Source organism: Azospirillum fermentarium (assembly GCF_025961205.1).
GTDB classification, from domain to species: Bacteria; Pseudomonadota; Alphaproteobacteria; order Azospirillales; family Azospirillaceae; genus Azospirillum; species Azospirillum fermentarium.
In genome coordinates, this window is sequence record NZ_JAOQNH010000001.1 from 1,200,294 (window position 1) to 1,419,594 (window position 219,301).

Below are 219,301 nucleotides of genomic sequence, written 5' to 3' on the forward strand. Positions count from 1 at the left end.
TAGTGCATCTGCACCACGATCACGCCGTTCTCGTTCAGGCACTTGTGCGCCTGCTCCAGCAGCTTCATGCGCACATGCCGGTTGCAGATGTGCTGGAACACCAGATTCGAATAGATCAGGTCGTAATGCTGGTGCGGCGCACCGCCCAGATCGTCGCCCGACGACACGAAGAACCGGCTTTCCGACAATTCGGGAAGCTGGCTGGCGTATTCGACCATCTTTTCATTGATGTCGATGCCGTCGATCCCCACCACCCCGCGGCTGCGGAAGCCCGCCATCAGCCGGCCGACGCCGCACCCGATTTCCAGCACCTTCAGCTCGCTGGGCTGACGGGTGAAGCCGCGCCGCATCCGTTCGTTCAGGATGAAATCGACCGTGCTGCCGGCCATTCTTTGCAGCGTGGCATAATCGGGACCGGCCACAATGTGCTGAGCAACGTCCAGGGTGGTCACTTCCCGGTCGTAAAACTCTTTCATGTACTGGGCGTAGGACGATGTTTCGCGGCTGGGCCGAAGGTACTTGGGATTGCTCATGGCGTGACCTTATCGGAGATTGAGTGCCGGGGCATTTCGAACACGGTTAGCATCAATCCTTTGCCGATGGGAGAAAAACCGCAAAGCCTTGGGCCGGGAGCGGAACGCCGCGTTCCCAATGCTTCCGGGGGCGTCCTCCCGTCTGTTCGCCGGTGCGAAAACCCGCGCCAAAGCGGTGGGGAGGCGCTAAGATCGGCCGGGCGGCCACGCACCGGAAATTGTGAAGAAATCAGGCATCAAAAGGCTCAAAAGGACATGCTCTCCACCAAGGACATCGTTTTGTCGGCCCTGTTCGCGGCCATCGTCGCGGCGCTCGGGCTGTTGCCGCCCATCCCGCTGGGCTTCCTGCCGGTGCCCATCACCGCCCAGACGCTGGGGGTGATGCTGGCCGGTGCGCTGCTGGGGCCGAAACGGGCGGCGGTGGCGCTGGGCGTGTTCGTGCTGCTGGTGGCGGCGGGGCTGCCGCTGCTGGCCGGCGGACGCGGCGGCATCGGCGTCTTCCTGGGGCCGACCGGCGGTTTCGTGCTGGCCTTTCCGCTGGCCGCCGCCGCCGTCGGCTTTCTGACCGAACGGTTCGACGGGGCCGGGCGCCCGCTGGTGCTGTTCGCTGCCTGTGTTCTGGGCGGCATCGGGGTGGTGTACGCCATCGGCATTCCGTGGCTGGCGCTGGTGGGCGGGCTCGATCCCATGAAGGCGGCCACCGGCTCCATGGCCTTCGTCCCCGGCGACGTCATCAAGGCGGGGGTTGCCGCCTTTGTGGCCGCGGGCGTGCGCCGCGCCCATCCCACGCTGCTGGCGCGGGGCTGACGGCGTGCCCGACACAGCGCTCAGGGTTCCCCATTCCCTGGCCGCCCCGGTCCTGGACCATGCCGCCGCGGCCCCGGATCGGGCGGCGGTGTGGCTGGGGGACCGGGCGGTCACCTATGGCGCCCTGGCGGCGGGCATCCGGCGGATGGCGGCCTCCGTCGCCACCCTGCCGGGACCGGCCCCGCGGGTGGGCATCCGCCAGGGCAACGGCCCGGCCTTTCTGGAAAACTTCTTCGGCATCGTCGCCGCGGGCGGCACCGCCGTGCTGCTGGACCCGAAATGGAGCGCCGATCAGACCGCCCACGCGCTGGCCACCGCCCAACCGCTGCGCATCGCCGACGGTTCGTCCTGGCCCCCGGCGGACGGGGGTGGGGCGTTTGAACCGGGGCCGGTCGATCCCGCCACACCTTTTCTGATCGGTTTCACCTCGGGCACCACCGGGCGGCCCAAGGCGTTCATCCGCGATCAGGCGTCGTGGTTCGCCACCCTGGACGCCAGCCGGGTGGAATTCGCCATCAATGCCGATGACGGCGTGCTGGTGCCGGGGCCGCTTGTCCATGGGCTTGGCCTCTATGGCGCGGTGGAGGCGCTGTGCGCCGGCGCCTCGGTTCATCTTCTGGAGAGCTTCGACGCCGCTGCGGCGTTGGACGCCATGGCGCGGCACGGGCTGACCACCCTGGTGGCGGTACCGACCATGCTGGTGAAGGTCCTGGAGACGGCGGCGGCGCGTGGCGCGGTGCTTCCGGCCATGCGCCGGGTGATCTCCTCCGGCGCCAAGCTGTCGCCGCTGGTGCACGAGCGGCTGGCCGGTGCTTTCCCCAACGCCGGGGTGTTCGAATACTACGGCGCGTCGGAACTCAGCTTCGTCAGCGTCATGGCGTCCCGTGAGGGCGGGCCGGCGGACAGCGTGGGCCGCCCCTTCCACGGGGTGACGGTGGAACTGCGCGGCGACGGCGGCGCCCCGGTTCCCATGGGAGAGGTGGGGCAGGTCTGGGTGCGCTCGGCCATGCTGTGCTCCGGCTACATTGGCGGGACCGGCGACGGGGCGGGGTTCCGCGCCGCTGACGGCTGGGGCACCGTGGGTGACCGCGGGTGGTTCGACGCTGCCGGCTGGCTGCACCTGATCGGGCGCGAAGGCGACATGCTGATTTCCGGCGGCCTCAACATCTACCCCGCCGAGGTGGAGGCGGTGCTGCGCGCCCACCCGCTGGTGGCCGAGGCGGTGGTCACCGGCCTTCCCGATCCCCTGTGGGGCGATGTGGTGACGGCGGTGCTGTGGTGGCGTGGACCTGAGCGGGCCGGCGCCGAGGCCCTGCGCGCCTGGGTCCGCGAACGGTTGGAGGCATACAAGACCCCCCGCCTCCTGTTCGCCGCCGCCGACACCCCCCTGACCGGCAGCGGCAAGATCGCCCGCGCGGTGGTCCGCGGCTGGGCGCAGGACGGCTCGCCCCTGTTGTCGGAGATCGTGTGATGCCGCGCGCGGTGATCGTGGCGGCCCGCCGCACCCCCATCGGGCGCATCGGCGGGGTGCTGCGGGGGCTGCCGGTGGAGGATCTGGCGGCCCCGGTGATCCGCGCCGTCCTGGCCGACGCCCGCCTGGACGGTGCGGCGGTGGACGAGGTGATCCTGGGCAACGCCGTCGGTCCCGGCGGCAACGTCGCCCGCCTGTCGGCGCTGGCCGCCGGGCTGCCGGTATCGGTGCCCGGCGTCACCGTTGACCGCCAGTGCGGATCGGGGCTGGAGGCGATCAACCACGCCGCCCGCCTGATCGAATCCGGCGCCTGCACCGTCTGTCTGGCCGGCGGGGTGGAGAGCACCAGCACCGCCCCCTGGCGCATGGCCCGGCCCGACGGCCCCCATGGCCTGCCGCGCCCCTACGCCCGCGCCCGCTTCGCCCCCGACGCGGTGGGCGACCCCGACATGGGCGTGGCGGCGGAAAACGTCGCCGACGCCTTCGCCATCACCCGCGACCGTCAGGACGCCTATGCCCTGACCAGCCACCGCCGGGCGGTGGCGGCCCAGGCCGCCGGGCGCTTCACCCGCGAGATCGTGCCCCTGGTCCTGGCCGATGGCCGCACCGTGGACCGCGACGAATGCCCCCGTCCCGACACCTCCCTGGACAAGCTGGCCCGCCTGAAGCCGGTCTTCCGCGACGGCGGCACGGTGACGGCGGGCAACGCCTGCCCGGTCAACGACGGGGCCGCGGTGGTGGCGCTGGTGTCGGAGGAGCGGTTCCGCAGCCTGGGCCTGTCCCGCGGCCTTGTGGTGGTGGACTCATCGTCGGCTGGGGTAGAACCGGCCTTGCTGGGCACCGGCCCGATCCCGGCGGTGCGCAAGCTGCTGGCCCGCACCCCCTCCCTGCGGCTGGCGGATCTGGCCCAGGTGGAATTCAACGAGGCGTTCGCGTCCCAGGTTCTGGCCTGTCTCGACACGCTGGGGCTGGACCCGGCGCGGGTGTGCCCCCATGGCGGCGCGCTGGCGCTGGGGCACCCCTATGGCGCGTCGGGGGCGGTGCTGATGACCCGCCTGTTCACCGACCTTGCCCCCGGCGCGCAGGGGCTTGCGACGCTGGGCATCGGCGGCGGGCTGGGTCTGGCCACGCTGGTGGAGGCGGTGGGGGAAGGGTGATCCGCCGGCCCGTCAGGCTCCGCGGAGGAGGCGCTTGCCGAAGCGCAGCGGACGCCCGTCGATGCAGACCAGGCCGGCGGCGATCAGCGCCATGCCCGCCCCGTGCTGCAGCGTGTGGGCCTCCAGCACGCCGAACAGCGGGGTGGTGGGGTTGAGGATGGCGACAAGGCCGCTGGGCGATCTGCGTCTGCCCCCACACGATCAGGCAGAAGGGGATCACGTTGTTGAGCAGCCCGATGCCGAAGAACGCCCGCCATACCCGGCCCGTCCGGGGCAGGACCGGCTGACCGTTGCCTGCACGCCGGGGTTCGCCGTGCAGTGGCTGGTCCCCCGTCCGGGCCGGTTCGAGGCGGCCAACCCCGGCGTCGATGTGCGCATCAGCGCGTCCAACCGCCTGTGCGATTTCGTGCGGGACGGCATTGATCTGGCGATCCGCCACGGGATCGGCCCGCACGAGGGGCTGGTGGGGGAACGGCTGATCGGTGACGATCTGGTGCCGGAAGCCATGGACCGGCCCGCCGTGGCGGCCTTCCGGTCCATGGCTTCCGGCCGAGAGCGGGGCGGTCAGGCCACCTCCCCCAGAACCTCCCCGATCACCCCCGCCATTTCGCCGATCTGCCCCTCTTCCACGATCAGCGGCGGCGACAGGGCGATGATGTCGCCGGTCACGCGGATCAGCAGGCCGCGTTCGAAGCAGCGCACGAACACCTCGTACGCCCGCTTGCCCGGCCCGTCGGCCCGCGGGGCCAGTTCGATGGCGCCCACCAGCCCGATGCTGCGGGTGTCGGTGACGTGGGGGTGGCCGGCCAGACCGTGGATGGCGTCGGCCCACCGGGTTTCCAGCGTGCGGGCGCGCTCGAACAGCCCTTCGGCGGCATAGACGTCCAGGGTGGCTTCCGCCGCGGCGCAGGCCAGCGGGTGGGCGGAATAGGTGTAGCCGTGGAACAGCTCGATCACATGGTCCGGCCCGGTCATCAGCGCATCGTGAACGTGGCGGCGGGCGAACACCGCCCCCATCGGCACGGTGCCGTTGGTGATGCCCTTGGCCGTGGTCACCAGATCGGGCACCACCCCGAACCGCTCCACCCCGAACGAGGCACCCAGGCGGCCGAAGCCCGTGATCACCTCGTCGAAGATCAGCAGGATGCCGTGCTTGGCGGTGATCTCCCGCAGCCGTTCCAGATAGCCCACCGGCGGTAGCAGCACGCCGGTCGATCCCGCCACCGGCTCCACGATCACCGCGGCGATGGTGTCGGGGCCGTGCAGCGCCACCAGCCGCTCCAGATCCTCGGCCAGATGGGCGCCCCAGGCCGGCTGCCCGCGGGTGTGGGGCTGGTGCTCGCGGCTGTAGGTGTGGGGCAGGTGGTCCACCCCGGCCAGCAGCGGGCCGAAGGTGCGGCGGTTGGACACGATGCCCCCCACCGAGATCCCGCCGAAGCCCACGCCGTGATAGCCCCGTTCGCGCCCGATCAGCCGGGTCCGCTGCCCCTCGCCGCGGGCGCGGTGATAGGCCAGCGCGATCTTCAGCGCCGTGTCCACCGATTCCGACCCGGAATTGGTGAAGAACACATGGTCCAGATCCCCCGGCATCAGCGCCGCCAGCCGCGAGGCCAGGGCAAAGGCCCGCGGGTGCCCCATCTGGAAGGTGGGGGCGAAGTCCAGCTCCGCCGCCTGTTCCTGGATGGCCCGCACGATGGGCGCGCGGGCGTGGCCGGCGTTGCAGCACCACAGGCCCGCGGTGCCGTCGAGAATCCGCCGCCCGTCGTGGCTGGTGTAGTGCATGTCCTGCGCCGAGGCCAGCAGGCGCGGGGCCGCCTTGAACTGCCGGTTGGCCGTGAACGGCATCCAGAAGGCCGAAAGATCGTTGGGGGTGCTGACCGTCATGATCGCTTCCTCGTTCCCTTCCCTGGTAAAGCGGGGCCAGTGCCTTGATGGGCGGCGCTTTTTTGTCCCCGGTCACACGCTTGTATCCGTGTTCTTATCTTTGACAGCATAGCTGCGGTTCAGCCCGCCCCACAACCGCCCGTCGCGGGGGGACGGGTGTTCCGCACGATGATTGGCCGGCAGGGAACGGGGATGCACAGGATCGGGTCGGGGGCCGCGGCGGCGGCCGTTCTGTGCGGCGGCGCCATCGCCTGCGCCACCATCCTCTGCGCCGCCCTTGCCGGCCCCCGTCCCGCGGCGGCCCAGGCCGTGCGGGTGGACACCGTGAGCGGCTGGGTGGTGGTCTGCCAGGGGGAGGAACCGATCCGCCGCTGCTCCGCCGCCCGCCCCGCCCCCTTTTCCGACGCCCAGGGGCGGGAGCACACGGTCACCTTCAACCTGATGCGCGACGGGGGATGCACCACCCTGACGGGCGTGTTCGACCAGCCCATCGACCCGAACCGCCCGGTGTGGCTGGTGGTGGACGGCGGCCCACGGCTGGAGTTCTCCGCCGTCCCGGCGGGGGAGGGGGCGGACTTCCAGCGTTTCCTGACCCGTGCCGGCGGCGGCCCCGCACCATCCGGCACGGGCGTTGCCCCGCCCGGCATGGTGAAGGAGACGCGGCGGGTCGGCATCACCTGCGCCGGCATGCGCGGGCTGCTGCCGCGTCTGGCCGCCGGATCGGCCCTGCACCTGGAATTCAGCCCCGCCGGCATGGGGCGGCGGGTGCAGCCTTATCACTGGCCGGCGCTGTCCGCCCGGGCGGTGGACGTGCCGCTGTCCGACGTGCTGGCCCGGCTGACCCGTCATCTGCAAACGCCCTGACGGAAAAAGGGCGTCCCGCACCGGAACGCCCCCTGGTCCATAACCGGGATGAGGCCGGGTCAGAACCCGGACGCCTGCCGGATCATGCGGTTGCCGCAGCCCCCCGCCCACGCGGCCATGCTGGGGTCAAGCGCCGCCCATGTGCGCCGCCGTACCGCGATCTGGCGGCGGCAGTCCTGGGAACAGTAAAGCGGTGCCGGCCCGCGCCGGGATGCACGCTTGAACGGACGCCCGCAACAGGCGCAATAGAGGGTATCCATGGACTCCTCCCGGATGTGTGATCCGAATTCGTCTTTGTTGCTCTTCTTTCCGGCGCCGATCCTGAATCGAAAGACCGGCGCCTGACCAGACCGGAAAAAGTTATATGGCCGGAGAGAAGAGGAATAAATCTGTACCGATGGTGACTCACCTATTGGGGAAGTCCAAGGGTTTACGGAAAAAATCAGCGTCTGCGCGTCATTCTGACGCAATAATTTCTGGCGCAGTGCCAGAAAAAATGGTGCGGAGCCGAACCCGTTTTTGCAGTTGCTCAGTATTTCTCGCCACAACTATACTTCGTGCTTATGCCGTCCGGTTCGGAAATCGGTGCTTCGCCCATTGGCATAGGCGCGCAGGATCCCTATTTCCCCCTGACGCCGGGGATCACGTGCCGACGGCCAGCCTTCCCCATTCCCGCCGCCTTGAGACACGAGGAACCTTCAGCCATGAAGATCCCCGCGATCCGCGCCCTGCTGCACGGCGAAGCCGCCGCCGGGCTGATCCTGGTCATCGCCGCCGCCATCGCCATGGTCTGGGCCAATTCCTCCGCCGCCCCCCTGTACGATGCCCTGCTGGCGCTGCCCGTGGGCATCCGGGTGGGCGATGGGGGGCTGGTCAAGCCGCTGGTCCTGTGGATCAACGACGGGCTGATGGCGGTCTTCTTCCTGTACGTCGGCCTGGAGATCAAGCGGGAGGTGCGCGAGGGGCAATTGTCCAGCCGCGCCCGCGCCACCCTGCCGGGCATCGCCGCGGTGGGCGGCATGGTGGCCCCGGCGCTGGTCTATGCCCTGTTCAATCACGACGATCCCCAGCGGCTGAACGGCTGGGCCATCCCGGCGGCCACCGACATCGCCTTTGCCATCGGCGTGCTGGCCCTGGCGGGGTCGAAGGTGCCGGCGTCGCTGCGGGTGTTCCTGCTGGCGCTGGCGATCATGGACGACCTGGGGGCGATCATCATCATCGCCGCCTTCTACACCTCGCAGATTTCCTCGGGCGCGCTGGGTCTGGCGGCGGTGGCGCTGCTGGCGCTGGCGTGGATGAACATCATCGGCGTGCGGCGGCTGGCGCCGTACCTGCTGGTGGGGGCGTTCCTGTGGGTCTGCGTGCTGAAGTCGGGCGTGCACGCCACCCTGGCCGGCGTGGCGCTGGCCTTCGCCATTCCCATGACGCCCGGCGGCGCCGATCCGAAAGCGTCCGCCAAGGCCACGCCGCTGGCGGTGCTGGAACACGCGCTGCACCCGTGGGTGACGTTCGTCATCATGCCGGTGTTCGCGCTGGCCAACGCCGGCGTGCCGCTGGCCGGGGTCAGCCTGGGCGTGCTGGCCGAACCGCTGCCGCTGGGGATCATGCTGGGCCTGTTCCTGGGCAAGCAGGCGGGGGTGATGCTGACGGCGTGGCTGGCGGTGCGGGCCGGGGTCTGCGCCATGCCGGCGGGGGCCACGTGGCGGCAGTTCTACGGGGTGGCGCTGCTGACCGGTATCGGCTTTACCATGAGCCTGTTTATCGGCAATCTGGCCTTCTCCTCCCCCGAATACGCGGTGGAGGTGCGGCTGGGGGTGCTGGCCGGCTCCATCGCGTCGGCGCTGGCCGGGTATCTGGTGCTGGCGACCGCCCCCCGCCGCGGGACCGCGCGGGTGAGCCGGGAAGCGGCGGCATAGCCGGGATACCCGGCCCAGGAACATCGGGGCACCCTGCGGGGTTGTTCCTAGCGCAACCGTTCGAACGAGGCATCGTCCCATGGACCTGATCCGCATCATCCTGGCCGTCCTGCTGCCGCCGTTGGGCGTGTTCATGCAGGTGGGATTCGGCCTGCACTTCTGGATCAACATCCTGCTGACGCTGCTGGGTTATTTTCCCGGCATCGTCCACGCCATCTATGTCATCGTGAAATACAAGTGACCCCCGCGCGGGCGAAGGGCGGCCATGCGGCTTGACTCCGGGCGGGGTTGACGTGGATCAAGGCTTCTTTCCGCATCCCTCTGCACTGTGGCGTCCATGACCGTGATCGCTCCCCCTGCTTCGTGCTCTCCGGCTGCCGGTTTCGACGGGCTGGACGCCGCCCTTCTCGCCAAGTACGACGGCCTGCGCGTGCCGCGCTACACCAGCTATCCCACCGCGCCCCATTTCGGGCCGGCGGTGGGGCCGGACCAGTACGCCGGCTGGCTGGCGCAGTTGGACCCGGAACGGGCGGGGTCGCTGTACCTGCACGTGCCGTTCTGCAAGGCCATGTGCTGGTATTGCGGCTGCCACACCAAGATCGTGGCCCGCTATGACCCGATCGCCGAGTACCTGGGGCACCTGCGCCGCGAGGTCGGCATGGTGGCCGACACCATTCCGGGCCGGCTGAAGATCCGCCACATCCATTTCGGCGGCGGCACGCCGACCATGATGGCGCCCGCCGATTTCGAATCCCTGATCGCGCTGCTGCGCCAGCGGTTCGACGTGCTGCCCGACGCCGAGATCGCGGTGGAGATCGACCCCCGCACCCTGACCGAAGCCATGGCCCAGGCGCTGGGCCGGGCCGGCGTCAACCGCGCCTCGCTGGGCGTGCAGGATTTCGACGAGGGCGTGCAGAAGGCGGTCAACCGCCTCCAGCCCCTGGCGATGACCGAGCGGGCGGTGGGCTGGCTGCGGGCCAACGGTATCAAGGCCATCAACCTGGACCTGATGTACGGGCTGCCGCTGCAAACGGTGGACAGCGTGGCGCGGTCGGCGGAAATCGCGCTGGGCCTCGATCCCGCGCGGCTGGCGGTGTTCGGCTATGCCCACGTGCCGTGGATGAAGAGCCACCAGAAAAAGATCGACGAATCCGCCCTGGCCGACAGCCTGGGCCGCTGGCGCCAGTTCTCGGCCATCGCGTCGGTTCTGGGGGCGGGCGGCTACCGCCTGATCGGGCTGGACCACTTCGCCCGGCCCGAGGACGAGCTGTCGGTCATGCAGGCGGCGGGCAAGCTGCACCGCAATTTCCAGGGCTACACCACCGATGACGCGGAGGTGCTGCTGGGCTTCGGCGCCTCGTCCATCGGCGAGCTGCCGCAGGGCTACATCCAGAACGCCGTTCCCTTCGACCAGTATGCCCAGGCCATCGAGGCCGGGCGCTTCGCCATCGCCAAGGGCTATGCCCTGGCCGGCGATGACCGGGTGCGCCGCGCGGCCATCGTGCGGCTGATGTGCGATTTGTCGGTGGACGTCGGCGCGGTCGCCACGGCCCACGGCTACGACGCCGGCTTCTTCGACGCCGAACTGGCGGGCATGGGGGATCTGGTGGCCGACGGGGTGGCGGCGGTGGACGGGCGGCGGGTGACCGTGCCCGACAGTGCCCAGCCGCTGATGCGCATCGTCGCCGCGCGTTTCGATACCTATCTGTCCACCGGCGCCGGGCGGCACAGCCGGGCGGTGTGACGCCGGCGAGGGGTGAACCGTTCACGATGCCGGGCCCATGGGGTGAAAGGCATCGTGAACGGGATGGCCATGCGCGCCGGCGTTATTTGCCGATGCTGAACGTACCGGCCTGCGCGTTGGAATGATCCGCCGTGACGGCACTCCAGGAGCCGGTGGACACCGTGCCGCCGCCCACCGTGCCGGACACGACGCCGCCCATGGCGCTCCCGACGATGTTGCCGGAATAAGCCGCCACGATGCCCTGCTTATAATTGGCGATCGCAATGCTGAGGGACGAGCCGGAACCGATCTGGCTGATGACGCCCGTAAACCCGCCATCGACGGTCAGCAGACCGTTGGCATCCACGGTCATCGTGAACTTGTAGGCATCCTGTCCCTGCCACTATTGAGTGACAACCCATTCACCGGCAGTGACGGAAGATTGTGCATTCGACATAAACTGCTCCCATAAAAGGAATTTCGTGTATTTATTCATACTGATGCGTGTGCTTTTTGCACAAGAGGGATGCTATGCTTGCAAAAAATAACCGTCAAATAGATTCTCAAAAATAATGCGGAAATTTGCGCATAATGGTTACATGTTAACTCATTTTACAATGCATTCATTCTTATTCTATTGGGGATGGATTTAAAAAATTATCATATCAGATAAATTTATCTTGGGATCATGGTGGGAAGGCGAGTTTTTCCCGAGGGAGAGAGGGGTCGAGCCAGTCTTCGACATGATTTGTTGCGTCACGCCCACCGTTTCCACCGCCACCCGTAATACCTCTTGCATTTGGCGGCGGGGGCGGCAATAGTGCGGGCGGGAGGCTGGCGGCGGACGAGTCCCTCGCCAACCCGGTCAGGTCCGGAAGGAAGCAGCCGCAACGAGTTACGGCTCGGGTCGTTCGTCCAGCCTCCCACCCTCCTTTCATCATCGGTGGTTTTTTAAAGCCAAGACGGCGTTGGAACGCTATGGTGCGTCCGCCGTCTTATCGTCGTGTCTTCAGGGACCGGGTGCCGCGTGACCGAACTGGTTTCTTCTTCCGAGGATGTTGCCGGCGCCCCCGCCGTCTACCGCGTGCTGGCGCGCAAATACCGCCCGCGCACCTTCGACGAGCTGATCGGTCAGGACGCGCTGGTCCGCACGCTGACCAATGCCATCACCTCGGGCCGCATTGCCCAGGCATTCATGCTGACCGGCGTGCGCGGGGTGGGCAAGACCACCACCGCCCGCATCATCGCCCGCGCGCTGAACTGCACCGGACCCGACGGTCGCGGCGGCCCCACGGTCACGCCGTGCGGCGTGTGCGACAACTGCCGCGCCATCGCCGAGGACCGCCACGTCGATGTGATGGAGATGGACGCCGCCAGCCACACCGGCGTGGACGACATCCGCGAGATCATCGACGGCGTGCGCTATGCCCCGGTGGCGGCGCGCTACAAGCTCTACATCATCGACGAAGTGCACATGCTGTCGCGCAGCGCCTTCAACGCGCTGCTGAAGACGCTGGAAGAACCGCCGGCCCATGTGAAGTTCGTCTTCGCCACCACCGAAATCCGCAAGGTGCCGGTGACGGTGCTGTCCCGCTGCCAGCGCTTCGACCTGCGCCGTGTCGATGCCGCGGTGCTGAAAGAGCACTTCACCCGCATCACCGAGACGGAGGGGGCGGCCATCGAGCCGGACGCCGCCGCCCTGATCGCGCGCGCCGCCGACGGGTCGGTGCGCGACGGGCTGTCGCTGCTGGATCAGGCCATAGCCTTGAGCGGCGGCGGGGCGGTGTCGGCGCAGCAGGTGCGCGACATGCTGGGGCTGGCCGACCGCAGCCGGGTGATCGACCTGTTCGACGCCGCCGTCACCGCCAAGCCGGCGGACGCGCTGGCCATCCTGGCCGACCTGCACCGGGTGGGCGCCGACCCGGTGGTGATCGTCCAGGATCTGCTGGACCTGACCCACAACCTGACCCGGCTGAAGGTGGTGCCCGGCACCGCCGCCGACCCCTCGCTGCCCGAAGCGGAGCGGACCCGCGGGGCATCCCTGTCCGGTGCCCTGTCCATGCCGGCGCTGACGCGGGCGTGGCAGATGCTGCTGAAAGGGCTGGGGGAGGTGCAGGCCGCCCCGGTGCCGCAGCAGGCGCTTGAGATGGTCATCATCCGCCTGAGCTACGCCGCCGACCTGCCCACGCCGGGCGACCTGATCCGCCAGTTGCAGAACAGCGGTGGCGGGGCCGGGGGCGGTGGGCGCGCCATGGCGGCCCCACCGGCGTCCGTCCCATCCGTTTCAGGGCCGTCCGCCATGGCGGCTCCGGCGTCCGCCCAGGCCATGGCCCCCCGCGGGGGCGGGCCGGTGGCGGTGGCCGGTGCCGCGGCGCCGCGGGCGCAGGCGTCCGCCCCCGTCCCGGAGGCGCACGACGATGCCGGCCTGTCGCCCATGCCGCGCGATTTCCGCGCGCTGGTCACCCTGTTCGCCGAGCGGCGGGAAGGGGCGCTGTACGGCCATCTGTACAGTGCGGTGCATCTGGTGCGCATGGAGCCGGGCCGGCTGGTCATCCGCCCCACGCACGCCGCCCCGCCCAACGTCGCCAACCGTGTCGGCGCCCTGCTCAGCGAATGGACCGGGCACCGCTGGGTGGTGGTGGTCAGCGACGAGCGCGGCCAGCCCACGCTCGCCGAAGAGGTCAACCAGGCCCAGGCCCAGGCGCTGGCGGCGGCGGAGGCCAACCCGGTGGTGCGCGCCGTGCTCGACCTGTTCCCCGGCGCCAAGATCGCCGAGGTGCGGGATCTGGCCGCCCAGGTGGCGGAGGAAGCCGCCGGCGGCGGTGAGGAATCGGCGGGATTCCTGCCGGCCCCCGTTGATGGCGACGGGGTGGGCGACGATGTGAGTGATGACGTGGGTTTCTACCCGCTCGACTGACGCCGCCGCGCCCCCGGCGCCCGGCGTGTTTTTCCCCATGGAGTGAGAGTAAGACGATGAAGAACCTTGGCCAGATGATGAAGCAGGCCCAGCAGATGCAGTCCAAGATGCAGGAAATGCAGGCCAAGCTGGCCGATGTCGAGGTCTCGGGCCAGTCGGGCGCCGGCATGGTCAGCGTCACCGTCAACGGCAAGGGCGAGATGAAGTCGGTCAAGCTGTCCAAGGAGATCGTCAACCCCGACGACGTGGAGATGCTGGAAGACCTGATCGTCGCCGCCTTCAACGACGCCAAGAAGAAGGTCGAGGATCACGTGGCCGAGGAAACCTCCAAGCTGATGGGCGGGCTGAAGCTGCCGCCGGGCATCAAGCTGCCGTTCTGATCCCATTATGACCGGGCCGGAAATCGAACGGCTGATCCAGCTTCTGGCCAAGCTGCCGGGGCTGGGGCCGCGTTCGGCGCGCCGCGCGGTGCTTCACCTGATGAAGCGCCGCGATGGGCTGCTGGTGCCGCTGTCGGAGGCGATGGCGGCGGCGGCGGAGGCCATCCGCACGTGCCCCGTGTGCGGCAACCTGGACAGCCGCTCGCCCTGCACCGTCTGCGCCGACCCCACCCGCGACCGCACCACCGTGTGCGTGGTGGAGGATGCGGGCGACCTGTGGGCGCTGGAACGCACCCGCAGCTACCGCGGCCTGTACCACGTGCTGGGCGGCACCCTGTCGGCCCTGCACGGCGTCGGTCCCGACGACCTGACCATCGACGCGCTGGTGGACCGGGCCAGGGGCGGGGAGATCCGGGAAATCATCCTGGCGCTCAACGCCACCGTGGACGGCCAGACCACGGCGCACGTGGTCACCGACCGTCTGGCCGGCACCGGCGTCAGCCTGTCGCGGCTGGCCCATGGCGTGCCGGTGGGGGGTGAGCTGGATTACCTGGACGATGGCACCTTGACGGCGGCGCTGAAGGCGCGGCGCCCGTTCTGACGCCCTTCGGGCCGGCTTTTTCCTCCGCAGCCTGACAGCGGTTGTGCGGCACAGCCATCGGGAAGCCGCGGGATGCCGCACCCCGTCACCGCTTCATCAGCGCGAACACGCCCCATCCCAGGTATTCGCGCGTGTACGTGGCGTAGCGTTGGGGTTCCGCGGTCAAGGTGGCGCGGACCTCCGGCGCGAAGGGGTCGGCGGGGTTGGCGTCAAGCCATCGGCGCATGGTGAGCCATTTGGCCGCCTCGTACCGGTCCCAGCCGTCCTGGTCGGCCAGAACCATTTCAACGACGTCGTAGCCGAGGCCGCCGAAGGACGCGAGGAGGTCCGGGAGCGGGAGAAAGTCGGAGACCGCGTTGGCCAGACACCCCTTGGCCACATCCTCCGTCGGCGGCACCTGCCGCCAATAGGGTTCGCCGATGAGGATGATCCCGCCGGCCCGCAGGCTGTGCGCCAGCAGGCCGATGGTGCCGGCAACCCCGCCGCCGATCCATGTGGCACCGACACAGGCGGCCACGCTGGCCTTTGCGTCAGAGACGTAGCCGGCGGCATCGCCATGGATGAAGTGGACGCGGCCGGCGACACCGAGTTCGGCAGCGCGGCGTTTCGCGTGCTCGGTGAACAGCGCGCTCATGTCGATGCCGGTGATCCCGTGATCGCGTGCCCAGGTGCACAGCATCTCCCCCGAACCGCTGCCGAGGTCGAGCACCCTGGCCCCCGCCTCCAGACGCAGGGCCGCGCCGAGGGTGGCGAGCTTTTCGGGGGTGATCGGGTTGTGGATGCGGTGGGCGCTTTCCGTGATGGTGAAGATCCGAGGAATGTCCACGGCGGAAGATGTCCTGAAAAGAGGGGTGAAACGAGGGCGTCATGGCTTCGGTGGCTTGCGGGGGCGCACGGGAAGACGCATGCCCCGGGCCGGGACCGCCCACCATCAGTATCGGCGTGGCGGCTTGTGTTGTGCAAGCGGTGCGGGGACCGCAGACGGAACGCCGCCGCCCCGTCTGTGGCAGGGGAGGGCCGGCTTAACCAAAGGATGCGGGGGCCGCCATCATGGATGGGCTGGATCTGGTCATCAGCTTCTGCACCGCCCCGGCCCCTCAGGCCGCGCTGGCGTGCGATGCGGCGGCGCGTGCCAGATCCGCCAATGCCCCGGCCATGCGGGTGAACACCCCGTTCCAGTCGCCGCGCGCCGTCTGGCGGAACAGGCGCATGGTGGGGTACCAGGGGGTTGCCTCCCCCGACAATCCCCAGCGCCAGTCGGGCACCGCCTGCAGCGCCACCCACACCGGGCGCCCCAGGGCGCCGGCCAGGTGGGCCGGGGCGGTGCAGGAGCTGATGACCAGATCCAGCCCGTCCATGATGGCGGCGCTGTCCATGAAATCCGTGACCTGGGGGCCGGGGTCGGCCATCAGCGGCGGCAGGGGCGGCCCACCGTCCAGATCCCCGCGCCCGTCCCCCTGTTGCAGGACGACGAACTCCACCCCCTCCACGGCGAACAGCGGGGCGAAGGCGGCCAGCCCCGGCGAGCGGGTGCGGTCCTTGCGGTAGGTGGGGTTGCCGGCCCACACGATGCCCACCCGCAGGGGCGCCCGCCGCGGCCCCAATTGCGGCGCCCAGGCCGCCGTGACCGCGGGATCGGCGGCCAGATACGGCACGGCGGCGGGAATCGAGCCGATCCGGGTGCCGAACAGCCGCGGCAGGCTGAGCAGCGGGCAATGGAAATCCACCGGTGGCACCGAATCGCCTTCGAACAGGCGCTGGACCGGCAGCCCCGCCGTCAGCCGGTCCAGGGAGCGGGGCAGGGACAACACCACCTCCGCCCCGGCCTGCACCAGCAGCGGAACGTAGCGGGCGAACTGGATGGTGTCGCCCACCCCCTGTTCGGCGTGGATCAGGATGCGGCACCCATCCAGCACCTCGCCGCGCCAGGACGGGAAGGGATAGCGGGTGTGGCCGTGCTGAAAATCACGGGTCAGCCACCGCCATTCGTACTCGTCCCACCCTTCGGCGAACCGGCCCTGGCTCAGCAGGACCAGGGACAGGTTCCAGTGGCTGTCGGCATGGGTGGGCTGGAGCCGGATCGCCTGACGGTATGCCCGCTCCGCCGCCCCCAGCCGTCCCAGGTCGTGGCACAGAAGTCCCAGATTGTAGCGGGTGGGGGCATGGTCGGGGTTCAGCCTGGCGGCGGTGCGGTAGGCGGTCTCCGCCTCCTCCAGCCGTTCCTCGGCGTGCAGCACGGTGGCGAGGTTGTAGTGGGCGACCGCACTCTGGGGCATCAGGGCCACGGCCCGGCGGTAACACCGTTCGGCCGTTCCTGGCTGCCCCTGGCGTTCGTGCATGGTGCCCAGATTGAGGCAGGCGTCGGCCAGGGCCGGTTCCAGCGCCAGCGCCCGGCGGTAGGCCCGCACCGCCTCGCCCGCGCGGCCCAGCCCGCTCAGCGCGTTGCCGTGATGGTGATGCGCCTCGGCCAGCAGGGGATCGGCGGACGCGGCACCGCCCAGAATGCGCTCGGCCTCGGTGAAGCGTTTCTGCTCGCACAGAACGCCCCCCAGGGTCACGGCATAAGCGGGAACCGGATCCACCCGAAGGGCGCGCCGGATCAGCGGTGCGCCGGCGTCGGCCTGTCCCATCTGGCTCAGCCCCAGCCCCAGCAGATGCAGGACGGCATCGTCACCGGGCTGCGCGCACAGCAACGCGCGGTAATGGAAAACCGCATCCCCCACACATCCGGCACGGTGCAGGCCAACAGCCGTATCAAGGCGCTGCTGAAGCGTTGATGGGGATAAGATTGAAGACATGCGGCACCGGCACGGAATCAAGCGGTGGAAGCACCATGACTCTCAAATTGTAATGAAGTGGTTAAGCACAAAAAATCATGCTTTTATTAATTGGTTATCAGGGGATGGAAGCTGTTGGTTTATGATTATTAACTAAAATTATTATGCGAACACGAGTTTGAATCAAAACGTTGATCAGAAAGAAAATGATATCAAGGGAAAATAAAATAATTACGCGCACGAAAAATACCCATGATAGGCGCTTGACCCGCGCGGGCGGCTTTGGTGCAGTGGTATGCGAAAACCGGAAATTGCATCTTCCCGCATGTGTTTTCGTGGGACGGCGGCTCTCCGCGCTGCCACACATCGCCGGTGCGCGCGCTCGTGCATTCGGCCTGAAGAACAGGGTTCACCGATGGTTTCACCCAACCGCGACGCCTCCCAGGTCACCGACGCCGTGACCCAGCATCCGGGCGGCCTGCCCGAAACGGTCGTCTCTCCCATATCGCCGGAGATGGTCGCGGCGATCAGAAAAATGCAGATGCAATCCGTGCTGGATCAGATGAAGAACAACCGTCCCGAGAATCGGCCCGGCGATGTGGGTGCCGTAAGGATCATGCCTCTCATGGGCACCGAACCGCCGGTCCGTGGGGGCTGAGCGCTCTTCCCCCCCTGGGCCGCCATAAACGACAAGCCCCCGAAAGGCGGTGCCTTTCGGGGGCTTGTCGTGGTGCCGGATACAGGAATCGAACCCGTGACCTTCTGATTACAAATCAGCTGCTCTACCGGCTGAGCTAATCCGGCGGACCTGTTGACAAACAAGGCCGACACTAAAGATCGAACGCCTCAAAGGCAAGAGCTAAGCATGCCGTACGCAGGGTCATCGCATTTGCCCAAGGATGGATCTTGCGAAGTCGTCGGACCATCCTGAGCGTTTTCGCTTACGGCGGACGGAGACGTCAGGTCGGGCGCGGTTGAGGACGTTGAGGGCGAGCTTGCGCAGGGTAGCGAGGTTTTCCGGGCCGTGATCCTTTCGGTTTCTGGCGCGGTCCTCGTCGAAGGTAACGTCGAGAACCCAATGGAGGCCGTTCTCCACCGACCAGTGTGCCCGAGCGGCGTTGAGGTACTCTTCGGCGCCAAGCGGTCGCGAGGCGAGGTGATAGTGGCGGGTGACGGTGGTTTTGCCATTGCGTTCGATGGCGGCCTCGATCATGCCCAGGCAGGCCATGTCGGGGAGCAGAACCGGCTCCGAGCAAGCCGACTTGGGACCGCGCAGCCAACTCAGGTCGTGGCTGACCCAAGCCCGGCGGGTCTCGATACGGCCGTGATCAGCATCGGTGGTTTCGTACGTATTCAATTCGGCCAGCGTCAGCGGATCGGCGAAATAGTCCACCACCATGCCATGCAGGGCGGGGTGGTTGGCCTTGAGCCGCAGAAGGTAGTCGCCCCCTTGGTCGCGAATGATGCGCGCGGTGTCCATTTGGCAATGGATGGCGTCGGCGGTCACCAGCCATCCCGTCAGGTCCATGCATCCCAGCAAGGCCCGCGCCGCCACGATCTCGCTGTCGCCCTCGGCCACCCGGAAGCTCTGCTGGCCCACCACCACGCGCGTGGCCGAGGCGAACGCCGTGACCACCGCCAGCGGGTTGGCGCGCGCCGCGTCGTCGAAGGAGCGGCGTAGCGTCTTGCCGTCGATGGCGAGCACGCCCGCGCCTGCCGCCCCCAGTTCGTCCAGAAACCGCCCGAAGCACGCCGCAAAGGCGGCCGGATCGAGAAGCCGGAAGATCCGCGAGAATGTATCGTGGCTCGGAATCCCGTTCTCCAGCCGCAAGAAGTCCCGGAACAAAGCCTCCCGATCCACCGCAAAATCGGCATAGTCCGAACAGCTCTCAGCCCCGCAGATCGACGCCGTCAGCGCGATCGCGAGAACCTCAAGGAGGTCGTGCCGCTTGGCGTTCCCAGTGCGAGGGTCTGGTAATGCGGCAAACACTTTGGCGTACCACGACATCGGGGGCTCCTCCTCTGACAGTCAGAGCTTCCCTACAGAATCCTTTTCAGAGCGCCGCGCTACCGTCTTTTCTCAAATGCGATTCCCCTGATGCCGTACGCGGAACACAAGGAGGCTGCGGTCAGGATGGGGACGGCAGCGAGCGGCTGCGCATCCATGCCCAGGGCGTGGGCGATTCACGGAAGCACAAGGATGCCAGATAGGTGTTCGTTTCCAACCCGTTGGTCAGCCATTCCGGCAACGGTCCGTGATAGCCGCGCGCGTGGCCGATGCGCACGATGTCGTGGGTGGCGGCAAAGCGGGCGCAAAAGGCATCGGGATCACGGTCGGGCTGGCGCTCGTGTATTTCCACGATGATGTCCATATCCCGCAGGGCCGGAGCCTGGGTGGGATCGAGCAAGGCGAATTCGGCCCCCTCGATGTCGCAGAACAGCAGAGCCCGCTTGCCTGCAAAGGCCGCGAAATCGGTGATGCTGAACAGTTCCCCTACGGAAATGCGGTCCTGGACGCCGTTCGCTGCCGCCAGCGCGGCGCATTTCGCCCGTGCATCCGGCAGAATATCGAAGGCATGGACCTGAGCCTGCGGCAGAAGGCGGGCCAGGCCGACGCTGTAATAACCTTCCGCACAGCCGATGTTGATGACGGTATCGTACGCGCGGGCAGCGCTTTCGCGAACCGCATCGTGCAGTTCGTGCTCATATGCCCCCATGTAGCGCGACAACAGATACGGCGTTACGATTTGCGGAGGGAGCACCATACCTTGGAACGGACCGCCGTAAACAAATGGTCCAGAGCGCTCCAAATATTGGCGAACAAGCTGATAACTGCGAATAACGGTGGCATTGAGAATAATATTGTTGAGTTTGTACTCTGCTACACGGTCTTTGTCGAGAATTTCTCTGATTTGTGTGAGAAAAAATTCGACTTCTTCGGTATTCATTATGGATCCTTGGACGCCACAGGGCGAATGCCGCGTTGATAGCAAAGACCGGTAAGGCCATCCCTGGTATCGGGATGGCCTTACCGGTGCGCGACAGTAGCGGGATTGATGAAACTTGTCACGTGCGGCGGGCCGGTGGCCATGAACCGGAAACAAGCCGGCCCGCCGGAAATGGCCGAGCGATACGCGTCCTATTGCCGCAGGCGGGCGACCTCGTACAGCGCCACCGCGGCGGCGTTGGACACGTTGAGGCTTGCCACCGGACCGCCGGTGGGCAGGCGCACCACTTCGTCGCAGCGCTCGCGGGTCAGGCGGCGCAGGCCCGCACCCTCGGCTCCCAGCACCAGCGCCGCCCGGCCGGTCAGATCCACCTGGGCCAGTGTCCGCTCGCCCCCTTCGTCCAGGCCGACGCACCAGAAGCCCGCCTGCTGCAGCTCGCCCAGGGCACGGGCCAGATTGGTCACCCGCACCAGCGGCACGGCTTCCAGGGCGCCCGACGCGCTCTTGGCCAGCACGCCGGTCACTTCGGGCGCGTGACGTTCGGTGACCACCACCGCCACGGCGCCGAAGGCCGAGGCCGACCGCAGGATGGCGCCCACATTGTGGGGGTCGGTCACCTGATCCAGCACCACCACCACCGCCGAGGCGCCCAGAGCCGGGTCGGCCACGATGTCGGCGATGTCCTGTTCGGGCAGCGGGGCGGCGTCCAGCGCCATGCCCTGATGCACGGCGCCGGGGGGCAGCAGCCGGTCGATGTCGGGGCGCTCCACCCGCGACGGTTCGGGCACGCGGCACCCCTGGGCGCGGGCGGCGTCGAGCGCGGGCGTGATGGCGGCCAGCCCGGCTTCTGTCACCAGCAGCCGGCGGCAGCGCCGGTCCGGGTTGGTCAGCGCCGCCGCCACCGGGTGAAGGCCGTAGAGCCAGCCGCCCGCGGGGGCGGACGGCGGACGGCGGCCATCGGACGGGGCCGGGCGCCGGTCCGCGGGGGGGCGGGAACCGTGCGAAGAGGGCGGGGGAGAGGCGCGGCGAGAGGACATGGGGATGGCTGCCGGAACGATGGGGGGAGAGGGGGCGCAAAACGCGCCGTTCGATTTTTTTATGGTCGCCCGAAGAAAGTGCGTTGACAAGCCCCGAAAAATCCGCATATTCGCGGCTCCGAGCCGGACGCAAACACAAGCCGGACGGACCCATGGAAGGGTGGCCGAGTGGTTAATGGCAGCAGACTGTAAATCTGCCCTCTTAGGAGTACGTAGGTTCGAATCCTACCCCTTCCACCAAAATTCAAAGGCTTAGCCGGGATCGAAACCGGGTGGCCGCGCCGGCGGGGCTTGATAGGCGGGTGTAGCTCAATGGTAGAGCAGAAGCCTTCCAAGCTTACGACGAGGGTTCGATTCCCTTCACCCGCTCCAGCCCGTGCGCGCTTCCCAGAGACGATGCCGGCTGGCCTTATCACTGTGCCTCGCGAACGTCGGGAACGAAAGAAGCAGCCATGGCCAAGGCGAAATTCGAGCGGAACAAGCCTCACTGCAACGTCGGCACCATCGGCCACGTGGACCACGGCAAGACGTCGCTGACCGCGGCGATCACCAAGGTTCTGGCTGAAAAGGGCGGTGCGACCTTCACCGCCTACGACCAGATCGACAAGGCGCCGGAAGAAAAGGCGCGCGGCATCACCATCTCCACCGCGCACGTGGAATACGAGACGGACAACCGTCACTACGCCCACGTGGACTGCCCCGGCCACGCCGATTATGTGAAGAACATGATCACCGGTGCCGCGCAGATGGACGGCGCGATCCTGGTGTGCTCGGCCGCCGACGGCCCGATGCCGCAGACCCGCGAACACATCCTGCTGGCCCGTCAGGTGGGCGTGCCCGCCATCGTCGTCTTCCTGAACAAGGTGGACATGGTGGACGATCCCGAGCTGCTGGATCTGGTCGAGCTGGAAGTGCGCGAGCTGCTGTCCTCGTACAACTTCCCCGGCGACGACATTCCGATCGTCAAGGGCTCGGCCCTGTGCGCCCTGGAAGACCGCAGCCCCGAAATCGGCCGCGACGCCATCCTGGCGCTGATGGCCGAGGTGGACCGCTACATCCCGCAGCCGGAACGCCCGGTTGACCGTCCGTTCCTGATGCCGATCGAAGACGTGTTCTCGATCTCCGGCCGCGGCACCGTGGTGACCGGCCGCGTCGAGCGCGGGATCGTCAAGGTCGGCGAGGAAGTGGAAATCGTCGGCCTGAAGGCCACCGTGAAGACCACGGTGACCGGCGTCGAAATGTTCCGCAAGCTGCTCGACCAGGGCCAGGCCGGCGACAACATCGGCGCGCTGCTGCGCGGCACCAAGCGTGAAGACGTCGAGCGCGGCCAGGTCCTGGCGAAGCCCGGCACCATCACCCCGCACACCAAGTTCAAGGCCGAAGCCTACATCCTGACCAAGGAAGAAGGCGGCCGCCACACCCCGTTCTTCTCCAACTACCGGCCGCAGTTCTACTTCCGCACCACCGACGTCACCGGTCAGGTCGTCCTGCCGGAAGGCACCGAGATGGTGATGCCCGGCGACAACGTCGCCGTGGAAGTCCACCTGATCGCCCCCATCGCCATGGACGAAGGTCTGCGCTTCGCCATCCGCGAGGGTGGCCGCACCGTCGGCGCCGGCGTTGTTGCCAAGATCATCGAGTAAGTCTGTAGGGCCTTCCCGCCGCCGGTCCTAAAAAAACCGGCGGTGGTGATTTTCCGCTGGAACCACGGTGGGAAATCCGCTATACCGCCCTCCGCCCTCCGGGGTTGCTGGGTCGGATGGGGCGATAGGAGTGTAGCTCAATTGGTAGAGCACCGGTCTCCAAAACCGGGGGCTGGGGGTTCGAGCCCCTCCACTCCTGCCATCCCCTCTTATGATCCGGCCGCGTTAGGGCATTACAAGGCGGACTGACCGCCGATCCGGAGCTGGCACGTACCGCACGATGGCTAAACTGAATCCGACAGAGTTCGCACGCGACGTGCGCCGCGAGGCTGCCCGAGTGACGTGGCCGACGCGCAAGGAAACGGCCATCACCACCGCCATGGTTTTCGTCATGGTGGTTGTCGCCGCCATCTTCTTCCTCATCGTCGATCAGGTGCTCGGCTTTGGCGTGCGTCTGGTTCTGGGTCTGGGGAGCTAAGTCATGGCGATGCGCTGGTACGTGGTTCACGTCTATTCCGGTTTTGAAAAGAAGGTTTCCCAGTCGATCCGCGAAAAGGCCGCCCAGAAGGGTCTGGACGAACTTTTCGAAGAGATCCTGGTCCCGACCGAAGAGGTCGTCGAGGTTCGCCGCGGCGCCAAGGTCAATGCCGAGCGGAAGTTCTTTCCCGGCTATGTCCTGGTGAAGATGGAGCTGACCGACGACACCTGGCATCTGGTCAAGAACACGCCGAAGGTCACCGGCTTCCTGGGCGGCGGCGGCAAGCCCCAGCCCATCAGCCAGCGTGAGGCCGAGCGCATCATTCATCAGGTGCAGGAAGGCTTCGAGCGGCCCAAGCCCTCCATCAGCTTCGAGGTGGGCGAACAGGTCCGGGTGTCCGATGGTCCCTTCACCTCCTTCAACGGTATCGTGGAAGAGGTGGACGAAGAAAAGGCCCGGCTCAAGGTGGCGGTGTCCATCTTCGGGCGTTCCACCCCGGTGGAACTGGAATACGCCCAGGTCGAAAAGGTCTGACGGGGGTTGGCGGTGGCGCCCCAATGATGCGCAGCCCCGCCGGTTCCTGAACAATCCGTTGTTATCCTGCCAGCCGAGGGTTTCGTCCCCCGGCTGGTATCTTCCGTGGGAGGCCCGCCATAGCCTGACCACGGGAACCCTGCGGTGGACGGTGTTGCGCCGGCCCCGCCCTTGGAGGTTGTGACATGGCAAAGAAGATTGTCGGTTACATCAAGCTGCAGGTTCCGGCCGGCAAGGCGAATCCCTCGCCGCCCATCGGTCCGGCGCTCGGTCAGCGCGGCTTGAACATCATGGAATTCTGCAAGGCGTTCAACGCCCGCACGCAGGATCTGGAAGTCGGCATGCCGATCCCGGTGGTCATCACCGCGTACGGCGACCGTACCTTCACCTTCGTCACCAAGACCCCGCCGAACAGCTACTTCCTCAAGAAGGCCGCCGGCATCACCAGCGGGTCGCAGACCCCCGGCAAGGGCGGCTTCGCGGGCAAGGTCACCATGACCCAGATCCGCGAAATCGCCCAGAAGAAGATGGCGGACCTGAACGCCCACGACATCGAGGCGGCCGCCAAGATGATCGTCGGCTCGGCCCGTTCCATGGGTCTCGAAGTGGTGGAGGGCTGATCCAATGGCGAAGCTGGGCAAGCGTCTGAAGAAGGCCTACGAGGCCGTCGATCGTGATGCCTTCTACGGCCTGACCGATGCGGTCAAGCTGGTGAAGGGCAACGCCGTCGCCAAGTTCGATGAAACCATCGAAATCGCCATGAACCTGGGCATCGATCCCCGTCATGCCGACCAGATGGTCCGCGGCGTGGTGAACCTGCCCCACGGCACCGGCAAGACCGTGCGCGTGGCCGTGTTCGCCAAGGGTCCGAAGGCCGACGAGGCTCTGGCCGCCGGCGCCGACATCGTGGGCGCCGACGATCTGGCCGAGAAGATCCAGGCCGGCACCATGGATTTCGACCGCTGCATCGCCACCCCGGACATGATGGGCGTGGTCGGCAAGCTGGGTAAGATCCTGGGCCCGCGCGGCCTGATGCCGAACCCGAAGCTGGGCACCGTCACCATGAACGTCGGCGACGCCGTGAAGGCCGCCAAGGCCGGTGCGGTGGAGTTCCGTGCGGAAAAGACCGGCATCGTGCATGCCGGCGTTGGCAAGGCGAGCTTCTCGGAAGAAGCGCTGGCCGACAACATCCGCGCCTTCATCGACGCCATCACCCGCGCCAAGCCGTCGGGGGCCAAGGGCACCTACATTGAAAAGGTGTCGCTGTCCTCGACCATGGGTCCGGGTCTGAAGCTCGACATCCCCAGCCTCAGCGCCCAGGCGTAAGGCTGTTTTTGAGAGATTTATCGCCGCCCCGGCGACGGGGCGGCGGTGAAGCGGGTGGGGGCGACCCCGCCCGGCCCTGTCCGAGACCGCTGGTGCCGATGGGTTCCATTCCCAAAGGCTTAATCACCGCCCGCGCAGACAGGAGTGGAAACCGGATTTCACGGGGGTTTGTTCCCCCTTCGATAACCGGCTTGTGCTTCTGGGACAGGTAGCGAACCGGGCAATCCCTGACTTATTGGGAAAGCCCTCATGTGACCCTCGTGCATGGAGGCGATCCGTGGATCGTACACAAAAGGAAGCGACGATCGCGGACCTGCATTCGAAGCTGCAGGATGTGTCCGTTGTGGTGGTGACCCATCATCTCGGCCTCACGGTGGCGGAAGTCACCGATCTGCGTGTGAAGATGCGGGCCGCTGGCGCCAGCTTCAAGGTGACGAAAAACCGGCTCGCCCGCCGCGCCCTGAAGGGCACTCAGTTCGAAGGCATCGACGGCCTGTTCAAGGGCCCGACGGCGATCGCTTTTTCGAAGGACCCGGTGGCGGCCGCCAAGGTGGCGGCTGACTACGCGAAGTCCAACGACAAGCTGGCGATCATCGGCGGCAGCCTGAACGGCGCCGAGCTGAACGCGGAAGGGGTCAAGGCTCTCGCCACCCTGCCGTCGCTGGACGAACTGCGTGCGAAGATCGTGGGCATGATCCAGACCCCGGCGACCCGTATCGCCGGTGTGCTGCAGGCTCCGGGCGGCCAAGTCGCCCGCGTGCTGTCGGCCTACGCCAAGAAGGACGAGGCGGCCTGAGCCGCTCTCTCATCGCTCGATATCAATCCCAGAAACACTTGCTGTTTGGAGTAGAAAATGGCTGATCTGCAGAAGCTCGTCGAAGACCTGTCGGCCCTGACCGTTCTGGAAGCCGCTGAACTGTCGAAGCTGCTCGAAGAGAAGTGGGGCGTCTCCGCCGCCGCTCCGGTGGCCGTCGCCGCCGCCGGCCCGGCCGCTGCCGCCGCCCCGGTCGAAGAGCAGACCGAATTCACGGTGATCCTGGCTGACGCCGGCGACAAGAAGATCAACGTGATTAAGGAAGTCCGCGCCATCACCGGCCTGGGCCTGAAGGAAGCCAAGGACCTGGTCGAAGGCGCCCCGAAGCCGGTCAAGGAAGGCGTGTCGAAGGAAGACGCCGCCAAGATCAAGAAGCAGCTTGAAGAAGCTGGCGCCAAGGTGGATGTTAAGTAAGATCGCCTTGCTGCGATACGGATCTGATATATCCACGCCGACGGCGGCCTGCTCCCCCGGAAACGGGGGGCCGGTCGCCGCGCGGCGTTTTTGCCTGCACCGGACGGGGCGCACCCCGTGCGGCCTTTGCCGTCTCCGCGACGGAGGCGGATTCCGCGCTCGGCTCAGTCATCCCTCTCCGGCCGGGAGGCTCTGACCGCCATGAGCGCACACACGGACAGACGTTTGGGGACATCCATGGCCAAATCCTTTACGGGTCGTAAGCGTGTTCGCAAGAGCTTCGGGCGCATCCCGGAAGTCACCCAGATGCCGAACCTCATCGAGGTTCAACGAAGCTCCTACGACCACTTCTTGCAGATGGACGTGCCGCCCGAAAAGCGCGCGAACCTGGGGCTGCAGGAAGTCTTCCGCTCGGTGTTCCCCATTAAGGATTTCTCCGACCGCGCCGTTCTCGACTTCGTGCGCTACGAGCTTGAGCAGCCGAAGTACGACGTGGAAGAGTGCCAGCAGCGCGGCATGACCTTTGCCGCCCCGCTCAAGGTAACCCTGCGCCTGTCCGTCTTCGACGTGGAAGAGGACACCGGCCTGAAGTCCATCCGCGACATCAAGGAGCAGGACGTCTACATGGGCGACATGCCCCTGATGACGGCCAACGGCACCTTCATCATCAACGGCACCGAGCGCGTCATCGTCTCCCAGATGCACCGTTCGCCGGGCGTGTTCTTCGACCACGACAAGGGCAAGACCCATTCGTCGGGCAAGTACCTGTTCGCCGCCCGTGTGATCCCCTACCGCGGCTCCTGGCTCGATTTCGAATTCGACGCCAAGGATCTGGTGTACGTGCGTATCGACCGCCGCCGCAAGCTGCCGGCCACCACGCTGCTGTTCGCGCTGGACGGCGCCGATACCGAGACGCTGCGCGCCAACCGCAAGTCCGCCGGCAAGGATCTGCTGCCCTATGAGGCGCAGGGCATGGCGAAGGAAGAGATCCTCGGCTATTTCTACGACACCATCACCTATTCGCGTGCTCCGGGCGGGTGGAAGACCCCGTTCTCGGCCGAGCGCATGAAGGGTGCCAAGCTGGTGTCGGATCTGGTGGACGCCAACACCGGTTCCGTGGTCGCCGAAGCCGGCGCCAAGATGACCCCGCGCCTGATCAAGAAGCTGGTGGAAGGCGGCCTGACCGACCAGCTCGTCTCGACCGAGGAGCTGACCGGGCGCTATCTGGCCGTTGACATCATCAACGAGCAGACCGGCGAGGTGCTGTACGAGGCCGGCGACGAACTGTCGGCCCAGGATCTCGACAAGCTGGAGCACATGGGGGTCGATCAGATCCCGGTGCTGGCCATCGACCATCTGAACGTCGGCGCCTACATCCGCAACACCATGGCGGCGGACCGCAACGCCAGCCGCGAAGACGCGCTGATCGACATCTACCGCGTCATGCGTCCCGGCGAGCCGCCCACGCTCGAATCGGCGGAAGCACTGTTCAACGGCCTGTTCTTCGACAGCGAGCGCTACGATCTGTCGGCGGTGGGGCGTGTGAAGATGAACGCGCGCCTGAACTTCCAGACCGAGGATACCATGCGCGTCCTGCGCAAGCAGGACATCATGGAAATCCTGAAGGTTCTGGTGAACCTGAAGGACGGCCGCGGCGAAATCGACGACATCGACCATCTGGGCAACCGCCGTGTGCGCTCGGTGGGCGAACTGATGGAAAACCAGTACCGCGTCGGCCTGCTGCGCATGGAGCGCGCGATCCGCGAGCGCATGTCGTCGGTCGAGATCGACACGGTGATGCCGCACGATCTGATCAACGCCAAGCCCGCCGCCGCGGCGGTGCGCGAGTTCTTCGGCTCGTCGCAGCTGTCGCAGTTCATGGACCAGACCAACCCGCTGTCGGAAATCACCCACAAGCGCCGTCTGTCGGCGCTCGGGCCGGGCGGTCTGACCCGTGAGCGCGCGGGCTTCGAAGTCCGCGACGTGCACCCCACCCACTATGGCCGCATCTGCCCGATTGAAACGCCCGAAGGGCCGAACATCGGTCTGATCAACTCGCTGGCGACCTATGCCCGCGTCAACCAGTACGGCTTCATCGAAAGCCCGTACCGCAAGGTGGACAACGGCCGCGTCACCGACGAGGTGGTGTACCTGTCGGCGATGGAGGAAGGTCGCTACGTGGTGGCCCAGGCCAACGCCGAGCTGGACGAGAACAACCGCTTCGCCAACGATCTGGTGTCGTGCCGCCAGGGCGGCGAATACCTGATGTTCCGGCCCGAGGCGATCCACCTCATCGACGTGTCGCCCAAGCAGCTCGTCTCCGTCGCCGCGGCGCTGATCCCGTTCCTTGAGAACGACGACGCCAACCGCGCGCTGATGGGCTCGAACATGCAGCGTCAGGCGGTGCCGCTGGTGAAGGCCGACGCGCCTCTGGTGGGCACCGGCATGGAAGCCACCGTCGCCCGCGACAGCGGCGTGACCATCGTCGCCAAGCGTTCCGGCATCGTCGATCAGGTTGACGCCACCCGCGTCGTGATCCGCGCCACCGACAACGCGTCGGCCACCGCACCGGGCGTGGACATCTACAACCTGCTGAAGTTCCAGCGTTCCAACCAGAACACCTGCATCACCCAGCGTCCGCTGGTGAAGGTGGGCGACCGCGTGCTGGCCGGCGACATCATCGCCGACGGCCCCAGCACCGAGCTGGGCGAACTGGCGCTCGGCCGCAACGTGCTCGTCGCGTTCATGCCGTGGAACGGCTACAACTTCGAAGACTCGATCCTCATCAACGAGCGCATCGTGAAGGACGACGTGTTCACGTCGATCCACATCGAAGAGTTCGAGGTGATGGCCCGCGACACCAAGCTGGGCCAGGAGGAAATCACCCGCGATATTCCCAACGTGGGTGAAGAGGCGCTGAAGAACCTCGACGAGGCCGGCATCGTCTATATCGGTGCCGAGGTGCGTCCGGGCGACATTCTGGTGGGCAAGGTCACGCCGAAGGGCGAAAGCCCGATGACGCCGGAAGAAAAGCTGCTGCGCGCCATCTTCGGTGAAAAGGCCTCCGATGTCCGCGATACCTCGCTGCGTCTGCCGCCGGGCGTGACCGGCACGGTGGTGGAAGTGCGCGTCTTCTCCCGCCGCGGCGTGGACAAGGACGAGCGCGCCATGGCGATCGAGCGCGCGGAAATCGAGAAGCTGGCCAAGGACCGCGACGACGAACGCGCGATCCTGGAGCGCAGCTTCTATACCCGCCTGAAGGAGATCCTGCTGGGTCAGACCGGTCAGGGCGGCCCGCGCGGCTTCAAGGCCGGCGACGTCATCACCGAGGAAACCCTGGCCCAGTACACCCGCGGCCAGTGGCGTCAGATTTCCGTGGCCGACGAAAAGTCCATGGAGATCGTCGAGAACCTGTCCAAGGTGTTCGACGAATCGATCCAGGCGCTGCAGAACCGTTTCGAGAACAAGGTCGAGAAGCTGCAGCGCGGCGACGAGCTGCCGCCCGGCGTGATGAAGATGGTCAAGGTCTTCGTCGCGGTGAAGCGCAAACTGCAGCCCGGCGACAAGATGGCCGGCCGTCACGGCAACAAGGGTGTGGTCTCCCGCATCATCCCGCAGGAGGACATGCCCTATCTGGAGGACGGCACCCCGGTCGATCTGGTGCTGAACCCGCTGGGCGTGCCGTCGCGCATGAACGTCGGGCAGATTCTGGAAACCCACCTGGGCTGGGCGTCCGCCGGCATCGGCAAGCAGATCTCCAAGGCGCTGGACCAGTACCGTCTGGCCATCAAGCAGAACGCGGAATCCCTGGCGCCGCAGCGCCTGGAGGATCTGCGCGGCAAGCTGAAGGATGCCTACGGCGACCGGATCTACGGCGAGACCATCGCCGACCTGTCCGACGGCGAGGTTCTGGAACTGGCCGGCAACCTGCGCAAGGGCGTGCCGTTCGCCACCCCCGTCTTCGACGGGGCGCGTGAAGACGACATCTGCCACCATCTGGAGATGGCCGGCATGCACCGGTCCGGTCAGGTCACCCTGATCGACGGGCGCACCGGCGAGACGTTCGACCGCAAGGTCACCGTCGGCTACATCTACATGCTGAAGCTCCATCACCTGGTGGACGACAAGATCCACGCCCGCTCCATCGGCCCGTACAGCCTCGTCACCCAGCAGCCGCTGGGCGGTAAGGCGCAGTTCGGTGGTCAGCGCTTCGGTGAAATGGAAGTGTGGGCGCTGGAAGCGTACGGTGCGGCGTACACGCTCCAGGAAATGCTCACGGTCAAGTCGGACGACGTGTCGGGCCGTACGAAGGTCTACGAGGCCATCGTCCGCGGCGACGACAATTTCGAGGCGGGCATCCCGGAATCCTTCAATGTGCTTGTGAAGGAACTGCGGTCGCTCGGCCTCAACGTCGAACTGAACCAGCGCACCTACTAAGGTTGGTGCCGAGAACCGCCGATGGGCCGGGATCACCCGGCCCATCGGCGGCACGTCCTTTTTCCGACAACGCGGCGGTTGCCAGCGGGAGACGGTCATGAACGAGTTGATGAATATTTTTGGCCAGGTTCAGGGTCCGCAGAGCTTCGATCAGATCCGCATTCAGATCGCCAGCCCTGAGCGGATCCGCTCCTGGTCGTTCGGCGAGATCAAGAAGCCGGAAACCATCAACTACCGCACTTTCAAGCCGGAGCGCGACGGTCTGTTCTGCGCCCGGATCTTCGGGCCGATCAAGGATTACGAATGCTTGTGCGGCAAGTACAAGCGCATGAAGTACCGCGGCATCATCTGCGAAAAGTGCGGCGTGGAAGTGACCCTCTCGAAGGTCCGCCGCGAGCGCATGGGCCACATTGAGCTGGCCTCGCCCGTCGCGCACATCTGGTTCCTGAAGTCGCTGCCCTCGCGCATCGGCCTTCTGCTCGACATGACGCTGAAGGATCTGGAGCGCATCCTCTATTTCGAAAACTACGTCGTCATCGAGCCGGGCCTGACGCCGCTGAAGCTGCACCAGCTTCTGTCGGAAGAAGAGTTCATGAACGCCCAGGACGAGTACGGCGAGGATTCCTTCACCGCCTCCATCGGTGCCGAAGCGCTGCGCATCATGCTGTCGGCGCTGGACATGGAAGAGGAAAAGCGCAACTGCCGTGAGGAGCTGCGCGAGACCGCCTCGGAGGCCAAGCGCAAGAAGCTGGTGAAGCGGCTGAAGCTGATCGACGCCTTCATGTCGTCGCAGTCGCGCCCCGAATGGATGATCCTGGAAGTGATTCCGGTGATCCCGCCGGAACTGCGCCCGCTGGTGCCGCTGGACGGCGGCCGGTTCGCCACCTCGGACCTGAACGACCTGTACCGCCGCGTCATCAACCGCAACAACCGTCTGAAGCGGCTGATCGAGCTGAAGGCGCCCGACATCATCGTGCGCAACGAAAAGCGCATGCTGCAGGAAGCCGTTGACGCGCTGTTCGACAACGGCCGCCGTGGCCGCGTCATCACCGGCGCCAACAAGCGCCCGCTGAAGTCGCTGTCGGACATGCTGAAGGGCAAGCAGGGCCGTTTCCGTCAGAACCTGCTCGGCAAGCGCGTGGATTACTCGGGCCGTTCGGTCATCGTGGTCGGCCCGGAGATGAAGCTGCATCAGTGCGGCCTGCCGAAGAAGATGGCGCTGGAGCTGTTCAAGCCGTTCATCTACGCCAAGCTCGAACTCTACGGTCTGGCCTCCACCATCAAGGCCGCCAAGCGGATGGTGGAAAAGGAACGTCCCGAGGTGTGGGACATCCTGGAAGAGGTCATCCGCGAGCATCCGGTGATGCTGAACCGCGCGCCGACGCTGCACCGTCTGGGCATCCAGGCGTTCGAGCCGGTGTTGATCGAGGGCAAGGCGATCCAGCTTCACCCGCTGGTCTGCACCGCCTTCAACGCCGACTTCGACGGCGACCAGATGGCGGTGCACGTGCCGCTGTCGCTGGAAGCCCAGCTCGAAGCGCGCGTGCTGATGATGTCCACCAACAACATCCTGTCGCCCGCCAACGGCAAGCCGATCATCGTGCCGTCCCAGGACATCGTGCTGGGTCTCTATTACATCACGCTCGACCGTCCGGGTGAGCCGGGCGAGGGCATGGTGTTCGCCAATGTGGCGGAGATCGAGCAGGCGCTGCACGCCAAGGCGGTCACGCTCCAGGCCCGTATCAAGGCGCGCTACAAGGGTGTCGATGCCGAAGGCAAGCGGATCACCACCATCGTGGAGACCACGCCGGGCCGGATGCTGCTGTCGGAAATCCTGCCGCGCAACCCCAACGTCCCGTTCTCGTTGATCAACCGCCTGCTGACCAAGAAGGACATCGGCAACGTCATCGACGCCGTGTACCGCCACTGCGGTCAGAAAGAGACGGTGATCTTCGCCGACCGGCTGATGAAGCTGGGCTTCGGCCATGCCTGCCGCGCCGGCATCTCGTTCGGCAAGGACGACATGGTGATCCCGGCGGCCAAGGAAAAGCTGGTCAACGAGTCCAAGGACCGGGTGAAGGAATACGAGCAGCAGTACCTGGACGGTCTGATCACCCAGGGCGAAAAGTACAACAAGGTCGTGGACGTCTGGTCGGAGTGCACCGAAAAGGTCGCCACCGAGATGATGAAGGCCATCTCCACCACCGAGCCGGGCAAGCCCGTCAACTCGGTGTACATGATGGCCCACTCCGGTGCCCGCGGCTCGGCGGCGCAGATCCGTCAGCTCGCCGGCATGCGCGGCCTGATGGCCAAGCCGTCGGGCGAGATCATCGAGACGCCGATCATCTCGAACTTCAAGGAAGGCCTGACCGTGCTGGAGTACTTCAACTCCACCCACGGTGCCCGTAAGGGTCTGGCCGACACCGCGCTGAAGACGGCGAACTCCGGTTACCTCACCCGCCGTCTGGTGGACGTGGCCCAGGACGCCATCATCGTCGAGCACGATTGCGGCACCACCAAGGGCATCACCGTCAAGGCGGTGATCGAAGGCGGCGAGGTCATCTCCCCCTTGAGCGAGCGCCTGCTGGGCCGGACCGCGGTCGGCGACGTGATCGACCCGCTGAACGGCGAGCTGATCATCGAGGACGGCGGCCTGATCGAGGAAGCCACCGTGGACCGCATCGAGCGGTCGGGCATCGACAGCGTGATGATCCGCTCGGTCCTGACCTGCGAGACCCGCGACGGCGTGTGCGCCAAGTGCTATGGCCGCGATCTGGCCCGCGGCACGCTGGTGAACACCGGCGAAGCGGTGGGCGTCATCGCCGCCCAGTCGATCGGTGAGCCGGGCACGCAGCTCACCATGCGCACGTTCCACATCGGTGGTGCGGCGCAGCGCGGTGCGGAACAGAGCCAGGTGGAGGCGGCGTTCAACGCCACGGTGCGGATCAACAACCGCACGGTGGTTATCAACTCCTCCAACATTCCGGTGGTGATGGGCCGCAATTGCGAAATCATCCTGCTGGACGAGCAGGGCCGCGAACGGGCGCGTCACCGTGTGCCGTACGGTGCCAAGCTGCTGGCCGATGATGGGGCGAAGGTCGAACGCGGCCAGAAGCTGGCCGAGTGGGATCCCTACACCCTGCCGATCATCACCGAGCGCGAGGGTACGGCCCGCTACGTCGATCTCGTGGAGGGTATCTCCATGCGTGAGGTGGTCGATGAGGCCACCGGCATCTCGTCGAAGGTGGTGGTGGACTGGCGCCAGCAGCCCCGCGGCGCCGATCTGAAGCCGCGCATCGCCCTGTTCGACTCGACGGGTCAGGCGGTGAAGCTGCCCAACGGCATGGAAGCCCGCTACTTCCTGTCGGTGGACGCCATTCTCTCCATCGAGAACGGCTCCCAGGTCCGGGCCGGTGACGTGCTGGCGCGTATCCCGCGTGAGTCGTCCAAGACCCGCGACATCACCGGCGGTCTGCCGCGCGTGGCCGAACTGTTCGAAGCCCGCCGTCCGAAGGACTTCGCCATCATCTCCGACCTCGACGGCCGGGTTGAGTTCGGCAAGGACTACAAGACCAAGCGGCGCATCGTGGTGCGCAACGACGAATCGGGGGATGAGCGCGAGTATCTGATCCCGAAGGGCAAGCACATCTCGGTGCAGGAAGGCGACTACGTTCAGCGCGGCGACCTGCTGATGGACGGCAACCCGGTGCCGCACGACATCCTGTCGGTGATGGGGGTGGAGGCGCTGGCCAACTACCTCATCAACGAAATCCAGGAGGTCTACCGGCTCCAGGGCGTGAAGATCAACGACAAGCACATCGAGGTGATCGTCCGCCAGATGCTGCAGAAGGTCGAGATCACGGATGCCGGCGAAACCACCTTCCTGGTGGGCGAGCAGGTGGACCGTCAGGAGTTCGACGAGGAGAACGAGAAGACCATCCGCGAAGGGCTGAAGCCCGCCGACGGCAAGCCGGTGCTCCAGGGCATCACCAAGGCCAGCCTGCAGACGCGCTCCTTCATCTCCGCGGCGTCGTTCCAGGAAACCACCCGCGTCCTGACCGAGGCGGCGGTGTCGGGCAAGACCGACAACCTGGAAGGTCTGAAGGAAAACGTCATCGTCGGGCGTCTGATCCCCGCCGGCACCGGCTCGGTGGTCAACCGTCTGAAGCAGATCGCCGCCGACCGCGACCGCGCCAACGCGGTGGGCGAGGGCGGCGATGTGCCGGCCCTGCCGGGGCAGGATGAAAGCAGCGCCGCCTGATCCCCAGGCGGTCTGCCGCAGTGAGTTGAACGGGGCGCTCCGGTAACGGAGCGCCCCGTTTTCTTTGACCGGATTCGCATGCTTATGCAGGCAATTGCCTCGAACATCATTTGTGCTACACTCCATCCGTGCGGAGGAGGGGTGTCATGAGCGATACCGAGTTGAAGCGGTTGATCGGCTCACTGATTGAGCTTGTCCAGGATCAGTCGAACCGGATGGCGACCAAGGACGACATCGCAGCCTTGACGATGCGGGTCGATTCCATCGAATCGCGGATGGCCACAAAGGACGACATCGCCAACATGGCGACAAAAGATGACATTGCCAACATGGCGACAAAAGATGACATCGCCAACATGGCCACCAAGGATGACCTCGCGCACATGGTGACGAAGGACGATCTTGCCGCCATGGAAGCCCGTTTGGAGGCGAAGATCGACCATCTCAGCCGGCGGACGGCGGACCTGATCCAGAAGGACCGCGGCGATATCGCCGAACTGCGTGGTGCTCTCGACATGCTGGGCAAGCGTTTCGATGCCATCATCCGTCCGGCGGCGGAATAGAGTCACGGATTCACCACCGGGACGTCATCAAACCGGCATCGCCGCCCTTGACGGGCCAAACCGCCGCACCTATAGTCCGCGAACCTTACGCACAGGCAGGTTGGGCGCTCTGCGCCGGGTCAGCCATCGTGTGACGGTGCCATAGCCGCACCCGAGTTTTTTCGGACGGCGCTTGTTGAACGGTCCCGCACGAGGCGGTCAACGCTTCGCGGCGGGATTTTGCATCATCCGGCCTGTGCCGGATGTCAGACACAGCGTCCGGCCTTGCCGGACGGCGACAGAGGAATGAAGGGCAGATATGCCGACGATCAATCAGTTGATCCGTAAGCCGCGCGAGCCGCTCGCCGCGCGCAACAAGGTTCCGGCGCTGGAGGCGTGCCCGCAGAAGCGTGGCGTTTGCACCCGCGTGTACACCACCACGCCGAAGAAGCCGAACTCGGCCCTTCGTAAGGTCGCCCGCGTGCGCCTGACCAACGGTTTCGAAGTGACCTCGTACATTCCTGGTGAGGGTCACAACCTCCAGGAACACTCGGTCGTCATGATCCGCGGCGGCCGCGTCAAGGACTTGCCCGGTGTGCGTTACCACATCATCCGCGGCACGCTCGATACCCAGGGCGTGAAGGACCGGAAGCAGCGTCGTTCGAAGTACGGCGCGAAGCGTCCGAAGTAATCAGCGTCCGAAGTTAAGGAGTATAGGCGATGTCCCGTCGTCGTCGCGCCGAGAAGCGTGAAGTTCTGCCGGATGCCAAGTTTGGCGACCGCGTTATCACCAAGTTCATGAACTGCCTGATGCTGGACGGCAAGAAGTCGGCCGCCGAGCGGATTGTGTACGGTGCCCTGACCCGCATCGAAACGAAGACCAAGAACGACCCCGTTCAGGTCTTCCACGATGCTCTGGGCAACGTGAAGCCGCACCTGGAAGTGCGTTCCCGCCGCGTCGGCGGTGCGACGTATCAGGTTCCGGTGGAAGTGCGTTCCGACCGCGCCCAGGCTCTGGCCATCCGCTGGCTGATCAACGCCGCCCGCGGCCGTTCGGAAAACACCATGACCGAGCGTCTGTCCGGTGAGCTGCTGGATGCCGCCTCCCAGCGCGGCACCGCGGTCAAGAAGCGTGAAGATACCCATCGTATGGCGGAAGCCAACAAGGCCTTCTCGCACTACCGCTGGTAATAACGTCTGCCTGAGACACGTCACATCATGCCGCGTTCCCATCCACTCGACCGTTATCGCAATATCGGCATCATGGCTCACATCGATGCCGGTAAAACGACGACGACCGAGCGGATTCTGTACTACACCGGCAAGTCCTACCGCATGGGCGAGGTGCACGAAGGCACCACGGTCATGGATTGGATGGAGCAGGAGCAGGAACGCGGCATCACCATCACGTCGGCGGCGACGACGTGTTTCTGGCGCGACCACCGCATCAACATCATCGACACGCCGGGGCATGTGGATTTCACCATCGAGGTGGAACGCTCGCTCCGGGTGCTCGATGGTGCCGTGGCGGTCTTCGACTCGGTTGCGGGCGTCGAGCCCCAGACCGAAACCGTGTGGCGGCAGGCGGACAAGTACCGCGTGCCGCGCATGTGTTTTGTGAACAAGATGGATCGTGTCGGCGCGGATTTCTTCCGCACCGTGGACATGATCCGTGACCGGTTGGGCATTGCCCCGCTGGTGCTTCAACTGCCCATCGGCAGTGAGCAGAATTTTACCGGCGTCGTCGATCTCGTGGAGAATCGCGCGGTCGTCTGGAAGGAAGAGACGCTGGGGGCGGAGTTCGCCACCACCGACATTCCCGACTCGATGAAGGAAGCCGCCGCCCATTGGCGCGGCAAGCTGATCGAAGCGGCGGTGGAGATGGACGAGGCGGCTACCGACGCCTTTTTGGAAACCGGCGCTCCGCCGGATGCCGCTGCGTTGAAGGCATTGATCCGTAAAGGCACCATCGGTTTCCACTTCGTGCCGGTCCTGTGCGGCGCCGCGTTCCGCAACAAGGGGGTCCAGCCCATGCTGGACGCCGTGGTGGATTATCTGCCCTCCCCGCTGGACATCGGCCCGGTTGCCGGGCATGCGCCCGGTGGCGAACGTGCCGAGCGGGCCGCCGACGATGCCGCTCCTTTCGCCGGTCTGGCGTTCAAGGTCATGAACGATCCGGTGGCCGGCAGCCTGACCTTCGTGCGCGTCTACTCCGGCCATGTCACCGCCGGGGACCACGTGCTGAACGCCGGCAAGGGACAGGGCGAACGGCTGGGCCGGATGCTGCTGATGCACGCCAACACCCGCGAGGAGATCCGCGAGGCGTTCGCCGGCGACATCGTGGCCTTCGCCTCGCTGCAGAACACGGTGACCGGCGACACCCTGTGCGCGCCCGAGTCGCCCATTGTGCTGGAGCGCATGGAGTTCCCGGAGCCGGTGATCGAGATCGCCGTGGAGCCGCGGACCCAGGCCGACCATGACCGCATGGCGCAGGCGCTGCAAAAGCTGGCGCAGGAAGACCCCTCCTTCCGCGTGGCCGTCAACCCCGAGAACGGGCAGACGGTCATCAAGGGCATGGGGGAGCTGCACCTGGAGGTCATTGTTGACCGCATGAAACGCGAGTTCAAGGTGGAGGCCGACGTCGGCGCGCCGCAGGTGGCGTACCGCGAGACCATCACCGGGCGCGCGGACGTTGATTATACCCACCGCAAGCAGACGGGCGGGGTGGGGCAGTTCGCCCGGGTCGTGCTGGCGTTCAAGCCGCTGGCTCCCGGCGAGGGCTTCCGCTTCGTCAACCGCCTTGCCGGCGATGCCCAGGTGCCGAAGGAATTCGTCACCGGCGTGCGCGCCGGGCTGGAGGCCGCGGTCAACGGCGGTGTGGTGGCCGGTTTCCCCGTCATCGACATGCAGGTCGATCTGACGGACGCGGAAACCCACGATGTGGATTCCTCCGCCCTGGCTTTCGATCTCGCGGCGCGCACGGCGTTCCGCGAGGGGATGGTCAAGGCAGGGCCGGCGCTCCTCGAACCGATCATGCGGGTCGAGGTGCTGACGCCGGATGAGTATCTGGGCGACCTTATCGGCGATCTGAACAGCCGCCGGGGTCAGATCAACGGCATGGACGCGCGGGGCAATGCCCAGGTCATTACCGCCGCCGTGCCGCTGGCCGCTATGTTCGGGTACGTCAACAGCCTGCGCTCCATGAGCCAGGGACGTGCCCAGTATTCCATGCAGTTCGACCACTATGAGCCGGTGCCGCAGGCCATCGCTGATGCCATTCGGGCAAAGCTGGCCTGATTGACCGCAAGAATCGCGAAAAACGGAGAGTAGTTATGGCTAAGGCCAAATTCGAGCGGAACAAGCCGCACTGCAACGTCGGCACCATCGGCCACGTGGACCATGGCAAGACGTCGCTGACCGCGGCGATCACCAAGGTTCTGGCTGAAAAGGGCGGTGCGACCTTCACCGCCTACGACCAGATCGACAAGGCGCCGGAAGAAAAGGCGCGCGGCATCACCATCTCCACCGCGCACGTGGAATACGAGACGGACAACCGTCACTACGCCCACGTGGACTGCCCCGGCCACGCCGATTATGTGAAGAACATGATCACCGGTGCCGCGCAGATGGACGGCGCGATCCTGGTGTGCTCGGCCGCCGACGGCCCGATGCCGCAGACCCGCGAACACATCCTGCTGGCCCGTCAGGTGGGCGTGCCCGCCATCGTCGTCTTCCTGAACAAGGTGGACATGGTGGACGATCCCGAGCTGCTGGATCTGGTCGAGCTGGAAGTGCGCGAGCTGCTGTCCTCGTACAACTTCCCCGGCGACGACATTCCGATCGTCAAGGGCTCGGCCCTGTGCGCCCTGGAAGACCGCAGCCCCGAAATCGGCCGCGACGCCATCCTGGCGCTGATGGCCGAGGTGGACCGCTACATCCCGCAGCCGGAACGCCCGGTTGACCGTCCGTTCCTGATGCCGATCGAAGACGTGTTCTCGATCTCCGGCCGCGGCACCGTGGTGACCGGCCGCGTCGAGCGCGGGATCGTCAAGGTCGGCGAGGAAGTGGAAATCGTCGGCCTGAAGGCCACCGTGAAGACCACGGTGACCGGCGTCGAAATGTTCCGCAAGCTGCTCGACCAGGGCCAGGCCGGCGACAACATCGGCGCGCTGCTGCGCGGCACCAAGCGTGAAGACGTCGAGCGCGGCCAGGTCCTGGCGAAGCCCGGCACCATCACCCCGCACACCAAGTTCAAGGCCGAAGCCTACATCCTGACCAAGGAAGAAGGCGGCCGCCACACCCCGTTCTTCTCCAACTACCGGCCGCAGTTCTACTTCCGCACCACCGACGTCACCGGTCAGGTCGTCCTGCCGGAAGGCACCGAGATGGTGATGCCCGGCGACAACGTCGCCGTGGAAGTCCACCTGATCGCCCCCATCGCCATGGACGAAGGTCTGCGCTTCGCCATCCGCGAGGGTGGCCGCACCGTCGGCGCCGGCGTTGTTGCCAAGATCATCGAGTGATGGTATAAGCCCGCTTCTGACGCCGGGGTGTCTGCCCCGGCGTCAGCGCGTTTAAGGAACCGACCCGCCATGGATAACCAGAACATTCGGATTCGCCTGAAGGCGTTCGATCATCGCGTGCTCGACCAGTCGACCAGCGAGATCGTGAGCACCGCCAAGCGGACCGGCGCGCGCGTGCGGGGGCCGATCCCTCTGCCGACGCTGATCGAAAAGTTTACCGTGAACCGTTCGCCGCACATCGACAAGAAGTCGCGCGAGCAGTTCGAGATCCGGACCCACAAGCGTCTGCTGGACATTGTGGACCCGACTCCCCAGACGGTCGATGCGCTGATGAAGCTGGACCTCGCCGCCGGTGTGGACGTCGAGATCAAGCTCTAAAGTTGTTTTCGGGTAAGGGACCTCTCCGATAGTGGCGGATGTCCCTGGTCAGGAGATAAAAGTATGCGATCCGGTTTGATCGCGCAGAAACTCGGCATGACCCGCATCTTCACCGATGAGGGCGAGCATGTGCCGGTGACTGTGCTGAAAGTTGACGGCTGCCAGGTCGTCGCTGTGCGCACCGAAGAAACCGACGGCTACACCGCGGTCCAGCTTGGTGCTGGCACCATCAAGGTGAAGAACGTCACCCAGCCGCTGCGCGGGCATTTCGCCAAGGCGCGCGTGGAACCCAAGCGCAAGCTCGTGGAATTCCGAGTCGACGCCGATGCGCTGATCGAAGTCGGTGCCGAGCTGTCGGTGGCCCATTTCGTCCCCGGCCAGTTCGTGGACGTGACCGGCACCTCGATCGGTAAGGGTTTTGCCGGCGGCATGAAGCGCTGGAACTTCGGCGGTCTGCGTGCGTCGCACGGCGTGTCGGTGTCCCACCGCTCGCACGGTTCGACGGGTAACCGTCAGGATCCCGGCAAGGTCTTCAAGAACAAGAAGATGGCCGGCCATCTCGGCGACGAGAAGGTGACGGTTCAGAATCTGAAGGTCGTCTCGGTGGACGAGGCGCGCGGCATCATCCTGGTCAAGGGTGCCGTCCCCGGCGCCGAAGGCGGCTGGGTGAAGATCCGCGACGCTGTGAAGAAGAAGCAGGAAGGCCTGCCGTTCCCGGCCGCCATCAAGGCGCAGCCGGCGGCTGAGGCTCCCGCCGAGTCGCAGGAGTAAGTCCCAATGAAGGCGACCATTAAGAATCTGAGCAACGAGGCCGTCGGCGAGATCGAGCTGTCCGACGCGATCTTCGGTCTGCCGGTTCGCACCGACATCCTGCACCGCATGGTCAACTGGCAGCTGGCCAAGCGCCGCGCCGGCACGCACAAGACCAAGGGCATCAGCGAAATCAGCGGCTCCACCAAGAAGCCGTACCGCCAGAAGGGCACGGGCCGTGCGCGTCAGGGTTCGACCCGCTCGCCCCAGTTCCGCGGCGGTGCGACCATCTTCGGGCCGGTGGTGCGCAGCCACGAGCACGATCTGACCAAGAAGGTCCGCAAGCTCGCCCTGAAGACGGCTCTGTCGGCCAAGGCGGCTGACGGCAAGCTGATCGTTCTGGACGCGGCCGCGGCCGAATCGCACAAGACCAAGGAACTGGCGGCTCGCTTCGCCACGATGGGCCTGACGTCGGTGCTCATCATCGACGGCGCCAACCTGGACGAAAACTTCGTCCGCGCTTCGCGCAACATCCCGCTGGTGGATGTGCTGCCGGAGCAGGGCGCCAACGTCTATGACATTTTGCGCCGCGACACGCTGGTCCTGACCCGCAACGCGGTCGAGCAGCTGGAGGCTCGTCTGAAATGAGCAAGCAGTCGAAACCTGCGGTGAGCCGCGAGCGGATGTACGACCTGATCGTCGCTCCCGTCATCACCGAGAAGTCGACCTTGGGTTCGGAGCACAACCAGGTCACCTTCCGCGTCCCTCTCTCGGCCACCAAGCCGGAGATCAAGGCGGCGGTCGAGGGTCTCTTCAACGTCAAGGTGAAGGCGGTCAATACCCTGATCGCCAAGGGCAAGACGAAGCGCTTCCGCGGTATCGTCGGCTATCGCTCGGACGTGAAGAAGGCGGTTGTGACGCTCGCCGAGGGTCACAAGATCGACGTGACCACGGGCATCTGAGCGGGAGTGTGATCCGATGGCATTGAAGCAATTCCGGCCGATTACCCCGTCCCTGCGCCAGCTGGTCATCGTCGACCGCTCGGAGCTGTGGAAGGGCAAGCCGGTCAAGGTTCTGACCGAAGGTCTGAGCAAGAGCGGCGGCCGCAACAACACCGGCCGCATCACCGCCCGCCGTATGGGGGGTGGTCACAAGCGCGTCTATCGTCTGGTGGATTTCAAGCGCCGCAAGTTCGGCGTGCCGGCCACCGTCGAGCGGATCGAATACGATCCGAACCGCACCGCCTTCATCGCGCTCATCAAGTACGCGGATGGCACGCTCTCCTACATCCTGGCTCCGCAGCGCCTGAAGGCCGGCGATGTGGTCGTCGCGGGTGAGAAGGTGGACGTGAAGCCCGGCAACGCGATGCCGCTGAAGAACATCCCCGTCGGCACCATCGTCCACAATGTGGAACTGAAGGCCGGCAAGGGTGGTCAGATCGCGCGCTCGGCTGGCACCTACCTCCAGCTGGTGGGCCGCGACAGCGGCTATGCCCAGCTGAAGCTTCCCTCGGGTGAGCTCCGCATGGTCCGCGGCGAGTGCATGGCCACCATCGGTGCCGTGTCGAACCCCGACCAGCTGAACATCAACCTGGGTAAGGCCGGCCGTGCCCGGTGGCTGGGGCATCGCCCCGCCGTCCGCGGTGTCGCCATGAACCCGATCGACCACCCGCACGGTGGTGGTGAAGGCCGGACCTCGGGTGGCCGTCATCCCGTCACGCCCTGGGGCAAGCCGACCAAGGGCAAGAAGACGCGCAGCAACAAGAAGACGAACGGACTCATCATCCGTCGTCGCACGAAGTAAGGAGGCCGGACCGTGGCGCGTTCCGTTTGGAAGGGTCCGTTCGTTGACGGCTATCTGCTCAAGAAAGCCGACAAGTCGCGGGCCAGCGGCCGTAACGAGATCATCAAGATCTGGTCCCGGCGTTCGACCATCCTGCCGCAGTTCGTGGGTCTCACGTTCGGCGTCTACAATGGCCACAAGTATCTGCCGGTCCTGGTGACCGAGCACATGATCGGCCACAAGTTCGGCGAGTTCGCTCCGACGCGCACCTTCTATGGTCACGCGGCGGACAAGAAGGCGAAGAGGAAGTAAGCCATGGGCAAGCCCTCCAACCCCAGCCGGATCGCGGTGAACGAGGCGATTGCCTCGTCCCCCATGATCCGCACCAGCCCGCGCAAGCTGAACCTCGTCGCCCAGTTGATCCGCAACAAGGACGCCTCGCGCGCCCTGGCGGACCTGACGTTCTCGAAGCGCCGTATTTCGGGTGAGGTCAAGAAGGTTCTCCAGGCGGCGATCGCCAACGCGGAGAACAATCATCAGCTCGACGTGGACCGTCTGTACGTCGCCATCGCGACCGTCGGCCGCGCCATGGTGATGAAGCGTTTCCACGCCCGCGCGCGCGGCCGTGGCGCTCGGGTCGAGAAGCCGTTCTCCAACCTGACGATCATCGTGCGCGAGCGCGAAGAAGCCGCCGAAGGGGCCGAGTAAGATGGGTCAGAAAGTCAATCCGATCGGGCTGCGCGTCGGCATCAACCGCACGTGGGACAGCCGCTGGTTCGCGGGCAAGGATTATGCCGGCCTGTTGCACCAGGATCTGAAGCTGCGTGAATTCCTGCAGAAGCGTCTGGCCCAGGCCGGGTGCTCACGTGTGGTGATCGAGCGTCCCGCCAAGAAGGCGCGCGTCACCATCCACTCCGCCCGTCCCGGCGTGGTGATCGGCAAGAAGGGCGCCGACATCGAAAAGCTGCGGGGCGAGCTGGCCAAGATGACCGGCAGCGAGGTCAGCCTGAACATCGTCGAAATCCGCAAGCCGGAAATCGACGCCAAGCTGATCGCCGAGAACATCGCCAGCCAGCTGGAACGCCGTGTGGCCTTCCGCCGCGCCATGAAGCGCGCGGTGCAGTCGGCCATGCGTCTGGGCGCGCTCGGCATCCGGATCAACTGCTCCGGCCGTCTGGGCGGTGCGGAAATCGCCCGTATGGAGTGGTACCGCGAAGGCCGCGTGCCGCTGCATACCCTGCGCGCCGACATCGATTACGGTGTGGGCACGGCCAAGACCACCTATGGCACCTGCGGTGTCAAGGTGTGGGTGTTCAAGGGCGAGATCATGGCCCACGACCCGATGGCCCAGGACAAGCGCATGGCCGGCGATGCGGTGAACACGGACGGCGAACAGCCGCAGCGCCGTGAACGCCGTGACCGCGACCGCGATCACGACCGTGGCGGCCGCGAGCGCCGCGAGCGCGCTGAGCGCGAGTGAGGGGTTTGACCGATGCTTTCTCCGAAGCGTACGAAATACCGTAAGGCCCACAAGGGCCGGATCAAGGGCAACGCCAAGGGCGGCACCCAGCTCAACTTCGGTGCCTACGGCCTGAAGGCCCTGGAGCCGGAGCGGATCACGGCGCGTCAGATCGAAGCGGCCCGCCGCACGATCACCCGCCACATCCGCCGTCAGGGCCGCGTGTGGATCCGCATTTTCCCGGATCTGCCCGTTTCCCAGAAGCCGGCCGAAGTCCGCATGGGTTCCGGTAAGGGTTCGCCCGAGTACTGGGCGGCCCGCGTGGCCCCCGGCCGTATCATGTTCGAGCTGGACGGTGTGCCCTACGAACTCGCCAAGCGCGCGTTCGAACTGGCCGCCGCCAAGCTGCCGATCAAGACCAAGTTCGTGACCCGCCTCGGCGGTGAAGAGGTGGCGGCATGAAGACCGAAGACATCCGCTCCAAGAGCGCGGACGAGCTGAACGATCAGCTCCTCCAGCTCAAGAAGGAACAGCTGAACCTGCGCTTCCAGAAGGCCTCCGGCCAGCTGGAAAACACCGCGCGGGTCAATGCCGTGCGTCGCGACATCGCGCGCATCAAGACGATCCTCGGCGAGCGCGCCCGCGCCGCCGCGGCCTCGAAGTAAGGAGGGCGATCGATGCCTCGCCGCGTTTTGCAGGGCACGGTGGTCAGCGATAAGTGCGACAAGACGGTGATCGTTCTTGTCGAGCGTCGCGTGATGCACCCCGTCTACAAAAAGTTTATCCGTCAGTCGAAAAAGTACGCCGCCCACGACGAAGGTAATGCGTTCAAGGTGGGTGATAGTGTACAGATCATCGAGTGCCGCCCGCTGTCCAAGCGCAAGCGCTGGATGGTCGTGACGGAGTCCGCCGCCACTGGCGGCGCCGCCTGATAGAGAAAGGTACCAACCATGATCCAGATGCAAACCAACCTGGAAGTCGCCGACAACAGCGGGGCGCGCCGGGTGCAGTGCATCAAGGTGCTTGGCGGGTCGAAGCGGAAGGTTGCCTCGGTGGGCGACATCATTGTCGTCTCCGTGAAGGAAGCCATTCCGAAAGGCCGCGTCAAGAAAGGTGACGTGCACCGTGCCGTCATCGTCCGCACCGCCAAGGAACTGCGTCGTGAAGACGGCTCCGCGATCCGGTTCGACCGGAACGCCGCTGTTCTGATCAACAAGCAGGGCGAGCCGATCGGCACCCGTATCTTCGGGCCGGTCACCCGTGAACTGCGCGCCAAGAAGTTCATGAAGATCATCTCGCTGGCGCCGGAGGTGCTGTGATGGCGTTCAAGGTTAAGACCAAGGACAAGGTCGTCGTCCTGACCGGCAAGGATAAGGGCAAGACGGGTGAAGTCCTGAAGGTTTTCCCCAAGGAGAACCGCGTCGTGGTGCAGGGCGTCAACGTTGTGAAGAAGCACACTCGTGCCTCGGCCCGCTCGGAAGGCGGTATCGTCGAGGTCGAGGCGTCGATCCACGCGTCGAACGTCGCCCACATCGATCCCAAGGACAGCAAGCCGACCCGCGTCGGCTTCAAGGTTCTCGAGGATGGCCGCAAGGTGCGTGTCGCCAAGCGGTCCGGCGAGATCATTGATCGGTAAGGACCGGACCAATGGCTGCACGTCTCAAAGAACTTTATGATTCCAAGATCCGCTCCGCGCTGAAGGAAGAGTTCGGTTACACGAACGATTTCCAGGTGCCGGTTCTTGAGAAGATCATCATCAACATGGGCGTCGGCGAAGCCGTCGGCGACTCCAAGAAGATCCAGCTGGCGGCTGGCGAACTCCAGGCGATCTCCGGCCAGAAGCCGGTGATCACCCGTTCGCGCAAGTCCATCGCCCAGTTCAAGCTGCGCGAAGGCATGGCCATCGGGTGCAAGGTCACGCTGCGCCGTGACCGCATGTACGAATTCCTGGACCGTCTTGTCACCATCGCGCTGCCGCGCGTTCGCGACTTCCGCGGCATCCCGGGCAACAGCTTCGATGGCCGTGGCAACTATGCCATGGGCGTGAAGGAGCAGATCATTTTCCCGGAAATCGATTACGACAAGATCGATCAGATCCGTGGCATGGACATCATTTTCGTGACGTCCGCGGGGACCGACAAGGAAGCCAAGGCTCTCCTGAAGGCCTTCCAGATGCCGTTCGTGAACTGATCGAGCAGGAGCAAGAACCCATGGCCAAGACCAGCTCCGTCGAAAAGAACAAGCGGCGGATGAAGATGGCAAAGCAGTTCGCGAACAAGCGCGCGAAGCTGAAGTCCATCGCCAAAGATCCCTCGGTGTCGCCGGAAGACCAGTTTGCTGCCCGCCTCAAGCTGGCCGAACTGCCGCGCAATTCGTCGAAGACCCGTATTCGGAACCGGTGCGAACTGACCGGCCGTCCGCGGGCCTTTTATCGTAAGTTTAAGCTGTCGCGCATCGCGCTGCGGGAACTGGCCTCGACCGGCCAGATCCCCGGCATGGTGAAGTCGAGCTGGTAAGGAGGACCGCAAGATGGCTTTGAGCGATCCCCTCGGCGATATGCTGACCCGCATCCGTAACGGACAGCAGGCCCGCATGGCGTCTGTGGAAAGCCCGGCTTCCAAGCTGCGCACCACTGTCCTGGAAGTCCTCAAGCGCGAAGGCTACATCCGTGGCTATTCCGAAGAGGAAGTGCGTCCGGGTATCCGCAATCTGAAGATCGAGCTGAAGTACCACGAAGGCGAGCCTGTGATTAAGCAGATCGCCCGTGTGTCGAAGCCCGGCCGCCGCGTGTACTCCAAGATCGCCGACCTGCCCCGTGTCTTCAACGGCCTCGGCATCGCGATCCTGTCCACGCCGCGCGGCGTGATGTCCGACAACGAGGCCCGCACCGCCAACGTCGGCGGTGAGGTTCTCTGCCGCGTCTTCTAAGGAGAGCGCGATGTCCCGAATTGGCAAACATCCCGTTGCCGTCCCCGCCGGCGTCGATGTCAAGATCGACGGCAAGGTGGTGTCGGTGAAGGGCAAGCTCGGTCAGCTCTCTTTGACGCTGGTCGATGATGTCTCGGCGGAACTGGCCGACGGCAAGGTCGTCGTCAAGCCCGCCAACGACAGCCGGCGCGCCTACACCATGTGGGCGACCTCCCGCACGCTGGTGAACAACATGGTAAAGGGTGTGGCCGACGGCTACACCGTGAACCTGGAAATCAACGGCGTGGGTTACCGCGCGGCCGTGCAGGGCAAGGAGCTGGTCATGCAGCTCGGCTTCAGCCACGACGTGAAGTACCCGATCCCGGAAGGCATCGCCATCAAGTGCGACAAGCCGACGTCGATCACGATCACCGGCTTCGACAAGCAGAAGGTCGGCCAGGTCGCGGCGGAAATCCGTGGTTGGAAGAAGCCTGAACCCTACAAGGGCAAGGGCATCAAGTACGACAACGAAACGATCCTCCGCAAGGAAGGTAAGAAGAAGTAACCCGCCATGCTCAACAGCAAGAAACTGCAAGAGCGGCGTAAGCAGCGCGTTCGCGCTTCGATCGCCAAGAAGGCCGGCGGGCGGCTTCGTCTGTCGGTGCACCGCACCAACCTTCACATCTACGCCCAGATCATCGACGATGCGGCGGGCCGTACTCTGGCGGCGGCGTCCTCTTCCGAGAAGGACGTCCGCGGCCAGATGAAGCACGGCGGCAACGTCGAAGCGGCCAAGAAGATCGGTCTTCTGATCGCCGAACGCGCCAAGGCGGCCGGCATCTCGGAAGTGGTCTTCGACCGCGGCGGCTATCTCTATCATGGCCGGGTCAAGGCCCTGGCTGAGGCGGCCCGCGAGGGCGGCCTGTCCTTCTAAGGGAGCCTGGACTATGGCACGTGAACGAGGCGAACGCGGCGACCGGGATCGGCAGCCGCGGGATCGCGAAGAAAGCGAACTGATCGAGAAGCTGGTCGGCATCAACCGCGTCGCCAAGGTCGTCAAGGGCGGCCGGCGTTTCGGTTTTGCCGCCCTGGTGGTGGTCGGTGACGGCAAGGGCCGCGTGGGCTACGGCTCCGGCAAGGCCCGCGAAGTCCCGGAAGCCATCCGCAAGGCGACCGATCAGGCCAAGCGCGGCATGATCCGCGTTCCCCTGCGCGAAGGCCGCACCCTGCATCATGACGCCAACGGCCACTTCGGTGCCGGCCGCGTCGTGCTGCGGTCGGCCCCGGCGGGTACCGGCATCATCGCCGGTGGTCCGATGCGCGCGATCTTCGAAGCCCTGGGTGTTGCGGACGTGGTGACCAAGTCGATTGGCACCTCCAACCCGCACAACATGATCAAGGCGACCTTCGACGCTCTCAGCGTGGTCGTCAGCCCCCGTTCGGTGGCGGCCCGTCGTGGCCGTCGCGTGAGCGATATCCTCGGCCGCCGCGAAACCGGCGCCGCCGAGGCGAAGGAGGCGTGAGATGGCTGAGAAGAAGACTGTCGTCGTCACCCAGATCCACAGCGGGGCCGGGCGCAGGTCCGATCAGGTCGCCACGCTGAAGGGCCTGGGCCTCAACAAGCTGAACCGGACCCGCGAACTGGAGGATACTCCGGCCGTGCGGGGCATGATCAACAAGGTCGCGCATCTGGTTCGCGTCGAGAACGAGGGCTGATGCCATGAAGCTGAACGATCTTCGTGACAACGCTGGTGCCCGCAAGGCGCGCATCCGCGTCGGCCGTGGTATCGGCTCGGGCAAGGGCAAGACCGGCGGCCGTGGCGTGAAGGGTCAGACCTCGCGTACCGGCGTGTCGATCAACGGCTTCGAAGGCGGTCAGATGCCGCTGCACCGCCGGCTCCCGAAGCGTGGCTTCACGAATATTTTCCGTGAAGAATACGCTGTCGTGAATCTGGGTATGGTGCAGAAGGCCATCGACGCCGGCAAGCTGGACGTGTCCCAGACCATCGACGCCGCGGCTCTGGAAGTCGCCGGTGTGGTCGGCAAGGGCAAAAAGGCGGGTGTCCGCCTGCTGGGCAAGGGCGAAATCACCGCCAAGGTGACCTTCTCCCTGGCCGGTGCGTCCAAGTCGGCGATCGAAGCGGTGGAAAAGGCGGGTGGCTCGGTCACCCTGCCGGCAGCCGCCGCCGAAGCCGCCGAGTGATCCCGTGGGACCGCCGTCAAACGCGGTCCCCGGTCGAACCCGACAGTGATGTTGGTGCGCGGGGCGGCCTGCCGTGTGGCAGGACCGCCCCGTTTGCACATTTAGGCCCCACTCTGGGATCAAGGATCGAAAGCCATGGCATCAGCGGCCGAGCAGCTTGCCGCAAACATCAATTTCGGCGCCTTCGCCAAGGCGACGGAACTGAAGAAGCGCATCTGGTTCACCCTGGGCGCTCTCATCATCTACCGGCTGGGCACCTACATTCCGCTGCCGGGGATTGATCCGCACATTCTTCAGGACGTTTTCCGGCAGCAGGGCGGCGGCATCCTCGGCATGTTCGACATGCTGGCCGGCGGTGCGTTGCAGCGTATGACCATCTTTGCGCTCAACATCATGCCGTACATCTCCGCCTCCATCATCGTGCAGCTTCTGACGGCGGTGTCGCCGACGCTGGAAGCCATGAAGAAGGAAGGGGAATCCGGCCGGAAGAAGCTGAACCAATACACCCGTTACGGCACCGTGCTGCTGGCGACCGTCCAGGCCTGGGGGCTGGCCGTGGGCGTGGAGGCCATGACCGGCTCGTTCGGGCCGGCGGTGCACGATCCGGGCCTGTTCTTCCGTCTGACCACGGTGATCACGCTGGTGGGCGGCACGCTGTTCCTGATGTGGCTGGGCGAGCAGATCACCAGCCGCGGCATCGGCAACGGCATTTCGCTGATCATCTTCGCCGGTATCGTCGCCGAGTTGCCGCGTGCGCTGGTCAACACCCTGGAACTGGGCCGTCAGGGCGCTCTGTCCACCTTCCTCATCGTGCTGCTGCTGGTGATCGCGGTGGCCGTGGTGTTCTTCATCGTGTTCATGGAGCGCGCGCAGCGCCGCATCCTGGTGCAGTATCCCAAGCGCCAGGTGGGCAACCGCGTGTACGGGGGCGAAGCCTCCCACCTGCCGCTGAAGCTGAACACCGCCGGCGTGATCCCGCCCATCTTCGCCTCGTCGCTGCTGCTGTTGCCGCTGACGGCGGTGGGCTTTGCCGGGGGCAACGGGCCGCAGTGGCTGCAAACCGTGTCGCAGTACATCGCCCACGGCACGCCGCTGTATATGGTGCTGTACGCGGCGCTGATCGTGTTCTTCTGCTTCTTCTACACGGCCATCGTCTTCAACCCGACCGAAACGGCCGACAACCTGCGTAAGTATGGCGGCTTCGTTCCGGGCATCCGCCCCGGCAAGAACACCGCCGATCATCTGGACTGGGTTTTGACCCGCCTGACGGTGATCGGGGCTGCGTATCTTGTCGCGGTCTGCCTGTTGCCGGAAATTCTGATTGCCCAGCACGCGGTTCCGTTTTATTTCGGCGGCACCAGCCTGTTGATCGTGGTGTCGGTGACCATGGACACGGTTGGCCAGATCCATTCCCATCTGCTGGCACACCAGTATGAGGGGCTTATCAAGAAAGCGAAGCTTCGGGGGAAACGATGAATTTGATCCTGCTTGGACCGCCGGGCGCCGGTAAGGGGACTCAGGCGCGCCGCCTGGAAGACACCCGTGGTCTGGTGCAACTTTCCACGGGCGACATGCTGCGCGCTCTGGTGGCCAGCGGCAGCCCGCTCGGTCAGCAGGCCAAGGACATCATGGCCGCCGGCAAGCTGGTTCCCGATGAACTGGTGATCGAGATGATCTCCCAGCGCATCGACCAGCCCGACGTGAAGAACGGCTTCATTCTCGACGGCTTCCCCCGCACCGTGGCCCAGGCCGAGGCGCTGGACAAGATGCTGGCCGACAAGGGGCTGAAGCTGAACCACGTCATCGAGATGAAGGTGGACGATGCGGCCCTGGTGGAACGCATCACCGGCCGCTACACCTGCGCCAAGTGCGGCAAGGGCTATCACGACACCTTCGAAAAGCCGAAGGTGGACGGGGTGTGCGACCAGTGCGGCGGCACAGAGTTCAAGCGCCGTGCCGACGACAACGCCGAGACGGTCACCACCCGTCTGGACCAGTACCACCAGCAGACCGCGCCGATTCTCCCCTACTACGCCAGCCGTGGCGTGCTGAAGGGGGTGGACGGCATGGCCGACATCGACGTCGTGACCGAACAGATTGCGGCGATTCTAGGCTGATGACGGGCGGCGGACGGTTTTGTGACCGTCCGCCGTTCTGTTTCGTTGACACGACAGCCCGTTCTTTTATACTGCGCGCCCTCGGAACCCGAAGGGTACGCATGTCCTTCGGCGGTTTGCCGCATCCCGGTTTCGGGTCGTGTATCCGCCGAATCATGCTCATCGGATGATGAGTGAGTTCATGGCCCCTTCGGGCCTGCAACGTTGAGATGGCTCCGCACGGGGCCGTGTAGTTGATCGAGGAGAGCAGGCGTGGCGCGTATCGCTGGCGTCAACATCCCCGCGCAGAAGCGTGTGGAGATCGCGTTGACCTACATCCATGGTATCGGCCCGTTCAAGGCCAAGGAAATCTGCGGCAAGCTGGGCATCCCGGCCGAACGCCGTGTGAATCAGCTGACGGACGACGAAGTCCTTCGCATCCGCGAAACCATCGACGCCGACTACCGCGTCGAAGGTGATCTGCGCCGCGAAGTGGCGATGAACATTAAGCGTCTGATGGACCTGGGCTGCTACCGCGGCCTGCGTCACCGTAAGGGCCTGCCGGTCCGCGGTCAGCGCACTCACACCAACGCCCGCACCCGCAAGGGCCCGGCGAAGCCCATCGCGGGCAAGAAGAAGTAATTTAAGGATACCCTGCCATGGCTAAGCCGTCCGCTGCTTCTCAGCGTCTGCGCCGCCGCGAGCGCAAGAACATCACCTCGGGTGTTGCGCACGTTAACGCGTCGTTCAACAACACGATGATCACCATCACCGACGCCCAGGGCAACACCATTGCCTGGTCCTCGTCGGGCACGATGGGCTTCAAGGGGTCGCGTAAGTCCACCCCCTACGCCGCCCAGGTCGCCGCCGAAGACGCGGGCCGCAAGGCCCAGGAACACGGCATGAAGACCCTGGAAGTGGAAGTGAAGGGGCCGGGTTCGGGCCGTGAGTCGGCGCTGCGCGCCCTCCAGTCCATCGGCTTCACCATCACCTCCATCCGTGACGTGACGCCGATCCCGCACAACGGCGTTCGCCCGCCGAAGAAGCGCCGCGTCTGATATCGGCCCGGTCTGATATCGTTAGTGCCTTCCGCTCCCGCAGGGGTGCTCGTTCCGGGACAGGCCGCTGCCGCCATCGCAGCGTGCTCCGAAGTGGAACGCGGCACCCCTGCGGGATCGTCATGACCCGATGGCAAAGAGGCTATCCCCGTGATCCAGAAGAACTGGCAGGAACTGATTAAGCCGAGCAAGCTGGAAATCCAGCCCAGCGAGGATCCCGAGCGCGTTGCGACGGTGATCGCCGAGCCGCTGGAACGCGGTTTCGGCCTGACGCTTGGCAACGCCCTGCGCCGCGTGCTGCTGTCGTCGCTCCAGGGGGCGGCGGTGGTGTCGATCCAGATCGACGGCGTTCTGCACGAGTTCTCGTCCATTCCGGGCGTGCGCGAGGATGTGACCGACATCGTCCTCAACATCAAGACCATGGGCCTGCGCATGCACGGCGATGGTCCGAAGCGCATGCGCCTGCGCGCCGAAGGCCCCGGCGAAGTCCGCGCCGGCATGATCGAGACCGGTCCCGACATCGCCGTCATGGACCCGGATCTGGTCATCTGCACGCTGGACGCCGGCGCCAAGCTGAACATGGAACTGACCGTCGCCACGGGTAAGGGCTATGTTCCGGCCTCGCAGAACCGTCCCGAGGACGCCCCCATCGGCCTGATCCCGGTGGACGCCCTGTTCTCGCCGGTGCGCAAGGTGTCGTACAAGGTGGACAACGCCCGCGTGGGCCAGGTCACCGACTATGACCGCCTGTCCATGTCCATCGAGACCAACGGGGCCGTGAAGCCGGAAGACGCGGTGGCGCTGGCCGCCCGCATCCTCCAGGACCAGCTCCAGCTCTTCATCAACTTCGAAGAGCCGACCCACGCGGTCGCCGAGGAAAAGCACGAGGAGGTTCCGTTCAACAAGAACCTGCTCCGCAAGGTGGACGAGCTGGAACTGTCGGTCCGTTCGGCCAACTGCCTCAAGAACGACAACATCGTCTACATCGGCGATCTGGTCCAGAAGACCGAAGCCGAGATGCTACGCACCCCCAACTTCGGCCGCAAGTCCTTGAACGAAATCAAGGAAGTGCTGGCCCAGATGGGGCTGCACCTGGGTATGGAAATCCCCAACTGGCCGCCCGAGAACATCGAGGAACTGGCCAAGCGGTTGGAAGAGCCGTACTGAGCCTAGGAACAGGCGAGAGGGCGGCGCCCTCTCGCACTTTCCCGCCAAGGGCCGACGGCCCTTGGAACCCGGACCAGGGGGTCCGGCCTTCCAATGCCGGTTTCACGGGTTGGAAGGGTCACCATCGGTTCCCTGAGGGGGGCCTTGCCATGAAGGAGACGTGGATATGCGTCACGGAATGAACGGGCGTAAGCTCAACCGCACCACCAGCCATCGTAAGGCCATGTTCTCGAACATGGCGAACGCTCTGCTGAAGCACGAGCAGATCACCACCACCCTGCCCAAGGCGAAGGACCTGCGTCCGATCGTCGAAAAGCTCATCACGCTGGGCAAGAAGGGTGGCTTGGCCAACCGCCGTCTGGCTTTCGCCCGCCTGCGCGACGACGTGATCGTGGCGAAGCTGTTCGACGCCCTGGCCGAACGCTACAAGGACCGTCAGGGCGGCTATGTCCGCATCCTGAAGGCCGGCTTCCGCTATGGTGACGCCGCCCCGATGGCCGTTATCGAGCTGGTTGACCGCGACGAAGACGCCAAGGGCCAGGATTCGGGCCCGGTGATCATCGCCGACGAAACCGAAGGCGAAGCGGCGTAACACGCCCGTCGCCATCCGGTGATAGGATCAAAGCCCCTCCCCAGCCCGACCGGCGGGGGAGGGGCTTTTTTCATTTCCCCTTCCCGAAGCTGTCGCGTGCCTGAATGCTGAAACCGCTCTACGACTGGATTTTGCGGCGTTCCCAACGGCCCGATGCCGTGTGGTGGCTGGCCGGCGTGTCTTTCGCGGAAAGCTCGTTCTTTCCCCTGCCGCCGGACATCATGCTGATTCCCATGTGCCTGGCCGACCGGCAGAAGCTGTGGCGCTACACCAACATCTGCGCGCTGGCGTCGCTGGTGGGGGGCTTGCTGGGCTATGCCATCGGGTATTATCTGTTCGAAAGCATCGGGCGGATGGTGATCGACGCCTATGGGGCACAGGATTCCTTCGCCGGATTCCAGCACGCCTTCGACACCTATGGGCCGTGGTTCTTGATTCTGAAGGGGGTGACGCCGATCCCCTACAAGCTGCTGGCCATCGCCGCCGGCTTTGCCAAGCTGGATCTGACCGTCTTCATCCTGTGTTCCATCGTCGCACGCTTCTCGCGGTTCTACATGATCGCCATCCTGCTGCACTTCTACGGGCCGCAGGTGCAGGAGATCATCGAGAAGCGGCTGATGCTGGTGACGACGGTGATGCTGGTGGTGGTGATCGGCGGTTTGCTGAGCTTCAAGGTGTTCTGAGGCCGGATGCCCCCGGTTCAGGGGGGCATCCCTTCGTCCATGCGGTTCTGCTGCGACGGGGGCAGCTTGGCGCGGGCGCGGCGGTCGTTGCGGATGATGACGACGATCACCACGGCCATCACGGCCCCCACCGCCAGCGGCAGCACCATGTCGCCGATGCCGGCGGGACCGGTCATGGACAGCATGCGGGTGAACAGCATCACCAGACCCAACGCCAGCAGGGCGATGACGATGGGCAGGGTGCGGCGCCCCTGGGGCGGGGGTGGCGAGGATGGGTGGGTGCTCATTTCAGCGATTCCCTTTCTGCTGCCGTTCCCGGCATAGTGGAGCGTGATCGTGGCTGCCGATACCGGCGGGCCTTTCCAATGATAAGGATGCAGGAGAGCCGATGTTCCGCCCCTTTACCCTTGCCGCGGTTCTGGCGGTCATGCTGGCCGGCTGTGCGCCCGAACCCGTGCGCCCGCCGCCGCCCGCCGCTCCGCCGCCGTCCGCGGGTGCCGGCGTCATTCCCGCGGTGCCGAAAGCTACTCCCCCCGCTGCGGCGCGTCCACAGGGGGATGCATCGCCGTTGCTGGGCGGAAATTCGGACGTTGCGGCTGATATCGCGTCGTGCCGCCAGCGCTGCGACGGCTCGTTCAACAGCTGTATGGATTCGGTGGCCTCGCGCCCGTCCAGCGATTCGCTGTTCGGGGGTGACACCCGGCGGCCCTTCACCCCGACCAACAATTGTCAGGCCCAGCTTCAGCGCTGCTTCGACCGCTGCAAGCCGTAAGAGGCAAAAACGGGGGGCGGATTTTGCCGGTGGGCAAATCCGCCCCCTTTTTGTGCCTGCCGCTTAAGGTTGAAGAACAGCGGTTTAACCTCTGGCCCGGATTTTGCTTTTCCCGTGGAAAACCATGACGGGAGACGCGGGCATGACCGATGACATCACGAGCAGCGGACGGTTCGTCCGGGCGGGGGCGTTCTCCGCCTTTCCGGCTTCGGCCATCCGCAAGATACCGGAAGGCGATTCGCAGTTCGCCAAGATGCTGGACGTGGTGAAGATGGCGAACCAGGAACCCGATCCGGTGATGGTTGCCAAAAACCGGGCGGTCCAGGCGCACACCGTGGTGCGGCAGGGGGAGCAGATCGTGGCGGTCATCGGCCGCGACGGCATGACGATGACGTCCAATGCCTTGGCCGCACGGGTGGATTGGGCGTCCCTCGAACAGCGCAGCGCCGGCATGACGCCGGAGCAGCGGCGCGATCTGATTGCCGAGGAGCTGAAGAAATTCGCCGGTCCCGGTGCCGTGTTCCAGCGTTACGGCGAAACCGGTCCGGCGCCGACCCGCGGGGCGCTGGATGATGAGTTGAACCGCTTCGCGCGGGCGTCCTGGCGTGGCAGGGAATAGGCCGGATGGCGGCCTGTGGGCGCGCATGGGGATGTTCCCCCCTTGCGCGCGCGCCCTGTGCCTGGGGTCAGTCCAGCGTCCAGCGGGTCATGTGGGGGAAGGCGGGCAGGCCGTTGTCGTACATCTGGCCGAACACGCCGGAAAAGCCGGTCATGCCGGTTTCCGCCAGGGACAGAGGGCCGTAATGGGTGCCGCGCTCCAGCCACTGAACCATGGGGTGATCCCCCTCGTAGTCGGTGTGCTTGTAGCTGCCGGGGAAGAACACGACCCCCGGCGACTGGTCCAGATGCCGGGCCGCGGCATAGGACCATGCCTGGGCCATGGCTTCGCCCATCCGGGCGGCCCGGTTCAGGTCGGGATCGACGGCGCCGTCCGGCCCGGTTTCCTGGGCCAGCAGCGCTTCGATGTCCACCTGCAGGTCGGTGTTCAGCCGCGGCCAATGGCGCCGGGGAACGGTGACGATGTGCCCGGCCTCGTGCAGCACGTCGCCGGATGAGACCAGGGTGTCGGGATCGATGTGGATCACGCCGGCCAGGATGTTGACGCCGGGCAGGAAGCCGTTGTGCGCCTTATCGCCATACTCGACCGCCATGCCGATGCCGCGCAGGAAAGTGACGATGGGTTCCAGCGCTTCCGGGTGAAGCATCCCTTTTCTCCATACCCCTTGAGTTGCAGGGGGTAATCATCACGAGATAAGGCTGCGGAGGCAAGGCGGATGGTGCGCAGGCTTAGGATTAACGGTTCTTCCGTGATTCGCGCAGACGGGACCAGTAATCCAGGCGCTTGCGGATCTCCCGTTCGAACCCGCGTTCGACGGGGCGGTAGAAGTTCTGGCGCTCCATCCCGTCGGGGAAATAGTTCTGGCCGGAGAAGCCGTCTTCGGTGTCGTGGTCGTACGCATAGCCCTTGCCGTAGCCGAGATCCTTCATCAGCCGGGTGGGGGCGTTCAGGATGTGCATGGGCGGCATCAGCGACCCGGTGTCCTTGGCCGCACGGGTGGCGGCCTTGTACGCCACATAGCCGGCGTTGGATTTCGGTGCGGTGCCCAGGTAGATGACGAGCTGGGCCAGGGCCAGTTCGCCCTCGGGGCTGCCCAGCCGTTCATAGGCTTCCCACGCGGCGATGGCCTGGGGCAGGGCGGCGGGATCGGCCATTCCCACATCCTCCACCGCGAATCGGGTGAGGCGGCGGGCGATGAAACGGGGATCTTCGCCGCCGGCCAGCATGCGGGCCAGCCAATAGAGCGCGGCGTCGGTGTCGGAGCCGCGCAGGGATTTGTGCAGCGCGCTGATGAGGTTGTAGTGCCCCTCCTGCGCCTTGTCGTAGAGGGGGGCGCGGCGCTGGATGGTGGTGGCCAGCCCGGTGGTGTCCAGTTCCGTGCCGGGGGGGAGCGCGAACAGCTCCTCGCACAGGTTCAGCAGATAGCGCCCGTCGCCGTCGGCCATGGCCTTCAGCGCCGTGCGGGCGTCGGTGTCGAGGGGGAGGGGGTAGCCCATCTCGGCCTCCGCCCGCGCCATCAGCTTTTCCATGGCGGCGTCGTCCAGGCGGTTGAGCACGAACACCTGCGCCCGCGACAGCAGAGCGGCGTTGAGTTCGAAGGAAGGGTTTTCGGTGGTGGCGCCGACCAGCGTGATGGTTCCATCTTCCACATAGGGAAGGAAGCCGTCCTGCTGGGAGCGGTTGAAGCGGTGGATCTCGTCGATGAACAGCAGGGTGCCCTGACCGGCGCGGCGGCGGGTGCGGGCGGCCTCGAACACCTTGCGCAGGTCGGCGACACCGGAGAAGACGGCGGACAGCGGTTCGAAATGCAGGTCGGTGGTCTGGGCCAGCAGGCGGGCCAGCGTGGTCTTGCCGCAGCCGGGCGGCCCCCACAGGATCATGGAGGCCATGCGGTGGGCGGCGATCATGCGTCCGATGGGGCCGTCGGGCTTGAGCAGGTGGTCTTGCCCGACGACCTCGGTCAAGCTCTGGGGCCGCAGCCGGTCGGCCAGGGGCCGGGGAGCCATGGTTTCGAAGAGTCCCGGACCCGTGGTCATCTCTTTCCCGCTGCCGTTTCTGAGGTGTTCCCTTTGTGTAAGGTGCGTCCATGACCGATGGGATGCAAGGGTCGTCGGCCCTTGCCGGGGAGGGCGAGGGGTGGAACCCCTCGCAGGCCGGGGAGAGCGAGGGGTGGAACCCCTCGCAGGTGGTTGCGATCGACTGGTCCGGCGCCCGCGGCACGCGCTACCGGGGCATCGCGGTGGCGACGTGCGGCCCGGGCGATGAGCCACCCGTGCTCGTGACGCCCCCCTCCGGCTGGTGGTCCCGCACGGCGGTGCATGACTGGCTGTCGGGCCTGACCAACGCCGTGGTGGGCATCGACTGTGCCTTCTCCCTGCCGTTCGCGGTGGCCGGGCGCCATCTGCCCCCCGATGCCACGGCCTTCACCCTGTGGGACCGCATCGAAGGGGCTTGCGCGGGGGAACCGGACTTCGGCGGCGCCCCCTTCGTGGACGACCCGGTGTTCGGCCCCGATTTCTGGACCGCGGGCCGCCAGCCCGGCTGGTACACCGACCCGCACAGAGGCGCGGAGTGGGCGTGCCGCCGCGATGGCCTGGGCGAGCCGCAGAGCCCCTACAAGCTGATCGGCGCCAAGCAGGTGGGGCGGGGGGCGCTGGCGGGGATGCGGATGCTGCGGGCCCTGCGCGCCGCCGGTCCAGGGCGGGTGGCGGTGTGGCCGTTCGACACCCCCGGTCCGGCGTCCCGGCTGGTGCTGGCCGAGATCTACCCGCGGCTGTTCCTGATGCGCGCCGGATTCGGGCGGCGGAAGCTGCGGGACGGGGCGGATCTGGATGCAGCCCTGGCGGTGCTGGGGTCGCGGCCCATGGGGCTGACGGGGCCCGTGGACGACCACGCGTCGGACGCGCTGGTGTCGGCGGCGGGAATGCGCCGGCTGCTGGGGGTGCCGGGGGTGTGGGCGCCGCCGGCCCTGGACGAGGAGGCGCGGCGGCGCGAGGGGTGGATCTTCGGAGCCGGGCTGGGCGGGGCTATTCCTTGAAGGGCACGGTGTTGGCCGCGCCCTCGGCGCCGATGAACACGCCGATGATCTTCACCGGCGTGGTGCCGGTGTTGCGCCCGATGTGCCAGCCCGAGCTTTCGGCGATGGCCTGCCCGGCGGTGAACACCTGGGGCGGCTGGCCGTCGGCCTCCACCAGCACCGAGCCTTCGAGGATATAGGCGATCAGCGGCACCGGGTGGCGGTGGCGCCCGGTGTCGGCGCCGGGCGGGATCTCCACCAGCAGCGTGGTGATCTTGGGCGTGCCGGCGGGATAGGCCAGGGGAACGCCGTCGCTGTGGGTGGAGGTCTGGAGCAGGGGCGTGGCCTTCACCGCCGCGGCGTAGCCGTCGGCCAGGGCCGGGGCGGCGGGAAGCAGGCAGGCGAGGGCGGCAGCGGCGAGTCGGCGCATGGCGGTGCCTTTCATCACAGATCTCTTAAGGATGAGTCCGAGGGTGATGAGGCACTCGCCCACTGTCCATCCATGGCGTTCAGATTGCGCCAGCCGTTCACACAATGCCGCAGGCTGAGGCTGCGGTGCTCCTCGGGGGCGGGCGCGATGTCCCATGCCCATGCGCCGTCGGCGGGGGGCAGCGTCACGTCCCACAGGGTGCCGTCGCGCTGCACCACCCGCCCGCCGCGGTCCAGCCACAGGGCGGCGGTGTCGCTGTAGAGGGCGGCCACCGGGGCGGCGGCGCGCAGCCGCTCCAGATGGGCGCGGATCAGGGCCTGGGCGAAGCCGCGGCACGCCTCCTCCCCCCGGCCGGCTTTCTCCAGGGCCCGGAGCGGCAGGATGGGAAGCTGGGACAGCAGGTTGCACGATACGGCGAAGGCGAACGGCCCGGCGGGAAAGACGGCGGCGGTGGGATCGGGCGGCGCACCGGCGGCCAGCGGTGCGGCGGTGCCGGTGACGTCCAGCGTTTCCAGCCGCACGTTGGGGAAGCGGGCGGCCAGCCGCCGCACCGGGCGGGGGTGGATGATGTCGGCCAGCACCACATGGGCGAATCGGGACGCCAGGGCCGGCAGCGGCACCTCGGCCAGCCATCCCGACCCCAGCACCAGCGCCCGCCCGCCGGGGTCCGCGGCGGCGGCGGCGCGCTCAATGAAGGCGTGGCAGGCGGCCACGTGGGGGGCCCAGGCGTGGTGCTGGCGGCGGTGGCGGGCGCCGAGCGCCACGGTTTCGGTCACATAGCCCAGCCGGCGGGCCGCGGCCGGGGCGGGGGTGGCCAGATACTCCCACAATTCGCGCAGCATGGGATGGTCCGCCTCCCCACCAATCGCCGCTGCTTTCCCTTGACCGGCGGCGGGGGCAAAGTACCTATGGCGGCATGGTTGAGATCAAGAGAAAAGCCGCCCTGGTCACCGGTGCCGGAAAGCGCATCGGGCGGGCCATCGCCCTGGATCTTGCCGCCCACGGCTGGGCGGTGGGGGTTCATTACCATCGTTCCGCCGACGACGCGGAGGAGGTGGTCCGCGCCATCGAACGCCAGGGGGGCCGGGCCGTGGCGCTCCACGCCGACCTGATGGACGAATCGGCGGTCCGCACGCTGGTGGACCGGGCGGCGGAGCGGCTGGGGCCGCTGACGCTGCTGGTGAACAACGCCTCGTCCTTCGACCGGGACGAGGTGGCGACGGTCACCCGCGGCTCGTGGGACACGCATATGGAAGCGAACCTGCGCGCGCCCTTCGTGCTGATCCAGGATTTCGCCCGCCGGCTGCCGGCGGGGGAACACGGGCTGGTGGTCAACATGCTGGACCAGCGGGTGTGGAACCTGACGCCGCACTTCATCTCCTACACCCTGTCCAAGGCGGGGCTGTGGACGCTGACCCAGACGCTGGCCCAGGCGCTGGCCCCGCGCATCCGCGTGAACGGCATCGGCCCCGGCCCCACCCTGCGCAACGAGCGCCAGACCGAGGACCACTTCGCCCAGCAGGCCGCGGCGGTGCCCATGCAGCGCAGCACGTCGCCGTCGGAGATCTGCGCCGCCATCCGTTTCCTGATCGATGCCCCGGCGGTCACGGGCCAGATGATCGCGCTGGACGGGGGGGAGCACATGGGGTGGGCGCAGCCGTCCCGCGGCTTCGTCCCGGTGGAGTGATCGGGGCCTTCCATAAGCTGTTTCTGAGAGGTTCTCAGGCGGTGCGGGATTCAGCGGGGGCCGCGTTTTACACAGGGAGGTGCGGTTGCGCAAGGACTCATTTTCACCGTGTGACAATTTTGAAACCTGGGGCGCCGTGAGTCGCTTGACAATATAAACACCGCGCAAAATCAATAACTTAGAAAAATTGCCCAAAAAATAGGCGATAGCCTGGAATCCCTTGTGGACTCTTACTCCCCATGTGGTAGCCCATTGGTTATCGACAGACTTATCCACAGGAATCGTGGATAGAGTTACCCCCATCGGACAGGGCGCCCAAAAGCGGGCCGGGCGCCCCGGAGTCCGCGCTTGGACAGGCCCCGAATCCGCGTTCATGACCGAATCTTTGCCGGAATCGCCCGACTCTCCCGCCGCCGCCGCCGATGGTGCCCCGCTGGCCGCCTCTGCCGAATCGGCTAAGCCGGTCCGCCGGGCGCCCGACCTGGCGCGGGGGACGGAGGTGATCCGCACCCATCTGAAGACCCTGCCGGCCACCCCCGGCGTCTACCGCATGCTGGCGGGCGACGGGGCGGTGCTGTACGTGGGCAAGGCGCGGAACCTGAAACGGCGCGTCACCAACTACACCCAGGTCAACAAGCTGCCGGTGCGGCTGCAGCGCATGGTCTCGGAAACCGAAACCATGGAGTTCGTCACCACCCACACCGAGGTGGAGGCGCTGCTGCTGGAATCGAACCTGATCAAGAAGCTGATGCCGCGGTACAACGTGCTGCTGCGGGACGACAAGACGTTCCCGCACATCATGATCACCCGCGGCCACGACTACCCCCAGCTCACCAAGCACCGCGGGGCCCGGGGGAAGGACGCCGACTATTACGGGCCGTTCGCGTCCGCCGGGGCGGTGAACCGCACCATCACGGCGCTGCAGCGCGCGTTCCTGCTGCGCAACTGCGCCGATTCGGTGTTCTCCAGCCGCACCCGCCCGTGTTTGCAGTACCAGATCAAGCGCTGCACGGCGCCGTGCGTCGGCCGCGTCAGCCCCGGGGAATACGGGGCGCAGGTGGATCAGGCCCGCGCCTTCCTGTCGGGCAAGAGCCGCGATATCCAGGACGCGCTGGCCGCGGCGATGATGGAAGCGTCGGAGTCGCTGGATTTCGAGGCCGCGGCCCGCTACCGCGACCGCATCCGCGCCCTGACCGCCATCCAGGCCCACCAGGACATCAACATGGAAGGGGTGCTGGAGGACGCCGACGTCATCGCCGCCTTCACCGACGGCGGCACCACCTGCATCCAGGTGTTCTTCTTCCGCGGCGGGCGCAACTACGGCAACCGCGCCTATTTCCCCAGCCACGACAAGGCGGCCACGCTGGAGGAGGTGCTGTCGGCCTTCGTCGCCCAGTTCTACGAGAACAAGGCGCCGCCGCCGCTGGTGCTGCTCAGCCACGAACTGCCCGAGCACGAGCTGCTGGCCGAGGCGCTGGCGGTGCGGGCGGAGCGCCGGGTGGAGCTGGCCGTGCCCCAGCGCGGCGACAAGCGCCGGGTGGTGGACCACGCGCTGACCAACGCGCGCGAGGCGCACGGGCGCCGGCTGGCCGAAAGCTCGTCCCAGCGCCGGCTGCTGGAGGGGGTGGCGGCGGCCTTCGGCCTGGACGGTCCGCCGGAACGGATCGAGGTCTACGACAACTCCCACGTCCAGGGGGCGTTCTCCATCGGCGCCATGATCGTGGCGGGGCCGGAGGGGTTCATCAAGAACGCCTACCGCAAGTTCAACATCAAAAGCGCCGAGGCGGCCGGCGACGACTACGCCATGATGCGCGAGGTGATGGAGCGCCGCTTCGCCCGCGCGCAACGGGAAGACCCCGACCGCACCGGCGGCTCCTGGCCCGATCTGGTGCTGATCGACGGCGGGCTGGGGCAGTTGAACGTGGTGCGCGGCGTGCTGGAGGAATTGGGAATCGACGACGTCCCCCTGGTCAGCATCGCCAAGGGGCCGGACCGCGACGCCGGCCGCGAGCATTTCGTCCTGCCCGGCCGGGCGCCGTTCCAGATGGAGCCGAAAGACCCCGTGCTCTATTTCCTGCAACGGCTGCGGGACGAGGCGCACCGTTTCGCCATCGGCACGCACCGGGCGCGGCGGACGAAGGCGATTTCGCAGTCTCCCATCGATGAAATTCCCGGAATCGGGCCCGCGCGCAAGAAGGCGCTGCTGCTGCATTTCGGCAGTGCGAAAGCCGTGGCGCGGGCCGGGCTGGCGGATTTGGAGGGGGTGGACGGAATCAGCCGCACGGTTGCGAAAAAGATCTACGATCATTTCCATCCAGACGGTTAGAATGCGGCCCGCCCGTTCCCGCCGCCCACGACAAGCCGCCCAAAGCAGCCATGCTGACCAGCCTGCCCAACATCCTGACCCTGTCGCGCATCGCGATCATTCCCTTGGTGGTGGGGCTGTTCTACGTGCCTGAGGCATGGGCGGCGTGGACGGCCATGGGGCTGTTCGCCGCCGCCTGCATCACCGATTATTTCGACGGCTATCTGGCGCGCATCTGGGCGCAGGAATCGGTGATCGGCCGCTTCCTCGACCCCATCGCCGACAAGCTGCTGGTGTCGGCGGTGCTGATCATGCTGGTGGCGATGGCGCGGCTGACCGGCGTGTCGGTGCTGGCGGCGGTGGTGATCCTGCTGCGCGAGGTGCTGGTGTCGGGCCTGCGCGAATATCTGGCGGGGCTGAACGTGGGCGTGCCGGTCACCCGGCTGGCCAAGTGGAAGACCACGATCCAGATGGTGGCCCTGGGCTTTCTGATCGTCGGCGACTATGGCCCGCCGGAAATCCCGTCCACCATCATCGGCACGCTGGGGCTGTGGGTGGCCGCACTCCTGACCTTCGTCACCGGGTGGGATTACACCCGTGTCGGCATTTCGCACATGATGGCGGTGCCGCCGCGCGGTGCCGCATCCCCCCCACCCGGCAAGCCGGCGCAATCGGCGTGAGCACACGGACCCCACGGACTCCCCGGACCCCAATGAAGATTTTCGGCCTGACGGGCTGGAGCGGCAGCGGCAAGACGACCCTGATCGTGTCGCTGATCCCGGCGCTGGTGCGCCGTGGCCTGACCGTTTCCACCATGAAGCACGCCCACAAGGGCTTCGACATCGACCATCCCGGTAAGGACAGCTTCAACCACCGCCTGTCCGGCGCCACCGAGGTTCTGGTCAGCTCCCCGCTCCGCTGGGCCCTGATGCACGAGCTGCGGGGGGAGGACGAACCGACCCTGGACGACCTGCTGCCCAAGATGTCCCCGGTGGATCTGCTGCTGGTGGAGGGCTTCAAGCGCCAGCCGCACCCCAAGCTGGAGGTGTGGCGGGCCGCGGTGGGCAAGCCGCTGATCGCCCCCACCGACCCGTCCATCGTGGCGGTGGCCAGCGACGGCCCGGTGCCCGAGTCGCCGGTCCCCGTCCTGCGCCTGGACGACGCGGAGGCGGTGGCCGATCTGGTGGTGGCGCGGGCGGTCCCGGTCTGACCGTCCCGCCGCTTTGTTGTAACAGTTTCGTCATATTGTCGTCACGGTTCCGGCGGCCTATGGTTGTGTGACGCGGCCGGCTTCCGCGCGCCCACGCTTGCTCATCCGCGCCCGTGCCTTCGCCGGCCACCTTCCAACATATCTTTGGAATGGGGGGTGCCGGAATGGCGGTGACGCACGTTCTCCTGGGTCTGGCGGGCAATGTGGTTTTGCTGCTGTGGGGTCTGCACATGGTGCAGACAGGGCTGGTGCGCGCGTTCGGCGCCCGCTTGCGATCCGTGCTCGCCAACGGCCTGGGCAACCGCGGCACCGCGTTTCTGGCCGGCCTGGGCGTCACCACCCTGTTGCAGAGCAGCACGGCCACCGGGCTGATGGTCAGCGGGTTCGCCGCCGGCGGCATGATGGGGCTGGTGCCGGCGCTGGCGGTCATGCTGGGGGCCAACGTGGGCACCACCCTGATCGTGCAGGCCATGGCCTTCGACGTGGCGGCGGTGGCGCCGGTGCTGCTGCTGGCCGGCTTCATCGCCTTTCGCCGCGGGGCCAAGACCCGCGTCCACGATCTGGGGCGGGTGGGCATCGGGCTGGGGCTGATGCTGCTGGCGCTCCACCTGCTGCTGCTGACGCTGGAGGCGGCGGAGAGCGCCCCCCATCTGCGCGAGATCATGGGGATGCTGACCGCCGATCCGGTGGTGGCGCTGCTGCTGGCGGCGGTGCTGACCTGGGCGGCGCATTCCAGCGTGGCGGTGGTGCTGCTGGTGGCCTCGCTGGCCGGCGGGCAGGTCATCACGCCCGATGCCGCGGTGGTGATGGTGGCGGGGGCCAATCTGGGCAGCGCCGTCAACCCGCTGATCGAGGGGCCGGGCAGCGGCGGTCCCCACCGCGACCCGGCGGCCCGGCGGCTGCCGGTGGGCAATTTCCTCAACCGGCTGGTGGGCTGCGCGCTGGTGCTGGCGCTGGTGCATCCGCTGACGGGGCTGCTGGCGGCCCTGCCCGGCGGTGGCGACCGGCTGGCGGCCAACGCCCACACCCTGTTCAATCTGGGGCTGGCGGTGCTGTTCATCGGGCCGCTGCCGTGGCTGGCCCGGCTTCTGGTGCGGCTGTTGCCGGAGCGCGCGCCGGCGGGCGACCCGGCGCTGCCCCGCTATCTCGACCCGGCGGCGTTGCGGGCCCCCCATGTGGCCATCGCCAACGCCGGGCGCGAGGTGCTGCGCATGGCCGACACGGTGGAGGCCATGCTGCGCGCCACGCTGGAGACCCTGCGCACCGACGACCGCAAGCGGGTGGCGGAGATCCGCCGCATGGACGATGTGCTGGACGGGCTGCACGACGCCATCAAGCGTTACCTGACCCGCATTCATCTGGAGGATCTGGACGAGCGCGATTCGCGCCGCGTCACCGACGTGCTGACGCTGGCCATCAATCTGGAGCATGTGGGTGACATCATCGACCGCAACCTGATGGATCTGGCGGCCAAGAAGATCAAGCGCAGCCTGCGCTTTTCCGGCGAAGGGGCGGCGGAGATCGAAGGCATCCTGGAGCGGCTGATCGAAACCGTGCGTCTGGCCGCCGCGGTGTTCGTGTCGGAGGACCGCCGCGCTGCCCGCACCCTGATGCGCGAGAAGGAAATCATCCGTGACCGCGAGGCCCAGGCCATCGACGCCCATTTCGCCCGCCTGCGCGCCGGGCGGCCGGAAAGCCTGGAGACCAGCGCGCTTCATCTGGACATCCTGCGCGACCTGCGGCGGATCAATGCCCATCTGGCGACCGCCGCCTATCCGGTGCTGGACCAGTCGGGCGAGTTGCGCCCCAGCCGCCTGCGCGGCGGGGAGGAGGACAATCGTCACCAGATCATCGCGGGACCGTCACGGGCGTGAAACAAGAGATTGCGAAGAAAGGGACTTTCGGTTGTTCCCTTTCGACGGAGTCGGGTTTCATGTTTCGCACCATGTTGCTGGCCGGGGCTGCGCTGGCCTTGTCCGTGACGGCATCTGCCGTGGGATCGGCCCAGGCGCAGCAGGCGTTCCCCGCCACCCTGGCCGGTCATGCGGTTCTGCCCGCCAAGACCTTCATCGACGCCCCCGCCGACGCGCCGGAAGATCTGAAGGTGTCGGGCAAGTTTACCACCGGCAAGCGCGTGGAGGCGCCGGGGTCGGTGATGGGGCTGTCGGCCAAGCGCCCCACGGGCGTGGCCCTGCCGTTCCAGGGGCAGCCGGTCCAGGGCCATTCGGGCATCAAGCGCATGGCCGACGGCAGCTTCTGGATTCTCACCGACAATGGCTTCGGGTCCAAGGCCAACTCCCCCGATTCCATGCTGTACCTCAACCATTACACGGTTGATTTCGCCGCCGGCACCTTCACCCGGCTGGGCACCGTCTTCCTGCACGATCCCGACAGGAAGGTGCCGTTCCGCATCGTGCACGAGGGCACGGCCAAGCGCTATCTGACGGGGAGCGATTTCGACACCGAGGGGTTCCAGATCATCGGCGACACCGTGTGGATCGGCGACGAGTTCGGCCCCTTCCTCATCAAGGCCGACATGACCGGCAAGGTGCTGGCGGTCCATGACACGGTGGTGGACGGCAAGCCGGTGCGCTCGCCCGACAACCCGGCGGTGACCACCCCGGCGGCCCCCGATGGGGCGGTGGCGTTCAACGCCCGCCGGTCCAAGGGGTTCGAGGGGCTGGCCTCGTCCACGGACGGGCGTTTTCTCTATGCCCTGCTGGAAGGCGCCCTGTGGGACGCTGCGAAGAAGGATTACGAGAAGACCGCCGACGGGCGCGAGTCCCTGCGCATCGTCGAATTCGACGTGGCGAAGGACGCCTGGACCGGGCGCACGTGGCAGTACGTGCTGGAACAGAACGGGCTGGCCATCGGTGATTTCAACATGATCGACGCCACCACCGGCCTGATCATCGAGCGCGACAACAACGAGGGCACCGCCGACAAGGTGTGCGCCCAGGGCCAGCCGGAGGACGGCTGCTTCCCCACGCCCGCCGTCTTCAAGCGCGTCTACAAGATCGAGATGACCGACGCCAACGCCGGCGGGCCGGTGCGCAAGATCGGCTACATCGACCTGATGAAAATCGCCGACCCGGACAAGAAGGCGCGCAAGCCCCTGACCGACGGTGTTCTGACCTTCCCGTTCTTCACCATCGAGAACGTGGACGTGGTGGACGGTTCCCACATCGTGGTGGGCAACGACAACAACCTGCCGTTCTCGTCGAGCCGCAATCCCAACGAGGCCGACGACAACGAACTGGTGCTGCTGACCGTCGATGCCTTCCTGAAGGCCAGATAAGCGGCCCCGCGGCGGGGATTACCACAGGGCGGGCGCGGGATCAGGCCCCCGCGCCCGTTTCTGGCCCGTCAGTGTAGAAGACGCGGATGAACCCGTCGGTGATGGTATCGACCACATCTTCCGACACATGGACGGTGCTGCCGTCTTCGACACCGAACGGTGGAAGCACATAGGGGGCCAGCCAGCGCACGATCTCGAAGGACGGCCAGTAATAGATCCCGTCGATGTTCTGTTCCTTGGCGGCCTTCAGCGCGTCCTGAAGCGCCAGCCGCAAGGTGGATTTCGACAGGCAATCCGCTTCGAAGGCCGGCACGCCGGCAAAATTCGCCTGCATGGGCACCGGTGACAGGGTGAAGGTGATCATGCAGTCCGGGTTGATCCGGCGGATCTTGCGGATGATCCGAAGGATGTTGTCCCGGTTTTCCTCAACCGATGTCAGGCGGAAGTCGAGTTTGGTCGCCATGGCCGACATGGTGATGGCGGAGGATTTCGGCATGACGAATTTGTCGGTGTTCTTTTCGAAGAAGGCCCAGGCGACCCCCAGGGTGTAGATCACCATATCGGCTTGGCGCAGCTTCCCGATGATATCCTCCGGCTTCATGGCCGAGAACTCATGGACACGCTGAATGCCGTCGTCAGCCGTCCCGCCGACGACCCAATCGAGAAAGAAGTTGTTGGCGAAGGTCGTGTTCACCACCTCGCCGACGGTGATGTACGCCGTCTCGATGTTCCGCTCGTTCAGGGCGATGCTGATGCTGTTGGCGAAGCACGAACCAAAGGTCACGGTCAAGGACGAGGCTGGGTCGAGCTTTTTCGGAACGGTGTAGCCCTTCAGCACATGGGTCTGGACGGCATCACGGATGTTCTTCAGTTCCGAGATCTGTTTCGGATACCGCACAAGCCGCGGCCGGCTGGGATCGGCGGCACCAGGCTTTTCCACCGCGTGGGCTTCGATCTCCCGCAGCGTTTTATCGATGCCTTGGATCGCGGGATTGAGGACGCGGGCCCGGTGCAGGGATACGACGGCCTGTTCGTCCTTGGCCTGCCAGAAACGGGCCAGGCCAAGGCCCGTGTAGCCTTCCGGTGAGTCCGGTGCCAGAACCAGGGCGTGGGAATAGCAGATCTCGGCCCGCGCGACGTTGGAGAACCTCTTCTTCCGGGAATAGGCATCCGCCAGACCAAGCCAGTTCATCCAATCGAATGGGTTGAGGATTGCTGCGGTTCTCATGCTCTGTGGCGTGCCCTCGGGCCGCCCGCAGAAGGCGAGAAGGCTGCCGACCTTGGTATATATCCTGGGGTTGCCGGGATCGAGCGCAACGGCAGCCCGGACCACGGACAGCAGCGTTTTAAGCAGGTCTTCCGTAAACTGGGCTTTTGCAAGATTTTTATGATTATAAACAAATGTCGATATCGTATCCAATATCAAGAATGTCTCGTTACCGGATGCAATACATTTTGCCAGAGATTTTATGCCAACATGGATGTTGCCAAAGATACATTCACATGATCCATATACATAATTTCCATAGTAATTATTTTCATCAATAGAAATTATTTGTCTCCCAATATTGTGGGCGGCATCGTAATTCTTGTTATTGTATTCTTTGATGGCCGCTTCGATCTGGGATAGCACTTTTATTTTCCTTTGTTCGGGGAGGCGTCTGTTTGGTGTCGCCATGGCTGGCGTCTTTCGGAGACCCAAAAAGCCATCGAACTGTTGTATTCCAACAAAGAATGATCTTGATATGGTCTGCGGCGGTCAAATGCAACTGCGCGGGTGGGGAGCGGGAAAGAACCCCGCATGCCTTGCTGCCATGGGGCCGGGCGGGCTAGTATTCCGTCCATGTCCCAGCTCACCGACGATTGCTTTTCCTTCGGCGGCGTTCTGATGCCGCTGGACGAGGCGCTGCAGCGCCTGCGCGACCGCGTGTCCCCGGTGACGGAGGAGGACACGGTGCCCCTGGCCACAGCCCTCGGCCGCATCCTGGCGCGGGATGTGATGGCGCCGTTCGACGTGCCGCCCCACGACAACGCGGCGGTGGACGGCTACGCGGTGTTCTTCGACGACCTGTCCCCCGATGCGGATGCGGTGCTGCCGGTGACGGGCCGGGTGGCGGCGGGACAGACGCTGGGCCGCGCCGGACGGCGGGGGGAAGCGGTGCGCATCTTCACCGGCGCCCCCATGCCCGGTGGCTTCGACACGGTGCTGATGCAGGAGGATTGCCGGGCCGGTGACGGCACGGTGACCATTCCCCCCGGGATCAAACGGGGCGCCAACCGCCGCTCGGCGGGAGAGGATCTGGCCCGCGGCGGGCTGGTGCTGGGGCAGGGGCGCCGGCTGCGGCCCGAGGATATCGGCCTGCTGGCCTCCATCGGCCTGCGTGAGGCACCCGTGCGGCGCGCCTTGCGGGTGGCAGTGTTCTCCACCGGCGACGAGGTGCGGGAACCGGGCGTGGGGCTGGAGCCGGGAGCGATCTACGACGCCAACCGCTTCGCGCTGATGGCGGCCCTGGCCGGGCTGGGGTGTGCGGTGACCGACCTCGGCATCCTGCCCGACCGGGAGGACGCCATCCGCGCCGCGCTGGAAGGGGCGGCGGCGGGCCACGACGCGCTCATCACGTCGGGCGGCATGTCCACCGGTGAGGAGGATCACGTCAAGGCGGCGGTGGAGGCGGCGGGCAGCCTGCATTTCTGGCGGCTGGCCATCAAGCCGGGGCGCCCGGTGGCGCTGGGGCGGATGGACGGTGCCGCCTTCATCGGGCTTCCGGGCAACCCGGTGGCGGTGATGGTGACCTTCATGCTGATTGCCCGCCCGCTGCTGTTGCGCATGATGGGGGCGGCGGACCAGGAGCCGCGGACCGTCCCGGTGCGCACCGGCTTTGCGGTGAAGAAGAAGCCGGGGCGGCGGGAATTCGTGCGGTCGCGGCTGGTGCGCGGCGACGGTGGCGCGCTGGTGGCGTTGAAGCATCCGCGCGACGGGGCCGGCGTGCTGTCGTCGCTGGCGGAATCCGACGGCTTGGTGATTTTGGGCGAGGATGTGGCGCGGCTGGAGCCGGGCACGGTGGTGGATTTCCTGCCTTTCAGTGAGGTGCGGTGATGAAGGTTCTGTATTTCGCGTGGCTGCGCACCAAGATCGGCACGGCGCAGGAGGTGGTGGAGCCGCCGGCAGACGTGGCCGACGTGGCCGGGCTGGTGGCATGGCTGAAGACCCGCAGCCCCAAGCACGCCGACGCGCTGGCGAATGCCGACGTGGTGAAGGTGGCGGTCAATCAGGAGCATGTGCCCTATGACCACCCCGTCGGCGCGCACGACGAGGTGGCGCTGTTCCCGCCGGTCACGGGGGGCTGACCCATGGCCGTGCGGGTGCAGGCGGAGGATTTTGACATGGGGGCGGAGGTGGCGGCGCTGACCGCCGGGCGTCCGTCCATCGGCGGGGTCGCCAGTTTCCTGGGGCTGGTGCGCGACGTGGCCGGCGGAATGCCGGTCACGGCGATGACGCTGGAACACTACCCCGGCATGACCGAACGCCAATTGGACGCCATCGAGGCGGAGGCGCGGGCGCGCTGGCCGCTGGACGACGTGCTGATCATCCACCGCTATGGCCGGCTGGAGCCGGGGGACCGCATCGTGCTGGTGGTCACCGCCTCGGCCCACCGGGAGGCGGCGTTCGAATCCTGCCATTTCCTGATGGACTGGCTGAAGACCAAGGCGCCGTTCTGGAAGCTGGAAGACACCCCGGACGGCGAGCGCTGGGTGGCGGCCAAGGTTAGCGATGACAAGGCGGCGGAGCGGTGGTCGGCGTAACCGCTCAATCCACCCGCTGCAGCACCGTATCGAGCCGGCCCTTGCCGTTCTTGTCCAGCCACGACCCGGCCAGCTTGCCGTCGGGGCGCAGGCGGTAGCGCAGGACGTTGCGCCCGGTCTCGTCGAAGATCAACTCGTCGCCCTCGATCCGGCCCTGGCGGCGGACCTTTTCCAGTTGCTGGCCGTCCTCCACGCCGGGGCCGAGGATGTAGTCGGCGGTGACCCGCCCGCCCTCGGCCTTGGCGACGGCCAGCACCAGTTCGCGCCCGTTGACGTAGGTGCCGTACCAGCGGCCCAGAAAGGGCTTGGCGGTCCCCGCCGGGGTGGCGGTGCCGCTGAGATGGGTGGGGGTGCCGTCCACCTGCACGATGTCGGCGCTGGGCCGGCGGCCCCACGACTCGTCGCACGGCGGGTCTTTGTCGCTGGGGGCCGTGTCGGCGAAACGGACGATGCAGGCGCCGAAACGGCGGACGAACAGGCCCGAGGCGGCGGCCCCGTGGCCGGTCAGCCCCGCCGGCTGGTCGATCACCAGATGCTCCAGCCCGCGCCCGCCCAGGATGGTGCGCGCCGGCTCCGCCCGCCCGCCGGGATCGAAATCGTCGCCGTGGAAGAAGAACAGCATCACCCGCGCGCTCTGCACGTTGCGCAGGATGGGCCAGAGCTGGTTGGCGTTCTCCCGCCACGACTCGTAGGATTCGGTGAAGTTGCCGAAGGCGGCGGGGGCGGTGCCGACCACCGCGTCCACGTCCCCCGTCTGGCCCGCGGCCAGCAGCGACAGGAAGGCGCCGAACGACTGTCCCGCCAGCACCACCTGATGGTAGCCGCGGGTCTTCAGCCGCATGGCGTGTCCGGCCAGCATGCGGGAACTGGCCGGCAGCGTGTCGCCCGCCCGCATCCGGTCGAAGCGGTAGACGTCCCACCCGGCATCGCGCAGGGCCTTCAGGTACAACGGCGTGGGGGCGGAGGAGTCCTCCACGTCCAGGGACCGGCCATGGCTCCACACCACCGCACCCACGGCCTGCTCCGGCCCCTTCAGGCCGGTGTCGCCATAGGCGGGACGCAGCCACACCGCCGGCACGCCGGTCTGTCCATAGGCCGCGGTGGTGAGGGCGCCTTGCGCACGGACCGTTTCGGCGCGGGCCGGGCCGCCGGCCATCAGGGCGGCAAGGCCAAGGCCGAGACACAGAAGGGCACGGGCGCGTTTCATCCGGTCAGGCTCCCTCGAACGTACTGACGGTCAGGATGCGCACTCACGGTTAACGTATCGTTGCCAAAGAAGCGATGGTTTCCGGTGCGCGGTAACCCTGCACCGGGGTTGTTTTTTGTCACACGCGGCAGAGCCGCCACAGCCCGGACGGGGTACCCCGCAGCGGATGAAATGACGCAACTGATAATGACTCGCAATTTGAGCGGGGCTTTGCTACAGTGGCGTCAGACAATGAACCGGGGGGAAACAACGTCATGCGCAGCATGCCGGCCTGGACCGTAAGCGATCTGATGGAAGGGGAACGGGCGATCCTGGGGGCCGTCCGCCTGTGGTTCCGCATGGGGACCGGGCGGGGGCTTCCGGGCATCCGCACCGCCATCCGCGGGGTTGGCGCCCCGGACGAGGTGCTGCTGCCGCTGTTCGCCCTGCTGGGCGTTCTGGCCAGCGACGCCGCCCGGCGCCCGCGCATCCTGGGCCCCGGCGACCCGGCGGTGGGGGAGGACGAAGCCGCCCTGCTGGAAGCGCTGGGCGCCATCCAGCATGGGGACGAGGATGCGGCGGCCACCGGCTTCGACCGCTGGCTGCCGCTGGTGGCGCTGTGCGTGGCGATGGCCTCGGCGCGGGAGACCGGGCGCATCCTGGCGGCGGCGGGGGTGTTCCTGCCCGACCGTGCCGCGCGGATGGTGCCTCTGATGGCGGCGGAATAACAACCAATCCAACCGCCGCAGCCGAAACGGGCCGCCCTCCATCCGGGGCGGCCCGTTTTGCTTGGGTGGGTTCCGGCTTGGGTGGGTTCCAAGGGCCGCCGGCCCTTGGCCGGGATGCGCGAAGGGCGGGCCGCCCTTCGCCAGCGCACGGGCGCTCAGAAATTGCTGCGCAGCACGCCGCCGCCGCGGCCCACCTTGGTCCAGTCCTTGGCGAAAAAGGCGAAGTCGCGGGACGGGTGGCCGTAGAGGTAGCCCTGGGCCATGCCCACCCCCAGATCCTCCAGCAGCTTGGCGTGTTCGGGCACTTCCACCTGTTCGCCGATGAGCTTCAGGCCCAACTGCCGGCAGACATCGACCATGGAGCGCAGCATGGCCATGTCGCGGGTGTTGTTCAGCGCGCCGCGGACGAAGCTGCCGTCGATCTTGGCGAAATCCACCTGCAGCCCGTAGAGCGACTGGAACGAGGTGGCACCGGAGCCCACGTCGTCCAGACAGATGCGCAGGCCCTTGGCCCGCAGCTTCTGCAACACCTCGTTCAGGCGGGCGATGTCGGTGACCACCACGGTTTCCGTCACCTCGATCAGCAGCTTCTTCGCCAGCACCCCGTATTCCTCGGTCACCGCGTGGAACTGGTTGAGGAACAGGGGGCTCATCAGCGTCTTGGCCGAGAGGTTGATGGCCACGTCGGGCAGCTTGGGTTCCTTGTGGTAGGCCTTCAGCGTGTCCAGCACCGACTGGCACAGCAGCAGGTCGAAGTCGTAGATCAGCCCCACATCCTCGGCGAACGCGATGAAATCGGCGGGCGAGGGCATGCCGTCCACGCGGGTCAGCGCCTCCAGGTGATGGATCGACTGGGAGGACAGATCGACGATGGGCTGATAGACGACGAAGAAGGCGCGCTTTTCGATGGTGGCGCGCAGCCGCCCGATGCGGTTCACGGCGTCCGACAGCATGCGCTGGGCGCCGTCCTCCAGGCTGGCGATGGTGAATTCGCCGCTCTGGGCGGAGGCGAAGGCCTGGACCGTGTAGACCAGGGCGCGGGCGGCGTCGGCGGCGTCCAGCGACGATTCCGCCATGTCCAGCGACCAGGTGCGGATGCCCTCGCTCAACTCGCCGCCGGCGCTGCGCACGATCTGGGAGATGTGGTCCTGCACCTCCTCGCTCTGGATATCGGCGTTGTGGACGACGCCGTAGCGGTCGGGGGCGAGCTGGCCGGCGCTGTCGCCGTCGGCGGAGATGCCGCGCAGATAGGCGTCGATGCCTTCGCGCACCTCTTCCGCGGCCCCGGCGGGCAACTCCTCGATCATGGCCTGGAGGCCCTCGACCAGCAGCAGGGTCAGGCCGTTGTCCAGCCCCTTTTCCCGCGCCTGGACGATGCGTTCCTCCAGGATGTTGATGAAGCCGTGGGTGTCGAGAAGCCCGTGCTTGGCCGCCGCCGCCAGGGGGGCGGTGTCGGGGCGCAGCCGCGGGGTGGAGGTCAGCAGAATGGTCAGAAACAGCGAGCCGGGGCAGGATTCCAGCCGGCACCCGCCCAGCAACGCCTGGAACGGCACCCCGTCGTAGCCGGAAAAGGTGACGCGGGCGGGCTTGATGCGGGTCTTTTCCGCGATGCGGGCCAGCAGCACCTGAACATATTTGCGGTCGGTCTGGGCCACCAGATCCAGAAGGTTGGTGCCGATCAGCCCCGCCACCTCCCCCCGGGTCAGGCGGCAGCGGGCACCGGCGGTGAACAGGATGCTTCCGTGGTGGTTGGTTTCGATCAGCAGGTCGGCGGCGGCGAAGGCAAAACCGACGAAGCGGTCGCGGTCACGCATGGTGGCGGCCTGCGGACGGAGGGGGGCCGGCGGCGGTGAGCGGGGTGCATCACCGGGGCGTGCCGATGTGGGGCGGTCCGGGCTGCGGGCGGCACGGTTCGCCATGCCGGGCGCGGGAGCCAGATTCTTGAAACTTTCCGACATGCGCCCTGCGAAAAGAAAAGTTCATCCAGCGATAATCTTGTCCGCCGGTGCATGTATAATAGCTTTGAATTGAATTTGACGAAAGCACCTTCATCCTTATGTCACGCCATTTTGAGCGACAAACAGCGTAAACAACGATTAGCAATTGGATTCTTCGCGGCAGACTGACGCACACCGCCCTGCCGTATGTGCCGCAGATGAATGCCGGAGTATTACCGGCGGCGGTCCGGTTACCGGTGGGCTGGGCGCAAACGGTTGACATGGCCCATCTTCCGGCCCGGCCGTGCTTCCGTCTTCCCGTAAAGGTGGAGGCGGGCGCCGGACTCGGCCAGGATCTCCGGCCAGCGCAGCACGTCGTCGCCGATCAGGTTCTCCATCTCCGCCGGGGCGATGATGTCCACGGATCCCAACGGCAGATTGCAGACGGCGCGCACCAGCTGTTCGAACTGACAGGTGGCGCAGGCGTCCATGGTCCAGTGGCCGGAATTGTGCGGGCGGGGGGCCATTTCGTTCACCAGCACGCCGCCGCCGGGGGTGACGAACATCTCCACCGCCAGCAGCCCTTCCACCCCCAGCGCCTCGGCCAGGGCGCAGGCCACGCGCTGGGCCTCGGCGGCGGTGGCGGGGGGGACGCCGGCGGGGGCGGTGGTGCGGTCCAGGATGCCGTTCTTGTGGCGGTTCTCCACCACCGGGAACGGGCGCATCGCGCCGTCGGGGCGGCGGGCGACGATGACCGACACCTCGCAGGCGAAATCGACGAAACCCTCGACGATGCTCTCCACCCCGCCGACGGCGGCCCAGGCGGCGGCCGGGTCGCTGTCCGGCCCCAGCACCGCCTGACCCTTGCCGTCATAGCCCAGGCGGTTGGATTTCAGGATGCAGCGCGGCCCGATCTCGGCCATGGCGCGGGCCACGTCGTCCGCGCCGGTGGCGGCGCGCCAGGGGGCGGTGCCGATGCCCAGCCGGTTGGCGAAGCTCTTTTCCGCCACGCGGTCCTGGGTCACCGCCAGCACCCCGGCGCCGGGGCGCACCGGCACCCGTTCATCGAGGAAGGCGACGGTGGGAACGGGGATGTTCTCCCATTCCAGCGTCACCACATCGACGGCGGCGGCAAAGGCCGCCAGCGCGGCCCGGTCGTCCCAGCCGGCGACGGTGGACGCCGCACAGACCTGGGCGCACGGGCTGTCCGCCGCATCGGGGGCGAAGACATGCACGCGGTAGCCCAGCCGGGCGGCGGCCAGCGCCGTCATGCGGCCGAGCTGGCCCGCACCCAGCATGCCGATGGTGGAACCGGGGGGAAGGGCGGCGGGCTGGGTCATGGCGGCTTCGCTGGCAAGAAAGGGGGACAGGGCGAGGAACGGCTTACGCCGGATCGTCCACGGGGGCGCCGGCGACGGCGGCGGTCTGGCGGGTGCGCCAGGCGTCCAGCGCGTCGGCCACCGCGGGGTCCATCAGCGCGATGACCGATCCGGCCAGCAGGGCGGCGTTGATGGCGCCGGCCTTGCCGATGGCCAGCGTGCCCACCGGCACGCCGCCCGGCATCTGCACGATGGACAGCAGGCTGTCCATGCCCTTCAGCGCGTGGCTTTCCACCGGCACGCCGAACACCGGCAGCGGCGTCATGGACGCGGCCATGCCCGGCAGGTGGGCGGCCCCGCCGGCCCCGGCGATGATCACCTTCAGCCCCCGCCCGCGGGCGGAGGTGGCGTAATCGTAAAGCCGCTGGGGCGTGCGGTGGGCCGAGACGATCTTGACCTCGTGCGCGATGCCCAAGGCCGTCAGCGTGTCGGCGGCGTGCTTCATGGTGGTCCAGTCCGACTGGCTGCCCATGATGATCCCGACGACGGGCGGCACGGCGGTGGAGGGGGCGGTTTCAGGCGAAGCGGACATGACGCGGCGTTCCCACGCGGCTGCGGAAAGCCGGGCATTATAGGGGCCGCGCGGCGCGAGTCCAGGGATGCGATACGGGATTCCCGCATCGCACCGCGGGGGCCCCCTACCGCAGCATCGTTTCCAGCCGGTCCAGGGCCTGATCCAGCCGGTCCAGGCTGGTGGCGTAGCACAGGCGCAGCGCCCCCTCGCCAGCCGTGCCGAAGGCGATGCCGGGGGCCAGACCCACCGCCGCCTCGTCCACCACCCGGCGGGCCAGCGCCACGCTGTCCGGCTCCCCATCCACGGAGAAGAAGGCGTAGAAGGCGCCGGCGGCGGGCGTGGCCGTCACCCGCGGCAGGCGGGCCAGGGCGGCGAACACCCGGTCCCGCGCCGCGGTGCAGCGGGCACGGGTCTCGGCGATGAACGGTTCCCCATGCTCCAGGGCGGCGACGCCGGCAAGCTGGATGAAGGCGGGGGTGCCGCTGGTGGAATACTGCACCAGATTCTCCAGGACCGGCAGCAGGCGCGCCGGGGCCACCATCCACCCCAGCCGCCAGCCGGTCATGGCCCAGTTCTTGGAGAAGCTGTTGACCACGATCAGCCGGTCGTCCGGCCCGGACACCTGCAGGAACGACGGGGCCGCCACGGCCTCGGCATAGACCAGCCGGCCATACACCTCGTCCGCGATCACCCACAGGCCGCGGGCGCGGGCGAACTCCATCACGCGGGTCATGTCCTCCCGCCCCATCACCCAGCCGGTGGGGTTGTTGGGAGAGTTGACGAAGATGGCGCGGGTGCGCGGGCCGCAGGCGGCGAACAGCCGGTCCAGGTCCAGCGACCACCCGGCCGCTGCCCGGTCCAGCGCCACCGGCACCGGGCGGCCCCCCATGACCAGCACGGCGGCGTTGATGTTGGGCCAGACGGGGGAGACGATCACCACCTCGTCGCCGGGATCCACCAGCGCTTGCACCGCCATCATGATGGCGGTCATGCCCGAGGAGGTGACGGTGATCCGCTCCACCGCCACGTCCGTACCGTAGGTCCGGCCCAGATAGGCGGCCAGCGCCTGGCGCAGCACCGGCAGCCCCGCCTGATAGGTGTAGAAGACGTGGCCGTCGCGGATGGCCTGGGCCGCCGTTTCCCCCACGATGGGCGGGTTGGGCACGTCGCCCTCGCCGAACCACAGGGGGATCAGCCCGTCGCGGTGGCGTCCGTAATCGGCGATGCGGGCGATGGGGCTGGCGGGCAGGGCGGCGATGCCGGGGCGCAGGTCATCCAGCAGGGGCGAGGGCGGGTGCGTCATCGGGGGATCGGCTCCACGGGGCTGGGTCGGAGGCGGGGGGGAAAGTGTAGGGGAGGGACGCGCCATCACCCACCGCCCGGCGCGCTGGACAGCCCCCCATTGCCGGCATACCTGTTGTTTTTCCGCGGCTTGGCGCCGATGCGGCCACAGTCCCCCCGAGGAGGTTTCCCCATGCCACCGGCCATCCCCCCTTTCGACGCCATCGCCTTCGACGGGGACGACACGCTCTGGCACAACGAATCGCTGTTCTCCATGACGCAGGAGCGGTTCCGCGCCCTGATCACCGCCCATGCCGGCGGCCTGCCGGCGGAGGATCTGGACCGGCGCCTGCTGGAGGCGGAGACGCGGAACCTCAAATACTTCGGCTACGGCATCAAGGGCTTCGTCCTGTCCATGATCGAAACCGCGGTGGAGGTGACCGAAGGCGCCATCCCCGCCCACGACATCCGCGCGCTGATCGACTTCGGCAAGGCCATGCTGGAGCATCCGGTCCACCTGCTGGACGGGGTGGCCGAGGTGGTGACGGCGCTGGCCGCGGACCGGCCCCTGCTGCTCATCACCAAGGGCGATCTGTTCGACCAGGAAAGCAAGGTGGCCCGCTCCGGCCTCGCCGCCCATTTCCGCGCGGTGGAGGTGGTGTCGGAAAAGGATCCCGCCACCTATGCCCGCGTGCTGGCCCGCCACGGCGTGGCGCCGGAGCGGTTTCTGATGGTGGGGAATTCGGTGAAGTCCGACATCCTGCCGGTGCTGGCGCTGGGCGGGCAGGCGGTCCACATTCCCTATCATCTGACCTGGGCGCATGAGGTGGCCGAGGCCCCCGCCGCGGGGTACCGCCGGCTGGACAGCCTGCACGGCCTGCCGGATCTGCTGGCCGGCTGGATCTGACGGCACCCCGCAAAACAAGGCCTTGAGTCTGGCGATCCTGATGCCGGGGGCGGATGGGGCCGGCGGCCCCCGGCCCATCCCGCAACGTCTGGTGTTCGTCACCCGCAACCGCTATGAATCGGCGGACGGAGTGGTGTTCGTCCGCACCTGAACCAGCGCCCCTGGCGCCTGGAGCCGTGCACACGGCAAAAGGTGGTATCGTGAGATCCATGACGGCGTCGTCATCGTCACCCACGACGGCGGGAGGCCGTGGCGGTTGCGGCCCGGTGACCGTTTCGTCATCGAACCCGGCTTTTCCGGCATGGGGGAGGGGGAAGATCACCATCAAATCGATTTTGGACAATTTCCAGCACAATATTCAGAGCAATGGCGATTGTGAAAGGTGATGGAGTGATCATAAAAGGATGGTTCGGGATCGGGGGGGTGGTTTTCCTTCAGATTGCCATGTTCGCCGCGGTGATCGTTCTGGTCGGGATACAGGGCTGGGACGATGGCGCCATTACCCTTGCCTATTCCAAGACATTTGCCACCACCGGTCAGATCGCAATCACGCCGCATTCTGAACAGGCGGAGGGGTTTTCTTCGGTATCCTGGTTTTTGCTGAATGCTGGGATAGCCCTTTTTCAGCCCAGCTTCGAGAGGGCGATCCTGGCGTCCCAGGTTCTGGCGGCAGGATTTTTCTGTCTTTCGACGTTAATGCTGTGGGCGTTGGGGCAGGCCCTGAAGATTGACAGGGTTACGGTTCTCTTGATGGCGGCAGTCTATGCGACGATCGGTCCGTCGGTTCAGGAGGCTGCCAATGGAATGGAGATGTCACTCCTGACCTTTACCGGCCTTGTGATTATTTACTTTCTTTACTTTCGACTGAATATCGCTGTCGTTTTGATCTCTGCCGCCGTCTTCCTGCTCACGCGTTTTGAAGCTATGGTGTATTATGAATTTATTGTATTCCCATTGATTTTCGATCGGCGGAGAAAGCTGTTTCTGAGCCTTGCGCTTTACGGGGTGGCGGTTGTCGGTGTTCAGGAATGGGTGCGTCTGGCCGTATTTGCCGATCTCTTCCCCAACACCATCTATGCCAAGTTGCATCCGCCTTATCTGAAGTCCGGCCTGTACGCGCTGGCCTCCAGGGTCATGGCGGGAACCGAGATGCTGCGGATCCTGCCGCTGGTGTTTCTCGCGACCCTGTTTCTGATTGTGTATAGGCTGGATGATCTGCGCACGAATCGCCACGGAGGCCGCCCGGTGGCACGCGCCATCGTCGTGCTGTTCTCACCCATCGCCGGCGTTCTGCTGTTCAACACCATGATCGGCATGAGCTGGGGTTACAGCGGCCGGATGCAAACGCTCGCGCTTCCTCTCATCATTCTTGTATGCGGTCTTCTGTTTGATGCTGCGTGTGGGGCGCTTGCCAGAAAATACATGTTCGCCACAGTTGTGCTGTCTGGACTGACGGTCTTGGGGAGCTGGTATGTGAGTGCCAACAGCGTGTTGCTTCAGGGTTTTTCCGCCCTTGCCGCCCGTACGTCCGCCGATGCGGAGCTATTCGGGGTTACGCCGGCCTCTTATCGTCTCACGGGTCTTGCCGTCGATCGAATCCGCCAGCTCACGGGCAAGGCGGTCATCACGTTCCTGACCCCCGATGTGGGTGGTCTGGGACTTTGCTGTTCAAATATTCGTATCATAGATCTTGGTTTACTGACCAGCCGGACCCTCGCGAAACACGGGTATGCCGCGCTCCATGATGTTATGCTCGCCGAACAGCCGGATGTGATAGAGGTTCATCAAACATGGGCTTTGAATTCTAATATTTATAATCTTCCGATTTTTAGAGAAAATTACCAATCCTTGATTGTCGATGGCACGCGTCTTTATGTCCATCGGCAACTGGCTCAGACTTTGATGAACGAGAAAAATGCCTCGCTATGCACTTTCAATGAAGAAAAGTGCCGGAGCGATGCCTTGGAATTGCATCGTTATGCCCCTGGCTCAACCCGGCGGGATGACGTTGAATTTATGAAAGATGGGTATTACATCGCTGTTACCCGTGCGCAGTAAAATTTATTATCTTCCCAGGAAGACGCCTGGAGGGCGAGAAACGTCCACATCGGCATCCCTGGACCGTTCTGGTTCTGGTTCTGGTTCTGGCGCGGGGACATGGCCGGTTCACCCTTGCGCCGAGGAAGGACGACAACGGAGAAGCATGCCATGAGTCTGGTGATCCTGACACCGGGAGAGGATGAGGCCGGCGGCCCCGACCCGTCCCGCATCGTCCGCGGCGCCCCGGTGTTCACCACCCGCAACGGCTATGAGTCGGCGGACGGCAAACGATTCGCCGGCACCTGGACCAGCACGCCCGGCGCCTGGCGCATCGCCTACGACGAATGGGAGTATTGCGAGATCCAGGCCGGCGACAGCATCGTCACCCACGACGACGGGCGGTCGTGGCGGTTGCGGCCCGGCGACCGTTTCGTCATCGAACCCGGCTTTTCCGGCGTGTGGGAGGTGGTGGAAACCACCACCAAATCCTATGTGGTAATCCTGCCCTGATGCCGCCGCTTTTCCGGTGTCACGTCGGGCCAGCCGCCCCCCGGGGCGTCTGGTTGGAAAGAGATCCTAAGGTAGGGACACGAAAATGAAGAAGATCATGGCCGTTTCGTCGGTGGTGTTCGCCCTGGGCCTGGCCGGCTGCCAGACCGGCGGCACCGGCATGGGCACCAAGGAAACCGTGGGAACCCTGGGTGGGGCGGTGGCCGGCGGCCTGCTGGGATCGCAGATCGGCGGCGGCACGGGCAAGCTGGTGGCGACCGGCGTCGGCACGCTGCTGGGCGCCTATCTCGGCAACCAGCTCGGCTCGTCGCTCGACCGTGCCGATCAGACCTATGCCACCCAGGCGGAGCAGCGCGCCTACAGTGCCCCCATCGGCCAGCCGATCACCTGGAACAACCCGCAGTCGGGCAATTCCGGCACCGTGGTGCCGGTGCGCGACGGCACCATGGCCAACGGCAGCTACTGCCGCGAATTCCAGACCACCATCGTGGTCGGCGGCAAGAGCGAACGGGCCATGGGAACCGCCTGCCGCCAGCCGGACGGTTCGTGGAAGATCGTGCAGTAACGGGACGTCCGCACGATAATCGTGCAGGCGTTGCCGGGCCGCAGCCTTATATTGCATTACGGCGCGGTCCGGCGGTTCCCGTGGCGGTGGCCGGGGGCTTGTGTTATACGCCGGGCAATGGTTTTCCCCGCTTCCGAGTCATACGATGGCCAAGCGTCAGTACACCCGCGCCGAGGTCAAGGAACTTCTGGGCGCCCTTGAGCGCCAATGCCGCGAGGCCGCCAAACTGGCCCAACTGGCCGAGCACGAAGCCAGCAAGCATTCCTTCGGTGCCTACCGCGAATTCCGCGACAAGGTGGGCGAATTCCAGGCCCTGGTGATTCTGATCGAACAGCGTTTGCGCAATCTGGCCGACGGGCGGTCCGACGACCTGCGCGAACAGTTCGAACGGCTGGACACGGTGATGCTGGCGCTGCTGGTGCGGGCCAGCATGCGGTTCTTCTTCGTGCTGTCGGCCAACCCGATTCTGCCCATGGGCGCGCGCGAGATCTTCATGGCCGAGCTGCGCAGCCTTCACGATGCCCATGAAAAGCTGCGCCGGCCCAATTACGCCGGCAAGCTGGGGACGGAGCTGGAGCGGGATCTGGAAACCGCGTCCATGATCCTGGAAGAGATCATCGACAAGGCCCCCAGCCTGCTGAACTTCAAGGGGGCGGCGGGGCTGGAGAAGATGTGAGCCCCGCCTGCGCCGTGCCTTCTACCGCGCCGCCACCCGTTCGGGCACGGCGGCGTCGGCCCCGCTCAACAGGGCGGTGCCGGGATGGCGGACCCAGGCGGCGATGTCGTCGATGACCACCGCCCCTTTCCGATCCCGCAGCAGCATGTGATAGCCGTCCGGGTACAGCCCCACCGTGTGCTTGGGGTGGGTGCGGAAGGTTTCGATGGCCCGCTCCACCGGCTCGGGCGGCAAAACCTCCTCATGCGCGCCATAGAGCACCAGGGCCGGGACCGTGATCCGGCCGCAACTGGCCAGCGCCTCGTCCATCAGGTCGGTCAGCCCGTGCAGGGCGTCCACCCGGCTGCCCTTGATGACCAGCGGGTCGCGGGACAGGGCGCGCAGCATCTCGATGTTGTCGGACGGGCGGATGTTGAGCTCCTTCGGCGCCGTCACCGTCATGCCGGGAAGCAGGTTGTAGCTGAGCCACAGGGCCATCCGCGGGAAGAACCCCATGGTGTCGCGGCCCCACACCGCCGGGGCCACCAGGATGGCGCCGTCCACCGCGGGGGCGCCGGGGCGGCCCAGCGCGGCCAGCACCACCGCCCCACCCATGCTTTCCCCCATCAGGTACAGCGGCACGCCGGGGTGGCGGGCGCGGACCAGGGCCGTGGCGGTGCGCAGGTCGCCCACCAGCGTGTCGGCCCCCGCCCAGACACCGGGATCGCGGGTGGACCCGAACCCCCGCTGGTCATAGGCATAGGTGACGATGCCCGACTGGGCCAGCCGCCGGGCTGCCCCGTCGAAGGCGTTGGAATAGTCGTTGTAGCCGTGGAGCGCCAGGATCACCGCCGTGGGCCTGGCCGTGCCGGCGGGCACCCAGGCGCGGGTGGGCAGGCGGTAGCCGTCGGCGGTGACGATGGCCTGATCGGTGAGTGCGGGCGGGGTTTCCGCCACCCCCATCGGCTGGTAGCGGGTGGAGCAGGCCGCCAGCACCAGAACGGCGGCCAGCCCCAGAAGAAAGCGTGCGAAACCGAACCGTCCGGCGGCGTGGTGCCGCCGCCGGTCCCTATGCTGCGTCATGCGCCCCGCCCGTCAGTTGCAGGAAAATATCTTCCAGATCCGATTCCTCGGTGGTCAGGTCGGTGATGGTCAGGCCCGCCGCCGACACCGCCGCCAGGATGGCATCGACCCGCTGCCGGCTGGGCTGATAGCGGATGGTGACGTGGCGGGGGTCGGCCAGTTCGGCGGTGAAGCCGGCCAGCGCGTCCGGCACCGCCGTCAGGTCGCGGTCGGTCTGGATGGTCAGTGCCTTGGCGTCGATGCGGCGCAGAAGCTGACGGGTCGGCTCGCACGCCACCACCGTGCCGCGGTCGATGATGGCGATGGTGTCGCACAGCTCTTCCGCTTCCTGCAGGTAATGGGTGGTCAGCAGCACGGTGGTGCCGGCGGCGTTCAGGGCGCGCACATGGTCCCACAGCTGCCGGCGCAATTCGATGTCCACCCCGGCGGTGGGTTCGTCCAGCACCAGCACGGGCGGGGTGTGCACCATGGCCTTGGCCACCATCAGCCGCCGCTTCATGCCGCCCGACAGCGTGCGGGCATAGGCGTTGGCCTTGTCCGCCAGCCCCACCGCCTGCAGCAGGGCGGCGGTGCGGCGCTGGGATTTCGGCACCCCGAACAGCCCCGCCTGCAGCTCCAGCAGCTCGAAGGGCGTGAAGAAGGGGTCCATGTTCAACTCTTGCGGCACCACGCCGATGGACGCGCGGGCCTGGCGCGGGCGGGCGTCGATGTCGGTGCCCCAGATCGCCACGCTGCCGGACGTCTTGTTGACCAGCCCGGCCATGATGTTGATGAGCGTGGACTTGCCCGCCCCGTTCGGCCCCAGAAGCCCGAACACCGATCCGCGCGGGATCGCCAGGTCGATGCCGGTCAGCGCCGTCTTGGGCGGCATGCGGGACGATCCGCGGTAGGTCTTGGTCAGGCCGCGGATCTCGACGGCATAGGCGGGCAGGGTGGAGGCTGCGGGCGGGGACATCTCGTGGTCGGCCATGGCGTTCCCAGGGGTCTTCAGGGGATGTTCGGAGACGAAGAACCATATATTTCCGGCCTGCCCCCGTGCGAGGGCCATTGAACCCGGACGCACGATCGGTATCATCCCGCCCCATCCGGCGCCATCCTAGACGATGGGCCGACCATCCCGCATGAGACAAAAGGGGGAATGCCTGCCATGCAGCCCAACGACACCACCTCCACCGACATCATCGAAGTGGAAACCCCGACGGTCGGCTGCGACGGTGGCGGCGGCTCGCTCGGCCACCCCACGGTCTATCTGACCCTGGAAAAGAGCGGCCGAGTCGAGTGCCCCTATTGCTCCCGCGTGTTCACGCTGAAGGCCGGTGCCGCCGTCGGCGGTCACGGACACTGAGCCTGCGCCCGCCGCCCGCCGGCAGGGGCCGGCGGCGGCGGTTTCGCGGCGGGTGGAGTGGCCTGCTCCTTTGACGTGTAAAATCTGTGTTATGAATCAATGACTTTTTCGATATCGGCCAGACGAAATATGACCAGCCATGACCTAAGGGCAGAGGCGGCGTGCAGGAATGCCGCGGGGGTCGCTTAATATTTTCCTTTCTTTGATGAAAATTTTGCAACACAGTCCTTGACCACTGCCTCGCCCCCGCCGTTAAATTCTTTACTGCGGCGCAACGGAGAGGTGGCCATATGGTCATTGGGTCCAGGTTCGCAAAATGCTGTTTGCCGAAGGCATGTACGTGGCATCGGAAGGTGGCCGGACCATGAGCCACGAAACCGAAGAGCAGTACCGCAGCATTTTCGAAAATGCCGTCGAGGGCATTTATCAGACCACGATCGACGGGCGGTACATCCGCGTCAATCCTGCCCTGGCCCGTATCTACGGCTACACCGACCCCCATGATCTGGTCCAGAACCTGACGGATATTGCCGGTCAGCTCTATGTGGACCCCGGCCGGCGCGAAGCCTTCGCCCACCTGATGGAAAGCCAGGGGGTGGTGCACAGTTTCGAGGCGCGGGTGTTCCGCCGCGACGGCACCGTCATCTGGATCTCGGAAAACGCGCGCTGCGTGCGCGATGCCGCCGGCAACATCCGTTTCTACGAAGGCACCGTCCAGGACATCACCGAACGCAAGCAGCACGAGGAGAAGATCCGGCTGCTGGCCACCGTCTTCGCGTCGGTGGCCGACGGTATCCTGATCGTCGATCAGGCTCTGCGGGTGCAGGCGGTCAACCCGGCCTATCTCGCCATCGGCGGGTACGAGACGGAGGAGCTGGTGGGGCAGCCGCTGGTGCTGTTCCAGCCCGGCGCCCACGAGCGCACCTTCATCGAGGCCATCTGGGACACCGCGTCCCACACCGGCCGGTGGCAGGGGGAGGTGGCGAGCTTCCGCCGCACGGGCGAAAGCTTTGCCGCCCAGTTGTCGGTCACCGCCGTGACCTCGCCGTCGGGGCATCTGGAACATTACGTCCTGACCATCGCCGACATCAGCCAGCGCAAATTCCAGGAACACCAGATCCGCTATCAGGCCAGCTTCGACCGGCTGACCGACCTGCCCAACCGCTGGCTGGCCTGCGAGCGGCTGGAAGAGGCGATCCTGCGCACCCAGCGCGGGCCGACCAAGGTGGCGGTGGCCTTCATCGACCTCAACCGCTTCAAGCAGGTGAACGACACGCTGGGCCATCAGGCCGGCGACGAGCTGCTGAAGCTGGTGGCCCGGCGCCTGCGCAACTGCACCCGCGTGTCGGACACGGTGGGCCGGCTGGGCGGCGACGAGTTCCTGGTGGTCGCCCCCGACGCCGCCGACCGCAAGGCCGGCTCGCGGCTGGCGGAAAAAATCCTCTATTCCATGAGCGAACCGTTCACGGTCCATGGGCAGGAGATCTATTGCGGCGCCTCGGTGGGCATCGCCTTCTACCCCGACGACGGGGATTCGGCGGACCAGCTTCTGCGCAACGCCGATCTGGCCATGTACCACGCCAAGCGCAATCCGGGCCGGCGCTGGGTGGAATACGACCACACCATGCGCGACCGCACCGGATACCATCTCAATCTGGAAAGCGACCTGCGCCGCGCCATCGGCACCGACGAATTCGAGCTGTTCTATCAGCCCAAGGTGCGGATGCCCCAGCGCACCATCATCGGGGCGGAGGCGCTGATCCGCTGGCGCCATCCGGTGCGCGGCCTCGTTTCCCCGGCGGAGTTCATTCCGCTGGCCGAGGACACGGGCCTGATCTGGGACATCGGCGCCTGGACGCTGCAGACCGCCGCCCGCGCGCTGGCCAAATGGCGGCGGGAAGGGCTGGAGGTGGGCGTGGTGTCGGTCAACCTGTCGCCCCGCCAGTTCCAGGACGCCCGTCTGGTGGGCTTCGTCCGCTCGGTGATCGAATCCTCGGGCGTGCCGCCGGAACTGGTGGAACTGGAGTTGACCGAAGGCGCCATGATCGGCGACATCGAAAAGGCTGTGGGGCTGCTGAACGGGCTGAAGGACATCGGTGTGCGGCTGTCCATCGACGATTTCGGCACCGGCTATTCGTCGCTGGCGTACCTGAAGCGCTTCCCCATCGACACGCTGAAGATCGACCGCAGCTTCGTGCGCGACATCGTGAAGTCGCCCACCGACCCGGCCATCGTCCACACCATCGTCAATCTGGCCGAAAGCCTGGGCTTCGCCACCATCGCCGAGGGGGTGGAGACGCTGGATCAGGCCGACATGCTGGCCCGCCAGCGCTGCCGCAACATCCAGGGCTATCTCATCAGCCGCCCGCTGGAGCAGTCGGCCTTCGAAGCCTTCGTCCGCCAGCATCAGTCATCCTGCGCCACGGAAGTGGCGTAGTAAAAAAGGCGTTCCAGCTCCCCCTAAGACGAGCCTAGGCTCTGTGGACAAAGGTTGGTATCCAAATACGAATAGCGGCGAGCTTGACGAAGGCGATGAAGGAAGAGCGGGTCTTGTCATAACGGGTTGCGACCCGCCTCATCTGTTTGAGTTTGTTGAACATTCTTTCGATTTTGTTGCGAGCCTTGTAGGCCTCCTTGTCAAAAGCGGGCATTGTCTTGCGGGTTGGGTTCGGCTTGATGATCGGACGGATAGCCCGGATCAGCAAATGCTCACGGTTGGCATCGCTATCATAACCGGCATCGGCGAGCAGGGCCTTGGGAGAGGGGATCTCCAGCGGGATTTCCATCAAAGGGATCAATTGCTTGCTGTCGGATGCCTCGCCCCCGGTCACGATGAAGGCCAGGGGCCGCCCGGTCCGATCGCACCGTGCGTGGATCTTGCTCGTAAAGCCGCCGCGCGAACGACCAAATCCCGCCGCGCAGGTCCCCCTTTTGCGCCCGCGGCTTGGCTGTGACCCCGAACCGTCGTGCTATCGACCATCTGATCCTTCCAGTCGTCGGTAATGCCCAACTCGACCAGCGTTTCGAGGATCTCGTCGAAGACCCCTTGGACACACCAGCGCCGGAACCGTCGAAAGATCGAATTCCAGTTTCCATAGCGCTCCGGCAAGTCCCGCCAGGGAATACCAGTACGCAAAACATAGTTTATCCCGTTGAAAAAACGGCGATTGTCATGGGCTGGCCGGCAGCCTCGCCCGCGCTCCGAAGGCAAAAGCGGGCCAATCACCGCCCATTCGCCATCCGATATCTCCCCGCGCTCCATCAAGACCTCCCATCCAAATGAAGTCTTGAATCAGATTCTCCCTCCGTTGGGAAGCCCCTTTGTCCACAGAGCCTAGAGGTTGGCGTCTCATCCCACAGCGGCGATCTTGCTGGGGATGAGGGAGGCGACCATCCGGTTCAGGTCGTCGATACGCTTGGACTGCTCTTCCCCGCGGGCATTCGATGCCACCAGCAGCGGGTACATCATTTTCAGCAGTTCCTTCATCTCGGCGACAGCGGATTCGATCTTTTCGAGCCGGTCGTCGGTGGTCTTGCCCATTGCCGCGGTCCCCACAGGGCATGTCTGCTCACGTCCTGAGTGTGGCTCCTCTGCCTCTTTCCGTCAATCCGCCGCCTCCTCCATCGGCGGGCGCAGCAGGGCGCCCTGGCGCAGCAACTCCCGCTGCACGGCGGCCACCGGCACGGCGCGGGGCCGTTCGCCCGCCTTGGCGGCCAGGGCGGCGGCCACACCCGCGGCCTGACCCGTCGCCATGCAGGTGGGGGTGACGCGGTAGGAGGAATGGGCCTCGTGGGTGCCGGAGATGCAGCGGCCCGCCATCAAAAGCCCCTCCACCTCCTGCGGCAGCAGGCAGCCCAGCGGGATCTCGTACCATTCCCCCGACGGCAGCCGGTCCAGCCGGGTGCCCTTGCCGGTGGGGCTGTGGATGTCCACGGGATAGGTGCCGCGGGCGATGGCGTCGGGAAACTTGCGGGCGTCCAGCACATCGTCGCCGGTCATCGTATAGGCACCGCGGATGCGCCGGGTCTCGCGCACGCCCACCTGCACGCCGCTCTGGCACAGGTGAGCATCGGCGAAGCCGGGGACGTATTTTTTCATGAAGGCGGCGATCTGGGCCATCTGGCGGTGGCTTTCCCATTCCGCCCGTGTCAGATCCCACACGTCGGTGCCCAGAACCCCGGTGACGCGGGTGCAGTTCAGCGCCACTTCGCCCGGATGGGTGGTGGCGAAGAACAGGATGTCCTCCCGCGGCAGGGTCAGGTCGCCGGCGCCCGTGGCCTTCGACACCAGATCCCACAGGCCGTTCACCCCCTTCCACTGGCCGGGGTTGGCCCGGATGTAGCCGTTGAAGGCCCCGTGATCCATGCCCATCAGCCGGAACATCAGGGTCACGGGCTGGACCAGCCCGTCCTCCTCCCGCCCCACGTCATAGGGGGCGCCGGCAAAGGCGGCGATGTCGCCGTCGCCGGTGGCGTCGATGATGGTGTCGGCCTCGATCACCAGCGGGCCGGATTTGGTTTCGAACACCACGCCGGTGGGCCGCCCGGTGTCCCCCGTGATGCCGGAGGCAAACGCGTGCAGCAGCACCCGCACCCCCATGTCGTCCAGCACGCTTTGCAGCGCCGGCTTCAACACCTCGGGGTCGAAGGGCACGGTGAAGCCGGTGGCCGGCGACGGCGGCACCGCCCCGCCGATGGCGTAGAGCCGCCCCAGGATGGTGGCCAGCGCGCCGCCCACCACCGGCTCGCCCGGCCCGTGGTCCTGCGGCATCAGGCGGGTGGGATCCACGGTGGTGGCCGATCCGCGCTGGGTGTAGAAGCTCATCCACGGCATGACCAACGCGGCGGTGGCGTTGCCGCCCAGGAAACCGTACCGCTCCACCAGGATGGTGTCGGCCCCGGCCTGCGCCGCGCCCATGGCGGCCCCCATCCCGGCGGGACCGCCGCCCACCACCAGCACCCGGCACCGCGCCGCCTTCACCGCCTGGCGCGGCGGCAGTGTCACGGTTTCGCGTCGGTCCGGGGGCGTCAGAACAGGCATAACGAAGTCTCCCTTGGTTTCATCGGGCGCCTGGTTTCATCGGGTGCCGGATTGCCCCGTCACCACCTCGGCGATGCGGGGGGCGGTGCGGCGGGCGCGTTCCTGCAGGGTGGGCACGGCCTCGCGCAGCAGCGCCTTTTGCGTGGCGCGGTGATCCCACAGCCGGTCGAGATCGGCCAGGAAGGTGCCGGCGGTGGTGTGCAGCGGCCGCGGCTCCAACCCCAGCGACACCAGGAAATCCGATACCTTGGAGGCGTAGGGCAAGGCGATCAGCGGCGTGCCGGTCACCGCGGCGAAGATCATGAAGTGCAGCCGCATCCCCACCACCATGTCCAGGTGCTGCATCAGCCCCATGATCTGCCGGGGCGTGTAGCTGTAGGTCAGCCGGTGGGCGCGCTCGGCCAGGGTCATCTCGCCCATGACCTTGTGCGCTTCGCGCACGTCGGCCCGTTCCATGGGCACGAACACCACGTCGGCGTCGAAGCGTTCGATGATGAAGTCGGCGGCCTCGGCCAGCAGCTTGTGGTACGCCGCCGCCGACAGGTCGGGGGCGGCCACCCCCTGTTCGCGCACCGACAGCCCGACCAGGGGCCGGTTGCGGGGGATGCCGGCCTCGGCCAGCATGGCGTCGGTGAAGGGCTCGGGGGCCAGCAGCAGGGCCGGGTCGGCGGTCACCTCCACCGGCACGGTCACGCCGATCTCTTCCAGCAGCCGCTTGGCCGACGCCTCGCGCACGGTGATGGTGTGCATGCGGTTCATGCCGTCGCGCACCGCCTCCCGCTCCGCCGGGGCTTTCAGGGGGCCGACACCAATCGCAAAGGTGGCGGTGGGGATGCCGCGGCGCTGGGCGATCACCGCTTCGCGCAGGTAGGTCTGCGCCTCCGCGTCATAGAGGATGCCGCCGCCGCCCAGCAGCAGCAGGTCGAGCCGCTCCACCTCCGGCTGGATGTCGTCCTTCATGGCCTCGCGCGGGCTGACCACCCGGTCCACCGCGTGGCCGGCGCGGGTGTGGTCGGCGTTGCGGGAGAAGACGACGATTTCCACCCCCGGCACGGTGGCGCGCAACTGCTCCACCGCCGCCGTCAGGATGGCCTCGTCCCCCAGATTGAGGCCGCCGTAAGACCCCGATATGCCGATGACCGTCATGGGTGCCGCATCCCCGTCCGTTACCCGTTACTCTTTGGCAACCGTGGACCGGGGCGGGAAGTTCCGTCATGCTTCGGCCCATGCGCGGGGGCGGACAACCGGCCATACGATGGTGTATGGTGCGCGCCAAGGGGCGGCACCCGAACGGCCGCCCACCCAAAAGCATGGATCGAGGGAGGATTACCGTGACCGACGCATCACCGCTGTGGCAGCCGTCGCCCGAGCGCATCGAACAGGCCGCCGTCACCCGTTTCCGCGCCGCCGTCAACGCGCGCTTCGGCCTGTCGCTCGCCGACTATGACGCGCTGTGGGACTGGTCGGTGGCGAAGGCGGAGGATTTCTGGCGCTTCCTGTGGGATTGGGCCGGGGTGGTGGGCGATCCGGGGGCGGTGGTCCTGGCCGACGGCCACCGCATGCCCGGTGCCCAGTGGTTCCCCCAGGCGCGGCTGAACTACGCCGAAAACCTGCTGGCCGGTGCGCCCAACGGCGAGGCCGTGGTGTTCTGGGGCGAGGACAAGGTGAAGCGCCGCTGGTCCGGCGCCGAGCTGCGGGCCGAGGTGTCGCGGCTGCAGCAGGCGCTGCGCGCCGCCGGTGTCGGTCCGGGGGACCGGGTGGCCGCCTATATGCCCAACATGCCGGAAACCCTGGCCGCCATGCTGGCCACGGTGTCGCTGGGGGGGGTGTGGTCGTCGTGCTCGCCCGATTTCGGCGTGCAGGGGGTGGTTGACCGCTTCGGCCAGATCGAGCCCAAGGTGCTGTTCGTCCCCGACGCCTATTATTACGCCGGCAAGGCCCACGACGTGCGGGGCAAGGCGGCGGAGGTGATGAAGGATCTGCCCACCGTCACCCACGCCGTGGTGGTTCCCTATGTGAACGCCGATGCGGATGTGAGCGTGGTGCCGCGCGGCGTTGCCTACCGCGATTTCCTGGCGCCCCATGCGGCGGGGGATGTCACGTACGAGCGGATGCCGTTCAACCACCCGCTGGCGATCCTCTATTCCTCCGGCACCACCGGCAAGCCCAAGTGCATCGTGCACGGGGCCGGCGGCACGCTGTTGCAGCACATCAAGGAACACCGGCTGCACTGCGACCTGAACTCCGGCGACCGCTTCTTCTATTTCACCACCTGCGGGTGGATGATGTGGAACTGGCTGATGACCGGACTGGCCAGCGGCACCACCCTGTGCCTGTACGACGGTTCCCCCTTCCACCCCGACGGCACCATCCTGTTCGACTATGCCGACGCGGAGAAGGTCACGCTGTTCGGCACCTCGGCCAAGTTCATCCAGACCCTGGAAAAGAGCGGGCTGACCCCGGCCAGAACCCACGATCTGTCCAGCGTGCGGACCCTGACCTCCACCGGGTCGCCGCTGATGCCGGAGAATTTCGATTTCGTCTATGACGGCATCAAGCGGGATATCCACCTCGCCTCCATCTCCGGCGGCACCGACATCGTGAGCTGCTTCGTGCTGGGCAGCCCGGTCCTGCCGGTGTGGAAGGGGGAGATCCAGACCCGTGGTCTGGGCATGGCGGTGGAAGCCTTCAGCGACGACGGCCACCCCGTGCGCGGGGAAAAGGGCGAGCTGGTGTGCGTGAAGCCGTTCCCGTCCATGCCGGTCGGTTTCTGGAACGACCCGGATGGGGCGCGGTACAAGGCCGCCTATTTCGAGCGCTTCGCCAACGTCTGGCACCACGGCGACTTCATCGAGCAGACGGAGCACGGCGGCTGGGTGATCTATGGCCGGTCCGACGCGGTGCTGAACCCCGGCGGCGTGCGCATCGGCACCGCCGAGATCTACCGTCAGGTGGAGCAACTGCCGGAAATCCTGGAAGCCGTGTGCATCGGCCAGGATTGGGACGGTGACGTCCGCGTCGTTCTGTTCGTGGTGCTGCGCCCCGGCCTGACCCTCGATAAGGCGCTGGAGGACACCATCCGCCGCCGCATCCGCGACAACTGCTCGCCGCGCCACGTGCCGGCCCGCATCGTGCCGGTGACCGATATTCCGCGCACCCGCTCCGGCAAGATCACCGAACTGGCGGTGCGCGACGCCGTGCATGACCGGGCGATCAAGAACACCGAAGCCCTGTCGAACCCGGAAGCCCTGGACCAGTTCCGCGGGCGGACGGAATTGCAGGGGTAGGCGCCATGGCCCCGTTGCCGCCGCTGTTCCTCGACCTCGATGGTGTTCTGGCCGATTTCGACCGGGGGGTGAGGGCGGTGACGGGGCGCTTTCCCCATGAGATGAGCGTGCGCGCCCTGTGGGCGGCGGCGGGACGTCACCCGGATTTCTTCGCCACGCTGGAGTTCACGCCCGGCGGGCGGGATCTGTGGGATTTCTGCGCCCCTCACCGGCCCACCATCCTGACCGGCCTGCCGCTGGGCACCTGGGCCGCGCCGCAGAAACGGCGGTGGGTGGCGGAAAAACTGGGGGCGGATGTGCCGGTCATCACCTGCATGGCCCGCGACAAACATTGCCACGCGGTGGCCGGCGCCGTTCTGGTGGACGACCGGGAGAAGGCCCGCCCCCCCTGGGAAGGGGCGGGCGGGGCCTTCATCCGCCACACGGATGCCGCGTCCACCATCGCGGCGCTCCGGCGGATGGGCTTTTAGCGGTTCTCGCCGGACGCGGAGGATTCCACCAGGGCTTCCGCCGCGGTCGGCTGTTCGTTGCGCGATTTGATCAGCGACACCACCACGCCGCCGGCCAGCAGCGCCGCGGTCACCGCCAGCGACAGGGCGGGGTCCACCTTGCCGTAAAGCTGGGTGTAGATGATCTTGCCGCCGATGAAGATCAGCACGATCGACAGCGCGTATTTCAGGTAATGGAAGCGGTGGATCATGGCGGCCAGGGCGAAGTACAGCGCCCGCAGCCCCAGGATGGCGAAGATGTTGGAGGTGTAGACGATGTACGGGTCGGTGGTGATGGCGAAGATCGCCGGCACGCTGTCCACCGCGAAGATCACGTCGGCACTTTCCACCATCACCAGCGCCAGGAACAGCGGGGTGGCGGTCAGCACCCGGCGGCCCGACCCGTCCGGCGCCGGCTCGCGCACGAAGAATTTGTGGCCGTGCAGGTCCTTCGACACCCGCAGCACCCGGCGGGCCAGACGCAGCACCGGGTTGGACGCGATGTCCGGCGCCTCGTCATGGGACGAGAACAGCATCTTGACGCCGGTCAGCAGCAGGAAGGCGCCGAACACCCACAGCATCCATTCGAAATTATGGACCAGGGCCGTGCCGGCGCCGATCATGATGCCGCGCAGCACCACCACGCCCAGGATGCCCCAGAACAGCACACGGTGCTGGTATTCGCGCGGAATGGCGAAGGTGGCGAAGATCAGCGAGATGACGAACACATTGTCGAGCGACAGGCTCTTTTCGATCAGGAAGCCTGTGAAGAACGACACGCCCGCGGTCTGTCCCATCCACCACCACACCCACGCGCCGAACAGCGCGCCGGCGCCGATGTAGAAAGCCGACAGGCGCAGGCTTTCGCCCACGCCCATCACATGGTCCTTGCGGTTGAAGAGGCCGAGGTCGAAGACCAGCAGCGCCACCACGACGCCGGCGAAGGTCAGCCAGACCCACAGCGGTTTGCCGAGCATGTCGGCAAAAGCAAAAGAATAAAGGAGTTCCATCGACGATGACTCGACTTGACGGTCATGCTGCGTCTGCAGTGCGTTCAAGCGAAGTCCGACATCACGGCCGACGCCTCGGCCGTCAGAGGGGCCCGGACCCATTCCCAAGTCCCCTCCAGATGGTGACACGGAATTCATGATCAAGGGGCCGCCCCGGCACAAAACGGCGGGTGGAGAGAATGGGCGCCGTGCTTTTGCACGATTCGATTGCACCGCGGTGCGGTAATCGGCTTTTTGCGGTTCTCGGCGTGGTTTTTCCACATCACGCCATGGAGTCGGAGGCCCTGCATTGAGGCTTTTCGGCAACAGGGCGGCCCTTGTCCCGGTTCTGACAGTAAATCTGTAATTGCCAGTGCTGGATTGCCTCTTGTGCCCGGCAAACACTTCTGCCAATAACAGCCAAAAGCCGCATACCAACTCTGGTGCAGGAGACCTTGCATGAACCAAGCCGAGCTGATCGAAACGGTTGCCACCACTGCCGGCATCAAGAAGACCGAGGCCGCGAAGGTGGTGCAGGCGGTGTTCGAGGGGATCTCGGCAGCGCTGGGGCGTGGTGAAGAGGTCCGCCTGGCCGGCTTCGGGATCTTCGAGGTTGCCGAGCGCGCCGAACGCGAAGGGCGCAATCCGCGCACGGGCGACGTGGTGAAGATCGCCGCCTCCAAGGCGCCGAAATTCAAGCCCGCCAAGCAGCTCCGCGATTCCGTCAACGGCGATACCGTCACGGGCTGAACGCCCTTATAAAACGCGGAGCCTTTCACACATGCCCATCGATACTTCCGAGCTCCAGGCCCTGACCGCCAAGGTGGTCGCGGCCTATGTCGGCAATAATTCCGTGGCGGTGGCCGATCTGCCCACCGTCATCAATAATGTCCAGGCGGCCTTCCGCGGCCTGGGTGAGGACAAGCCCGCGGCCGCCCGCGTGGAACAGACCCCGGCGGTTCCGATCAAGAAGTCGGTGACCCCCGAATACATCGTCTGCCTGGAAGACGGGAAGAAGCTGAAGATGCTGAAGCGGCATCTGAAGACCGTCTATGACATGACCCCCGACGAATACCGCGCCAAGTGGAGCCTGCCCCCGGAATATCCGATGGTGGCCCCGAACTACGCCAAGGCACGGTCGGAAATGGCGACCAAGCTGGGATTGGGCCGCAAGAAGACGGTCACCGACTGACCCGTCCGGCCCCAGGCCCCGCCTGCGCATGAAAAGGCGCGCTTTCCCACCGGGAAAGCGCGCCTTTCGCCGTTTGGGCGGCGGGCAGCGGATCAGTGGTATGACCATGGAAACATGGCTGCCATGTAACGGTTGGGTTGCTGATCAATGAAATTCCGCTGGAGCTGCGCTGCAGCGCATCCTAGACTAAGGTCATACGCCTCTGGAGCGTTTCCTCCCAAGCCTCGGGCCGTTGGATAACCAACGGCCCGTTTTTTTTACCCCCTTTCCGCTCTGCCATCCCAAAGCCGGACAAACGGGCGGTTTTTGCGGCTGCGCAAAAGGCCACGGTGCCTGTCGGAGCGGTTTAGGAAAATCGTTTGGGCCTATTCCGCCTATGCCCTATGGCGTGGTCTTTGTTATGCGCAAATTGAGAGAAGCGCACAGGCAGTCCGGGATGGTCATTCTGACAGATACGCTTGGGCATAAGCCGAAAAACACTTGACCATGACTGTTTCCAGAGTTGATCGGCTGCCTCCGTTGCGACACAGTGTTTCCAACAGCCGGAGGGAAAACCTCAACAATACGGCGAAAAAAGGAAAGGGCCGGGAACAGGAATGGCGGTGCTGGCACCGTATCTTCCTCGATGGGCCCGGCGCCCAGCGGATGGGATGGTTTGAGAGAAGGAGGCAGCAGGATGCTGAAGCAGCTTCTGACCGGCGAGAACGCCAGCCTGACCCGGTATGTGGATGAGTCCAAACGCTACCCCATCCTGTCGCCGGAGATGGAGCACGCGCTGACCACCGCGTGGGCCACCCGTGGCGATCCCCGCGCTCTGGAGCAGCTGGTCGGCAGCCACCTGCGGCTGGTCATCAAGATCGCCCGCGGCTTCGGCGGCTACGGCCTGCCCCTCACCGATCTGGTGGCGGAAGGCAACGTGGGGCTGATGCAGGCGGCGCAGAAATTCGACCCGGCCCGCGGCTTCCGCTTTGCCACCTATGCCACCTGGTGGATCCGGGCGGCGATCCAGGAATACATCCTGCACTCCTGGTCGCTGGTGAAGATGGGCACCACCGCGGCGCAGAAGAAGCTGTTCTTCAACCTGCGCCGGCTGAAAAGCAAGATGGAGGAGCTGGATCAGGGCGACCTGCCGCCGGAAGCGGTGGCCTCCATCGCCGCCGAACTGGACGTGCCGGAAAACGAGGTGGTGGAGATGAACCGCCGCCTGTCGTCCACCGACAGCTCGCTGGACGCCACGCTCAGCTCCGACGGCGAAACCAACTGGCTGGAGCTGCTGGCCGACGACCGCCCGACCCAGGAAACCGCGGTGGTGGAAGCCGACGAGCTGGCCATGCGCCGCCGGCTGGTGGGGCAGGCCATGGAACGGCTGGACGACCGCGAGCGCCGCATCCTGTTCGAGCGCCGGCTCAAGGACAACCCCTCCACCCTGGAAGCGTTGAGCCAGCAGTTTTCCGTGTCGCGCGAACGGGTGCGCCAGATCGAGGTGCGCGCTTTCGAGAAGCTGCAACGAGCAGTTTTGAACGCTACGCAGTCGTTGCGCCGCCCCGCCCACGCCGTGGCGTGAACAGTGAAAGCGGCGGCTTGGCAATAATTTAGACTCTTCTGATGGCAGCACCTTGACGGCACCGTTTCCATACGGTGCCGTTTTTCTTTTCGCTTACGTACTTTACGCAGTGCGACAATAGGAAACATTCTCCTAAAAATATTATACGCCCATTATCGCGGGCGATGCTAATCTCTCTGATTAGCAATCCAACAATATTGCCCAACGCCCGCCATCCCCCGGGAGTCCGAAGCCGATGCAGCACGCCGCGCAAACCCAGTCCATCATCGACCGCATCAATTTTCTCCGCATCGACGAAAACACCCGGGCGCTGCTGCGGGAGTTCCAGCCTCATCTGGCTCAGCGAATCGACTCGATCCTGGACGAATTCTACGCCTACCTGCGCAGCGTGCCGCAGGTGGCGGGCCTGCTGTCCAACCCCACGACCGTCCGCCATGCCCGCGACGCGCAGAAGAATCACTGGCTGCGCAACGTGTTCACCGGCACCTTCGACGACGGCTACATGGCGCAGGTGCTGCGCATCGGCCAGAGCCACCAGCGCATCGGGCTGGAGCCGCGCTGGTACACGGGCGCTTACTGCTACACGCTCAACCGGTTGATCGACGTGGCGGCCCAGGTCTACCGCAAGAAGCCGGAACGGCTGGCGCAGGTGCTCCAGGCCATCAACAAGGCGGTGTTCCTGGACATGGACCTCGCCACCTCGGTCTATGTGGACCTGAACACCGCGGCCATCATCGCCCGTGAACTGGGCAGCACCGCCGACGCCTTCGAACGCGAGGTGAAGACGGTGGTGCAGGCGGTGGCCTCCGCCGCCACCCAGCTTCAGGGCACCGCGGCCAAGATGACCCGCACGGCGGAAGAAACCAGCAGCCAGTCCACCACCGTGGCGGCGGCGGCGGAAGAGGCGTCGGTCAATATCCAGACCGTGGCGGCGGCGGCGGAGGAGCTGTCGGCCTCCATCGGCGAGATCAGCCATCAGGTGTCCCAATCGGCCCAGATCGCCAACGACGCCAAGTCCCAGGCCGAGCGCACCAACGTTACGGTGCAGGGGCTGGCCGACGCCGCCAGCAAGATCGGGCAGGTGGTCAAGCTCATCCACGACATCGCCAGCCAGACCAACCTTCTGGCGCTGAACGCCACCATCGAGGCGGCGCGGGCCGGGGAAGCGGGCAAGGGCTTCGCCGTGGTGGCGTCGGAAGTGAAGAGCCTGGCCAACCAGACCGCCAAGGCGACCGAGGAGATCAACGCCCAGATCGGTGCCGTGCAGGGGGCGACCCAGGAAGCGGTGGGGGCCATCCGGTCCATCACCGAAACCATCACCCGCATCAACGACATCGCCGGCTCCATCGCCAGCGCCATGGACGCCCAGGGGTCGGCCACCTCCGAAATCGCCCGCAACGTGCAGCAGGCGTCCATCGGCACCAAGGAGGTGTCGTCCACCATCGTGCGGGTGAACGCGTCGGCCGCCGACACCGGCATGGAAGCCCGCAACGTGCTGTCGGCCACCGGCGAGTTGACACGCCAGTCCGACACCCTGCGGCAGGAGGTTGACCGCTTCCTGGCCCGCGTGCGGGCCGGCTGAGCGCACCCCACGGTACCGGGTACAAAGACTAACGGCGCGGAAGATGCTTCCGCGCCGTTATGTTTTGGCCGTCCCGCACACGGGTGTTCCGGCCCTGTCCGTTGTCATGGCAATGGTTCCGCCCCGATCAAACGGTCTGGATCAACCGGCCCTGGATCAGTCGCGCGTGCGCAGAACCCGTTCGTACAGCGGGGCGTTTTCCAGCTTTGCCGCGTGACGCAGAGCATCCAGGCTGGTCCAGTGGCTCTTGCCGCCCAGGGTCGCCATGGCCCCCTGGTTCATCACCACATACACACCCACGCGTTCCAGGCTGACGATGCGATACATGGTCATCTCCCAAGCTAATTCAAAAAATTTTATCTTTATGTTCTTTAAAAACGCCACCCTGCGGCGTTTCGTGAGTCATGAATACTGTTACTCTGACGTGTTCGTCAACAGGCCAACACTCATAGGCCGATTGCCTCAGCTGTTCTCTGCCTGTAATGCTTATTTCAAAGGCCGGACAACTTCGTTTGTTTAAAATGCTGTGCGATTTCATGAAAAAGGCGGCCCTGGGAACCCAGGGCCGCCGGCGGCTTTATTTGTGCACGGTCGAAGTACGGGTGCCGCTCAGTCGCCCAGGCTGATGCCCAGCCCGCGGGCGGTCTTGACCAGGGTGCCGTCGGCATCGACGCAGGAATAGCGGGCGATGGCTTCTTCGATCGGCACGTCGATGACGCCGCGGTTGGACCAGGCCACCATGCGGTCGAACTTGCCCTCGGCGATCAGGTCCACGGCGTGGACGCCGAAGGCCGACGCCACCAGCCGGTCGTGCGGGCTGGGCGGGCAGCCGCGCTGCACGTGGCCCAGCACGGTGACGCGGGTTTCGGCCCCGGTGGCGTCGGCGATGCGCTCGCTGATGTAGTCGCCGATGCCGCCGTAGCGCCGTTCGCCGCCCTGATAGACCTTCTTCACCTCGCCGCCGTCGGCGGTCTTCACCGCTTCCGACACCACCACCAGGGCGAAGTTGCGGCCGGTGGCGCGCACCTCGCGGATCTTGGCGGCGATCTTCTCGATGGAATACCGGATTTCCGGGATCAGGATCACGTCGGCCCCGCCGGCGATGCCGGCGGACAGGGCGATGTGCCCGGCGTCGCGGCCCATCACCTCCAGCACCATCACGCGGGCGTGGCTGGCGGCGGTGGGCTGGAGCCGGTCCAGCGCCTCCACCGCCACGCCGACGGCGGTGTCGAAGCCCACCGACACCTCGGTCATGCCCAGATCGTTGTCGATGGTCTTGGGAATGCCCACCAGCTTCATCCCGCCGTGGGCCGCCAGCTTGCGCAGGATGGCGAAGCTGCCGTCGCCGCCGATGCCGATCAGCGCGTCCAGCCCCAGCTCGCGGTAGCCGCCGATGATCTCGTCGGCGCGGTCCTTCACCGTGCCGTCGCCCATGGGATAGGCGAAGGGATCGCCACGGTTGGTGGTGCCCAGGATGGTTCCGCCCAGCCGCATCATGTTGCCGTCCACCGCGGGCAGGTCCAGCACCTGATACTGCACCGGGCGCTGGAGCAGGCCGTGGGTGCCCTCCTTGATGCCGACGACCTGCCAGCCGTAGCCCAGCACCGCCCGGTGGACCGCGGCCCGCATGACCGCGTTCAGCCCGGCGCAGTCGCCGCCGCTGGTCAGGATACCGATACGCTTCGCAGCCGTCATAGGTGATCACCCCCCTGTGTTTGGTGGATTCTCATATCATGACTCTTGCGGATGCCGGAACTTGCGCGTAGGCACAAGCTCAACGGGGCCGTGCGGGAACCGCCATAACGGCTGTCCACCGCTCCTTCCATAACCGCAAAGCGCCGAAGGTTTCGCCATATCGCCGCCGGAGAAATCTGGTATAGTCGCCGCCGTTAAGCCAGCCGTGGCCGGGACATGAACGAACAGGAAATACTGCGTCAAAAACTCGCCGACCTGAAAAGCGAGCACCGGGATCTGGACGACGTTATCGCCCGGCTGGCAGAGCGTGCCCCGTTCGACCAGCTTCAGATTCAGCGGCTGAAAAAGCGCAAACTGGCGCTGAAGGACCAGATCATCCTGCTGGAAAGCCGGCTGCTGCCTGACATCATCGCATAAGTCCTCCGGCTTTGTGCGGTTCATCGGGTTTTGATGTGCGGCGCAAGAATTATTCTATGAATTTATTGTGACGGCGCCTTACTGTTCTTGTGACGGTTGCGCGACTCCTCATATCCTTTGTCAGAGGCTGATGCCGGCAAACGAGGGGAGGCTGCCATGCTGACGGAAACCGGCGTGATCGGCGCGGTCGAACTGGAACTGCGCACCAATCCCCCTCATCCCGCGGAAGAGGCGGTCCCGGACGCGGTTCACAGCGCCGCGGACGACGCGGCGTTCGATCGTGCGCTGCACCGTCACACCGCCTATGAAGCCCTTGCGGGTTCGTATCATCCTGCCCATCATAATCCCCAGACTGAGGCCAAGGGATCGTAACGCGCAATGACCAATCGGAACGGACGGCGGGGATGGCTGGCGGGGATGGTGTTCCTGCTGCTGGCCGTCTGCGCCCTGATGGTTCCGGTGGTGCCGGCACGGGCGGCCACGGTGGCGCCGTGCCACGAGCAGGCTGCGGCGGTCCACGAAACATTCCACGCCACATCCCACGCGGCGGCGGAATCGCCCCTGACCTTGACCCTGACCGCGGCGGAGCGGGGTGGGGATGCCGCCCGCCGCCACGCCGGTATCTGCGCCGTGGCGGTGTGCCCGCTGATGCACGCCGCCCTGATGCCCGCGGCCTTTTCCGGCGTTCACCCGGTGACCGCGGGGCCGGCAGCCCCGCCATTCCTGCCGTTGCAGCGGGGAATCGGGGTGCCGCCGCCGTTGCCGCCGCCGCGGCCGTCCGTCTGATCCCACGTTTTCCGCCGGACCGGGGTGTGCGCCCGGCCCGTTCCTTTGCGTGACCGATCACGGACCGATTCCCATGACTTCTTTGATGTTGTCCCGCCGCCGGCTGCTGGCGGCGTCTTCCGCCGCACTCGCCCTGGGTGCTGCGCCGGTGCGGCTGCGCGCCGCCGAAGCCGCGCCTCTGATCCTGACCGCCGATACCCGTGTGCTGGAGGTGAACGGCAAGCCCGCCACGGTGTTCGGCATCCGCCGCCCCGACGGCGGCCACGGGCTGACGCTCGCCCCCGGCCAGCGGTTCCGGGTGGACCTGACCAACCGGGCGGGGGAGGAGACCGTCATCCATTGGCACGGCCAGACGCCGCCGTGGACCCAGGACGGCGTGGCCGACACCACCCGCCCGACGCTGGCGGCGGGGGAGACTCGGGCCTATGACTTCGATGCCCGCCCCGGCACCCACTGGATGCATTCCCACCACGGGCTGCAGGAACAGAAATTGATGGCCGCCCCGCTGGTGGTGCGCACGGCCCAGGACGACGCCGACGGGCGGCAGGAGGTGACGGTGCTGCTGCACGACTTCACCTTCCGCGACCCCGCCGAGGTGCTGGCCGGTCTGACCGGCGGCGCCATGAGCCAGGGAGGGATGGATCACGGGGCCATGAATCATGGTTCCATGGAACACGGCTCCCTGAACCATGGGGCGATGGACCATGGGGCGATGGACCATGGTTCGATGGACCATGGTTCGATGGACCACGGGGCGATGAATCACGGCGCGGCACCCGCGGCCTCCATGGATCTGAACGATGTGGAGTACGACGCCTATCTCGCCAACGACCGCACCCTGGCCGACCCCGAGGTGGTGCGGGTGGAGCGCGGCGGGCGGGTGCGGCTGCGCCTGATCAACGGGGCCACGTCCACGGCGTTCTGGATCGACCTGGGCCGGCTGACCGGCACGGTGATGGCGGTGGACGGCACCGGCGTGGCGCCGGTGGCCGGGCAGCGCTTCCCCATGACCATGGGCCAGCGGCTGGACATCGCCATCGACCTGCCGGCGGACGGCGGAGCCTTTCCCATCCTGGCCCTGCGGGAGGGGGACAAGGCCCGGACCGGCATCGTGCTCGCCACCGCCGGGGCGGCGGTGCGGCGGGTGGCCGAGCGCGGCGACACCGCGGCTCCGCCGGTGGATCTGTCGCTGGAAACCCGGCTGTCGCCCCTGTCCCCGCTGGCGCAAAAACCCGCCGACGTGCGCTTCACCGCCGAACTGACGGGCGGGATGGCACCCTATGTCTGGTCGATCAACGGGCAGGTCCACGGCCAGCACACCCCGTTCCGCGTCACCCGCGGCCAGCGGGTGGAGATCGACATGGTGAACCCCGGCATGATGGCCCACCCGATGCACCTGCACGGCCATCATTTCCAGGTGGTGGCGGTGAACGGGGCGGCGCTGGCCGGGGCGGTGCGCGACACGGTGCTGGTGCCGGCGGGCGGGTCGGTGCGCATTGCCTTTGACGCCGACAACCCGGGGCGCTGGCCGTTCCACTGCCACAACCTGCTGCACATGGCCGTGGGCATGATGACCGAAGTGGTCTACGACGGCGTTGCGTGAAAAAGCGCGGGGGGCGGGGTTGACCTTCCCAGTGCTGGAAGGTCCATCCTTCCTCCCGAGACCCTTTTTTCAGCCGGAGAGGACCGCCATGGCAACGGACGCGCTGGCCTTGGACAAGGCCGATTCCCACGATCTCAGCATCGGGGGCATGACCTGCGCCGCCTGTGTCGGGCGGGTGGAGCGGGCCTTGCGCCGGGTTCCGGGGGTGCGGGAGGCGGCGGTGAACCTCGCCACCGAGCGCGCCCATGTGGTGGCCGCCCCCGACACCGACGTGGCGGCCCTGGTGGAGGCGGTGGAGGACACCGGCTTCACCGCCGCCGTCATCGTCCCCGACGCCCCCCCGGTGGACGAGGGGGCGGGGCGGCGGCGGCGCGGCCTGATCCATCTGCTGCTGGCGGCGGCGCTGTCGCTGCCGCTGGTGGCGGGCATGGCGGGGGATCTCGCCGGGGCCGACTGGATGCTGCCGGGATGGGTGCAGTTCGCGCTGGCCACCATCGTGCAGTTCGGGCTGGGCGCGCGGTTCTACCGGGCGGCGTGGCACGCGGTGCGCGGCGGGTCCGGCAACATGGACCTGCTGGTGGCGCTGGGCACCACGGCGGCGTGGGGCCTGAGCGTCTATGCCCTGCTGACCGCCATGCCGGGGCATGCGCCGCATCTTTATTTCGAAGCCTCGTCGGTGCTGATCACCTTCGTTCTGCTGGGCAAGTGGCTGGAGGCGCGGGCCAAGGGCCACACGGCGGACGCCATCCGCGCGTTGATGGACCTGCGCCCCGCCACCGCCATCCGTCAGGTGGACGGGCGGGAAGAGGAGGTGCCGGTCACGGTGATCCGCCCCGGCCATCGGGTGGTCATCCGTCCCGGCGGACGGGTGCCGGTGGACGGGCGCATCACCGAGGGCGGCGGCAGCGTGGACGAATCCATGCTGACCGGCGAACCGCTGCCGGTGGAAAAGACGGTGGGCGACCGGGTGACCGGCGGCTCCATCAACGTGGACGGGCGTCTGGTGGTGGAGACCACCGCCGTGGGCACCGAAACCATGCTGGCGAAGATCGTCCGCATGGTGGAGGGGGCGCAGGCGTCCAAGGCCCCCATCCAGCGACTGGTGGACCGGGTGAGCGCCGTGTTCGTCCCGGTGGTGCTGGTCATCGCTTTTGTGACCTTCGCCGGCTGGTGGTGGGTGGGGGGCGATGCCGAGCACGCGCTGATCACCGCCGTGTCGGTGCTGGTCATCGCCTGCCCCTGTGCGCTGGGGCTGGCCACGCCCACCGCCATCATGGTGGGCACCGGGGCCGCCGCCCGCCACGGCATCCTCATCAAGGACGCCGAAGCGCTGGAGCGTGCCCACGCCGTCACCGCCGTCGCCTTCGACAAGACCGGCACCCTGACCGAGGGCCGCCCCCGCGTGGCCGCCGTGGCGGCGGGGGAGGGGCAGGACGAAGCGGCGGTGCTGCGCCTGGCCGCGGCGCTCCAGCAGGGCAGCGAGCATCCGCTGGCCCGCGCGGTGGCCGAACGGGCCGCCGGGCTGGCGTTGCCGCCGGTGACGGGGTTCCGTGCCCTGCCGGGACGCGGGGTGGCCGGCACGGTGGAGGGGCGGGCGCTGGCGCTGGGTTCCCCCCGGCTGGCGGCGGAAACCGGGGTGTCGGACGCGGCGCTGTCGGTCCGGGCCACCGAATTGGAAGGGCAGGGGCTGACCGTCTCGTGGCTGGTGGAGGGGGACCGGGCGCTGGGCCTGCTGGCCTTCGGCGATACCGTCAAGCCGGCGGCGCACGAGGCCGTGGCGGCGCTGACGGCGCTGGGCCTGACGCCGGTGATGGTGACGGGCGACAGCCAAGGCGCGGCGGAGGCGGTGGCCCGCACGCTGGGCATCGGCCGGGTGTTCGCCGGGGTGCTGCCGGAGGGCAAGGCCGATGTGGTCGCCACCCTGCGGGCCGAGGGGCACACGGTCGCCATGGTGGGCGACGGCATCAACGACGCGCCGGCGCTGGCGGCGGCGGATGTGGGGTTCGCCATGGCGACGGGTACCGACGTGGCGATGCACACGGCGGGGGTGACGCTGATGCGCGGCGACCCGGTGCTGGTGGGCGGGGCGGTGTCGGTGTCGCGCCGGACCTATGCCAAGATCCGCCAGGGGTTGTTCTGGGCCTTTGTCTACAACGCGGTCGGCATTCCGCTGGCCGCCCTTGGGTATCTCAGCCCGGTGCTGGCGGGGGCGGCGATGGCGCTGTCCAGCGTCAGCGTCGTGACCAACGCCTTGACCCTGCGCGGCTGGTCGCCGCCGCGGGGTTCGTGAAGGAGGGTATCGTCATGATCCGTTTCCTGTTCCCGGCCCTGCTGCTGGCCGCCACGCCCGCGCTGGCCGAACCGCTGGTGGAGGTGTGGAAGGCCGAGTCCTGCGGCTGCTGCGGCGGCTGGGTGGACCATATGACGGCGGAAGGCTTCACGGTGCGTGTCCACACCATGGACGACGTGGCGCCGGTCAAGACCATGCTGGGCGTTCCGCCGGCCCTGGAATCCTGCCACACCGCCACGGTTGACGGGTACGTGGTGGAGGGCCACGTCCCCGCCGCCGATATCCGCCGTCTGCTGGCCGAGCGCCCGAAGGCGCGCGGCCTGTCGGCCCCCGGCATGCCGGCGGACGCCCCCGGCATGGACATGAAGACCGGCCAGCCCTACGACGTGGTTCTGTTCGGCGGCGACACGGCGCCCAGCGTCTTCGCCCGCCATTGATTGGGATGCAAGGGCCGCCGGCCCTTGCCGGCCCTTGCCGGGGGTGCCGGGGGCAGCGCCCCTGGCGGCTCTATTCCGGCTGGCGCTTCAGAATGGCAAGCAACCCGATCCCCACGACCATGACCGCCGCTGCGACGGACAGCGCCCCCCGGTAGCTCCCCGTTGCCGCGGCGATGCTGCCGGCCATGGCCGGCGCCACGATCTGCGCCACCCCATAGCTCAGCGTCAGCCGCGCCATGGCCTTGGCCGGGTTGCGGGGGAAGCGGCGCCCGATGAGGGTGAGGGTCAGGCTGACGATGCCGGCGAAGGTGCCGCCGTAGAGCACGGCGCCCAGCAGCACGGGCACGGTGCCGCCGCTGAGCGCCGGCAGCAGGATTGACACCGTCTGCACCCCATAGCTGAGCATCAGGGCGGGCACCGCGCCCCACGCCGCGGCAACGCGGTCCCACAGGAAGCACGACGGCACGGCGGCGGCGCCCAGGATCACCCACACCCAGTTTCCCTTGCCGGCCAGCAGAGGCAGTTGCTCGACGATGGCGACGATGAAGGTGGCGCTGATGACGAAACCGAAGCCGGCGCAGAAATAGGCGGCGATCATCAGCACCATCCACCGCCGCCCCGGTGCCGGCGGCTCGGCCATGGTGGCGGGGCCGGTGGCGTGGAGGGCGGCGGGGGGCGGCAGCCAGACCCAGGCGGGCACGAGGAAGGCCAGCCCCAGCAGCCCCAGCGCCAGCCACTGCCCGTCCCAGGCCAGATGCCCGGCCAGGGCGGCGGCGGCCAGCCCGGACACGGCGATGCCCAGCCCCAGGCCCATGAAATGCAGCCCCAACTCGGGCCGGTGCCCGTGGCGGATCAGCCAGTTGAGCACGAGGCCGGAGGCCAGCAGCAGCCCCGCCGTGCTGGACAGCCCGGCTGTGAAGCGCAGGGCCGCCCACAGGATCACGCTGTCGGTCAACCCCATGGCGGCGGTGCTGAGCACGGCCACCGCCAGCCCCAGCCGGTACAGGCGGAACTTCAGCCCCAGATCGCCGATGGCGGCGGCGGCCAGCGCGCCGGCGATGTAGCCCATGTAATTGAGCGTCGCCAACCAGCCGCCGGCCAGCGCGCTCAACCCCGCGTCGGCCCGCATCACCGGCAGCATGGGGGTATAGGCGAAGCGGGCCAGCCCCACCGTCAGGATCAGGGCGCAGATGCCGGCGGCGATGACGCGGCGGCGGGCGGCGGGGGTGGTGTCCATGGGGTGTCTCCCGGTGGAAAGCGTGTGGGGGACACCGTAGCGGCGGGTGCGTTTGCGCGCTTTCGACAGCCAGACTATCTTTGTCGATGAAACGACAAAGAGGGACGGTGGTGGAGACGGACGACGGGTGGCTGCCCCTGACGGTGCCGGAGATGGAGAGCCTGCCGCGGCGGGTGTTCCTGCGGTCGGAGATCATGCCGGCCCGCCACGCCTTTCCCATGCATGCCCACCGCTGGAACCAGTTCGTCTATGCCACCGTGGGCACGCTGGTGGTGACGGTGGAGGATTCCCGCTACGTCATCACGCCGGAACAGGCGATGTGGGTGCCGACGGGGGTGATGCACACCTCGGGCGCGCTGCACGGGGCGGAGTTCCGCAATCTCTATGTGATGGACGGGCCGGGGCTGTCGCTGCCGCAGCGCTGCACGGTGTTCGCCATTACGCCCTTGTTGCGCGCGCTGATCCTGGAACTGGTGGCCATCGACGGGCGGGGCGAGGATGAGGGGTATGTCGGGCGCCTCGACGCGCTGATCCTCGACCAGTTGCACCGGCTGCCGGTGCAGGATTTCCACCTGCCCTGGCCGCGCAGCCGGGAGTTGCGGCGCATCTGCGAGGCGCTCTACGCCGCCCCCGACGATCCCCGCGGGGTGGAGGACTGGGGAGTGGAGGTGGGGGCCTCCCCCCGCACGCTGACCCGGCGGTTCGAGCGCGAGGTGGGGCTGAGCTTGCGCGCGTGGCGCCACCGGCTGCGGCTGTTCCGGGCGCTGGAATGGCTGGGGGCCGGGCGCAGCGTGACCGACGTGGCGCTGGAGTTGGGGTACGGGTCGCCCTCGGCCTTCACCTACATGTTCCGGCGGGAAATGGGATGCAGCCCGACGGGGTGGCTTGCCAGGGATTTTTCCCTCTCTCCTTCGGGGGCATGGGGTTCACGCATTGTGCAACCGACTGATGAAAAATAACATTTCACCGTCATTCCAGCGAAGGCTGGGATCCAGAGGGTGTTTCCAGGGCAAAAACCTCAGGGACTCATATCGCCGCTGATCGCGGCTTGCGTCTGGATTCCAGCCTTCGCTGGAATGACGATGACATCAGGTGTTTTGCATCCTCACCGGGAAGAGGGCAAAGGCGGGGGATTTACCGTCCCGGCGCGTCCAGATCCTCCCACCCCCAGCGGTCCCAGCCGTTGTCGATGAAGGCGGCGAAGCGCTCGTTCGACGGCAGGCCGCGGCAGGCGAGAAGGGAGGGGGTGACCCAATGGGCGCCGCGGGTCCACCAGATGCTGGGGATCTCGGGCAGGGTGCCGACCATCTCGATCAGATGGGCGCGGTGGACCGGGTTGCGGATGCTGAAGCCGGGGTTGGGCAGGCCGAGGTTGCCCAGGTCGGCGGCGATGCGGTCGATCTCCGCCCCCGCCTGACACGCGGCCAGGGCCGCTTCCTCCGCCCGCCCGTACCAGGGGGCGCAGCCGAACGGAACGGTGGTCAGGTCCACCCCTGCCGGCAAGGCGGCGGCCAGCATGAAGGGGTAGAGCCGGCCCACCCGGTCGGCGGAGGGCACCATCACCCCCGCCACCGCCCGCGGCCCGCACAGCCCCGGCGACAGGGCGAAGCGCCACACCGGGCTGGCGGCGAACAGCCGGTCCCACGCCGTCCCGATGCGGATGCGGCTTTCGGTCAGCGCCCCCTGCAGCCACCCGTCCCACGGGTTCAGAAAGCTGCGGGGCAGGCCCACCGCCACGAAATCGCCGCGCGCCGGCACCTTGCCGTAGAAACCGGGGCCGAAGGCAGCCTCCACCGTTTCGGGCGGCGCGGCGGCGTCCGGCTGGGCGGTGGTCCCGTCGGTGGCGTCGGCGGTGCGCGCGGACCGTGACAGGCCGCGGCGCACGCGCCGGATGGTCTCAAGCATGGCGATGGTGTCAGCGGGCCTTTTCACGGCCAAAACCCTTTATACGGGCGAACCAGGACGTCCCTGCGGTGCCAGCACCGATTCAACATGCTTGATGAGCACGTCGTCCAGCGGAACCGGCGCGAACCCCACATCGAACAACGCTTCCAGATGGCGTTTGAGCCCGGCGCGCACGCGGTCGTTTTCCGTGCCGGCCATCAGCCGCTCGTCCCAGTCGGCGGCGATCCAGCGCATCACCGCCACGCGGTTGATCGGCTCCTGCCCGCCCAGCATGCGATAGGCCATCAGGGCGGCCTGAAGCTGTTCCGGCAGCGCCCAGCCGACGCGGAGCTGCTCCTCCAGCCGCAGCAGGATGCGGGACAGGAAGATGCTGCGCAGCGCCCGGCGGTAGGCACCGTCGGCCAGCGCCCCCAGCCGGCCCCCCTGGTACAGCCCGCCCGACAGCGACAGCGGCCCCCAGGCGCTGCGCTGCCCATACCCGCCCGGCAGCCCGGCCAACGCGTCGAGGAACGGCAGGATGGCGGAAAAGTCGGTGTCGTCCACCCGCATCAACGACCGCGGCGCGGTGTCGAGCGGGCGGGCGCGCGCCTCGGCCACCGACACGGCGGCGGCCATCTGCTCCACCAGCATGCGGTTTCCGGTGTAGCTGTTGGTCCAGAACGCCGCCAGCGCCACCGCCGCCGCCGCGGCCCCGCCCACCATGATGCGGTTCTGCCGCCGGAGCGCCCGTTCCAGATCCATATCGACGCCGGCCAACCCGGCTTCGGCCACGATCACGTCGGGGAACAGACGGGCCAGGAAACAGCTTTGCCCCTCGCCCGCCGGCTCGTGCCCCACCGCGGGGCCGAAGGTGGTGAAGGGACCGGCCAGCCGGTCGAAGACGATGCCGCCCTGGGTGGCGCTGGTGAAATAGATGCCGCGCAGCAGCGGCGGCTCGTCCCCCGGCCCGGTGGCGAAGGCGGCTTCCAGCAGGTCGGCCAGCGGTTCCTCCAGCGATGCGACCTGGAGGGGGAAGGTGAAGTTCAGGCTGCGGCGCTCCAGGTCGGGTTCCTGGTGCAGCCGTTCCATCAGCCGTTCGTCCAGCCGGCGCAGGAGGGCTGTGAAGGTGTCGTGGAACCACGCCGCCGGCCCCTGGCCCAGCGGTCCGCCGCCCTCGGGGAAGGTGACGCCCCACACCTGATCCCGCTCCTCCGGCCCCAGCGTGTCGAAGAAGCTGGCGAAGCCGGTGATGAGGTCGGCCTTGGTGCAGACGATGTAGACCGGGCAGCGCTGGTGCAGGTGGTCGCGCACCTCCCCCAGCCGCTGGCGCAGGGTCAGCGCGAAGGCCCGCCGCTCCTCGGCGTTCCACGCGGCGAGGTCGGCCAGGCTGACCGCCAGCACCACCCCGTTCACCGGCTGGCGCGGGCGGTGGCTCTTCAGCAGGTCCAAAAGCCCGGCCCACACCCGCGCGTCCACCGCGTGGCGGCTGTCCTGGGTGGTGTAGCGCCCGGCGGTGTCGATCAGCACCGCGCGGTCGGTGAACCACCAGTCGCAGGTGCGGGTGCCGCCCATGGCGCCGAACTGCAGCGCCTGCGGTCCCTCGCCGAACGGAGAGCCGAGGCCGGCGGCGGCCAAGGCGGTGGTCTTGCCCGAGCCGGGGGCGCCGATCACCAGATACCAGGGAAGCTGGTACACCCATTGCCCGCCCCACCGCGGCCCCATCCGCTGGGTGCGCAGCCGGTCGAGTGCGGCGCCCAGCCGGTCGCGCACCACCGCCAACTCCTCCGCCGAGGCCACCTGATCGGGATCCTTGCCGCCCGCCGACGACAGGGCATCCACGAACCGTTCGTTGGCCGCGCGTTCCTGGGTGTCGCGCTGGTGGTTCACCAGAACCCAGCCCGCCAGGATCATCACGATCAGCAGGAGCCGGGGGAGGGTGTCCTCCAGCGGGCGGAAATCGCCCAGCGTCACCAGCGGCGCCAGGAACCACACCAAAAGCGCCAGCGCCAGCGCGCCGGCCAGCGACACCACCCAGCGCTGCCGTCCCGCCGCGGGGCGGGTGTCGGGCAGGCGGCGGAACAGGCTCATCCAGGGCGGAAGCGGCATGGCGGACGGGCCCCCTTACTGCGGGTAGAGACGGATATCGACGCGGCGGTTGGCCTGCCGCCCGGCGGGGGTCTGTTCGGTGGACACCGGCTCGCCGTCGCCGCGCCCTTCCGCCGACAGCCGTTCGGGCGCGATGCGGCGGGCCAGGATCTGCCGCACCGCTTCGGCCTGCGCCTCGGTCAGCGACTGAACCGTGGGAAAGCGGACGGTGCGGGTGTGCTGGTCGTCGCCGTGGGCGGCCACCACCACATGCCCGCGCTCCTCCGCCAGCACCTGGCCCACGCGCTCCATCACGGCGCGGAAACGGGCGTTCATGCTGTCGCTGCCGGTCTTGAAGATGCCGCCCTGCACCCGCACCACCAGCGCGCCGTCCTCGCCGGCCAGGATGGAGACGGCATCGGACCGCACCTCCGGCTCCAGCGCGCGCATGACGCGGGCGGCCAGCACCGGGCTTGCGCCCATGGGCGGCGGGGCCAGACGGGCGATTTCCAGCGGGCGGTCGGGCAGCAGCCCCACCAGCCGGGATGCAACGCCGTCGGCGCGCTCGGTCAGGGTCTGGGACAGGGCCATGAACAGCACGACCAGGGCGGCGCTGGTCACCGCCCCCATCACCCACGGCGGGATCACCACGCCGGGCGGGCGGAAGCGGCGGTTGGACCCGCGCCACAGGGGCGACAGGGCGCGTTCCCCCGGCCCGCGGTCGCGGCGCAGCACGCGGTAGAGGGAATCGCGGCGGTGGTTCAGGTCGTGCATGCCGCGGGGACGGTCGCGGTATTTCCCCTCGAACCCCAGCGACAGGCAGACGTAATACAGCTCAAGCTCGCGCCGGTGCAGGTGCGGCTCGCTCATCATGGCGTCGAGCAGGTCGAAGAAGCGTTCGGCGGCCCCGGTGGCCTTTTCCACCGCCGCCACCAGCCCCTCGCGCGCCCACACCGACCGTGGCCCCCACGGCGTGGCCAGAACCACGTCGTCGAGACAGGCGCACAGCGCGAAGCGGGCGATGCGCACCTCTTCGGGCAGGCTGCCGGCGGTGGTGGCGGCGCTTTCGAACCGGCGGATCTCGGCGATCACCCGGTCGCGCAGCCGTTCGGGGTTGGCGTGTTCCGGCAGGTCGCGCAGCCGCCCGGCGAGATCCAGCAGCGGCGCCGATGCGGCCAGCAGCGGATTCCACGAGGCGCGCAGAAACGCGCCGGTGTTGAGGGCGGCGGCCAGCGCCGCGGGCGGCGGTTTGGGCGCCGGCGGTTCCGGGGCCGCGGGGGCCGGGGGGGAATCGTCCAGCGTGACCTCGGCGGACGGGGCGGCGGGGGCCGGGCGGGGGGCCGGGCCGGGACCGGGAGTACGCCCGTTGGCCGGCGCGCGGGTGTCGTTCGATTCGCTGTTGGCCTCGTCCGGCATCATGCGCACGCCCGTTCCTCAATCCATCCCCGGTGCCGATCCTTCGTGCCGTAGATATAGCAGCCTCTGCCGCACGAAGGCGAAAAAACGGGCGTTGAAAGAAAAGGATGGGCGGCACCCGCCGGCGGGCGCACCATAGGCCCCGGCCCGCCCCCCAGCGGAGGCAGAGATGAGCATCGGACCCGACAGCATCCGCCGCGAATACGTCAACGGAATCATCATCCTGCACCCCGATGGCCGCATCGACAGCGCCAACGCCGCCGCGTTCGAGGCCGCGCTCGTGAAGTCTGCCGCCGACGGTGCGCCCGTGCTGGTGGTGGTCAACCTGGCGCAGGTGAGCGAGGTGGGGGCCACCGGCCAGCGCGCGCTGCTGCTGGCGGCGAAGAAGGCGCGGGCGGCGGGCAGCCGCATCGTGCTGGCCGCCGCCTCCGCCCCGGTGCGCGACGCGCTGCTGCGCGGCGGCGTGCTGTCGCTGTTCGAAACCCACCCCAGCGTGGACGCGGCGCTGGCGGGGCTGGGGTAGGGGGCAAAAAAGAAAGCCGCGGACCCCTTCGGCGTCCGCGGCTTGTCCTCCACCCGGGGATGGCGGCTTACTTGTTCAGATAGTCCTTCACCAGCACTTCGGCGATCTGCACCGCGTTCAGGGCGGCACCCTTGCGCAGGTTGTCGGACACGCACCAGAACGACAGGCCGTTCTCCACCGTCGCGTCCTCGCGGATGCGGCTGACGTAGACGGGATCGTCGCCCGCCACCTCGACCGGGGAGACGTAGCCGCCCGGCTCGCGGTGGTCGATCACCACCACGCCCGGCGCGGCGCGCAGGGCTTCGCGGGCGGTCTCGGCGGTGATGTCGCGCTCGCACTCGATGGTGATCGCCTCGGAATGGCCGATGAAGACCGGCACGCGCACGCAGGTGGCGTTCACCTTGATCTTGGGGTCGAGGATCTTCTTGGTCTCGACCATCATCTTCCACTCTTCCTTCGTGTAGCCGTCATCCATGAACACGTCGATGTGCGGGATGACGTTGAAGGCGATCTGCTTGGTGAACTTCTGCGGCGTCACCGGATCGTTGACGTAGATGGCGCGGGTCTGCTCGAACAGCTCGTCCATGCCTTCCTTGCCCGCACCCGACACCGACTGGTACGTGGCGACCACCACCCGCTTGATGCCGGCCAGCTCGTGCAGCGGCTTCAGCGCCACCACCATCTGGATGGTGGAGCAGTTGGGGTTGGCGATGATGCCCTTCTTCTTGTAGCCGGCGATGGCGTGCGGGTTCACTTCCGGCACGACCAGGGGCACGTCGGGGTCCATGCGCCAGTGCGACGTGTTGTCGATGACGACGCAGCCGGCGGCCGCCGCCTTGGGCGAGAATTCCGCCGACACCTTGCCGCCGGGCGACGACAGGGCGATGTCCACGCCGCGGAAGTCGAACTTGGCGAGATCCTGGACCTTCAGGACGTCATCGTCGCCGTACGACACCTCTTTGCCCACCGATTTCTCAGACGCCAGGGCAATCACCTCGTCGGCGGGGAAATTGCGAGCGGCCAGAGTCGCCAGCATCTCACGTCCGACGTTGCCGGTGGCGCCGATGACCGCAACCTTGTAGCCCATGGCGGGAATCCTTCTGATAAGTCCGGTGGAGAATAGAAAACGGTTTCCCCTAGTCGGTTTTCGGCAATTTTTCAACGGAATTGCATCGCGGGAAAGCCTATGCCAGGGTGTCGCTTCTGCATGGCAGCCTTACCCGACCGTTAACCAATCACCCCCGGCAGCACGAAACCCATGGCTTCACCGCTTGAGGAGATGATCGCCAAGGCGATCAAGGACGCCGACAAGTCCTTCTTCAACGAGGATTACAGCAAACAGGCCCGTTCGGTTCTGTCGGTTCTGAAAAAGAACGGCTATGAGGTCGTGCCCTCCCGCCCGCCCGAAAGGCTGGTGGAATGGGCCAAAGACAATATTCCGTTCGGCCGGCTGCGCCCGACGGAATTGATTGTCCAGATGTACGGAATTCTGGTGCAGAACGTGCATCGTTTCATCGACTGACCAGTAAAAGCCAGAACAGGCCAGATTTCGCATTGCCGCAAAGGTAATGGCGCACGGGCCAAGGCATGTTCTGGGCGCATGGATCGCCGTGGGGGCCGATGTTCCGGCAAAGACGAGGCCAGCAAAGCCCCGGCGCCTGCGTTTTCCTGGTAGTACCAACCGCGGTGCCGGGGCAGCGTTTCTTTCGCTGTTTGCGAATTACGTTGCAAGTTCGGCGGTGCAGGATACCCACCGTTGACTTGAGCGCCGGGGAAGCGTAATTGATGGCGCCAATTTCAAGGCCCGCGCCTCGTTCCCCGTCACTTTCCCCAGCCGTTGCGACAGTTCCTGTCGCCCCCGGCAGCCGAACCAGAGGACGTCCCGATGTCTCACGGCACCAGTCGGCCGCTTTCTCCCCATATCCAAGTCTATCGATGGCAGTGGACCATGCTGGCGTCGATCATGCACCGCGCCACGGGCGTCGCTCTCACCGGCGGCACCCTGCTTCTGGCGTGGTGGCTGATCGCCGCCGCCGCCGGTCCCGGCCCGTACGCCATTGTCCAGGGCTTCATCGGCTCCTTCATCGGGATGCTGCTGCTGTTCGCCTGGTCCTGGGCGCTGTTCTTCCATCTGTGCAGCGGCATCCGCCATCTGGTGTGGGACGCCGGCGTTGGTTTTGACCTTCCGACCGCGGAAAAGGGTGCGTACATCGTCGCCGGTGCCTCCATCGGCCTGACGCTGCTCACCTGGATCGTCGGTCTGATCGTTTGGTGAGGGAGGCCGGCATGGCAAGCAACGAGTCCAAGTCCCTGCGCTCGGCGCTGGGCGAGGTGCGCGGCCTGGGTTCCGCCAAGCACGGCACCGAACATTGGTGGATGCAGCGCGTCACCGCGGTGGCCCTCATTCCGCTGACCATCTGGTTCGTGTTCGGCGTGATCGGCCACCTGGGGGCCGGCTATCCCGAATTCGTCGCCTGGATGAAGTCGCCGTTCTCGGCCTCCATGATGGTGCTGACGGTGGCGGTGGTCGCCCACCACGCCTATTCGGGCCTGCAGGTGGTCATCGAAGACTACATCCACGTGGAATGCCAGAAGATCGCCGCCCTGCTGGCGGTGAAGTTCCTGGCGATCCTCCTGGCCACGGCCTGCATCATCGCCGTCCTGAAGCTTACGTTCGGAGCCTGACCCGTCATGGCGAGCGCATATCAGATCATCGACCATACCTATGACGTCGTTGTCGTCGGCGCCGGCGGTGCGGGCCTGCGCGCCACCTTCGGCATGGCCGAAAAGGGGCTGAAGACGGCGTGCATCACCAAGGTGTTCCCCACCCGCTCCCACACCGTGGCGGCGCAGGGCGGCATCTCGGCGGCCCTCGGCAACATGAGCGAGGACGACTGGCGTTTCCACATGTACGACACCGTGAAGGGGTCGGACTGGCTGGGTGACCAGGACGCCATCGAATACATGTGCCGCGAGGCCATCCCGGCCATCATCGAGCTGGAACACTACGGCGTGCCGTTCTCGCGCACCCCGGAAGGCAAGATCTACCAGCGCGCCTTCGGCGGCATGACCGCGGAATACGGCAAGAAGCAGGCGTACCGCACCTGTGCCGCCGCCGACCGCACCGGCCATGCGATCCTGCACACCCTCTACCAGCAGTCGCTGAAGCACGAAGCCGAATTCTTCATTGAATACTTCGCGCTGGACCTGATCATGGATGCCGACGGCGTGTGCCGCGGCGTCATGGCCTGGAACCTGGACGACGGCACCATCCACCGCTTCCGCGCCCAGATGGTGGTGCTGGCCACCGGCGGCTACGGCCGCGCCTATTTCTCCGCCACCTCCGCCCACACCTGTACGGGTGACGGCGGCGGCATGGTGCTGCGCGCCGGCCTGCCCCTGCAGGACATGGAATTCGTGCAGTTCCACCCGACCGGCATCTACGGCTCGGGCTGCCTCATCACCGAGGGCGTGCGCGGCGAAGGCGGATACCTGACCAACTCCAACGGCGAACGCTTCATGGAGCGGTACGCGCCGTCGGCCAAGGATCTGGCCAGCCGTGACGTGGTGTCGCGGTCCATGACCATCGAAATCCGCGAAGGCCGCGGTGTGGGTGAGCACAAGGACCACATCCACCTGCACCTGGAACACCTGCCGCCGGAAATCATCCACCAGCGCCTGCCGGGCATCGCGGAAACCGCGAAGATCTTCGCCGGCGTGGATGTGACCAAGGAACCGATCCCGGTGCTGCCGACCGTCCACTACAACATGGGCGGCATCCCCACCAACGTTCACTGCGAAGTGGTCCGCCCGACCGCGGACAACCCCGACGCGGTGGTGCCCGGCCTGATGGCCATCGGCGAAGCGGCCTGTGTGTCGGTGCACGGCGCCAACCGCCTGGGCTCCAACTCGCTGCTCGACCTGGTGGTATTCGGCCGCGCCGCCGCCATCCGTGCGGCGGAAGTGGTGGACAAGACCAAGGCGCAGAAGCCGCTGCCCGCCGACAGCGCCGATGTGGCGCTGGAGCGTTTCGACCGGCTGCGCAACGCCAAGGGCTCGATCAAGTCGTCCGACCTGCGCCTGGAAATGCAGCGCACCATGCAGAACAACTGCGCGGTGTTCCGCACCGGCGACGTTCTGGAAGAGGGCTGCAAGCTCATCGACCAGACCTATGCCAAGAAGGGCGACATCGCCATTTCCGACCGCACCCTGGTGTGGAACTCGGATCTGGTGGAAGCCATCGAGCTGGACAACCTGCTGTGCCAGGCGGTCGCCACCCTGCATTCGGCCCGCAACCGTCCGGAAAGCCGCGGCGCGCACGCCCGCGAGGACTATCCGAACCGCGACGACGAAAGCTGGATGAAGCACACGGTCATCTGGGTCGATGAAAAGGGCGGCACCAAAATCGATTACCGCCCGGTCCACATGAAGACCCTGACCGACGAAGTCCAGGTGTTCCCGCCCAAGGCCCGCGTCTACTAAGGCCCCGAAGCGAGCAGGCAAGGAAGACAGACATGGTTGAATTCAACCTTCCCGCCAATTCCCGCGTCGGCATCGGCAAGACGGTGAATGTCGCGGGCGGCGCCAAGCGTCCCAAGACCTTCCAGCTTTACCGCTGGAACCCGGAAGACGGCCAGAACCCGCGGATCGATTCCTACACGGTCGATCTCGACAAGTTCGGGCCGATGATCCTGGACGCGATCATCTACATCAAGAACAACGTCGATTCGACGCTCACCTTCCGCCGCTCCTGCCGTGAAGGCATCTGCGGCAGTTGCGCGATGAACATCGACGGCACCAACACGCTGGCCTGCCTGAAGGCCATCGAAGACGTGCAGGGCGACGTCAAGATCTATCCGCTGCCGCACATGCCGGTGGTCAAGGATCTGGTGCCGGACCTGAAGCACATCTATGCCCAGCTCACCTCGATCAAGCCGTGGCTGCAGAGCCAGTCGCCGGCCCCGCCCGACCGTGAGCGCCTGCAGTCGCCCGAGGACCGTGCCAAGCTGGACGGCCTCTACGAATGCATCCTGTGCTTCTGCTGCTCCACCTCGTGCCCCAGCTACTGGTGGAACGGCGACCGCTACCTGGGTCCGTCGATCCTGCTCCAGGCTTACCGCTGGATCGTCGATTCGCGCGACGAGATGACCGGCGAGCGTCTGGACATGCTGGAAGACCCGTTCCGGCTGTACCGTTGCCACACCATCATGAATTGCACCAAGGCGTGCCCGAAGGGTCTGAACCCCGCCAAGGCCATCGCCGAGATCAAGAAGCTGATGGTGGCCCGCCGCTAACCCGGCGGATGGGTATTCCAAGGTCCGGGCGGCACGGCTGCCCGGACCCCACCCGTATCCCGCTCAAGGGGGTGCGGAAACGATGGGCGGGGACCTCTTTCGGGTTCCCGCCCTTTTTCTATTACCCTGTCCTGATGCGTGGCAGCGTTGCACGCCGCGCGCCTTGCCACGGGCAGAACATTGATTTTCTGTCATTTCAGCCGAGTCGGGAATAAACAGGCCGCGGGGTGTGTTTATGGTTTTCTGCTCCGTGACGGCGTGGTGACGGCTTGACCGGGGTGGCTGCCTGACCCTAGATTCCGTTCAAACCCGGCCGGTGGGTCATACCCCGGTCTGCGCGCGGTTCCGCCGACGCATCGTTCCACCCACGAGGTCCCATGAGCACCAAAGCCGTTACCGACAGCAGCTTCGAACAGGATGTCCTGACCGCATCCCAACCTGTCCTGGTCGATTTCTGGGCGGAGTGGTGTGGCCCCTGCAAAATGATCGCGCCCGCGCTGGAGGAGATCGCCACGGATTACGAGGGCCGGCTGACCATCGCCAAGCTGAACATCGACGACAACCCCAACACCCCCAACAAGTACGGCGTGCGCGGCATCCCCACGCTGATGCTGTTCAAGGACGGCCAGGTGGCCGCCACCAAGATCGGCGCGCTGCCCAAGGGCGCGTTGGCCGCGTGGATCGAGAGCAATCTCTGATCCCGGCCGGCCCCGGCCGCACGAAAAACCCCGCCGGACCGCGAGGCCGGCGGGGTTTTCTTTTGGGAATTTTGCGTGTCACCCCCGCTGCGGCACCGCCGAGGACAGCAGGAACAGGGCGGCGGCGGCCACCACCACGCTGGGGCCGGCGGGAAGATCCCACAGCAGCGACGCGGTGAGCCCCCCCGACACCGCCACGGCCCCGAGAACGGCGGCCAGACCGGCCATCTGTTCCGGCGTGCGGGAAAAGCGCCGCGCGGTGGCCGCGGGGATGATCAGCAGAGACGTGATCAGCAACATGCCGACGATCTTCATGGCGATGGCGATCACCAGCGCGATCAGCAGCATGAAGGCCAGGCGCAGCGCGCGCACCGGCAGCCCCTCCACCCGCGCCAGTTCCTCATCCACCGTCACCGCCAGCAGCCGGCGCCACAGCAGCCCCAGCCCGGTCATGGCCACCGCCCCGCCGCCGTAGATCCACGCCAGATCCGCCGCCGTCACCGACAGGATATCGCCGAACAGATAGGCCATCAGATCCACCCGCAGCGTTTCCAGGAACGCCAGCGCCACCAGACCCAGCGACAGGGACGCGTGGGACAGGATGCCCAGCAGCGTGTCGGCGGCCAGCGAGCGCCGCTCCTGCAGCCCCACCAGCAGCAGCGCCAGCGCCACGCACACCGCCATCACCCCCACCGTGGGGTTGACGCCCAGCAGAAAGCCCAGCGTCACCCCCAGCAGGGCCGAATGGGCCAGGGTGTCGCCGAAATAGGCCATGCGCCGCCACACCACGAACGACCCCAGCGGCCCGGCCAGCACGGCGATGCCGATTCCCCCGGCCAGCGCCCGCAGCAGAAAATCATCCATGGCGGCAATGACCCCCGTGCTCGGTATCGGCGGGCTTCTCGGCGGCCTTTTCGGTGGGCACGACGCGCCCGTCGCCGGTGTGGGTGTGGTCGTGATGGTGGACATAGACCGCCAGATCGGCGGCGTGGCGCCCGAACAGCGCGTGGTATTCCGGGTGGCGCCGCACATCCTCCGGCGAGCCGGCGCAGCAGACGTGACGGTTCAGGCACAGAACCCGGTCGGTGCGGGCCATGACGGTGTGCAGGTCGTGGCTGACCAGCAGCACCCCGCACCCGCGCGTGCGCCGCAGGGCGTCGATGCGGGTGAACAGGTCCGCCTGCCCCTGCACGTCCACGCCCTGGTCGGGTTCGTCCAGCACCAGCAGGTCGGGGTTGCCCAGCAGGGCGCGGGCCAGCAGCACCCGCTGCATCTCCCCGCCCGATACCGCCTGGACCGGCTGTTCGGCGGTGTGGGCCACCCCGGCCTCGTCCAGGGCGGCGTCGATGCGCGCCCGCGGCACCGGGCGCCACAGGGACAGGAACCGCCGCACGGTCAGCGGCAGCGTGGCGTCCAGCGCCAGCTTCTGCGGCATATAGCCGATGCGCAGGCCGGCGCGCCGCTCCACCGTGCCCGAGTCGCCGGTCACCAGCCCCAGCACCGCGCGCACCAGCGTGGTCTTTCCCGCCCCGTTGGGGCCGATCAGGGTGACGACCTCACCCGGCCACACGTCCAGATCCACACGGTCCAGCACCGCGCGGCCCGAGCGGCGCACGGTCAGCCCGCGCACCGACAGCAGCGCGTCCGCCGCCGTCAGCAGGGGAGAGGGGGGCAAAGAGACTGTTGACATGATATGTTATAACATCACACTTTCGTGAGCACTCACCCTAGGGCCGTTGGGCGGCCCTGTCCAGCCGGAAGCTTTGTACCATGAGCAACCCTTTCGCCTCCCTTGCCGCCGCTGCGGGTCTCGCCTGCGCCGTGTCCGTTGCCGCCGCCCCCGCCGTGGCGGCGCCGCAGGTGGTGGCCTCCATCAAGCCCATCCACTCCCTGGTCGCCGCGGTGATGGAAGGGGTGGGGACGCCGGCCCTGATCGTCAAGGGGGCGGCCTCGCCCCACACCTATGCCATGAAGCCCAGCGATGCGAAGGCGCTGGCGTCCGCCGACGTGGTGGTGTGGGTCGGCCCGGAATTCGAAGGCTTCCTGGCCAAGCCGCTGGCCTCGGCCGGGAAGGCCACGGTGGTGGCGCTGATGGACGCCCCCGGCATGACCCTGCTGGACGCGCGGGAGGGCGGGGCGTGGGAACCCCACGACCACGGCCATGAACACGGCCACGGCGACAAGCACGAGCACGATCACAAGGCGGGCCACGACGATCACGGCCATGACGCGGTGAACAGCCACATCTGGCTGTCGCCGGCCAACGCCAAGCGCATCGTCGCCGTGACCGCCGAGGCCCTGTCGGCCAAAGACCCGGCCAACGCCGGCACCTATGCCGCCAACGCCGCCCGTACCGCCGCCGCCCTGGATGCGCTGGACGGGGAGCTGAAGACGGCGCTGGCCCCGGTGGCGGGCCGCCCTTTCGTGGTCTTCCACGATGCCTACCAGTATTTCGAAGCGGCCTATGGGCTGAGCGGTGTCGGCGCCATCACGGTCAACCCTGACCGCCGCCCCTCGGCCAAGCGGCTGGCCGCCATCCGCGACACGATCAAGGGGCTGGGGGCGGTGTGCGTGTTCGCCGAGCCGCAGTTCGAACCCACCCTGGTCAACACGGTGGTGGAGGGCACCCGGGCCCGCACCGGCACCCTGGACGCCGAAGCCGCCGACATCCCGGAAGGGCCGGCGCTGTATCCCACCCTGATGCGCCGTCTGGCATCTTCCCTGGCCGGCTGCCTGAAGGGGTGAGAGGGGTGAAAGGGGGGCCGCGCAATCAGCGTTTCCCGGCCCCCCCGCACCTGTGCTAAAGCCCCCGCACGGGTTGTTTCGTGAAGGGGAGTTGCGGTCATGAAGATCGGTGTCGTCGGGTGCGGCGGGCGCATGGGCCAGATGCTGGTGCGCGAGATCCTGTCCACGCCGGGCTGCGGACTGGCCGGCGGAACCGAACGGGACGGCGGGCCGCTGGTGGGCCGCGACGTGGCCGAGATCGCCGGGCTGGAGCCGGCGGGGGTGCTGGCCACCGACGACCCGGTGGCCCTGTTCGCCGCGGCGGACGCGGTGATCGACTTCACGTCTCCCGCCGCCACCGAACGCCACGCCGCCCTGGCGGCCCAGAGCCGGACGGTGCTGGTGATCGGCACCACCGGCCTGTCTCCGGCGCAGCAGGCCAACATCGCCGCCGCCGCCACCCACACGGCCATCATCCAGTCGCCCAACATGTCGGTGGGCGTGAACCTGCTGCTGGGGCTGGTCGAGCGGGTGGCCGCCACGCTCGGCCCCGATTACGACATCGACATCCTGGAAATGCACCACCGCCGCAAGGTGGATGCCCCCTCGGGCACCGCGCTGGGGCTGGGCCGGGCCGCCGCCGCCGGCCGCGGCGTGGCGCTGGAGGATGTGTGGTGCAAGGTGCGCGACGGCCATCCCGGCGCGCGCCCGGTGGGCGAGATCGGATTCGCCACCATGCGCGGCGGCGACGTCATCGGCGACCACACCGTGTGCTTCGCCGGCGACGGCGAGCGGGTGGAGCTGACCCACAAGGCGTCGGGCCGGCAGATCTATGCCAAGGGGGCGGTGCGCGCCGCCCTGTGGGCCGGGGGCCGGGTGCCCGGCCTGTATTCCATGCGCGACGTCCTGGGGATCTAATCCCGCATTTGCGCGGATTATCCCTGTATTTTAAGTGAAAAACGGCTCCGGTCCGGCTTTGGAGGGATGAATTCCATCCCAAGCCGGGCTATGGTTGCGCAAAGTCCCGCTTTGCCATCCTAATGGTCCGATTCAGGAGCCGCCGCCCCATGAGCACGCCCGATCCCCTTCTGATGAACGCGGTGCAGGCGTTCCGCGCCGGTGATGTGCTGGGGGCGGAGGCGGCGTGCCGCGCGCTGCTGGAGATCGACCCGCGCAACGGGCAGGCCCGCCACATCCAGGCGCTGATCGCCATCCACACCAGCCGCGACGACGAGGCGCTGGAGCTGCTGAATCTGGCGATGGAGGCGGATCCCAACGATCCCAGCTTCCCCAACACGCTGGGATCGCTGATGTTCCAGACCCACCGGTTCGCCGAGGCGGAAAAGGCGTTCCGCCGCGCCGCCGCCATCAACGGCCGGCTGGCGGAGGTGCACGGCAATCTGGGCAACACGCTGAAGGCGCTGGGCCGGCTGGATGAGGCGGTGGAGAGCTACCGCCAGGCGCTGGAGCTGCGACCCAACGCGCCGGAAATGCACCATTTCCTCGGCACCACCCTGCGGGCGCTGGGCCGGCTGGATGAGGCGGTGGAGAGCTTCCGCGGTGCGCTGGCGGCGGCGCCGGAGTATCTGGAGGCCCGCCACGCCCTGGCCGAGGTCTTGAACGCCCTGGGCCGCATGGCGGAGGCGGAAACCCTCTACCGTGAGGTTCTGAAGGACGCGCCGCGCTTCGTGCCCGCCCATGTGGGCCTGTCCCACGTGCTGCAAAGCCAGGACCGTGCCGGCGAGGCGGTGGCGGTGATCGAGGAGGCCCACGGGCTGGTGCCCGACCACCCGATGGTGCGCTTCACCCGCAAGCTGATCTATTCCAACACCGTGCCCGGCTGGCACCTGCCGATGATCAACGACACCGAGCGCAACGCGGCCTACCGCGCGGCGGTGGAGCGGGCGGTGACCCCCGACTCGCTGGTGCTGGAGATCGGCACCGGCTCGGGGCTGGTGGCGATGATGGCGGCCCGCGCCGGGGCCAAGCGGGTGGTGACGTGCGAGGTCAACCCGGTGCTGGCCACCGTGGCGGCGGAAACCGTGGCCCGCAACGGCTATCAGGACCGGGTGTCGGTGGTGCCGAAGCTGTCCACGCTGCTGACCGTGGGCCCGGACGGCGACCTGCCGGAAAAGGCCGATGTGTTCGTGTCGGAACTGATCAACGTGGGCATGCTGGCCCCGCGCATGCTGGCGGTGCTCCAGCACGCCCGCACCCATCTGGTGAAGCCGGGGGGGGCCATCATCCCGCGCGCCTCCACCGTGTTCGGCATGCTGGTGGAAACGCCGGAGCTGGCCCGGGTCAATCCGGTTCAGGAGGTGGACGGCTTCGACCTGTCGGCCTTCGACGTGTTCCGTTCGCCGGGCTATCTGCAGATCGATCTTGCCGCCGACGAACACACGCCGCTGTCGGACGCGTTCGACGCGCTGCAATTCGATTTTACCCACAACATGCCGGAAGAGGCGGAACGGACCCTGACGGTCACCGCCACGGCGGCGGGGACGTGCCACGGCATCGCCTTCTGGTTCGACCTGCAGATGGATGACGCGGTTGTCTACCATTCCGGCAGCCGCAGCCGTTCCAACCATTGGAAGCAGGCGATGACCGTCTTCGACCATCCCATCGCGGTAAAGCCGGGCGACACGGTCACGGTGACCGCCCGCTACGACACCAACCAGATCGCGTTCAGCGTGGCCTGACCGCCGGGGCCGGCGGTTCCCGGCAAAAAGGAAGGCCGCCCCAAGGGGATGACGCGGCCTCCCAGTGTCTCCGTCCGATCCCGTGTGCGATCAGGCCGAGATGTTCAGCACCTGCCCACGGCCGGAATCGGCCGGGGGCGGTGGCGGGGGTGCGGCTTCCTTGGCCCGCTGGGCGGACGATTCGGTTGCCTCATCCCCAATGCTGGTGTCCCCCGACGGCTGGGCTGCACCCGACGAGCGCAGGGCCGTGACAAGGGACGCCGTGCCGGCAGACGCGCCGACAGACCCGAGCATCATGGATTGTCTCCTTATGAAATCTCCGCCGGCAGGGGCGGAGACCCTCCCCTTACGCCGGCCAGCCTGAACGCGGCCTGAACGCCGGGGGAGAGCGGGGCGGCTGCCCCGGCCCCGCTTGGAGGCGGGCGCCTCCAAACCTCCCCTCTCTTTTTCGGGGGATCAGATCAGGGCGGCGATGGCGACGGCCAGGGCGGCGACCGCGATCCACAGAGGGACGACGGAGGCGCGCAGGCGCTGGTTCCGCCCCTCCACGATGGCGCGCACGGTGTCGGGGTGCAGGCGCACGCCGCCCTCGGTGATGCGGGCCATGCCGTCGATGGCCTGGGGCAGGCGCTGGACGCTGCGCAGCGCCCCTTCCAGCCCGTCCATGATCTGGGCCTCGGGGCCGCGGTTTTCCCGCATCCACTCTTCCACCAGCGGGCGGGCCAGTTCCCACATGTTGACGTTGGGGTTCAGGAAGCGCCCGACCCCTTCCGCCGTCAGCATGCTCTTTTGCAGGAGCAGAAGCTGGGGCTGGGTTTCCATGTCGAACTGCTCGGTCACCGCGAAAAGCTGGGCCAGCAGCCGGCCCACCGAGATCTCGTTCAGCGGCTTGTTCAGCAGCGGTTCGCCGATGGCGCGGCAGGCTTGCGTGAACAGTTCGATGGACTGGTGGCGGGGGACGTAGCCGGCCTCGAAATGCACCACGGCGACGCGGCGGTAGTCGCCGGTCAGGAAGCCGATCAGCATGTCGGCCAGATAGGTGCGGGTGGCGCGGTCCAGCCGGCCCATGATGCCGAAATCGACCACGGCGATGTTGCCGCCCTCGATCACGAACAGGTTGCCGGGATGCAGGTCGGCGTGGAAGAAGCCGTCGCGGAACACCTGATTGAAGAATCCGGCGGACGCCTTGGCCAGCACCTCGCTGGAATCATAGCCGGCGGCGATGATGGCCTGGGGATCGTCCACCTTGATGCCGTGGATGCGCTCCAGCGTCAGCACGCGCTTGGCGGTGCGGTCCCAATCCACCTGGGGCACGATGAAGGTGGGATCGTCGGCGAAATTGTCCCGCAGTTCCGACGCCGCCGACGCTTCCATGCGCAGATCCATCTCCAGCCGCGAGGTGCGGGCGAAGATGTCCACCACCTGGCGCGGGTGCAGCCGGCGCAGCTTGGGCAGCAGGGTTTCCGCCCAGCGGGCCAGCCAGTGGAACAGGTCGATGTCGCGGGTGAAGGCGCGCTCGATGTCCGGGCGCAGCACCTTCACCGCCACCTCGCGCCCGTCGCTGGTGACGGCGAAATGCACCTGCGCGATGGAGGCGGCGGCCACCGGCTTGTCGTCGAAGCTCTGGAACAGCGCGTCGATGGGCTGTTCCAGTTCCGCTTCGATGATGGCGCGGGCCTGGGCGCCGGGGAAGGGGGGCAGCTTGTCCTGCAGCTCCGCCAGATCGGCGGCCACCCGTTCGCCCACAAGGTCGGAGCGGGTGGACAGCGCCTGTCCCAGCTTGATGAAGGTGGGGCCGAGTTCGGCGAGTGCTGCGGCCAGCCGCTGCCCCTCGCGCCCCGGCGTGGCGCGGTTGGCGACGCGCCGCCAGACGAAGGCAAGGCCGGGGCTGACGTCGGCCAGCGTCTCGGGCAGGGCGTTGTGGCGCGCCAGCGTGCGCCCGATGACCGCCAGCCGGATGAGGTTGCGGATGGTGCCGATCACGGGGCCGATTCCTGAAACGCGGGTTCCTGATGACGGTGAAGCGGGGCGCCCACGGGGGTCAGACGCGCCAGCCGGAATGAATGGCGGCGATGCCGCCCGACAGGTTGCGCACGCGCACGCCCGCAAAGCCCGCGGCCTCGATCCGTTTGACCAGCGCCTGCTGTTCGGGGAAGCGGCGGATGCTTTCGGCCAGATAGCGGTAGGACTCCTCGTCCCCCGCCACCAGCCGGCCCAGCCGCGGCAGCACCTGGAAGGAATAGAGGTCGTAGACCTCGCGCATCACCGGCAGCACCACCCGGCTGAACTCCAGGCAGAAGAAGCGCCCGCCGGGCCTCAGCACCCGGTGCGCCTCGGCCAGCGCCTGGTCGATGTGGGTGACGTTCCTGAGGCCGAAGGCGATGGTGTAGACGTCCATGGACCGGGACGCGACCGGCAGCTTCATGGCGTCGCCGGTGACCCAGGTCAGCCCGTCCAGCAGCCCGCGGTCGATGGCGCGGCCCCGGCCCACCCGCAGCATCGCTTCGGTCAGGTCACAGACCACCACCGGCCCGCCCCCCGCCTCGCGGAAGCGGAAGGCGATGTCGCCGGTGCCGCCCGCCACGTCCAACAGCCGTTCGCCCGCCTTGGGCGCGATCATGCCCATCAGCGTGTCTTTCCACAGCCGATGGATGCCGCCCGACATCAGGTCGTTCATCAGGTCGTAATTGGTCGCCACGCTGTCGAAGACGGCGCGGACCATCCCGGCCTTGGCATCGGGGTCCACGGGGCGGAATCCGAACCACTGGGCTTCCTGGCCCGCGGGCACGGCGTTGGGGGCGGGGGTCTGATCGTTCATGGCCGCGAAGATAGCGCGCCCGTGGGGCGGATGCCAGACGGGCTTTGCCGCGGGCGGCGTTTCTTAAGGGGTTTCCGGCGCCCGCAGCTTATAGGGCCGGATCAGGCTTTCCGCCGGGATGGCCCACGCTTCGTGGAGTTTCCACGCCATCTCGACCGTCAGGCGCCGCTGGCGGTTCAGCACCTCGCTTGCCCGTGGCCGGGAACCGAGCAGGCGGCTCAGGTCGGCCTGGGTATAGCCGGCGGCATCCATGCGGGCCTTGATCGCCTCCACCGGATCGGGGGCGTCGATGGGCCAGCGGGTGGCCTCGTAGGCATCCGCCAGGGTGCCCAGGATCTCCAGCCGGTCGTGCTCGGGGGTGCCGGGTTCGGCGTCCCACAGGCGTTCGATCTCCCGGACCGCGGCATCATGGTCGGCGTCCGTGCGGATGGGCTTCAGCTCAGGCATGGCCGGTTTCCTCAATAACGGTCAACGGTCAGGGCATCCACCCGGTCATATTCGGCGTGCGTGCCCACGAACTTCACGAAAGCGATGCCGGCGGAGAACTTGAACGCGACGATCAGGCGGTAATTCCCGCCACAGATCTCGAAACGCACCCGCTGGCCGTTCAGCACCTTTGCCTTGGGATAGGATTTCATCACATCGTCCATGCACGTCCATCCCGCCGATCGGGCCGTGCGGAACCATTCCTTGAGCGGCTGTTCCGTTTCCGGGTGCCGCGCCCAATGGTCCGACAGGGTGGAGCGCTTGATGATGTTCATGGCGGCAGTTTACGATATTCCCGTTTTGGGAACAATCGCCGTTTCGCAGCCCCGCCCGCCATCCCCCCTTGTCAGCGGGCCGGGGACGGGGCATTTCCTCATGTCATGCCCGAACTGCCCGAAGTCGAAACCGTCCGCCGCGGCCTTGCCCCCCATCTGGAGGGGCGGGTGCTGGCGCGCGTGGAATTGCGCCGGCCCAACCTGCGCATCCCCTTTCCCGCCGGATTCTGTGACCGGCTGACCGGGCGCCGGGTGACGGCGCTGCGGCGGCGGGCGAAATACCTGCTGGCCCATCTGGACGACGGCGCGGTGCTGCTGGTCCATCTGGGCATGTCGGGGCGGATGCTGATCGACGCCGGGCCGGCGGACGCGGTTGCTCCGCCCGGCAAGCACGATCATGTGCTGTTCGAGACGGATGCCGGCGCGCGGGTGGTGTTCAACGACGCCCGCCGTTTCGGGCTGATGGACCTGACCGACGAGGCGGGGCTGGACGCCCACCCCATGCTGCGGGTGCTGGGGCCGGAACCGCTGGGCAACGGCTTTTCCGGCCCGGTTCTGGCCGAACGGCTGGCCGGGCGCGGGTCGCCCATCAAGACGGTGCTGCTGGACCAGGCGGTGGTGGCGGGCTTGGGCAACATCTATGTGTGCGAGTCGCTGTTCGGCGCCGGCATCGACCCCCTGCGCCCGGCCTCCTCGGTCACGGCGGCGGAGTCGGACCGGCTGGCCGCCACCATCCGTGCGGTTCTGGAGCGCGCCATCGCCGCCGGGGGATCGTCGCTGAAGGATTACCGGCAGGCGTCGGGGGAGCTTGGCTATTTCCAGCACCAGTTCGCCGTCTATGGCCGCGAGGGCGAGGCGTGCCCCGCCTGTGCCGCCGCCGGGCGGGCGGGCGTGACGGTCCGCCGGGTGGTTCAGGCCGGGCGGTCCACTTTCTTTTGTCCCCGGTGTCAGCCCTGATGTATACGTGAGCGCATGTTGGCTTTTTCCGCCCCCTTCCGCGCGGCGTTCGCCGCCCTGGCCCTTCTCGCCGCCGCTCCCGCGGGCGGGCAGGCCGCCACCGTTCCCGCCGCCGCCGGATTCGTCGCCGGTCTGGGCGACGTTCCGGCCATGCCCGGCCTGGAGCCGGTGGACGGCGAACCGATGGTGTTCGACAAGCCCGGCGGCCGGATCGTGGAAACCATGATGCGCGGCCCGGTGGACCGGCGGGCGGTTCTGGCCTTCTATGGCCAGACCCTGCCGCAACTGGGGTGGAAAGCCGCCAGCCAGACCCGTTTCACCCGGGAGGGGGAGGAGTTGCGGCTGGAGTTTGCCACGGGCGGGCCGGCGGGCCACACCACCGTCCGATTCGTGCTGACTCCCCGCTGACCGTCCGAAAGGATGGGGGAACGGGCAACGTTCAACCAACCACCGCGCACCCGGCGGCTGCCGCCGGGAAGCCCGAGACAAAGCGAAAGGTTCGCGACCCATGCCGTACGAGACCATCATTGCCGAAACGCGCGGCCCCGTCGGGCTGATCACGCTGAACCGGCCCAAGGCGCTGAACGCGCTGTCGGATCAGCTGGTGACCGAACTGGCCCAGGCGCTCGATGCGTTCGAAGCGGATGATTCCATCGGCGCCATCGTCCTGACCGGCTCGGAAAAGGCGTTCGCCGCCGGGGCCGACATCAAGGAGATGTCGGGCTTCACCTATATGGACGTGTACCGCCAGAACTTCATCACCGCCAAGTGGGAGCGGGTGGCCCACGCCCGCAAGCCGGTGATCGCCGCGGTCGCCGGCTATGCGCTGGGCGGCGGCTGCGAGCTGGCCATGATGTGCGATTTCATCATCGCCGCCGACAACGCCAAGTTCGGCCAGCCCGAAATCACCATCGGCACCATCCCCGGCGCCGGCGGCACCCAGCGCCTGACCCGCTTCGTCGGCAAGTCCAAGGCGATGGACATGGTGCTCACCGGCCGCCAGATGGACGCGGCGGAAGCCGAGCGGTCGGGGCTGGTCAGCCGCGTGGTTCCCGTCGCCGATCTGGTGGACGAGGCGCTGAAGGTCGCCGAGCGCATTGCCAAGCTGTCGCTGCCCATCGTCATGATGGCCAAGGAATCGGTCAACGCGGCGTATGAGACCACCCTGGCCGAAGGCATCCGGCTGGAACGCCGTATTTTCCACTCCACCTTCGCCACCGAAGACCAGAAGGAAGGCATGGCCGCGTTCGCCGAGAAGCGCCAGCCCGACTGGAAGAACCGCTGATATCACTTTTCCACCCCCAAGCCGCCGGTTCCGGTCAAAAGCCGGGTCCGGTGGCTTGACTCACCCCCAACTCACGTATATAAGGCCCCCTCGCGTTCGGTCCTAAGGCGTGTCGATACAAGGTTTGTTATGGCCAACCATAAGTCAGCAGAAAAGCGCATCCGCCAGACGGAGCGCCGCACCGAAGTCAACGGCGCTCGCAAGAGCCGCATCCGCACCTTCGTGAAGAAGGTGGAAATCGCCATCGGCTCCGGCGACAAGGCCGCCGCCGCCGAGGCCTTCAAGCTGGCGCAGCCGGAGATGATGCGCGGCGTGTCCAAGGGCGTGCTTCACCAGAACACGGTGTCGCGCAAGCTGTCGCGTCTGTCGGCCCGTATCAAGGCCCTCTGACAGTTATCGGACACACAAAAAGCCGCGCCCTGAAAGGGAGCGCGGCTTTTTGTGTTGATGATTTCATGTGTTTGGTAATTCCCGAGAGTTTTGGCAGTATACGAAACAATTGTGGCGGCTGTACCGCACGGATGATTGTTTCTATGCGTTCCCATTATGTCCCCATTGCAGCAGCAATCCGCCGGGGGTAAAGTTATCCCCAGTTGGCGCGGCCCTTTCGGGTGATGCCGATGTTCGGCCTTCTCAATCGAGGCGTGTCTTCTCGGATGGGAAAGCAGAGGCTTTGCGGCTGTTGAAAGGATATGGCTCAATTTACTTGGGCGAAGTTTCTCTCTCAGCCGATTTATTAAAAAGTTGATTTGTTGAGCAGGGGATTCTCATCCGCTGGGTGATGGCTATTGCTGCATGGCTGGGTGCTTGCCGGCCACGGCAATTTTCATTGCTTTTGGTTCTCCGGTTTTGTTAAGGCCACCGCCCCGCCGCTGGGGTGGGGCCGGGAACGGACCGGCGGACGGCGGAAAAGCGTTCGGGATTAAGGGAGCCGGCGGCTCCGTCCCGTGTCTGGTCGAACCATTGCGGCGTGTGGAGCGGGAGTTGACGGTGATGTCGGTCGGCGGGTCTTTGGATCAGCAGTGGATGCGGATTCGCGGCCGTCTCAAGGACGAGGTGGGGGAGATCGCCTACCGCAGCTGGCTCCAGCCGCTCACCGTGGGCGGTCTGGCCGGGGGCGAGGTGCGCATCCTGGTTCCCACCCGCTTCATGCGCGATTGGGTGCTGACCCATTACGCCGACCGTATCCGTGCCCTGTGGACCGTCGAGAACCCCGCCGTCCAGTCCATCGACGTGGTGGTGGCGGCCGCCGCCCCGGCACCGGCGCCGGAGTCGTCCACCCCCGTGGCGGCGGCGCCGTGCGCGCCGCTGGTTCCCGCCGCCCCCGTGGCGGTGGACGGGCCGTTCGGCGGCGCCCCCGACGATTCGCTGGCCGGTCCGGCGCTGGAGGAGCGCGACGATCCCATGGTGGGCTCGCTCGACCCGCGCTTCACCTTCGACAATTTCGTGGTCGGCAAGCCCAACGAGCTGGCCTATGCCGCCGCCCGCCGGGTGGCGGAGGCCAGCAGCGTCACCTTCAACCCGCTGTTTCTCTATGGCGGGGTGGGGCTGGGCAAGACCCACCTGATGCACGCCATCGCCTGGGCCATCCGCAAGAAGGATCCCAACCGCAAGGTGATCTACCTGTCGGCGGAAAAGTTCATGTACCAGTTCATCCGCGCGCTGCGCTTCAAGGACACCATGGCCTTCAAGCAGCAGTTCCGCTCGGTGGACGTGCTGATGATCGACGACGTGCAGTTCATCAGCGGCAAGGATTCCACGCAGGAAGAGTTCTTCCACACCTTCAACGCCCTGGTGGACCAGAACCGCCAAGTGATCGTGTCGGCGGACAAGTCGCCCTCGGATCTGGAGGGCATGGAGGAGCGGCTGCGCTCGCGCCTGGGCTGGGGGCTGGTGGCCGACATCCACCCCACCACGTACGAGCTGCGCCTGTCGATCCTGCAGTCCAAGGCGGACGCCATGGGCACGGCCATCCCGCTGAAGGTGCTGGAATTCCTGGCCCACAAGATCACGTCCAACGTGCGTGAACTGGAAGGCGCCTTGAACCGCATCGTCGCCCATTGCGATCTGGTGGGCCGGGCCATCACGCTGGAATCGACGCAGGAGGTGCTCTACGACCTGCTGCGCGCCAATGACCGGCGGGTCACCATCGACGAGATCCAGAAGCGGGTGGCGGAGCATTACAACATCCGCGTGGCCGACATGCATTCGGCCCGCCGCGCCCGCGCCGTGGCCCGCCCGCGCCAGGTGGCGATGTATCTGGCCAAGCAGTTGACCGCCCGTTCGCTGCCCGAGATCGGGCGCAAGTTCGGCGGCCGCGACCACACCACCGTCATGCACGCCGTGCGCAAGGTGGAGGAACTGTGCGCCACCGACCCGTCGTTCTCGGAGGATGTGGAGCTGCTGCGCCGGATGCTGGAAAGCTGAGCCGTACCCGCTCCGCCCCATGAAGAAGCCCCGCGGAAGAATCCTCTTCCGCGGGGCTTTCCGTTTGGGCTGGGGGGTCAGTTGTCGTCGGGGACACAGCCGGTGCGGCCCGGCGGGCAATCGCTGCGGACGGTGCCGGACGGGGTCTGGCTGGGGCTGTTGTCCAGCGAGGAGCCGGACGATCCGCTGCCCAGCGTCCCGCTGCCCGACGAGGTGCCGCTGCCGGTGGTCCCGCTGCCCATGGTGCCGCTGGATCCGCTCGATCCGCTGGTCCCGGTGCCATAGGTGGGCTGCTGGGTGGTGCCGCTGCCGCGGTCCATCGTGCTGCCGCTGGAACTGCCGCTGGATGGGGTTTGGGTGCCGGCCGTTCCGCTGCCTGCGGCATAGGCGGACCCGGCCATCAGGGCGGCGGCCGCAGCCGCCGCGATCATCAGGGTACGCATTCCTCGACGCTCCATTCCGGTTTCGTTGGGGAAGGGGGGCGGGGTGTCTTCCGTCTTGCCTTCGCCGTCCTCAACAGGATGAGCGTGGTTCTGTTGCGGGCCTTTTCCCCTCCCCGCCAAGCGATGGGGGCTACAGCAGATGCAGCGCCCACACCGCGGCGGCGGCCACCGCCAGCACCGGCACCGCCAGCCAGGCCGGTGCCAGGCGCACCGTATCGGCGGCCCCGGCGGGGAGCAGGGTGGCGGGCTTGCGCCCGGTGATCATGGGGCGCACCAGATTCTTGCCGCGCACGCCGTAATAGACCGCGGCCCCCAGATGGGCGGCCACCAGCAGCAGCAGCAGCTTGAACATCACCACGTGGACGACGGTCAGGGCGCCCGACAGCGATTCGCTGACCAGATGGGCCAGCGGCCCCTCGCTGAACAGGTCGTCGCGGGCGAACAGGCCGGTGCCCGCCTGCACCAGCAGGAACAGCAGCAGCGCCACGATCATCAGCCCGCCCGCCGGGTTGTGCCCGACGGTCAGGGGCAGTTGGCCGCGCGCCACCTGCTTCACATAGGCCGCCGCCGCCGCGGGGCCGCGGACGAAGGAGGCGAACCGGGCGGTGGACGACCCCACCAGCCCCCAGCCCAGCCGGAACAGCACCAGCACCAGCACCGCCCGCCCGGCCAGCATGTGCAGCGCCATGTTGTCCAGGAACAGCCGCTCGCCCCCCGGCAGAGGCATGTTGACCGTGATCCCGCCAACCTCTCCGGTCAGCCACAGAAAACCGATGAGAAGCACCAGCAGCCAATGAAACAGGCGCGTGGGCAGATCCCAGACGGACAGGGCGGAGGAGGGGGCATTACCGGGCATGGGCGGCTCGCTTTCATGCAGGGGACGGAAAAGCCCCTCGCCCCCGGCCGGGGACGAGGGGCGGCGGCGGCTTACTTCTTTTCCTTGTAGGTGTCGTGGCAGTTCTTGCAGATCTTGCCGACCACACCCACCTGGGCGCCGAAGGCGGCCTTGTCGGCGGGGTTCAGGGCGGCCAGCTTGGCGGTTTCGACGGACATGGCGTCGAGCCCGGCGGCGAAACGGTCCCATTCGGCCCAGATTTCCGGCTTGGCGGCGGTTTCACCGGCCAGAACCTTTTCCTGGAACAGCGCCTTGGACTTGGCGGCGGCTTCGGCCAGGCTCTTGGTGTGGGTGGGCAGGGACGCGGTGTCCGACGATTCGCCCTTGAGAACGGCGGCAATGGCCTTCATATCGCCGCCGATGCCCTTCATATTCTGCTTGCGGGCTTCGACCGTGGCTTCACCGGCGGCAAAGGCGGTGCCGGTCAGGGCGACCAGGGCCGCGGCGGCAATCATGGACTTGGACAGACGCATCCGTTGGGTTCCTCACGCTATAGTCAAATCGGTCAGATGGGCGCCCCGGCTGCGGTGCTGCCGCGGCGGGAACCGGCGGGCCATGGATGATGGGTATGCGACCGGCCCCATACTCCATGTCCTTAACATCAGGGAAATCTGTTGTGCAAAGGGTGTCGTGCACCGCAACAGACAGCCCAGCCATCGCCGGAACGGGCCTTGTAAGGTGACACCGTACTTCCTAAAGGGCTATTACCCGTTTTCGTTCTTCTCTTCCCCTTTCAGACAGGATCGTCTCCCATGAACTGCGGTGTTGCCATCATCGGTGCCGGCCCGGCGGGGCTGATGGCCGCGGAGCGGCTGGCGCAGGCCGGGCACGCCGTGGCGGTGTTCGAGCGCATGCCGACCCCGGCGCGCAAGCTGCTGCTGGCCGGGCGGGGCGGGCTTAATCTGACCCATTCGGAACCGCTGGACCGCTTCCTGCTCCGCTATGGGGCGGCGCAGGCGATGGTCGGGCCGCTGGTGGCCGGCTTCACCCCCGATGATCTGCGCGGCTGGGCCGCCGGGCTGGGGGTGGAAACCTTCGTCGGCACCTCGGGCCGGGTGTTTCCGGTGGCGATGAAGGCGTCGGGGCTGGTCCGCGCGTGGCTGCGGCGGCTGGACGGGCTGGGGGTGCGGCTGTTCACCCGCCACCGCTGGACCGGGTGGGACGCCGGCGGCGACCTGACCTTTGCCACCGGGGCCGGGGGAGCTCCGGTGACCGTGCGGGCGGACGCCGTGCTGCTGGCGCTGGGCGGGGCGAGCTGGCCGCGCACCGGGTCCGACGGCGGCTGGGCGCCGTTGCTGGAAGGGTGCGGTGTGGCGGTCAGCCCCTTGCGCCCCGCCAACATGGGGTTCGAGATGCCGTGGTCCGATCACCTGCGCGAACGGTGGGAGGGGCAGCCGGTGAAGAGCGTGGCCCTGTCCTTCGCCGGGCGGCGGGTGCGCGGCGAATTCGTCGTTACCGCCACGGGCATCGAGGGCGGGGCGGTCTATGCCCTGGGTGCCCCCTTGCGCGATGCCGTGCTGGAGCAGGGGTGGGCGGAGTTGCGCATCGACCTGCTGCCGGCCATGACCGAGGCGGAGATCCTGGCCCGCCTGCGCCGCCGCGGGGCGGAATCCCTGGCCACCCATCTGAAGAAGGCGCTGACCCTGACCGGCGTGCGGGCTGCCCTGCTGCGGGAATTCGCCCCGCGCGACACGCTGGCCGATCCCGTGGCCCTGGCCGCCGCGATCAAGGATCTGCCGATGATCGTCACCGGCATCGCCCCGGTGGACCGCGCCATCTCCACCGCCGGCGGCATCGGCTGGGATGCGGTGGATGACGGGCTGATGCTGCGCGCCCTGCCGGGGGTGTTCGTGGCCGGGGAAATGCTGGATTGGGAGGCGCCGACCGGCGGCTACCTGCTCCAGGGCTGTTTCGCCACCGGCATTGCCGCGGCGGCGGGTCTCGGCGCGTGGCTGGAACGGCGGGGCCAGTCCGGTGCGCATGGCTGATCCGGTGCATGGCAGACCGGCTTTGCAAGTATAAGACAAAAATAGGAAAAGGTTTTGTGGGCCAACATTTGGCCTGAATAAGCAAAGCCGATGTTATTCCCCATCCGGGTACAGCAAAAGAGCACGCCCGCTATGTGCTTGTGGCGGTGGTCGATCGTGGCGGAATGCGGTAATAATCTTTCCGTTAACCAAGGAGCTTGGGCGCCGCCATGGCATCCCTCCTTTGGCCCGGCGCCGGGGGCTTTCCCCCGCCTTCCCCCCATGCGGAAGCTGCCGGAACACGGAATTCAATGAGAAGGACCAGCACCATGTCGCACGTTGTTCATCAAACCCCCGCCCACCACGGCCACCGCCCCGCGTCGCTGATGGAAGGCATCGACCGCGTTATCGACACCATTTCCCAATGGCGGATGCGGATGGTGACCCGCCGCGACCTTGCCCGTCTGGACGACCGTATGCTGGCCGATATCGGCATTTCTCCCGCCGATGTGGATCAGGAAGTGTCCAAACACTTCTGGCAGGCGTGATTTTTCTTGCCGGCACCGTTCGGCTTCTTTCGGTTTCTTGATGCCCGGCTTTTGCGTTACGGTTTCGTGCCGTAGCGCAGGAGCCGTGCGCCGTTGGCCTTGAGCCACGCGCGCGGCGCCTCGACCTCTGCGGTCAGGCGGGCGCACACCGCCCAGAAACGGGCGGAGTGGTTCATCTCCTTCAGATGCGCCACCTCGTGCGCCACCACGTAATCCAGCACCGAGTCCGGCGTCAGGATCAGGCGCCACGAAAACGACAGCCGCCCGGTGGCCGAACAGCTTCCCCACCGGCTGCGGGTGTCGCGCACGGTTACCGCCGCCACCCGCGCGCCCAAAAGCGCGGCCTTGGCCCGTGCCCGCACGCCCAGCTCCCGGCGCGCCTCCCCCGTCAGGTAATCCAGAACCCGCCGCGGCACATGCTCGGCCCGGCCCCCCACCAGGATCGCGCCGCCGTCCCGCCGCGTGCCGCCCACCAGATCGGGGGTGTGGCGGATGTCGTGGTCCACGCCCAGAACCGGCACCACGGCGCCGGGGGCGAAAGGCAGGGCGGGGGGCAGGGCGGCCATGCGCCCCAGAACCCAGTCGCCATGGCGGGCGACGAAGCGCCGGGCTTCCGCCTCGCTCACGCCCACGGGGATCACCACCTGCACCAGTCCGCGCCCGGCATCGACCCGCAGCGTCATGCGCTGCGCCCGTGCGCTTTCCCGCAATTCCAGCGGCAGGGGCAGGCCGGCGACGGTCAGGGGGCTGGGGGGCTTTGGCGGGCGGCGGATGGGCATGGGACGGTTATAGCCCGCCGCCGTCCCGTCCCGCCACCCCCCGTGGGGCCAAAGGAAACCTTGCCGTATGCAGGAAAGCGGGCCACAATAAAAGATGTGTTTCGTTGCCGGGGCGATGGAAGAAAGCTTGTTCCATCACCTGTCCATAAGTTACAAGACCAAAGGTATATGACATGAGCCGTGACGCTCTGCTGGAATCCATGCTGACACTCAGCGGCGATCCATTGGCGTTGCTTGACGGCAATGGGGTCTTCGTGGTGGCGACCCCCGCTTTTGCTGGTGCTTACGGCGGTATGGCGCCTGATTTCCAGGGGCGCGCGCTGTCCGCTGCGCCGTTGCCATCACCGGTAGCGGCGGCGGTGGCGGCGGCCCTGCCGGCGGTTCTGGGCGGCGGCGGGCCGGCCACCGCGGGGGGGCTGCTGCTGCGCCCGGTGCCCGATGGCGCGGGCGGGGTGGGCGGCGTGGCGCTGTCCCCGGTGCCGCCGGGGGCCGGGGGGCCGGACGGGCGGGTGTGGGCGGAACGCTTCGTCGCCGTCGCCAACCACGACCTGCGGCAGCCGTTCCAGGCCATTCAGCTTTTCCATCACCTGCTCGCTTCCCGCATCACCGAACCCATGACGCAGGATCTGTGCAGCAAGCTGGGGGAGGCCATCGAGGGCGCCGAAACCCTGATCCGCGCCATGATGGAGGTGACGTCCCTGCGCTATGGGCTGGTGACGGCGGAGCCAAGGTCCGTGCCCATCGACGACATCCTGTCCCGCCTGCTCACGGCCTATGAACCCAAGGCGATGGCCAAATCCCTGCTGCTGCGGGTACGCCCCGCCGAAGCGGCGGTGCTGACCGACGCCGCCTTGCTGGAGCGGCTGCTGAGCCATCTGGTGAGCAACGCGGTGCGCTTCACCGACCGTGGCGGCGTGTTGCTGGCGGCCCGCCGCCGGGGCGGCGCCCTGCGGGTGGAGGTGTGGGACACCGGCCCCGGCATGCCCGAGGGCGACCGGCCGACCCTGCGCGACGGCGATGCCCCGGTGGGGGGCGTGCGCGGGCGGGGATTCGGGCTGACCATCGTGCGGCATCTGGCCGGCGTTCTGGACCACCCGCTGTCGGTGTGCGTGCGCCCCGGCCATGGCACGATGGTGGCGGTGACGGTGCCGCTGGCCGCGTCCTGAAAACACCGGTGTGAAAGCCGAAGCGGCGGGGGCTGTCCGCGCCCCCGCCGCTTCGCCTGTTCAGGTCCGCCGGGCGTTTTGCAGGCTCCGGGTCTTCAGATGGCGGATCAGGGCCAGCGCGCCGGCGGGCGGCGGCTGTTCCACCCGCCGGTACTCCCGCCCGTCCGGGGTACGCACCAGCAGCCCCATGTCGCACATGTCCCGCCGCAGCAGGGCGTGGTCACCGAAGCTGTGGTTGTCCTGCAGCAGGGCGTTGACGGCGCGTTCGTGCAGCACGGCCCCCGGCGGCACCCGCGACCACATCACCCACAGGCAGGGCTGCCGCTCGCTGAGCTTGGGCGGCCAGCGCACCAGAACCCCGGCGTCATTGAAGCAGCGGGCGATGCGCAGGATCTTGGCCATATCCACCGCGGCGGGAACCGCCGCCGGTTCCGGGGGCGTTTCCGGGGGGGATGCCGCCGGGGGCGGGGCTTCGGCGGGCAGGGGAGCGGGAACGGCCAGGGACCGGAAATGCTGGAAATTGCGGTGCCCGGCGGCTTTCGCCAGCATGTTGAGCAGCTCGACATGGCTGGGCGTCTCGCTCCGTCCGGCAAGCTGGATGCGCAGCGAGCGGGCAAGCGCCGAGATGTCGTCGGTGCGGTAAGGCAGCGGCGTTCTGGTCATGATGCATCCTCACAACGTGCCATCCGTTGAGGGCTGCCGGTGGCCGCCGGCTTCCGGCACGGCACGCGATGAGGTGTTCCGTGCAAGAAAGGGGTAGGGCAGGTTTAGCTCCCCCGGACCGGGGGCGGCGACGCCTGGGTGAACTGCCGACCGGGGCCGACTGTATCCCGTCCCGCCGCCGCTGGCAAGACGGGCGCTTTGCCCCGTGTTCTTCGTTTGCCGAGTACGATTGCAGTTTTATTGTTCGGCATAACGGACAACAGGGGGTTGCGTATGTATTCGTTTTCTGCCTTCCGAGGCCTGCTTCCCGGTGCGCTGGCCGCGGCTGTTTCCACGGCGGCGCTGGCCGCACCCGTGTACGACGGGGCGACGGCAACCCAGTGCATTCCCTTCGCCAACCCGCAGGCCGTGTCGTTCACCAACGCGCCGCGGCTGAACGTCAGCGTCGGCCCGGTGCGTGGCTATACCTCGGTACAGATGGACACCGGATCGGTGGGCGTGGCGCTCTCCGCCGGCAAGATCCCCGACTTCCAGGCGCTGAAGGCCCGGCCCGACTCCAAGCCCGGCACCCAGTATCTGTCCAGCAGCAAGATCCTGTGGGTGGGCACGTGGGTCCACACCACGGTGACGCTGCACGACGGCAAGGGCGCGCCGGTGGCGGTGGCCTATGTGCCGGTTCTGGGGGTGGAGCAGGCCGGTTCCTGCCCCAGCTACCAGCAGGACGGCAAGATCTGCTCCGGTCTGGCCCCGGCGGTGAACGGCAGCGTCTTCTACATGGGCGTCGGCTTCGGGCAGGAGGCGGATTTCCAGCCCGAAGGCACGCCGGACAAGAACGTCCTGCTGAACCTGGTGCGCCTGAACGGCCAGCCCATCGCCGCCGGTTCGCTGAACCCCGGCTACATCATCGGGCGCCAGGGCATCCAGGTGGGCCTGACCGCGGCCAACACCGCCGGCTTCTCCTTCGCCAAGCTGGAGCCGTACGCCCAGTACCCCGGCGACTGGCTGCCGCCCAAGGGCTGCCTGGTGGTCAACCCGTCCGAGAACGGGGATAAGTGCGTGACCGCCAATGTGCTGGTGGATACGGGCATCCCCCAGAGCTATATGACGGTTCCCGCCGGCACCAAGCTGACCACGGTCCAGGCCCCCGACGCCAGCGAGCCGAAGAAGACGATCGGCGTTCTGGCCAAGGGCAACAGCGTGTCGGTCAGCTTCCCCGCCACGGCACCGTTCATCGCCACCGATTCCTTCACCGTCGGCGGCGGCACCCCGGTGGAGCCGGTGCAGGTGATCCCCAACGTCACCGACAAGCACCCGCCCTTCATCAACACCGGGCGCCATTTCCTGCGCCAGTACCAGTTCCTCTATGACGCCAAGCAGGGCTATCTGGGCATCAAGGCCCAGCCCAACGCCTGCGGCGAGAAGTAACCGAACCGCGGACGGCGCCCCGGCGGCAGGGCCGGGGCGTTTTCTATGGGCAAGTAAGGTGCTTCATTCGTCCTTTGAGCATTATCCCCACATCTGCCCGCAAGAAAAATGCCGGTCAGTTAAGAAGATAGAAATATGTAAGAACAACATTTACCAATACGGTTCCGGCTCCAATGACTATAATGGTCGTCCAATGGCCATCCGATATTCTCTTTGTGAGCATCTTTGCGACGACGATTGCTGCATAGAAAAATGCAAATACAGTGCATATGTATCTGATAATATTGCTTCCGCTAATGTATTCATTCTTAATAAAAATAGGAATAGATGCCGTCAAAAGAAACATCGCTATTCCAATGCAGAAACAAAAAATCATATATCCTCCAGAAAACAATCGTCTTCTGAAGTGAATTTCATTTTTTTCACCTGTAAATTCTTTGTGATCTGATTTATCTACCGACTGGTGCATGACATTTAAGGCGCGCATCTCTTGTGGAGAAAGGCTGTCTAGCACCCAGTCAATGCAAAAAGCTGCAACAATTAACAAAAATCCCCCGGCCAAAACAGGGAGAATTGTTATCAGATCGCTCTGAATACCAGATGTTTTTGGATCATAAATCTCTCGAAGATAATATATCTCAAATGCAAGGCTAACAGATGCCAAGCTAACACTAAGAGGGGCAAGTGATAGTGCAATTCTTCTAAATGGTTCGATGCTCTTTATATAATTTTCTTCGTTGCGTGGTAATTCAATTTCCATTATTCCCTCCACATAGCGTGTTTGCAGGTGAGATTAATGTAAATATTTTAATATAAAATTTCTATATAATTCTTTTCGTTTATATTTTATCTAAAAACTATAAATCGATATCCTATTGATCGCTCATCATTAATTCTGTACTGGATAATAATTTATCTTAATTGATGTAAAACAAAAACTATGCCTCGGATCGCGTTGAGGGTGGTTGTTATGTTCATAATAAATATGCAGGTCAAGCCGGATGGGGCCTTATAAGCCCGCCATAGGCTGTGCGATAGCCACAGTCCGAGATGGGATGATGAACGTTGTCACTAAGGGCAATGCGAATGGGGGTCGCCCTGCCTGGGAAGGCGCTTTGCCTTCAATAAGGGTGAATTTGTGCGGATGGTGATGGGGATAATAAGTTCTTTCCCCTGCTTTCCGGCCTTGGCCCTTGTGGGCTAGTTCTTGACCGCTGCGATCAAGTTTCCGCAATTCGACCGAAACAAACGCCGCGTGCTAATGTCCATAGATGAACGGGAGCATTTGGCAACACAGTTCCACATCTATTCACTATGGAACTGCGCGCACTTTATCAACCTGTTGGGAAGGTTGGCGTCCCCAAGGGGATTCGAACCCCTGTTACCGCCGTGAGAGGGCGATGTCCTAGGCCTCTAGACGATGGGGACGTCGTGGGCGTGGGGTGGTCTTATAATGAAGACCGGGCCGATGGTCAAGGGGATTTCTTGCGGCCATGCGCCGGCTGTCCAGGATGGGGCGGCGCACCATATCATGGCGGGCAACCCGCGCATTCCGCGCGGCCAGAGGAAAGACCGATCCCGTGCTGCTTCACGATTGCACCTGGGCCGAGGTGGCGGCCTATCTGTCCACCGGCAAGGGCATCATCATGCCCATCGGCTCCACCGAACAGCATGGCCCCAACGGGCTGGTCGGCACCGACGCCATCTGTGCCGAAGCCGTCGCCCACGCCGTCGGCGATGCGGTGGGGGCCATGGTCGGGCCGACGATTCCCGTGGGCATGGCCGTCCATCACATGGAATTCCCCGGCTCCATGACCCTGCGGCCCTCCACCCTGCTGGCGCTGATCCACGACTATGTGCTGTCGCTGGCCGAGCACGGGTTCGAGCGGTTCTTCTTCGTCAACGGCCACGGCGGCAACATCGCCACCGTCCGCGCCGCCTTCTATGAAATTCACGCCGAGAACCGCGCCCGCCACGGCAAGGACGCCCCCGAGCTGCGCTTCGCGCTCGCCAACTGGTGGGAAGGGGATGCGGTGGGCCGGTTGTCGCGCGAGTTCTACCCCGGTGTCGAAGGCTCCCACGCCACCCCGTCGGAGGTGGCGCTGACCCAGCACGTCCGCCCCCACGCCATCAAGGCCGTGGCGATGTCCCCCGCCGTCGCCCCCGCCGGGGGCTTTCATGACGCCCGCGATTTCCGCCGCCGCTACCCCGACGGGCGCATCGGGTCCAACCCGGCGCTCGCCCGGCCCGAGCACGGAAAGCGGCTCCTGGAAGCCTCCGCCGCCGCCATCGCCGAGCAATACCGGTCCTTCGTTACGGAAAGCTGACGGATCGCGGCGTCTCTTTCGCACAGGTTGCCGTGCCGCATCCCTTCCATACGCGAGAGGATGTCATGGGTGACCTGTGACGAAAGAAGGGGAACGGCTCTGGTTTCGCTGGCGCAAGATCGCTAAAATCCACGCCCTTTCCCATAAGGCCGGCGCCCCAATGAACCGGCCCTTCCGTGTCAGACCTCCGAGGACAGACCACCCCATGGCCGATCATAAGCGCGTCACCGAAGAAGAAGCCCTGCTGCTGCATGCCAGCGGCCGGCCCGGCAAGCTGGAAATCACCGCGACCAAGCCGCTGGCGACCCAGCGGGATCTGGCGCTGGCCTATTCGCCGGGCGTTGCCGTTCCCTGCCTGCGCATCGCCGAAGACCCCGCCACCGCCTACGACTACACGGCCAAGGGCAATGTGGTGGCGGTCATCTCCAACGGCACCGCCGTGCTGGGGCTGGGGGATCTGGGGGCGCTGGCCTCCAAGCCGGTGATGGAGGGTAAGGCCGTCCTCTTCAAGCGCTTCGCCGACGTGGACGGCATCGACCTGGAAGTCTCCACCAAGGACGTGGAAGAGTTCATCAACTGCGTCCGCTACCTCGGCCCGTCGTTCGGCGGCATCAACCTGGAAGACATCAAGGCGCCCGACTGCTTCATCATCGAAGAGCGGCTGCGCGAGCTGATGGACATCCCCGTCTTCCATGACGACCAGCACGGCACCGCCATCATCGCCGCCGCCGGCCTGATCAATGCCTGCGACATCACCGGGCGGTCGCTGGCCGACGTGAAGATGGTGGTCAACGGCGCCGGGGCCGCCGGCATCGCGTGTGCCGAGCTGTTCGTGTCGGTGGGCGTGCAGCGCTCCAACATCACGCTGTGCGACACCAAGGGCGTGGTCTACCGCGGCCGCACCGAGGGCATGAACCAGTGGAAGTCGGCGTTCGCGGTGGAAACCGACGCGCGTTCGCTGGCCGACGCGGTGTCCGGGTCCGACGTGTTCGTCGGCCTGTCGGCCAAGGGCGCCCTGACCCCGGCCATGGTCAAGACCATGGCGCCCAAGCCGATCATCTTCGCGCTCGCCAACCCCGACCCGGAAATCACCCCGGAAGAGGCGCGCTCGGTCCGTTCCGACGCCATCGTCGCCACCGGGCGGTCGGATTACCCCAATCAGGTCAACAACGTCCTGGGCTTCCCCTACCTGTTCCGCGGGGCGCTGGACGTGCGCGCCACCACCATCAACGAGCACATGAAGCTGGCCGCCGCCCACGCGCTGGCAGCCCTGGCCCGCGAGGACGTGCCCGACGAGGTGGACGCCGCCTATTCCGGCCGCCGCCTGCGCTATGGCCCGGAATACATCATCCCCGTGCCGTTCGACCCGCGCCTGATCGTCACCGTTCCCCCCGCCGTGGCCCAGGCGGCCATGGAAAGCGGCGTGGCGCGCAAGCCCATCGTCGATATGACGGGGTACAAGAACACGCTGCGCACCCGTCTGGACCCGACGGCGGATTCGCTGGAACTGATCCTCGACAAGGTGCGCGCCAACCCGCGCCGCATCGTGTTCGCCGAGGGTGAGGAGGACCGCACCATCCGCGCGGCCATCGCCTTCAAGGCGGCGGGCTACGGCACGCCCGTGCTGGTGGGCCGGGAAGAGGTGATCCGCGAGCAGATGGCCGCCATGGGTCACAGCTCCACCGCCGGCATGGAGATCCACAACGCCCGCCTGTCGGACGCCAACCGCCGCTACACCGATTTCCTCTACCGCCGCCTGCAGCGCAAGGGCGTGCTGCACCGCGACTGCCAGCGCATGGTCAACCAGGACCGCAACGTCTTCGCGGCGCTGATGGTGGCCCAGGGCGATGCCCACGGCATGGTGACCGGCCTGACCCGCTCGTTCCCCGTGTGCTATGAAGAGGTCAGCCGGGTGTTCGACGCCCGCCCCGACGAACGGGTGTTCGGCCTGACCGTCATGGTCAACCGCACGCGCACCGTGTTCATCGCCGACACCACCGTCAACGAGGTGCCGGATTCCGAGACCCTGGCCGATCTGGCGATCCAGGCGGCGGCCAAGGCCCGGCAGATGGGCCACGAGCCGCGGGTGGCGATGCTCTCCTACTCCAACTTCGGCCAGCACCCGAACCGCGAGAACGTGGACCGGGTGCGCCAGGCGGTGGATCTGCTGGACCAGCGCCGGGTCGATTTCGAATACGACGGCGAAATGTCCGCCGACGTGGCGCTGGACCACGAGCTGATGAAGCGGCTCTACCCGTTCTGCCGCCTGTCCGGCCCGGCCAACGTGCTGATCATGCCCGGCCTGCACGCCGCCAACATCTCGGCCAAGCTGCTGCAGAAGACCAGCGGCGGCACCGTCATCGGTCCGCTGCTGATCGGCCTGGACCGGCCGGTGCAGATCGTGCAGATGGGTGCGACCGTCAGCGACATCGTGACTCTGGCCGCCCTGGCCGGCCATGATTCGCTGCCGTGGTAAGACACGCCACACGGGAACACCAGCATTGAAGCAAGGATCAACCGCCGGCCCGTCCGGCGGTTAATCTTTTGTGACGCGCGTCACGGGCCGTGCGGGATGGTGTATGAGAGACGATTCCCGTTCTTATGGTGCGTTTCTGCCATGACCATTCCGCCGTACCGTCTGATGCTGGCCCTGTCCTTGCTGGCGCTTCCGCTGGCGGGGGCGCTGTTGTGTCTGGTCTTCGGCTGGCCGGTACCATCCCTCTGGGCGGTGGCCGGGGCCGGGGCCGCGGCGGCGGGCGCGTGGCTGCTGGTGCAGGTGCGGCTGGGCGATCTGGACCGGGTGGAGGATTACGCCCGCCGGCTGGCCGACGGCGTGGACGAGGCGGCGCCGGAGCCCAGCGCGCCGTGGTCGTCGGTGCCCATGGCCCGCGTGCTGGCCGGCACCATCGCCCGCCTGCACCGCAACCTGACCCGCAAGGCGGCCGACGCCGCCGCCCAGGTGGAGGCGGCGGAAGCGATCCTGGAGGCGCTGCACGACCCGCTGGTGCTGGTGGGGCGCGAACGCCACGTGATCCGTGCCAACACCGCCGCCCGCGGGCTGTTCGGCGAACGGATGGTCGGGCGCGATCTGGCCGCATCGCTGCGCAACCCGGCGGTGCTCCAGGCGGTGGACGCGGTTCTGGGCGGGGCGGCATCGCGCATCGTGGAATTCACCCTGCCGGTGCCGGTGGAGCGCATCTACGAGATCCGGGTGAAGCCGTTCCGCTACCGCCACGCCGTCGAACCCCCCGAGGGGGAGGGGCCGGCGGGGGAACGGGACGAGCGCATCGCCATCCTGACGCTGTACGACATCACCACCATCAAGCGGTCGGAGCAGATGCGCGCCGACTTCATCGCCAACGCCAGCCATGAATTGCGCACGCCGCTGTCGTCGCTGTCGGGCTTCATCGAGACGCTGCGCGGTCCCGCCCGCGACGATCCCGAGGCCAGCGAGCGGTTCCTCGGCATCATGCAGGAACAGGCCAGCCGCATGACCCGGCTGGTCAGCGACCTGTTGTCGCTGTCGCGCATCGAACTGGACGAGCACATGCCCCCCGCCGGGCGGGTGGACATCGAGGTGGCCATCGCCGGCGTCATCGACGCCCTGCACCTGAAGGCGGAGGCCCGCGGCATCCGCCTGATCTTCACCACCGGCAACGACGAGGTGCCGGAGGTGGTGGGGGACGAGGACCAGTTGACCCAGGTGGTGCAGAACCTGATCTCCAACGCCATCAAATACACCCGCGCCGACACCGATGTGACCATCACGGTCGGCCTGTCCGACGGGGCGGCGGTGGGGGTGCCGCTGGCCGGCGCGCGGGCGCGCGGGCCCGGCCACATGGTGTCGGTGTCGGTGGCCGACCAGGGGGAGGGCATCCCGCGCATCCATCTGCCCCGCCTGACCGAACGCTTCTACCGCGTCGATGCGGCTCGGTCGCGGGCCATGGGCGGCACCGGGCTGGGGCTGGCCATCGTCAAGCACATCGTCAACCGCCACCGCGGCCGCATGACCATCGAAAGCGAGGTGGGGGTGGGCAGCACCTTCACCATCTATCTGCCCGCCTTTGCGTCCGCCGCACCGGTCCCGCCGGCGGCCCCAGCGGCGGCATCGGCGCAAACGCATAGGGGCAATGCGGCGTAAAGGCCGGCTTCCGCCGTCACGTTCATTAAACTGTCACAAAAGCGTAATACCTTGGTCGCCTTCAGGGGCTAACGTCCGCCCCCAAGAACGGCCGGGGGAGCCCCTGGCTGAAACGCGCGGGAGACGGCCAAGGTTCCCCCGCGCATCGGCTCATCGGTTCCAAGGAGGGAACACGTGAACACCCGGACCATCGCCCTCGCCGCGACCGCGGCTCTGGCCCTGACCGCCGCCGTCACCGGCACCGCCAACGCCCAGTCCCGCGACCAGATCCGCGCCGTCGGCTCCTCCACGGTGTTTCCGTTCACCACCGCCGTTGCCGAAGCCTTCGGCAAGGGCGGGCAGTTCAAGACCCCGGTGGTGGAATCCACCGGCACCGGCGGCGGGCTGAAGCTGTTCTGCGCCGGCGTCGGCCCGGCCCACCCGGACATCGCCAACGCGTCCCGCCGCATCAAGAAGTCGGAAGTGGACCAGTGCGCCGCCAACGGCGTGACCCAGATCACCGAACTGGTGATCGGCTTCGACGGCATCGCCTTTGCCTCGTCCAAGGGCGCCAAGCACGCCGACTTCACCCGCGAGCAGCTGTGGAAGGCGCTGGCCAAGGAAGTGCCGGTCGGCGGCAAGCTGGTGCCGAACCCCTACAAGAAGTGGTCGGACATCGACCCGTCGCTGCCGAACAAGGAAATCGAGGTGCTGGGCCCGCCCCCGACCTCCGGCACCCGCGACGCCTTCGCCGAGCTGGTCATGGAGCCGGGCTGCCATCACGTGAAGGACGTGGCCGCCGTGGTCACCGACGAAAAGGCCCGCGCCAAGGTCTGCATGTCGGTGCGTGAAGACGGCGCCTATGTGGAAGCCGGCGAAAACGACAACCTGATCGTGCAGAAGCTGGTGGCCAACCCCGACGCCTTCGGCATCTTCGGCTACAGCTACATCGAGCAGAACATGGACAAGCTCCAGGCCGCCAAGGTGGACGGCGTGGCGCCGACCTACGAAGACGTCTCCTCGGGCAAGTACCCGGTGTCGCGTTCGCTGTACGTCTATGTGAAGAACGCGCATGTGGGCACCATCCCCGGCATCCGCGAATTCATCGCCGAATACACCTCCGAGCGCGCCATGGGCGAAGAGGGCTATCTGGCCGACAAGGGCCTGATCGCCCTGCCCAAGGACAAGCGCGAGGCGGCCCGCGCCTCGGCGATCAATCTGTCGCCGCTCAGCCTCTGATCGGTCTCCGCCGCGACGGCGGCCCCCGGAACCACCTGGGGGCCGCCGTTTTGCTTGCGGATGGCGTGTCATCCCGGCTAGTCCCTCCTTCGGTTCACATCCTCATCGGCGGGTTCGTATGCAGCTTTCGGTTCTCCTCGTGGTGCTGGCCTTGCTGTCGGTGACGGGCTACTACCTGGGACGCTCCACGGCGGTGCGCGCCGTGGATGGCCGGGTGGTCCGTCTTCATTCGGTGCCCAGCTACCACGGCATGTATGTGGCGCTGTGGGCTGGTCTGCCGGCGTTGCTTCTGTTCGTCCTGTGGGGCGCGTCGGAAAACTGGCTGGTCATGCAGATGGCCCTGGCCGGGCTGCCGCCCGAACTCACCAACGTCAACGAACAGGCCCTCAATCTTCTGAAGGCCGACATCCTCAATCTGGCCCATGGGGTCACCACGGGCCGCGATTCCCACGCCGCGGTTCATGCGGCCGCCGCCCGCTATGTGGAACTGCACAGCCTGTCGCGCTGGATGCTGCTGGCCATCGGGGCCGCGCTGGCGGTGGCGGGGCTGCTGCTGGCCCGCGGGCGGATCAACGCCGATCACCGGGCGCGCAACAAGGTGGAACGGGCGCTGAACCTGTTCCTGGTGGGCTGCTCGCTGGTGGCGATCCTGACCACCATCGGCATCGTGCTGTCGCTGCTGTTCGAAGCCATGCGCTTCTTCGCGGTGTATCCGCCGCTGGATTTCCTGTTCGGTCTGCACTGGAGCCCGCAGACGGCCATGCGCGCCGATCAGGTGGGCTCGTCCGGGTCGTTCGGCGCCATCCCGCTGTTTGCCGGCACGCTGCTGATCACCATGATTTCCATGGCGGTGGCGGTTCCGGTGGGGCTGATGTCGGCCATCTTCATGTCGGAATACGCCAGCCCCAAGGTGCGCACGGCGCTGAAGCCGATCCTGGAGGTGCTGGCCGGCATCCCCACCGTGGTCTACGGCTTCTTCGCCGCCCTGACCATGGCCCCCTTCATCCGCGGGCTCGGGCAGTCGATCGGGCTGGACGTGGCGTCGGAATCGGCGCTGGGGGCGGGCGTGGTCATGGGCGTGATGATCATCCCCTTCGTCAGTTCGCTGTCGGACGACGTGATCAACGCGGTGCCGCAGTCGCTGCGCGACGGCTCCTACGGCCTGGGCGCCACCAAGTCGGAAACCATCCGTCAGGTGGTTCTGCCGGCGGCACTGCCCGGCATCGTCGCCGCCATCATGCTGGCGGTCAGCCGCGCCATCGGCGAGACCATGATCGTGGTGATGGCCGCCGGCCTGTCGGCCAACCTGACGGCCAACCCGCTGGAAGCGGTGACCACGGTCACCACCCAGATCGCCACGCTGCTGGTCGGCGACCAGGAATTCGACAGCCCGAAAACGCTGTCGGCCTTCGGTCTCGGCCTCGTCCTCTTCCTCGTCACCCTGTCCCTCAACATGATCGCCCTGAAGGTGGTCCAGAAGTACCGGGAGAAGTATGACTGACCTCGCACAGCAGGGTTCGCGGGACATGACCATGGCCCACCCCAAGTCGCGTTACCAGAGCGCCGAGTTTTCCGCCCGGTTGCGCGCCCGTTATGCCGCCGAACAGCGGTTCCGCGTCTACGGCATCGCCGCCGTGTCCATCGCCGCCATCATGCTGGTGGTTCTGCTGGCCTCCATCGTGTCCAAGGGCTACACCGCCTTCTGGCAGAACGAGATCCGGCTGACCGTGACGCTGGACGCCGCCGAGCTGGACCCCCAGGGCACCCGCGACCCCAAGGTGCTGGCCCAGGGCAACTACATGAAGCTGATCCGCGATGCGCTGGCGGCCCGCTTCCCCGAGGTGACCAGCCGTACCGACAAGCGGCAGCTTGGCGAGATCCTGTCCAACGGGGCGCCGTTCGTCCTGCAAAAGATGGTGATGGCCGATCCCGCGCTGATCGGCAAGTCGGTGCCGGTGTGGTTCCTGGCCTCCGACGACGTGGACCAGCTTGAAAAGGGCTACATCGACCGCAAGCTGCCCGAGGCCCAGCGCCGGGTGAACGATCTCCAGATCAAGGCGCTGGACGGGCTGCGCCAGGATGGTTCGCTGCGCGCCGGGTTCAACACCACCCTGTTCACCGCCGGCGACAGCCGCGAACCCGAACAGGCGGGCATCTGGGGCGCCATCGTCGGCTCGTTCCTGACGCTGGTGGTCACCATGGGGCTGTCGGTTCCCATCGGCATCGCCGCCGCGGTCTATATGGAAGAGTTCGCGCCCAAGAATCGCTGGACCGACCTGATCGAGGTGAACATCAACAACCTGGCCGCGGTGCCGTCGATCATCTACGGCCTGCTGGGTCTGGCGGTGTTCCTCAACTTCTTCGGCATGCCGCGCTCGGCCCCGGTGGTGGGCGGTGTGGTGCTGGCGCTGATGACGCTGCCGGTGATCATCATCGCGTCCCGCGTGGCGCTGAAGGCGGTGCCGCCGTCGATCCGCGAAGCGGCACTGGGTGTGGGCGCCTCGCCGTTGCAGGCGGTGATGCACCATGTGCTGCCGCTGGCGATGCCGGGCATCCTGACCGGCACCATCATCGGCATGGCCCGTGCGCTGGGCGAAACGGCGCCGCTGCTGATGATCGGCATGATCGCCTTCATCGTCGATATCCCCAACAGCTTCACCTCGTCCGCCACGGTTCTGCCGGTGCAGATCTTCATGTGGTCGGACAGCCCGGAACGCGCGTTCACCGAACGCACCTCGGCGGCCATCATGGTGCTGCTGGGCTTCCTCATCGTGATGAACGGCCTGGCCGTTTACCTGCGCAAGAAATTCGAGAGGCGGTGGTAATCCCATGAGCGTCCCGACCGAAACCCTCACCTCCGACCCCCGTACGGCAGCCATGACCCAAGCAGCCCTGTCCCAGACCGCCGCCCGTGCCGACGCCGCCGCCATCAAGATGCTGGCCCGTGACGTGAAGGTGTATTACGGCGCCAAGCAGGCGCTGAAGGGCATCAACCTCGACATCCTGGAAAACCGGGTGCTGGCGCTGATCGGCCCGTCGGGCTGCGGCAAGTCCACCTTCCTGCGCTGCCTGAACCGGATGAACGACACCATCGAGAACTGCCGGGTCGAGGGCACCCTGCAGCTCGACGGCGACGACATCTATGGCCGCAGCATCGACACGGTGCAGCTCCGCGCCCGTGTCGGCATGGTGTTCCAGAAGCCGAACCCGTTTCCGAAGTCGATCTACGACAACATCGCCTATGGCCCGCGCATCCACGGCATGGCCACCCACCGCGATGAAATGGACGAGGTGGTCCAGCGGTCGCTGGAGCGCGCCGGCCTGTGGAACGAGGTCAAGGACCGTCTGAAGGAGCCGGGCACCGGCTTGTCGGGCGGCCAGCAGCAGCGCCTGTGCATCGCGCGCGCCATCGCCGTCAGCCCCGAAGTGATCCTGATGGACGAGCCCTGCTCGGCGCTCGACCCCATCGCCACGGCGCACATCGAGGAACTGATCGACGAGTTGCGCGAGAACTTCACCATCGTCATCGTCACCCACAACATGCAGCAGGCGGCCCGCGTGTCCCAGAAGACCGCGTTCTTCCACCTGGGCGACATGGTGGAGTGCGACGACACCGAAGAGATCTTCACCAACCCGCGCGACGAACGCACGCAGGGTTACATCACCGGCCGCTACGGCTGATCCCGATCCCTTCCGATGATGCCCGCGGCGGGACGTCAGAAGCCCGCGCGGGTCCGGGAAGACAGGGCCGGGGAGGGGAGTACCGCTCATGAGTTCCGAGCACATCGTCCGCTCGTTCGCTCAGGAGCTTCAGCGTCTCGTCAATCTCATCACGCAGATGGGCGGGGTGGCGGAAGCCCAGGTGGCAGCGGCGGTGAAGGCCGTCATGCGCCGCGACGTATCGCTGGCGGCGCAGGTGATGCAGTCCGATCCGCGGCTGGACGAGTACGAACGAGAAATCGACGTGGAAGCCGTGCGGCTTCTGGCCCGGCGCCAGCCCATGGCCCAGGATCTGCGCGAGATCGTGTCGGCGCTCAGGGTCGCGGCGGATCTGGAGCGGATCGGCGATTACGCCGCCAACATCGCCAAGCGTTCGCTGGTGCTGGCGCAGTTGCCGGCGGTGCGTCCGGCCTCGGCCATCCCGCGGGTGGGGCGGCTGGTGGAGGAGATCCTGAAGGACGTGCTCGACGCCTATATCGAGCGCGACGTGGACAAGGCCATTTCGGTGTGGAAGCGGGACGAGGAACTGGACGACCTGCACACCAGCCTGTTCCGTGAGGTGCTGACGTACATGATGGAAGACCCGCGGACCATCACGCCGTGCACGCACCTGCTGTTCATGGCGAAGAATCTGGAACGCATCGGCGATCACGCCACCAACATCGCGGAAACCATTCACTATGTCGTGGTCGGACAGCCGCTGAAGATCGACCGGCCCAAGAGCGACTCCGCCAGCTTCGCGGTGGTGTCGCCGGCGGCCGGGTTCGATTTGATCACCGACCGGGACGAGCCGTAGCCCGCTTGTGAGGACTGCATGAATTCAGCGCTGAAGCCGCTGATCCTCGTCGTCGAGGATGAAGCCGACATCGTAACCCTGCTCAAGTACAATCTGGAGAAGGAGGGGTTCCGCGTCGCCACTGCCGGCGATGGGGAAGAGGCTCTGCTGGTCGCCAACGAGCAGACGCCGCATCTGATCCTGCTGGATTGGATGATGCCCCTGATGTCGGGGCTGGAGGTGTGCCGGCAGATGCGCCGCAACACCAAGACGCGCGACATTCCCATCATCATGCTGACCGCGCGGGGGGAAGAGGCGGACCGGGTGCGCGGCCTGAATTCCGGGGCCGACGATTACATCACCAAGCCGTTCTCGCCCACCGAACTGGTGGCCCGCGTGCGGGCGGTGCTGCGCCGCGCGTCCCCCGGCCTGGCGGAAGAGACGCTGCGCTTCGGCGACGTGCTGATGGACCTTGCCGCCCACCGGGTGCGCCGCAACGGGCGTGACGTCCACCTCGGCCCGACGGAATTCCGCCTGCTGCGTCATTTCATGCAGCATCCTGGCCGGGTGTTCTCCCGCGAACAGCTTCTGGACGTGGTGTGGGGCCACGACGTGTACGTTGAACCACGCACCGTGGACGTCCACATCCGCCGCCTGCGCAAGGCGCTGAACGACGATGCCGACGCCGACATCATCCGCACGGTTCGCTCCGCCGGCTACGCCCTGGACTATAAGACGGCCTGATTGACGGGTGGTCTGGAGGGCCTTCCGGCCCTCCAGGCGGGCGCGGGCGGCAGCCCGCTTTTCTAGAGGCGTGAGGCGGCGTCGCGCAGAATCGCCACCTTCACCGCGAACCGCCCGCTGTCGTCGCTGTCCTCGATCCACCCCGCCATCAGCCGCAGCGCATCGCGGACATCCCCGGCGAGAGTGCCGGCCTGAACCTCCCGCACCAGCGCATCGACGGCGCCTTCGTACGGCGCCCCGTCCATGGCGTCGGCGGCGACGGCTTCGAATCGGTTGGCGATGGAGAGGGCGGCGGGGGACAGGCGGCTCATATGAAGAACGAGGCTCCGGTGGGACTGGCGTCGGCGAGGAAGGTGACGACGCCGCTGCGGGTGACGGGCACGTCGCTGCGCAACTCCGCGCCCAGCGGCAGGCCCAGGGCCTTGATGCCCATCTCGCAGGCCATGACGGTGACGCCCAGCGCCACGCAGGCTTCCAGCAGTTCCTCGAAGGTGGCGATTCCCTGCTTGGCGAACCAGCGGTCGCGTTCGGCGGGGTTGCTGCCGTCGTCGGCGGCGTCCAGGTCGTGCCAGCCCAGCACGCCGGGTTCGCGTTCGTGGACCAGGGCACGCAGCGCGCGGCCGGTGAAGAACAGCGTGACGCGCCGGTTGGTGGCGGCGGCGGCGCTGGCCATCACCAGGGCGTAGTGAACCCGGTCGTAGCCGCCGGAAAACACCACGATGGACAGGCTGTCGGGGCCGTGCATGGGAAGAACCGTTCTCGTGTTGGTTAGGCCGCGTGGCCCGACAGGTCGCGGATCGTCGGGTGGGTGCCGCACAGGGGGCAGGCGGGGTCCGGCTTGACCGTGATGCGGTGGTACGAGGCGTTCAGCGCATCGACCATCAGCAGGCTGCCCGACAGGCTTTCGCCGATGCCCAGAATCTCCTTCAGCACCTCGGTGGCCTGGAGCGTGCCGACCAGCCCGGCCAGCGCGCCCAGCACCCCGCCTTCGGAGCACGAGGGCACCAGCCCCCGCGGCGGCGGTTCGCGGAAGATGCAGCGGTAGCAGGGATGGGGGGCGCCCAGAGACGCCTTGCCCAGATACGCCTTGAAGGTGGACACCTGCCCGTCAAAGCGCAGCATGGCCGCCGACACCAGCGTCTTGCCCGCGAAGAAGCAGGCGTCGTTCAGCAGGAAGCGGGTGGCGAAATTGTCGCTGCCGTCGGCCACGATGTCATAGCCGGCGATCAGCGCCGCGGCGTTGGCGGCGGTCAGGCGGGTGTGGTGCACCTGTACCGTGACGTCGGGGTTCAGGCCCGCGATCCGGGCGGCGGCGCTGTCCACCTTGGGTTGCCCCAGGGATGATTCGCCGTGGATGATCTGGCGCTGCAGGTTGGACAGGTCCACCACGTCGTCATCGACGACACCGATGGTGCCGACCCCGGCGGCGGCCAGATAGAGCAGCAGCGGCGACCCCAGCCCACCGGCCCCAACCACCAGCACGCGGGCGTTCAACAGCCGAGCCTGCCCGGTGCCGCCGACTTCGGGCAGGATGATGTGGCGGGAATAGCGGTGAAGCTGGTCGTCGGTGAAATCCATGATGCCGCAGCATAGCGCAAGAGCGCCCGGGCGACACAGGGAATCAGGCGTAGGCCAGCGTCAGCTTGTTGGGGTTCTTGGTGGTGGAGGCGCTTTGCGCCGCCCATTGCTTCAGCCGGGCGTCACGTTCGCGCAGGGTTTTGTCGATGGGGCGTTCCTGGGCGGCGGGGGCGGCCAGCCCCTCGACCTTGGGCACGAGCTGGAGCGAGAAGGGGGTTTCCTGCTCGATCTTGGAATCCTGGACGATGACGACGGAATATTGCCCCGGCTGCAGCTTGGCGCTGGGCTTCTTCAGGATGTCCTCGGTGGTGGTGGCCTTGCTCATGGTGTCGCCGGAGGCCACGACCTTGTTGTCCTTGTCCATCACCGCCCAGCGGGCGTTGGGCATGGACAGGTTGAAGGTGAAGGTGCCGCCCTGGACCACGTTCAGCCCGTGCTTCTGCACGCCGGAGTCGTTGCCTTCCAGCTTGCGGGCGGTGCCCTTGATCATGCCGCCGCCGGCGGTGATGACCGGGTTTTCGCGCGGCGTGATTTCCAGCGAATAGGCGCGGTCCTTGACGCCCTTGATCTTCTGTTCGACCTGGGCGGTGTAGGTGCCGGGGGCGAGCTTCGCCGAGGCCGAGGCGGCATCGACGGAGGAGGAGAACTCCGCCACGACCTTGTTGTTCTGGTCGGTGATCTTGACGGCGGTGTTGGTCTCGTTGACCTTGAAATTGAATTCGCCGTTCTTGGAGACGGTGAACTGTTGATAGTCCACCGGCATGCCGCGGGAGCTGAGCTGGCTGGTGGTGCCCTTCAGCTTGGTGTAGTTGACTGTCGAGATGTTGGACAGTGCGACCATGGGACGGCTCCCCCGGAAAGGGCGGCGGCGTGGACGGCAGCCACCGTTCCTAAATTACTAAAAGTTTATGGAACAGTCAACCGGCTTGCTCTCATGGGTTTCAATATACAGCGGAGCGCCGGGCGGAACAACCACCCGGCGTTGCAAAAGCCGCCGGTCAGCCGAGTGCGGCGTCCTTTTCCGCCATGATCCGCTCCATGGCGGCGCGGTCGGCTGCCGACAGGCGCACGCTGTCGCTCTTCAACTGGCCGCAGGCGGCCATGATGTCCTCGCCGCGGGGGGTGCGGACGGGGCTGGCGTAGCCGGCGTTGTTGACGATGTCGCCGAACACCTGGATGGCGCGGTCGGTGGAACGCTCATAGGGCGCACCGGGCCAGGGGTTGAAGGGGATCAGGTTGATCTTGGCCGGGATGCCTTCCAGCATGCGGACCAGGGCGCGGGCATCCGCCGGGCTGTCGTTCAGCCCCTTCAGCATCACGTATTCGAAGGTGATGCGGCGGGCGTTGTTCAGGCCGGGATAGGTGCGGCACGCCTCCAGCAGCACCGCCAGCGGATACTTGCGGTTGATGGGCATGATGATGTCGCGCAGCTCGTCGGTGACGGCGTGCAGGCTGATGGCGAGATTGACGTTCAGCTCCTCGCCGCAGCGCTTCATCATCGGCACCACGCCCGAGGTGGACAGCGTGATCCGCCGCTTGGAGATGGCGATTCCGTCGCCGTCCATGATGATCTTGATGGCCTTCGCCACCTCTTCGTAATTGAAGAGGGGTTCGCCCATGCCCATCATGACGATGTTGGAGATCATGCGCCCGTCAGGCGGCGCCGGCCATTCGTCCAGCATGTCGCGGGCCAGCATCACCTGTCCCAGGATTTCCGCGGCGGTCAGGTCGCGCACCAGCCGCTGGGTGCCGGTGTAGCAGAAACGGCAGGTCAGCGTGCATCCCACCTGGGACGAGACGCACAGCGTGCCGCGGTCGGTTTCGGGGATGTGGACGCTCTCCACCTCCTGGCCGTCGGGCATGCGCAGCAGCCATTTGCGGGTGCCGTCGCGCGATTGCAGGTCGCGCACCACGGTGGGGCGGACGACGGCGTAGCGTTCGGCCAGACGCTCGCGCACCGGCTTGGCCAGCGTGGTCATCACCGAGAAATCGGTGGCGCCGCGGTGGTAGATCCAGTGCCAGAGCTGGCGGGCCCGGAATTTTTCCAGGCCGATGGCCAGCATTTCGGCTTCCAGCTCGGCCCGCGAGAGGCCGACAAGGTTGATGCGTCCGTCGGCCACGGGGGCGGCCACGGGCGAGTCGGCGACAGACAGGGCCGATGCGGAGGTATGAGCGCTCATGGCGACGTTAGATAGGGCCGCCCGCCGTCCTTGTCAAAAGCCTTGCCCATGCCAAAACAGCGGACGCCCCCGGCGTTTGTGCCGGGGTGTCCGCCGTCCGGCAGAATGGGGGATCAGCGCTTGACGCCGCACGCCTCGCTGATGGCGCTGTAGGCTTGGCCGAAGCCGTTCAGGCTGTAGGTGTCGGTGGTCTTGGTGCCGCGGCCCGACACGCCCTTGACGATCATCGACTTGGTGCCGTCGCGCATGGCGGCGACCAGGTTGCGGTCGGTGTCGGCATCCCGCGCCCAGGCGGTTTCCTTGTCGTTGAACAGCTTGAAGGGCTTGCCGCTGGCGTCCACCTGGGTGTCCACGTCCTTCTTGGGGCTGTAGCCCATCATGAAGCTGACCACATCGACGGACTTTTCCGCCGGGCGGTGGGTGACCAGGGCATAGATCTCACCGCGTTTGACGCCGGCGGGTTCCTTCTTCTTGGGTTGGCTGGACATATAGCAGACCTTGTTCCCGCCTTCCTCGAAGGCAAAGGCGTTCCAGTCCTTGAAGGTGCCCAGAAGCTTGGGTTCCGCCGCCGAAGCCGTGACGGACATCAGGGCGGAGACGGCCAGCGCTGCAGCAACGGCGGCGCCACGAATGGTGCGGTAAGGCATCATCGTTGTGCGACTGCGAAGTGGTTTCGGATGACGGGGACACTAGCCCAATTCCTCGGCGGATAGAAGCGCTGATACCCCCTTTTTTCCAACCGGGCCGGAAAAGGCCCCGGCGGCGGGCGGGGGGGCCGGACGAAAAACTTCGGTCCGGGGTGATCCGATGCAATTTGCATCGCGTATAAGGGCACATGATGCAAATTGCATGTCCCTTCACCTGTCTGCAACCTCTGCCACCCGCCCGATGGTGGCGGATGGGGAAGGAATGGCTTGTGCGGCGGGCCGTCTTCGCCTTCAATGGATGCATGGATGAAAGACCGACCCCGGCCGCGGCCCACCCGGCGGCCGATGCATCCGTGTCCATGGAAGACCTGCTGCTCGCCGTCGGGCGGGCGGGGGACAGGACCGCTTTTGCCCGAATTTTCGCCTATTTCGCCCCGCGGGTGAAGGCGTACCTGCGCCGTCTGGGCGTGGAGGCCGGGTCCGCCGACGAACTGGTGCAGGAGGTGATGCTGCTGGTCTGGCGGCGCGCCAGCACCTTCGACCCGGCGCAATCCTCGGCCAGCACCTGGATCTTCACCATCGCGCGCAACAAGCGCGTCGATGCCCTGCGCCGGGAGGCCCGGCCGGAATTCGATCCCACCGATCCGCTGCTGCTGCCGGAGGCGGAAACCCCCGCCGACGACCGCATCCAGGCGCGCGAATCCGCCGAGCGCATGCGGCTGGCGCTGCGCGAGCTGCCGCCGGAACAGGCGGAGCTGCTGCGTCTGGCCTATTTCGACGAGGTGCCCCACAGCACCATTTCCGCCGAGCGCGGCATTCCGCTGGGAACCGTCAAGTCCCGGCTGCGTCTGGCCATGGACCGTCTGCGAAAAGCTCTGAGAGAAAGCGCATGAGGCTGCCGACACATCACCCCGACGAGGCGCTGCTGTTCGGCTATGCCGGCGGCAGCCTGAACGAGGCGTCGGCGCTGGTGCTCGCCACGCACATGACCTATTGCCCCAACTGCCGTCAGGTGGTGACGGATCTGGAGGTGGTGGGCGGCGCGCTGCTGGACGGCCTCGACCCCGATCCGGTGGACGATGGGCTGTTCGAGTCGCTGCTGGCCCGTATCGACACAGATCCCATGCCACGTCCCGCGCGTGCGCCGGCCATCCGTGTTCCGCGGACGGCGGCACCCCGGACCGGCCTGGTGGTGCCGGAACCGTTGCGCCGCTATGTGGGCGACGACCTGTCGGCGCTGGCGTGGGAAGACGCCCTGTCCGGCGTGCGGGTGACCCCGGTGGCGATGACCGGCGCCGACGACGGGTCGCGGGTGCAGCTCATGCGCATGGAGGGCGGGCGCACCATTCCCCGCCACGGCCACGACGGCATGGAACTGGTGGTGGTGCTGGAGGGCGGGTTCAGCGACGAGCACGGCTCCTACCGCACCGGCGACGTGGCGATTCTCCGCACCGGCAGCGAACACGCCCCCCGCGCCCACGCCGAGGGCTGCCTGTGTCTGGCGGTCAATATGGAGCGCCGCGCCATGGAAGCCCCCATGGATTGCTATCTCGGCCTGATGATGGCGCGCTGAAGAACGTGCCCTTTCCGGTTTGACCCTTTCCGGCGTGGCGGGGCGGCGCTTATGGTAGCCGCTCCCGCCGCCGTTGCCGGATGCCCCCATGGCCACCATCGCCGAAGCCCTGTCCCACGCCGCCGGACTGCACCAGTCGGGGCAGCTGGACGAGGCGGAAATCATCTACCGCCGGATTCTCGACGTTGACGGCGGCGTGGCCGCCGCGTGGCACCTGCTGGGGGTGGTGCATGCCCAGACCGGGCGGTTCGGCGACGCCGCGGACCTGATCGGGCGGGCGGTGGCGCTGGACGGTGCCGTTCCCGATTACCACCTGCACCGGGCCATGGCGCTGGAGTCCGTGGGCCGGCTGGCCGAGGCGGTGGACGGCTACCGCACCGCCCACGCCCTGGCCCCGGCCCTGGCGGATGCGGCGTTCAACGCCGGGGTGCTGCTGGACCGGCTGGGCCGGGCGGACGAGGCCGACGCCGCCTATGCCGCCGCCTTGGAATCCAACCCCGGCCATGCCCGCGCCGCCAACAACCGCGCCCTCAACCGCCGTGCCGCCGGTGATCCGGCCCACGCGCTGGCCCTGCTGGCCCAGGCCACGGCGGCGGCCCCGGATTTTAACGAGGCGTGGCTGAACCGCGGCATGATGCTGGCCGCGCAGGGGAACGCACCGGCCGCCGCCGCCGCTTATGCCCGCGCCGTGGCGCTGGACCCGGCCAATGCGGCGGCCCTGGAAGGGGTGGGGCGGACGCTGCGGGCGGCGGCCCCGCTGCGCCGGGCGGTGCGGCTGGCATCCCGTGAAACCGATGGGCTGGAGGAACTGGCCGCCGCCTTTGCCGCCGCCGATCCTGCCGGGGTGATGCCGGCGGCGTTCCGGGCCTTCCCCTTCCTGTTCCGTGACGGGGAAGCCGCCGGGTTGGCCGCCGCCGCCGGCCACAACGCCGCCATCGGGCCGCTGCCCGTGGCGGCGGGGGCGGGGCTGGACACCATTCTGACCTTCTGGGGCGGCCAGCCGCCGCGCCCGGCGGTGCGGCTGGCGCTGCGCTCCATGGTGGCGCAAGGGCACCCGGTGCGGCTCTATTCCTATGATCCGGTGGACGGGCTGCCGGCGGGGGTGGCGTGGGCCGACGCCCGCACCGTGGTGGATGAAGAGGTCTATCGGCGCTGCGTGCGGGGCGCCGACATCCGCTTCTTCAGCGACCTGTTCCGCTACCGGGCGCTTCACCGGCTGGGCGGGTGGTGGCTGGACACCGACATGGTGCTGCTGCGGCCCCTGCGCTTCGCCACGCCGCATGTGTTCTGCACCCAGTGGGGCGGGGCGGCGCAGGGGCACATGGTGGTCAACGACGCCATCCGTGCACCCCAGGGGTCGCCCTTCCTGGAGCATCTGTTCACCGAGAGCATGCGGGCGCTGGACCGCGGCGGGCCGGTGCCGTTCGGGGCGGCGGGGCCGCTGCTGCTGACGCGCGAACTGCTGGCGGGGGCGGGGCGGGATCTGCTGGCCGGGGTGATGCCGCCCATGGTGTTCAACCCGGTGGACTGGACCCGGCACGCCGGCCTGGACACACCCGGCGCGGAGCACCGGGACCGCATCGCCCACCCGCGGGTGGCGGGCGTGCACCTGTGGCACGGCATGTGGGGGCCGGAGGGGCCGCCGGTGGATGCCGCCCGGCCTGGCGGCATCCTGCACGCGCTGGTTCAGCGCTTCTCCGGTTCGGACCCCGTTTCCGCCGTGGACCCGTCGAACAGCCGGTAGAGGGCGGCGTGGTCCAGACCGCCGTCGCCCCGGTCCACCAACCGCTCATAAAGCCGGCGGCAGAGTTCGACCGCCGGCACCTCCTGCCCCGCCTGTCCGGCCAGGGCCAGCGCCTGGCGCAGATCCTTCAACTGCACCGTGGCCCGTGCGCCCGGGGTGAAATCCCCCGACACCATGCGCCCGCCGTGCAGGTCGAGGATGCGCGATTCGGCGAAGCCGCCGCGGATGGCGTCGCGCACGCGGGCCGGATCGACCCCCGCCGCGCGGGCCAGGGCCAGCGCCTCGGCCACCGCACCAATGGTCAGGCCGACGATGACCTGATTGGCGGTCTTGGCCACCTGTCCCGCGCCGCTGTCACCCACATGGGTGATGCGCTGGCCCAAAACCTGGAACAGCGGCAGGGCGCGGGCGAAGGCGGATTCACTCCCCCCGGCCATGATGGTCAGGGTGCCGGCCCGTGCCGCCACCGTGCCGCCCGACACCGGGGCGTCCAGCCAGTCCACCCCCGTCCCCGCCGCCTGCGCGGCCAGACGGCGGGTGGCGTCCACGGCGGTGGTGCTCATGTCGATGACCAGGGCACCCGCGGGCAGGGCGGGCAGCAGCACCCCGGCCACCGTCTCCACCGCCGGGGTGTCGGTCAGCATCAGGATCGCCACCGGGTCCGCCGGGTCCAGCCGGGCGGCCAGATCCGCGGGGGTGGCGGCGGTGGCCATCCCCTCCGCCGCCATCTCGGCCATGGGGCCGGGGCTGCGGTTGTGGCCCACCACCCGTGCGCCGGCGGCGGCCAGGACGCGGGCCATCGGGCGGCCCATCAGCCCCAGCCCGATCAGCCCCACCGTGCGCCCGGCGAGCGGGGATGGCATGGGGCCGGCGGTCACAGGCGCATGTGGCGCGCCCGCGCGCCCCGTTCGATGGCGGCGGCGCACAGCCGGTCCACGCCCAGCTTGTGGCGCAGCAGCTCCAGCATGCGCAGCTCTTCCTGGGTGGCCTTGGCGTCGGCGGCGGCGATGTCGCAGGCCACGGCGTAAGCCGTTTCGCAGAGCTTGTCCGGCACGCTGTCGCGGATCAGGTCCAGCGCCTTGTCCAGCCCGTTGGAATCCGTCAGCAGCCGGGTGCAGTCGCGGGTGATGTCGGGCAGGCGTTCGATGGAGAAGTCCTGGAAAACCGGCAGATAGCGCACGTTCTCGCCGATGGTTTCCAATTCGGCGTCCGTCATGTCGGCATCCGCCGCCGAGACGAGAACCATGACGTAGATAAGGGCGCTGTGATGGTCGATCATTGCTACCTCAGAGGGAGGAGTCGGCCCCCGGACGGGAGCGCCAGCGTATGTTGCCCCATACAGGTCGCAGGTCAAGCCCGCCGCATGGCTGACCGCCGCCGCTCATGGGCGGGGCCGGCTCGACAGCCGGCGGGGGAGGTGCGTAGTGTTCACGGTCCCAATGGTATCACCTCTATCCCGCCGGCATCCCCCTCTCCCAGCCGAAGGCCCCGCATGTCCCCGGTCGTCAACGTCGTGCTGCCCGTGTTCGCCATCATCCTGTCCGGCTATCTGGCAGGGCGGGCGAAGCTTTTGGGCGAATCCTCGTCGGAGGCGTTGAACAAGTTCGTCTATTGGATGGCGCTGCCGGCGCTGCTGTTCGCCGGCACGGCGCGCAAGCCGCTGGCCGAGCTGTTCAACGGCCCGTTCATCGGCGCCTTTCTCGGGGCCATGCTGGTGGTCTATGCCCTGGGGGCCGTGCTGGGGCGGGTGCTGCACCGGGAAGGTTCGCCGATCCAGTGCATGCAGGGGCTGACCGCCTGCTTCTCGAACACCGGCTACATGGGCATTCCGCTGTTCCTGGCGGCGTTCGGGGCCGACCGGCTGGCCCCGGCCATCATCGCCACCGTCATCATGAGCGCGGTGATGGTCGGCATCGCCGTCATCTGGCTGGAACTGGTGCGCAGCCACGGCCACGGGTGGGGCCGGGCGGTGCGCGACGTGGCGCGTGCGGTGTCGCGCAACCCGCTGATCGTCAGTTCGGTGGCCGGCGCGGCGTGGGCGCTGCTGCTGCCGGGGGTGGATCTGCCGCGCCCGGTGGTGACCTTCTGCGAGCTGGTGGGGTCGGCGGCGGGGCCGTGCGCGCTGGTGGCGATCGGGCTGTTCCTGTCCACCCGCCGGGTCAGCGCCGATCCCCGCGAAATCGCCTGGATCGTCGGGCTGAAGCTGCTGGTGCAGCCGGCCCTGACGTGGCTTCTCATCAAGACCCTGTTTCCGCTGGATCCGTACTGGGCCAACGCCGCCATCCTGCTGGCGGCCCTGCCCACCGGGGCGCTGACCTTTGTCGTGGCGCAGCAGTACCGGATCTATATTGAGCGCACCTCCACCGCCATTCTGGTGTCCACGGTGGTCAGCGTGGTGACGCTCAGCGTATTGTTGTCTGGCATGGTTCCCTGAACGGTTATTCCACTACCTAAGAAAAAAACCCTCTTTGACAGGGCTTCGTTATCCCTCCTAGCGTCATGGAGAGATCGCAGCGGCCGGGGGAAATAAGGCCGCGCCGGTTTCCTTGAAACATCATGACAAAGGAGCGTTCTCCATGTTGCGCACTCTGGCTCTCGGTGCGGTGCTGGCCGCTGGTCTCGTGGTTCCCGCCTTTGCCCAGGACGCGGCCAAGGTGGTCGGAACTTATACCTACAAGGGGACCGACACCGACGGTTCCGCCTACAGCGAATCCGGCAAGGTGGTGGTGAAGTCCGTGCCGTCGGGCGCGGTCGAAATCACCTGGGACGACGGCGCCTATCTGGGCGTGGGCCAGGTGACCGGCAACGTGCTGGCCATCGCTTCGGTCGCCGACGGCAAGAACAGCATCATGCTGCTGACCATCAACCCCGACGGCTCGCTGAGCGGCCCGTGGTGGCGCCGCGCCGACAAGGGCGGCAAGGGCACCGAAGTCTGGACCAAGAAGTAAGGTCCGGGCGTTCCCGGCGGCGGTACGGACCGCCGCCGGGAACGGTCTTTCTCTCTTACGGCGTCTGGCTGCGGAACCCGCCGAAGCGGAACGTGCCGGCCCCGATGGCGATGATGCCGGCGGCCCCGGCCCCGGTGCCCTGCTGCGACAGGGCCGCCACTTCCCGCCCGTTGACCGACAGGGCGATGGCTCCTTCCTTTTCGGTGATGCCCAGCGTGACCGTATCGCCGGCCACCATGTCGCCGCCCAGCGCCATCAGCCGTTCCATCCCGCCCGGCGACCGGCGGAACAGCGCCGCCTGACGCTCGCCCGTCAGCACGAAGGCGTAATAGTTCGGCCCCGGCGCCAGCCCGTACAGCAGCCCGGCGGCACTGTCGCCCGGCGCGCCCGCGGCCTGCACCTTCACCGCCACCGACAGGGCGCGCGGCCCCGGCGCGGGAGTGCCGCTGTGGACGTATTTCGCGGCACCGGGCTTGGCGTTTTCCAGAACATAGGCGTTGCCGTCCACCCGCGCGGTCCATCCGTCGGGGGAGGTGCCGGTGGGCAGGAACGGCACCAGCGGCCCCATGGCCGCCGGGTCCGTCCCCAGGGGCGCTGCCGTCTGGGCCGTCTGGGCGGCGGCCATCGCCGCTATGGAGAGGGGCAGGAAAGCCAGAAGGGCGGCCAGCGCCGCGCGGCGGGCCGGGCGCTGGAACAGGGAACGGGTCATGCCGGAACCTCGGACGGATGGCGGGTGGACAGGGCAGGGACGGCCCGCCTTAATGTGGGGGTTTTTCCGCCGGGATGCCCGTGGTTTTTGCCACGGCGGATCCCAGGTCTTTCTAGAGTCCCTTTCCAGCGGCGCCCGCGCGATGACGATTGCGCCCATGGGGACGAACACCTATGGTGCCCGCGTGTATCCGCACCCTGGCTCTCCTACCTCCGTGCCCCGATGACCGACCTGTCGCTGATCCGCAATTTCTCCATCATCGCCCACATCGACCATGGGAAATCCACCCTGGCCGACCGGCTGATCCAGTTGTGCGGCGGGCTGGACGCCCGCGAGATGCGCGAACAGGTGCTCGATTCCATGGATATCGAGCGCGAGCGCGGCATCACCATCAAGGCGCAGACCGTCCGGCTGCTCTACAAGGCCAAGGACGGCAAACAGTACACCTTGAACCTGATGGACACCCCCGGCCACGTGGACTTCGCCTACGAGGTCTCCCGCTCGCTGGCCGCGTGCGAGGGCTCGATCCTGGTGGTGGACGCCAGCCAGGGGGTGGAGGCGCAGACGCTGGCCAACGTCTATCAGGCCATCGACAACAACCACGAGATCATTCCCGTCCTCAACAAGATCGACCTGCCCGCCGCCGAACCGGACCGCGTGAAGCAGCAGATCGAGGACGTGATCGGCCTGGACGCCAGCGATGCCATCGGCATCTCGGCCAAGACCGGCCTGAACGTCGATGCGGTGCTGGAGGGGATCGTCACCCGCCTGCCGCCGCCCAAGGGCGATGCGGACGCGGCGCTGAAAGCGCTGCTGGTCGATTCCTGGTACGACCCGTACCTGGGCGTGGTCATTCTGGTGCGCGTGGTCGATGGCCGGCTGAAGGTGGGGCAGAAGGTCCGCTTCATGTCCACCGGCACCGCCCACGACCTGGACCGCGTGGGCGTGTTCACGCCCAAGGCGCTGCTGACCGGCGAACTGGGGCCCGGCGAGATGGGCTTCGTCACCGCCGCCATCAAGGACATCACCCAGACCAAGGTCGGTGACACCATCACCGAGGAGCGCCGCCCCGCCGCCGAACCGCTGGCGGGCTTCAAGCCCTCCGTGCCCGTGGTGTGGTGCGGCCTGTTCCCGGTGGACTCCAGCGATTTCGAACGGCTGCGCGACAGCCTGGGCAAGCTCAAGCTCAACGACGCCAGCTTCCATTACGAGGCGGAGACCTCCGCCGCGCTGGGCTTCGGCTTCCGCTGCGGCTTCCTCGGGCTGCTGCACCTGGAAATCATCCAGGAGCGGCTGGAGCGGGAATTCGATCTCGACCTCATCACCACCGCGCCGTCGGTCGTGTACAAGCTGACCATGAACGACGGCACGGTGCTGGACCTGCACAACCCCGCCGACATGCCCGATGTGGTGAAGATCGACCGCATCGAGGAGCCGTGGATCAAGGCGACGATCATGCTGCCCGACGAATATCTGGGCGGTATCCTCCAGCTCTGCACCGAACGCCGCGGACAGCAGATCGAACTGACCTACGCCGGTGCCCGCGCCATGCTGGTCTACCGCCTGCCGCTGAACGAGGTGGTGTTCGACTTCTACGACCGGCTGAAGTCCATCAGCCGCGGCTACGCCAGCTTCGATTACCAGATGGACGGGTACGAGGAAGGCGATCTGGTGAAGATGTCGATCCTGGTGAACGCCGAGCCGGTGGACGCCCTGTCGATGATCGTCCACCGCTCCCAGTCCGAACGCCGGGGCCGCCAGCTCTGCGAACGGCTGAAGGAGCTGATCCCGCGCCAGCTCTTCAAGATCGCGGTGCAGGCGTCCATCGGCGCCCGCGTCATCGCCCGCGAAACCATCAGCGCGCTGCGCAAGGACGTGCTGGCCAAGTGCTATGGCGGCGACATCAGCCGCAAGCGCAAGCTCTTGGACAAGCAGAAGGAAGGCAAGAAGCGCATGCGCCAGTTCGGCCAAGTGGAAATCCCCCAGAGCGCCTTCATCGCCGCACTCAAGATGGGTGATAACTGACGGAAATGACGAAGGGGGCCGCCGGCCCCCTTCGTGCTTCCCCCGGTCAGGGCCGGGGCCCTGGACCCGATGACTGGAGGGCTGCCGTGCGAAACGCCACCTTCCACACTTCCCCCGGCACGCTTCCCCCCGTCCCCGGCGCCTATGCGCTGGTGGTCGATCTTGCCGATGGGGTCACGGTCACCCTGCCGGGGCGGGCAGCGGTGGTGCTGGGCGCCGGGCGGTACGTCTATTGCGGCAGCGCGCGGGGGCCGGGGGGGATCCGGGCGCGGGTGGGGCGGCACATGAAACGGGGAAAATCCCTGCGCTGGCACATCGACCGGCTGACCGAGGCAGGGACGGTGCCGGGGGTCTGGGTGTTTCCCGATGGTGACGAATGCACCCTGGTGGCGGCTCTCACCGGGTGGCCGGTGCCGCTGCCGGGGTTCGGCAGCAGCGATTGCACCGCCTGCCCCAGCCATCTGCTGTCCTGGCCCCACGGCGCCGGAGCACCGTGGGGGATGAACGGATAACGCCCGGTCACTGCCCGCCGAACACGGCGGCGGCGGCCTTGTCCAGCAGGTCGGTGTCGGTCAACTGGTTGCCGTTGGTCAGGAAGACCATCACCGTCTGCCGCTCGGGGTAGTAGCGCACCTCCGACTCGAAACCGTCGTAGGAGCCGGTGTGGCCATAGGCCGTGCCCCAGCGGTCGTCCCAGATCTCCAGCCCCATGGCATAGGCGGTTTCCAGGTCGGTGGTGGTCTGCATGGTCTTCAGCATGGCCGGCGACAGCAGCCGCCCGTCGCGGAACAGGGCGAAGGCGAACCGCTCCAGATCCTCCGCCGTGGTCACCAGCGGCCCGTCGCCGGTGATCGACGTCCAGGAATAGGTGCTGACGTCCCCGTCCTCTTCCGTGTAGCCGTGGGCCAGGGTGGGATCGCGGAAATTGCCGGCCCCCACCGTGGTGGCGGTCATGCCGGCGGGGGCGAAGATGCGCCGCTTCAGCGACTCGGCGAACGAGGTGCCGTCCGCCGTCTCCACCACCTGTCCCAGCAGCACGTAATTGCTGTTGGAATAGTCGTAGACCTGCCCCGGACGCCCCGGCGGCTTTTCCCCGCGGGCGAAGGCCATGGATTCGGCGGCGGTCCAGATGTGGTCGGGCCGTTCGCTGCTGGCGTCGGAAAACCGCTCGTTCAGGTAATCGGGGATGCCCGAGGTGTGGGTCAGCACCTGTTCCAGCGTGGCCGACTTGATGTTGGCGATGCGGTCGGTGGGCATGGTGCCCAGCAGCCCGGCGATGGGCGACGACAGCGCCAGCCGCCCCTCCTGCACCAGTTGCAGCGTCGCCACCGCGGTCGCCATCTTGCCGACCGAGGCCACGTAGAACCGCGACTGCGGGGTCATGGTCACCGCCTTTTCGCTGTCGGCCATGCCGGCGGCCACCACGCTGCGCCCCATGGGCCCCGACACCAGAAGCACGCCGCCGGACAGCGATTCCGCCTTGATGAAGCGGTTCAGCATGCCCTGAAAATTCTGCGCCCGCACCGGCCCGGCCAGCACCAGCACCACCACCATCAGCACGAACGGCAACCATCCGGCGGCCCGGCCGCGCAACCCCATAGCAGTCATCGCCCAATCCCTCTCGACACCATCGGTGTAGCTGGGGGAGGATGCACCGGATACGCCAAAAGACGCCATCCTTCCGGCGTATTTTTGCGCGATATCTGCCTTGCCGACACACTCTTGCTCACCGCATTGCGAATCATGACCCGTTCCGTGCTTTTGCTGGTTGCCTGCCTCGGCCTGGCCCTGGGCCTTGTTGGGGTTTCGTGGAGCACCCCCGCGGCGGCGGGGGCGCCGGTGGCCCTGGTGGTGGGCAACGGCGCCTATGTGGAAGCCGCCCCGTTGGCGAATCCGCCCAACGACGCCCGCGCCGTCGCCGCATCCCTCACCCGCCTCGGCTTCGAGGTGATCGAGGGCTACGACCTGGACAAGCGCGGGCTGGAGGCGGCGCTGCGCCGCTTCGGCGAGCGGGTGCCCAACGCCGACATCGCCTTCGCCTTCTTCGCCGGCCACGGGCTGCAGGTGGCGGGCAAGAACTATCTGGTGCCGGTGGACGCCAAGCTGGTCCGCGAACAGGATCTGCGGTACGAGGCCGTGCCCATGGACACCCTGCTGGAAGAGATGCAGGGTGCCCGCAAGGTCCGCATCATGGTGCTGGACGCCTGCCGCAACAACCCGTTCGGCGACCGCATGGCGCGGTCCATGGGGGCGGGGCGCTCGGCGGCGGTGGGCCGCGGTCTGGCGCGGGTGGAGGGCTTGAGCGTCGATACGCTGGTGGCCTATGCCACCGCCGCCGACGACATCGCGCTCGACGGCAACGACAGCAACAGCCCCTTCACCACGGCCCTGCTCCAGCACATGGAAACGCCGGGCCTGGACGTGCGGCTGCTGTTCGGGCGGGTGCGCGATTCGGTGATCTCTCAGACCAACGGCAAGCAGCAGCCGTTCATCTACGGCTCGCTCGGCGGGTCGGAGGTGATGCTGAAGCCCGGCCCCACCCAGGCCGCGGCAGCGGCGGCATCCGCCGGCGCGCCGGCCCGTCAGGCGGGGGCCCCGGCGGCGGACACCACGCTGGAGGTGGTGTTCTGGAACAGCATCAAGGACAGCGCCAACCCCGCCGATTTCACCGCCTATCTGGAACAATACCCCAACGGCGCCTTCGCTCCCCTGGCCCGCAACCGTCTGCGCGCCACCGGCGCGCAAGGGGGAACTGCCGGGACGGCGCCGGGCGGGGCGGCACAGCCGCCGGCCCCGGCCGGCACGCGGGTGGCCCAGACGGTGACGCCCGTCCAGCTTTCCCCCGCCGGCCTGCCGCCCAGCATGGCCCCGGCACCCGCCGCCCCGGCGCCCGTGACGCAGACGGCGCCCGTGACGCAGACGGCGGCGCTGTCGCCCGCCGCGGTGCCGCCCACCGTCACCGGGGTCAACGGTGGCGGGGGCGAATGCCGCGCGGGGGAACGGCTCTTCGCCTTTTCCGACGATGCCTGGTATCCGGCCACCGTACGCGGACCGGCGGGGCGCCCCGGTTTCTGTGTGGTGCGCTTCGACGGCTATTCGGAGGACGAGGACGAGGTGGTTTCCCCCGACCGCATCCGTCCGTTCGCCGGCGGCGGCCCCGGCCTGCCGGTCGGGGCGTGCAGCGCCGGGGTGGCGGTGGTCGCCGAAAGCGATGCCGTCTGGTATCCCGCCACCATCGTCAAGGGCACGGCCCAGGGCTGCACCGTGCGCTACGACGATCCCGGCATCAACGGCGAGAGCCTGCCGCTGGCGCGGCTGCGGACCCGCCCGTAAGCGGAACGGGCGGCGCCTGGCCCAGAACGGCGCCCACGGCCTTCAGCGGTCCGTGCGCGTCGCAGACGATCTTGAACACCGCCAGGATCGGCACCGCCAGCAGCGCCCCCGGCACCCCCCACATCCAGCCCCAGAACAGGATCGACACGAACACCGCGATGGGGTTCAGCGCCAGCCGCCGCCCGACGATCAGCGGGGTGAGCACGTTGCCTTCCAGCGTGGTCAGGGCGACGAAAACCACCGGCGGCACCAGCATCTGGGCCGGGGTGTCGAAGGTCAGCGCGCCGGCCAGGGCCAGGATCACGGTCACCACGCCCGGCCCGATGAAGGGGATGTAGTTCAGCACCCCCGCCAGCGTGCCCCACAGGGCGGGGTTGGGCAGCCCCACCGCCCACATGGCCCCGGCGGTGGCCAGCCCCAGGCAGATGTTGATGATGGTGATGGTCGCCAGATAGGCGGCGATGTTCTGCTGCACCGTGGCGGCCAGCAGGGCGTAATGCACCCGGTCGTCCACCGACCGCATGGTGCCGATGACGGTTTCCAGGCTGATCCGCCCGCGCGCCAGGAAAAAGTACAGCAGCACCAGCATGATCACCACGTTGGCGATCACCGCTTCGGTGTGGCTCAGCACCTGGCGGGCCAGCGACGGGCCGCGGATCACCACCTCCTGCGGGTTGGAGGGGCCGGCGATGGATTCGATCTGTTCCGACGCCTTGCGGGCGCGGTCCAGGCTTTCCCGGATGTCCGACAGCTTGACCTGCAGGTCGTTGACCAGCCGCGGCATCCGCTCCACCCACGCGGCGGCGGGGATGCTGAGCGTGGTGAAGGCGACGCCCCCGGCGGTGCACACGCCCACCACCACCACCGCCGCCCCCAGCCAGTCGGGCAGCCCGCAGCGGTACAGCCCCCGCACCACCGGGCGCAGCAGCAGGCTGAGCAGCAGCGCCAGACAGATGGGCAGCAGCACGTCGCGCCCGAAATAGACGGTGTAGAGCAGGGCCAGGATGAACAGCCCCACCACCCCCACCGTCAGCGCCGGGGGGCTGGGCCGGACGGGGGGCGGAACCCCGGCGGCGTCGGGGGCGGGAGCGGGGGAGGGCGCGGGATCGGTCATGAAACCGGTAACGCGCCGGACGGCATTTGGTTCTCAGCCCGTTTGCCGCTTGACGGGGCATCCCCATATGGGTTGCCTGTGGTGCCATCGGACCAGAAGGGGAAGACAGACGATGATGCGCGTGAGCCTGACCGGCCTTGCCGCCGGCCTGATGACGGCGGGGCTGCTGGCCGGGGCGGCGTCGGCGGAAACCGTGGGGTGCGTCGATACCGCCTTCAAGCTGCTGGGCGCCAACCACAAGATCTGCATCGAGGCGTTCGACGATCCCGAAATTCCCGGCGTGGCCTGCCATCTGTCCCAGGCGCGGACGGGGGGGATTTCCGGTTCCCTGGGGCTGGCGGAAGACCCGTCGCGCTTCTCGCTGGCCTGCCGTCAGGTGGGGCCGATCACGCTTCCGGCCAAGCTGCCGGCCAAGAAGGAGGTGTTCGACGCCAGCACCGGCATCTTCTTCAAGGAAACCCGCGTGGTGCGGCTGTACGACAAGAAGCGCAACACGCTGGTGTACCTGTCCTATTCCACCAAGCTGGTGGACGGCAGCCCGATGAACGCCATCTCCAGCGTGCCGGTGATGCCGTGGACCGGCAACGCCCCCACCGCCGAGGTCCGCAACTAGGGGGGCTAACCCTCCAGATAACCCAGCCGCACCGCCGTCTGCCCGACATGCACCCGGCGGGCCGGCATGATCATCACGCAGGCGTCGTAGGGGGTGGCCACCGGCTCCGCCCCGTCATAGGCGATGACGGTCCCGCGGACGGGGACCACCTCCATCCCCGCCAGCGGCTGGGTGAAGGCGAAACGCCCGGTGGCGGCGGTGACGGTGTGGGTGACGGTGACGAACCGCTGGGGTGGGGCGGGGGATGCCGCCAGCCCGGCGGCCAGCGGTTCGGGCAGGCGGTCCCTGTCCAGCATGTCCAGCGCCAGCAGGAAACGCAGGCACGCGGTCTCGGCCATCGCCGCGGTTTCCGGCCGCCAGTGCTGGCCGCATTCCACCAGGACGGCGGCGGCCGTGCCGCCGGGATCGGCGAAGGGGCCGTGTTCGATCAGCCGCCGGCCCGCGGCGTGCCCCGCATCGGCCACCACCCAGCCGGGCGCGCCCATGCGCCGGGCGAGTTCCCGCCCGCGGGGCTGCATGCCGCACAGGATCATCGGCGGCGATTCGCCACCCATGGAATGAAGGTCCAGCAGGGCGTCGGCGGATTCATAGAAGGGGCGCAACTGCCGCGCCCGGCGCAGCTCCTGGCTGGTGCGCGGCCCGTCCAGCACGCTGCCGGTCCACAGGCGGTTCATGTCCTCGTCCAGGAAACGGCTGGCATAGGGATGAGCGGGATCGAAACGGTGATAGGCGGCGGTGTTCGCCAGAACCAGCGTCAGGCGCCCCCGCGCAGGCCGCAGCCCCAGCCGCAGCAGCCGTCCGATGGCCGCCGCCCCGGCGATCTCGTTGCCGTGCAGGATGGCGTTGATCAGCGCATGGGGCCCCGGACGTCCGCTGTCCAGGGCCGTGACGTAATCGATGCCGCTGTTGCCGCGCCGGTAGGGCGCGATGTCGGTGGGCGTGACCGGAATGACGGGGCTGACGATCGGGAACAAGGGGGGGAGCGTCCGGCGCTGGGCTGGGGCCTTGTGGTCAAGGCCGGTGTCGGGGGCTTGGCGCCCCGAGTATGTCCAACGCCCGTCCGTGATGCCAGCCCCCGTCAGAACAGTTCCACCTCGTCGTCGTCGGTTCCGGCGCGCGTCCCGAAGGACGCGGCGATCTGCCCGTCCTCGCCCAGGATGGTGATCGGCATGTCCTGCGCGTCGGCGGCGATCTGCAGCGCCAGTTCCATCAGGGCCGCATGGCTGCTGGCCACGTGAATGTGGGACTGGCGGCGCAGGGCGGGGATCAGGGTGACGCTGACGCACATGGTGGCGGCTCCTTTGGCGAAGAGGACGGGGTGGACAGGGGGACGTGCGTCCCCCTCAGTTCCCGGCCCAGGTCGGGCGGATCAGGGGCGGCAGTGGGGGCAGGGGTTTGCCGGCCACGCCGTATTCCAGCTTTGCCGCGGCGGTGAACAGATACAGGCGGTTCTGATCCGACTCGCTCATGGCCAGATGGCGCAGGCGTTCGGCGATTTGCAGCATTTCATTGCAGTTGTTCAGTTCCATGATCGTCCTCCGGCCGGGTGCCAGCTTTTTGATGCCAATGACGGGAAGAAGCGTGCTCCAGGGTTGTTGCGGGCCGTTCGTGGTTTATTGGGGCTCCGTGGTCCGCAATTCCTGGTGTTTGCTTCGATTTTTTCCGGTGTTTGCTTTTCTCATCGTTCCTTGATTTGGTAAAAGCAAAGCCCGTGCCGGTTTTGAACACTAATAAAATCGGCGTAGTTTCCGTATGGTCTTTGGGGCTAACTGTTTGCTCACATTGGTTTTTGGCGGCAAAAAACGGTGAAGCGCCGTTAACCATTGCGGTGCGCAGGCTGCGGCAGGCGCTGTGCGGTTTCCGTCTTGCTGTGCATTTTGCGATTCCGGCGCCGGCGCCGGTGCGGATTGTGACGGTTTTCCATCGACGCACGGCGGCAAAGGGGCTATAGCCAAAGCTTATCCCGGTGACACATGGGTATGCGCCCCAACCGCGGGGCCGGGGGAACGATGAGCTTTGTGATCGAGGATGTCCTCGTTCGCCATGATCCGGCGGGCCGGCGCGTGCCGGTTCTGTTCGATTCGCCCCACAGCGGCACCGTCTACCCCGCCGGCTTCACCTTCGCCTGCCCGCTGGTCCTGCTGCGCCAGACCGAAGACGCCTATGTGGACGAGCTGTTCGCCGCAGCACCCGAAGCCGGGGTGACGCTGCTGGCGGCCTTGTTCGCGCGTGCGTGCGTGGACGTCAACCGGGCGGTGGACGACATCGACCCGGCGATTCTGGACGGGGCGTGGCCGGACCCGCTGCGCCCGTCACCGCGCAGCGCCCATGGGCTGGGGCTGATCCGCACCCTGTGCCGTCCGGGCGTGCCGCTGTACGACGGCCGCCTGCCGGTGGCGGAGGTGGCGGAGCGCATCGCCCGCTATTACCACCCCTATCATTTCCAGGTGTCGAGCGTGCTGGACGGGCTGGCCGTCCGTTTTGGCGGGGTGTGGCATGTGAACTGCCATTCCATGCCGTCGCGTCTGGGCTGGGACAGCCCGCGGCCCGTGGGGGTGGATTTCGTCGTCGGCGACCGCGACGGGGCCAGCAGCGAGCCGGAATTCGTCGCCTTCATCGCCGCCGAATTGCGCGGCATGGGCTATACGGTGGCCGTCAACACCCCGTTCAAGGGGGTGGAACTGGTCAGCCGCTACGCCAACCCGGCGCGCAACCGCCATTCCGTGCAGCTTGAGATCAACCGCAGCCTTTATATGGATGAGGAGACGCTCCAGCGCCACGCCGGCTTCGAGCCGCTGCGCCGGTCGCTGTCCACCCTGGCCGCGCGCATCGCCGATTACGCCGAGGCCAACGTGGCCCGCCGAGCGGCGGAATAGCACACCAAAAAGGCCCCGCCGGTGGACGGGGCCTTTATCCTGTGGCAGGCGTTCAGTGCCCGCGGTTCCGGGCGATGGCGGCGTCGCGCTTGTTGTAGTGGGACACCACCTGCCCGAAAATATAGCCCAGCGAACCGAAGAAGATGATCCAGCCGACCACGTAGAAGGCCGAGTCCACCGCCCGCGACGCCGCGAACAGGCCGAAGAAGCCGAGCAGGCCGATGAGCCCGCCGCTGATCCACTTGCCAGTACCCGCCACGCCCAATCTCCTGTCTGTCTCGTAAGGAATGCCGATACCCGCCGCCGCGGGCCTGTCGGGTGCGGAGTGTGCGATATGGTCGCAGGCAAATCAATCCGCATTCCCACCACCGGCGCTCAAGTTTGCCACGAATTCCCCTCGCCACCGCCGTCATGTTCGGAATGTTCGTTGCGCGGTTAAGATATTTGCATACGGAACCGTCTTTTTGGCATCATTCCTTCCGATGGACCTTTCGGGGCATGATGCCCGGATCGGCGACAGGCAAAGCGCGGCATCAAGCGCTGGAGGATATGGGAAAATGACCGTTATCGGGAACTCGGCGGCCAGCCGGGACAAGGCGTTCTGTTTCCACCCCTACACCAACCTGAAAGCCCACGAGACCACCGGCCCGACCATCATCGAGCGCGGCCAGGGTGTCCGCGTCTTCGACGATTCCGGCAAGGAATACATCGAGGGGCTGGCCAGCCTGTGGTGCGTGTCGCTGGGCTTCGACGAGGAACGCCTGATCGACGCGGCGGTGCGCCAGATGCGCAAGCTGCCGACCTACCACGTCTTCAGCCACAAATCCCACGAAGCCGCCATCGACCTGTCGGAAGCGCTGATCAAGATGGCGCCGGTCCCGATGTCGAAGGTCTTCTTCGCCAATTCCGGGTCGGAAGCCAACGACACCGCCATCAAGCTGATCTGGTACTACAACAACGCGCTCGGACGCCCTGAGAAGAAGAAGATCATCTCGCGGCAGAAGGCGTATCACGGGGTGACCGTGGCGGCGGCCAGCCTGACCGGCCTGCCCAACAACCACCGCGATTTCGACCTGCCCATCGCGCGCATCCTGCACGCCGACTGCCCCCACCACTACCGCTTCGCCGAAGAGGGGGAGAGCGAGGAGGACTTCGCCACCCGTCTGGCCGACAACCTGGAAAAGCTGATCCTGGCCGAAGGGCCGGAGACCATTGCCGCCATGTTCGCCGAGCCGATCATGGGGGCCGGCGGCGTGATCGTCCCGCCCGCCACGTATTTCGACAAGATCCAGGCGGTGTTGAAGAAGTACGACATCCTGCTGGTGGCGGACGAGGTGATCTGCGGCTTCCACCGCACCGGCAACGCCTGGGGCAGCCAGACCTTCGGCCTGAAGCCCGACATCCTGACCTGCGCCAAGGCGCTGTCGTCGGGCTATCTGCCGATTTCGGCGGTGATGGTGTCGGAGGCGGTCTATCAGGCGTGTGTGACGGAGAGCGAGAAGATCGGCATCTTCGGCCACGGCTACACCTATTCCGCCCATCCGGTGTCGGCGGCGGTGGCGCTGGAAACCCTGAAGATCTATGAGGAGCGCGACACGCTGGGCCATGTGCGCGCCGTGGCCCCGCGGCTTCAGGCGGGCTTGCGCGGCCTGCTCAGCCACCCGCTGGTGGGCGAGGCCCGCGGGGTGGGGCTGATCGGTGCGGTGGAACTGGTGGCGGACAAGGACACCCGCGCCGCCTTCGATCCCAAGGCCGGGGTGGGGGCCAAGGTGTCGGCGCTGTGCCAGGAACACGGCCTGATCATCCGCGCCATGGGCGACACCATCGCCGTGTGCCCGCCGCTGATCATCGCCGAGGACGAGATCGACACGCTGTTCACCCGCCTGCGCACCGCGCTGGACGCGGCGCTGCCGCTGGTGAAGGGCTGATTTCACCCTGTTTCCCCTCTCCCCACCGGGGAGAGGGGGATTTTCCATCCGCGCCGCGTCTTGAAAAGATACCGCTCGGTCGGTATCTTTTGCCGTCACCGTGCAACGGGAGGGGCAGCGGGCATGAACGCATCGGTCACGGCCTATGGCTTCCTGGCGGCGGCCATCAGTTGCGAGGTGGTGGGCACCGCGCTGCTGCAGCGGTCCGACCAGTTCTCGCGGCTGCTGCCGGGGGTGGGGACGGTGCTGTTTTACGCCCTGTCGTTCTATTGCCTGTCCCACGCGTTGAAGGTCTTGCCGCTGGGCATCGCCTATGCGATCTGGAGCGGGGTGGGGATCGTCGTCACCGCGTTGATCGGCGTGGCGCTGTTCCGCCAGAGCCTGGACCTTCCGGCGCTGGCGGGCATCGGGCTGATCATCGCCGGGGTGGTGGTGATCAACGCCTTTTCCCGGAGCAGCGCCCACTGACCGACGGACCGATCCAGGGAGCCTCATGACCGCCGGCTACACCCGCAAGAAACAGCCCGCGGCGATCCGGCGGGCGCTGCTGGACCACGCCGCCCGCATCGTGACGGAACAGGGGCTGGCGAACCTGACGGTTCAGGCGGTGGCGGCGGCCGCGGGTGTCACCAAGGGCGGGCTGTTCCACCATTTTCCCACCAAGCAGGCGCTGGTGGACGCGGTGCTGCGCGATCTGCTCGACCGGCTGGACGCCGAGATCGACGCCCTGATGGCCGCCGACCCCGACCCCCATGGGCGTTTCACACGCGCTTATGTGGCGGCGGCCTTCGCCGATCACGCCTCCGCACCGGGCGGGGCGTGGGCGGCGGTATCGCTGTCGATGATGGCCGACACCGCCGTGTCGCGGTTCTGGACCGGCTGGCTGTCGGCCCGGCTGGACCGTCACCGCGCCACCGACGGCGGCCCGGAGATGGAGGTGGTGCGGCTGGCCGCCGACGGCGCGTGGCTGGCGCTGCTGCTGAAGGCCGGCGGCACCCTGGTGGCGGGCGTGCCGGACGTGCGCGCCCGCCTGATGGCCATGACCCGGCGGGGCTGACCCCGCCCTATTGGCCGGCGGGGAGGGAGACCGGGTAAGTGGACGGCTTGCCCCCGGCCACCCCGTCGAACAGCACCAGAACCCGCGTGGTGGGGAACGGGGCCAGCGGCAGCAGGGCTTCCGCCTTGGCCTTCTTCTCCGGCGGGGTCAGTTCGGTGACCAGCCGCGCGCGGTCGGCGTCGGTGTTGTCCAGGTTGACCACGTACACGGCATAGGTCTTCGCCTCTTCCTGCGCCGGGCCGGCCAGCACCAGCAGCCGCCCGTCGGGCAGCGCTGCCAGATCGCGGATGCCCCGGCCGCCCAGGAACAGGGGGATGGTTTCGGAGGCCGGTTCCGGCCCATCGGCGGCGAACAGCGGCGCCACGGCGGTCTTGACCAGAAAGGCGGCCCCGTCCACCACCGGTGCGCGCAGCCCGGCATAGAGCGTGCCGTTCACCACCGCCAGTCCTTCGACGTTCATGCCGTTGTCGGCGGGTTTCTCTTGCAGGCGGGTGCCGTAGAAGGGGCCGACGGTGGCGGCCTTGCGCAGCACCGCCGCCAGCCGGTGGGTCAGGCCGATGGCGGGGGACTCGTCCGTGATCCCGCCGCCCGGCGCGATGCGGGCCAGCACGAAGGTCGAGGGGTTGAACCGGTCGCCGTGGCGGCTGCAGCCGTGCGATCCCGTGATATAGAACCATGGGCCGTCATAGGCCACGGCCTCGCCGTCCAACTCCTTCCAGGGGCCGTTCCGGTCGGCGCAGGCGGTGTCCGGGATGGCGCCGGGGACCGCGGCGGGGCGTTTGTCGGGCAGGACCGGAAAGGAACGGCCCAGCGCCAGCCCGGCGGGCGTCAGCTCCGCCCATTGGGCGGAAAGCCCCTCGTCGGTGACGATCAGGCACCGCTGCCGCTCCGCCGCCGCCGGGGCGCAGGCGATGCCGCTGACGTCCTTCGACGGCTTGCCGCCGGGGGAATCGACGATGGGCCCGTTGGTCAGGGGAAAATCGGTGCCGGTGGCTGGCGCCGCGTGGGCCGGCTCCCCCAGGCACAGGGCAAACCCCATCGCCACCGTCAGCGTGACCATGGAAGCGCGCATGATGATCTCCCCCTTATGTGGTCAACAGGCGTCCTGGGCCGGCATCCGCCCGAACCATTCCCCGTGGAACGCGGCGATGCGGTCCTCCACGCTGCCCAGCACCGCCGGGCGGTCCATCTGGCGCGCACCCTTGTGGGCGGCTTCCGACACGAAACGGTCTTCGGCCAGGACGCGGGTGTTGAAATCGCGCAAGCTGCCGGCCACCGCGTTGCGCGCCGCCCCCCGCTTGCCATCGCCCAGGAACAGCCGGTAGCGCAGCGCGCACCGGTCCGGCGTCAGCGGGTCGTAGGTCTGCAGGCTGAAGAACGCCCCGTGGGTGATGGCGAAGGACAGGTTGGGGAACACGAAATAATGGTCGTAGACCCCGGCCCCGCCGGGGTCGTGGGCCAGCCCCAGCCGCGTGACGATGCCGTCCCACCAGTGGGCGCTGGTGTCCGACAGCCGGGTGGCGCAGCGGGAATGGGCGCCGCAGAACCCCGTCTGCCATTCCTTGACCGTGAAGGGCTTGAAGGTGTCCGGGTGGGTGGCGTCCACGTGATAGACCTCCAGCACGCTTTCGACGCCGATCTTCCAGTTGGCGGTCCAGGTCTGGGTGGCGTCGTCGATCCCGTCGGTGAACAGGTGCCCGGCCCCGTCCAGCACCGTGCCGTAATCGCCCAGCCAGGTGTCGAGGTCCGGCCCGCCGCCCTCCAGCCGGACGAAGACGAAGCGCCCGCGGGCATCCACCTCGTACCGCTCCAGCGCCAGCGCCGCCCGTTCGGCACGCCCGAAGCCGAAGAAGGCGTCGTTGCCGGGAATGCCCACCGGCACCCCGTCGCGGTTGAACAGCCAGGCGTGATAGGGGCACTGGAGCCGCCGGTTGCCGCAGGGTTCGGTTTGAATCAGGGCGAAACGGTGGGTGCAGACGTTGCGGAACGCCCGCAGTTCGCCGCCGAAATTCTGCACCACCACCGATGTGCCGGCGATGTCCCGGACGACGAAATCATTGTCGCCGGCCAATTCCTCCGCCAGCCCGGCGAAGATCCAGGTGCGGCGGAAGATGCGGGACGCCTCCTCCCCGGCCACGGCGGGATCGCTGTAGGCATGGGGGGAAATCACGGGGCCGGTGTAGGCGGGCATGAGGCGGGTCCGTCGCTGGTGTGCGCGCCCTAAGCGTTCTCCGCCGCCGCCGGCGGCGTCAAGGGGGCCGGGCATGAAAAAGGCGGGACACTGTGACGCTTTTGATTTCGATCAATGCCGGGTGACGTTCGGGTAATAATGATGCCATCCTCCCATTGCGCTCTTACCGGCGGCGGAGTCATAGTTCCTTCGCCCGGTATGCCGGTGGAATGAGCCGGTGGCGAGCATCACAGGACCGCGAACGGAATCCGCCCGATGAATTACGAGAGCTTCTTCCGCAGCCAGATCGATTTGCTGAAGCAGGAAGGCCGCTACCGCGTTTTCGCCAATCTGGAACGGCACGCCGGTAATTTCCCCGTCGCCACCTTCCGCGACGCCGGGGGGCGCGAACACGACGTGACGGTGTGGTGCTCCAACGATTATCTGGGCATGGGGCAGAACCCGGTGGTGCTGGGCGCCATGCACGCGGCGCTGGACGACTGCGGGGCGGGGGCCGGTGGCACCCGCAACATCTCCGGCACCAACCATTATCATGTGCTGCTGGAGCGGGAGCTGGCCGACCTGCACGGGAAGGAAGCCGCCCTTCTGTTCACCTCGGGCTACGTGTCCAACGACGCCACGCTGGGGACCATCGGCAAGCTGCTGCCCAATTGCGTGATCTTCTCCGACGCGCTGAACCACAATTCCATGATCACCGGCATCCGCAACAGCGGGGCCGAGCGCCATATCTTCCGCCACAACGATCCCGCCGACCTGGAACGGCTGCTGGCCCAGGCCGATCCCGCCCGGCCCAAGCTGGTGGCGTTCGAATCCGTCTATTCCATGGACGGTGACATCGCGCCCATCCATGACCTGTGCGACGTGGCCGACAAATACGGCGCCATGACCTATCTGGACGAGGTGCACGCGGTCGGCATGTACGGTCCCCGCGGCGGCGGCGTGGCCGAGCGCGACGATGCCATGCACCGGCTGACCATCATCGAGGGCACGCTGGGCAAGGCGTTCGGGGTTCAGGGCGGCTACATCACCGGGTCGGCGGCGCTGGTGGATTGCGTGCGCAGCTTCGCGCCGGGCTTCATCTTCTCCACCTCGCCGGCCCCGGTGCTGGCGGCGGGGGCGCTGGCCTCCATCCGTTACCTCAAGACCCATCAGGGCGAACGCGACCGCCACCAGGAACGGGCGGCGACGCTGAAGGCGCTGCTGGCCGACGCCGGCCTGCCGGTGATGCCGTCGGTCAGCCACATCGTGCCCGTGATGGTGGGCGACGCCAAGCGCTGCAAGCGGGCGTCGGACCTGCTGATGGAGCGTCACAACATCTATGTGCAGCCCATCAACTACCCGACCGTGCCGCGCGGGGCCGAGCGGCTGCGCTTCACGCCCACCCCGCTGCACACCGACGCCATGATGGCGGCGCTGGTGGAAGCGCTGCGCGACGTGTGGGGCGCGCTGGACCTGCGTCTGGCCGCCTAACGTGGAAGTTCGGTGGGGCGCAGGCCGCGGCTGTCGTCCCAATCCCCGCCGACACGCCGGGTGGGCCGGTCGCCGCCCGGCGGCATGGGGTTGAACGCATCGCCTGGCGGCATGTCGTCGGGCCGCATCAGCCCCGATCCCCGCAGCGGCGGGGTATCGTCGGACGATCCGCTGGGCATGGTCCCATACCCGCCCGACGATCCATAGGTGCCGTCGAGCAGCGGCACGGGTTCATCCTGTGCCTGCTGAGCGGGGAGGATGATCCGGGCCTGTTCGTTGCGGATTTCCACGGTGCCGATGGTCAGCGCCCCCAGCACCGCCGCGGTCAGAATACCCTGCACGCTCATGGCCCGCCCCCTTGTCCCGTCATCCTGACTCCAGAAACGTGGCAGGGTGTGGGGTGGTTCCTTGGGAAAACACGAGCCGCAACAGGCAGTGCCGGTCATCTATACGGTGATGTCCGAATGCTCCTTCAACTCCACCGGGGCGTTGTTCCCGAGCGGGTCAAGAATGATGCGCACGCCCTCGCGGCGTGCAAATTTGAAGGCCGGCACGAAGTCGCGGTCTGAGGTCACGACGACGATGGCGCGGACCATTTCCCGCAAGGCCAATCGGGCGATGTCCATGCCGATCCGCATGTCCACGCCCTTCTGTTCGACATTCAAGTCGAAGTCCGTGTCTTCCAGGGCGCGTCCGTCACGGATGACGGCTTTGCGGGAGTCCTCCCGAAGCGACCATCGGTTGTTGCCGAGAAAGGTCTCTCCAAGCCGGAGAGCGACGTTCGGCTTGAGTTTCAGCTTATCGTAAAGGCTTTGGGCGTGCTTGTAACGGTCGGAACCGCTGAGGTTCCAGTTTCCCCCGCTGACGGGCCGCTTCACGCTGCCCGAGAGAGTGGGGGTGCGTCATAATAATAAATCCTGAGAAGTTCGTAATCCTGAACCCAGGGGCTGGCCTGTATTCTTTGGCATTCGGCTTCGATGTCGTCGGCGGTGGTAAACGTCAGATCACCACTGGCGCGCTTGCGCCTGTTCAACACTTTCGTAGCGAAGCCGCCATCGATCATGATGGCGTAACGGGCCTTTAACATGGGAAAGCCAGCGTCACTGAGAGGAGGGTGGAGCCAACGCTCCCCTCCATGGCATGCGCCACTTCATCAGGAAGACGTTGGCTCTCTCGTCTATGGCGGTGGAACACAAAGAAAGACGTATGGTTCCGATAGGGTGGACTTTACAGCAGACAAAGACAGAATCCAACGCAAACCGATCCACCGGAAGACGTCACTCTGCGGCTCCCGTCGCCGTCTCCACCGCCAGCGCCAGATCGGCGCGGAAGGTGGGCAGTTCGCTCAATTGCCCGCGCAGCAGATAGCTGGGGTGGAAGGTGGGCACCACCACCGCCCCCGGCACCATGCGGCAGGGCAGCACCTGCCCGCGCAGGCTCATGATGCCGTTCTGCCCCGTGAGCGCCCACAGGGGCGTGCGCCCCAGCGCCACGATCACCGCGGGGGCATAGGCGGTCAGGGCATCGCGCAGCGCCTCCAGATCCGTGGCGAACTCCGCCAGCACCCGGTCGGAGGTGCCGAAGGCCCCCCATTCCTCGGCCAGCGCCAGCCCCTCCTTGCGGGCACGGGTGCGGGAGGCGAAGAAGTGCCCGACCTTGTTGCCCGGCGGCTGGCGGCGGAAGGCGTTGGCCACCAGCACCGCCGCGCGGTCGATGCCCACCGCCTCCAGGCTGTCGTTCAGCAGCCGCCCGCTGCGCCCGACGAAGGGGGTGCCCTGGCGCGCTTCTTCCGCGCCCGGCGCCTCGCCCACGATGGCCAGACGCGCGGGGCCGGGGTCGCGGGTGGGCTGCTGATAGGGAACGAAGGGCAGGCCGGTCATGATGGGGCGTCCGATCGGAGTGAGGAGGGGCGTCCCCGCTATAGCGCGGGGCCGGACGGAAGGCCAGCTTGCCGCCGCCCCGTCCGGCTCCCACCTTCCGGGGGAATGACCATCATGTGGGGAGGACAACCATGACCGACACCACCCTGGCCGCCGGCACCTGCGAGCCGTGCCGCGGCGGCATCCCGCCCATGGGGCGGGCGGAGGCCGAAGCGCTGCTGCCCCAGGTGCCGGGATGGACGCTGACTTTCGATCCCGATCATCTGGTGCGCACGGTGCGCTTCCCCGATTTCATCCAGGCCCAGGATTTCGCGGTCAAGGTCGGCGGGGTGTGCGAGGAGCAGGGGCACCACGCCGACATCGCCTATGGCTGGGGCTATTGCACCGTGACGTTCTGGACGCACAAGATCGACGGGCTGCACCGCAACGATTTCACCATGGCGGCGAAGGTCAACGCCCTGCTTCCCCCCTGACGGCTTCCGCCCCGACCGGGGCGCCATGGACCGCCAGCCACACGGTGGGGCGGTCGGCGGGGGTCCACAGCACGCGGTGGCGGGTGTGGGCCGGCAGGTGCACCCAGTCGCCCGGCTGGAGCAGGCGGGGGCTGTCGTGGCCGGCGATGTCCAGCACCGCGGCCCCCGACACCAGCAGGACGAATTCGTCCCAGTCCTGATCGTACCAGAAGCCCGGCGGCGAGCGCTGGCCGGTGGACACGATGCGCTCGACCCGCGCGCCGGCCATGGCGGCCAGGGTGTCGAACATCTCGTCGCCGCCGCCGAGGCTGGGGCCGGCCCAGCCGGGGGTGCCGGCGTCGCTCAGACCGGGCGACAGCGGGTCCGGCTGCGGTATGCCGGCAAACAGGTTTCCCATCATCCCCACACCTCCGGTTCCGGCGGATGGACCAGGGCGCCGTCGTAACGCAGCCCCGGTTCCCGATCCTGGGCCAGCAGCAGCGGCCCGTCCAGATCGGTGAAGCGGGCATTCTGTCCCACCAGCACCGCCGGGGCCATGGCCAGCGAGGTGCCCACCATGCACCCCACCATGATGCCGAAGCCCAGCGCCTCCGCCGCCGCCTTCAGCGCCAGCGCTTCGGTCAGGCCGCCGGTCTTGTCCAGCTTGATGTTCACCACCTGATAGAGCCCCGCGAGCCGCTCCAGACCGCCGCACCCGTGGACCGATTCGTCGGCGCCCAGCGGCACGGGGCAATTGATGCCGCGCAACGCCTCGTCCTCCCCCGCCGGCAGGGGCTGTTCGATCAGCTCCACCCCCAGGGCCGCCATCTCGGGCGCGAAGCGGTACAGATGGTCCAGGCTCCACGCCTCGTTGGCGTCCACCACCAGCCGGGCGGCGGGGGCGGCGGCGCGGACGGCGCGCACCCGCTCCACGTCGCCGTCGCCGGTCAGCTTGGTCTTCAGCAGCGGGTGACGGGGGGCGGCCGCCGCGGCGGCGGCGGCCATGGCGCCGGGCTCATCGACGCTGAGGGTGAAACAGGTCAGCAGCGGGCACGGTTCCTCGGCCAGCCCGGCCAGCCGCCACGCCGGCACACCCGTCCGCTTGGCCTCCAGATCCCACAGGGCGCAGTCCAGCGCGTTGCGCGCCGCACCGGGGGGCATCAGGGTCTGAAGCCCGGCCCGGTCCAGCCCGGCGGCCACCGCACCGGCCATGCCCGCCAGCGCCGCCGCCACCCCCTCCACCGTTTCGCCGTAGCGGCGGTAGGGCACGCACTCGCCCCGGCCCGTGTGGGGGCCGTCGGTGACGGTGGCCACCACCACCTCGGCGGTGGTGCGGGCGCCACGGGCGATGCGGAAGACGCCGCGGATGGGGAAATCCTCGCGGCGGACGGTCAGGCGGGGGGGGCTCATGAACGGCTCGGGATCGGGGGGGGGACGGCTGGCAGTGTAGCGGCAAGCCGCCGCCTATATCATCGGTACAGGTGGGCAAGGCCGCAAAAATCGGGCAGTATCCGATCTCAGGTGTCAACTTTGGGAAAGGAGGTGATCCGATGTCTCATGGCGTGAAAGTGGCAGCCGCGGCGCTGCTGGCCCTGGGTGCGCTGATGACGGCGGGGATTGCCAACGCCGACTGCAGCCCGTCCCATTCCGCGCAGGTGACGCCGGCTCCCGGCGGCCCCGCGGCCCCGGCCAAGCCGGCCCCCGACGCGCGGGGCTGACCCGGCGCCGCCGATGCTCCCATGCCTTGACGGGAAAGGCCGTCCCCATCCGGGGGCGGCCTTTTCTTATCGGCACGGTGCCGGTCTTGTGACAAAGATGGGTGGACGATCCCCGTTCGGCGGGTGCGGGCCCATGTTGGGGAAAGCGCCCGTGCGACCATGGGGGGAAGAGGCCCATGATGACCGTGCCGTCCACCACCGTGCTCAACCGCCTGGCCTTCGGTCCCCGTCCGGGGGAGGGGGCGGAGGTGGAGCGCCTGGGGCTGGAGCGCTGGCTGGCCCGCCAGCTCGCCCCCGACCCCCATGACGATCCCCATGCGGCGGCGGCGCTTTCGGCCTGCCGCCTGCGCATCACCTACGACGCGGGGGAGGGGTGGGCCAAGACCGACGAGGACCGTCCGCTCGCCAGCCTGGACAAGCCGCCGGAGGCCCTGTGGCCCCTCAACGACGGCAAGCTGCCCTTTGCCGGGCCGGAGCGCCAGTGGCCGCGCAACGAGGTGGCGGCGGCCACCCTCCTGCGCGCCGTGCACAGCCAGTGGCAGGTGCGCGAGGTGATGGCCGATTTCTGGCACAACCACTTCAACGTCTATGGGGTGGAGCGGGCGGTGGGGGTGCTGCTGCCCCTCTATGACCGCGACGTGATCCGCGCCCACGCGCTGGGCAATTTCCGCGCGTTTCTGGAGGCGGTGGCGTGCAGCGGCGCCATGCTGGTCTATCTCAACAACCGCACGTCCCGCGCCGGCATCGCCAACGAGAATTACGCCCGCGAACTGTTCGAGCTGCACACGCTGGGGCGGGATGCCTATCTGAACGCGCTGTACAACCGCTGGCGCGACGTGCCGGGGGCGGCGGCGGGCAAGCCCGCCGGCTACATCGACCAGGATGTGTACGAGGCGGCGCGGGCCTTCACCGGCTGGACGCTGGCCGACGGGGCGGGCTTGGGCGGCGGGGTGTCGCTGCCGGCCACCGGGCGCTTCGCCTATGTGGAGAACTGGCACGACAACTATCAAAAGCGCGTGCTGGGGCAGGAGTTCGACCCGTTCCAGGGGCCGCTGGCCGACGGGCGGCGGGTGCTGGATCTGGTGGCCGATCACCCGGCCACCGCCCGCCATCTGGCGTTCAAGCTGTGCCGCCGGCTGGTGGCCGACGACCCGCCCAAGCGGCTGGTGGACGCCGCCGCCAGGACATGGGCCGAGAACCGGCGGGCGCCGGACCAGATCGCCCGCGTGGTGCGTGCCATCGTGCTGTCGCCCGAGTTCGCCGCCGCCCCGCCGTCGAAGGTCAGGCGGCCCCTGGAACTGGTGGCCGGCTTCGCCCGCGCGGCGGTGCCGGACTTCACCGTCACCATGGGGCTGATCCGCGAGCTGGACGGCGGCGGGCAGCGGCTGTTCGGCCAGCCGGCCCCCACCGGATATCCCGACACCGCCGACGCCTGGACCGGGGCGGCGGCCATGCGGCGGCGCTGGGCGCTGGTGATGGGGCTGGCCGAGAACCGCTGGGGCACCGGGGCCGCGGCCCTGCCGGCGGGAACCCCGCCCCCCGCCACGGCGCAGGCCGCGGCGGAGGCGTGGCAGCGCACGCTGTTTGCCGGTCCGCCGGACCCCGCCGTCACCGCCGCCGTGCTGCCGGGGGTGGGGCTGGCCCCCGGCGTGCCGCTGCCCGCCGACCCGCACAAGGCGGGCGAGGTGCTGCACCGTCTGGCGGCCTATGTGGCCATGGCCCCGCGGTTCAACCTGCGCTGATGACAAGGGGAACAGGGATGACTCATGCCGCCTTTTCCCGCCGCACGCTGATGCGGGGCGGTCTGGCCGCCGGGCTGCTGACCGTGCCGGGGGTGCGCCACGTGGCCTATGCCGCCGGTGGTGCCGGGGGGCAGGACCGGACGCTGGTGGTGGTGTTCCTGCGCGGCGGGGCCGACACGCTCAACCTGGTGGCGCCCGCCGACGACCCCGATTACGTGGCGGCACGGGCGCCCGACATGCGGGTGAGCACCGGCGGCGCCGGGGCCGGGCTGCCCATCGCCCAGCGTCTGGCCCCCGCGGTGGATTTCCGCCTCCACCCGGAGGCGGCGCCGCTGGCCGACCTCTACACCGCCCGCCACCTGACCATCATCCCCGCCACCGGCATTCCCGACGGCACCCGCAGCCATTTCGTGGCCCAGGATCTGATGGAACGCGGCGTGGCGGCGGAGGCCGATCTGTCCCGCACCCCCACCGGCTGGGCCGCCCGCTGGACCGCCGCCCCCGGTCCCGGCGGCGCCGGGCCGCTGGCGGTGGCGGCGGCGTCCTCCACCCCGGCGGCGCTGGCGGGCGACGGGGCGGCGCTGGCGGTCAACGGGCTGCAATACGGGCTGGCCCCGCCCGGGGGCCCGCGGACGGCGGCGGTGCTCCAGGCGCTCCACGCCAACGACCCTACACCCTATGGCCGGGCCGGGCGCGCGGCGCTGGACGGGCTGGCGCGGGTGGACGCGCGCCTGCCGCGGGCGCAGCCGGGCGGGCCGGTGGAGCCTTACGCCGCCGAGGGCGGGGCGGTGTACGAGGACACCGAGGCCGGGCGCGGGCTGCTGACCGTGGCGCGGCTGCTGAAGATGGACATGGGCGTCCGGCTGGCCTGGGTCGATGTGGGCGGGTGGGACACCCACGAGAACCAGCCGCCGCGCTTCGCCGCCGCCGTGCGGCAACTGTCCCGCGCGCTGGCGGCCTTCCATGCCGACACCAGCCGCTTTCACGGATCGCTGGCGGTGGTGGTGATGACGGAATTCGGGCGCCGGCTGCGCAGCAACCGCAGCCAGGGCACCGACCACGGCCACGCCGGCACCATGCTGGTTCTGGGCGGCGGGGTGGACGGGGGAATGCTGGGACGGTGGCCGGGGCTTGCCACCGCCCAGTTGGACCGCGGTGTCGATCTGGCGGTCACCACCGATTACCGCGCCGTCCTGTCTGCCGTCATGGGTCCGGCGGCGGCGCGGTCGGTGTTTCCCGGCTATGGCGGCGGGCCGCTGCCCGGCCTGTGGGGATAAGGCCGGGCGCCGGGAGGGGCGGCGGGATCAGCGTTTCTGGATGATGACGCCGTACCAGCCCAGGCCGCGGTACGTCTCGTACCCCGGCGTCACGGAGAAGCCGACGAACCCGCCGTCGTTGCCGGTGTAATGGCCCATGGTGCGGCCGTTGGTGCGCAACGGGATGGACTCGCTCAGCACCCCGCGCCCGTCGGACGAGGCGATGACCCGGTGACGGGCGTCCACCAGCAGGCAGCGGGTGTAGGCCCGTTCGGCGTCGTCCAGCCGCACGCCTTCCACCACCGCCTTGGCCTGGGGTTCCCAGTCGAAGAAGATGCCCAGCACGCCGATCACCTCGCCGTCGGCCCGCCCGCCGCGGCGGATGGCGGTGGCATAGGTGGCGACGGTGCGCCCGTCCAGGCAGCGGTTGCTGCTGACGTCATCGACGGTGAAGTCGCCGCCGTTGCGGGTGGACAGCGCCTGGCGGAACCACGCGGTGTCGGACACGCGGGCCCCCCGGGCGCCGGGATAGCGGCTGGGGCGGCCGGTGGCGATCACCTCGCCCTTCAGGTCCACGATCCACAGGTCGAGATAGACCGTGTAGGATTCCAGGATGACGCCCAGACGTTCCGACGCGTGCGCGCGCGCCTCGTCCGTGGGGTTGGCGACGCAATCGACCACGGCGCTGTCGGTGGCCCACCAGCGCACGTCGCACGACCGCTCATACAGGTTGCGGTCGATGATCTCGATCATGTTGAGCGCCAGATCGGCCAGCCGGCGGCCGTGCATCTCCTGCACCATCTCGCTGCCGGCGGAGGTCAGGTGATCGACGCGCGCGGTGATCTCGCTGCGCAGCGATTTGGTGATGGTGTTCACCTGGGTCGAGATTTCCGACACCTCGTTGGCGACCACCGCGAAGCCGCGCCCGGCTTCCCCCGCCCGCGCCGCTTCGATCAGGGCGTTCATCGCCAGCATCTTGGTGCGGCGGGTGATGTCCTCGATCGCCGCCACCTTCTTCGACGCGACGTCAAGAACTTCGCGTGACAGATCAAACAACTGGTTGGTTCCGACACTCATCGCCGCTTGCTCCCTGCCCATGAGCGGATCTGTTGAGCGTCTGGATTATCAACAATCATGCCACACCCGACCGCCCGCGTTTCGACCCGATCCGATTCATTGATTTCCGCAGATGCGAAAGGTTTTTTCGCGTTTGCGGAACGGGCGGGGAGCCTACAAGAAAATCACTTGCCGGGGTGCTGCAGTGATTAGTTTTAGTGCAGAAGGAAAAGAAACGCTGCAATGCGCTTAAAGCATAGGCAACGTTTCCATTTCATTTACCAAGCGGATAAATCCGCAATTTTTCTAAGGTTTAAGCGACCTTGTGGATCTCTTCAAGGAAGATCTGTACTTCGTGTGTCAAACGATCAGCCTGTGCAGCCATTTGTTCGGACGCGGCGAAAACCTCGTGCGCGGTGCCGCTGGCGCGTTCGGCGGCGTTGGTCACGTCCTGGATGTCGTCGGACACGGCGCGGGTGCCCGACGCCGCCTGTTCCATGCTGCCGACGATGTTGCGGATGGCCCCGCCCTGGCGTTCGATGGCCGACGCGATGCCGCCCGCGATGCCGTTGATGTCGTGGATGGTGCGGGCGATGCCGACGATGGCGCCCACCGCCTGATCGGTGGACGACTGGATGTTGGCGATCTGGCTGGCGATGTCGCCGGTGGCCCGCCCGGTCTGGTCGGCCAGCCGCTTCACCTCCTGCGCCACCACGGCGAAGCCCTTGCCGGCCTCGCCCGCGCGGGCGGCCTCGATGGTGGCGTTCAGCGCCAGCAGGTTGGTCTGGCTGGCGATGTCGGAAATCAGCGTCACCACGTCGCCGACGGTGCGGGCGGCGCCCGACAGCTCGCTCACCACATGGTTGGTGCGCTCGGCCTCGTCCGCGGCGTTGGCGGCGACGTTGGCCACCTCTTCCACCTTGCGGGCGATGTCGTTCATGGACGACGACAGCTCCTCGGTGGCGGCGGCGACGCAATCGACGCTGGATCCGGTCTGGGCGGCGGCGGCGGCCACCGACGACGCCTTGCCCGTCGCGGTCTGGGCGTCGGATTCCATGGTGCGGGCGGTCACCTCAAGCTGATGGGCGGTGCCGGCCACCTCGGCGCAGACCTGGCGGATGTGCCCTTCGAACCGTTCGGTCACCCCGGCGAAGCCCTTGACCTTTTCCGCCATGGCGCCGGTGGCGGCGTTGATGGTGCTGCTGGCGCGCAGGAAGCTGCCCTGCATGCCGGTCAGCACGATGCGGCGGAAATACTTGTTGGACGACACATAGTGCATGGACGCCGCCGCTTCGCGGATGAAGGCGTCGGTGCGGTCGATCATGTCGTTGATCGCGTGCATCATGTCGCCCAGGTCGCCGCCCTGGTCCACCGGGGTCACGCGGGCCTCGAAATCCCCGTGGGCGACGGCGTTGCAGACGGCGGCGGTGCGCCGGATGGCGGCGTTGGCCCGCTGCACGCTGACCAGGATGGCGGCCAGACCGGCCAGCGCCACCGCCGACACCCCCACCCGCACCCACGCGTCACCGATGCCGGTCAGGTCCAGGGCGATGGAGACGGCCACCGCGGCGGCGGCCCCGGCGGCGAACCACTGCGCCTTAGAGAGAGAAGACGAATTCGTCATACCCGATGCCCTTTTCCTGCAGCAGGCCGACGACGGTGGCGAACGCCGCCTCCATCCCCTTTTTGCGGTCGCTGTGGCTGTTTTCGATGTCGAGCAAGGTCCGGTAGAGCGGGATCACCTTGTCCACCGCCGCGCGGTCCGGCACCCGGCGGCTGGAATGGTACCCGACCACGTTGCCCGCCGCGTCGTAGCTGGGGGTGACGTGGGCGAAGACCCAGTAATGGTCGCCGTTGCGCGCCCGGTTCAGCACGTAGGCGAAGATCTCCTGGCCCGCGGCCAGGGTGTCCCATAACAGCTTGAAGACGCAGCGTGGCATGTCGGGATGCCGGACGATCGAATGGGGGGCGCCCATCAGATCGGTTTCGGTATAGCCGGCCACCCGTTGGAACACGCGGTTGGCATAGGTGATCCGGCCCCGGAGGTCTGTCTTGGAAACAATGACCTCGTTCTCGTCGAAAAACCGTTCGACCCCGGTCAGTGACACGTCGCGTCGTGACATGATGCCTCAAAGACCAGCCTGCGCAGGCCGGTTCTGTCTTTGGTTGTGCATTCCTCGCTCCCGGCCTTTCCCGGTGCGGCGCGTGCTTTGTCCGCCGCGGGATTGGCCGGAGATTTATAAGACTATAAACTTTCGGAGAGGTTTACATTTTGTCCGCCGAAAGGGCATGGGTATTTTTTGCTCTGCGGTAAAATGTCCCTTCGCAGATGCAACATCGTTACCCGGCCGCCACCCCTTTCTTACTCCGGCGGATGGGGCACCGTCAGCACCTGATTGATGGGAGGGGCGTCGATGATGGCGATTATTCCGTCGGGCCAGCGCACTTCGACCTGCTCCACCGATGCTGCACCGCCCAAACCGAAATGGGCCACCGGCTCGCCCTGGCACAGATAGCCCGACCCGGCGCACACCGCGCGCTTTTGCCGGCGGTCCCCGGCGGTGCAGGTGACGATGGCGCCGCGGGCCGGCGCGCCCGCGGGGGTCAGCGGCTGGACCCGCAGCCAATGGTTGCCGTTGGGGGCGGTGCGGTACAGCGACAGCGGCTGGGCAGCGCCCTCGCCATGGGAGATCAGCAGCTCCAGCCGGCCGTCGCCGTCGATGTCGGCGGCCACCGCGCCGCAACCCAGCCCCTTGGGCTCCGCCGCGTCGCCCAGGTCCAGCTCCACCCACCGCTCGTTGCGCCAGCCGAACAGCCGGTTGGGCGCGCCGTGCAGGTTGAAGAACAGCTCCTCGTAACCGTCGTTGTCGAAATCGGCGGCGATGACGTTGCGCACCGGGCCGGGCAGGGACATGTCGCCGTCGGCGGCATCGACGAAGCCGCCGCCCGACCGCTGGAGCCACAGGCGCTGCGGCCCTTCGGCATGCCCCACCAGCAGGTCCAGCAGACCGTCGCCGTCGGCGTCCAGCACCGCCACCCCGCGGGCCGCACTGCGCGAATCGGCGATGCCCCGCTCGCCGGCGATCTCTTCGAAGGAGCCGTCGCCCAGGTTGCGGAACAGGAAGTTCGGCCCCCCTTCGTTGGCGGCGAACAGGTCCATGCGCGCCGACATCAGCGGCAGCGCCACCAGCCCGCGGCCCTGGCCGATCAGGTCGATGCCGGCATCCTCGGCCATGTCGGCCAGCCGCCCGTGGCGCTGAAGCTCCAGCAGGCGCAGCGGCTGCCCCTCGCACGCGATGACGAAGCCGTAGCGCCCGGTGCCCGACCGGTCCATGGCCGCCACCGAACGGGCGGGGATGCGGGTGGCGAAGGTGGTGTTCTCCGACTGGCTCAGCAGATCGAACCAGCGCGTGCCGAAACAGGCGAACAGCCGGTCGGCGAACTCCTTGGTCCCCGCCGCCGGGTCGCCGGTGACGATGTAGAGTTCCTCCCGCCCGTCGCCGTCCAGGTCGGCGGCGGCCACCGCCAGGCTGGGGCGGGTGGCGTCGGCCAGCACCGCATCGGCGGTGTCCGTCAACCGGGTGCCATCCCATTTCAGAACGCGGTTCCCGTCACCGGTCACCAGGATTTCCAGGCGCCCGTCGCCGTCCACGTCGGCCACCGCCATCCCGTGGGAGGCCCGCGGTTCGTTGCCGGTCATCAGGTCCGTGCAGTCCAGGAACATCCGCCACCTCGTTCGCTTCAGGCCGCCCCGGCTGGCGCGGGACGCAGATTCTTTGACAGATACCCCCTCGCGGCGCCTGCGTAAACCCAGACGGAAGGCAGCCCGTAATCCCCGTGCGCGGGTGGCGCCTGTGCGGATGAGGGTGAATACGCGGGTATCCCGCGACATCTTGCCATCCCCCCGCGGCTGTGGTCCCATGGGTTTGCACGGTTCCGGCCCGCCGGACCGGAGCCACCCTGCCGTTCACCCGCGCCGAGGACTATTGGGGTATGGAATACGCCTTCACCGATGTGGATGGGGACGAAGGTATCCTGCTGTCGGGCCGCTTCACCTACGACGACAGCCGGAAATTCCACGACATGGTGGCCGATTGGGATTTCGGGCGTCGTCCCGACGTGCGGCTGGATTTCCGCTATCTGACGTTCCTGGATTCCACGGCCATCGGCATGCTGTTCATCCTGGCCAACCGCGCCCGCGACGCCCACGGCAGCGTCACCGTGCTGAACGCCCAGCCCTACATCGTCCAGACCATGAAGCGGGTCTCGCTGGACCAGTACGTCTTCCTGCGCTGAGGGGCGCCGTTTCCGCCGGCCCTGAAACGCCGAAAGGCCCGCCGTGGGGCGGGCCTTTTGTCGGGATACCCCCGGGTGGGGGTATGGTGCGGTCGAGAAGACTCGAACTTCCACTCCGGTTAAGGAACAGCGACCTCAACGCTGCGCGTCTACCAATTCCGCCACGACCGCATCGTGGTGTCTCCCAGACGTGCTGTCCGGGTGGAGCGGGGAGATATCAGATCCTCGCAGCGGGATCAAGACAAAAGAAATGCGGGCATTCACCGGAGGCACCGATTAAAATCGGCGTCCTCTCCCGGACCACCAGACGCGGCACCCCCAGCATGAGCGTTCCGGCCATCGAATGGCGCATCAGCGACGACCCGGTTCCCTATCCCGAGGCCCTGGCGGTCATGGACGAACGGGTGGAGGCCATCCGCGCCGGCACCGCGCCGGAAATGGTGTGGCTGCTGGAACATCCTCCCCTCTACACCGCCGGCACCAGCGCGCGGGACGAGGATCTGCTCCAGCCCGACCGCTTCCCCGTCTACCGCAGCGGGCGGGGCGGGCAGTTCACCTATCACGGGCCGGGCCAGCGGGTGGCCTATGTCATGCTCGACCTCAAGCGGCGCGGCGGCGACCTGCGCGCCTATGTCCACGATCTGGAGGAGTGGCTGATCCAGACCCTGGGCAGTTTCAACATCCGTGGCGAGCGCCGCGACGGGCGGGTCGGCATCTGGGTGGACAAGCGCCCCTATGGCGGGCTGGACGGGCAGGAGGACAAGATCGCCGCCATCGGCGTGCGGGTGCGCCGCTGGGTCAGCTTCCACGGGGTGGCGCTGAACGTGGACCCGGACCTGAGCCATTTCGGCGGCATCGTCCCCTGCGGCATCAGCCAGTACGGCGTGACCTCCATGGTGGCGCTGGGCCACCCGGTCACCCTGCCCGACGTGGACCTGGCCCTGATGCAGAGCTGGCAACGGGTGTTCGGGGGCGGGGAGGGCGCCTGACGCTCCCCCGTCAATACCCGTTGTTGCGCCCGTTGCCGGAATTGGCCCCGGCGGGGGCGGGGGCCGCCGACCCGGCGGTGCCGGCGTCGGGGGCCAGGGAGCGCAGCAGGGTGAGATCCTGGTTGTCGATGGCAATCACCATGCAGGCGGTGCTGTCGCCGTTGCGGAACAGGTAGATCTTGCTGCGGTCCGCCTTCTTGTCCTGATCGACGAGGTTCAGCCCGTGGCCGAAGGCCACCCCCAGCACCTCCCCCTTGAAGATGGCGCGGAAGCGTTTGGGAAGCTGTTCGCGGAACCGCCGGGCGGCGCAGGCGTCGGACAGGGGCTTGACCACGGTGCCGAATTTTCGCCAGTCCTCGTTCGAGCGCACGATCACCAGTTGGGGCGGCAGGGGAAAGCGCATGACCGGCGGGGCCAGCGGCAGGTCGTAGCCCCCCGGCGGCACGGGGGCTTGATGGTTGGGCTCGGTGCGCTGCAACGGCGTTTGCGCCGCCACCGGGGCCGCCGCGGTGGCCGCCAGCACCAGGGCCAGGATCGGAAGGACCGTTTTCATCATTCCGCAAGAGTCGGGTCGGCGGGGGCGGATTCCAAGGGGGCCGCGGCGGTGGGTTCCACCCGCTTGCGCGCCCGCGGGTGGGCGGCGTTGTAGACGGCCAGCAGCCGCTCGCTCTCCACCTCGGTGTAGCGCTGGGTGGTGGAGAGGGAGGCGTGGCCCAGAAGCTCCTGAATCGCGCGCAGATCCGCCCCGTCGTTCAGCAGGTGGGTGGCGAAGCTGTGGCGCAGCGCGTGGGGGGTCAGGCTGTCGGGCAGCCCCAGCAGCCGGCGCAGGTCGGCCATGGCCCGCTGCGCCACCGCCGGGGCCAGCCGCTTGCCGCGCGCCCCCAGGAACAGCGGCCCGTCCGGCCCCGGATCATAGGGGCATTGGGTCAGGTAATCCGCCACCGCCGCCCGCACCGCCGGCAGCACCGGCACCACCCGTTCCTTGCGCCCCTTGCCCAGCACGCGCAGGGCGTCGCCGCCGGGGGCGTCGCGGCGGTCCAGTGCCAGCGCCTCGCCGATGCGCAGGCCGCAGCCGTAGAGCAGGGTGAACAGGGCGCGGTTGCGGGCGGCGATCCACGGCTCGTCCACCTCGTCGCCCGCCGCGTCCATCACGCGGGCGGCGTCGGGTTCGGCCAGGGGGCGGGGGGCGGGGCGGCGCACCTTGGGCGTGGTCAATTGGCCGATGGCCGGGTTGTGCATCCGCCCGCTGCGGTCCAGCCAGCGGAACAGGTTGCGCACCGCCGCCAGTTCCCGCGCCCGGCTGGCCGCGGTCAGCCCGTCCATGGCCCGGCGCGACAGCCACGCGCGGAAATCCCGACCCTCCAGCGCCGCCAGCACCGCCAGCGACGGCGGCTGGCCGCCGCGGTATTCGGTGATGAAGCGCAGGAACAGCGCCACGTCGGCGGTGTAGGCCGACAGGGTGTGCGCCGACACCGTGCGCTCGCTGCCCAGCCAGCGCTGCCACGCCTCCAGCGCCGCGCACACATCGCCCTGTGCGGAAAAGCCCAGAAAACCGGCAGCCTTGGGTGTGCCCATATCACGGTCGTCCTGAAAGGGAGAGGCGGCGGCGGATGGTAGCACGGCCGGACGGGAATTCGGCATCGGTCCGAAGGGGGCGGGCACAAACACCGGGTTTTGGGTGTTCATGCCCGTGAAGGACAGCACGGGCGCCGCCCATCGGCCCCCGCCGAGGCCCCTTCCACCGCTTGAAGCGGCGCAAAGCCGTCACATGTCATCATCAGGGAGCATCACGCCGGGCATTCCGTTGGCCATGGCCGTGGAGGTTCGTTTGTTCAACCCCTTGATTACCGCAACCGCCGGCTGGTCCGCCGCCGTCGAGGAACGGTCGAAACGCCTGCTCTCCTTTCAGGTGGGGACGGAGGAGGATGGGGGCCGGCCCATCCGCATGTCCACCCTGTTCGCCCGCCGCGATCTCGATCCGGTGAACACCGCCCGTTACCTGATGGTGCTGCCGCCGCTGCAGGCGGTGAGCGAACTGGCCCGGCTGTTATCGGGGTGCACCATCGATGGTATCCCCTGTCCCGCCCCCGGCGCCGTTGCCCGGTCGGCCCTGTCCCATGCCGGGCGGGTGGTGGATCTGGAAGCCCTGTACCCCGAACGGCAGTTCGTGCTGTCCCTGCTGGCATCGCTGGCCGCGTTCCTTCAGCGCATGGGCGGGTGGGTGCCGTGATCCGGCGCCCATCCATAAAAAACTCTACAAATAAAAGACGGTCGTATGACCGGGATTTTCCCCCTGGCCCAAGGTCAGGGGGCGGCACGCCCTGTCTTCGCCTTGACGGCAGGCGGTTGCTGCGGAAAAATCCCTATTATGGAACAGAAAACCATCGATTATGAACGGTTCAGTGTCCTCGTGATCGAGGATCAGCCCTTTGTGCGGCGCACGATCATGCAGATTCTGATGCAGATCGGTTTCCGCCGCATCGCCGAGGCGGACAACGGCGAAACCGGCATGCAGGAATGCATCCGCACCACCCCCGACCTGATCGTGTGCGACATCGACATGAAGCCGGTCAGCGGGCTCCAGTTCCTGGAACGTCTGCGCGGCGCGGGGGAGGCGGTGGACAGCCGCACCCCGGTGGTGTTTCTGACCAACCACACCGAATCCGACATCGTGAAGCGGGCCATGGCGCTGGGCGTCAACGCCTTCGTCGTCAAGCCGCCGTCCATGTCCGCGCTGAAGGAACGGGTGGACCGGCTGCTGCCGGCCCTGACGCCCTGAGCCTTCGGGATCAAGCCTGCTTTTGGATCAATCCTTCAGGGGGTTGCCCGTCTCGCCGCCGAAACAGGCGTCGTGGTCGTCGCAGCACTCGCAGTTGGGCGATTTGCACAGCAGGAAGCCTTCGCGCTGGCAAAGCTGGCGGTAGAAGAACTTCTTCCACTTCATGTCGCCGCTGTTGGCCGCGACCAGAGCCGGGAAATGGCGGCGGAACAGGGTGCCCAGATCGCTGCGCCCGGCAAAGCCCATGTCCTGCCACAGATGGTTGGCGGCGTTGCAGCGGCGGGCGACGATGGCGGCCAGCCACTCCTCCTCCTCCGTCCGGCCGGCGCGGTGCTCCAGGATCATGGCGCGCAGGTCGGGTTCCTCATAGGTATCCTCGCCGGTGTCGTCCCCGTGGGGCAGGGCGGCCACCCGCGCGCCCATGGCCGGAACGTAACGGTCCGCCAGCCGTTCCAGCACGGCCCGCGTCAGGCCGGTGGCGTGAGTCAGGGGGCGGGGTTCGTCGGCGGCCAGCGCCAGGATCCGGGTGAAGAGATAGGCATCGGATACCCCCTCCACCGCCGGGGGGGGATGGCTGTCGTTGGTCACCGGGCTGCCGGCGGTGGGTTCCGTCTGACGTGTGTCGAGTTTCCGTACGATCACCGGACGATCCTCCGCGCAAACTTTCACCCGAACGTCATATTATCCTGCCTCAGTTCGCGGGCGCAGCAAAGCACTTTCGACTCGTTCGGGATCGGTTTCCGGCGCACCGCCGCCGGCCGGGAGAAAGCTGTCCAGCCGTTCCATGTGCGGGCGGGCGGCGTCGAGGGCGGCGCGCTCCATCTGGCGGTAGCGGTCCACCAGTTCCAGCCCGAAGGGGGTAAGGGTGGCGCCGCCGCCGGTGCGTCCGCCGGTGGTGGCCTTGACCACCGGGTCGCGGAAGACGTGGTGCAGGGTGTCGATCAACTGCCACGCCCGGCGGAAGGGCATCCCCTCCTTGCGCGCGGCGGCGGAGATGGAACCGGTGTCGCGGATGGCTTCCAGCAGGGCGATCTTGCCCGGCCCCACCTGTCCGCCGGCGAACAGCAGCCGGACGCGCACCTCCCCGCCGTGTTCGGGGGTGGTTGCGGTGGGACGGTGGGTGTGGGTCTTGCGGGCCATGGCTCCAGCCTACAGAATCCCTGCCAGGATTGGAACGAGCCGGGAAACCCGCCATGCGTCAGGCCATGACCACGCTGAACGTCCCCACCCGCGGCCAGGGGCTGGTGGAGATCACCGCCCCCGTGGTGCGGTGGGTGGGGGAGCAGGGGATCGGCTGCGGGCTGCTGACCCTGTACTGCCGCCACACCTCCGCCTCTCTGGTGATTCAGGAAAACGCCGACCCCGACGTGCGCGGCGACCTGGAGCGTTTCTTCGCGCGGCTGGTGCGCGAAGACCCAGCACTCTACGACCACACGCTGGAGGGGCCGGACGACATGCCGGCGCACATCCGCAGCGCCCTGACCGCGGTCAGCCTGTCGATTCCCGTCGCGGACGGCCGCCCGGTGCTGGGCACCTGGCAGGGCATCTACCTGTTCGAACACCGGACCCACCGCCACGACCGGCAGGTGACCGCGCATCTCTTCGGCGAATAGCGGGGTGCAGGGGCCTTCCGGCCCCTGCCGGACGTGTGGGATCAGGTCGGGTCGGGGATCACCCGCGACCGGGCGCCATAGATGACCAGAACCTTCTGATTGGGCGCGAGTACCGGGGATGCCCCCTGCACGACGGTCAAAAGCGCGCCGTTCTCGGTCTGAACCACATATTCCATGCCGCTCTGGCGGGTGGCGGCATCCTCGGCCATAGCCCCTGCGATGCCGCCGATCACGGCGCCCCCGACGGCACCGATGACGTTCGCCCTGGCATTCCCGCCGATCGCCGAGCCGGCGACACCACCGGCCACGGCCCCCGCACCGGCGCCAAGGCCGGATTGGGTGCCGCCGATGGCGACCGGACGGGCGCTGACCACCACGCCGCGGACCGTGCGGTTGACCTGCCCGACGGCGCCGGCTGCGTAGCTGTCGGGGGACATGTTGGGTGCACATGCCGCCGTGGCTCCCGCCACCAGAGCGGCCAACACCCATTGCATCAGGCTAGGTTTCACGACGTCGGTGTTCCTTTGGCCGCCGGAGCGGGGGGCGCGCCCGTCGGGAACATGGGCCGGTTCAGATTGACTGTTTGAAGCTGCTGGAGGAACTGCAGGATATTGTTCTGCACCGAGCGGTTGATGCTTTCCCGCGCCCGCACGGCCCCTACAAAGGCGTAGTCCACAGGCACGACTCCGTCGGAATTGACGTCGGTCGTAAAGATGATGGAGCCGGTGGCGCGGTCGATGATCTCGTACCGGGCCGCCGAGGTTGTGGTGAAATTCATGCCGAAATCGGGGGTGTCGAGCTTCAGAACCTTGACGCTGAGCGACACTTTCTGGGGGGCGTCGTCGCGGAAGATGGCCATTTTGTTCAGGGCTTCCTCCACGGCTGTTTTCCATAGGGGCGTCGCCGCTTCGATACCGAACACAAGCGGTCCCGTCGCCTCTTCAGGGCGGGCGACGGTTACGGTGATGGATTTGACCTCGGCGTTTAGCTTCGTCTGGGTCGGCCCGACATTGGGCGGCGAGAAATTGATCGGCGGAATCTGCGGGCCACAAGCTGAGAGGGAAATGGCGATAGCGGCAGCAAGAAAAACTTTTTTAATCATAGCATCCATCAATTTTCGATCCTCCGTGATGGGATCATATGAAAATTGAGATGTTTTTTCCAGAAAGACTTCCACAAAAGGATGTGGTGGTGCCCTTTCCTATGCCGTCCGAGCGGGGTGCAGGGGCCTTCCGGCCCCTGCCGGGGAGCGCCGAGGGCCCGCACCCCTCGGCAGGCGCAAGCCTCACACCCCCCGCCGCATCCGCTCCAGCAGCGCCTTGGTCACGAACCCGTCCGGCACCATCCCGGCGGCGGCCTGGAAGCGCCGTGCGGCGTTGCGGGTGGACGGCCCGATGATGCCGTCGGGGGTGCCCGGTTCGTACCCCATGTCCGCCAGCCGCTGCTGCAGCTCCAGCCGTTCGTCCTTGGACAGCGGCTGTTCGTGGCGGGGCCAGGGGGCGGCGATGCCGCTGCGCCCGGCCATGCGGTCGGCCAGCAGCGCCACGGCCAGGGCGTAGCTGGTGGAGGGGTTGTAGCGCATGATGGCGCGGAAGTTCTCCCGTACCAGGAACGCCGGCCCCTCGGCCCCGGCCAGCAGCAGGATGGCGGCGGGGGTGGCGTCACCCTCCGGCTCGGCGCCGTTCATCAGGCGCACGCCCATGCGGCGCCATTCCGACACCGGCTTGACCACGGTCAGCTCGGCCTGGTCATAGGGGAAGCCGGCGGGCAGCCGCACCTCGTCGCCCCAGCGTTCGCCGGGCTGCCAGTTGTTGCCGCGCACGAAGCGGGCGGTGGAGGCCAGCACGTCGGGCATGCTGGTCCAGATGTCGCGGCGGCCGTCGCCATCCTCGTCCACCGCGTAGCGCTGGAAGATGGTGGGCATGAACTGGGTCTGGCCCATGGCGCCGGCCCACGATCCGGTCATGCGTTCCGGCGCGATGTCGCCGGAATCGAGGATCTTGAGCGCCACCAGCAGTTCGGAGCGGAAATACGCCGCCCGGCGCCCGTTGAAGGCCAGGGTGGTGAGCGCGTCCACCACGGCGAAGGTGCCGGTGTCGCGCCCGAAATCGCTCTCCACCCCCCAGAACGCCGCCAGGATTTCCGCCGGCACGCCGTATTCCCGCGACACGCGGGTGAACAGCGCGCTGTTTTCCTGGATCTTGGCGCGGCCCTTCTGCACGCGGGCGTCGGACACGGCGCTGTCCAGATAGCTCCACACCATGCGGGTGAATTCGGGCTGGGCCGAATCCAGCTCGATGATCCGCGGCGACAGGCGCACGCGGGCGAAGGCGCGGTCGAAGGTGGCGGGGCGGATGCCCTGGCCCACCGCCTCGGCCCGCAGCCCGGCCAGCCACTGGGCGAAGTCGGCGGAGTCGGTGGAGGGAGGGACGGTGGGCTTGGGCGACGTGCCCTTGGGCGGCGGGGCGGCGGCGGTGGGGGCGGTGCCGGTGGTCTGGCAGCCGGCCAGCACCATGGCCCCCAGACACGCGCGCAACGCCGCCGAACGGACGGCCCGAAGCAGCATGGGACGGACGATTCGCATTCGTTCCTCACCGGAAAAGGGTTGGGGGGCCAAAACGAAAAACCGCCGCGCCGGCCTATCGCCGACGGGCGGTTGATTCGTACCGGGCTTCGGGGAGTCCCAAATTCATGGTCCGCGGACAGCACCCACCCCATGGGCGGGCCGTTTCCGGCGGACGATCCCGCCGGGGGCCGTTACCGGCCCCCGAAACCCGGATCAGGCGGCGGCAGCCTGCTTGTCCTGCGCCTTGGCGATGCGGCGCTTCAGGCGGCGCGCGTCCAGGCTGAGAACATCGTCCTTGGCGTCCAGCAGAAAGGCGTCGAGGCCGCCCTTGTGCTCGATCGAGCGGATCGCAGCCACCGACAAGCGCAGACGCACCTGCTGGCCGAGCGCATCGCTCAGCAGCGAGGTTTCCTGCAGGTTCGGCTGGAAGCGCCGACGGGACTTGTTGTTGGCGTGGCTGACGTTGTTGCCAAACTGCGTGCCCTTACCGGTCACGGAGCACCGACGAGCCATCGGTCTATTCCTTATCAAATTGCAAACGAAGCCCGGTTTCGGGCAGCGCACCACCCGAAGAGGGCGGCGTTATAGTCGATCCGGCGCGCGTTCGTCAAGACGGGTGGACCCGCTGCATGACGGTTTCGCGCGCCGGACGGTGACGGATGGGTGGAAACCCCGGTTCAGTGGGCCGAGGCGGGCTTGGAGCGCGGGTTGGGACGGCCGCCGCGGGGGCCCTTGGCGCGCGGCGGGCGGGCGGCCACCGCCGCCGGGGCTTCCACCACCGGGACCGGGGCGGCATCCAGGGCCGCGGCGACCGCAGCCACCGCGTCCGCGGGCGGCGGGGCGGCGGGTTCAGGGGCGGACTCGGCCACGGGTTCGGGTTCGGGGGCGGCTTCCACCACGGGGGCGGGGGCTTCCTCCACCACGGCGGGGGCCGGCGCCTCTTCGGTCACGGGGGCCGGGGCGGGCTCGGGCACGGCTTCGGCAACCACGGGGGCGGGCACCACGACGGGGGCGGCTTCCACCGCTGCCGGGGCGGGCGTGGCCTTCACCGGTGCCGGAGCCGGAGCCGGAGCCGCCGATTCGGCGGGCACGGCGGCGGGGCCGACCGGGGCGGTCACTTCCGCCACCAGCTTGTTGGACAGTTCGATGAAGGCGCGGATGTCGTCGGCCAGCCGGGCCGAGGCGCTGTCGATCATCTCGCGCTGCAGCGCCACCAGATCGGCCTGGGTGCGGCACTTGCCCAGTTCACCGACCAGCCGGGCGGTCTGCCCCGCCGAGGAGGTCAGGCCCGAGAGCCAGCGGCGATAGCCGTCCTGCACCACGCCCGCCACACGGGCCGAGCGCACGGCCCCGGCGCTGGCGAACTGGCCCAGGGCGGCAGCGTTCAAGAAAGGATTGGTGGTCATTGCAGTCTCCCGAAACCTTGATCCGGCGGGGGCGGTCCCGTGTGGGCGGGACGTCCCGGCAGGCGCCTCGGAAGAACGGCGGATAGGCTCCGGTCCAAGCGCCGCCATCGGCGAAACCCCGTTTTCGCTGCCCAAAGAGTATGCATCGGGCCGGGGGGATGCAACGGTATTTTTGCACTGCAACAAAACGGGCGCGTGCGGCGGGCGCCCGTTGCGGGGGGACCGTCAATTCGCGGCCCCGACCTCGCGGTTGAGGAAGTGGGACAGCAGCCGGCGGGCGGCGGCGGTGGGCACGGTGCCGCCGTCCACCACCGCCGATTCCCAGCGGGGCAGGTTGTCCAGAACGCCGGGGTGGTGGCGGAAGGCGTCGATCAGCCCTTCGCGGATCTCGGTCCACATCCAGGCGCGGGCCTGTTCGGCGCGGCGGGTGGCGCGCGCACCGCTGGCGGTGGTGAGGCCGCGGTGGCTGAGGATGGTGTCCCACACCGTGTCGATGCCGGATTTGTGGGCGGCGGAGCAGCTCAGCACCGGCACCCGCCATTCCCCATGGCGCAGCATGGTCAGGGCGTGGCGGTAATCGGCCACCGTGTGGCGGGCGGTGGCGGCCAGGTCGCCGTCGGCCTTGTTCACCACCACCACGTCGGCCAGTTCCATGATGCCCTTCTTGATGCCCTGCAGCTCGTCGCCGCCGGCGGGCAGCAGCAGCAGCAGGAACAGGTCCACCATGTCGGCCACCGCGGTTTCCGACTGTCCCACGCCCACGGTTTCGATGATGATCACGTCGAATCCGGCGGCCTCGCACAGCAGCATGGCCTCGCGCGTGCGCCGCGCCACGCCGCCCAGCGTGGCCCCGGCGGGCGACGGGCGGATGAAGGCGGCCGGGTCGCGCGACAGGTCCACCATGCGGGTCTTGTCGCCCAGGATCGAGCCGCCGGTCTTCTGCGACGACGGGTCGATGGCCAGCACCGCCACCTTGTGCCCCAGCCCGATGACGTGCAGCCCGAACGCCTCGATGAAGGTGGACTTGCCCACCCCCGGCACCCCCGACACACCCACCCGGACCGACTGGCCGGTGTGGGGCAGGAGCGCTTCCAGCAGCGCCTCGGCCTGTTCCCGGTGGTCGGGGCGGGTCGATTCGATCAGGGTGATGGCGCGGGCCAGCCCGCGGCGGTCGCCGCGGCGCACCGCATCGGCAAGGGCGGAAACGGACGGAGGGGGCGGCGAAGCGGGCATGGCGTGATCGGTGCCGTGGTCGTCGGGAAGGGTGCCGCAGCCTAGCCCGTGGCCCGTGCCGACGGAAGCCTTTCCCGCAGCGCTCCGATCCGCCGCCTGCAGAGAATTGCATCCCTAAGTATTGTTATAATAATGAAACCATTTTTCTATTGAAAAATACGCGCACATATAAATAATTATGTGACTCGTATGACAGTAAAAACTTAGATACGGCTATCGGCTGCAAGAATAATCGAAGAAACCAAGGCCTGTTGCAAGGTTTTTTGGGCGGGCGTTCGTTGTCTTCATTTTCCTTGCGATCACACACCGCGGAGAAGGCTGCAATGTCGGAAAAAGTGATTTCCCTTTCCAACCCTTTGGTGGTGCAGGGGGCGTCGATTGTTTCGTTTCAGGTGCGTGAGGATGGACTTTCCGCCGTCACCGCCGATGGTGATGCGGTTTCCGTGGACCCGGCGGTCCTGACGGCCCTGTCCGGCCGGCCCATCGGCGGCGGCACGGCGGAGGAGCGGGCGGAACAGGTGACGGCGGCGCTGGCCGCCATTCCCATGTCCTGGGCGGCACAGGGGGACACGCTGGCCGTGACCATGCTGGACGGCAGCACCCGTACCGTGCCGGCGGCCCCGTTTGCCCAAATGCTGGGGGTGGAGGATGCCGAAACCGCCGCCGCGATCCTGAACGCCGGCGCGGGGCGGGAGGCGGGGGAACCGCGGCTGGAGGGCGGCGATTCGATCACGGTGGGAACCCTGGCCGGGGCGCTGGCAAAGGGGCTGGCGGGCAAGCTGGGCGGGGCGGTCGGCGGGATGATCATCGACGCGCTGTTCCCGTCGCGCAGCATACAGAGCTATTTCGACGAGATGTACCAGAAGATTGCCAAAATGGTGCATCAGGAAATCGTCGCCAACCAGATCGATATCATCAATGGAAAGATCAACGGCACCAAAGGGTTCATGTGCAACACATATTCGGTGCGCAAGAAAAGCGGGGCGCCGAAGAGTGAACTTTTCCAGATGGTCCGCCCTTATGTGGATGAATTCTATTATAATGTGACCTATACCCTGCAAACCAGTAATTACCGTAAGCCGGGTCTGTCGGTCTTCCTTCTGGGGGCGTCGATGCACCTGTCGCTGCTGCAGGAACAGGCGCTGGTCGATCCCAGCGCGCCGGAGCCGCGGAAATCCTCCTACGCCACGTCCGTGTCCCGGCAGACGGCGGATTACCTCGCCATGGCGCGGGACACCTGGACGGCGATCATCACCGCCCGGCAGGCCCGGCTTGAGAAGAAGGTGTCCACCTTCACCAACCCATACACCCACGACACCGTCTTCCTCAGCGGCAAGATCGTTGACAACGAAACCGGGCAGACGATCTATGAAACGAACAACGTGGTGGAGTGGGTCGTCTACAGCGACGGCCGGATGACTCAGGCCAAGACCGACATCTACTACGACCTGTCCTGCGGGCTGGCCGGCGATGACGGCATCGACGCCCTGTTCGCCAATTGGGAGGGGCTGAAGACCAACCCGATCCCCAAGACCTGAAGCCCCACGGCCTGACCCGCCGGCCCGCGGGGGAAACCGGCGGTGCCGTGGCGGTCAGTCCGCCGCCACCGCCTCTTCCGCGTCGCCGCCCGCCTGCTGGCGGGACCACAGGGCGGCATAGGCGCCGCCGTGGGCCAGCAGGTCGGCGTGGCGGCCCCGCTCGATCACCCGGCCGCCGTCCATCACCAGGATGTCGTCGGCCTCCACCACCGTGGACAGGCGGTGGGCGATGACCAGGGTGGTGCGCCCGCGGCTGACCTCGCGCAGGTTGGCCTGGATCTCGCGCTCGGTGTGGGTGTCGAGCGCGCTGGTCGCCTCGTCGAACAGCAGGATGGCGGGGTTCTTCAGGATGGCGCGCGCGATGGCCACCCGCTGCTTCTCGCCGCCCGACAGCTTCAGCCCCCGTTCGCCCACCATGGTCTGGTAGCCGTCGGGCAGGGTGGTGACGAAATGGTGGATGTGAGCCAGCCGGGCGGCCTGCTCCACCTCCGCCCGGGTGGCGGCGGGGCGGCCATAGGCGATGTTGTAATAAATGGTGTCGTTGAACAGCACCGTGTCCTGGGGAACGATGGCGACGGCGGCGCGCACGCTGGCCTGGGTCACCGTGCGGATGTCCTGCCCGTCCACCAGGATGCGGCCGCCGGTGGCGTCGTAGAAGCGGAACAGCAGCCGCCCGATGGTGGATTTGCCCGCCCCCGACGGGCCGACGATGGCCACCGTGTGGCCGGCGGCCACGGTGAAATCCACCCCCTTCAGGATCGGGCGGCGGGGATCGTAGCCGAAGGACACGTCCTCGAACCGGATGGCGCCGCCGCCCAGGGCCAGCGGACGCGCGCCGGGGGCGTCGTCCACCTCCCGGTCCTCGCGCAGCAGGCGGAACAGCCCCTCGATGTCGGCCAGCGCCTGCTTCATCTCGCGGTAGACGAAACCGAAGAAGTTGAGCGGCTGGTAGAGCTGGATCAGATAGGTGTTCACCAGCACGAAATCGCCGATGGTCATGCGCCCGGCGGTGATGCCGCGGGCGGCCAGGATCATCACCACCGTCAGCCCGACGGCGATGATCGCCGCCTGCCCCACGTTCAGCACCGACAGGCTGGTCTGGCTCTTCACCGCCGCCTGCTCATAGGCCGCCAGCGCCTCGTCGTAGCGGCGGGCCTCGTGCTCCTCGTTGCCGAAGTACTTGACGGTCTCGTAGTTCAGCAGGCTGTCGATGGCCTTGGTGTTGGCGCGGCTGTCCTGCTCGTTCATGCGGCGGCGGAAGCGGGTGCGCCATTCCGACACCGTGAAGGTATAGGTGATGTACCCCGCCACGGTGACGAAGGTCGCCAGCGCGAACCACACGTCGAACAGCCGCCACAGGATCACCACCACCAGCGCGATTTCCACCAGCGTCGGCGCGATGGAAAACAGCATGTAGCGCAGCAGCGTCTCGATGGCCCGCGTGCCGCGCTCCAGCGTGCGCGACAGCCCGCCCGTCTGCCGTTCCAGGTGGAACCGCAGCGACAGGGCGTGCAGATGGCGGAACACCGCCAGCGCCACCCGGCGGATCGCCCGCTGGCCGACCTTGGCGAAGATGGCGTCCCGCGCCTCCCCGAACGCAAGCTGGAGGATGCGCGCGGTGCCATAGGCCAGGATCATCCCCACCGGCACCGCGGCCCACCCGGCCCCCTGGGGAACGTTGGTCAGCGAATCGATGGCGTGCTTGAACAGCAGCGGCACGGTGACGGTGGCGGCCTTGGACCCCAGCAGGCACAGCATGGCCACCACCACCCGCACGCGCATTTCACGGGAATCGCGCGGCCATAAATAGGGCACGAGCGTGTGCAGAACCCCCATGTCCTGGGAAAAGCTCAGTTGCGGCGTGGAGGAGTTCAGGCGGCGCATGGGCGGGGTATCGTCACACAAGGGGGCGGGTCCGGCAACTAACCTAGATCTCCCGGACCGGTCATGGAAGGGCGGCGGTATCGTAAACAGGTTGGAAACAATTCTCCTCTAATATGTCAAAACGTTCGGCCCCTCCCGGTTCAGGGCCGCAACCTGAGCTTTTTGTTTGCCATTATAACGGGACGCGCGTGATGCAAAGCGCCAGTTTTTCCGGCCGGTTCAAGGTCGCAACCCGTATTTACACAGGCTTTCTGCTGATTCTGGCCCTGCTTGGGGCCGTGGTCGCCCTGGGTTACCAGGCGCAGACGTCGGCGGAGGGCGGGTTCGACCGTTATGCGTCCATTGCGGACAACTCCATCCGCATCAACGGAATCACCGCCCATGTGGCGGCCATGCGCCGCAGCGTCGTCAGCTACTCCTACACCGGCGACTCCAAGGCGGCGGACGCCGTGGTCGCGAGCCAGGGGGAGCTGGAGCCGGCGCTGAAGGAGGCGATCCGCGTTACCCTCGACCCCACCCGCCGCGCCAATCTGGAACAGATGCTGCGGCTGTTCGAGGAATACCGCGCCAACTTCGTCAAGGTGCAGGACCTGCGCAAGCGCCGCGATGCGGTGGTGGATCAGGAACTGACCCCCCTGGGCACCCGTGCGCGCGAGGATATGAGCCGCATCATCGCCACCGCCATGGCCGACGGCGATTACGAGGCCGCGGCCCTGGCCGGGCAGGCCCAGGAGGCGCTGATGCAGGTGCGGCTCAGCGTCACGCGCTTCCTCGTCTCCCCCTCGCAAAAGGCGATTGACGAGGTGCGGGAGCGCGGGGAAAAGCTGAAGACCGCCATGCCGGCGCTGGTCAGCCGCCTCCACAACCCCGAACGCCACCGTCAGGCGCAGGAGGTGCAGGAACTGGCCACCCGCTTCGTCACCCTGTTCGGCACGGCGGCGGACGCGGTGATGGCCGTCAACGGCCTGACCAACGGCGCCATGGCGAAAGCGGGCGAGGATTTCGCCGATCTGGCGGAAAAGACCGTCGGCATGCAGCACGCCGCCCTGGGGCAGATCCTGGGCAACGTGCGCACCGAGATGGACGACAACCGTATCCAGTCGCTGGTCATCGCCGCCGCCGCCCTGGTGCTGGGGCTGCTGCTGGCGTGGCTGGTGGCGCGGTCGATCGTGCGGCCCGTGACCGACATGACCGGCACCATGACCGATCTGGCCGGCGGGAAGCTGGACGTCGTGATTCCCGCCCTGGACAATCAGGACGAGATCGGGTCCATGGCCAAGGCCGTGCAGGTGTTCAAGGACAACGCCATCGAAAAGCAGCGGATGGACGAGGCCGAGCGCGCCCGCATCGAACAGGAGCGCCGCGAGGACGAGGCGCAACGCGCCCGCGAACAGGCCATCGGCCAGGAAATCGCCGCCCTGATCGATTCGGTGTCCAAGGGCGACCTCAGCCGCCGCATCGATCTGGCCGGCAAGGACGGCTTCTACCGCACCATGTCGGAGGGCATCAACCGCCTGACCGACACCGTGCAGTCGGTGATCCGCGATCTGGCCCAGGTTCTGGGGGCGCTGTCCGAAGGTGACCTGAACATCCGCCTGACCAAGGACTACCAGGGGGCGTTCCAGGCGTTGAAGACCGATTTCAACGCCACCTCCGAAAAGCTGGCCCAGATCGTCGGGCAGATCACCCAGTCCGCCGACACCATCGCGTCCGCGTCGTCGGAGGTGTCCATGGGCTCCTCCGACCTCGCCGAGCGCACCGAGCAGCAGGCCTCCTCGCTGGAGGAGACCGCGGCCAGCATGGAAGAGCTGGGCGCCACCGTGCGCTCCAACGCCGACAACGCCCAGCGCGCCAACCGCATGGCGGCGGATGCCCGTTCGGCTGCCGAATCCGGCGGGCAGGTGGCCGGTGCCGCGGTGGAGGCCATGCGGCGGATCGAGGATTCCAGCCGCAAGATCACCGACATCATCGGCGTGATCGACGAAATCGCGTTCCAGACCAACCTGCTGGCGCTCAACGCCGCGGTGGAGGCGGCGCGGGCCGGCGATGCGGGCCGCGGCTTCGCCGTGGTGGCGCAGGAGGTGCGCAACCTCGCCCAGCGCTCGGCCCAGGCGTCCAAGGAAATCAAGTCCCTGATCATGGACAGCGATTCCCAGGTCCGTGGCGGCGTGGAACTGGTGCAGAAGGCCGGGGCGGCGCTGGAGGGCATCGTCAGTGGCGTGCACGAGGTGGCTTCCCTGATCGCCGAAATGGCGTCGGCGTCCACCGAGCAGGCGTCGGCCCTGGACGAGATCAACTCCGCCGTCGCCCAGATGGACGAGATGACCCAGAAGAACGCGGCCCTGGTGGAGGAAACCACCGCCGCCGCCCAGGCCATGGCGGGGCAGGCCGGCGACCTGAAGGCCCTGATCGGCTTCTTCAAGCTGTCGGGGGCGGCAGCCGTGCCGGTGGTTTCGGCCCCGGTGCGCACCGCCCACGCCGTCCCCGCGGCGGCTCCGGCCCGGCGCCCGGCGGCGGCCAAGCCCGCGGCGAAACCGGCGGCTCATCCGGTGTCCAAGCCCAAGCTGGTCAGCAGCACGACCGCGGCGGCCCCCGCCGCGACCCTGCGCCATGCCGACGACGACGACGACTGGAAGGAGTTCTGAGCCAAGGGTTCCGGAACCAAAGAAAAACCCCTCGTCCCGGCAGGGAGAGGGGTTTTTTTCTGTGAGTGCGGAGCCGTTCCCCGTCCCTGATGCCAGGGACGGGGCGGCGGCATCCGATCAATAGCGGTAGTGGTCGGGCTTGTACGGGCCGGCGACCGGCACGCCGATATAGGCGGCCTGCTTGTCGGAGAGCTGGGTCAGCTTCACGCCGATCTTCTCCAGGTGCAGGCGGGCGACCTTTTCGTCCAGGTGCTTGGGCAGCACATAGACCTTGTTTTCATAAGCGGTGTGGTTGGTCCACAGCTCGATCTGGGCCAGCACCTGGTTGGTGAAGGACGCGCTCATCACGAAGCTGGGGTGGCCGGTGGCGCAGCCCAGGTTGACCAGACGGCCCTTGGCCAGCACGATCAGGCGCTTGCCGTCGGGGAACACCACCTCGTCCACCTGCGGCTTCACCTCTTCCCACACCAGATTCTTCAGCGAGTCGATCTGGATCTCGCTGTCGAAGTGGCCGATGTTGCAGACGATGGCGCGGTCCTTCATGGCGCGCATGTGGTCCAGCGTGATCACGTCCACGTTGCCGGTGGCGGTGACGAAGATGTCGCCGAGCGCGGCGGCCTCGTCCATGGTGGCGACCTGATAGCCTTCCATCGCGGCCTGGAGCGCGTTGATGGGGTCGATTTCGGTGACCATGACGCGGGCACCCTGGCTGCGCAGGCTGGCCGCCGAGCCCTTGCCCACGTCGCCGTAGCCGCAGACCACCGCCACCTTGCCGGCCACCATCACGTCGGTGGCGCGCTTGATGCCGTCCACCAGCGATTCACGGCAGCCGTACAGGTTGTCGAACTTCGACTTGGTGACGCTGTCGTTGACGTTGATGGCGGGGACCAGCAGCTTGCCGGCCTTCATCATCTCGTACAGACGGTGCACGCCGGTGGTGGTCTCCTCCGACAGGCCGCGCACGTCCTTGAGCATCTCGGGATACTTGTCGTGCATGATCTGGGTGACGTCGCCGCCGTCGTCCAGGATCATGTTGGGGGTCCAGCCGTCGGGGCCGCGCAGGGTCTGCTCGATGCACCACCAGAACTCCTCCTCGGTCTCGCCCTTCCAGGCGAAGACCGGGATGCCGGCCGCGGCAATGGCCGAGGCGGCGTGGTCCTGGGTCGAGAAGATGTTGCACGAGGACCAGCGCACGGTCGCACCCAGCGCCGTCAGCGTTTCGATCAGAACCGCCGTCTGGATGGTCATGTGCAGGCAGCCGACGATGCGGGCGCCGGCCAGCGGCTTGGCATCGCCGTATTCCGCGCGCAGCGCCATCAGGCCCGGCATTTCGGTCTCGGCGATGGTGATTTCCTTGCGGCCCCAGCCGGCGAGGCTGATGTCGGCGACCTTGTAGTCCGTGAAGGCGGTGGCGGACATGAACGATGCTCCTGACGAACGGAAATGGATGGCGCGGGCCGGGGGGGGCGGGCACGGCGCCACCCCGCGGGTCACCGCGGCACGGTCCCTGATGTACCAACCCGCGGCATTCCTTGCAAGCATAAAGATATCTTTATGTCTTAAAGTTTGGTGACGCCACGTGCCGTGGGATGGCAGTGGATCGTGGATTGTTGCCGTGCCACTCTGGTCAACGGTCGGAACAGGGAGCCGTACGACGATGGATCTCAGCGCCTTTTCGGTTTTCGCCATTGCGTTGCTGCTGTTCGCGGTGGTGCTGGTGGTCAAGGGGGTGAAGACGGTGCCCCAGGGCCAGGAATGGACGGTGGAACGGTTCGGGCGCTACACCCACACCCTGCCGCCGGGGCTGCATCTGGTGATCCCCGTCATCGACAGCATCGGCGCCCGCCAGAACATGATGGAAACCGTGCTGGACGTGCCGTCGCAGGAGGTCATCACCAAGGACAACGCCATGGTCACCGTGGACGGCGTGGTCTTCTATCAGGTGGTGGACGCCGCCCGCGCCTCGTACGAGGTGCAGAACCTCCAGCAGGCGATCCTGAACCTGACCATGACCAACGTGCGCACGGTCATGGGGTCGATGGATCTGGACGAGTTGCTGTCCCAGCGCGACAAGATCAACGTGCAGCTTCTGACCGTGGTGGACGAGGCGACGACGCCGTGGGGTGTGAAGGTCACCCGCATCGAGATCCGCGACATCCAGCCGCCGCGGGATCTGGTGGACAGCATGGCCCGGCAGATGAAGGCCGAACGCGACCGCCGCGCCGCCATCCTGGAGGCCGAGGGGCTGCGTCAGGCGGCCATCCTGCGCGCCGAGGGCGAGAAGCAGGCGGCGATCCTCCAGGCCGAGGGCCGGCGCGAAGCCGCCTTCCGCGATGCCGAGGCCCGCGAACGCGAAGCGGCGGCGGAAGCCGAAGCCACCCGGCTGGTGTCGGAGGCGATCCAGAACGGCGGGGTGCAGGCCATCAACTACTTCGTCGCCCAGCGCTATGTGGAATCGCTGACCCAACTGGCCTCCGCCCCCAATCAGAAGGTGCTGTTCCTGCCGCTGGAAGCCGCCGGGGTGATCGGCGCCATCGGCGGCGTGGCGGAAATCGCCCGCGAGGCCTTCGCCGACGGTACGCCGGCGCGCAAGGCCGGCCCGTGGACCCCGCCGCCGGGGGGAGCGCGATGACCGGAGGCACGGGCGGGCTGGTGGTGGAATTCTGGTACTGGCTGGTGCTGGCCGCCGCCCTGGCCGGGCTGGAGATGGTGGCACCGGGGGCGGTGCTGATCTGGCTGGGGGCCGCCGCCGCCGTGGTGGGCACCGTCCTGTGGCTGGTCCCGGAATTGACGTGGCAGGGGCAGTTGCTGCTGTTCGCCGGCCTGTCCATCGCCTTCGTCTTCCTGGGCCGCCGGGTGTTCGGGCGGGGGGAGGGGGCGGAGCCTCACCCCACGCTGAACCGGCGGGCCACCCAGTACGTGGGCACCATTCATTCCCTGGCCACGCCGCTGGTCAACGGCCGGGGCCGGGTGCAGGTGGGCGACACCCAATGGACCGCCGAAGGGGTGGAGGATCTGCCCGCCGGCACCCGCGTACGGGTGGTCGGCGCCGACGGGGTTGTGCTGAAGGTCGAGCGGGCGGAATAATCAGCACGCATAGGTAACCATCTTGACAGGTCCGGCCCGCGGGGCGATCTTGGATGCGGATGGATGGAGTGCCGCCCCATGGACGCTGAACTGAAGACGATTCTGGGCCAGTTGGTGACCAAGATCGATACGCTGGCCACCAAGGATGATATCCGGCGGCTCGAAGAAACCCAGCTTCGCCACGGCGAGATGCTCCAGCAGCATGGAGAGATGCTCCAGCAGCATGGCGCAATGCTCCAGCATCACGGGAAAATGCTCCAGCAGCATGGTGACCGGCTGACGGCGATCGAAGCCCAGCTTCAACGCCAGAGCGAGCGGCTGATGGTGATCGACGCGCGGCTGGACGAACAGCGTCAGACCATCAACGCCCTGATCCCCATGCGCATCGCCGCGGTTCCTCCGGCGGCGGAATGACGCCTCTCCTCTTGTTTCGATGACGGCCCGGACGGGCAGGGCGCCGCACCCATGGGGGACGGCGCCCTTTTCTCAATCGGCCCGTTACGCCAGCAGCGGCATCATGGCCGCCACCAGCGGGTGGCGCACGATGTCGGCGGTGGTCAGGTGGACGACGGCCACGCCGTCCAGCGCTTCCAGCCGGCGGGCGGCTTCGGTCAGGCCGGAGAGTTCGGGCAGCAGGTCGGTCTGGTCCGGGTCGCCGGTCACCACCATGGTGGAATGCCAGCCCAGCCGGGTCAGCAGCATCTTGATCTGGGGATAGGTCATGTTCTGCGCCTCGTCCACCACGACGAAGCTGCGCGACAGGGTGCGTCCGCGCATATAGGCCAGCGGTGCCACCTCCACCGTGCCGTCCTTGACCATCTGGCGCACCTGCCGCGCCCCCACCCGGTCGGCCAGGGCGTCGTAGATGGGGCGCATCCACGGGTCCATCTTGTCGTTGATGTCACCGGGCAGGAAGCCCAGGCTTTCCCCCGCCTCCACCACCGGGCGGGTGATGACCACGCGCCCGACGCGGCCGGCGGTCAGCGCCTCCACCGCCTTGGTCACCGCCAGATAGGTCTTGCCGGTGCCCGCCGGGCCGACGGCGATGGTCAGCGGGTGGGCGTCGATGGCCGCCATCAGCGCTTCCTGGTTGGCGGTGCGGGGCTTGACCGTCTTCAGATAGCTCTGGTCGCGGGCGTCGTCCGCCGGCCCGAACCCGGCGGGGGCCCTTGACCTGCCGGCGCCGCGCCGGCTCTTGCCGCACCCGTCGCCGTCCAGGGGGTGCCAGGTGCCGTAACCGGTGCCGTGACCATCGGGGGGAGGTGCCATCGTCATCTCCAGTGCGGTGGAAAGGGACGGAAGAGGGGGCCGCCGGGCACAAAAAACCCCCCAGGCCGGAACGGCGAGGAGGGCGGGCGGGGGAGGCGGCGCCGGTGCGTGCCCTGCCGGAACACCGGCGGGGGTGCGGGAAGGGGCGGTTGCATCGGGGGCGGTCGGATCACGCCGGGCCTCGCGCCGTTGGAGCAGCGGTTACCCAGAGAATAGGCAATGCTGCACCGCATGTCAGTGTCTTCTGCGGCTAACACGAAATATTCACATCCCCTCCCACAGGCCAGGGCCGGGCGGGGGAATCCCTTTACCGCTTCGGGGTGATTCGATTACTCTTTCCACCGCCGGACGAGGCGGGGGCCCCGGTGGCGGACCACCGCCGGCACAGGGGCTGATCGTGGGGCTTGAAGTCGGGCGCGGCGGCTCGCTAGAACGTGGGCCGGGCGCCCCTCAGCCGGTGCCGCACACGCCGGTGTCGAGACCGGAAGCAGATAAGGATCAAGGGCGGTGAGCAACGCCAATCACGCCGCGGAACGCGACGCGCCGTTTCAGTTGCGGGGCAACTCCTTCACCATGATGGTGCTGAAGGTGTTCAACCCTGCCTCCCCCAGCTTCTTCTCGCAGTTGGGCGGCAAGGTGCGGCAGGCGCCCAACTTCTTCCGCCACGCGCCCGTGGTGCTGGATTTCGACGACCTGCCGGAGGCCATGGCCGATCTGGACGTGGGCGCCTTCGTCACGGCAGTGCGCGAGCATCACCTGCGCCCCATCGGCTTTGTCGGCGGCCCCCGCGCGGTGCAGGACGCGGCGTCGGCCCTGGGGCTGGTGCCCATGCCCACCGGGCGCGCCGCCCCCATCGGCAACGCCCGCCCCAACGTGCCGCTGAACAGCGCGCTGATCGCGCCGCCGGCCCCGCCCGAACCCGTCTATCGCCCCGCCCTGGTGGTGTCGGACCCGGTGCGCTCGGGCCAGCAGGTCTATGCGGAAAAGTGCGATCTGATCGTCACCGCCTCCGTCTCCCACGGGGCGGAGATCCTGGCCGACGGCAACATCCACGTCTATGGCGCGCTCCGCGGCCGGGCGCTGGCCGGCATCTCGGGCGAGGCGTCGGCCCGCATCTTCTGCCAGAGCCTGGAGGCGGAGGTGGTGTCCATCGCCGGCCTGTACCGGGTCAGCGAGGATTTCGACACGTCGTGGACGAAGAAACCGGTGCAGGTGCGGCTTAAAGACGGCTTCCTTCACGTCGATCCGCTCTGATACCAAACACTATCCCGAACCATCCATCATCATCGGCTAACACCGCGGCCCCGTTCCGGCCCGCGCCATCGTAGGAGAGGCTTCGTTGGGCACCATCATCGTCATGACATCCGGGAAAGGCGGCGTGGGGAAGACCACCTCCAGTGCCGCCTTCGCCACCGGGCTTGCCTCTCGCGGCTTCAAGACGGTCGTGATCGACTTCGACGTGGGCCTGCGCAACCTGGATCTGGTGATGGGGTGCGAACGCCGGGTGGTGTTCGACTTCATCAACGTGATCAACGGCGAAGCCAAGCTGCATCAGGCGCTGATCAAGGACAAGCGGGTCGATAACCTGTTCATCCTCCCCACCTCCCAGACGCGCGACAAGGATGCGCTGACCAAGGAGGGGGTGGAGCGTGTCCTGGACGAGCTGAAGAAGGAATTCGACTACGTCGTCTGTGACAGCCCGGCGGGCATCGAGCGGGGCGCGCTGATGGCGCTGTATTTCGCCGACCACGCCATCATCGTCACCAACCCCGAGGTGTCGTCGGTGCGCGACAGCGACCGCATCCTGGGCGTGCTGAATTCCAAGTCGCGCCGCGCCGAACGGGGCGAGGACCCGGTGACCCAGCAGCTCCTGCTCACCCGCTACGACCCGGAACGGGTGGAGCGCGGCGAGATGCTGAAGGTGGACGACGTGCTGGAAATCCTGGCCATCGACCTGTTGGGCGTGATCCCGGAAAGCCAGGCGGTGCTGCGCGCCTCCAACATCGGCATGCCGGTGATCCTGGACGCCCAGTCCAACGCCGGTCAGGCTTATGGCGATGCGGTGGGCCGCTTCCTGGGCGAAGAGATCGAGCACCGCTTCACCAAGGTGGAGAAGAAGGGCCTGTTCAGCCGTCTCCTGCGGAGGTCCGCATGAGCATCTTCAGCTTCTTCCGCTCCACGCCCAAGCCCTCGGCGGTGCAGGCCAAGGAACGGCTGCAGATCGTCATGGCGCATGAGCGTGTCGGGCGGACCGGGCCGGACTATCTGCCCGTGCTCCAGCAGGAACTGTTGAGCGTCATCGCCAAGTACATCGACATCGACCAGAACAAGGTCGAGGTGAAGCTGGACCGCGGCGGCGACTGTTCCACCCTGGAAGTCAACATCGAGCTGCCGATCCCCGAGAGCGGGTCCAAGGACGCCAAGCCCAGCGTGCTGAAGGCGTCAGTGTCCCGCCCGGCGGCCACGCCCCGCAAGGACGTGGACCCGGAAAAGGCCAGCGCCCTGGTCAACGGTGGCCTGAAGAAGCGGAGCTGATCCGCGCTTCCCGCGTCCCCCTCCCCGCCGATGCCGCCCCTCTTCCCC

Annotated in this window: 232 protein-coding genes, 6 tRNA genes, 1 other RNA gene and 3 pseudogenes (1 of these 242 running past the window's edge); 152 read left to right on the forward strand and 90 right to left on the reverse strand. The window is 67.4% G+C overall.

What is annotated here, in order from left to right; all coding sequences use genetic code 11:
• Positions 1–533: the 5' portion of a class I SAM-dependent methyltransferase gene (locus M2352_RS05640; protein WP_264663522.1), read on the reverse strand. Its footprint begins 298 nt before the window's first position; 533 of the gene's 831 nt are visible here — the first part of the coding sequence; it begins with the start codon at positions 531–533; its stop codon lies off the left edge, out of view.
• 255 nt (positions 534–788) lie between these two features.
• Between M2352_RS05640 and M2352_RS05645 the strand changes: the two genes are divergently transcribed.
• From M2352_RS05645 to M2352_RS26485, 4 genes and pseudogenes are all read left to right on the forward strand, one after another.
• Complete coding sequence (locus M2352_RS05645; protein WP_264663523.1) at positions 789–1,340, forward strand: biotin transporter BioY; 552 nt, start codon at positions 789–791, stop codon at positions 1,338–1,340.
• Positions 1,341–1,344: 4 nt separating this feature from the next.
• The gene (locus tag M2352_RS05650; protein ID WP_264663524.1) at positions 1,345–2,811 is read left to right on the forward strand and encodes an AMP-binding protein; all 1,467 of its coding nucleotides are present in this window, start codon (positions 1,345–1,347) and stop codon (positions 2,809–2,811) included.
• Positions 2,811–3,968: a thiolase family protein gene (locus tag M2352_RS05655; protein WP_264663525.1), complete on the forward strand. Its 1,158-nt coding sequence runs from the start codon at positions 2,811–2,813 to the stop codon at positions 3,966–3,968. The genes M2352_RS05650 and M2352_RS05655 overlap by 1 nt, the downstream gene beginning before the upstream one ends.
• Positions 3,969–4,125: 157 nt before the next feature.
• A pseudogene (locus M2352_RS26485) lies at positions 4,126–4,404 on the forward strand (LysR substrate-binding domain-containing protein); the annotation flags it as partial.
• A 128-nt stretch (positions 4,405–4,532) separates the two neighbouring features.
• On the opposite strand, the gene M2352_RS05670 reads toward M2352_RS26485, so the two are convergent.
• Positions 4,533–5,852: an aspartate aminotransferase family protein gene (locus M2352_RS05670; RefSeq protein ID WP_264663526.1), complete on the reverse strand. Its 1,320-nt coding sequence runs from the start codon at positions 5,850–5,852 to the stop codon at positions 4,533–4,535.
• Positions 5,853–6,044: 192 nt separating this feature from the next.
• On the opposite strand from M2352_RS05670, the gene M2352_RS05675 reads away from it, so the two are divergent.
• Entirely contained in the window at positions 6,045–6,716 is a 672-nt protein-coding gene (locus tag M2352_RS05675; RefSeq protein ID WP_264663527.1) for a hypothetical protein, read from the forward strand.
• 59 nt (positions 6,717–6,775) lie between these two features.
• Here the strand turns inward: M2352_RS05675 and M2352_RS05680 are convergent, their stop codons facing one another.
• On the reverse strand, positions 6,776–6,976 hold the full coding sequence (locus tag M2352_RS05680; RefSeq protein WP_264663528.1) for a hypothetical protein: 201 nt from the start codon (positions 6,974–6,976) through the stop codon (positions 6,776–6,778).
• A gap of 444 nt (positions 6,977–7,420) precedes the next feature.
• On the opposite strand from M2352_RS05680, the gene nhaA reads away from it, so the two are divergent.
• From nhaA to hemN, 3 genes are all read left to right on the forward strand, one after another.
• Positions 7,421–8,632: a Na+/H+ antiporter NhaA gene (nhaA, locus tag M2352_RS05685; RefSeq protein WP_264663529.1), complete on the forward strand. Its 1,212-nt coding sequence runs from the start codon at positions 7,421–7,423 to the stop codon at positions 8,630–8,632.
• A gap of 79 nt (positions 8,633–8,711) precedes the next feature.
• A complete protein-coding gene (locus tag M2352_RS05690) occupies positions 8,712–8,873 on the forward strand; it encodes a YqaE/Pmp3 family membrane protein (RefSeq protein WP_264663530.1) in 162 nt (53 codons plus the stop codon).
• A gap of 96 nt (positions 8,874–8,969) precedes the next feature.
• Positions 8,970–10,376, forward strand: coding sequence for an oxygen-independent coproporphyrinogen III oxidase (gene hemN, locus M2352_RS05695; RefSeq protein WP_264663531.1), 1,407 nt, complete (start codon positions 8,970–8,972; stop codon positions 10,374–10,376).
• Between the two features lie 82 nt (positions 10,377–10,458).
• Here the strand turns inward: hemN and M2352_RS05700 are convergent, their stop codons facing one another.
• Positions 10,459–10,728, reverse strand: coding sequence for a hypothetical protein (locus tag M2352_RS05700; RefSeq protein WP_264663532.1), 270 nt, complete (start codon positions 10,726–10,728; stop codon positions 10,459–10,461).
• 456 nt (positions 10,729–11,184) lie between these two features.
• Between M2352_RS05700 and ffs the strand changes: the two genes are divergently transcribed.
• The 4 genes from ffs to recR all read left to right on the forward strand — a co-directional run bounded on the left by ffs (position 11,185) and on the right by recR (position 14,253).
• Positions 11,185–11,282, forward strand: an RNA gene (gene ffs, locus M2352_RS05705) — signal recognition particle sRNA small type.
• Between the two features lie 100 nt (positions 11,283–11,382).
• Complete coding sequence (locus M2352_RS05710) at positions 11,383–13,272, forward strand: DNA polymerase III subunit gamma/tau (protein ID WP_264663533.1); 1,890 nt, start codon at positions 11,383–11,385, stop codon at positions 13,270–13,272.
• Positions 13,273–13,328: 56 nt separating this feature from the next.
• Entirely contained in the window at positions 13,329–13,652 is a 324-nt protein-coding gene (locus M2352_RS05715; protein WP_264663534.1) for a YbaB/EbfC family nucleoid-associated protein, read from the forward strand.
• A gap of 7 nt (positions 13,653–13,659) precedes the next feature.
• Complete coding sequence (gene recR, locus M2352_RS05720; RefSeq protein ID WP_264663535.1) at positions 13,660–14,253, forward strand: recombination mediator RecR; 594 nt, start codon at positions 13,660–13,662, stop codon at positions 14,251–14,253.
• An 85-nt stretch (positions 14,254–14,338) separates the two neighbouring features.
• Here recR and M2352_RS05725 read toward each other — a convergent pair whose 3' ends face one another.
• Complete coding sequence (locus M2352_RS05725; protein WP_264663536.1) at positions 14,339–15,079, reverse strand: SAM-dependent methyltransferase; 741 nt, start codon at positions 15,077–15,079, stop codon at positions 14,339–14,341.
• A gap of 271 nt (positions 15,080–15,350) precedes the next feature.
• Complete coding sequence (locus tag M2352_RS05730; protein WP_264663537.1) at positions 15,351–16,976, reverse strand: tetratricopeptide repeat-containing glycosyltransferase family protein; 1,626 nt, start codon at positions 16,974–16,976, stop codon at positions 15,351–15,353.
• A 469-nt stretch (positions 16,977–17,445) separates the two neighbouring features.
• Here M2352_RS05730 and M2352_RS05735 point away from each other — a divergent pair, with 469 nt between their 5' ends.
• Positions 17,446–17,688: a hypothetical protein gene (locus tag M2352_RS05735; protein ID WP_264663538.1), complete on the forward strand. Its 243-nt coding sequence runs from the start codon at positions 17,446–17,448 to the stop codon at positions 17,686–17,688.
• A gap of 70 nt (positions 17,689–17,758) precedes the next feature.
• On the opposite strand, the gene M2352_RS05740 is transcribed toward M2352_RS05735, so the two are convergent.
• From M2352_RS05740 to rlmB, 4 genes are all read right to left on the reverse strand, one after another.
• Positions 17,759–17,834, reverse strand: a tRNA-Thr gene (locus M2352_RS05740).
• 76 nt (positions 17,835–17,910) lie between these two features.
• Positions 17,911–19,038, reverse strand: a complete 1,128-nt coding sequence (locus M2352_RS05745; protein ID WP_264663417.1) for an ISAs1 family transposase — start codon at positions 19,036–19,038, stop codon at positions 17,911–17,913.
• Between the two features lie 121 nt (positions 19,039–19,159).
• Positions 19,160–19,978, reverse strand: a complete 819-nt coding sequence (locus M2352_RS05750; RefSeq protein ID WP_264663539.1) for a class I SAM-dependent methyltransferase — start codon at positions 19,976–19,978, stop codon at positions 19,160–19,162.
• Positions 19,979–20,169: 191 nt separating this feature from the next.
• The gene (rlmB, locus tag M2352_RS05755; protein WP_264663540.1) at positions 20,170–21,015 is read right to left on the reverse strand and encodes a 23S rRNA (guanosine(2251)-2'-O)-methyltransferase RlmB; all 846 of its coding nucleotides are present in this window, start codon (positions 21,013–21,015) and stop codon (positions 20,170–20,172) included.
• 154 nt (positions 21,016–21,169) lie between these two features.
• On the opposite strand from rlmB, the gene M2352_RS05760 reads away from it, so the two are divergent.
• The 45 genes from M2352_RS05760 (at position 21,170) to M2352_RS05980 (ending at position 55,062) form a co-directional block, all read left to right on the forward strand.
• A tRNA-Tyr gene (locus M2352_RS05760) sits at positions 21,170–21,255 on the forward strand.
• Positions 21,256–21,313: 58 nt separating this feature from the next.
• Positions 21,314–21,387: transfer RNA gene (locus M2352_RS05765), tRNA-Gly, on the forward strand.
• 80 nt (positions 21,388–21,467) lie between these two features.
• Positions 21,468–22,658, forward strand: a complete 1,191-nt coding sequence (gene tuf / locus M2352_RS05770; protein ID WP_264663541.1) for an elongation factor Tu — start codon at positions 21,468–21,470, stop codon at positions 22,656–22,658.
• Between the two features lie 126 nt (positions 22,659–22,784).
• Positions 22,785–22,860: transfer RNA gene (locus M2352_RS05775), tRNA-Trp, on the forward strand.
• 78 nt (positions 22,861–22,938) lie between these two features.
• Positions 22,939–23,136: a preprotein translocase subunit SecE gene (gene secE / locus M2352_RS05780; RefSeq protein ID WP_264663542.1), complete on the forward strand. Its 198-nt coding sequence runs from the start codon at positions 22,939–22,941 to the stop codon at positions 23,134–23,136.
• A 3-nt stretch (positions 23,137–23,139) separates the two neighbouring features.
• Positions 23,140–23,670, forward strand: a complete 531-nt coding sequence (gene nusG / locus M2352_RS05785) for a transcription termination/antitermination protein NusG (RefSeq protein WP_264663543.1) — start codon at positions 23,140–23,142, stop codon at positions 23,668–23,670.
• A 185-nt stretch (positions 23,671–23,855) separates the two neighbouring features.
• Positions 23,856–24,290: a 50S ribosomal protein L11 gene (gene rplK, locus M2352_RS05790; RefSeq protein ID WP_264663544.1), complete on the forward strand. Its 435-nt coding sequence runs from the start codon at positions 23,856–23,858 to the stop codon at positions 24,288–24,290.
• 4 nt (positions 24,291–24,294) lie between these two features.
• Positions 24,295–24,996 carry a 50S ribosomal protein L1 gene (gene rplA, locus M2352_RS05795; RefSeq protein WP_264663545.1) on the forward strand — a complete coding sequence of 234 codons (702 nt, stop codon included), beginning with the start codon at positions 24,295–24,297 and terminating at the stop codon, positions 24,994–24,996.
• Between the two features lie 277 nt (positions 24,997–25,273).
• On the forward strand, positions 25,274–25,792 hold the full coding sequence (gene rplJ, locus M2352_RS05800; RefSeq protein WP_264663546.1) for a 50S ribosomal protein L10: 519 nt from the start codon (positions 25,274–25,276) through the stop codon (positions 25,790–25,792).
• Between the two features lie 57 nt (positions 25,793–25,849).
• Positions 25,850–26,224: a 50S ribosomal protein L7/L12 gene (gene rplL, locus M2352_RS05805; protein ID WP_264663547.1), complete on the forward strand. Its 375-nt coding sequence runs from the start codon at positions 25,850–25,852 to the stop codon at positions 26,222–26,224.
• Between the two features lie 237 nt (positions 26,225–26,461).
• A complete protein-coding gene (gene rpoB / locus M2352_RS05810; protein WP_264663548.1) occupies positions 26,462–30,661 on the forward strand; it encodes a DNA-directed RNA polymerase subunit beta in 4,200 nt (1,399 codons plus the stop codon).
• Positions 30,662–30,758: 97 nt separating this feature from the next.
• Positions 30,759–34,922 (forward strand): DNA-directed RNA polymerase subunit beta', encoded by a 4,164-nt coding sequence (gene rpoC / locus M2352_RS05815; RefSeq protein ID WP_264663549.1) that lies wholly within the window; start codon positions 30,759–30,761, stop codon positions 34,920–34,922.
• 146 nt (positions 34,923–35,068) lie between these two features.
• The gene (locus M2352_RS05820; RefSeq protein WP_264663550.1) at positions 35,069–35,485 is read left to right on the forward strand and encodes a hypothetical protein; all 417 of its coding nucleotides are present in this window, start codon (positions 35,069–35,071) and stop codon (positions 35,483–35,485) included.
• A gap of 298 nt (positions 35,486–35,783) precedes the next feature.
• The gene (gene rpsL / locus M2352_RS05825; protein ID WP_109121864.1) at positions 35,784–36,155 is read left to right on the forward strand and encodes a 30S ribosomal protein S12; all 372 of its coding nucleotides are present in this window, start codon (positions 35,784–35,786) and stop codon (positions 36,153–36,155) included.
• Between the two features lie 29 nt (positions 36,156–36,184).
• On the forward strand, positions 36,185–36,655 hold the full coding sequence (gene rpsG / locus M2352_RS05830) for a 30S ribosomal protein S7 (protein ID WP_264663551.1): 471 nt from the start codon (positions 36,185–36,187) through the stop codon (positions 36,653–36,655).
• Positions 36,656–36,682: 27 nt separating this feature from the next.
• Positions 36,683–38,761, forward strand: coding sequence for an elongation factor G (fusA, locus tag M2352_RS05835; protein ID WP_264663552.1), 2,079 nt, complete (start codon positions 36,683–36,685; stop codon positions 38,759–38,761).
• Between the two features lie 35 nt (positions 38,762–38,796).
• The gene (gene tuf, locus M2352_RS05840) at positions 38,797–39,987 is read left to right on the forward strand and encodes an elongation factor Tu (protein WP_264663541.1); all 1,191 of its coding nucleotides are present in this window, start codon (positions 38,797–38,799) and stop codon (positions 39,985–39,987) included.
• A 69-nt stretch (positions 39,988–40,056) separates the two neighbouring features.
• Positions 40,057–40,365, forward strand: coding sequence for a 30S ribosomal protein S10 (rpsJ, locus tag M2352_RS05845; protein WP_264663553.1), 309 nt, complete (start codon positions 40,057–40,059; stop codon positions 40,363–40,365).
• Between the two features lie 63 nt (positions 40,366–40,428).
• Entirely contained in the window at positions 40,429–41,136 is a 708-nt protein-coding gene (gene rplC / locus M2352_RS05850; RefSeq protein ID WP_264663554.1) for a 50S ribosomal protein L3, read from the forward strand.
• A 6-nt stretch (positions 41,137–41,142) separates the two neighbouring features.
• On the forward strand, positions 41,143–41,763 hold the full coding sequence (gene rplD, locus M2352_RS05855; RefSeq protein ID WP_264663555.1) for a 50S ribosomal protein L4: 621 nt from the start codon (positions 41,143–41,145) through the stop codon (positions 41,761–41,763).
• Positions 41,760–42,077 (forward strand): 50S ribosomal protein L23, encoded by a 318-nt coding sequence (locus M2352_RS05860; RefSeq protein ID WP_264663556.1) that lies wholly within the window; start codon positions 41,760–41,762, stop codon positions 42,075–42,077. Before rplD ends, M2352_RS05860 begins: the two co-directional genes overlap by 4 nt.
• A gap of 16 nt (positions 42,078–42,093) precedes the next feature.
• The gene (rplB, locus tag M2352_RS05865) at positions 42,094–42,918 is read left to right on the forward strand and encodes a 50S ribosomal protein L2 (protein ID WP_264663557.1); all 825 of its coding nucleotides are present in this window, start codon (positions 42,094–42,096) and stop codon (positions 42,916–42,918) included.
• 12 nt (positions 42,919–42,930) lie between these two features.
• Complete coding sequence (gene rpsS, locus M2352_RS05870; RefSeq protein ID WP_264663558.1) at positions 42,931–43,209, forward strand: 30S ribosomal protein S19; 279 nt, start codon at positions 42,931–42,933, stop codon at positions 43,207–43,209.
• Between the two features lie 3 nt (positions 43,210–43,212).
• The gene (gene rplV / locus M2352_RS05875; RefSeq protein WP_264663559.1) at positions 43,213–43,605 is read left to right on the forward strand and encodes a 50S ribosomal protein L22; all 393 of its coding nucleotides are present in this window, start codon (positions 43,213–43,215) and stop codon (positions 43,603–43,605) included.
• 1 nt (position 43,606) lies between these two features.
• Entirely contained in the window at positions 43,607–44,377 is a 771-nt protein-coding gene (gene rpsC, locus M2352_RS05880) for a 30S ribosomal protein S3 (RefSeq protein WP_264663560.1), read from the forward strand.
• Between the two features lie 12 nt (positions 44,378–44,389).
• The gene (gene rplP, locus M2352_RS05885; protein ID WP_264663561.1) at positions 44,390–44,818 is read left to right on the forward strand and encodes a 50S ribosomal protein L16; all 429 of its coding nucleotides are present in this window, start codon (positions 44,390–44,392) and stop codon (positions 44,816–44,818) included.
• A complete protein-coding gene (gene rpmC / locus M2352_RS05890; RefSeq protein WP_264663562.1) occupies positions 44,815–45,021 on the forward strand; it encodes a 50S ribosomal protein L29 in 207 nt (68 codons plus the stop codon). Before rplP ends, rpmC begins: the two co-directional genes overlap by 4 nt.
• A 12-nt stretch (positions 45,022–45,033) precedes the next feature.
• Complete coding sequence (rpsQ, locus tag M2352_RS05895; protein WP_264663563.1) at positions 45,034–45,288, forward strand: 30S ribosomal protein S17; 255 nt, start codon at positions 45,034–45,036, stop codon at positions 45,286–45,288.
• Positions 45,289–45,306: 18 nt separating this feature from the next.
• Positions 45,307–45,675 (forward strand): 50S ribosomal protein L14, encoded by a 369-nt coding sequence (gene rplN, locus M2352_RS05900; RefSeq protein WP_264663564.1) that lies wholly within the window; start codon positions 45,307–45,309, stop codon positions 45,673–45,675.
• Complete coding sequence (rplX, locus tag M2352_RS05905; protein ID WP_264663565.1) at positions 45,672–45,992, forward strand: 50S ribosomal protein L24; 321 nt, start codon at positions 45,672–45,674, stop codon at positions 45,990–45,992. Before rplN ends, rplX begins: the two co-directional genes overlap by 4 nt.
• Positions 45,993–46,003: 11 nt before the next feature.
• A complete protein-coding gene (gene rplE, locus M2352_RS05910; RefSeq protein WP_264663566.1) occupies positions 46,004–46,546 on the forward strand; it encodes a 50S ribosomal protein L5 in 543 nt (180 codons plus the stop codon).
• A gap of 20 nt (positions 46,547–46,566) precedes the next feature.
• Entirely contained in the window at positions 46,567–46,872 is a 306-nt protein-coding gene (gene rpsN, locus M2352_RS05915) for a 30S ribosomal protein S14 (RefSeq protein WP_264663567.1), read from the forward strand.
• Positions 46,873–46,885: 13 nt separating this feature from the next.
• Positions 46,886–47,284, forward strand: a complete 399-nt coding sequence (gene rpsH / locus M2352_RS05920; protein ID WP_264663568.1) for a 30S ribosomal protein S8 — start codon at positions 46,886–46,888, stop codon at positions 47,282–47,284.
• A 10-nt stretch (positions 47,285–47,294) separates the two neighbouring features.
• Positions 47,295–47,828, forward strand: a complete 534-nt coding sequence (rplF, locus tag M2352_RS05925) for a 50S ribosomal protein L6 (protein WP_264663569.1) — start codon at positions 47,295–47,297, stop codon at positions 47,826–47,828.
• Between the two features lie 6 nt (positions 47,829–47,834).
• Complete coding sequence (gene rplR, locus M2352_RS05930; protein WP_264663570.1) at positions 47,835–48,197, forward strand: 50S ribosomal protein L18; 363 nt, start codon at positions 47,835–47,837, stop codon at positions 48,195–48,197.
• Between the two features lie 13 nt (positions 48,198–48,210).
• The gene (gene rpsE, locus M2352_RS05935) at positions 48,211–48,786 is read left to right on the forward strand and encodes a 30S ribosomal protein S5 (protein ID WP_264663571.1); all 576 of its coding nucleotides are present in this window, start codon (positions 48,211–48,213) and stop codon (positions 48,784–48,786) included.
• A gap of 1 nt (position 48,787) precedes the next feature.
• Entirely contained in the window at positions 48,788–48,979 is a 192-nt protein-coding gene (gene rpmD / locus M2352_RS05940; protein ID WP_264663572.1) for a 50S ribosomal protein L30, read from the forward strand.
• A 4-nt stretch (positions 48,980–48,983) separates the two neighbouring features.
• Positions 48,984–49,466 carry a 50S ribosomal protein L15 gene (gene rplO, locus M2352_RS05945; protein WP_264663573.1) on the forward strand — a complete coding sequence of 161 codons (483 nt, stop codon included), beginning with the start codon at positions 48,984–48,986 and terminating at the stop codon, positions 49,464–49,466.
• A 135-nt stretch (positions 49,467–49,601) separates the two neighbouring features.
• Positions 49,602–50,942 carry a preprotein translocase subunit SecY gene (gene secY / locus M2352_RS05950; RefSeq protein WP_264663574.1) on the forward strand — a complete coding sequence of 447 codons (1,341 nt, stop codon included), beginning with the start codon at positions 49,602–49,604 and terminating at the stop codon, positions 50,940–50,942.
• Entirely contained in the window at positions 50,939–51,583 is a 645-nt protein-coding gene (locus M2352_RS05955; RefSeq protein WP_264663575.1) for an adenylate kinase, read from the forward strand. Before secY ends, M2352_RS05955 begins: the two co-directional genes overlap by 4 nt.
• 252 nt (positions 51,584–51,835) lie before the next feature.
• Positions 51,836–52,204 (forward strand): 30S ribosomal protein S13, encoded by a 369-nt coding sequence (rpsM, locus tag M2352_RS05960; RefSeq protein WP_264663576.1) that lies wholly within the window; start codon positions 51,836–51,838, stop codon positions 52,202–52,204.
• Between the two features lie 17 nt (positions 52,205–52,221).
• Positions 52,222–52,620: a 30S ribosomal protein S11 gene (gene rpsK / locus M2352_RS05965; RefSeq protein ID WP_264663577.1), complete on the forward strand. Its 399-nt coding sequence runs from the start codon at positions 52,222–52,224 to the stop codon at positions 52,618–52,620.
• Positions 52,621–52,770: 150 nt separating this feature from the next.
• Positions 52,771–53,787 carry a DNA-directed RNA polymerase subunit alpha gene (locus M2352_RS05970; protein ID WP_264663578.1) on the forward strand — a complete coding sequence of 339 codons (1,017 nt, stop codon included), beginning with the start codon at positions 52,771–52,773 and terminating at the stop codon, positions 53,785–53,787.
• A 166-nt stretch (positions 53,788–53,953) separates the two neighbouring features.
• Positions 53,954–54,379, forward strand: a complete 426-nt coding sequence (gene rplQ / locus M2352_RS05975) for a 50S ribosomal protein L17 (RefSeq protein ID WP_264663579.1) — start codon at positions 53,954–53,956, stop codon at positions 54,377–54,379.
• A gap of 104 nt (positions 54,380–54,483) precedes the next feature.
• The gene (locus tag M2352_RS05980; protein WP_264663580.1) at positions 54,484–55,062 is read left to right on the forward strand and encodes a YqaA family protein; all 579 of its coding nucleotides are present in this window, start codon (positions 54,484–54,486) and stop codon (positions 55,060–55,062) included.
• 17 nt (positions 55,063–55,079) lie between these two features.
• Here M2352_RS05980 and M2352_RS05985 read toward each other — a convergent pair whose 3' ends face one another.
• Positions 55,080–55,349, reverse strand: coding sequence for a hypothetical protein (locus M2352_RS05985; RefSeq protein WP_264663581.1), 270 nt, complete (start codon positions 55,347–55,349; stop codon positions 55,080–55,082).
• Positions 55,350–55,450: 101 nt separating this feature from the next.
• Here M2352_RS05985 and M2352_RS05990 point away from each other — a divergent pair, with 101 nt between their 5' ends.
• On the forward strand, positions 55,451–55,834 hold the full coding sequence (locus M2352_RS05990; protein WP_264663582.1) for a hypothetical protein: 384 nt from the start codon (positions 55,451–55,453) through the stop codon (positions 55,832–55,834).
• A 142-nt stretch (positions 55,835–55,976) separates the two neighbouring features.
• Positions 55,977–56,453 (forward strand): hypothetical protein, encoded by a 477-nt coding sequence (locus tag M2352_RS05995; protein ID WP_264663583.1) that lies wholly within the window; start codon positions 55,977–55,979, stop codon positions 56,451–56,453.
• Positions 56,454–56,520: 67 nt separating this feature from the next.
• Here the strand turns inward: M2352_RS05995 and M2352_RS06000 are convergent, their stop codons facing one another.
• Together M2352_RS06000 and M2352_RS06005 are read right to left on the reverse strand one after the other, a co-directional pair.
• Positions 56,521–57,099: a hypothetical protein gene (locus M2352_RS06000; RefSeq protein ID WP_264663584.1), complete on the reverse strand. Its 579-nt coding sequence runs from the start codon at positions 57,097–57,099 to the stop codon at positions 56,521–56,523.
• Positions 57,100–57,187: 88 nt separating this feature from the next.
• Positions 57,188–58,489: a replication-associated recombination protein A gene (locus M2352_RS06005; protein WP_264663585.1), complete on the reverse strand. Its 1,302-nt coding sequence runs from the start codon at positions 58,487–58,489 to the stop codon at positions 57,188–57,190.
• A gap of 50 nt (positions 58,490–58,539) precedes the next feature.
• On the opposite strand from M2352_RS06005, the gene M2352_RS06010 reads away from it, so the two are divergent.
• Positions 58,540–59,490: a hypothetical protein gene (locus tag M2352_RS06010; RefSeq protein ID WP_264663586.1), complete on the forward strand. Its 951-nt coding sequence runs from the start codon at positions 58,540–58,542 to the stop codon at positions 59,488–59,490.
• Here the strand turns inward: M2352_RS06010 and M2352_RS06015 are convergent.
• Entirely contained in the window at positions 59,480–59,899 is a 420-nt protein-coding gene (locus M2352_RS06015) for a cupin domain-containing protein (RefSeq protein WP_264663587.1), read from the reverse strand. The two genes, M2352_RS06010 and M2352_RS06015, sit on opposite strands and share 11 nt — an antisense overlap.
• 14 nt (positions 59,900–59,913) lie before the next feature.
• On the reverse strand, positions 59,914–60,741 hold the full coding sequence (locus tag M2352_RS06020) for a hypothetical protein (protein WP_264663588.1): 828 nt from the start codon (positions 60,739–60,741) through the stop codon (positions 59,914–59,916).
• A 74-nt stretch (positions 60,742–60,815) separates the two neighbouring features.
• On the opposite strand from M2352_RS06020, the gene M2352_RS06025 reads away from it, so the two are divergent.
• The 6 genes from M2352_RS06025 to M2352_RS06050 all read left to right on the forward strand — a co-directional run bounded on the left by M2352_RS06025 (position 60,816) and on the right by M2352_RS06050 (position 68,399).
• Positions 60,816–61,586 carry an SDR family oxidoreductase gene (locus M2352_RS06025; protein WP_264663589.1) on the forward strand — a complete coding sequence of 257 codons (771 nt, stop codon included), beginning with the start codon at positions 60,816–60,818 and terminating at the stop codon, positions 61,584–61,586.
• Positions 61,587–61,959: 373 nt separating this feature from the next.
• Positions 61,960–63,912: an excinuclease ABC subunit UvrC gene (uvrC, locus tag M2352_RS06030; RefSeq protein WP_264663590.1), complete on the forward strand. Its 1,953-nt coding sequence runs from the start codon at positions 61,960–61,962 to the stop codon at positions 63,910–63,912.
• Between the two features lie 50 nt (positions 63,913–63,962).
• The gene (gene pgsA / locus M2352_RS06035; RefSeq protein ID WP_264663591.1) at positions 63,963–64,571 is read left to right on the forward strand and encodes a CDP-diacylglycerol--glycerol-3-phosphate 3-phosphatidyltransferase; all 609 of its coding nucleotides are present in this window, start codon (positions 63,963–63,965) and stop codon (positions 64,569–64,571) included.
• Between the two features lie 32 nt (positions 64,572–64,603).
• Positions 64,604–65,101: a molybdopterin-guanine dinucleotide biosynthesis protein B gene (gene mobB / locus M2352_RS06040; RefSeq protein WP_264663592.1), complete on the forward strand. Its 498-nt coding sequence runs from the start codon at positions 64,604–64,606 to the stop codon at positions 65,099–65,101.
• A 164-nt stretch (positions 65,102–65,265) separates the two neighbouring features.
• Entirely contained in the window at positions 65,266–66,975 is a 1,710-nt protein-coding gene (locus tag M2352_RS06045) for a Na/Pi cotransporter family protein (protein ID WP_264663593.1), read from the forward strand.
• Positions 66,976–67,034: 59 nt separating this feature from the next.
• Complete coding sequence (locus M2352_RS06050; protein ID WP_264663594.1) at positions 67,035–68,399, forward strand: esterase-like activity of phytase family protein; 1,365 nt, start codon at positions 67,035–67,037, stop codon at positions 68,397–68,399.
• 40 nt (positions 68,400–68,439) lie between these two features.
• On the opposite strand, the gene M2352_RS06055 is transcribed toward M2352_RS06050, so the two are convergent.
• Positions 68,440–70,077, reverse strand: coding sequence for a GSCFA domain-containing protein (locus M2352_RS06055; RefSeq protein WP_264663595.1), 1,638 nt, complete (start codon positions 70,075–70,077; stop codon positions 68,440–68,442).
• 165 nt (positions 70,078–70,242) lie between these two features.
• Here M2352_RS06055 and moeA point away from each other — a divergent pair, with 165 nt between their 5' ends.
• From moeA to M2352_RS06070, 3 genes are read left to right on the forward strand one after another with little or no spacing between them, the layout of a single operon-like run.
• The gene (gene moeA, locus M2352_RS06060) at positions 70,243–71,496 is read left to right on the forward strand and encodes a molybdopterin molybdotransferase MoeA (protein ID WP_264663596.1); all 1,254 of its coding nucleotides are present in this window, start codon (positions 70,243–70,245) and stop codon (positions 71,494–71,496) included.
• Entirely contained in the window at positions 71,496–71,747 is a 252-nt protein-coding gene (gene moaD / locus M2352_RS06065; RefSeq protein ID WP_264663597.1) for a molybdopterin converting factor subunit 1, read from the forward strand. The genes moeA and moaD overlap by 1 nt, the downstream gene beginning before the upstream one ends.
• 3 nt (positions 71,748–71,750) lie before the next feature.
• Positions 71,751–72,203 (forward strand): molybdenum cofactor biosynthesis protein MoaE, encoded by a 453-nt coding sequence (locus M2352_RS06070; protein WP_264663598.1) that lies wholly within the window; start codon positions 71,751–71,753, stop codon positions 72,201–72,203.
• 4 nt (positions 72,204–72,207) lie between these two features.
• Here M2352_RS06070 and M2352_RS06075 read toward each other — a convergent pair whose 3' ends face one another.
• Entirely contained in the window at positions 72,208–73,410 is a 1,203-nt protein-coding gene (locus tag M2352_RS06075; protein ID WP_264663599.1) for an alpha/beta fold hydrolase, read from the reverse strand.
• Positions 73,411–73,664: 254 nt separating this feature from the next.
• On the opposite strand from M2352_RS06075, the gene M2352_RS06080 reads away from it, so the two are divergent.
• Entirely contained in the window at positions 73,665–74,117 is a 453-nt protein-coding gene (locus tag M2352_RS06080; RefSeq protein ID WP_264663600.1) for a hypothetical protein, read from the forward strand.
• A gap of 155 nt (positions 74,118–74,272) precedes the next feature.
• Here M2352_RS06080 and M2352_RS06085 read toward each other — a convergent pair whose 3' ends face one another.
• From M2352_RS06085 to M2352_RS06100, 4 genes are all read right to left on the reverse strand, one after another.
• Entirely contained in the window at positions 74,273–75,931 is a 1,659-nt protein-coding gene (locus M2352_RS06085) for an EAL domain-containing protein (RefSeq protein WP_264663601.1), read from the reverse strand.
• A 374-nt stretch (positions 75,932–76,305) separates the two neighbouring features.
• On the reverse strand, positions 76,306–77,394 hold the full coding sequence (locus M2352_RS06090; RefSeq protein WP_264663602.1) for a 5-(carboxyamino)imidazole ribonucleotide synthase: 1,089 nt from the start codon (positions 77,392–77,394) through the stop codon (positions 76,306–76,308).
• 43 nt (positions 77,395–77,437) lie between these two features.
• Complete coding sequence (gene purE, locus M2352_RS06095) at positions 77,438–77,965, reverse strand: 5-(carboxyamino)imidazole ribonucleotide mutase (RefSeq protein WP_264663603.1); 528 nt, start codon at positions 77,963–77,965, stop codon at positions 77,438–77,440.
• Positions 77,966–78,071: 106 nt separating this feature from the next.
• Positions 78,072–79,250, reverse strand: coding sequence for a pyridoxal phosphate-dependent aminotransferase (locus tag M2352_RS06100; RefSeq protein ID WP_264663604.1), 1,179 nt, complete (start codon positions 79,248–79,250; stop codon positions 78,072–78,074).
• A gap of 171 nt (positions 79,251–79,421) precedes the next feature.
• Here M2352_RS06100 and M2352_RS06105 point away from each other — a divergent pair, with 171 nt between their 5' ends.
• The 7 genes and pseudogenes from M2352_RS06105 (at position 79,422) to M2352_RS06130 (ending at position 83,926) form a co-directional block, all read left to right on the forward strand.
• Positions 79,422–80,135: an HAD family hydrolase gene (locus M2352_RS06105; RefSeq protein ID WP_264663605.1), complete on the forward strand. Its 714-nt coding sequence runs from the start codon at positions 79,422–79,424 to the stop codon at positions 80,133–80,135.
• Positions 80,136–80,157: 22 nt separating this feature from the next.
• Positions 80,158–80,286 carry a hypothetical protein gene (locus tag M2352_RS06110; RefSeq protein ID WP_264663606.1) on the forward strand — a complete coding sequence of 43 codons (129 nt, stop codon included), beginning with the start codon at positions 80,158–80,160 and terminating at the stop codon, positions 80,284–80,286.
• A gap of 18 nt (positions 80,287–80,304) precedes the next feature.
• Positions 80,305–80,514: pseudogene (locus M2352_RS26570) on the forward strand (cupin domain-containing protein); the annotation flags it as partial.
• Positions 80,502–82,193: a hypothetical protein gene (locus tag M2352_RS06115; RefSeq protein WP_264663607.1), complete on the forward strand. Its 1,692-nt coding sequence runs from the start codon at positions 80,502–80,504 to the stop codon at positions 82,191–82,193. The pseudogene M2352_RS26570 and the gene M2352_RS06115, both read left to right, overlap by 13 nt.
• A 150-nt stretch (positions 82,194–82,343) precedes the next feature.
• Positions 82,344–82,685, forward strand: a complete 342-nt coding sequence (locus tag M2352_RS06120) for a cupin domain-containing protein (RefSeq protein ID WP_264663608.1) — start codon at positions 82,344–82,346, stop codon at positions 82,683–82,685.
• An 85-nt stretch (positions 82,686–82,770) separates the two neighbouring features.
• Positions 82,771–83,250 (forward strand): RT0821/Lpp0805 family surface protein, encoded by a 480-nt coding sequence (locus M2352_RS06125; protein ID WP_264663609.1) that lies wholly within the window; start codon positions 82,771–82,773, stop codon positions 83,248–83,250.
• A 145-nt stretch (positions 83,251–83,395) separates the two neighbouring features.
• Positions 83,396–83,926 carry a hypothetical protein gene (locus M2352_RS06130; RefSeq protein ID WP_264663610.1) on the forward strand — a complete coding sequence of 177 codons (531 nt, stop codon included), beginning with the start codon at positions 83,396–83,398 and terminating at the stop codon, positions 83,924–83,926.
• Between the two features lie 21 nt (positions 83,927–83,947).
• Here M2352_RS06130 and M2352_RS06135 read toward each other — a convergent pair whose 3' ends face one another.
• Together M2352_RS06135 and M2352_RS06140 are read right to left on the reverse strand one after the other, a co-directional pair.
• The gene (locus M2352_RS06135) at positions 83,948–84,988 is read right to left on the reverse strand and encodes an alpha/beta hydrolase (protein WP_264663611.1); all 1,041 of its coding nucleotides are present in this window, start codon (positions 84,986–84,988) and stop codon (positions 83,948–83,950) included.
• Entirely contained in the window at positions 84,975–85,958 is a 984-nt protein-coding gene (locus tag M2352_RS06140) for an ABC transporter ATP-binding protein (RefSeq protein ID WP_264663612.1), read from the reverse strand. Before M2352_RS06140 ends, M2352_RS06135 begins: the two co-directional genes overlap by 14 nt.
• A gap of 177 nt (positions 85,959–86,135) precedes the next feature.
• Here M2352_RS06140 and M2352_RS06145 point away from each other — a divergent pair, with 177 nt between their 5' ends.
• Positions 86,136–86,333 carry a zinc-finger domain-containing protein gene (locus M2352_RS06145; RefSeq protein WP_406567231.1) on the forward strand — a complete coding sequence of 66 codons (198 nt, stop codon included), beginning with the start codon at positions 86,136–86,138 and terminating at the stop codon, positions 86,331–86,333.
• Positions 86,334–86,697: 364 nt separating this feature from the next.
• Positions 86,698–88,770 carry a putative bifunctional diguanylate cyclase/phosphodiesterase gene (locus M2352_RS06150; RefSeq protein ID WP_264663614.1) on the forward strand — a complete coding sequence of 691 codons (2,073 nt, stop codon included), beginning with the start codon at positions 86,698–86,700 and terminating at the stop codon, positions 88,768–88,770.
• Positions 88,771–88,804: 34 nt separating this feature from the next.
• Here M2352_RS06150 and M2352_RS06155 read toward each other — a convergent pair whose 3' ends face one another.
• The 5 genes from M2352_RS06155 to M2352_RS06175 form a co-directional block, all read right to left on the reverse strand.
• The gene (locus tag M2352_RS06155; RefSeq protein ID WP_406567259.1) at positions 88,805–89,209 is read right to left on the reverse strand and encodes an IS5 family transposase; all 405 of its coding nucleotides are present in this window, start codon (positions 89,207–89,209) and stop codon (positions 88,805–88,807) included.
• A complete protein-coding gene (locus tag M2352_RS06160; protein WP_264663615.1) occupies positions 89,161–89,595 on the reverse strand; it encodes an IS5 family transposase in 435 nt (144 codons plus the stop codon). Before M2352_RS06160 ends, M2352_RS06155 begins: the two co-directional genes overlap by 49 nt.
• Before the next feature lie 87 nt (positions 89,596–89,682).
• A complete protein-coding gene (locus tag M2352_RS06165; protein ID WP_264663616.1) occupies positions 89,683–89,874 on the reverse strand; it encodes a hypothetical protein in 192 nt (63 codons plus the stop codon).
• A gap of 63 nt (positions 89,875–89,937) precedes the next feature.
• Positions 89,938–91,374, reverse strand: coding sequence for an FAD-dependent oxidoreductase (locus M2352_RS06170; RefSeq protein ID WP_264663617.1), 1,437 nt, complete (start codon positions 91,372–91,374; stop codon positions 89,938–89,940).
• Positions 91,375–91,410: 36 nt separating this feature from the next.
• Positions 91,411–92,520, reverse strand: coding sequence for a polysaccharide pyruvyl transferase family protein (locus M2352_RS06175; protein WP_264663618.1), 1,110 nt, complete (start codon positions 92,518–92,520; stop codon positions 91,411–91,413).
• Between the two features lie 164 nt (positions 92,521–92,684).
• Here M2352_RS06175 and M2352_RS06180 point away from each other — a divergent pair, with 164 nt between their 5' ends.
• Together M2352_RS06180 and M2352_RS06185 are read left to right on the forward strand one after the other, a co-directional pair.
• A complete protein-coding gene (locus M2352_RS06180; RefSeq protein WP_406567232.1) occupies positions 92,685–94,661 on the forward strand; it encodes an acetoacetate--CoA ligase in 1,977 nt (658 codons plus the stop codon).
• A gap of 5 nt (positions 94,662–94,666) precedes the next feature.
• Positions 94,667–95,131 carry an HAD family hydrolase gene (locus tag M2352_RS06185; protein ID WP_264663620.1) on the forward strand — a complete coding sequence of 155 codons (465 nt, stop codon included), beginning with the start codon at positions 94,667–94,669 and terminating at the stop codon, positions 95,129–95,131.
• Here M2352_RS06185 and M2352_RS06190 read toward each other — a convergent pair.
• On the reverse strand, positions 95,128–96,126 hold the full coding sequence (locus M2352_RS06190) for a TerC family protein (RefSeq protein WP_264663621.1): 999 nt from the start codon (positions 96,124–96,126) through the stop codon (positions 95,128–95,130). The two genes, M2352_RS06185 and M2352_RS06190, sit on opposite strands and share 4 nt — an antisense overlap.
• Positions 96,127–96,594: 468 nt before the next feature.
• On the opposite strand from M2352_RS06190, the pseudogene M2352_RS06195 reads away from it, so the two are divergent.
• The 4 genes and pseudogenes from M2352_RS06195 to M2352_RS06210 form a co-directional block, all read left to right on the forward strand.
• A pseudogene (locus M2352_RS06195) lies at positions 96,595–96,888 on the forward strand (HU family DNA-binding protein); the annotation flags it as partial.
• Positions 96,889–96,919: 31 nt separating this feature from the next.
• The gene (locus M2352_RS06200) at positions 96,920–97,330 is read left to right on the forward strand and encodes a MucR family transcriptional regulator (RefSeq protein WP_264663623.1); all 411 of its coding nucleotides are present in this window, start codon (positions 96,920–96,922) and stop codon (positions 97,328–97,330) included.
• 676 nt (positions 97,331–98,006) lie between these two features.
• A complete protein-coding gene (rpoH, locus tag M2352_RS06205) occupies positions 98,007–98,894 on the forward strand; it encodes an RNA polymerase sigma factor RpoH (protein WP_264663624.1) in 888 nt (295 codons plus the stop codon).
• A 235-nt stretch (positions 98,895–99,129) separates the two neighbouring features.
• Complete coding sequence (locus M2352_RS06210; protein WP_264663625.1) at positions 99,130–100,476, forward strand: globin-coupled sensor protein; 1,347 nt, start codon at positions 99,130–99,132, stop codon at positions 100,474–100,476.
• Positions 100,477–100,632: 156 nt separating this feature from the next.
• Here M2352_RS06210 and M2352_RS06215 read toward each other — a convergent pair whose 3' ends face one another.
• Positions 100,633–100,803, reverse strand: coding sequence for a hypothetical protein (locus tag M2352_RS06215; RefSeq protein WP_264663626.1), 171 nt, complete (start codon positions 100,801–100,803; stop codon positions 100,633–100,635).
• Positions 100,804–101,085: 282 nt separating this feature from the next.
• The gene (locus M2352_RS06220) at positions 101,086–102,171 is read right to left on the reverse strand and encodes an ATP-dependent 6-phosphofructokinase (RefSeq protein WP_264663627.1); all 1,086 of its coding nucleotides are present in this window, start codon (positions 102,169–102,171) and stop codon (positions 101,086–101,088) included.
• A 216-nt stretch (positions 102,172–102,387) separates the two neighbouring features.
• Here M2352_RS06220 and M2352_RS06225 point away from each other — a divergent pair, with 216 nt between their 5' ends.
• The 6 genes from M2352_RS06225 to M2352_RS06250 all read left to right on the forward strand — a co-directional run bounded on the left by M2352_RS06225 (position 102,388) and on the right by M2352_RS06250 (position 107,704).
• Positions 102,388–102,588, forward strand: a complete 201-nt coding sequence (locus M2352_RS06225) for a YdcH family protein (RefSeq protein ID WP_264663628.1) — start codon at positions 102,388–102,390, stop codon at positions 102,586–102,588.
• Between the two features lie 156 nt (positions 102,589–102,744).
• The gene (locus M2352_RS06230; RefSeq protein ID WP_264663629.1) at positions 102,745–102,960 is read left to right on the forward strand and encodes a hypothetical protein; all 216 of its coding nucleotides are present in this window, start codon (positions 102,745–102,747) and stop codon (positions 102,958–102,960) included.
• A gap of 6 nt (positions 102,961–102,966) precedes the next feature.
• On the forward strand, positions 102,967–103,374 hold the full coding sequence (locus M2352_RS06235; RefSeq protein WP_264663630.1) for a hypothetical protein: 408 nt from the start codon (positions 102,967–102,969) through the stop codon (positions 103,372–103,374).
• Between the two features lie 73 nt (positions 103,375–103,447).
• The gene (locus M2352_RS06240) at positions 103,448–104,977 is read left to right on the forward strand and encodes a multicopper oxidase domain-containing protein (protein ID WP_264663631.1); all 1,530 of its coding nucleotides are present in this window, start codon (positions 103,448–103,450) and stop codon (positions 104,975–104,977) included.
• Positions 104,978–105,065: 88 nt separating this feature from the next.
• Positions 105,066–107,267 (forward strand): heavy metal translocating P-type ATPase, encoded by a 2,202-nt coding sequence (locus tag M2352_RS06245; protein WP_264663632.1) that lies wholly within the window; start codon positions 105,066–105,068, stop codon positions 107,265–107,267.
• Between the two features lie 14 nt (positions 107,268–107,281).
• Positions 107,282–107,704 carry a DUF411 domain-containing protein gene (locus M2352_RS06250; RefSeq protein WP_264663633.1) on the forward strand — a complete coding sequence of 141 codons (423 nt, stop codon included), beginning with the start codon at positions 107,282–107,284 and terminating at the stop codon, positions 107,702–107,704.
• A gap of 70 nt (positions 107,705–107,774) precedes the next feature.
• Here M2352_RS06250 and M2352_RS06255 read toward each other — a convergent pair whose 3' ends face one another.
• Positions 107,775–108,941 (reverse strand): YbfB/YjiJ family MFS transporter, encoded by a 1,167-nt coding sequence (locus M2352_RS06255; protein ID WP_264663634.1) that lies wholly within the window; start codon positions 108,939–108,941, stop codon positions 107,775–107,777.
• A 110-nt stretch (positions 108,942–109,051) separates the two neighbouring features.
• Between M2352_RS06255 and M2352_RS06260 the strand changes: the two genes are divergently transcribed.
• Positions 109,052–109,900 (forward strand): AraC family transcriptional regulator, encoded by an 849-nt coding sequence (locus M2352_RS06260; RefSeq protein ID WP_264663635.1) that lies wholly within the window; start codon positions 109,052–109,054, stop codon positions 109,898–109,900.
• 175 nt (positions 109,901–110,075) lie between these two features.
• Here the strand turns inward: M2352_RS06260 and tagF are convergent, their stop codons facing one another.
• From tagF to icmH, 3 genes are read right to left on the reverse strand one after another with little or no spacing between them, the layout of a single operon-like run.
• Entirely contained in the window at positions 110,076–110,873 is a 798-nt protein-coding gene (gene tagF, locus M2352_RS06265; RefSeq protein WP_264663636.1) for a type VI secretion system-associated protein TagF, read from the reverse strand.
• 12 nt (positions 110,874–110,885) lie between these two features.
• The gene (gene tssM, locus M2352_RS06270; protein ID WP_264663637.1) at positions 110,886–112,931 is read right to left on the reverse strand and encodes a type VI secretion system membrane subunit TssM; all 2,046 of its coding nucleotides are present in this window, start codon (positions 112,929–112,931) and stop codon (positions 110,886–110,888) included.
• A gap of 15 nt (positions 112,932–112,946) precedes the next feature.
• Positions 112,947–114,329, reverse strand: coding sequence for a type IVB secretion system protein IcmH/DotU (gene icmH, locus M2352_RS06275; RefSeq protein ID WP_264663638.1), 1,383 nt, complete (start codon positions 114,327–114,329; stop codon positions 112,947–112,949).
• 166 nt (positions 114,330–114,495) lie between these two features.
• Here icmH and M2352_RS06280 point away from each other — a divergent pair, with 166 nt between their 5' ends.
• Entirely contained in the window at positions 114,496–114,849 is a 354-nt protein-coding gene (locus M2352_RS06280; RefSeq protein ID WP_264663639.1) for an STAS domain-containing protein, read from the forward strand.
• Positions 114,850–114,916: 67 nt separating this feature from the next.
• Here M2352_RS06280 and M2352_RS06285 read toward each other — a convergent pair whose 3' ends face one another.
• Positions 114,917–115,936: an aspartate-semialdehyde dehydrogenase gene (locus M2352_RS06285; protein ID WP_264663640.1), complete on the reverse strand. Its 1,020-nt coding sequence runs from the start codon at positions 115,934–115,936 to the stop codon at positions 114,917–114,919.
• A gap of 171 nt (positions 115,937–116,107) precedes the next feature.
• On the opposite strand from M2352_RS06285, the gene M2352_RS06290 reads away from it, so the two are divergent.
• The 6 genes from M2352_RS06290 (at position 116,108) to trxA (ending at position 120,841) form a co-directional block, all read left to right on the forward strand.
• Positions 116,108–116,371 (forward strand): hypothetical protein, encoded by a 264-nt coding sequence (locus tag M2352_RS06290; protein ID WP_264663641.1) that lies wholly within the window; start codon positions 116,108–116,110, stop codon positions 116,369–116,371.
• A 363-nt stretch (positions 116,372–116,734) separates the two neighbouring features.
• On the forward strand, positions 116,735–117,124 hold the full coding sequence (sdhC, locus tag M2352_RS06295) for a succinate dehydrogenase, cytochrome b556 subunit (RefSeq protein ID WP_264663642.1): 390 nt from the start codon (positions 116,735–116,737) through the stop codon (positions 117,122–117,124).
• Between the two features lie 11 nt (positions 117,125–117,135).
• The gene (sdhD, locus tag M2352_RS06300) at positions 117,136–117,534 is read left to right on the forward strand and encodes a succinate dehydrogenase, hydrophobic membrane anchor protein (protein WP_264663643.1); all 399 of its coding nucleotides are present in this window, start codon (positions 117,136–117,138) and stop codon (positions 117,532–117,534) included.
• 6 nt (positions 117,535–117,540) lie between these two features.
• Positions 117,541–119,331, forward strand: a complete 1,791-nt coding sequence (gene sdhA / locus M2352_RS06305) for a succinate dehydrogenase flavoprotein subunit (protein WP_264663644.1) — start codon at positions 117,541–117,543, stop codon at positions 119,329–119,331.
• A gap of 32 nt (positions 119,332–119,363) precedes the next feature.
• Positions 119,364–120,143, forward strand: a complete 780-nt coding sequence (locus M2352_RS06310; RefSeq protein ID WP_264663645.1) for a succinate dehydrogenase iron-sulfur subunit — start codon at positions 119,364–119,366, stop codon at positions 120,141–120,143.
• Between the two features lie 377 nt (positions 120,144–120,520).
• Positions 120,521–120,841, forward strand: a complete 321-nt coding sequence (trxA, locus tag M2352_RS06315; protein WP_264663646.1) for a thioredoxin TrxA — start codon at positions 120,521–120,523, stop codon at positions 120,839–120,841.
• Between the two features lie 78 nt (positions 120,842–120,919).
• Here the strand turns inward: trxA and znuB are convergent, their stop codons facing one another.
• Positions 120,920–121,705: a zinc ABC transporter permease subunit ZnuB gene (znuB, locus tag M2352_RS06320; protein WP_264663647.1), complete on the reverse strand. Its 786-nt coding sequence runs from the start codon at positions 121,703–121,705 to the stop codon at positions 120,920–120,922.
• Positions 121,698–122,531 (reverse strand): zinc ABC transporter ATP-binding protein ZnuC, encoded by an 834-nt coding sequence (gene znuC / locus M2352_RS06325; RefSeq protein WP_264663648.1) that lies wholly within the window; start codon positions 122,529–122,531, stop codon positions 121,698–121,700. The genes znuB and znuC overlap by 8 nt, the downstream gene beginning before the upstream one ends.
• Positions 122,532–122,611: 80 nt before the next feature.
• Between znuC and znuA the strand changes: the two genes are divergently transcribed.
• The 3 genes from znuA (at position 122,612) to M2352_RS06340 (ending at position 126,264) form a co-directional block, all read left to right on the forward strand.
• A complete protein-coding gene (znuA, locus tag M2352_RS06330) occupies positions 122,612–123,586 on the forward strand; it encodes a zinc ABC transporter substrate-binding protein ZnuA (protein WP_264663649.1) in 975 nt (324 codons plus the stop codon).
• 99 nt (positions 123,587–123,685) lie between these two features.
• Positions 123,686–124,483: a 4-hydroxy-tetrahydrodipicolinate reductase gene (gene dapB, locus M2352_RS06335; RefSeq protein WP_264663650.1), complete on the forward strand. Its 798-nt coding sequence runs from the start codon at positions 123,686–123,688 to the stop codon at positions 124,481–124,483.
• 149 nt (positions 124,484–124,632) lie between these two features.
• Positions 124,633–126,264 carry a protein arginine N-methyltransferase gene (locus M2352_RS06340; protein WP_264663651.1) on the forward strand — a complete coding sequence of 544 codons (1,632 nt, stop codon included), beginning with the start codon at positions 124,633–124,635 and terminating at the stop codon, positions 126,262–126,264.
• A 90-nt stretch (positions 126,265–126,354) separates the two neighbouring features.
• On the opposite strand, the gene M2352_RS06345 is transcribed toward M2352_RS06340, so the two are convergent.
• The 5 genes from M2352_RS06345 to M2352_RS06365 form a co-directional block, all read right to left on the reverse strand.
• Positions 126,355–126,561 carry a hypothetical protein gene (locus M2352_RS06345; RefSeq protein ID WP_264663652.1) on the reverse strand — a complete coding sequence of 69 codons (207 nt, stop codon included), beginning with the start codon at positions 126,559–126,561 and terminating at the stop codon, positions 126,355–126,357.
• A gap of 159 nt (positions 126,562–126,720) precedes the next feature.
• Positions 126,721–128,247, reverse strand: coding sequence for a 2-polyprenylphenol 6-hydroxylase (ubiB, locus tag M2352_RS06350; protein ID WP_264663653.1), 1,527 nt, complete (start codon positions 128,245–128,247; stop codon positions 126,721–126,723).
• Positions 128,248–128,305: 58 nt separating this feature from the next.
• Positions 128,306–129,082 carry a class I SAM-dependent methyltransferase gene (locus tag M2352_RS06355; RefSeq protein WP_264663654.1) on the reverse strand — a complete coding sequence of 259 codons (777 nt, stop codon included), beginning with the start codon at positions 129,080–129,082 and terminating at the stop codon, positions 128,306–128,308.
• Between the two features lie 63 nt (positions 129,083–129,145).
• The gene (locus M2352_RS06360) at positions 129,146–129,529 is read right to left on the reverse strand and encodes a helix-turn-helix domain-containing protein (RefSeq protein WP_264663655.1); all 384 of its coding nucleotides are present in this window, start codon (positions 129,527–129,529) and stop codon (positions 129,146–129,148) included.
• An 11-nt stretch (positions 129,530–129,540) separates the two neighbouring features.
• Positions 129,541–129,843, reverse strand: a complete 303-nt coding sequence (locus M2352_RS06365) for a type II toxin-antitoxin system HigB family toxin (protein ID WP_264663656.1) — start codon at positions 129,841–129,843, stop codon at positions 129,541–129,543.
• Positions 129,844–129,948: 105 nt separating this feature from the next.
• On the opposite strand from M2352_RS06365, the gene mutM reads away from it, so the two are divergent.
• The 5 genes from mutM (at position 129,949) to dnaA (ending at position 134,512) form a co-directional block, all read left to right on the forward strand.
• The gene (gene mutM, locus M2352_RS06370; protein ID WP_264663657.1) at positions 129,949–130,800 is read left to right on the forward strand and encodes a bifunctional DNA-formamidopyrimidine glycosylase/DNA-(apurinic or apyrimidinic site) lyase; all 852 of its coding nucleotides are present in this window, start codon (positions 129,949–129,951) and stop codon (positions 130,798–130,800) included.
• 15 nt (positions 130,801–130,815) lie between these two features.
• A complete protein-coding gene (locus M2352_RS06375; protein ID WP_264663658.1) occupies positions 130,816–131,208 on the forward strand; it encodes a hypothetical protein in 393 nt (130 codons plus the stop codon).
• A 100-nt stretch (positions 131,209–131,308) separates the two neighbouring features.
• Entirely contained in the window at positions 131,309–132,085 is a 777-nt protein-coding gene (locus M2352_RS06380; protein WP_264663659.1) for an enoyl-CoA hydratase, read from the forward strand.
• A 129-nt stretch (positions 132,086–132,214) separates the two neighbouring features.
• On the forward strand, positions 132,215–132,475 hold the full coding sequence (rpsT, locus tag M2352_RS06385) for a 30S ribosomal protein S20 (protein ID WP_264663660.1): 261 nt from the start codon (positions 132,215–132,217) through the stop codon (positions 132,473–132,475).
• A gap of 603 nt (positions 132,476–133,078) precedes the next feature.
• Positions 133,079–134,512: a chromosomal replication initiator protein DnaA gene (gene dnaA, locus M2352_RS06390; RefSeq protein ID WP_264665308.1), complete on the forward strand. Its 1,434-nt coding sequence runs from the start codon at positions 133,079–133,081 to the stop codon at positions 134,510–134,512.
• A gap of 77 nt (positions 134,513–134,589) precedes the next feature.
• Here the strand turns inward: dnaA and M2352_RS06395 are convergent, their stop codons facing one another.
• From M2352_RS06395 to M2352_RS06405, 3 genes are all read right to left on the reverse strand, one after another.
• Positions 134,590–134,955, reverse strand: coding sequence for a hypothetical protein (locus tag M2352_RS06395; RefSeq protein ID WP_264663661.1), 366 nt, complete (start codon positions 134,953–134,955; stop codon positions 134,590–134,592).
• A gap of 130 nt (positions 134,956–135,085) precedes the next feature.
• On the reverse strand, positions 135,086–135,811 hold the full coding sequence (locus M2352_RS06400; RefSeq protein WP_264663662.1) for a cytochrome b/b6 domain-containing protein: 726 nt from the start codon (positions 135,809–135,811) through the stop codon (positions 135,086–135,088).
• Between the two features lie 71 nt (positions 135,812–135,882).
• Positions 135,883–136,323 (reverse strand): c-type cytochrome, encoded by a 441-nt coding sequence (locus M2352_RS06405; RefSeq protein WP_264663663.1) that lies wholly within the window; start codon positions 136,321–136,323, stop codon positions 135,883–135,885.
• 279 nt (positions 136,324–136,602) lie between these two features.
• Between M2352_RS06405 and M2352_RS06410 the strand changes: the two genes are divergently transcribed.
• Positions 136,603–137,838: a BaiN/RdsA family NAD(P)/FAD-dependent oxidoreductase gene (locus M2352_RS06410; RefSeq protein WP_264663664.1), complete on the forward strand. Its 1,236-nt coding sequence runs from the start codon at positions 136,603–136,605 to the stop codon at positions 137,836–137,838.
• Between the two features lie 308 nt (positions 137,839–138,146).
• The gene (locus M2352_RS06415) at positions 138,147–138,365 is read left to right on the forward strand and encodes a DUF1127 domain-containing protein (RefSeq protein ID WP_264663665.1); all 219 of its coding nucleotides are present in this window, start codon (positions 138,147–138,149) and stop codon (positions 138,363–138,365) included.
• A 56-nt stretch (positions 138,366–138,421) separates the two neighbouring features.
• Here M2352_RS06415 and M2352_RS06420 read toward each other — a convergent pair whose 3' ends face one another.
• The gene (locus M2352_RS06420; RefSeq protein ID WP_264663666.1) at positions 138,422–139,144 is read right to left on the reverse strand and encodes a M48 family metallopeptidase; all 723 of its coding nucleotides are present in this window, start codon (positions 139,142–139,144) and stop codon (positions 138,422–138,424) included.
• A gap of 173 nt (positions 139,145–139,317) precedes the next feature.
• Between M2352_RS06420 and M2352_RS06425 the strand changes: the two genes are divergently transcribed.
• A complete protein-coding gene (locus M2352_RS06425; RefSeq protein ID WP_264663667.1) occupies positions 139,318–140,310 on the forward strand; it encodes a sensor histidine kinase in 993 nt (330 codons plus the stop codon).
• 60 nt (positions 140,311–140,370) lie between these two features.
• Here the strand turns inward: M2352_RS06425 and M2352_RS06430 are convergent, their stop codons facing one another.
• Positions 140,371–140,973 (reverse strand): DUF2087 domain-containing protein, encoded by a 603-nt coding sequence (locus tag M2352_RS06430; protein WP_264663668.1) that lies wholly within the window; start codon positions 140,971–140,973, stop codon positions 140,371–140,373.
• Positions 140,974–141,246: 273 nt separating this feature from the next.
• On the opposite strand from M2352_RS06430, the gene M2352_RS06435 reads away from it, so the two are divergent.
• Positions 141,247–142,398, forward strand: coding sequence for a hypothetical protein (locus M2352_RS06435; RefSeq protein ID WP_264663669.1), 1,152 nt, complete (start codon positions 141,247–141,249; stop codon positions 142,396–142,398).
• 115 nt (positions 142,399–142,513) lie between these two features.
• On the opposite strand, the gene M2352_RS06440 is transcribed toward M2352_RS06435, so the two are convergent.
• Positions 142,514–143,158, reverse strand: a complete 645-nt coding sequence (locus M2352_RS06440; protein WP_264663670.1) for a hypothetical protein — start codon at positions 143,156–143,158, stop codon at positions 142,514–142,516.
• A gap of 592 nt (positions 143,159–143,750) precedes the next feature.
• A tRNA-Glu gene (locus M2352_RS06445) sits at positions 143,751–143,826 on the reverse strand.
• Between the two features lie 152 nt (positions 143,827–143,978).
• Here M2352_RS06445 and M2352_RS06450 point away from each other — a divergent pair.
• The 9 genes from M2352_RS06450 (at position 143,979) to phoB (ending at position 155,323) form a co-directional block, all read left to right on the forward strand.
• Complete coding sequence (locus M2352_RS06450; protein WP_264663671.1) at positions 143,979–144,725, forward strand: creatininase family protein; 747 nt, start codon at positions 143,979–143,981, stop codon at positions 144,723–144,725.
• Between the two features lie 205 nt (positions 144,726–144,930).
• A complete protein-coding gene (locus tag M2352_RS06455) occupies positions 144,931–147,201 on the forward strand; it encodes an NADP-dependent malic enzyme (protein WP_264663672.1) in 2,271 nt (756 codons plus the stop codon).
• 141 nt (positions 147,202–147,342) lie between these two features.
• Positions 147,343–148,866, forward strand: coding sequence for an ATP-binding protein (locus tag M2352_RS06460; protein WP_264663673.1), 1,524 nt, complete (start codon positions 147,343–147,345; stop codon positions 148,864–148,866).
• A gap of 174 nt (positions 148,867–149,040) precedes the next feature.
• Positions 149,041–150,084 (forward strand): PstS family phosphate ABC transporter substrate-binding protein, encoded by a 1,044-nt coding sequence (locus tag M2352_RS06465; RefSeq protein ID WP_264663674.1) that lies wholly within the window; start codon positions 149,041–149,043, stop codon positions 150,082–150,084.
• A gap of 118 nt (positions 150,085–150,202) precedes the next feature.
• Positions 150,203–151,585, forward strand: a complete 1,383-nt coding sequence (gene pstC, locus M2352_RS06470) for a phosphate ABC transporter permease subunit PstC (protein WP_264663675.1) — start codon at positions 150,203–150,205, stop codon at positions 151,583–151,585.
• Positions 151,578–152,909, forward strand: a complete 1,332-nt coding sequence (gene pstA, locus M2352_RS06475; protein WP_406567234.1) for a phosphate ABC transporter permease PstA — start codon at positions 151,578–151,580, stop codon at positions 152,907–152,909. The genes pstC and pstA overlap by 8 nt, the downstream gene beginning before the upstream one ends.
• A 52-nt stretch (positions 152,910–152,961) precedes the next feature.
• Positions 152,962–153,765, forward strand: coding sequence for a phosphate ABC transporter ATP-binding protein PstB (gene pstB, locus M2352_RS06480; RefSeq protein ID WP_264665310.1), 804 nt, complete (start codon positions 152,962–152,964; stop codon positions 153,763–153,765).
• An 88-nt stretch (positions 153,766–153,853) separates the two neighbouring features.
• On the forward strand, positions 153,854–154,600 hold the full coding sequence (gene phoU, locus M2352_RS06485) for a phosphate signaling complex protein PhoU (RefSeq protein ID WP_264663676.1): 747 nt from the start codon (positions 153,854–153,856) through the stop codon (positions 154,598–154,600).
• 18 nt (positions 154,601–154,618) lie between these two features.
• The gene (gene phoB, locus M2352_RS06490; protein ID WP_264663677.1) at positions 154,619–155,323 is read left to right on the forward strand and encodes a phosphate regulon transcriptional regulator PhoB; all 705 of its coding nucleotides are present in this window, start codon (positions 154,619–154,621) and stop codon (positions 155,321–155,323) included.
• Between the two features lie 62 nt (positions 155,324–155,385).
• Here the strand turns inward: phoB and M2352_RS06495 are convergent, their stop codons facing one another.
• The 6 genes from M2352_RS06495 to M2352_RS06520 all read right to left on the reverse strand — a co-directional run bounded on the left by M2352_RS06495 (position 155,386) and on the right by M2352_RS06520 (position 159,731).
• A complete protein-coding gene (locus tag M2352_RS06495; protein ID WP_264663678.1) occupies positions 155,386–155,634 on the reverse strand; it encodes a hypothetical protein in 249 nt (82 codons plus the stop codon).
• Positions 155,631–156,068 (reverse strand): DsrE family protein, encoded by a 438-nt coding sequence (locus tag M2352_RS06500; RefSeq protein ID WP_264663679.1) that lies wholly within the window; start codon positions 156,066–156,068, stop codon positions 155,631–155,633. The genes M2352_RS06495 and M2352_RS06500 overlap by 4 nt, the downstream gene beginning before the upstream one ends.
• A gap of 23 nt (positions 156,069–156,091) precedes the next feature.
• Positions 156,092–156,901 carry a molybdopterin-synthase adenylyltransferase MoeB gene (gene moeB / locus M2352_RS06505; protein WP_264663680.1) on the reverse strand — a complete coding sequence of 270 codons (810 nt, stop codon included), beginning with the start codon at positions 156,899–156,901 and terminating at the stop codon, positions 156,092–156,094.
• A 43-nt stretch (positions 156,902–156,944) separates the two neighbouring features.
• On the reverse strand, positions 156,945–157,742 hold the full coding sequence (locus M2352_RS06510) for a hypothetical protein (protein ID WP_264663681.1): 798 nt from the start codon (positions 157,740–157,742) through the stop codon (positions 156,945–156,947).
• A gap of 157 nt (positions 157,743–157,899) precedes the next feature.
• On the reverse strand, positions 157,900–159,081 hold the full coding sequence (rlmN, locus tag M2352_RS06515) for a 23S rRNA (adenine(2503)-C(2))-methyltransferase RlmN (protein WP_264663682.1): 1,182 nt from the start codon (positions 159,079–159,081) through the stop codon (positions 157,900–157,902).
• Positions 159,082–159,194: 113 nt separating this feature from the next.
• Positions 159,195–159,731: an invasion associated locus B family protein gene (locus M2352_RS06520; protein ID WP_264663683.1), complete on the reverse strand. Its 537-nt coding sequence runs from the start codon at positions 159,729–159,731 to the stop codon at positions 159,195–159,197.
• Between the two features lie 299 nt (positions 159,732–160,030).
• Between M2352_RS06520 and M2352_RS06525 the strand changes: the two genes are divergently transcribed.
• The 3 genes from M2352_RS06525 (at position 160,031) to M2352_RS06535 (ending at position 163,045) form a co-directional block, all read left to right on the forward strand.
• A complete protein-coding gene (locus M2352_RS06525; RefSeq protein WP_264663684.1) occupies positions 160,031–160,621 on the forward strand; it encodes a sigma-70 family RNA polymerase sigma factor in 591 nt (196 codons plus the stop codon).
• The gene (locus M2352_RS06530) at positions 160,618–161,301 is read left to right on the forward strand and encodes a ChrR family anti-sigma-E factor (protein ID WP_264663685.1); all 684 of its coding nucleotides are present in this window, start codon (positions 160,618–160,620) and stop codon (positions 161,299–161,301) included. Before M2352_RS06525 ends, M2352_RS06530 begins: the two co-directional genes overlap by 4 nt.
• 88 nt (positions 161,302–161,389) lie before the next feature.
• On the forward strand, positions 161,390–163,045 hold the full coding sequence (locus M2352_RS06535; protein WP_264663686.1) for a tetratricopeptide repeat protein: 1,656 nt from the start codon (positions 161,390–161,392) through the stop codon (positions 163,043–163,045).
• Here the strand turns inward: M2352_RS06535 and M2352_RS06540 are convergent.
• Entirely contained in the window at positions 162,988–163,908 is a 921-nt protein-coding gene (locus M2352_RS06540; protein ID WP_264663687.1) for an NAD(P)-dependent oxidoreductase, read from the reverse strand. The two genes, M2352_RS06535 and M2352_RS06540, sit on opposite strands and share 58 nt — an antisense overlap.
• A gap of 11 nt (positions 163,909–163,919) precedes the next feature.
• The gene (locus M2352_RS06545; RefSeq protein ID WP_264663688.1) at positions 163,920–164,324 is read right to left on the reverse strand and encodes a tellurite resistance TerB family protein; all 405 of its coding nucleotides are present in this window, start codon (positions 164,322–164,324) and stop codon (positions 163,920–163,922) included.
• 213 nt (positions 164,325–164,537) lie between these two features.
• On the opposite strand from M2352_RS06545, the gene M2352_RS06550 reads away from it, so the two are divergent.
• Together M2352_RS06550 and M2352_RS06555 are read left to right on the forward strand one after the other, a co-directional pair.
• Positions 164,538–165,479 carry an AEC family transporter gene (locus M2352_RS06550; protein WP_264663689.1) on the forward strand — a complete coding sequence of 314 codons (942 nt, stop codon included), beginning with the start codon at positions 164,538–164,540 and terminating at the stop codon, positions 165,477–165,479.
• Positions 165,480–165,621: 142 nt separating this feature from the next.
• Positions 165,622–165,993 (forward strand): hypothetical protein, encoded by a 372-nt coding sequence (locus tag M2352_RS06555; RefSeq protein WP_264663690.1) that lies wholly within the window; start codon positions 165,622–165,624, stop codon positions 165,991–165,993.
• Positions 165,994–166,048: 55 nt separating this feature from the next.
• Here M2352_RS06555 and M2352_RS06560 read toward each other — a convergent pair whose 3' ends face one another.
• Complete coding sequence (locus tag M2352_RS06560) at positions 166,049–166,702, reverse strand: hypothetical protein (protein ID WP_264663691.1); 654 nt, start codon at positions 166,700–166,702, stop codon at positions 166,049–166,051.
• A 222-nt stretch (positions 166,703–166,924) separates the two neighbouring features.
• Here M2352_RS06560 and lepA point away from each other — a divergent pair, with 222 nt between their 5' ends.
• Both lepA and M2352_RS06570 read left to right on the forward strand, forming a co-directional pair.
• Positions 166,925–168,727 carry a translation elongation factor 4 gene (gene lepA, locus M2352_RS06565; protein ID WP_264663692.1) on the forward strand — a complete coding sequence of 601 codons (1,803 nt, stop codon included), beginning with the start codon at positions 166,925–166,927 and terminating at the stop codon, positions 168,725–168,727.
• A gap of 86 nt (positions 168,728–168,813) precedes the next feature.
• Positions 168,814–169,239, forward strand: coding sequence for a GIY-YIG nuclease family protein (locus M2352_RS06570; protein WP_264663693.1), 426 nt, complete (start codon positions 168,814–168,816; stop codon positions 169,237–169,239).
• A 7-nt stretch (positions 169,240–169,246) separates the two neighbouring features.
• Here the strand turns inward: M2352_RS06570 and M2352_RS06575 are convergent, their stop codons facing one another.
• A complete protein-coding gene (locus tag M2352_RS06575) occupies positions 169,247–170,335 on the reverse strand; it encodes a serine hydrolase domain-containing protein (RefSeq protein WP_264663694.1) in 1,089 nt (362 codons plus the stop codon).
• Positions 170,336–170,470: 135 nt separating this feature from the next.
• On the opposite strand from M2352_RS06575, the gene M2352_RS06580 reads away from it, so the two are divergent.
• Positions 170,471–172,060 carry a caspase family protein gene (locus M2352_RS06580; RefSeq protein ID WP_264663695.1) on the forward strand — a complete coding sequence of 530 codons (1,590 nt, stop codon included), beginning with the start codon at positions 170,471–170,473 and terminating at the stop codon, positions 172,058–172,060.
• On the opposite strand, the gene M2352_RS06585 is transcribed toward M2352_RS06580, so the two are convergent.
• Positions 172,014–173,174 carry an AI-2E family transporter gene (locus M2352_RS06585; protein WP_264663696.1) on the reverse strand — a complete coding sequence of 387 codons (1,161 nt, stop codon included), beginning with the start codon at positions 173,172–173,174 and terminating at the stop codon, positions 172,014–172,016. The two genes, M2352_RS06580 and M2352_RS06585, sit on opposite strands and share 47 nt — an antisense overlap.
• A gap of 112 nt (positions 173,175–173,286) precedes the next feature.
• Between M2352_RS06585 and M2352_RS06590 the strand changes: the two genes are divergently transcribed.
• Positions 173,287–173,787 (forward strand): CreA family protein, encoded by a 501-nt coding sequence (locus M2352_RS06590; protein WP_264663697.1) that lies wholly within the window; start codon positions 173,287–173,289, stop codon positions 173,785–173,787.
• A gap of 5 nt (positions 173,788–173,792) precedes the next feature.
• Here the strand turns inward: M2352_RS06590 and M2352_RS06595 are convergent, their stop codons facing one another.
• The 3 genes from M2352_RS06595 to M2352_RS06605 all read right to left on the reverse strand — a co-directional run bounded on the left by M2352_RS06595 (position 173,793) and on the right by M2352_RS06605 (position 175,316).
• Positions 173,793–174,761, reverse strand: coding sequence for a M14 family metallopeptidase (locus tag M2352_RS06595; protein WP_264663698.1), 969 nt, complete (start codon positions 174,759–174,761; stop codon positions 173,793–173,795).
• Positions 174,762–174,865: 104 nt separating this feature from the next.
• Positions 174,866–175,075 carry a hypothetical protein gene (locus tag M2352_RS06600; protein ID WP_264663699.1) on the reverse strand — a complete coding sequence of 70 codons (210 nt, stop codon included), beginning with the start codon at positions 175,073–175,075 and terminating at the stop codon, positions 174,866–174,868.
• A 55-nt stretch (positions 175,076–175,130) separates the two neighbouring features.
• A complete protein-coding gene (locus M2352_RS06605) occupies positions 175,131–175,316 on the reverse strand; it encodes a hypothetical protein (protein WP_264663700.1) in 186 nt (61 codons plus the stop codon).
• Positions 175,317–175,796: 480 nt separating this feature from the next.
• On the opposite strand from M2352_RS06605, the gene M2352_RS06610 reads away from it, so the two are divergent.
• Complete coding sequence (locus M2352_RS06610) at positions 175,797–176,663, forward strand: N-formylglutamate amidohydrolase (RefSeq protein WP_264663701.1); 867 nt, start codon at positions 175,797–175,799, stop codon at positions 176,661–176,663.
• Between the two features lie 52 nt (positions 176,664–176,715).
• Here M2352_RS06610 and M2352_RS06615 read toward each other — a convergent pair whose 3' ends face one another.
• Positions 176,716–176,922 carry a hypothetical protein gene (locus M2352_RS06615; protein WP_264663702.1) on the reverse strand — a complete coding sequence of 69 codons (207 nt, stop codon included), beginning with the start codon at positions 176,920–176,922 and terminating at the stop codon, positions 176,716–176,718.
• A 298-nt stretch (positions 176,923–177,220) separates the two neighbouring features.
• Between M2352_RS06615 and M2352_RS06620 the strand changes: the two genes are divergently transcribed.
• The 3 genes from M2352_RS06620 to M2352_RS06630 all read left to right on the forward strand — a co-directional run bounded on the left by M2352_RS06620 (position 177,221) and on the right by M2352_RS06630 (position 179,648).
• Positions 177,221–178,591: an aspartate aminotransferase family protein gene (locus M2352_RS06620; protein WP_264663703.1), complete on the forward strand. Its 1,371-nt coding sequence runs from the start codon at positions 177,221–177,223 to the stop codon at positions 178,589–178,591.
• Positions 178,592–178,714: 123 nt separating this feature from the next.
• On the forward strand, positions 178,715–179,059 hold the full coding sequence (locus M2352_RS06625; protein WP_264663704.1) for a DMT family transporter: 345 nt from the start codon (positions 178,715–178,717) through the stop codon (positions 179,057–179,059).
• Between the two features lie 25 nt (positions 179,060–179,084).
• A complete protein-coding gene (locus tag M2352_RS06630; protein WP_264663705.1) occupies positions 179,085–179,648 on the forward strand; it encodes a TetR/AcrR family transcriptional regulator in 564 nt (187 codons plus the stop codon).
• 7 nt (positions 179,649–179,655) lie between these two features.
• Here the strand turns inward: M2352_RS06630 and M2352_RS06635 are convergent, their stop codons facing one another.
• Together M2352_RS06635 and M2352_RS06640 are read right to left on the reverse strand one after the other, a co-directional pair.
• The gene (locus M2352_RS06635; protein ID WP_264663706.1) at positions 179,656–180,720 is read right to left on the reverse strand and encodes a DUF3616 domain-containing protein; all 1,065 of its coding nucleotides are present in this window, start codon (positions 180,718–180,720) and stop codon (positions 179,656–179,658) included.
• A 21-nt stretch (positions 180,721–180,741) separates the two neighbouring features.
• Positions 180,742–181,839 (reverse strand): aromatic ring-hydroxylating oxygenase subunit alpha, encoded by a 1,098-nt coding sequence (locus M2352_RS06640; protein WP_264663707.1) that lies wholly within the window; start codon positions 181,837–181,839, stop codon positions 180,742–180,744.
• A 255-nt stretch (positions 181,840–182,094) separates the two neighbouring features.
• On the opposite strand from M2352_RS06640, the gene hemA reads away from it, so the two are divergent.
• The gene (gene hemA / locus M2352_RS06645) at positions 182,095–183,309 is read left to right on the forward strand and encodes a 5-aminolevulinate synthase (RefSeq protein WP_264663708.1); all 1,215 of its coding nucleotides are present in this window, start codon (positions 182,095–182,097) and stop codon (positions 183,307–183,309) included.
• On the opposite strand, the gene M2352_RS06650 is transcribed toward hemA, so the two are convergent.
• From M2352_RS06650 to M2352_RS06660, 3 genes are all read right to left on the reverse strand, one after another.
• Complete coding sequence (locus M2352_RS06650) at positions 183,306–183,656, reverse strand: hypothetical protein (RefSeq protein WP_264663709.1); 351 nt, start codon at positions 183,654–183,656, stop codon at positions 183,306–183,308. The two genes, hemA and M2352_RS06650, sit on opposite strands and share 4 nt — an antisense overlap.
• 99 nt (positions 183,657–183,755) lie before the next feature.
• Positions 183,756–184,187: an NYN domain-containing protein gene (locus M2352_RS06655; RefSeq protein ID WP_264663710.1), complete on the reverse strand. Its 432-nt coding sequence runs from the start codon at positions 184,185–184,187 to the stop codon at positions 183,756–183,758.
• A 399-nt stretch (positions 184,188–184,586) separates the two neighbouring features.
• On the reverse strand, positions 184,587–185,189 hold the full coding sequence (locus tag M2352_RS06660; RefSeq protein WP_264663711.1) for a uracil-DNA glycosylase: 603 nt from the start codon (positions 185,187–185,189) through the stop codon (positions 184,587–184,589).
• 131 nt (positions 185,190–185,320) lie between these two features.
• Between M2352_RS06660 and M2352_RS06665 the strand changes: the two genes are divergently transcribed.
• Positions 185,321–185,662, forward strand: a complete 342-nt coding sequence (locus tag M2352_RS06665; protein WP_264663712.1) for a 4a-hydroxytetrahydrobiopterin dehydratase — start codon at positions 185,321–185,323, stop codon at positions 185,660–185,662.
• Here M2352_RS06665 and M2352_RS06670 read toward each other — a convergent pair.
• Both M2352_RS06670 and dgcA read right to left on the reverse strand, forming a co-directional pair.
• Positions 185,640–186,062: a cupin domain-containing protein gene (locus tag M2352_RS06670; RefSeq protein ID WP_264663713.1), complete on the reverse strand. Its 423-nt coding sequence runs from the start codon at positions 186,060–186,062 to the stop codon at positions 185,640–185,642. The genes M2352_RS06665 and M2352_RS06670 overlap by 23 nt on opposite strands.
• Positions 186,059–187,051: an N-acetyl-D-Glu racemase DgcA gene (gene dgcA, locus M2352_RS06675; RefSeq protein WP_264663714.1), complete on the reverse strand. Its 993-nt coding sequence runs from the start codon at positions 187,049–187,051 to the stop codon at positions 186,059–186,061. The genes M2352_RS06670 and dgcA overlap by 4 nt, the downstream gene beginning before the upstream one ends.
• Before the next feature lie 140 nt (positions 187,052–187,191).
• Between dgcA and M2352_RS06680 the strand changes: the two genes are divergently transcribed.
• The 3 genes from M2352_RS06680 to M2352_RS06690 all read left to right on the forward strand — a co-directional run bounded on the left by M2352_RS06680 (position 187,192) and on the right by M2352_RS06690 (position 190,378).
• Entirely contained in the window at positions 187,192–187,359 is a 168-nt protein-coding gene (locus tag M2352_RS06680) for a hypothetical protein (RefSeq protein ID WP_264663715.1), read from the forward strand.
• A 176-nt stretch (positions 187,360–187,535) separates the two neighbouring features.
• Positions 187,536–189,101 carry a DUF1800 domain-containing protein gene (locus M2352_RS06685; protein WP_264663716.1) on the forward strand — a complete coding sequence of 522 codons (1,566 nt, stop codon included), beginning with the start codon at positions 187,536–187,538 and terminating at the stop codon, positions 189,099–189,101.
• Between the two features lie 17 nt (positions 189,102–189,118).
• The gene (locus M2352_RS06690) at positions 189,119–190,378 is read left to right on the forward strand and encodes a DUF1501 domain-containing protein (RefSeq protein WP_264663717.1); all 1,260 of its coding nucleotides are present in this window, start codon (positions 189,119–189,121) and stop codon (positions 190,376–190,378) included.
• Between the two features lie 27 nt (positions 190,379–190,405).
• On the opposite strand, the gene M2352_RS06695 is transcribed toward M2352_RS06690, so the two are convergent.
• The 4 genes from M2352_RS06695 to M2352_RS06715 all read right to left on the reverse strand — a co-directional run bounded on the left by M2352_RS06695 (position 190,406) and on the right by M2352_RS06715 (position 195,137).
• Entirely contained in the window at positions 190,406–191,434 is a 1,029-nt protein-coding gene (locus M2352_RS06695) for a methyl-accepting chemotaxis protein (protein ID WP_264663718.1), read from the reverse strand.
• Between the two features lie 292 nt (positions 191,435–191,726).
• Positions 191,727–193,037 carry a methyl-accepting chemotaxis protein gene (locus tag M2352_RS26490; RefSeq protein ID WP_319802023.1) on the reverse strand — a complete coding sequence of 437 codons (1,311 nt, stop codon included), beginning with the start codon at positions 193,035–193,037 and terminating at the stop codon, positions 191,727–191,729.
• Positions 193,012–193,536 (reverse strand): PAS domain-containing protein, encoded by a 525-nt coding sequence (locus tag M2352_RS06710; protein WP_264663719.1) that lies wholly within the window; start codon positions 193,534–193,536, stop codon positions 193,012–193,014. Before M2352_RS06710 ends, M2352_RS26490 begins: the two co-directional genes overlap by 26 nt.
• Before the next feature lie 239 nt (positions 193,537–193,775).
• Positions 193,776–195,137 carry a CRTAC1 family protein gene (locus M2352_RS06715; RefSeq protein ID WP_264663720.1) on the reverse strand — a complete coding sequence of 454 codons (1,362 nt, stop codon included), beginning with the start codon at positions 195,135–195,137 and terminating at the stop codon, positions 193,776–193,778.
• Positions 195,138–195,406: 269 nt separating this feature from the next.
• On the opposite strand from M2352_RS06715, the gene M2352_RS06720 reads away from it, so the two are divergent.
• On the forward strand, positions 195,407–195,709 hold the full coding sequence (locus M2352_RS06720) for an STAS domain-containing protein (protein WP_264663721.1): 303 nt from the start codon (positions 195,407–195,409) through the stop codon (positions 195,707–195,709).
• Between the two features lie 84 nt (positions 195,710–195,793).
• Here the strand turns inward: M2352_RS06720 and M2352_RS06725 are convergent.
• Positions 195,794–195,880, reverse strand: a tRNA-Leu gene (locus M2352_RS06725).
• A 152-nt stretch (positions 195,881–196,032) separates the two neighbouring features.
• On the opposite strand from M2352_RS06725, the gene lipB reads away from it, so the two are divergent.
• Complete coding sequence (lipB, locus tag M2352_RS06730; protein ID WP_264663722.1) at positions 196,033–196,698, forward strand: lipoyl(octanoyl) transferase LipB; 666 nt, start codon at positions 196,033–196,035, stop codon at positions 196,696–196,698.
• A gap of 10 nt (positions 196,699–196,708) precedes the next feature.
• Here the strand turns inward: lipB and M2352_RS06735 are convergent, their stop codons facing one another.
• Both M2352_RS06735 and M2352_RS06740 read right to left on the reverse strand, forming a co-directional pair.
• A complete protein-coding gene (locus M2352_RS06735; protein ID WP_264663723.1) occupies positions 196,709–197,254 on the reverse strand; it encodes a hypothetical protein in 546 nt (181 codons plus the stop codon).
• Positions 197,251–198,273 (reverse strand): tyrosine recombinase XerC, encoded by a 1,023-nt coding sequence (locus M2352_RS06740; protein ID WP_264663724.1) that lies wholly within the window; start codon positions 198,271–198,273, stop codon positions 197,251–197,253. Before M2352_RS06740 ends, M2352_RS06735 begins: the two co-directional genes overlap by 4 nt.
• A gap of 235 nt (positions 198,274–198,508) precedes the next feature.
• Between M2352_RS06740 and M2352_RS06745 the strand changes: the two genes are divergently transcribed.
• Entirely contained in the window at positions 198,509–198,928 is a 420-nt protein-coding gene (locus tag M2352_RS06745) for a hypothetical protein (RefSeq protein ID WP_264663725.1), read from the forward strand.
• 138 nt (positions 198,929–199,066) lie between these two features.
• Positions 199,067–199,477, forward strand: a complete 411-nt coding sequence (locus M2352_RS06750) for a response regulator (protein ID WP_264663726.1) — start codon at positions 199,067–199,069, stop codon at positions 199,475–199,477.
• Between the two features lie 27 nt (positions 199,478–199,504).
• On the opposite strand, the gene M2352_RS06755 is transcribed toward M2352_RS06750, so the two are convergent.
• Both M2352_RS06755 and M2352_RS06760 read right to left on the reverse strand, forming a co-directional pair.
• Positions 199,505–200,119: a nitrogen fixation protein NifQ gene (locus M2352_RS06755; protein ID WP_264663727.1), complete on the reverse strand. Its 615-nt coding sequence runs from the start codon at positions 200,117–200,119 to the stop codon at positions 199,505–199,507.
• A gap of 39 nt (positions 200,120–200,158) precedes the next feature.
• The gene (locus tag M2352_RS06760; protein ID WP_264663728.1) at positions 200,159–200,617 is read right to left on the reverse strand and encodes a winged helix-turn-helix domain-containing protein; all 459 of its coding nucleotides are present in this window, start codon (positions 200,615–200,617) and stop codon (positions 200,159–200,161) included.
• A 53-nt stretch (positions 200,618–200,670) separates the two neighbouring features.
• Here M2352_RS06760 and M2352_RS06765 point away from each other — a divergent pair, with 53 nt between their 5' ends.
• On the forward strand, positions 200,671–201,090 hold the full coding sequence (locus M2352_RS06765) for a secondary thiamine-phosphate synthase enzyme YjbQ (RefSeq protein WP_264663729.1): 420 nt from the start codon (positions 200,671–200,673) through the stop codon (positions 201,088–201,090).
• Between the two features lie 41 nt (positions 201,091–201,131).
• Here the strand turns inward: M2352_RS06765 and M2352_RS06770 are convergent, their stop codons facing one another.
• From M2352_RS06770 to meaB, 6 genes are all read right to left on the reverse strand, one after another.
• Positions 201,132–201,599, reverse strand: coding sequence for a glycine zipper 2TM domain-containing protein (locus tag M2352_RS06770; RefSeq protein WP_264663730.1), 468 nt, complete (start codon positions 201,597–201,599; stop codon positions 201,132–201,134).
• On the reverse strand, positions 201,596–202,201 hold the full coding sequence (locus M2352_RS06775; protein ID WP_264663731.1) for a hypothetical protein: 606 nt from the start codon (positions 202,199–202,201) through the stop codon (positions 201,596–201,598). The genes M2352_RS06770 and M2352_RS06775 overlap by 4 nt, the downstream gene beginning before the upstream one ends.
• 174 nt (positions 202,202–202,375) lie before the next feature.
• On the reverse strand, positions 202,376–203,674 hold the full coding sequence (locus M2352_RS06780; RefSeq protein ID WP_264663732.1) for a lytic murein transglycosylase: 1,299 nt from the start codon (positions 203,672–203,674) through the stop codon (positions 202,376–202,378).
• Positions 203,675–203,869: 195 nt separating this feature from the next.
• Positions 203,870–204,169: a 50S ribosomal protein L28 gene (gene rpmB / locus M2352_RS06785; RefSeq protein ID WP_264663733.1), complete on the reverse strand. Its 300-nt coding sequence runs from the start codon at positions 204,167–204,169 to the stop codon at positions 203,870–203,872.
• Between the two features lie 164 nt (positions 204,170–204,333).
• Positions 204,334–205,062: a hypothetical protein gene (locus tag M2352_RS06790; RefSeq protein ID WP_264663734.1), complete on the reverse strand. Its 729-nt coding sequence runs from the start codon at positions 205,060–205,062 to the stop codon at positions 204,334–204,336.
• Positions 205,063–205,287: 225 nt separating this feature from the next.
• Positions 205,288–206,295 carry a methylmalonyl Co-A mutase-associated GTPase MeaB gene (gene meaB, locus M2352_RS06795; protein ID WP_264663735.1) on the reverse strand — a complete coding sequence of 336 codons (1,008 nt, stop codon included), beginning with the start codon at positions 206,293–206,295 and terminating at the stop codon, positions 205,288–205,290.
• Between the two features lie 323 nt (positions 206,296–206,618).
• Here meaB and M2352_RS06800 point away from each other — a divergent pair, with 323 nt between their 5' ends.
• On the forward strand, positions 206,619–207,833 hold the full coding sequence (locus M2352_RS06800; RefSeq protein ID WP_264663736.1) for a hypothetical protein: 1,215 nt from the start codon (positions 206,619–206,621) through the stop codon (positions 207,831–207,833).
• A gap of 54 nt (positions 207,834–207,887) precedes the next feature.
• Here M2352_RS06800 and M2352_RS06805 read toward each other — a convergent pair whose 3' ends face one another.
• A complete protein-coding gene (locus M2352_RS06805) occupies positions 207,888–209,717 on the reverse strand; it encodes an ABCB family ABC transporter ATP-binding protein/permease (protein ID WP_264663737.1) in 1,830 nt (609 codons plus the stop codon).
• Between the two features lie 191 nt (positions 209,718–209,908).
• On the opposite strand from M2352_RS06805, the gene M2352_RS06810 reads away from it, so the two are divergent.
• On the forward strand, positions 209,909–212,362 hold the full coding sequence (locus M2352_RS06810; RefSeq protein ID WP_264663738.1) for a methyl-accepting chemotaxis protein: 2,454 nt from the start codon (positions 209,909–209,911) through the stop codon (positions 212,360–212,362).
• Positions 212,363–212,479: 117 nt separating this feature from the next.
• On the opposite strand, the gene ahcY is transcribed toward M2352_RS06810, so the two are convergent.
• Positions 212,480–213,781 carry an adenosylhomocysteinase gene (gene ahcY / locus M2352_RS06815; protein WP_264663739.1) on the reverse strand — a complete coding sequence of 434 codons (1,302 nt, stop codon included), beginning with the start codon at positions 213,779–213,781 and terminating at the stop codon, positions 212,480–212,482.
• Positions 213,782–214,019: 238 nt separating this feature from the next.
• Here ahcY and M2352_RS06820 point away from each other — a divergent pair, with 238 nt between their 5' ends.
• From M2352_RS06820 to M2352_RS06830, 3 genes are all read left to right on the forward strand, one after another.
• Entirely contained in the window at positions 214,020–214,994 is a 975-nt protein-coding gene (locus M2352_RS06820; RefSeq protein WP_264663740.1) for an SPFH domain-containing protein, read from the forward strand.
• Positions 214,991–215,449 (forward strand): NfeD family protein, encoded by a 459-nt coding sequence (locus tag M2352_RS06825; protein ID WP_264663741.1) that lies wholly within the window; start codon positions 214,991–214,993, stop codon positions 215,447–215,449. Before M2352_RS06820 ends, M2352_RS06825 begins: the two co-directional genes overlap by 4 nt.
• Before the next feature lie 78 nt (positions 215,450–215,527).
• On the forward strand, positions 215,528–215,863 hold the full coding sequence (locus tag M2352_RS06830; RefSeq protein ID WP_264663742.1) for a hypothetical protein: 336 nt from the start codon (positions 215,528–215,530) through the stop codon (positions 215,861–215,863).
• Positions 215,864–215,947: 84 nt separating this feature from the next.
• Here the strand turns inward: M2352_RS06830 and M2352_RS06835 are convergent, their stop codons facing one another.
• Positions 215,948–216,718, reverse strand: a complete 771-nt coding sequence (locus M2352_RS06835) for a PhoH family protein (protein ID WP_264663743.1) — start codon at positions 216,716–216,718, stop codon at positions 215,948–215,950.
• A 507-nt stretch (positions 216,719–217,225) separates the two neighbouring features.
• Between M2352_RS06835 and minC the strand changes: the two genes are divergently transcribed.
• The 3 genes from minC to minE all read left to right on the forward strand — a co-directional run bounded on the left by minC (position 217,226) and on the right by minE (position 219,253).
• Complete coding sequence (gene minC, locus M2352_RS06840) at positions 217,226–217,972, forward strand: septum site-determining protein MinC (protein ID WP_264663744.1); 747 nt, start codon at positions 217,226–217,228, stop codon at positions 217,970–217,972.
• 103 nt (positions 217,973–218,075) lie between these two features.
• Entirely contained in the window at positions 218,076–218,873 is a 798-nt protein-coding gene (minD, locus tag M2352_RS06845; RefSeq protein ID WP_454464562.1) for a septum site-determining protein MinD, read from the forward strand.
• On the forward strand, positions 218,870–219,253 hold the full coding sequence (minE, locus tag M2352_RS26670) for a cell division topological specificity factor MinE (RefSeq protein ID WP_264663746.1): 384 nt from the start codon (positions 218,870–218,872) through the stop codon (positions 219,251–219,253). The genes minD and minE overlap by 4 nt, the downstream gene beginning before the upstream one ends.
• Positions 219,254–219,301: the final 48 nt, after the last annotated feature.

Bases quoted from the DNA above. Each gene is read 5' to 3' on its own strand.
- rpsQ (WP_264663563.1), top strand. From the start codon at position 45,034: ATGCCTCGCCGCGTTTTGCAGGGCACGGTGGTCAGCGATAAGTGCGAC.
- M2352_RS06720 (WP_264663721.1), top strand. From the start codon at position 195,407: ATGGAATACGCCTTCACCGATGTGGATGGGGACGAAGGTATCCTGCTG.
- pgsA (WP_264663591.1), top strand. From the start codon at position 63,963: ATGCTGACCAGCCTGCCCAACATCCTGACCCTGTCGCGCATCGCGATC.
- M2352_RS06530 (WP_264663685.1), top strand. From the start codon at position 160,618: ATGAGGCTGCCGACACATCACCCCGACGAGGCGCTGCTGTTCGGCTAT.
- M2352_RS06425 (WP_264663667.1), top strand. From the start codon at position 139,318: ATGAGCCGTGACGCTCTGCTGGAATCCATGCTGACACTCAGCGGCGAT.
- M2352_RS05980 (WP_264663580.1), top strand. From the start codon at position 54,484: ATGCTGAAACCGCTCTACGACTGGATTTTGCGGCGTTCCCAACGGCCC.
- secE (WP_264663542.1), top strand. From the start codon at position 22,939: ATGGCTAAACTGAATCCGACAGAGTTCGCACGCGACGTGCGCCGCGAG.
- hemN (WP_264663531.1), top strand. From the start codon at position 8,970: ATGACCGTGATCGCTCCCCCTGCTTCGTGCTCTCCGGCTGCCGGTTTC.
- M2352_RS06240 (WP_264663631.1), top strand. From the start codon at position 103,448: ATGACTTCTTTGATGTTGTCCCGCCGCCGGCTGCTGGCGGCGTCTTCC.
- M2352_RS06220 (WP_264663627.1), bottom strand. From the start codon at position 102,171: ATGACGGCTGCGAAGCGTATCGGTATCCTGACCAGCGGCGGCGACTGC.
- M2352_RS06545 (WP_264663688.1), bottom strand. From the start codon at position 164,324: ATGATCGACCATCACAGCGCCCTTATCTACGTCATGGTTCTCGTCTCG.
- M2352_RS06145 (WP_406567231.1), top strand. From the start codon at position 86,136: ATGCAGCCCAACGACACCACCTCCACCGACATCATCGAAGTGGAAACC.
- M2352_RS05675 (WP_264663527.1), top strand. From the start codon at position 6,045: ATGCACAGGATCGGGTCGGGGGCCGCGGCGGCGGCCGTTCTGTGCGGC.
- M2352_RS05860 (WP_264663556.1), top strand. From the start codon at position 41,760: ATGAGCAAGCAGTCGAAACCTGCGGTGAGCCGCGAGCGGATGTACGAC.
- M2352_RS06495 (WP_264663678.1), bottom strand. From the start codon at position 155,634: ATGAGCCGCCTGTCCCCCGCCGCCCTCTCCATCGCCAACCGATTCGAA.
- M2352_RS06000 (WP_264663584.1), bottom strand. From the start codon at position 57,099: ATGCTTCACCCGGAAGCGCTGGAACCCATCGTCACTTTCCTGCGCGGC.
- M2352_RS06420 (WP_264663666.1), bottom strand. From the start codon at position 139,144: ATGCCCATCCGCCGCCCGCCAAAGCCCCCCAGCCCCCTGACCGTCGCC.
- M2352_RS06800 (WP_264663736.1), top strand. From the start codon at position 206,619: ATGTCGGAAAAAGTGATTTCCCTTTCCAACCCTTTGGTGGTGCAGGGG.
- dnaA (WP_264665308.1), top strand. From the start codon at position 133,079: ATGTCGGTCGGCGGGTCTTTGGATCAGCAGTGGATGCGGATTCGCGGC.
- M2352_RS06135 (WP_264663611.1), bottom strand. From the start codon at position 84,988: ATGACGCAGCATAGGGACCGGCGGCGGCACCACGCCGCCGGACGGTTC.
- M2352_RS06520 (WP_264663683.1), bottom strand. From the start codon at position 159,731: ATGATGCCTTACCGCACCATTCGTGGCGCCGCCGTTGCTGCAGCGCTG.
- M2352_RS05745 (WP_264663417.1), bottom strand. From the start codon at position 19,038: ATGTCGTGGTACGCCAAAGTGTTTGCCGCATTACCAGACCCTCGCACT.
- M2352_RS06710 (WP_264663719.1), bottom strand. From the start codon at position 193,536: ATGTCACGACGCGACGTGTCACTGACCGGGGTCGAACGGTTTTTCGAC.
- znuC (WP_264663648.1), bottom strand. From the start codon at position 122,531: ATGTCAACAGTCTCTTTGCCCCCCTCTCCCCTGCTGACGGCGGCGGAC.
- M2352_RS06435 (WP_264663669.1), top strand. From the start codon at position 141,247: ATGTATTCGTTTTCTGCCTTCCGAGGCCTGCTTCCCGGTGCGCTGGCC.
- M2352_RS06660 (WP_264663711.1), bottom strand. From the start codon at position 185,189: ATGACCGGCCTGCCCTTCGTTCCCTATCAGCAGCCCACCCGCGACCCC.
- M2352_RS06665 (WP_264663712.1), top strand. From the start codon at position 185,321: ATGACCGACACCACCCTGGCCGCCGGCACCTGCGAGCCGTGCCGCGGC.
- M2352_RS06215 (WP_264663626.1), bottom strand. From the start codon at position 100,803: ATGTATCGCATCGTCAGCCTGGAACGCGTGGGTGTGTATGTGGTGATG.
- M2352_RS06010 (WP_264663586.1), top strand. From the start codon at position 58,540: ATGACCGATGGGATGCAAGGGTCGTCGGCCCTTGCCGGGGAGGGCGAG.
- M2352_RS06625 (WP_264663704.1), top strand. From the start codon at position 178,715: ATGAACGCATCGGTCACGGCCTATGGCTTCCTGGCGGCGGCCATCAGT.
- M2352_RS05645 (WP_264663523.1), top strand. From the start codon at position 789: ATGCTCTCCACCAAGGACATCGTTTTGTCGGCCCTGTTCGCGGCCATC.
- M2352_RS06290 (WP_264663641.1), top strand. From the start codon at position 116,108: ATGGCTTCACCGCTTGAGGAGATGATCGCCAAGGCGATCAAGGACGCC.
- tssM (WP_264663637.1), bottom strand. From the start codon at position 112,931: ATGCCGCTTCCGCCCTGGATGAGCCTGTTCCGCCGCCTGCCCGACACC.
- M2352_RS06630 (WP_264663705.1), top strand. From the start codon at position 179,085: ATGACCGCCGGCTACACCCGCAAGAAACAGCCCGCGGCGATCCGGCGG.
- M2352_RS06360 (WP_264663655.1), bottom strand. From the start codon at position 129,529: ATGCCTGAGCTGAAGCCCATCCGCACGGACGCCGACCATGATGCCGCG.
- M2352_RS05715 (WP_264663534.1), top strand. From the start codon at position 13,329: ATGAAGAACCTTGGCCAGATGATGAAGCAGGCCCAGCAGATGCAGTCC.
- mutM (WP_264663657.1), top strand. From the start codon at position 129,949: ATGCCCGAACTGCCCGAAGTCGAAACCGTCCGCCGCGGCCTTGCCCCC.
- hemA (WP_264663708.1), top strand. From the start codon at position 182,095: ATGAATTACGAGAGCTTCTTCCGCAGCCAGATCGATTTGCTGAAGCAG.
- M2352_RS05700 (WP_264663532.1), bottom strand. From the start codon at position 10,728: ATGACCGTGGATGCCAACGGTCTGCTGACCGTCGATGGCGGGTTTACG.
- M2352_RS06055 (WP_264663595.1), bottom strand. From the start codon at position 70,077: ATGGCGACACCAAACAGACGCCTCCCCGAACAAAGGAAAATAAAAGTG.
- M2352_RS06185 (WP_264663620.1), top strand. From the start codon at position 94,667: ATGGCCCCGTTGCCGCCGCTGTTCCTCGACCTCGATGGTGTTCTGGCC.
- M2352_RS06835 (WP_264663743.1), bottom strand. From the start codon at position 216,718: ATGGCACCTCCCCCCGATGGTCACGGCACCGGTTACGGCACCTGGCAC.
- M2352_RS06245 (WP_264663632.1), top strand. From the start codon at position 105,066: ATGGCAACGGACGCGCTGGCCTTGGACAAGGCCGATTCCCACGATCTC.
- M2352_RS06120 (WP_264663608.1), top strand. From the start codon at position 82,344: ATGAGTCTGGTGATCCTGACACCGGGAGAGGATGAGGCCGGCGGCCCC.
- M2352_RS06650 (WP_264663709.1), bottom strand. From the start codon at position 183,656: ATGAGCGTGCAGGGTATTCTGACCGCGGCGGTGCTGGGGGCGCTGACC.
- rlmB (WP_264663540.1), bottom strand. From the start codon at position 21,015: ATGTCCTCTCGCCGCGCCTCTCCCCCGCCCTCTTCGCACGGTTCCCGC.
- M2352_RS06605 (WP_264663700.1), bottom strand. From the start codon at position 175,316: ATGGAACTGAACAACTGCAATGAAATGCTGCAAATCGCCGAACGCCTG.
- M2352_RS06160 (WP_264663615.1), bottom strand. From the start codon at position 89,595: ATGGAGCGCGGGGAGATATCGGATGGCGAATGGGCGGTGATTGGCCCG.
- M2352_RS06045 (WP_264663593.1), top strand. From the start codon at position 65,266: ATGGCGGTGACGCACGTTCTCCTGGGTCTGGCGGGCAATGTGGTTTTG.
- M2352_RS06105 (WP_264663605.1), top strand. From the start codon at position 79,422: ATGCCACCGGCCATCCCCCCTTTCGACGCCATCGCCTTCGACGGGGAC.
- M2352_RS06690 (WP_264663717.1), top strand. From the start codon at position 189,119: ATGACTCATGCCGCCTTTTCCCGCCGCACGCTGATGCGGGGCGGTCTG.
- M2352_RS06130 (WP_264663610.1), top strand. From the start codon at position 83,396: ATGGCCAAGCGTCAGTACACCCGCGCCGAGGTCAAGGAACTTCTGGGC.
- M2352_RS06225 (WP_264663628.1), top strand. From the start codon at position 102,388: ATGAACGAACAGGAAATACTGCGTCAAAAACTCGCCGACCTGAAAAGC.
- tuf (WP_264663541.1), top strand. From the start codon at position 21,468: ATGGCCAAGGCGAAATTCGAGCGGAACAAGCCTCACTGCAACGTCGGC.
- M2352_RS06460 (WP_264663673.1), top strand. From the start codon at position 147,343: ATGACCATTCCGCCGTACCGTCTGATGCTGGCCCTGTCCTTGCTGGCG.
- rpmB (WP_264663733.1), bottom strand. From the start codon at position 204,169: ATGGCTCGTCGGTGCTCCGTGACCGGTAAGGGCACGCAGTTTGGCAAC.
- M2352_RS06395 (WP_264663661.1), bottom strand. From the start codon at position 134,955: ATGCGTACCCTGATGATCGCGGCGGCTGCGGCCGCCGCCCTGATGGCC.
- M2352_RS06070 (WP_264663598.1), top strand. From the start codon at position 71,751: ATGGCCGTGCGGGTGCAGGCGGAGGATTTTGACATGGGGGCGGAGGTG.
- M2352_RS06235 (WP_264663630.1), top strand. From the start codon at position 102,967: ATGACCAATCGGAACGGACGGCGGGGATGGCTGGCGGGGATGGTGTTC.
- M2352_RS06640 (WP_264663707.1), bottom strand. From the start codon at position 181,839: ATGCCCGCCTACACCGGCCCCGTGATTTCCCCCCATGCCTACAGCGAT.
- M2352_RS06230 (WP_264663629.1), top strand. From the start codon at position 102,745: ATGCTGACGGAAACCGGCGTGATCGGCGCGGTCGAACTGGAACTGCGC.
- M2352_RS06620 (WP_264663703.1), top strand. From the start codon at position 177,221: ATGACCGTTATCGGGAACTCGGCGGCCAGCCGGGACAAGGCGTTCTGT.
- M2352_RS06680 (WP_264663715.1), top strand. From the start codon at position 187,192: ATGTCTCATGGCGTGAAAGTGGCAGCCGCGGCGCTGCTGGCCCTGGGT.
- M2352_RS06255 (WP_264663634.1), bottom strand. From the start codon at position 108,941: ATGGACACCACCCCCGCCGCCCGCCGCCGCGTCATCGCCGCCGGCATC.
- M2352_RS06170 (WP_264663617.1), bottom strand. From the start codon at position 91,374: ATGCCTGTTCTGACGCCCCCGGACCGACGCGAAACCGTGACACTGCCG.
- M2352_RS05990 (WP_264663582.1), top strand. From the start codon at position 55,451: ATGTTCCGCCCCTTTACCCTTGCCGCGGTTCTGGCGGTCATGCTGGCC.
- recR (WP_264663535.1), top strand. From the start codon at position 13,660: ATGACCGGGCCGGAAATCGAACGGCTGATCCAGCTTCTGGCCAAGCTG.
- M2352_RS05750 (WP_264663539.1), bottom strand. From the start codon at position 19,978: ATGAATACCGAAGAAGTCGAATTTTTTCTCACACAAATCAGAGAAATT.
- rplP (WP_264663561.1), top strand. From the start codon at position 44,390: ATGCTTTCTCCGAAGCGTACGAAATACCGTAAGGCCCACAAGGGCCGG.
- rplR (WP_264663570.1), top strand. From the start codon at position 47,835: ATGCTCAACAGCAAGAAACTGCAAGAGCGGCGTAAGCAGCGCGTTCGC.
- rplE (WP_264663566.1), top strand. From the start codon at position 46,004: ATGGCTGCACGTCTCAAAGAACTTTATGATTCCAAGATCCGCTCCGCG.
- M2352_RS06405 (WP_264663663.1), bottom strand. From the start codon at position 136,323: ATGCGTCTGTCCAAGTCCATGATTGCCGCCGCGGCCCTGGTCGCCCTG.
- M2352_RS06200 (WP_264663623.1), top strand. From the start codon at position 96,920: ATGCCCATCGATACTTCCGAGCTCCAGGCCCTGACCGCCAAGGTGGTC.
- fusA (WP_264663552.1), top strand. From the start codon at position 36,683: ATGCCGCGTTCCCATCCACTCGACCGTTATCGCAATATCGGCATCATG.
- M2352_RS06510 (WP_264663681.1), bottom strand. From the start codon at position 157,742: ATGGTCGCACTGTCCAACATCTCGACAGTCAACTACACCAAGCTGAAG.
- M2352_RS06830 (WP_264663742.1), top strand. From the start codon at position 215,528: ATGGACGCTGAACTGAAGACGATTCTGGGCCAGTTGGTGACCAAGATC.
- moeB (WP_264663680.1), bottom strand. From the start codon at position 156,901: ATGGATTTCACCGACGACCAGCTTCACCGCTATTCCCGCCACATCATC.
- rpoB (WP_264663548.1), top strand. From the start codon at position 26,462: ATGGCCAAATCCTTTACGGGTCGTAAGCGTGTTCGCAAGAGCTTCGGG.
- mobB (WP_264663592.1), top strand. From the start codon at position 64,604: ATGAAGATTTTCGGCCTGACGGGCTGGAGCGGCAGCGGCAAGACGACC.
- M2352_RS05670 (WP_264663526.1), bottom strand. From the start codon at position 5,852: ATGACGGTCAGCACCCCCAACGATCTTTCGGCCTTCTGGATGCCGTTC.
- M2352_RS06580 (WP_264663695.1), top strand. From the start codon at position 170,471: ATGACCCGTTCCGTGCTTTTGCTGGTTGCCTGCCTCGGCCTGGCCCTG.
- minE (WP_264663746.1), top strand. From the start codon at position 218,870: ATGAGCATCTTCAGCTTCTTCCGCTCCACGCCCAAGCCCTCGGCGGTG.
- minD (WP_454464562.1), top strand. From the start codon at position 218,076: ATGACATCCGGGAAAGGCGGCGTGGGGAAGACCACCTCCAGTGCCGCC.
- M2352_RS06555 (WP_264663690.1), top strand. From the start codon at position 165,622: ATGTTGCGCACTCTGGCTCTCGGTGCGGTGCTGGCCGCTGGTCTCGTG.
- pstB (WP_264665310.1), top strand. From the start codon at position 152,962: ATGACCCAAGCAGCCCTGTCCCAGACCGCCGCCCGTGCCGACGCCGCC.
- M2352_RS06365 (WP_264663656.1), bottom strand. From the start codon at position 129,843: ATGAACATCATCAAGCGCTCCACCCTGTCGGACCATTGGGCGCGGCAC.
- M2352_RS06825 (WP_264663741.1), top strand. From the start codon at position 214,991: ATGACCGGAGGCACGGGCGGGCTGGTGGTGGAATTCTGGTACTGGCTG.
- M2352_RS06020 (WP_264663588.1), bottom strand. From the start codon at position 60,741: ATGCTGCGCGAATTGTGGGAGTATCTGGCCACCCCCGCCCCGGCCGCG.
- rpsH (WP_264663568.1), top strand. From the start codon at position 46,886: ATGGCTTTGAGCGATCCCCTCGGCGATATGCTGACCCGCATCCGTAAC.
- sdhA (WP_264663644.1), top strand. From the start codon at position 117,541: ATGGCGAGCGCATATCAGATCATCGACCATACCTATGACGTCGTTGTC.
- rplV (WP_264663559.1), top strand. From the start codon at position 43,213: ATGGGCAAGCCCTCCAACCCCAGCCGGATCGCGGTGAACGAGGCGATT.
- M2352_RS06540 (WP_264663687.1), bottom strand. From the start codon at position 163,908: ATGCCATCCCCGCTCGCCGGGCGCACGGTGGGGCTGATCGGGCTGGGG.
- M2352_RS06575 (WP_264663694.1), bottom strand. From the start codon at position 170,335: ATGACTGCTATGGGGTTGCGCGGCCGGGCCGCCGGATGGTTGCCGTTC.
- phoU (WP_264663676.1), top strand. From the start codon at position 153,854: ATGAGTTCCGAGCACATCGTCCGCTCGTTCGCTCAGGAGCTTCAGCGT.
- M2352_RS06165 (WP_264663616.1), bottom strand. From the start codon at position 89,874: ATGGGCAAGACCACCGACGACCGGCTCGAAAAGATCGAATCCGCTGTC.
- M2352_RS06310 (WP_264663645.1), top strand. From the start codon at position 119,364: ATGGTTGAATTCAACCTTCCCGCCAATTCCCGCGTCGGCATCGGCAAG.
- rplA (WP_264663545.1), top strand. From the start codon at position 24,295: ATGGCGAAGCTGGGCAAGCGTCTGAAGAAGGCCTACGAGGCCGTCGAT.
- uvrC (WP_264663590.1), top strand. From the start codon at position 61,960: ATGACCGAATCTTTGCCGGAATCGCCCGACTCTCCCGCCGCCGCCGCC.
- M2352_RS06740 (WP_264663724.1), bottom strand. From the start codon at position 198,273: ATGGGCACACCCAAGGCTGCCGGTTTTCTGGGCTTTTCCGCACAGGGC.
- moeA (WP_264663596.1), top strand. From the start codon at position 70,243: ATGTCCCAGCTCACCGACGATTGCTTTTCCTTCGGCGGCGTTCTGATG.
- M2352_RS06805 (WP_264663737.1), bottom strand. From the start codon at position 209,717: ATGCGCCGCCTGAACTCCTCCACGCCGCAACTGAGCTTTTCCCAGGAC.
- M2352_RS06775 (WP_264663731.1), bottom strand. From the start codon at position 202,201: ATGGATGCTATGATTAAAAAAGTTTTTCTTGCTGCCGCTATCGCCATT.
- M2352_RS06790 (WP_264663734.1), bottom strand. From the start codon at position 205,062: ATGACCACCAATCCTTTCTTGAACGCTGCCGCCCTGGGCCAGTTCGCC.
- M2352_RS06765 (WP_264663729.1), top strand. From the start codon at position 200,671: ATGCGTCAGGCCATGACCACGCTGAACGTCCCCACCCGCGGCCAGGGG.
- rplK (WP_264663544.1), top strand. From the start codon at position 23,856: ATGGCAAAGAAGATTGTCGGTTACATCAAGCTGCAGGTTCCGGCCGGC.
- secY (WP_264663574.1), top strand. From the start codon at position 49,602: ATGGCATCAGCGGCCGAGCAGCTTGCCGCAAACATCAATTTCGGCGCC.
- M2352_RS06745 (WP_264663725.1), top strand. From the start codon at position 198,509: ATGGCCGTGGAGGTTCGTTTGTTCAACCCCTTGATTACCGCAACCGCC.
- rpsL (WP_109121864.1), top strand. From the start codon at position 35,784: ATGCCGACGATCAATCAGTTGATCCGTAAGCCGCGCGAGCCGCTCGCC.
- rpsT (WP_264663660.1), top strand. From the start codon at position 132,215: ATGGCCAACCATAAGTCAGCAGAAAAGCGCATCCGCCAGACGGAGCGC.
- M2352_RS06670 (WP_264663713.1), bottom strand. From the start codon at position 186,062: ATGATGGGAAACCTGTTTGCCGGCATACCGCAGCCGGACCCGCTGTCG.
- M2352_RS06210 (WP_264663625.1), top strand. From the start codon at position 99,130: ATGCAGCACGCCGCGCAAACCCAGTCCATCATCGACCGCATCAATTTT.
- rplB (WP_264663557.1), top strand. From the start codon at position 42,094: ATGGCATTGAAGCAATTCCGGCCGATTACCCCGTCCCTGCGCCAGCTG.
- M2352_RS06175 (WP_264663618.1), bottom strand. From the start codon at position 92,520: ATGACGGTCATCGGCATATCGGGGTCTTACGGCGGCCTCAATCTGGGG.
- M2352_RS06150 (WP_264663614.1), top strand. From the start codon at position 86,698: ATGAGCCACGAAACCGAAGAGCAGTACCGCAGCATTTTCGAAAATGCC.
- M2352_RS06500 (WP_264663679.1), bottom strand. From the start codon at position 156,068: ATGCACGGCCCCGACAGCCTGTCCATCGTGGTGTTTTCCGGCGGCTAC.
- nusG (WP_264663543.1), top strand. From the start codon at position 23,140: ATGGCGATGCGCTGGTACGTGGTTCACGTCTATTCCGGTTTTGAAAAG.
- M2352_RS06760 (WP_264663728.1), bottom strand. From the start codon at position 200,617: ATGGCCCGCAAGACCCACACCCACCGTCCCACCGCAACCACCCCCGAA.
- icmH (WP_264663638.1), bottom strand. From the start codon at position 114,329: ATGATGCCGGACGAGGCCAACAGCGAATCGAACGACACCCGCGCGCCG.
- znuB (WP_264663647.1), bottom strand. From the start codon at position 121,705: ATGGATGATTTTCTGCTGCGGGCGCTGGCCGGGGGAATCGGCATCGCC.
- M2352_RS06685 (WP_264663716.1), top strand. From the start codon at position 187,536: ATGATGACCGTGCCGTCCACCACCGTGCTCAACCGCCTGGCCTTCGGT.
- M2352_RS05955 (WP_264663575.1), top strand. From the start codon at position 50,939: ATGAATTTGATCCTGCTTGGACCGCCGGGCGCCGGTAAGGGGACTCAG.
- znuA (WP_264663649.1), top strand. From the start codon at position 122,612: ATGAGCAACCCTTTCGCCTCCCTTGCCGCCGCTGCGGGTCTCGCCTGC.
- M2352_RS06635 (WP_264663706.1), bottom strand. From the start codon at position 180,720: ATGCGCGCTTCCATGGTCACGCTGACGGTGGCGATGGGGTTTGCCCTG.
- rplO (WP_264663573.1), top strand. From the start codon at position 48,984: ATGAAGCTGAACGATCTTCGTGACAACGCTGGTGCCCGCAAGGCGCGC.
- M2352_RS05995 (WP_264663583.1), top strand. From the start codon at position 55,977: ATGACCGATGACATCACGAGCAGCGGACGGTTCGTCCGGGCGGGGGCG.
- lipB (WP_264663722.1), top strand. From the start codon at position 196,033: ATGAGCGTTCCGGCCATCGAATGGCGCATCAGCGACGACCCGGTTCCC.
- rpsK (WP_264663577.1), top strand. From the start codon at position 52,222: ATGGCTAAGCCGTCCGCTGCTTCTCAGCGTCTGCGCCGCCGCGAGCGC.
- M2352_RS06050 (WP_264663594.1), top strand. From the start codon at position 67,035: ATGTTTCGCACCATGTTGCTGGCCGGGGCTGCGCTGGCCTTGTCCGTG.
- nhaA (WP_264663529.1), top strand. From the start codon at position 7,421: ATGAAGATCCCCGCGATCCGCGCCCTGCTGCACGGCGAAGCCGCCGCC.
- M2352_RS05820 (WP_264663550.1), top strand. From the start codon at position 35,069: ATGAGCGATACCGAGTTGAAGCGGTTGATCGGCTCACTGATTGAGCTT.
- M2352_RS06735 (WP_264663723.1), bottom strand. From the start codon at position 197,254: ATGATGAAAACGGTCCTTCCGATCCTGGCCCTGGTGCTGGCGGCCACC.
- M2352_RS06715 (WP_264663720.1), bottom strand. From the start codon at position 195,137: ATGTTCCTGGACTGCACGGACCTGATGACCGGCAACGAACCGCGGGCC.
- rpsC (WP_264663560.1), top strand. From the start codon at position 43,607: ATGGGTCAGAAAGTCAATCCGATCGGGCTGCGCGTCGGCATCAACCGC.
- M2352_RS06440 (WP_264663670.1), bottom strand. From the start codon at position 143,158: ATGGAAATTGAATTACCACGCAACGAAGAAAATTATATAAAGAGCATC.
- M2352_RS06400 (WP_264663662.1), bottom strand. From the start codon at position 135,811: ATGCCCGGTAATGCCCCCTCCTCCGCCCTGTCCGTCTGGGATCTGCCC.
- M2352_RS06280 (WP_264663639.1), top strand. From the start codon at position 114,496: ATGAGCATCGGACCCGACAGCATCCGCCGCGAATACGTCAACGGAATC.
- M2352_RS06430 (WP_264663668.1), bottom strand. From the start codon at position 140,973: ATGACCAGAACGCCGCTGCCTTACCGCACCGACGACATCTCGGCGCTT.
- M2352_RS06250 (WP_264663633.1), top strand. From the start codon at position 107,282: ATGATCCGTTTCCTGTTCCCGGCCCTGCTGCTGGCCGCCACGCCCGCG.
- M2352_RS26490 (WP_319802023.1), bottom strand. From the start codon at position 193,037: ATGACGAATTCGTCTTCTCTCTCTAAGGCGCAGTGGTTCGCCGCCGGG.
- rpmD (WP_264663572.1), top strand. From the start codon at position 48,788: ATGGCTGAGAAGAAGACTGTCGTCGTCACCCAGATCCACAGCGGGGCC.
- M2352_RS06025 (WP_264663589.1), top strand. From the start codon at position 60,816: ATGGTTGAGATCAAGAGAAAAGCCGCCCTGGTCACCGGTGCCGGAAAG.
- M2352_RS06375 (WP_264663658.1), top strand. From the start codon at position 130,816: ATGTTGGCTTTTTCCGCCCCCTTCCGCGCGGCGTTCGCCGCCCTGGCC.
- rplQ (WP_264663579.1), top strand. From the start codon at position 53,954: ATGCGTCACGGAATGAACGGGCGTAAGCTCAACCGCACCACCAGCCAT.
- ahcY (WP_264663739.1), bottom strand. From the start codon at position 213,781: ATGTCCGCCACCGCCTTCACGGACTACAAGGTCGCCGACATCAGCCTC.
- dgcA (WP_264663714.1), bottom strand. From the start codon at position 187,051: ATGAGCCCCCCCCGCCTGACCGTCCGCCGCGAGGATTTCCCCATCCGC.
- sdhD (WP_264663643.1), top strand. From the start codon at position 117,136: ATGGCAAGCAACGAGTCCAAGTCCCTGCGCTCGGCGCTGGGCGAGGTG.
- M2352_RS06075 (WP_264663599.1), bottom strand. From the start codon at position 73,410: ATGAAACGCGCCCGTGCCCTTCTGTGTCTCGGCCTTGGCCTTGCCGCC.
- M2352_RS06695 (WP_264663718.1), bottom strand. From the start codon at position 191,434: ATGAGTGTCGGAACCAACCAGTTGTTTGATCTGTCACGCGAAGTTCTT.
- M2352_RS06015 (WP_264663587.1), bottom strand. From the start codon at position 59,899: ATGCGCCGACTCGCCGCTGCCGCCCTCGCCTGCCTGCTTCCCGCCGCC.
- M2352_RS06115 (WP_264663607.1), top strand. From the start codon at position 80,502: ATGGCGATTGTGAAAGGTGATGGAGTGATCATAAAAGGATGGTTCGGG.
- lepA (WP_264663692.1), top strand. From the start codon at position 166,925: ATGACCGACCTGTCGCTGATCCGCAATTTCTCCATCATCGCCCACATC.
- M2352_RS06085 (WP_264663601.1), bottom strand. From the start codon at position 75,931: ATGCGTGACCGCGACCGCTTCGTCGGTTTTGCCTTCGCCGCCGCCGAC.
- M2352_RS05735 (WP_264663538.1), top strand. From the start codon at position 17,446: ATGGTTTCACCCAACCGCGACGCCTCCCAGGTCACCGACGCCGTGACC.
- rlmN (WP_264663682.1), bottom strand. From the start codon at position 159,081: ATGAGCGCTCATACCTCCGCATCGGCCCTGTCTGTCGCCGACTCGCCC.
- M2352_RS06535 (WP_264663686.1), top strand. From the start codon at position 161,390: ATGGCCACCATCGCCGAAGCCCTGTCCCACGCCGCCGGACTGCACCAG.
- purE (WP_264663603.1), bottom strand. From the start codon at position 77,965: ATGTCCGCTTCGCCTGAAACCGCCCCCTCCACCGCCGTGCCGCCCGTC.
- tuf (WP_264663541.1), top strand. From the start codon at position 38,797: ATGGCTAAGGCCAAATTCGAGCGGAACAAGCCGCACTGCAACGTCGGC.
- M2352_RS05655 (WP_264663525.1), top strand. From the start codon at position 2,811: ATGCCGCGCGCGGTGATCGTGGCGGCCCGCCGCACCCCCATCGGGCGC.
- rpsG (WP_264663551.1), top strand. From the start codon at position 36,185: ATGTCCCGTCGTCGTCGCGCCGAGAAGCGTGAAGTTCTGCCGGATGCC.
- M2352_RS05690 (WP_264663530.1), top strand. From the start codon at position 8,712: ATGGACCTGATCCGCATCATCCTGGCCGTCCTGCTGCCGCCGTTGGGC.
- M2352_RS06100 (WP_264663604.1), bottom strand. From the start codon at position 79,250: ATGACGCACCCGCCCTCGCCCCTGCTGGATGACCTGCGCCCCGGCATC.
- M2352_RS06345 (WP_264663652.1), bottom strand. From the start codon at position 126,561: ATGATGCTCGGGTCTGTCGGCGCGTCTGCCGGCACGGCGTCCCTTGTC.
- M2352_RS06380 (WP_264663659.1), top strand. From the start codon at position 131,309: ATGCCGTACGAGACCATCATTGCCGAAACGCGCGGCCCCGTCGGGCTG.
- rplD (WP_264663555.1), top strand. From the start codon at position 41,143: ATGAAGGCGACCATTAAGAATCTGAGCAACGAGGCCGTCGGCGAGATC.
- dapB (WP_264663650.1), top strand. From the start codon at position 123,686: ATGAAGATCGGTGTCGTCGGGTGCGGCGGGCGCATGGGCCAGATGCTG.
- rpsN (WP_264663567.1), top strand. From the start codon at position 46,567: ATGGCCAAGACCAGCTCCGTCGAAAAGAACAAGCGGCGGATGAAGATG.
- M2352_RS06355 (WP_264663654.1), bottom strand. From the start codon at position 129,082: ATGAACGATCAGACCCCCGCCCCCAACGCCGTGCCCGCGGGCCAGGAA.
- M2352_RS06600 (WP_264663699.1), bottom strand. From the start codon at position 175,075: ATGTGCGTCAGCGTCACCCTGATCCCCGCCCTGCGCCGCCAGTCCCAC.
- moaD (WP_264663597.1), top strand. From the start codon at position 71,496: ATGAAGGTTCTGTATTTCGCGTGGCTGCGCACCAAGATCGGCACGGCG.
- M2352_RS06780 (WP_264663732.1), bottom strand. From the start codon at position 203,674: ATGCGAATCGTCCGTCCCATGCTGCTTCGGGCCGTCCGTTCGGCGGCG.
- M2352_RS06590 (WP_264663697.1), top strand. From the start codon at position 173,287: ATGATGCGCGTGAGCCTGACCGGCCTTGCCGCCGGCCTGATGACGGCG.
- rplL (WP_264663547.1), top strand. From the start codon at position 25,850: ATGGCTGATCTGCAGAAGCTCGTCGAAGACCTGTCGGCCCTGACCGTT.
- M2352_RS06415 (WP_264663665.1), top strand. From the start codon at position 138,147: ATGTCGCACGTTGTTCATCAAACCCCCGCCCACCACGGCCACCGCCCC.
- meaB (WP_264663735.1), bottom strand. From the start codon at position 206,295: ATGCCCGCTTCGCCGCCCCCTCCGTCCGTTTCCGCCCTTGCCGATGCG.
- M2352_RS06560 (WP_264663691.1), bottom strand. From the start codon at position 166,702: ATGACCCGTTCCCTGTTCCAGCGCCCGGCCCGCCGCGCGGCGCTGGCC.
- M2352_RS06750 (WP_264663726.1), top strand. From the start codon at position 199,067: ATGGAACAGAAAACCATCGATTATGAACGGTTCAGTGTCCTCGTGATC.
- rplC (WP_264663554.1), top strand. From the start codon at position 40,429: ATGCGATCCGGTTTGATCGCGCAGAAACTCGGCATGACCCGCATCTTC.
- M2352_RS05985 (WP_264663581.1), bottom strand. From the start codon at position 55,349: ATGAGCACCCACCCATCCTCGCCACCCCCGCCCCAGGGGCGCCGCACC.
- M2352_RS06340 (WP_264663651.1), top strand. From the start codon at position 124,633: ATGAGCACGCCCGATCCCCTTCTGATGAACGCGGTGCAGGCGTTCCGC.
- M2352_RS06005 (WP_264663585.1), bottom strand. From the start codon at position 58,489: ATGACCACGGGTCCGGGACTCTTCGAAACCATGGCTCCCCGGCCCCTG.
- M2352_RS06180 (WP_406567232.1), top strand. From the start codon at position 92,685: ATGGATCGAGGGAGGATTACCGTGACCGACGCATCACCGCTGTGGCAG.
- M2352_RS06455 (WP_264663672.1), top strand. From the start codon at position 144,931: ATGGCCGATCATAAGCGCGTCACCGAAGAAGAAGCCCTGCTGCTGCAT.
- M2352_RS06550 (WP_264663689.1), top strand. From the start codon at position 164,538: ATGTCCCCGGTCGTCAACGTCGTGCTGCCCGTGTTCGCCATCATCCTG.
- M2352_RS06585 (WP_264663696.1), bottom strand. From the start codon at position 173,174: ATGACCGATCCCGCGCCCTCCCCCGCTCCCGCCCCCGACGCCGCCGGG.
- phoB (WP_264663677.1), top strand. From the start codon at position 154,619: ATGAATTCAGCGCTGAAGCCGCTGATCCTCGTCGTCGAGGATGAAGCC.
- M2352_RS06190 (WP_264663621.1), bottom strand. From the start codon at position 96,126: ATGCTCGGCAAACCGCTGTGGGTCTGGCTGACCTTCGCCGGCGTCGTG.
- rpoH (WP_264663624.1), top strand. From the start codon at position 98,007: ATGCTGAAGCAGCTTCTGACCGGCGAGAACGCCAGCCTGACCCGGTAT.
- rplN (WP_264663564.1), top strand. From the start codon at position 45,307: ATGATCCAGATGCAAACCAACCTGGAAGTCGCCGACAACAGCGGGGCG.
- rplF (WP_264663569.1), top strand. From the start codon at position 47,295: ATGTCCCGAATTGGCAAACATCCCGTTGCCGTCCCCGCCGGCGTCGAT.
- rpsE (WP_264663571.1), top strand. From the start codon at position 48,211: ATGGCACGTGAACGAGGCGAACGCGGCGACCGGGATCGGCAGCCGCGG.
- M2352_RS06090 (WP_264663602.1), bottom strand. From the start codon at position 77,394: ATGACCCAGCCCGCCGCCCTTCCCCCCGGTTCCACCATCGGCATGCTG.
- sdhC (WP_264663642.1), top strand. From the start codon at position 116,735: ATGTCTCACGGCACCAGTCGGCCGCTTTCTCCCCATATCCAAGTCTAT.
- trxA (WP_264663646.1), top strand. From the start codon at position 120,521: ATGAGCACCAAAGCCGTTACCGACAGCAGCTTCGAACAGGATGTCCTG.
- pstA (WP_406567234.1), top strand. From the start codon at position 151,578: ATGACTGACCTCGCACAGCAGGGTTCGCGGGACATGACCATGGCCCAC.
- M2352_RS06610 (WP_264663701.1), top strand. From the start codon at position 175,797: ATGAGCTTTGTGATCGAGGATGTCCTCGTTCGCCATGATCCGGCGGGC.
- M2352_RS06525 (WP_264663684.1), top strand. From the start codon at position 160,031: ATGGATGAAAGACCGACCCCGGCCGCGGCCCACCCGGCGGCCGATGCA.
- M2352_RS06820 (WP_264663740.1), top strand. From the start codon at position 214,020: ATGGATCTCAGCGCCTTTTCGGTTTTCGCCATTGCGTTGCTGCTGTTC.
- M2352_RS05680 (WP_264663528.1), bottom strand. From the start codon at position 6,976: ATGGATACCCTCTATTGCGCCTGTTGCGGGCGTCCGTTCAAGCGTGCA.
- M2352_RS06080 (WP_264663600.1), top strand. From the start codon at position 73,665: ATGCGCAGCATGCCGGCCTGGACCGTAAGCGATCTGATGGAAGGGGAA.
- rpsJ (WP_264663553.1), top strand. From the start codon at position 40,057: ATGGATAACCAGAACATTCGGATTCGCCTGAAGGCGTTCGATCATCGC.
- M2352_RS06410 (WP_264663664.1), top strand. From the start codon at position 136,603: ATGAACTGCGGTGTTGCCATCATCGGTGCCGGCCCGGCGGGGCTGATG.
- rpoC (WP_264663549.1), top strand. From the start codon at position 30,759: ATGAACGAGTTGATGAATATTTTTGGCCAGGTTCAGGGTCCGCAGAGC.
- M2352_RS06285 (WP_264663640.1), bottom strand. From the start codon at position 115,936: ATGGGCTACAAGGTTGCGGTCATCGGCGCCACCGGCAACGTCGGACGT.
- M2352_RS06810 (WP_264663738.1), top strand. From the start codon at position 209,909: ATGCAAAGCGCCAGTTTTTCCGGCCGGTTCAAGGTCGCAACCCGTATT.
- M2352_RS06125 (WP_264663609.1), top strand. From the start codon at position 82,771: ATGAAGAAGATCATGGCCGTTTCGTCGGTGGTGTTCGCCCTGGGCCTG.
- M2352_RS06140 (WP_264663612.1), bottom strand. From the start codon at position 85,958: ATGGCCGACCACGAGATGTCCCCGCCCGCAGCCTCCACCCTGCCCGCC.
- pstC (WP_264663675.1), top strand. From the start codon at position 150,203: ATGCAGCTTTCGGTTCTCCTCGTGGTGCTGGCCTTGCTGTCGGTGACG.
- rpmC (WP_264663562.1), top strand. From the start codon at position 44,815: ATGAAGACCGAAGACATCCGCTCCAAGAGCGCGGACGAGCTGAACGAT.